Source organism: Microbulbifer sp. ABH2_005 (assembly GCF_056160005.1).
Genome location: NZ_JBSWWI010000001.1, coordinates 3,835,001 through 4,031,761, shown reverse-complemented (window position 1 = coordinate 4,031,761; position 196,761 = coordinate 3,835,001). Strand labels below are relative to the sequence as shown.

The 196,761-nt window shown below is 53.4% G+C and carries 165 protein-coding genes and 2 tRNA genes (1 of these 167 running past the window's edge); 91 read left to right on the top strand and 76 right to left on the bottom strand.

Annotated elements, in window-relative coordinates; translation table 11 throughout:
* A partial coding sequence (locus ACXAFI_RS17505; RefSeq protein ID WP_475109783.1) for a hypothetical protein occupies positions 1 to 2,261 on the top strand: 2,261 nt, incomplete at its 5' end.
* A 155-nt stretch (positions 2,262 to 2,416) separates the two neighbouring features.
* Here the strand turns inward: ACXAFI_RS17505 and ACXAFI_RS17500 are convergent.
* Positions 2,417 to 2,503 (bottom strand) — tRNA-Leu (locus ACXAFI_RS17500).
* A gap of 242 nt (positions 2,504 to 2,745) precedes the next feature.
* On the opposite strand from ACXAFI_RS17500, the gene rnr reads away from it, so the two are divergent.
* The 6 genes from rnr to ACXAFI_RS17470 all read left to right on the top strand — a co-directional run bounded on the left by rnr (position 2,746) and on the right by ACXAFI_RS17470 (position 9,590).
* The gene (gene rnr / locus ACXAFI_RS17495) at positions 2,746 to 5,484 is read left to right on the top strand and encodes a ribonuclease R (protein ID WP_475109782.1); all 2,739 of its coding nucleotides are present in this window, start codon (positions 2,746 to 2,748) and stop codon (positions 5,482 to 5,484) included.
* 12 nt (positions 5,485 to 5,496) lie between these two features.
* Positions 5,497 to 6,252 (top strand): 23S rRNA (guanosine(2251)-2'-O)-methyltransferase RlmB, encoded by a 756-nt coding sequence (gene rlmB / locus ACXAFI_RS17490; RefSeq protein ID WP_475109781.1) that lies wholly within the window; start codon positions 5,497 to 5,499, stop codon positions 6,250 to 6,252.
* A 224-nt stretch (positions 6,253 to 6,476) separates the two neighbouring features.
* A complete protein-coding gene (locus ACXAFI_RS17485) occupies positions 6,477 to 7,031 on the top strand; it encodes an RNA polymerase sigma factor (protein ID WP_475109780.1) in 555 nt (184 codons plus the stop codon).
* 18 nt (positions 7,032 to 7,049) lie between these two features.
* On the top strand, positions 7,050 to 7,622 hold the full coding sequence (locus tag ACXAFI_RS17480; RefSeq protein ID WP_475109779.1) for a hypothetical protein: 573 nt from the start codon (positions 7,050 to 7,052) through the stop codon (positions 7,620 to 7,622).
* A 60-nt stretch (positions 7,623 to 7,682) separates the two neighbouring features.
* A complete protein-coding gene (locus ACXAFI_RS17475; RefSeq protein WP_475109778.1) occupies positions 7,683 to 8,228 on the top strand; it encodes a hypothetical protein in 546 nt (181 codons plus the stop codon).
* 51 nt (positions 8,229 to 8,279) lie between these two features.
* The gene (locus tag ACXAFI_RS17470) at positions 8,280 to 9,590 is read left to right on the top strand and encodes a tetratricopeptide repeat protein (RefSeq protein WP_475109777.1); all 1,311 of its coding nucleotides are present in this window, start codon (positions 8,280 to 8,282) and stop codon (positions 9,588 to 9,590) included.
* Between the two features lie 114 nt (positions 9,591 to 9,704).
* Here ACXAFI_RS17470 and ACXAFI_RS17465 read toward each other — a convergent pair whose 3' ends face one another.
* Together ACXAFI_RS17465 and ACXAFI_RS17460 are read right to left on the bottom strand one after the other, a co-directional pair.
* Positions 9,705 to 10,520 (bottom strand): isocitrate lyase/PEP mutase family protein, encoded by an 816-nt coding sequence (locus ACXAFI_RS17465; RefSeq protein ID WP_475109776.1) that lies wholly within the window; start codon positions 10,518 to 10,520, stop codon positions 9,705 to 9,707.
* Positions 10,521 to 10,762: 242 nt separating this feature from the next.
* A complete protein-coding gene (locus ACXAFI_RS17460) occupies positions 10,763 to 11,593 on the bottom strand; it encodes an alpha/beta fold hydrolase (protein WP_475109775.1) in 831 nt (276 codons plus the stop codon).
* A 338-nt stretch (positions 11,594 to 11,931) separates the two neighbouring features.
* Between ACXAFI_RS17460 and rpsF the strand changes: the two genes are divergently transcribed.
* From rpsF to ACXAFI_RS17430, 6 genes are all read left to right on the top strand, one after another.
* On the top strand, positions 11,932 to 12,375 hold the full coding sequence (rpsF, locus tag ACXAFI_RS17455; protein ID WP_152450803.1) for a 30S ribosomal protein S6: 444 nt from the start codon (positions 11,932 to 11,934) through the stop codon (positions 12,373 to 12,375).
* A 12-nt stretch (positions 12,376 to 12,387) separates the two neighbouring features.
* Positions 12,388 to 12,618 (top strand): 30S ribosomal protein S18, encoded by a 231-nt coding sequence (rpsR, locus tag ACXAFI_RS17450; protein WP_108731487.1) that lies wholly within the window; start codon positions 12,388 to 12,390, stop codon positions 12,616 to 12,618.
* A gap of 43 nt (positions 12,619 to 12,661) precedes the next feature.
* Entirely contained in the window at positions 12,662 to 13,504 is an 843-nt protein-coding gene (locus tag ACXAFI_RS17445) for a YybS family protein (protein WP_475109774.1), read from the top strand.
* A 37-nt stretch (positions 13,505 to 13,541) separates the two neighbouring features.
* Entirely contained in the window at positions 13,542 to 13,988 is a 447-nt protein-coding gene (gene rplI / locus ACXAFI_RS17440) for a 50S ribosomal protein L9 (RefSeq protein ID WP_152450807.1), read from the top strand.
* Between the two features lie 108 nt (positions 13,989 to 14,096).
* Complete coding sequence (dnaB, locus tag ACXAFI_RS17435) at positions 14,097 to 15,539, top strand: replicative DNA helicase (RefSeq protein ID WP_475109773.1); 1,443 nt, start codon at positions 14,097 to 14,099, stop codon at positions 15,537 to 15,539.
* Positions 15,540 to 15,609: 70 nt separating this feature from the next.
* Positions 15,610 to 16,701, top strand: a complete 1,092-nt coding sequence (locus ACXAFI_RS17430) for a winged helix-turn-helix domain-containing protein (RefSeq protein WP_475109772.1) — start codon at positions 15,610 to 15,612, stop codon at positions 16,699 to 16,701.
* On the opposite strand, the gene ACXAFI_RS17425 is transcribed toward ACXAFI_RS17430, so the two are convergent.
* The 6 genes from ACXAFI_RS17425 to ACXAFI_RS17400 form a co-directional block, all read right to left on the bottom strand.
* Complete coding sequence (locus ACXAFI_RS17425) at positions 16,691 to 17,371, bottom strand: DUF6515 family protein (RefSeq protein WP_152450813.1); 681 nt, start codon at positions 17,369 to 17,371, stop codon at positions 16,691 to 16,693. The two genes, ACXAFI_RS17430 and ACXAFI_RS17425, sit on opposite strands and share 11 nt — an antisense overlap.
* A gap of 110 nt (positions 17,372 to 17,481) precedes the next feature.
* The gene (speB, locus tag ACXAFI_RS17420; protein ID WP_152450815.1) at positions 17,482 to 18,354 is read right to left on the bottom strand and encodes an agmatinase; all 873 of its coding nucleotides are present in this window, start codon (positions 18,352 to 18,354) and stop codon (positions 17,482 to 17,484) included.
* Between the two features lie 65 nt (positions 18,355 to 18,419).
* The gene (nspC, locus tag ACXAFI_RS17415) at positions 18,420 to 19,613 is read right to left on the bottom strand and encodes a carboxynorspermidine decarboxylase (RefSeq protein ID WP_475109771.1); all 1,194 of its coding nucleotides are present in this window, start codon (positions 19,611 to 19,613) and stop codon (positions 18,420 to 18,422) included.
* 71 nt (positions 19,614 to 19,684) lie between these two features.
* Positions 19,685 to 20,878, bottom strand: coding sequence for a saccharopine dehydrogenase family protein (locus ACXAFI_RS17410; protein ID WP_475109770.1), 1,194 nt, complete (start codon positions 20,876 to 20,878; stop codon positions 19,685 to 19,687).
* A gap of 71 nt (positions 20,879 to 20,949) precedes the next feature.
* On the bottom strand, positions 20,950 to 22,872 hold the full coding sequence (gene speA, locus ACXAFI_RS17405; RefSeq protein ID WP_475109769.1) for a biosynthetic arginine decarboxylase: 1,923 nt from the start codon (positions 22,870 to 22,872) through the stop codon (positions 20,950 to 20,952).
* Between the two features lie 231 nt (positions 22,873 to 23,103).
* Positions 23,104 to 23,808, bottom strand: coding sequence for a DUF6515 family protein (locus ACXAFI_RS17400; RefSeq protein ID WP_475109768.1), 705 nt, complete (start codon positions 23,806 to 23,808; stop codon positions 23,104 to 23,106).
* 309 nt (positions 23,809 to 24,117) lie between these two features.
* Here ACXAFI_RS17400 and panC point away from each other — a divergent pair, with 309 nt between their 5' ends.
* Together panC and panD are read left to right on the top strand one after the other, a co-directional pair.
* Positions 24,118 to 24,966 (top strand): pantoate--beta-alanine ligase, encoded by an 849-nt coding sequence (panC, locus tag ACXAFI_RS17395; RefSeq protein ID WP_475109841.1) that lies wholly within the window; start codon positions 24,118 to 24,120, stop codon positions 24,964 to 24,966.
* A gap of 13 nt (positions 24,967 to 24,979) precedes the next feature.
* Positions 24,980 to 25,366: an aspartate 1-decarboxylase gene (gene panD, locus ACXAFI_RS17390; protein WP_152450825.1), complete on the top strand. Its 387-nt coding sequence runs from the start codon at positions 24,980 to 24,982 to the stop codon at positions 25,364 to 25,366.
* A 101-nt stretch (positions 25,367 to 25,467) separates the two neighbouring features.
* On the opposite strand, the gene ACXAFI_RS17385 is transcribed toward panD, so the two are convergent.
* The gene (locus tag ACXAFI_RS17385; RefSeq protein WP_475109767.1) at positions 25,468 to 26,385 is read right to left on the bottom strand and encodes a polysaccharide deacetylase family protein; all 918 of its coding nucleotides are present in this window, start codon (positions 26,383 to 26,385) and stop codon (positions 25,468 to 25,470) included.
* A 178-nt stretch (positions 26,386 to 26,563) separates the two neighbouring features.
* Between ACXAFI_RS17385 and ACXAFI_RS17380 the strand changes: the two genes are divergently transcribed.
* From ACXAFI_RS17380 to ACXAFI_RS17330, 11 genes are all read left to right on the top strand, one after another.
* On the top strand, positions 26,564 to 27,058 hold the full coding sequence (locus ACXAFI_RS17380) for a 2-thiouracil desulfurase family protein (protein ID WP_475109766.1): 495 nt from the start codon (positions 26,564 to 26,566) through the stop codon (positions 27,056 to 27,058).
* 47 nt (positions 27,059 to 27,105) lie between these two features.
* Entirely contained in the window at positions 27,106 to 27,471 is a 366-nt protein-coding gene (locus tag ACXAFI_RS17375; protein WP_444920810.1) for a cupin domain-containing protein, read from the top strand.
* A gap of 261 nt (positions 27,472 to 27,732) precedes the next feature.
* Complete coding sequence (acs, locus tag ACXAFI_RS17370) at positions 27,733 to 29,670, top strand: acetate--CoA ligase (RefSeq protein WP_475109765.1); 1,938 nt, start codon at positions 27,733 to 27,735, stop codon at positions 29,668 to 29,670.
* A gap of 144 nt (positions 29,671 to 29,814) precedes the next feature.
* Positions 29,815 to 30,231, top strand: a complete 417-nt coding sequence (locus tag ACXAFI_RS17365; RefSeq protein WP_475109764.1) for a RipA family octameric membrane protein — start codon at positions 29,815 to 29,817, stop codon at positions 30,229 to 30,231.
* 187 nt (positions 30,232 to 30,418) lie between these two features.
* Positions 30,419 to 30,796 (top strand): VOC family protein, encoded by a 378-nt coding sequence (locus ACXAFI_RS17360; protein ID WP_475109763.1) that lies wholly within the window; start codon positions 30,419 to 30,421, stop codon positions 30,794 to 30,796.
* 39 nt (positions 30,797 to 30,835) lie between these two features.
* Positions 30,836 to 31,234: a DUF6632 domain-containing protein gene (locus ACXAFI_RS17355; protein WP_475109762.1), complete on the top strand. Its 399-nt coding sequence runs from the start codon at positions 30,836 to 30,838 to the stop codon at positions 31,232 to 31,234.
* Between the two features lie 150 nt (positions 31,235 to 31,384).
* Complete coding sequence (locus tag ACXAFI_RS17350) at positions 31,385 to 32,884, top strand: catalase (protein WP_475109761.1); 1,500 nt, start codon at positions 31,385 to 31,387, stop codon at positions 32,882 to 32,884.
* A gap of 55 nt (positions 32,885 to 32,939) precedes the next feature.
* Positions 32,940 to 33,422 carry an ankyrin repeat domain-containing protein gene (locus ACXAFI_RS17345; RefSeq protein WP_475109760.1) on the top strand — a complete coding sequence of 161 codons (483 nt, stop codon included), beginning with the start codon at positions 32,940 to 32,942 and terminating at the stop codon, positions 33,420 to 33,422.
* Between the two features lie 160 nt (positions 33,423 to 33,582).
* Positions 33,583 to 34,569, top strand: a complete 987-nt coding sequence (locus tag ACXAFI_RS17340) for a serine/threonine protein kinase (protein WP_475109759.1) — start codon at positions 33,583 to 33,585, stop codon at positions 34,567 to 34,569.
* A 1-nt stretch (position 34,570) separates the two neighbouring features.
* The gene (gene cysE, locus ACXAFI_RS17335) at positions 34,571 to 35,398 is read left to right on the top strand and encodes a serine O-acetyltransferase (RefSeq protein WP_475109758.1); all 828 of its coding nucleotides are present in this window, start codon (positions 34,571 to 34,573) and stop codon (positions 35,396 to 35,398) included.
* A gap of 73 nt (positions 35,399 to 35,471) precedes the next feature.
* The gene (locus ACXAFI_RS17330; protein WP_475109757.1) at positions 35,472 to 36,266 is read left to right on the top strand and encodes a GNAT family N-acetyltransferase; all 795 of its coding nucleotides are present in this window, start codon (positions 35,472 to 35,474) and stop codon (positions 36,264 to 36,266) included.
* 38 nt (positions 36,267 to 36,304) lie between these two features.
* Here ACXAFI_RS17330 and epmA read toward each other — a convergent pair whose 3' ends face one another.
* The 4 genes from epmA to ACXAFI_RS17310 all read right to left on the bottom strand — a co-directional run bounded on the left by epmA (position 36,305) and on the right by ACXAFI_RS17310 (position 39,915).
* The gene (gene epmA / locus ACXAFI_RS17325) at positions 36,305 to 37,258 is read right to left on the bottom strand and encodes an EF-P lysine aminoacylase EpmA (RefSeq protein WP_475109756.1); all 954 of its coding nucleotides are present in this window, start codon (positions 37,256 to 37,258) and stop codon (positions 36,305 to 36,307) included.
* Positions 37,259 to 37,310: 52 nt separating this feature from the next.
* Positions 37,311 to 37,883, bottom strand: a complete 573-nt coding sequence (gene efp, locus ACXAFI_RS17320) for an elongation factor P (protein WP_152450854.1) — start codon at positions 37,881 to 37,883, stop codon at positions 37,311 to 37,313.
* Positions 37,884 to 38,227: 344 nt separating this feature from the next.
* Positions 38,228 to 39,022, bottom strand: a complete 795-nt coding sequence (locus ACXAFI_RS17315) for an aldolase (RefSeq protein ID WP_152450856.1) — start codon at positions 39,020 to 39,022, stop codon at positions 38,228 to 38,230.
* 182 nt (positions 39,023 to 39,204) lie between these two features.
* On the bottom strand, positions 39,205 to 39,915 hold the full coding sequence (locus tag ACXAFI_RS17310; RefSeq protein ID WP_152450858.1) for a TenA family transcriptional regulator: 711 nt from the start codon (positions 39,913 to 39,915) through the stop codon (positions 39,205 to 39,207).
* 696 nt (positions 39,916 to 40,611) lie between these two features.
* Between ACXAFI_RS17310 and epmB the strand changes: the two genes are divergently transcribed.
* A complete protein-coding gene (epmB, locus tag ACXAFI_RS17305; RefSeq protein WP_475109755.1) occupies positions 40,612 to 41,664 on the top strand; it encodes an EF-P beta-lysylation protein EpmB in 1,053 nt (350 codons plus the stop codon).
* A 312-nt stretch (positions 41,665 to 41,976) separates the two neighbouring features.
* The gene (locus ACXAFI_RS17300) at positions 41,977 to 44,064 is read left to right on the top strand and encodes a GGDEF/EAL domain-containing response regulator (protein WP_475109754.1); all 2,088 of its coding nucleotides are present in this window, start codon (positions 41,977 to 41,979) and stop codon (positions 44,062 to 44,064) included.
* Between the two features lie 82 nt (positions 44,065 to 44,146).
* Here ACXAFI_RS17300 and ACXAFI_RS17295 read toward each other — a convergent pair whose 3' ends face one another.
* Positions 44,147 to 45,808, bottom strand: a complete 1,662-nt coding sequence (locus ACXAFI_RS17295) for an alkaline phosphatase D family protein (RefSeq protein WP_475109753.1) — start codon at positions 45,806 to 45,808, stop codon at positions 44,147 to 44,149.
* Positions 45,809 to 46,118: 310 nt separating this feature from the next.
* On the opposite strand from ACXAFI_RS17295, the gene ACXAFI_RS17290 reads away from it, so the two are divergent.
* Positions 46,119 to 48,062: a M1 family metallopeptidase gene (locus ACXAFI_RS17290; RefSeq protein ID WP_475109752.1), complete on the top strand. Its 1,944-nt coding sequence runs from the start codon at positions 46,119 to 46,121 to the stop codon at positions 48,060 to 48,062.
* 502 nt (positions 48,063 to 48,564) lie between these two features.
* On the opposite strand, the gene serB is transcribed toward ACXAFI_RS17290, so the two are convergent.
* Entirely contained in the window at positions 48,565 to 49,689 is a 1,125-nt protein-coding gene (gene serB / locus ACXAFI_RS17285; RefSeq protein ID WP_475109751.1) for a phosphoserine phosphatase SerB, read from the bottom strand.
* A gap of 384 nt (positions 49,690 to 50,073) precedes the next feature.
* Between serB and ACXAFI_RS17280 the strand changes: the two genes are divergently transcribed.
* From ACXAFI_RS17280 to ACXAFI_RS17250, 7 genes are all read left to right on the top strand, one after another.
* Entirely contained in the window at positions 50,074 to 51,132 is a 1,059-nt protein-coding gene (locus ACXAFI_RS17280) for a hypothetical protein (RefSeq protein ID WP_475109750.1), read from the top strand.
* Between the two features lie 129 nt (positions 51,133 to 51,261).
* On the top strand, positions 51,262 to 51,678 hold the full coding sequence (locus ACXAFI_RS17275) for a MerR family transcriptional regulator (protein ID WP_475109749.1): 417 nt from the start codon (positions 51,262 to 51,264) through the stop codon (positions 51,676 to 51,678).
* A 134-nt stretch (positions 51,679 to 51,812) separates the two neighbouring features.
* Positions 51,813 to 52,982: an isovaleryl-CoA dehydrogenase gene (locus tag ACXAFI_RS17270; RefSeq protein WP_444908564.1), complete on the top strand. Its 1,170-nt coding sequence runs from the start codon at positions 51,813 to 51,815 to the stop codon at positions 52,980 to 52,982.
* A 116-nt stretch (positions 52,983 to 53,098) separates the two neighbouring features.
* Entirely contained in the window at positions 53,099 to 54,706 is a 1,608-nt protein-coding gene (locus tag ACXAFI_RS17265; RefSeq protein WP_475109748.1) for a carboxyl transferase domain-containing protein, read from the top strand.
* 72 nt (positions 54,707 to 54,778) lie between these two features.
* Positions 54,779 to 55,576, top strand: coding sequence for an enoyl-CoA hydratase/isomerase family protein (locus tag ACXAFI_RS17260; protein ID WP_475109747.1), 798 nt, complete (start codon positions 54,779 to 54,781; stop codon positions 55,574 to 55,576).
* Positions 55,577 to 55,580: 4 nt separating this feature from the next.
* Positions 55,581 to 57,581 carry an acetyl/propionyl/methylcrotonyl-CoA carboxylase subunit alpha gene (locus tag ACXAFI_RS17255; RefSeq protein ID WP_475109746.1) on the top strand — a complete coding sequence of 667 codons (2,001 nt, stop codon included), beginning with the start codon at positions 55,581 to 55,583 and terminating at the stop codon, positions 57,579 to 57,581.
* A complete protein-coding gene (locus ACXAFI_RS17250; RefSeq protein ID WP_475109745.1) occupies positions 57,581 to 58,480 on the top strand; it encodes a hydroxymethylglutaryl-CoA lyase in 900 nt (299 codons plus the stop codon). The genes ACXAFI_RS17255 and ACXAFI_RS17250 overlap by 1 nt, the downstream gene beginning before the upstream one ends.
* A 60-nt stretch (positions 58,481 to 58,540) precedes the next feature.
* Here ACXAFI_RS17250 and ACXAFI_RS17245 read toward each other — a convergent pair whose 3' ends face one another.
* The 6 genes from ACXAFI_RS17245 to ACXAFI_RS17220 all read right to left on the bottom strand — a co-directional run bounded on the left by ACXAFI_RS17245 (position 58,541) and on the right by ACXAFI_RS17220 (position 63,400).
* Positions 58,541 to 58,909, bottom strand: a complete 369-nt coding sequence (locus tag ACXAFI_RS17245; RefSeq protein ID WP_444920832.1) for a hypothetical protein — start codon at positions 58,907 to 58,909, stop codon at positions 58,541 to 58,543.
* A gap of 405 nt (positions 58,910 to 59,314) precedes the next feature.
* Entirely contained in the window at positions 59,315 to 60,991 is a 1,677-nt protein-coding gene (locus ACXAFI_RS17240; protein ID WP_475109744.1) for a multicopper oxidase family protein, read from the bottom strand.
* Between the two features lie 389 nt (positions 60,992 to 61,380).
* Positions 61,381 to 61,956: a DUF1287 domain-containing protein gene (locus tag ACXAFI_RS17235; RefSeq protein ID WP_475109743.1), complete on the bottom strand. Its 576-nt coding sequence runs from the start codon at positions 61,954 to 61,956 to the stop codon at positions 61,381 to 61,383.
* 94 nt (positions 61,957 to 62,050) lie between these two features.
* Positions 62,051 to 62,293: a hypothetical protein gene (locus ACXAFI_RS17230; protein WP_475109742.1), complete on the bottom strand. Its 243-nt coding sequence runs from the start codon at positions 62,291 to 62,293 to the stop codon at positions 62,051 to 62,053.
* A 63-nt stretch (positions 62,294 to 62,356) separates the two neighbouring features.
* Positions 62,357 to 62,884 (bottom strand): N-acetyltransferase family protein, encoded by a 528-nt coding sequence (locus ACXAFI_RS17225; RefSeq protein WP_475109741.1) that lies wholly within the window; start codon positions 62,882 to 62,884, stop codon positions 62,357 to 62,359.
* Between the two features lie 96 nt (positions 62,885 to 62,980).
* The gene (locus ACXAFI_RS17220; RefSeq protein ID WP_475109740.1) at positions 62,981 to 63,400 is read right to left on the bottom strand and encodes a hypothetical protein; all 420 of its coding nucleotides are present in this window, start codon (positions 63,398 to 63,400) and stop codon (positions 62,981 to 62,983) included.
* A gap of 728 nt (positions 63,401 to 64,128) precedes the next feature.
* Between ACXAFI_RS17220 and ACXAFI_RS17215 the strand changes: the two genes are divergently transcribed.
* A complete protein-coding gene (locus ACXAFI_RS17215) occupies positions 64,129 to 65,376 on the top strand; it encodes a DUF945 family protein (RefSeq protein ID WP_475109739.1) in 1,248 nt (415 codons plus the stop codon).
* Between the two features lie 101 nt (positions 65,377 to 65,477).
* On the opposite strand, the gene ppc is transcribed toward ACXAFI_RS17215, so the two are convergent.
* The 5 genes from ppc to alaE all read right to left on the bottom strand — a co-directional run bounded on the left by ppc (position 65,478) and on the right by alaE (position 72,059).
* Complete coding sequence (gene ppc, locus ACXAFI_RS17210; RefSeq protein WP_475109738.1) at positions 65,478 to 68,141, bottom strand: phosphoenolpyruvate carboxylase; 2,664 nt, start codon at positions 68,139 to 68,141, stop codon at positions 65,478 to 65,480.
* Positions 68,142 to 68,557: 416 nt separating this feature from the next.
* Complete coding sequence (locus ACXAFI_RS17205; RefSeq protein WP_152450902.1) at positions 68,558 to 68,926, bottom strand: DUF4870 family protein; 369 nt, start codon at positions 68,924 to 68,926, stop codon at positions 68,558 to 68,560.
* 128 nt (positions 68,927 to 69,054) lie between these two features.
* A complete protein-coding gene (locus ACXAFI_RS17200) occupies positions 69,055 to 70,428 on the bottom strand; it encodes an ATP-binding response regulator (RefSeq protein WP_475109737.1) in 1,374 nt (457 codons plus the stop codon).
* A gap of 384 nt (positions 70,429 to 70,812) precedes the next feature.
* Complete coding sequence (locus ACXAFI_RS17195; protein WP_475109736.1) at positions 70,813 to 71,508, bottom strand: aspartate/glutamate racemase family protein; 696 nt, start codon at positions 71,506 to 71,508, stop codon at positions 70,813 to 70,815.
* Positions 71,509 to 71,555: 47 nt separating this feature from the next.
* Positions 71,556 to 72,059: an L-alanine exporter AlaE gene (gene alaE, locus ACXAFI_RS17190; RefSeq protein WP_444920841.1), complete on the bottom strand. Its 504-nt coding sequence runs from the start codon at positions 72,057 to 72,059 to the stop codon at positions 71,556 to 71,558.
* Between the two features lie 242 nt (positions 72,060 to 72,301).
* Between alaE and ACXAFI_RS17185 the strand changes: the two genes are divergently transcribed.
* Positions 72,302 to 72,853 carry a PadR family transcriptional regulator gene (locus tag ACXAFI_RS17185; RefSeq protein WP_475109735.1) on the top strand — a complete coding sequence of 184 codons (552 nt, stop codon included), beginning with the start codon at positions 72,302 to 72,304 and terminating at the stop codon, positions 72,851 to 72,853.
* 59 nt (positions 72,854 to 72,912) lie between these two features.
* Here the strand turns inward: ACXAFI_RS17185 and ACXAFI_RS17180 are convergent, their stop codons facing one another.
* Positions 72,913 to 74,058 (bottom strand): beta-ketoacyl-ACP synthase III, encoded by a 1,146-nt coding sequence (locus tag ACXAFI_RS17180; RefSeq protein WP_475109734.1) that lies wholly within the window; start codon positions 74,056 to 74,058, stop codon positions 72,913 to 72,915.
* A gap of 159 nt (positions 74,059 to 74,217) precedes the next feature.
* Entirely contained in the window at positions 74,218 to 74,907 is a 690-nt protein-coding gene (locus tag ACXAFI_RS17175) for a phosphoribosyltransferase family protein (protein WP_475109733.1), read from the bottom strand.
* Between the two features lie 162 nt (positions 74,908 to 75,069).
* On the opposite strand from ACXAFI_RS17175, the gene bioB reads away from it, so the two are divergent.
* From bioB to bioC, 3 genes are read left to right on the top strand one after another with little or no spacing between them, the layout of a single operon-like run.
* Positions 75,070 to 76,119, top strand: coding sequence for a biotin synthase BioB (gene bioB, locus ACXAFI_RS17170; protein ID WP_475109840.1), 1,050 nt, complete (start codon positions 75,070 to 75,072; stop codon positions 76,117 to 76,119).
* Complete coding sequence (bioF, locus tag ACXAFI_RS17165; RefSeq protein ID WP_475109732.1) at positions 76,116 to 77,309, top strand: 8-amino-7-oxononanoate synthase; 1,194 nt, start codon at positions 76,116 to 76,118, stop codon at positions 77,307 to 77,309. The genes bioB and bioF overlap by 4 nt, the downstream gene beginning before the upstream one ends.
* Complete coding sequence (gene bioC / locus ACXAFI_RS17160) at positions 77,306 to 78,871, top strand: malonyl-ACP O-methyltransferase BioC (protein ID WP_475109731.1); 1,566 nt, start codon at positions 77,306 to 77,308, stop codon at positions 78,869 to 78,871. The genes bioF and bioC overlap by 4 nt, the downstream gene beginning before the upstream one ends.
* Here bioC and ACXAFI_RS17155 read toward each other — a convergent pair.
* Positions 78,862 to 79,350, bottom strand: a complete 489-nt coding sequence (locus ACXAFI_RS17155; protein ID WP_152450920.1) for a L,D-transpeptidase family protein — start codon at positions 79,348 to 79,350, stop codon at positions 78,862 to 78,864. The genes bioC and ACXAFI_RS17155 overlap by 10 nt on opposite strands.
* A 228-nt stretch (positions 79,351 to 79,578) precedes the next feature.
* Between ACXAFI_RS17155 and bioD the strand changes: the two genes are divergently transcribed.
* The 7 genes from bioD to creD all read left to right on the top strand — a co-directional run bounded on the left by bioD (position 79,579) and on the right by creD (position 86,836).
* Entirely contained in the window at positions 79,579 to 80,271 is a 693-nt protein-coding gene (gene bioD, locus ACXAFI_RS17150) for a dethiobiotin synthase (protein WP_475109730.1), read from the top strand.
* Between the two features lie 117 nt (positions 80,272 to 80,388).
* Positions 80,389 to 82,170, top strand: coding sequence for an acyl-CoA dehydrogenase C-terminal domain-containing protein (locus ACXAFI_RS17145; protein ID WP_475109729.1), 1,782 nt, complete (start codon positions 80,389 to 80,391; stop codon positions 82,168 to 82,170).
* 126 nt (positions 82,171 to 82,296) lie between these two features.
* Positions 82,297 to 82,488, top strand: coding sequence for a DUF3094 family protein (locus tag ACXAFI_RS17140; protein WP_152450928.1), 192 nt, complete (start codon positions 82,297 to 82,299; stop codon positions 82,486 to 82,488).
* 10 nt (positions 82,489 to 82,498) lie between these two features.
* Positions 82,499 to 83,167 (top strand): nitroreductase family protein, encoded by a 669-nt coding sequence (locus ACXAFI_RS17135; RefSeq protein WP_475109728.1) that lies wholly within the window; start codon positions 82,499 to 82,501, stop codon positions 83,165 to 83,167.
* 59 nt (positions 83,168 to 83,226) lie between these two features.
* The gene (gene creB / locus ACXAFI_RS17130) at positions 83,227 to 83,913 is read left to right on the top strand and encodes a two-component system response regulator CreB (RefSeq protein ID WP_475109727.1); all 687 of its coding nucleotides are present in this window, start codon (positions 83,227 to 83,229) and stop codon (positions 83,911 to 83,913) included.
* Position 83,914: 1 nt separating this feature from the next.
* Complete coding sequence (gene creC / locus ACXAFI_RS17125; protein WP_475109726.1) at positions 83,915 to 85,339, top strand: two-component system sensor histidine kinase CreC; 1,425 nt, start codon at positions 83,915 to 83,917, stop codon at positions 85,337 to 85,339.
* A gap of 123 nt (positions 85,340 to 85,462) precedes the next feature.
* The gene (gene creD, locus ACXAFI_RS17120) at positions 85,463 to 86,836 is read left to right on the top strand and encodes a cell envelope integrity protein CreD (protein WP_475109725.1); all 1,374 of its coding nucleotides are present in this window, start codon (positions 85,463 to 85,465) and stop codon (positions 86,834 to 86,836) included.
* Between the two features lie 60 nt (positions 86,837 to 86,896).
* Here creD and ACXAFI_RS17115 read toward each other — a convergent pair whose 3' ends face one another.
* Positions 86,897 to 87,358 carry an EVE domain-containing protein gene (locus ACXAFI_RS17115; protein ID WP_475109724.1) on the bottom strand — a complete coding sequence of 154 codons (462 nt, stop codon included), beginning with the start codon at positions 87,356 to 87,358 and terminating at the stop codon, positions 86,897 to 86,899.
* Positions 87,359 to 87,478: 120 nt separating this feature from the next.
* Between ACXAFI_RS17115 and ACXAFI_RS17110 the strand changes: the two genes are divergently transcribed.
* The 9 genes from ACXAFI_RS17110 (at position 87,479) to ACXAFI_RS17070 (ending at position 99,588) form a co-directional block, all read left to right on the top strand.
* Positions 87,479 to 88,567: a sensor histidine kinase gene (locus ACXAFI_RS17110; protein ID WP_444920855.1), complete on the top strand. Its 1,089-nt coding sequence runs from the start codon at positions 87,479 to 87,481 to the stop codon at positions 88,565 to 88,567.
* 4 nt (positions 88,568 to 88,571) lie between these two features.
* Positions 88,572 to 89,387 carry a LytR/AlgR family response regulator transcription factor gene (locus tag ACXAFI_RS17105; RefSeq protein WP_152450944.1) on the top strand — a complete coding sequence of 272 codons (816 nt, stop codon included), beginning with the start codon at positions 88,572 to 88,574 and terminating at the stop codon, positions 89,385 to 89,387.
* 376 nt (positions 89,388 to 89,763) lie between these two features.
* Entirely contained in the window at positions 89,764 to 92,859 is a 3,096-nt protein-coding gene (locus ACXAFI_RS17100) for an efflux RND transporter permease subunit (RefSeq protein ID WP_475109723.1), read from the top strand.
* On the top strand, positions 92,856 to 93,980 hold the full coding sequence (locus tag ACXAFI_RS17095; protein WP_475109722.1) for an efflux RND transporter periplasmic adaptor subunit: 1,125 nt from the start codon (positions 92,856 to 92,858) through the stop codon (positions 93,978 to 93,980). Before ACXAFI_RS17100 ends, ACXAFI_RS17095 begins: the two co-directional genes overlap by 4 nt.
* A gap of 96 nt (positions 93,981 to 94,076) precedes the next feature.
* Positions 94,077 to 94,748, top strand: a complete 672-nt coding sequence (locus ACXAFI_RS17090) for a DUF6515 family protein (protein ID WP_475109721.1) — start codon at positions 94,077 to 94,079, stop codon at positions 94,746 to 94,748.
* A 117-nt stretch (positions 94,749 to 94,865) separates the two neighbouring features.
* A complete protein-coding gene (locus tag ACXAFI_RS17085; protein ID WP_475109839.1) occupies positions 94,866 to 97,085 on the top strand; it encodes a mechanosensitive ion channel family protein in 2,220 nt (739 codons plus the stop codon).
* Positions 97,086 to 97,233: 148 nt separating this feature from the next.
* Positions 97,234 to 98,646 carry a rhomboid family intramembrane serine protease gene (locus tag ACXAFI_RS17080; RefSeq protein ID WP_475109720.1) on the top strand — a complete coding sequence of 471 codons (1,413 nt, stop codon included), beginning with the start codon at positions 97,234 to 97,236 and terminating at the stop codon, positions 98,644 to 98,646.
* 86 nt (positions 98,647 to 98,732) lie between these two features.
* Positions 98,733 to 99,200, top strand: coding sequence for a cupin domain-containing protein (locus ACXAFI_RS17075; protein WP_475109719.1), 468 nt, complete (start codon positions 98,733 to 98,735; stop codon positions 99,198 to 99,200).
* A 22-nt stretch (positions 99,201 to 99,222) separates the two neighbouring features.
* Positions 99,223 to 99,588, top strand: coding sequence for a thiol-disulfide oxidoreductase DCC family protein (locus ACXAFI_RS17070; RefSeq protein WP_475109718.1), 366 nt, complete (start codon positions 99,223 to 99,225; stop codon positions 99,586 to 99,588).
* A gap of 110 nt (positions 99,589 to 99,698) precedes the next feature.
* On the opposite strand, the gene ACXAFI_RS17065 is transcribed toward ACXAFI_RS17070, so the two are convergent.
* Positions 99,699 to 101,111 (bottom strand): hypothetical protein, encoded by a 1,413-nt coding sequence (locus ACXAFI_RS17065; RefSeq protein ID WP_475109717.1) that lies wholly within the window; start codon positions 101,109 to 101,111, stop codon positions 99,699 to 99,701.
* A gap of 165 nt (positions 101,112 to 101,276) precedes the next feature.
* Here ACXAFI_RS17065 and pepB point away from each other — a divergent pair, with 165 nt between their 5' ends.
* The gene (pepB, locus tag ACXAFI_RS17060) at positions 101,277 to 102,566 is read left to right on the top strand and encodes an aminopeptidase PepB (protein WP_475109716.1); all 1,290 of its coding nucleotides are present in this window, start codon (positions 101,277 to 101,279) and stop codon (positions 102,564 to 102,566) included.
* 242 nt (positions 102,567 to 102,808) lie between these two features.
* On the top strand, positions 102,809 to 103,963 hold the full coding sequence (locus ACXAFI_RS17055; protein ID WP_475109715.1) for a DUF3667 domain-containing protein: 1,155 nt from the start codon (positions 102,809 to 102,811) through the stop codon (positions 103,961 to 103,963).
* Between the two features lie 343 nt (positions 103,964 to 104,306).
* Here ACXAFI_RS17055 and ACXAFI_RS17050 read toward each other — a convergent pair whose 3' ends face one another.
* Positions 104,307 to 104,582, bottom strand: coding sequence for a hypothetical protein (locus ACXAFI_RS17050; RefSeq protein WP_475109714.1), 276 nt, complete (start codon positions 104,580 to 104,582; stop codon positions 104,307 to 104,309).
* Positions 104,583 to 105,063: 481 nt separating this feature from the next.
* Between ACXAFI_RS17050 and ACXAFI_RS17045 the strand changes: the two genes are divergently transcribed.
* From ACXAFI_RS17045 to tnpA, 3 genes are all read left to right on the top strand, one after another.
* Entirely contained in the window at positions 105,064 to 106,011 is a 948-nt protein-coding gene (locus ACXAFI_RS17045; protein WP_475109713.1) for a GlxA family transcriptional regulator, read from the top strand.
* The gene (locus ACXAFI_RS17040) at positions 106,008 to 107,270 is read left to right on the top strand and encodes a hypothetical protein (protein WP_475109712.1); all 1,263 of its coding nucleotides are present in this window, start codon (positions 106,008 to 106,010) and stop codon (positions 107,268 to 107,270) included. The genes ACXAFI_RS17045 and ACXAFI_RS17040 overlap by 4 nt, the downstream gene beginning before the upstream one ends.
* A gap of 267 nt (positions 107,271 to 107,537) precedes the next feature.
* Positions 107,538 to 107,972 carry an IS200/IS605 family transposase gene (gene tnpA / locus ACXAFI_RS17035; protein WP_475109711.1) on the top strand — a complete coding sequence of 145 codons (435 nt, stop codon included), beginning with the start codon at positions 107,538 to 107,540 and terminating at the stop codon, positions 107,970 to 107,972.
* 54 nt (positions 107,973 to 108,026) lie between these two features.
* Here the strand turns inward: tnpA and ACXAFI_RS17030 are convergent, their stop codons facing one another.
* A complete protein-coding gene (locus ACXAFI_RS17030) occupies positions 108,027 to 109,040 on the bottom strand; it encodes a zinc-dependent alcohol dehydrogenase family protein (protein ID WP_475109710.1) in 1,014 nt (337 codons plus the stop codon).
* 354 nt (positions 109,041 to 109,394) lie between these two features.
* Here ACXAFI_RS17030 and ACXAFI_RS17025 point away from each other — a divergent pair, with 354 nt between their 5' ends.
* The 5 genes from ACXAFI_RS17025 to ACXAFI_RS17005 all read left to right on the top strand — a co-directional run bounded on the left by ACXAFI_RS17025 (position 109,395) and on the right by ACXAFI_RS17005 (position 123,828).
* Positions 109,395 to 109,898: a hypothetical protein gene (locus tag ACXAFI_RS17025; RefSeq protein ID WP_475109709.1), complete on the top strand. Its 504-nt coding sequence runs from the start codon at positions 109,395 to 109,397 to the stop codon at positions 109,896 to 109,898.
* Positions 109,899 to 110,642: 744 nt separating this feature from the next.
* Complete coding sequence (locus ACXAFI_RS17020) at positions 110,643 to 110,735, top strand: hypothetical protein (protein WP_475109838.1); 93 nt, start codon at positions 110,643 to 110,645, stop codon at positions 110,733 to 110,735.
* Between the two features lie 870 nt (positions 110,736 to 111,605).
* Positions 111,606 to 112,826 carry an outer membrane protein assembly factor BamB family protein gene (locus ACXAFI_RS17015; protein ID WP_475109708.1) on the top strand — a complete coding sequence of 407 codons (1,221 nt, stop codon included), beginning with the start codon at positions 111,606 to 111,608 and terminating at the stop codon, positions 112,824 to 112,826.
* A gap of 98 nt (positions 112,827 to 112,924) precedes the next feature.
* Positions 112,925 to 123,145, top strand: coding sequence for an RHS repeat-associated core domain-containing protein (locus ACXAFI_RS17010; RefSeq protein WP_475109707.1), 10,221 nt, complete (start codon positions 112,925 to 112,927; stop codon positions 123,143 to 123,145).
* Positions 123,146 to 123,147: 2 nt separating this feature from the next.
* Positions 123,148 to 123,828 carry a hypothetical protein gene (locus ACXAFI_RS17005; protein ID WP_475109706.1) on the top strand — a complete coding sequence of 227 codons (681 nt, stop codon included), beginning with the start codon at positions 123,148 to 123,150 and terminating at the stop codon, positions 123,826 to 123,828.
* Between the two features lie 569 nt (positions 123,829 to 124,397).
* Here the strand turns inward: ACXAFI_RS17005 and ACXAFI_RS17000 are convergent.
* The 6 genes from ACXAFI_RS17000 to rpsU form a co-directional block, all read right to left on the bottom strand.
* Positions 124,398 to 124,474, bottom strand: a tRNA-Ile gene (locus tag ACXAFI_RS17000).
* Between the two features lie 307 nt (positions 124,475 to 124,781).
* Positions 124,782 to 125,201 (bottom strand): diacylglycerol kinase, encoded by a 420-nt coding sequence (locus ACXAFI_RS16995; RefSeq protein ID WP_475109705.1) that lies wholly within the window; start codon positions 125,199 to 125,201, stop codon positions 124,782 to 124,784.
* A gap of 90 nt (positions 125,202 to 125,291) precedes the next feature.
* Positions 125,292 to 127,175: an RNA polymerase sigma factor RpoD gene (gene rpoD, locus ACXAFI_RS16990; RefSeq protein WP_475109704.1), complete on the bottom strand. Its 1,884-nt coding sequence runs from the start codon at positions 127,173 to 127,175 to the stop codon at positions 125,292 to 125,294.
* Positions 127,176 to 127,370: 195 nt separating this feature from the next.
* Complete coding sequence (dnaG, locus tag ACXAFI_RS16985; RefSeq protein ID WP_475109703.1) at positions 127,371 to 129,344, bottom strand: DNA primase; 1,974 nt, start codon at positions 129,342 to 129,344, stop codon at positions 127,371 to 127,373.
* A gap of 24 nt (positions 129,345 to 129,368) precedes the next feature.
* Positions 129,369 to 129,815, bottom strand: a complete 447-nt coding sequence (locus tag ACXAFI_RS16980) for a GatB/YqeY domain-containing protein (protein ID WP_444920886.1) — start codon at positions 129,813 to 129,815, stop codon at positions 129,369 to 129,371.
* Between the two features lie 200 nt (positions 129,816 to 130,015).
* Complete coding sequence (gene rpsU, locus ACXAFI_RS16975; RefSeq protein WP_020411530.1) at positions 130,016 to 130,231, bottom strand: 30S ribosomal protein S21; 216 nt, start codon at positions 130,229 to 130,231, stop codon at positions 130,016 to 130,018.
* A gap of 173 nt (positions 130,232 to 130,404) precedes the next feature.
* Between rpsU and tsaD the strand changes: the two genes are divergently transcribed.
* The 3 genes from tsaD to folK are packed head-to-tail and all read left to right on the top strand — an operon-like array spanning position 130,405 to position 132,366.
* Entirely contained in the window at positions 130,405 to 131,439 is a 1,035-nt protein-coding gene (tsaD, locus tag ACXAFI_RS16970; protein ID WP_475109702.1) for a tRNA (adenosine(37)-N6)-threonylcarbamoyltransferase complex transferase subunit TsaD, read from the top strand.
* Positions 131,440 to 131,482: 43 nt separating this feature from the next.
* Entirely contained in the window at positions 131,483 to 131,872 is a 390-nt protein-coding gene (gene folB, locus ACXAFI_RS16965) for a dihydroneopterin aldolase (protein WP_152450989.1), read from the top strand.
* Positions 131,873 to 131,874: 2 nt separating this feature from the next.
* Positions 131,875 to 132,366, top strand: coding sequence for a 2-amino-4-hydroxy-6-hydroxymethyldihydropteridine diphosphokinase (folK, locus tag ACXAFI_RS16960; RefSeq protein WP_475109701.1), 492 nt, complete (start codon positions 131,875 to 131,877; stop codon positions 132,364 to 132,366).
* Between the two features lie 70 nt (positions 132,367 to 132,436).
* On the opposite strand, the gene ACXAFI_RS16955 is transcribed toward folK, so the two are convergent.
* On the bottom strand, positions 132,437 to 133,549 hold the full coding sequence (locus ACXAFI_RS16955) for an NADH:flavin oxidoreductase (protein ID WP_475109700.1): 1,113 nt from the start codon (positions 133,547 to 133,549) through the stop codon (positions 132,437 to 132,439).
* A 416-nt stretch (positions 133,550 to 133,965) separates the two neighbouring features.
* Here ACXAFI_RS16955 and ACXAFI_RS16950 point away from each other — a divergent pair, with 416 nt between their 5' ends.
* Positions 133,966 to 134,427: a winged helix-turn-helix transcriptional regulator gene (locus ACXAFI_RS16950; protein WP_108731589.1), complete on the top strand. Its 462-nt coding sequence runs from the start codon at positions 133,966 to 133,968 to the stop codon at positions 134,425 to 134,427.
* A gap of 20 nt (positions 134,428 to 134,447) precedes the next feature.
* Here ACXAFI_RS16950 and ACXAFI_RS16945 read toward each other — a convergent pair whose 3' ends face one another.
* From ACXAFI_RS16945 to ACXAFI_RS16925, 5 genes are all read right to left on the bottom strand, one after another.
* Entirely contained in the window at positions 134,448 to 135,506 is a 1,059-nt protein-coding gene (locus ACXAFI_RS16945; RefSeq protein ID WP_475109699.1) for a type 1 glutamine amidotransferase domain-containing protein, read from the bottom strand.
* 202 nt (positions 135,507 to 135,708) lie between these two features.
* Positions 135,709 to 136,956 carry a sensor histidine kinase gene (locus ACXAFI_RS16940; RefSeq protein WP_475109698.1) on the bottom strand — a complete coding sequence of 416 codons (1,248 nt, stop codon included), beginning with the start codon at positions 136,954 to 136,956 and terminating at the stop codon, positions 135,709 to 135,711.
* Complete coding sequence (locus ACXAFI_RS16935) at positions 136,940 to 137,635, bottom strand: response regulator transcription factor (protein WP_475109697.1); 696 nt, start codon at positions 137,633 to 137,635, stop codon at positions 136,940 to 136,942. The genes ACXAFI_RS16940 and ACXAFI_RS16935 overlap by 17 nt, the downstream gene beginning before the upstream one ends.
* Before the next feature lie 87 nt (positions 137,636 to 137,722).
* Entirely contained in the window at positions 137,723 to 138,460 is a 738-nt protein-coding gene (locus tag ACXAFI_RS16930; protein ID WP_475109696.1) for a pteridine reductase, read from the bottom strand.
* Complete coding sequence (locus ACXAFI_RS16925; RefSeq protein WP_475109695.1) at positions 138,444 to 139,664, bottom strand: multifunctional CCA addition/repair protein; 1,221 nt, start codon at positions 139,662 to 139,664, stop codon at positions 138,444 to 138,446. The genes ACXAFI_RS16930 and ACXAFI_RS16925 overlap by 17 nt, the downstream gene beginning before the upstream one ends.
* Positions 139,665 to 140,195: 531 nt before the next feature.
* On the opposite strand from ACXAFI_RS16925, the gene ACXAFI_RS16920 reads away from it, so the two are divergent.
* Positions 140,196 to 140,768, top strand: coding sequence for a helix-turn-helix domain-containing protein (locus tag ACXAFI_RS16920; RefSeq protein ID WP_152451005.1), 573 nt, complete (start codon positions 140,196 to 140,198; stop codon positions 140,766 to 140,768).
* Positions 140,769 to 140,849: 81 nt separating this feature from the next.
* Here the strand turns inward: ACXAFI_RS16920 and ACXAFI_RS16915 are convergent, their stop codons facing one another.
* From ACXAFI_RS16915 to ACXAFI_RS16905, 3 genes are all read right to left on the bottom strand, one after another.
* Positions 140,850 to 142,439, bottom strand: coding sequence for a SpoVR family protein (locus tag ACXAFI_RS16915; protein WP_475109694.1), 1,590 nt, complete (start codon positions 142,437 to 142,439; stop codon positions 140,850 to 140,852).
* A complete protein-coding gene (locus ACXAFI_RS16910; protein ID WP_444920898.1) occupies positions 142,433 to 143,716 on the bottom strand; it encodes a YeaH/YhbH family protein in 1,284 nt (427 codons plus the stop codon). Before ACXAFI_RS16910 ends, ACXAFI_RS16915 begins: the two co-directional genes overlap by 7 nt.
* Before the next feature lie 188 nt (positions 143,717 to 143,904).
* Complete coding sequence (locus ACXAFI_RS16905; protein ID WP_475109693.1) at positions 143,905 to 145,827, bottom strand: PrkA family serine protein kinase; 1,923 nt, start codon at positions 145,825 to 145,827, stop codon at positions 143,905 to 143,907.
* A 354-nt stretch (positions 145,828 to 146,181) separates the two neighbouring features.
* Between ACXAFI_RS16905 and galE the strand changes: the two genes are divergently transcribed.
* Positions 146,182 to 147,210: a UDP-glucose 4-epimerase GalE gene (gene galE, locus ACXAFI_RS16900; protein ID WP_475109692.1), complete on the top strand. Its 1,029-nt coding sequence runs from the start codon at positions 146,182 to 146,184 to the stop codon at positions 147,208 to 147,210.
* 437 nt (positions 147,211 to 147,647) lie between these two features.
* Here galE and ACXAFI_RS16895 read toward each other — a convergent pair whose 3' ends face one another.
* The 5 genes from ACXAFI_RS16895 to ACXAFI_RS16875 form a co-directional block, all read right to left on the bottom strand.
* Positions 147,648 to 148,460 (bottom strand): symmetrical bis(5'-nucleosyl)-tetraphosphatase, encoded by an 813-nt coding sequence (locus ACXAFI_RS16895; protein WP_475109691.1) that lies wholly within the window; start codon positions 148,458 to 148,460, stop codon positions 147,648 to 147,650.
* A gap of 27 nt (positions 148,461 to 148,487) precedes the next feature.
* Positions 148,488 to 149,288: a 16S rRNA (adenine(1518)-N(6)/adenine(1519)-N(6))-dimethyltransferase RsmA gene (gene rsmA, locus ACXAFI_RS16890; protein ID WP_475109690.1), complete on the bottom strand. Its 801-nt coding sequence runs from the start codon at positions 149,286 to 149,288 to the stop codon at positions 148,488 to 148,490.
* A gap of 53 nt (positions 149,289 to 149,341) precedes the next feature.
* The gene (gene pdxA / locus ACXAFI_RS16885) at positions 149,342 to 150,328 is read right to left on the bottom strand and encodes a 4-hydroxythreonine-4-phosphate dehydrogenase PdxA (RefSeq protein WP_475109689.1); all 987 of its coding nucleotides are present in this window, start codon (positions 150,326 to 150,328) and stop codon (positions 149,342 to 149,344) included.
* 72 nt (positions 150,329 to 150,400) lie between these two features.
* Entirely contained in the window at positions 150,401 to 151,723 is a 1,323-nt protein-coding gene (locus ACXAFI_RS16880; protein ID WP_475109688.1) for a peptidylprolyl isomerase, read from the bottom strand.
* A gap of 20 nt (positions 151,724 to 151,743) precedes the next feature.
* Positions 151,744 to 154,344: an LPS-assembly protein LptD gene (locus ACXAFI_RS16875; RefSeq protein ID WP_475109687.1), complete on the bottom strand. Its 2,601-nt coding sequence runs from the start codon at positions 154,342 to 154,344 to the stop codon at positions 151,744 to 151,746.
* Positions 154,345 to 154,605: 261 nt separating this feature from the next.
* Here ACXAFI_RS16875 and ACXAFI_RS16870 point away from each other — a divergent pair, with 261 nt between their 5' ends.
* From ACXAFI_RS16870 to trpC, 8 genes are all read left to right on the top strand, one after another.
* The gene (locus ACXAFI_RS16870; RefSeq protein WP_475109686.1) at positions 154,606 to 155,646 is read left to right on the top strand and encodes an aminoglycoside phosphotransferase family protein; all 1,041 of its coding nucleotides are present in this window, start codon (positions 154,606 to 154,608) and stop codon (positions 155,644 to 155,646) included.
* A 28-nt stretch (positions 155,647 to 155,674) separates the two neighbouring features.
* Positions 155,675 to 156,382 (top strand): nucleotidyltransferase family protein, encoded by a 708-nt coding sequence (locus ACXAFI_RS16865; protein ID WP_475109685.1) that lies wholly within the window; start codon positions 155,675 to 155,677, stop codon positions 156,380 to 156,382.
* Positions 156,383 to 156,401: 19 nt separating this feature from the next.
* Positions 156,402 to 157,064 (top strand): ribulose-phosphate 3-epimerase, encoded by a 663-nt coding sequence (gene rpe, locus ACXAFI_RS16860; RefSeq protein ID WP_475109684.1) that lies wholly within the window; start codon positions 156,402 to 156,404, stop codon positions 157,062 to 157,064.
* A 230-nt stretch (positions 157,065 to 157,294) separates the two neighbouring features.
* Positions 157,295 to 158,806, top strand: coding sequence for an anthranilate synthase component I (gene trpE, locus ACXAFI_RS16855; protein ID WP_475109683.1), 1,512 nt, complete (start codon positions 157,295 to 157,297; stop codon positions 158,804 to 158,806).
* Entirely contained in the window at positions 158,793 to 159,656 is an 864-nt protein-coding gene (locus tag ACXAFI_RS16850; protein WP_475109682.1) for an ion transporter, read from the top strand. Before trpE ends, ACXAFI_RS16850 begins: the two co-directional genes overlap by 14 nt.
* Positions 159,653 to 160,231: an anthranilate synthase component II gene (locus ACXAFI_RS16845; RefSeq protein ID WP_444920912.1), complete on the top strand. Its 579-nt coding sequence runs from the start codon at positions 159,653 to 159,655 to the stop codon at positions 160,229 to 160,231. The genes ACXAFI_RS16850 and ACXAFI_RS16845 overlap by 4 nt, the downstream gene beginning before the upstream one ends.
* A gap of 73 nt (positions 160,232 to 160,304) precedes the next feature.
* On the top strand, positions 160,305 to 161,354 hold the full coding sequence (gene trpD, locus ACXAFI_RS16840) for an anthranilate phosphoribosyltransferase (protein ID WP_444920913.1): 1,050 nt from the start codon (positions 160,305 to 160,307) through the stop codon (positions 161,352 to 161,354).
* Positions 161,348 to 162,145: an indole-3-glycerol phosphate synthase TrpC gene (gene trpC, locus ACXAFI_RS16835; RefSeq protein ID WP_475109837.1), complete on the top strand. Its 798-nt coding sequence runs from the start codon at positions 161,348 to 161,350 to the stop codon at positions 162,143 to 162,145. The genes trpD and trpC overlap by 7 nt, the downstream gene beginning before the upstream one ends.
* Positions 162,146 to 162,217: 72 nt before the next feature.
* Here the strand turns inward: trpC and crp are convergent, their stop codons facing one another.
* Complete coding sequence (gene crp, locus ACXAFI_RS16830; RefSeq protein WP_051089460.1) at positions 162,218 to 162,868, bottom strand: cAMP-activated global transcriptional regulator CRP; 651 nt, start codon at positions 162,866 to 162,868, stop codon at positions 162,218 to 162,220.
* A gap of 299 nt (positions 162,869 to 163,167) precedes the next feature.
* On the opposite strand from crp, the gene ACXAFI_RS16825 reads away from it, so the two are divergent.
* Positions 163,168 to 163,575 carry an OsmC family protein gene (locus ACXAFI_RS16825; protein ID WP_152451038.1) on the top strand — a complete coding sequence of 136 codons (408 nt, stop codon included), beginning with the start codon at positions 163,168 to 163,170 and terminating at the stop codon, positions 163,573 to 163,575.
* Between the two features lie 98 nt (positions 163,576 to 163,673).
* Here the strand turns inward: ACXAFI_RS16825 and coq7 are convergent, their stop codons facing one another.
* From coq7 to ACXAFI_RS16770, 11 genes are all read right to left on the bottom strand, one after another.
* Positions 163,674 to 164,318 carry a 2-polyprenyl-3-methyl-6-methoxy-1,4-benzoquinone monooxygenase gene (coq7, locus tag ACXAFI_RS16820; RefSeq protein WP_152451040.1) on the bottom strand — a complete coding sequence of 215 codons (645 nt, stop codon included), beginning with the start codon at positions 164,316 to 164,318 and terminating at the stop codon, positions 163,674 to 163,676.
* A gap of 57 nt (positions 164,319 to 164,375) precedes the next feature.
* Positions 164,376 to 165,674, bottom strand: coding sequence for a phosphoribosylamine--glycine ligase (gene purD, locus ACXAFI_RS16815; RefSeq protein ID WP_475109681.1), 1,299 nt, complete (start codon positions 165,672 to 165,674; stop codon positions 164,376 to 164,378).
* Between the two features lie 215 nt (positions 165,675 to 165,889).
* Complete coding sequence (gene purH / locus ACXAFI_RS16810; RefSeq protein ID WP_475109680.1) at positions 165,890 to 167,461, bottom strand: bifunctional phosphoribosylaminoimidazolecarboxamide formyltransferase/IMP cyclohydrolase; 1,572 nt, start codon at positions 167,459 to 167,461, stop codon at positions 165,890 to 165,892.
* A gap of 144 nt (positions 167,462 to 167,605) precedes the next feature.
* Positions 167,606 to 167,914: a DNA-binding transcriptional regulator Fis gene (fis, locus tag ACXAFI_RS16805; protein ID WP_152451046.1), complete on the bottom strand. Its 309-nt coding sequence runs from the start codon at positions 167,912 to 167,914 to the stop codon at positions 167,606 to 167,608.
* Positions 167,911 to 168,903 carry a tRNA dihydrouridine synthase DusB gene (gene dusB / locus ACXAFI_RS16800; RefSeq protein WP_152451048.1) on the bottom strand — a complete coding sequence of 331 codons (993 nt, stop codon included), beginning with the start codon at positions 168,901 to 168,903 and terminating at the stop codon, positions 167,911 to 167,913. Before dusB ends, fis begins: the two co-directional genes overlap by 4 nt.
* 194 nt (positions 168,904 to 169,097) lie before the next feature.
* Positions 169,098 to 170,381 carry a DUF3426 domain-containing protein gene (locus tag ACXAFI_RS16795; protein ID WP_475109679.1) on the bottom strand — a complete coding sequence of 428 codons (1,284 nt, stop codon included), beginning with the start codon at positions 170,379 to 170,381 and terminating at the stop codon, positions 169,098 to 169,100.
* Positions 170,382 to 170,456: 75 nt separating this feature from the next.
* Complete coding sequence (gene prmA / locus ACXAFI_RS16790; protein ID WP_444920918.1) at positions 170,457 to 171,338, bottom strand: 50S ribosomal protein L11 methyltransferase; 882 nt, start codon at positions 171,336 to 171,338, stop codon at positions 170,457 to 170,459.
* 136 nt (positions 171,339 to 171,474) lie between these two features.
* Complete coding sequence (gene accC / locus ACXAFI_RS16785) at positions 171,475 to 172,815, bottom strand: acetyl-CoA carboxylase biotin carboxylase subunit (protein WP_475109678.1); 1,341 nt, start codon at positions 172,813 to 172,815, stop codon at positions 171,475 to 171,477.
* Between the two features lie 15 nt (positions 172,816 to 172,830).
* Complete coding sequence (gene accB / locus ACXAFI_RS16780) at positions 172,831 to 173,316, bottom strand: acetyl-CoA carboxylase biotin carboxyl carrier protein (RefSeq protein ID WP_152451056.1); 486 nt, start codon at positions 173,314 to 173,316, stop codon at positions 172,831 to 172,833.
* Positions 173,317 to 173,340: 24 nt separating this feature from the next.
* Positions 173,341 to 173,796: a type II 3-dehydroquinate dehydratase gene (aroQ, locus tag ACXAFI_RS16775; protein WP_475109677.1), complete on the bottom strand. Its 456-nt coding sequence runs from the start codon at positions 173,794 to 173,796 to the stop codon at positions 173,341 to 173,343.
* Positions 173,797 to 174,065: 269 nt separating this feature from the next.
* The gene (locus tag ACXAFI_RS16770) at positions 174,066 to 175,877 is read right to left on the bottom strand and encodes a protein-disulfide reductase DsbD family protein (RefSeq protein ID WP_475109676.1); all 1,812 of its coding nucleotides are present in this window, start codon (positions 175,875 to 175,877) and stop codon (positions 174,066 to 174,068) included.
* Between the two features lie 120 nt (positions 175,878 to 175,997).
* Between ACXAFI_RS16770 and ACXAFI_RS16765 the strand changes: the two genes are divergently transcribed.
* From ACXAFI_RS16765 to ACXAFI_RS16750, 4 genes are all read left to right on the top strand, one after another.
* Entirely contained in the window at positions 175,998 to 176,723 is a 726-nt protein-coding gene (locus tag ACXAFI_RS16765; RefSeq protein ID WP_475109675.1) for an N-acetylglucosaminyltransferase, read from the top strand.
* Positions 176,720 to 177,202, top strand: a complete 483-nt coding sequence (locus tag ACXAFI_RS16760; protein WP_475109674.1) for a copper chaperone PCu(A)C — start codon at positions 176,720 to 176,722, stop codon at positions 177,200 to 177,202. The genes ACXAFI_RS16765 and ACXAFI_RS16760 overlap by 4 nt, the downstream gene beginning before the upstream one ends.
* A gap of 30 nt (positions 177,203 to 177,232) precedes the next feature.
* On the top strand, positions 177,233 to 177,802 hold the full coding sequence (locus tag ACXAFI_RS16755) for a YajG family lipoprotein (protein ID WP_152451066.1): 570 nt from the start codon (positions 177,233 to 177,235) through the stop codon (positions 177,800 to 177,802).
* A 179-nt stretch (positions 177,803 to 177,981) separates the two neighbouring features.
* Positions 177,982 to 179,745 (top strand): EAL domain-containing protein, encoded by a 1,764-nt coding sequence (locus ACXAFI_RS16750; RefSeq protein WP_475109673.1) that lies wholly within the window; start codon positions 177,982 to 177,984, stop codon positions 179,743 to 179,745.
* 45 nt (positions 179,746 to 179,790) lie between these two features.
* Here the strand turns inward: ACXAFI_RS16750 and ACXAFI_RS16745 are convergent, their stop codons facing one another.
* Positions 179,791 to 180,789, bottom strand: a complete 999-nt coding sequence (locus ACXAFI_RS16745) for an adenosine kinase (protein WP_444920925.1) — start codon at positions 180,787 to 180,789, stop codon at positions 179,791 to 179,793.
* Positions 180,790 to 181,163: 374 nt separating this feature from the next.
* On the opposite strand from ACXAFI_RS16745, the gene mrcB reads away from it, so the two are divergent.
* The gene (gene mrcB / locus ACXAFI_RS16740) at positions 181,164 to 183,728 is read left to right on the top strand and encodes a penicillin-binding protein 1B (RefSeq protein WP_475109672.1); all 2,565 of its coding nucleotides are present in this window, start codon (positions 181,164 to 181,166) and stop codon (positions 183,726 to 183,728) included.
* 40 nt (positions 183,729 to 183,768) lie between these two features.
* On the opposite strand, the gene hemB is transcribed toward mrcB, so the two are convergent.
* The 7 genes from hemB to ACXAFI_RS16705 all read right to left on the bottom strand — a co-directional run bounded on the left by hemB (position 183,769) and on the right by ACXAFI_RS16705 (position 191,452).
* Positions 183,769 to 184,779 (bottom strand): porphobilinogen synthase, encoded by a 1,011-nt coding sequence (gene hemB / locus ACXAFI_RS16735; RefSeq protein ID WP_475109671.1) that lies wholly within the window; start codon positions 184,777 to 184,779, stop codon positions 183,769 to 183,771.
* A gap of 102 nt (positions 184,780 to 184,881) precedes the next feature.
* Positions 184,882 to 185,514, bottom strand: a complete 633-nt coding sequence (locus ACXAFI_RS16730) for a GntR family transcriptional regulator (protein WP_475109670.1) — start codon at positions 185,512 to 185,514, stop codon at positions 184,882 to 184,884.
* A gap of 7 nt (positions 185,515 to 185,521) precedes the next feature.
* Complete coding sequence (locus ACXAFI_RS16725) at positions 185,522 to 186,694, bottom strand: benzoate/H(+) symporter BenE family transporter (RefSeq protein ID WP_475109669.1); 1,173 nt, start codon at positions 186,692 to 186,694, stop codon at positions 185,522 to 185,524.
* Between the two features lie 155 nt (positions 186,695 to 186,849).
* On the bottom strand, positions 186,850 to 188,133 hold the full coding sequence (hemL, locus tag ACXAFI_RS16720; RefSeq protein ID WP_475109668.1) for a glutamate-1-semialdehyde 2,1-aminomutase: 1,284 nt from the start codon (positions 188,131 to 188,133) through the stop codon (positions 186,850 to 186,852).
* Between the two features lie 172 nt (positions 188,134 to 188,305).
* Complete coding sequence (gene thiD, locus ACXAFI_RS16715) at positions 188,306 to 189,091, bottom strand: bifunctional hydroxymethylpyrimidine kinase/phosphomethylpyrimidine kinase (protein WP_152451082.1); 786 nt, start codon at positions 189,089 to 189,091, stop codon at positions 188,306 to 188,308.
* A gap of 82 nt (positions 189,092 to 189,173) precedes the next feature.
* Positions 189,174 to 189,596 carry a protoporphyrinogen oxidase HemJ gene (gene hemJ, locus ACXAFI_RS16710; RefSeq protein ID WP_475109667.1) on the bottom strand — a complete coding sequence of 141 codons (423 nt, stop codon included), beginning with the start codon at positions 189,594 to 189,596 and terminating at the stop codon, positions 189,174 to 189,176.
* 35 nt (positions 189,597 to 189,631) lie between these two features.
* On the bottom strand, positions 189,632 to 191,452 hold the full coding sequence (locus tag ACXAFI_RS16705; protein WP_475109666.1) for a chloride channel protein: 1,821 nt from the start codon (positions 191,450 to 191,452) through the stop codon (positions 189,632 to 189,634).
* 96 nt (positions 191,453 to 191,548) lie between these two features.
* On the opposite strand from ACXAFI_RS16705, the gene argC reads away from it, so the two are divergent.
* From argC to erpA, 4 genes are all read left to right on the top strand, one after another.
* On the top strand, positions 191,549 to 192,601 hold the full coding sequence (gene argC, locus ACXAFI_RS16700) for an N-acetyl-gamma-glutamyl-phosphate reductase (RefSeq protein WP_172975299.1): 1,053 nt from the start codon (positions 191,549 to 191,551) through the stop codon (positions 192,599 to 192,601).
* A 63-nt stretch (positions 192,602 to 192,664) separates the two neighbouring features.
* Positions 192,665 to 193,396, top strand: a complete 732-nt coding sequence (locus ACXAFI_RS16695; protein ID WP_475109665.1) for a DUF6776 family protein — start codon at positions 192,665 to 192,667, stop codon at positions 193,394 to 193,396.
* A gap of 33 nt (positions 193,397 to 193,429) precedes the next feature.
* Positions 193,430 to 193,873 carry a bactofilin family protein gene (locus tag ACXAFI_RS16690; protein WP_475109664.1) on the top strand — a complete coding sequence of 148 codons (444 nt, stop codon included), beginning with the start codon at positions 193,430 to 193,432 and terminating at the stop codon, positions 193,871 to 193,873.
* 160 nt (positions 193,874 to 194,033) lie between these two features.
* On the top strand, positions 194,034 to 194,387 hold the full coding sequence (erpA, locus tag ACXAFI_RS16685; RefSeq protein ID WP_152451090.1) for an iron-sulfur cluster insertion protein ErpA: 354 nt from the start codon (positions 194,034 to 194,036) through the stop codon (positions 194,385 to 194,387).
* A gap of 21 nt (positions 194,388 to 194,408) precedes the next feature.
* Here the strand turns inward: erpA and ACXAFI_RS16680 are convergent, their stop codons facing one another.
* Positions 194,409 to 195,518 (bottom strand): anhydro-N-acetylmuramic acid kinase, encoded by a 1,110-nt coding sequence (locus ACXAFI_RS16680; RefSeq protein WP_475109663.1) that lies wholly within the window; start codon positions 195,516 to 195,518, stop codon positions 194,409 to 194,411.
* A 15-nt stretch (positions 195,519 to 195,533) separates the two neighbouring features.
* Positions 195,534 to 196,761, bottom strand: partial view of a peptidoglycan DD-metalloendopeptidase family protein gene (locus ACXAFI_RS16675; RefSeq protein ID WP_475109662.1) — the 3' portion only. Its footprint extends 158 nt past the window's final position; only the last 1,228 of its 1,386 coding nucleotides appear in the window; the start codon falls outside the window, past its right edge; it ends in the stop codon at positions 195,534 to 195,536.

Sequence of the window (196,761 nt, the reverse complement as noted above, 5' to 3'; positions counted from 1 at the left end):
GGCTGACAGGTGGAGAATTTACGGACACTTTCACCTTAAGTAAGTCCGGAGCGGATGCCATAGTGCAAGTCGACAACATGACATTTATGGAACTTGATTCTGTGGACGCAGGCGACGGCTCAGACACTATTGTGGCTACAAGTGATATAGCTGGAGAAACCTGGGTATTGGGATTAGGCAGCGGTGCTCTTGCTGTTGCTGGTGTGAGCTTTGAGGGCGTTGAGCAGGTTGATGCAGATAATGTGACACTGGACGCATCAACAAATAATCAGGCAGACACTTTCGAGCTGGCCAAAACTGGGAAGTCGCTCAAAGCGCGGGGCATTGAGTTCTCGTCTGTTGCCAGCGTTTCTGCGGGAAGTGGTAACGATGATAGCGATACGATTCAGAGCGATGCGGGAAGTTGGCAGTTAGCTGGTACTGGGAATGCCCTTGAGGTGAATGGTGTTCAATTTAGCGGTATTGATAGCGTAGCGACTAATAATGCTCAGTTATACGGTACTGATGGGGATGATGCCATAGCGCTAACTGAGTCTGGAATAGCCACTGCGGGAATAGCATTTACAGGCATCACTAAAGTCAGCAGTGCGGGAGGGACTGATCACTTAGTAGGTACCTCTGCCAAGGATACATTTGTTCTGGCTTCCAATGGTGATATTACCGCTGCGGGTATTCTCTTTAGCGGGCTTGAAAGCGTGGATACTGGTGAGGGTGAGGACACAGTTAATGCAGCCGGTAGTGGCGCTAGCTGGACATCTTCCAGTAGTGGCAGCTCCCTAGAAAACGGGGGAGCCCAGGCCAGGGTAAATGGCCTTACAGTTCTGTTTGATAACCTTGAGATGGTCCAGGGTGTAGGTACATATATTGGCCAGGACATCGGCAGTAACTATGTCTTCGATAGCCTCAACAGCATGACAGTTGCCGGAGTCACTTTTGCGGATCTGGAGAGCCTGAGTGCGGGTAGTGGAAACGATACTATCCAGGGGGCCAGTATCGATGCGGTTTGGGATATCAACGATGTACAGAGTACCGTAAGCGGTGATAACAAAAAGCTTCTGTTTAGCGGTATTGAAGCGATAAATGCGGGTAGTGGCCAGGATACTTTTAATTTAAATGGCGGTGAGCTTGCTTCAATAGATACCGGTGCTGGTAATGACACGGTCATACTCTCTGCAACCACCATCGATAGTATTTCCTTGGGCGAGGGGGATGACTACGTGGAAGTGAATGAGAATAGCTCTGACACAGTAGCACTCTCTGGTGGCAGCGGAAGTGATTCCTTCCAGTACAACCTTGCTGGTGATACCTGGCAGGTGAAATCCTCTGGTAACAAAGTAGGCAACTTTAGCTTCTCTGACTTTGAGTTCCTTGATAACACTTCCAGTAATCTCACTTTGGAAACAGACTTTGCTTTTGATTTTGAAAATGGCGGTGTTAATTCCGGCAGCTTCAACAAAAGCGGCGTAGGTTTGCGATTTGCGGGCAGTGGCATGCGTCTCGGTTACGATGGCAACGGCGATATTAACGTGCTCAGCAGTGCTACAGGTACTATTGGCGGTAGCCTCAAGGCCAAGCGTGCAGATTTGGTGGTTAGCGGTGATGTGAATATCGAATCTGATGTCGATGTCATTGCTATCTCCACTTCAGGGCCGGATGTAGATATTACCGTTCTAGCTAAGGATGACTTGCTGATTGATGAAATTAATGCAGGTCGCGGTAATGTCCAGCTGGCCAGCGCGGGCTTTGGCACTCTCACCGCAGAGACCTACGGTGATACTCATATCACAGCGAACAATATCACTCTGGGTACCGATACTGAGCTTTGGACTATTATCGGTAGCGAGCTGGTACCGCTGCGTATGGATGCGCTTACCAATGTGGAAATCGTATCTGTCTCTTACTACGAGCCGGAATTTATTGGACAGGTGCCCAACTTCACCAGTAAAGGTGATGAGCTGCAGTCCATTGCAGGTGCCCAGGCTTCTCAGGGGCTGCGCTCTGCGATCCAAAATGGGGTCGAGGATTTCACCCAGGTTGACCCGGCTATTTTCAGCGCCGTGAAGCCCTACAGCAGTGGGGTGGATGCATTGAACTCCCCGGAAATGCGCCTCAGGTCTGGTGAATTACAGCCCGCGGCAGCTCTTTCCGGAACTGATGAGGAGGAAGATCCGGAATTCGATGCGAGGCTAGAGGAAAGTCAGGATGTTACTGCCGACTTTCGTGAGCAGGAGACCTTGGCTTCCAATAACGCAGGAGGCTGATAACCTCAAAATGATCCAAACTGCTGAACCGGCCCACCTGGGCCGGTTTTTTATAGATGTTTGCGTCGGAAAAATCGTGAGGAATTTTTTGTGTGGGATTTTTGTAGAGCCACAACGAAAAAAGGCCGACTCTTTCGAGTCAGCCTTTTTGGAATTGGTGCCCAGGAGAGGACTTGAACCTCCACGACCGTTAGGTCACTAGCACCTGAAGCTAGCGCGTCTACCAATTCCGCCACCTGGGCAAATCAACGTGTGCTCCGTTGAGGACGCGAACTATAGAGATCTGCACGGGGGGTGTCAACGGTTTCTTTGCGTTTTTTTCAACATTCTCGCCGGAGGTCTGGAAATGTGTTGAAATCGCTTATAATGCGTTCAACAGCGGCGAAACATTGAACAAAAACTCTCTACCCCCGCCGCCAGTCTATGACCGGATAACCTCCGGAAGCCGCCTCAATAGGCGGTTATCTCAACAACGGATGCTGTTTTGACACACAAAAATACTTCAGAGCCCCTCAACGCTGATCCCCATGCCCAGCGCGAGGCGGAAAAATATGAAAAACCTATTCCCAGCCGAGAATACCTGCTGCAACTGCTGGAACAGCAGGCGGAGCCTGTGCCCTGGGAGTTTGTCGCCGACCTGCTGGAACTAGAAGATGAGGATCGGCGTGAAGGGGTGCGCCGGCGCCTTATCGCCATGTCCCGCGATGGCCAGATCGCCAGTAATCGCGCTGGTGATTTTGGCGTGCTGGATAAGATGAGCCTGGTTCGCGGTCGAGTGATTGGTCACCGCGACGGTTTTGGTTTCGTTGTACCTACGGATGGCGGCAGTGATCTGTTTTTATCCCATCGACAAATGCGCAAGGTATTTGATGGTGATGAGGTGCTGGTACGAGAGACCCCCGGAGGCTTTCGCGGCAAGCGCGAAGGTGCTGTGGTACGGGTAATTAAGCACAATACCGAGCAGTTGGCTGGGCGCTTGTACAGAGAAAATGGCATCTGTTTTGTACGGCCAGATAACCCCCGTGTGAATCTCGATGTGATGGTAGCGGCGGAAGATGCCGCCGGTGCCGAACACGGCCAATATGTGGTGGTAAAAATTGTTACCCAGCCGGGGCGTGACCGTGTACCCCAGGGGGAGGTCCTGGAGGTGCTCGGCGACCACCTGGCACCGGGTATGGAAATCGATGTCGCGATTCGCAATTACGATATCCCTCATGCTTGGCCTTCAGCCTTACAGGCGGAGGTGGATGCCATTGCCGATGAAGTACTGGAAGAGGATAAAAAAGCGCGGGTAGATTTACGCCAGCTTCCCCTGGTCACCATCGATGGTGAGGATGCCCGCGACTTTGATGATGCGGTCTATTGTGAGCTGCTGCCCAACAATAGCTGGAAGCTGTTGGTGGCTATTGCCGATGTGTCCCACTATGTGCGCCCCGGTTCGGTTCTCGATGAGGAGGCCCACAGTCGCGGCAACTCGGTTTACTTTCCCGATTTTGTCGTGCCCATGCTGCCGGAAAAACTGTCCAATGGGCTCTGTTCATTAAATCCAGAAGTGGACCGGCTGTGTATGGTGTGCGAGATGCACATCGATCGTCGCGGTGAAATTGCCGATTACCGTTTCTTTGAAGGTTTGATGCGCAGTCATGCACGTCTGACTTATACCCAGGTGGGGCAGGTTTTAGAGGAGCGCGACAATCGCGACAGCGGCCTGCGCAAGCAGTACGCGGCTCTGGTTCCACACTTGGATAATCTGCACGACCTGTATTTGGCGCTACGCAGTGCCCGCGATCGGCGCGGGGCGATCGATTTCGAAACGACAGAAACCCGCATTCTATTTGACAGCGATCGCAAGATTGAACGCATCGTGCCGGTCACCCGCAACGATGCGCACAAGCTGATTGAAGAGTGCATGCTGGCGGCCAATGTCTGCGCGGCCAGCCTGATGGAGCTGTCGGAGTTGCCGGCACTCTACCGCGTGCACGATGCGCCCAAAGAGGAAAAACTCAGCAACCTGCGCGAGTATCTTGGTGAATTGGGGTTGCGCCTGCCCGGTGGCTCGGAGCCGCAGCCAGCGGATTTCCAGGCGTTATTGGAGCAGGTAGAAGGGCGTGCCGATGCCCATATCATTCAGGTGATGTTGCTGCGCTCCATGAATCAGGCGGTATATCAGCCGGAAAATCGCGGCCATTTTGGCTTGGATTATCGCGCCTATGCGCATTTCACCTCACCGATTCGCCGCTATCCCGACTTGTTATTGCACCGCGCCTTGCGCTGGTTGATTCGCAATGGCAGTGCCAATGAGCCTGCAGTGGCGCAGAAGATTTATACCGTGCCTGGCGCCAGGCCCATCGAACGCGAGCAGATACTGCCCTACGATATGCCGGCGATGTTGCAGCTCGGCGAGCAGTGTTCCATGACTGAGCGCCGTGCCGACGATGCCACCCGCGACGTTGTCAGCTGGCTCAAGTGTGAATACCTGCAGGACCATGTGGGTGAGGTTTACTCCGGCGTGATCAGTGCGGTGACAGGGTTCGGTCTATTTGTTGAACTCAACGACCTCTTCGTTGAGGGGTTGATTCATGTGACTGCGTTACCTAAAGACTACTACCGCTTTGAGCAGGCGCATCAGCGTTTGATCGGCGAACGCAGCGGCAAGCGTTACCACCTCGGTGACTCGGTTACCGTTCAGGTGGCGCGGGTGGACCTTGAAGAACGCAAAGTCGATTTTATTCTTGAGGAATTAGTACCGCGTCAGAAAGCTCCCCGTGCTAAGAAAGAGACGACCAAGGTCAGTGCTCGTGCCATGGAAATGGCGGTGGAGCATCAATTGGAGCGGGAGCGACTGGGTAAAGAGAAAAAAGAGAAAAAGGAAAGTAGCCGAAAGTCGACTGTCAGCCCATGGGGAAAGCGTGCAGAAACGGCAGCGGAGGTAGCACCAATCCGCAAACGCAAGGTCGGCTCCAAAGAGGCAGTACCTGTAGAGGAATCTGCAGAGGATAAATCCCGAACTGCCGAGAAAAGATCGAGCGGGGAAGCCGACAAACAAAAAAGCGATGAGCCAAAAAAGCGCCGTGGTAGCAAGCGCACCCCACCGCGTAAAGGCGGTAAACGCCCTGCGGTAGCTGCGCGCAAGGCCGCGCAGAAAGCGGAAAAGACCAAAACACGCAGTGGCAAAATTAAAAAGAAGAAGAAAGTTTCTTCTACCAGTAAAAAGAAAAAGTGATCGAGGCATAAGTTGAGCCAAGAATTGGTATACGGCCTGCACGCGGTGCAGGCGCTATTAAAGGGTTCCCCACAAAATGTGCAGGAATTACTGTTATTGCGTGGGCGCAAAGACCAGCGCTTGCAAAAAATTATTCAGCAGGCGGAAAAAAATGCTATTGCCCTGCGTTTTGTCGACCGCCGAACCTTGGATGACAAGGTGGAAGAGGGAGCCAACCATCAGGGTGTCATCGCATTTTGTGCAGAGAAAACCAAGGTCCTGGACGAGAAATTCCTGTTGGGGATGCTTGAGCAACTCGATCAAAAAGGTGAGGCGCCTTTTTTGTTGGTGCTGGATGGCGTGACGGACCCGCACAATCTGGGGGCTTGTTTGCGCTCAGCAGAAGCAGCCGGTGTGCACGGGGTAATTGCGCCAAAGGATAAGTCTGCGGGCCTGACCCCCACTGCCCGCAAGGTGGCCTGTGGTGCGGCCGAAGTCTTACCCTTCATTACTGTAACCAATCTCGCGCGAACCCTGCAGCAGTTGCAGCAGGCCGGCGTATGGATATTCGGCGCGGCGGGGGAGGCTACCCAAGATGTCTATCAATCTCAATTGACAGGCCCCTTAGCGCTGGTCATGGGGGCCGAGGGCAGTGGCCTACGTCGATTAACCCGGGAGCATTGCGATCATTTAATTAAAATTCCCATGGCCGGTGAAGTCAGCAGCCTGAATGTCTCTGTTGCCACCGGCGTCTGTCTGTTTGAAGCGGTGCGTCAGCGCAGCGCCTGATTGTTTTATTTTCTCACTGCCTATCCCGACGCTATTTAAATAGTGGGGTAGGCAGTGTTTCGGCGTAGCGCTTCACACGCAAGTCCCTTTCTTCTCTCTCTTTCCGCTAATCACTGCTAGATTTTTTCAACTATCACACTGTGATTTCAGTGTGCAGTTTTCCTTTTCACACCGCGGGTAACAAGCTTGCGGAGGATTTTCCTTAAATATCCGGGAGTAGCGGTTTGTACGCCTGGCCAAAAAACTTATTGCGACGGCGATCGGGCAGTGCGCATTTCGCAGAGTTAGTTCACCCTCATATTCGTCAACTTTACCGCATGGCTTTTCGCTGGACAGGGAGCCGTGAGGAGGCCGAGGACCTGGTGCAGGATGTATTGGCCAGTCTGCTGGCGCGTTCTGTGGCGCTGGAAAACATTCAGCGCTTGGGTCCCTGGTTAATCAAGGTGCTTTATCACCGCTATGTAGATCTCTATCGCAGGCGCCGGAGTTCCCCAGTCGATGAAGATGTCGATTGGGAGACGGTAATTTGCAGCACCTCTGAAGAGGGAATCAGTTCCCAGGTGGGAATGCAGCGCGCCTTATTGCAGGCTCTGTCGAAACTCGATGCCGGTTGGCGCGATACGGTATTACTCCACGATGTCGAGGGCTATTCCCTACTGGAGGTGGCGGATATTTTGGACATCAGTGTGGGCACAGTGAAATCGCGCCTACACCGCGCACATAAAAAATTAAAAAAAATGCTCAGTGAGGGAACCTATCGCGAGAGCCATCCGTGTTAATAATCAGAGGAGAAGGCAATGCTGAAATATGACTCTGAAGAATTTTCCAGTGATGAAAAGCTGCGCAGTCAGCTCCGATCCCTGCCGATTGAGGAACCTGGCGAGGATTTAGAAGAGCGCATATTGAAGTCTGTAGTCGCCGAGCAGGGAATCAGTAATTCCTACTCACCGCTGAAATTGTTCGTCAATGAATACCAGCGGGTCGGGCAGCTGGCAGTGGCCGCAGGCTTCTTAGTCGTCGTGACGCTGGTGTTGATACTAGCTACCTCAAAAGATACGTCGCTGGAAACTTCGCCGGTTTACGCGGAATTAGAGGTTGGGCCAGTTGTTAGCCGGCCAGTACATCTTGTATTGCACAGTAATCGCCAGATGCCGGGCGCACTAATCAGAGTCACTCTACCGGAAAATATGCGAATGGATGGTTATGCGAGCAGTCAGGTATTGCAGTGGCAAGCGGATATTGCCGCAGGGAGTAACCGCTTATCGCTGCCGGTAAAAATTCTCGGCAAAAAAAGCGCCGGGGAGATATTGATTGAGGTGGAGTATGGCGGGGTGAGCAAGCGTTTGCGGCAGCGCTTAACGCACTTGTAAATCCAGCTGCTCAATGGAATTCGATAGCTTCTTTTGTCACAACCTAGAGGTAACCAAGCGATGTGGAAGAAAGGATTAATAGCCGCAGGTGTCGCTGCAGCCGTCATGTATACAGGCCCCTTAATGGCGCAGGAGGCAGCGGAAGATCTGGATGTCACTCTCACCGTGGTTGAGGAGGGGCAGGATGCGCAAGATGTGGTGAACAACATAGAGTTGCCGCCGGATCTGCAGGAGGTTGCCGAGGAGACCATCGCTGCGGTGATGGAAGCCGTGGCGGCTTCTGGGCAAGGTGCCGAGCACAGTGAGGAAATTGAGGCGAGAATGCGGGAGGCCATCGCGCGCCAGCATGAAGTTATTACCAGTGCGCGACTCTCAGCGGAAGCTGCCAGGGAGGAGGCTCTGCGCACAGCCGAGGCGGCCAGGGAAAATATTGAAGAGGCCGTAAAAAGCGCAATGAATGGTGCAGACATTCAAGGGGTGATTGAGCAAGTGATGCAGGACATCCTCAGTAGTTTGCCCGAAGACATTCGCGAGCAGATCACTACGGATCTCGATGGACTATTCGAACAGGTACAGGATGATCTACCCGATGGGCCGGATGCCTGATTAACGGTTGTAGTGAAACTTTTGACAGGGAACGTTTAGAGGTAATTCACAGTGCAAAATGGGCGGGTCGGAATCGTGCTATTCACGCTACTGACATTGGTATCTTCGTTATCAGTGGCTGCAGGGTCCTTCAGTGAAGCTACGGAGGCTTTCAAGCAGGGAAAATACCGTAAGGCCCTTAAGTACTTTGAAATTGAGCGTGAGTCTGGCAACAACTCCGCGAAGCTCAGGTACAACATTGGTGTTACCTTGATGAAGCTTGAGCGTTATTCGGAGGCTACGATTTATTTTCACGGTCTCTTGAATGACGCTCGCTGGCGGGATCTCGCTCGCTATAACTTAGCTGTTGCGGCGGAGCGGACCAATCGCGAATTGGTTGCGATCAAACACTACCGTATTGTGCGGGAGGGGGCGACCACGGAAAAATTGCGAGAGATGGCCGCCCGCCGCCTGCGTTTACTTGCAGAAGATCATCGCGGTGAGCGTGAGAGACCCTGGTTGGCCACTGCCAGCTTAACGGTTGGTAATGATGACAACGCTTATGCGCTACAGAATGAATTATTGGAAGAGGCTTCGATCGGGGCAGACAATTTTGCTGAGCTGTTTGCCTGGGGGCAATACCGCCTAAGAGGCACTCCGGAAAACGGATGGCGGGTGCACGGTTATGGATTTGGTCGTAAATATAAAGACTATGAGAATCTCGATCTGGCCAGCGCCCGGGCTGCTTTTTCCCGTGATCGCCGTTGGTTTGGCTGGTCCACGGAGTTGGGGCTTGCTGTCGAGACGGTGACACTGGGAGGTGAGCCGGTTACGCAGCAAGCACGGCTTCTGGGTAGAATTTCAGGAAACTGGGGGCGTTCTATAATCGCTTTTTCCTATAGCCCCGGTTACTACTTCGGCGGTGATGAATATGCTTATCTGGATGGCTGGCGCCAGTTCTTTGACTTGAGTTGGCAGCGCTCACTTTTTTCAACCGAGGCGAAATTATTTTATCGTTTCGATTACAACGATCGGGAAGGCCAGGTGAAGGCTGAAGGAGATTACTACAGCTATTCCCCTGCCCGTCACACCCTGGGGGGAACCCTGGTCTGGATACCTTCTCCGCGATGGAATTTATCCACGGGGGTGGAGTATCGCAGCAGTCTCTATAACGAAAACAACCGTATTACCGATAGTGAAGGCAACGTGGATTCCTACTATAGGGAGTCTGATCGGCTGAGATCCTGGTTGGGAGCGAAGTTTCGCGTTACTCCCAATTTCCACATTAATGGGAAATATCAGCTTATTGATAATGAGGAAAACCGGGATATCTACACTTACGACAAAAGTGAATACAGTTTAGGTATTGGTTATAGCTTCTGAGCCTTTCTTGTAATTGCTGGGGGGAGCCAAAACTGGCCCCCCCAGTGCTGCCTATTATTTTGCAGTGAATATTGTGTTTATACTCATTTCTGCAGTGGCCAGTCCTTATTGTTTTTATTCAAGATTGATGGCTAGGTTATTTAGATAATGATAAGTTAGCTCGTGATCAAAAATGTCTTTCGGGTTTTGGTCTGACAAGAGATTGGTTACCCTGTTGCCAAAAAGCGCATAACTCGATTGAAATAAAGCCGGTCCCCAGCTGAGTCTGCGAATGCCTGCCTTCCAGAGTTGTGCAGGCTTTTCCATGCCGGGTAAGAGCATTAAATTAAGTGGCATACTGATTTCTTTTGTTAGTTGCCGGGCATCCATTGGGGATGTTAAACCCGGTATAAATCCTCCGCTGGCACCGGCATTCTGGTAACGCGCTAGTCTTTGTATAACTTCCTTCAGAGCTTCTTTGCTATTCTCCGCGCCGTTTAGGTAAACGTCGGTTCTCGCATTGATAAACAATGGCCGCGTCTTTCTCGCCGTTAAAGTGGAGCGGATAGCCAGAATTTTTTCCTCCAATAATTGTGGGCTTTCGCTGCCATCCTCGATATTGATACCGACTACACCTAAATCACACAAAGTCTCAACTAATTCGGCCACTCGCGCAGGGTCTGTGCTGTAGCCATCTTCGATATCGATAGAAACCGGTACATGGGAAACACGCAAAATACGCTCAACGGCTCTTAGGTGCTCCAATATTGGCAAGTTACCGCCATCGGCATAGCCCAATGACCAGGCTATAGCGGCGCTACTTGTGGCAATTGCGGGGGCGCCGGCCGCTTGAGCGAGTTGGGCACTGGCCGCATCCCAGATATTGGGAAGAATTAAGGGTCGATCACCCTGATGTAAAGCGTTGAATTGTTCGAAGTGGGTAACAGCCATCGAATTTCCCCTAGTGATGATTTATTGGTGGATCCAGTGGAATGGAAATCACTTCGAATTTTTTATTGGTTTTCGGCTTGGTTCTGGCCAGATCCGGAAGTAAACAAAGGGAACAGCGGCAGGGAAGGGGAGTGCTGAAAGAGCAAAGAGTGAAATATTAATAAAAAGAGCGGGTGTTGGGTGTTTGGGAATAGTTGATAGCTTGGCGCCAGTGCTCAACCAGCGCCAAGGGGTGCATTTCCTTAGTGGGAGCCCGTCGGCTGCTGGGTCAGCCAACTGTCCACCTCGGCGATAATTGGACGTGGATTTTTGATCCAGCTCAGGTGGGGGTTGCCTTTCGGATAGGTGGCGGCCATCTCGCGGGTTTCGCCATCCACAATAGCTGCCAGCTTGCGTGCAGCCTTTACTGGTGCAAAGGGGTCTCCGGTCAGGGCGATATGCAGGGTGGGTTGGCCGCTGGGCTTGTGTTCCCCGAAGCGTTTTTCTGGGGCAAAGCGGCCGCTGAAAATAGAGCGGGCCCAGTCTTTCATTAACTTGCGCGCTTCGCGCCAACCAAAGCCCATTTTCGCGCCGGGAAAGTAGCCGAGCAGGCTCGAGGTGACACTCACAATTGAGGCAAAAAGCAAAATGGCGTACCGGTGTAGCCCGCTCCAGCTGCGGTGGTCTACATGCCCGGAGGCGATGGTGACAACCCTGGCGTTGCCGGTCAGACCGGCGCGTGCTGCCAGGGTGCTGGTTTGTCCGCCGATACTGTGGCCGAGGATCAGGGCCGGCCCACCGGGGAAGGATTCTTCCAGCAGTGCCAACAGTTGCGGGATAAAGGCAAATACCAGGTCGTCATAGCCGTAGTCGGCACCGCGGTTGGGCCTCGGCAGGCTATCGCCAGTGCCCGGTAGTTCGGTGATGGCGGTGCTGTAACCGAGCCGCTGCAGCTCCTGCAACAAGAGCTGATAGCGATTGGCGGGAACGCCCATGGCGGGAATCACCAGGGCAAGGGGGCCTTCGCCGTTGCGAACGGTGTTGACGGGCACCTGGAAGGCGCCAAAAGTAAGGTTGTGGGTTTCTTGGGGCATGGTACTTCTCCCTACAGAGGGAGGCACTATATGCCAGCTCGCCGCCACAAACCCATGACCAGAACGCGCAGTTCAGTGGCTGAATCTACACAAAGATAGGGTTTCGCTGGGCTGAGGCCCAGTGTGGCAAGGGTGGTCTCTGAGGAGGCGGTTGGGTTAATTGCTCAACTTGCTCCCGAGTTGGAGAAGATACTGCCCTAGAGAAATTGGTTAACTTGCAACCAATCCCGCAACTGCCTAGAATACGCCGCCCGCAATGGGCTCGGTTTATCCGCACCCGTTGTACTCCTTGCCTTACCGGACTGTCCGGAAGGCTGATTAACCCGTAAGGAGCTAAAATGCGTCATTACGAAATTGTATTCCTGGTTCACCCGGACCAGAGCGAGCAGGTACCTGGCATGGTGGAGCGTTACACCGCTGCCATCAAGGACACTGGCGGTGAAGTACACCGTCTGGAAGACTGGGGCCGTCGCCGTCTGGCTTACCCGATCAACAAGATCCACAAAGCCCACTACATTCTGATGAATGTTGAGTGCACCGAAGAAGCTCTGGAAGAGCTGACCACCAACTTCCGTTACAACGATGCGGTTATCCGTAATCTGGTAATCCGTGAAGACGAGGCGATCACCGACGAGAGCCCGATCATGAAAGCGGAAAAAGAGAGCCGTGAGCGCAAGGCTGCCCGTGCAGAGCGCACCGAGCGTCGCGAGCGCGCTGAAGAAGAGCAATCTTCTTCTGACGACGCGGAAGTATCTTCCGATAACGCTGAAAGCGAAGAGTAAGGGGATTATCAGATGGCACGTTTTTTCCGTCGTCGCAAGTTCTGCCGTTTCACCGCTGAAGGTGTTAAGCGTATCGACTACAAAGATCTCGATACCCTGAAAGCCTACATCTCTGAGACTGGCAAGATTGTTCCAAGCCGTATCACCGGTACCAAAGCCAAGTATCAGCGTCAGCTGGCCTCCGCGGTCAAGCGCGCGCGCTACCTGGCCCTGCTGCCGTACACGGACAGCCACGAAGCCTAAGCCGCAGTTTGCTTAGACTCATTAATAGAGAAGCTATCTAACTATGCGCGCCGTAGCTGAGTTTATTATGCGCGGGCGCGTGCGGGCGGTGATCCTCACCATGGTGGGGATACCGCTGATAAGCCCGGCAATCCTCGCTCTAGTGAGTTTGCGCCGCGGCAGCAGTGAAGGCCTGATGGTTTTGGCCTGGGCACTGTTGCCGATCGTTGTTATGGGCATGAGCGGCAATGTGCCACCACTAGTGACTGGCATTTCCGCCGGCCACTTCGCCGCAGTATTCTGCGGCGCTATGGCACTGCGCAGTAGCCGCTCATGGGTTGCTGCACTGTTCACAGTAACGGCGGCCTCGGCGGTGGGCATATTGCTCACTTCCGTCTTCGGCGGTGGTTTGTTGCAGGGCTTTATGCAGGCGCTCGAAAGAGCGGCGGAGCAGCCCAATACGGTTCCGATGGAAGAGCTGAAGCAGGTGTTCTCAGGCGAATTGCAGATCACTGGATATCTGAGCCTGATATCGGCAATGAGTGCCACACTGGCTTTGGTTCTGGGGCGCTACTGGCAGGCGCTGCTGTATAACCCCGGCGGTTTCCGCCAGGAGTTTCACCAGTTGCGTATGCCGGTATGGCTGGCGGCACTGAGTATGCTGCTGTGGGTGGTGAGCCTGGTGACACCGGGTTACGCCTTTTGGGGCGCGGTGATCGCCTTCCCCATGGTGGTTGCAGGCATCGCCCTGATTCACTGGCTGGTCGCCAGTCGCGGTTGGGGGATTGGTCCCCTGGTGGCGATGTACGTGATGCTGGTGATTGGTGGCCTACCCCTGGCTGGATTCCTGTGTGGTTTGGCTCTGGTAGATAGCTGGATAGATATTCGCGGGCGCTCCGCAAAGTAGGCGCGCTTCGCACAATACAGAAATTGAGGAAACCGAGATGGAAGTTATTCTGCTCGATAAAGTAGGCAAACTGGGCAACGTGGGTGATCGCGTTGAAGTTAAAGCCGGTTTCGGCCGCAACTTCCTGTTGCCGACTGGTAAGGCAATTCCGGCTACCGCAGCCAACGTTGCTGAGTTTGAAGCCAAGCGCGCTGAACTGGAAGCCGCAGCAGCTGCCAAAATGGCAGAAGCTGAGAGCCGCGCTACCAAGCTGGCCGACCTGGTTGTAACCATCGCTGCCAACGCTGGTGATGAAGGCAAACTGTTCGGTTCTATCGGTACTCGCGATATCGCCGACGCAATCACTGCTGGCGGTGTTGAAGTTGCCAAGGCTGAAGTGAAGCTGCCGGAAGGCGCTCTGCGCGAAGTGGGCGAGTACGAAGTAGATGTACAGCTGCACTCCGACGTGACTGCTGTAGTTAAAGTCGTTATCGAAGCCGAGTAAGGTTTTGCCGACAAGCAGTTGGTGCCACAGGCGCCAGCCGCGCTACAATCGGGCGCTGCACCCTACCGGGTCAGCGCCTGTTTTGTTTCTGGTATCCAGTAAAGCCCCATGATCGACGAATACGCTACCCCCGAAGAAGATATCCACAGTGAGGAGAGCTCACCGCTGCCGCATTCGGTAGAGGCGGAGCAGTCTGTGCTGGGGGGCCTGATGCTGGACCCGGGCCGCATCGATGCGGTCGCCGAACAGCTGAGTGAAGAAGACTTCTTTACCGCCAGCCACCGCAAGATCTTTGCGGTCATGCGCGAGCTGAGTGATGGCGAACAGCCGCTGGATATCGTTACCCTCGCCGAAGGCCTCGCCAGTCGCGACCTCCTCGGTGAGGTTGGCGGCCCCGCCTATCTGGCAGAGCTGGCTGAGAATACCCCCTCCGCAGCGAATATCGTCGCCTACGCCAAGATTGTGCGCGAGCGCTCTATGCTGCGTCAGCTGATCGCCGCCGCCGGCGAGATCAGCCGCACCAGTTTTAATCCCGGTGGCCTGGCCTCTGCAGATCTGTTGCAAATGGCCGAGCGCCGTGTGGCAGAGATTGCCGAGGGGCGCGCCAAAGAGGGCGGTTTCGTTGGCGTGGATACCCTGCTGAAGAAAACCGTCGAGCGCATCGATGAGCTGTTCAAAACCGAAGGCGATATCACCGGTATCAGTACCGGCCTCACCGAACTGGACCAGCGCACCTCCGGCTGGCAACCGGGCGAGCTGGTAATCCTCGCCGCGCGTCCTTCCATGGGCAAAACCGCGCTGGCACTGAATTTTATTGAGAGCGCCATGCTCAGCCAGGAGCGCCCGACCCTGGTCTTCAGTATGGAGATGCCTTCCGACAGTCTGGTAATGCGGATGCTGTCTTCTATCGGCCGCATCGACCAGGGCCGTATTCGCAATGGCAAACTGCAGGAAGAGGACTGGCCCAAGCTCTCCAGCGCCGTGCAGAAAATGAAGGGCAAAGCCCTGTATATCGATGACACCCCGGCGCTGAGCCCCAGTGAAGTGCGCGCGCGTACCAAGCGCACGGTGCGCGATCACATCAACAAGCTGATGCGGGAGAATCCTCGTTTGAGTCGCGAGGATGCCGAGGCCAAGAGCCTGCCGGCGATGATTATGGTGGACTACCTGCAGCTGATGCAGGTGAAGGGCTCTACCGAGGGCCGCACCCAGGAAATCTCCGAGATTTCGCGCTCTCTCAAAGCACTGGCGAAAGAGTACGACTGCCCGGTAATCGCCCTGTCGCAGCTTAACCGCGGTGTGGAGCAGCGCCCCAACAAGCGGCCGATGAACTCGGATCTGCGGGAATCCGGGGCGATTGAGCAGGATGCGGATGTGATTCTGTTTATCTACCGCGATGAATACTACAACGAGGACAGCCCGGATAAGGGCTTGGCCGAGTTGATTATCGGCAAGCAGCGTAATGGTGAGATTGGTACTTGCCGCGCGGCATTTATCGGTAAATATACGCGCTTCGATAACCTGGCACCGGAATACTATCAGGGCGAGTAGGTCGCCCCTTCTATGCAACTAAAGCCTGTGCCGGCAAGCGCGTTTCGCCGAACCCAAGGAGAGTTATACCTTGCTGTCAGAGCAACAGATCCGCGCACTGGTGCTGGAGCGCCAGTTTATCCACAGTCCCTGGAATGAGGGGCTCCCCGCCCTCATAGCGCATCTCGGCGCTCTGCAACTGGATGCCATCCAGCGCATTACCCGCGCGCACCACCATCAGCTGTACAACCGCTTGCCCCGCTACCGCGAGTCACACCTGGCAGAAGCGGAACAGCGCCGCGAAATTTTCGAATACTGGTCCCACGCCGCCGCTTACCTGTCGATGGAGCACTATCCCTATGCTCGGGTGCGTATGGATCGTATCCGCGCCGGGCAGCGCCATTGGTTTGAGAAGAATGCCAAGTTGTGCCGCTATGTATTGGACCGGGTACGCGCCGAGGGGCCCTTGAAAGCCAGTGACTTTGTGCGCACCAAAAGCGGCTGGTGGGAGTGGTCTGAGGAAAAGAAAGCGCTGGAGCAGTTATTTCACGAGGGTGAGCTGATGGTCAGCCACCGCGAGGGTTTTCAAAAAGTCTTCGATCTCCCGGAGCGGGTATTGCCGGCAAATACCTCGTCCAGCGCCGCTACTGAAATGGCGTATGGCCGACACCTGGTGCGCACTTTTCTCGGTTGCCAGGGCATTGGCCGCGCTGAGGAAATCGCCTATCTGCGCCGAGAAGACAAGCCCCTGATTCAACGGGCCATCGAAAATATGCTCACCACTGGTGAGCTGACTTCTCATGGCAAAGAGTTGATGCTCACAGAGCAGCCGGAGCAGAGTCCGGCGCGACCAGGACGCAAGGTGCGGCTGTTATCGCCTTTCGATCCGCTCATATTGCAGCGCAAGCGTCTGCGCCGCCTGTTTGGGTTCGATTACCAGCTGGAATGCTATGTCCCTGCAGCCAAGCGTCGCTATGGCTACTTCTGTCTGCCGATTTTATACAGTGATCGTTTTGCGGGGCAGGTGGACCTGAAGGCGGATCGGGAATCGGGAGTTCTGCGAATCGAGGCCCTGCATTGGCAGGAAAAGCCCGGTGCCTCGCTGGAGGCGAGCTTTCACCGGGCCTTGGGTCAGTTCGCCCGCTTTCACGGGCTGGCAAGCGCGGCGGCGCTTACAGTTTGACCACCACATAGACTTCCTGGCCATCGCGCTGGGTCGGCATAAAGTAGTTGCCGCCATAGCGGTAGTATTGAATGCCATTGATCACTTCAGCCGCGTAGCCTTTGGGCAGAGTCTCCACCACCTGACCGGGCTGGAAACCTTCTGGGCCTGGGTCGGGTGTCGCGGGGACCGTCGCCGGCGCAGGAGTTGCAGCGACAGGTGCTGGAACTGTAACCACTGGTGCCGGGGCTGGGACGACCGCCACCGGTGCGGGAGGTGCGACTACCACATAAGTACGGGTAGCTGGCACCCACTGGTAATAGGCATCGGCGTACTGGTAGTAGGTCACGCCACCCACTTGTACCGGCACGGCTCTGCTTGGCAGTGTTACCACTGAAGCGCCCAGTGGCGCACTAACCACTACATAACCCCGTGGACCATGACGGTAGAAGTGTCCGCCGTGGTAGTAATAGGGACGCCCACCGACGGCAACCCGCACATGATTGGTGGGTAGTACCGGGGCGACAAAGCCAATGGATATGCGGGTGCCGCCATGGTAGTGACCGTGGCGATGATGATGGCGGTGCTCCCCCCAGCGATCGTAGCCACGGGCGTCCGCAGATGGACTAAAGGCAAAAGCCGCCAGTGCAATAAAGGCACTGGCGCCAAGAACTAGATTCAGCTTATTCACGGTCTCTCCAGCGAAGTGATTACTCACATCGACATACTAACCCTTAATCTGACAGCAATGACAGGTTAATTGGTTAAGAATTGTCAAAGTGCTGAAGAGTGAAATCTCACTCAGCGGTTGCGCTGGATAATGCCCATCAGTTTGTACATCAGCTGGGCCGCGGCGAAATCATAGGCGTGGAAGCCTTCAATCGGCGCGAATTCCAACACGTCGAAGCCGATAATTTGGCGTTGGCGCGCCACGGATTCAAACAGGTTGAGAGTTTGGTACCAGCCCAGACCGCCGGGTACCGGAGTACCGGTAGAGGGGAACACCGAGGGGTCCATGCCATCCACATCCAGGGTGAAGAAGACCTTCTTGGGGAAGTTTTCCGGCAGCTGGAATTCCTGCACGTTGTTGGGCACCAGCTGGTGGGCGTCCAGGTAACCAACGTTGTAATCCTTGCGCGCCTGCATCTCTTCCTCACAGTAAGCGCGAATACCCAGCTGGAACAGGGGCACGCCGGCCTCTACTACCAGGCGCATCACGCTGGCGTGGCTGTGCTTGTGACCTTCATAGCGATCACGCAGGTCCGCATGGGCGTCGATCTGCACCACACCGAAGTCGGTTTCACCGGCATCCAGCAGGCCTTTGATAATGCCCCAAGTTACCGAGTGCTCGCCGCCGATGCCCACGGGCATCTTACCCAGTGCCAGCACCTCTTTGGTGGCTGCGGCGATATTGTCCATGACCTGTTCCGCGGCTCCACCCATTTCAACCGGCGGGCGGGTGTAGATACCCAGCTCGCAGGGCGAGGAGAAGTTGTCGAACGTCTCTAGCTGCCAGGAGGCCTCTAAAATGGAGGCCGGGCCCTTGCCGGTGCCACCGCCGTAGGAGACGGTCTCCTCGTAGGGAATGGGGATAATGTGGAAAAAGGCATTCTCGGGCTTGGGTTGCTCGATTTCCGAGCCCAGGAAGATGGGGTAGTCGTTTTCTGGCTGCATCTGCATATCCTCTGATGGCAGGCTTTGGTACTGCCTGCCGATCATTATCTTGATTGGGGGTGCGCTCAGGAGAGGCGTCCCTTGAAGTCCTCGTAACCGAAGCTTTTGATCATCTTCAGGTCGTCGGTCTCCGAATTCCACAGGGCGATGGATGGCAGGGGAATACCGTTGAAGGTATTGGTTTTCACCATGGTGTAGTAGGCCATCTCCTCGAACACCAGGCGTTCTCCCACCCTGAGAGGGTTGTGGAAGCTGTACTCGCCGATGCTGTCGCCGGCCAGGCAGCTCTGCCCGCCCAGGCGGTAGGTGTGGGACAGCTCTCCGGGGCGCGCGGCGCCGGTGATTTCCGGACGGTAGGGCATCTCCAGAACATCCGGCATATGGCAGGTGGCGGAGGCGTCGAGAATGGCCTGGTTTTGGCCGTTCCAGGCGGTATCCACCACTTCTGTCACCAGGATGCCGGCGAACAGGGAAATAGCCTCACCGGGTTCCAGGTAGACCTGCACATCGTATTTTTCGGAGAAGTTGCGCACAGCGGCAATCAGCTCATCCACCTGGTAATCGCGCCGGGTAATGTGGTGGCCGCCGCCGAAATTGATCCACTCCATTTGTGGGATCAGGTCGCCAAACTTCTCCTCAACGGCGGTGATGGTGCGCTCCAGAGGTTTGAAGTCCTGTTCACACAGGGTGTGAAAGTGCAGACCGCTAATGCCCTCCAGAGACTCGTTCTCAAATAGTGAACGCACTATGCCCAGGCGCGAGCAGGGTGCGCAGGGATCGTAGAGATCGGTATGGCCTTCGGAATGCTCTGGGTTAATACGCAGGCCAAAGCGCAGTTCGGGGCGCTGCTTCTGCATATCCAGGCACAGTTCCCGGTAGCGCTTCCATTGGGAAAAGGAGTTGAAGATCACGTGGTGAGCGAACTGGAGTATTTCGCGCAGCTCTTCATCTTTATAGCCAGCGCTGAATACGTGTACTTCCTTGCCCTGATCGCGGCCGCCGTATTCCTCAAAACCGAGCTTGGCCTCAAACAGGCCGCTGGCACAGGTACCGGATAGGTACTCAGCGACGATAGGCCCGGTGCTGAACATGGAAAAGGCTTTAAGTGCCGCCAATACTTTGGCGCCACTGCGCTTCTGTACGTCGGCGAGGAGTGCCAGGTTGTCGCGCAAGGCGATTTCATCGACCACGAAACAGGGAGAGGGTACGCGGTAGGGGTCAAAGTGTCCGAAGTAGTCTACGCGGGGAGTGAGATCCATGGGGAGCTTATTATCCTGCTGCGCGGGATGGGCGCCGGGGCCCATCCCGAGGGGTGTGGAAAAGTACGGAATTACCGGAAGGGTTTATCCAGCCAGGTTTCCTGCCAAGGCAGGCCGTACTTGTTCAGATCGTCCATAAAGGGATCCGGGTCCATCTGTTCCATGTTCCATACGCCGGGCTTCATCCACTTGCCTTCGAGCATCATTTTGGCGCCGATCATCGCCGGTACACCGGTGGTGTAGGAGATGGCCTGGGACTGCACCTCTTGGTAGCAATCCTGGTGATCACAGGTGTTGTAGACGTAGTAGATTTTCTCTTCGCCGTCTTTGGTGCCGCGGATAATGTTGCCGATACAGGTCTTGCCTTTGGTCAGCGGGCCCAGGCTGGCGGGGTCCGGCAGCAGCTCTTTAAGGAACTGGATGGGCACAATTTCCTGGCCCTGGAACTGCACCGGCTCAATGCTGGTCATACCGACGTTTTGCAGGACTTCCAGGTGCTTCAGGTAGCTCTCGCCAAAGGTCATCCAGAAGCGCGCGCGCTCAATTTCCGGGAAGTGCTTGGACAGGGACTCCAGCTCTTCGTGGTACAGCAGGTAGATGTCTTTATCGCCAATGCCTTCGGGGAAGTTGAATACGCGCTTCTCTTCCATCGGCTTGGTGGTTACCCACTGGCCATTTTCCCAGTAGCGACCGTTGGCGGTGATCTCGCGGATATTGATTTCCGGGTTGAAGTTGGTGGCAAACGGCAGGCCGTGGTCACCGGCATTACAGTCGAGGATATCCAGGGTGTGGATACGATCGAAGTGGTGCTTCTTGGCGTAGGCAGTAAATACGCTGGTCACGCCGGGATCGAAACCGCTGCCCAGCAGTGCCATCAGACCCGCTTTCTCGAATTTTTCCTGATAGGCCCATTGCCACTTGTACTCGAACTTGGCCTCTTCCGGCGGCTCGTAGTTGGCGGTGTCCAGGTAATGTACGCCGGTCTCCAGGCAGGCATCCATGATGTGCAGGTCCTGGTAAGGCAGGGCCACATTGATGACCATGTCCGGCTTCACTTTTTCGATCAGCTTGACCAGCTCGGGAACATTGTCCGCATCGACTTCGGCGGTATCGATTTTGCGCGGCAACATGTCCGCAATCTTGTCGCACTTGCTCTTGGTACGGCTGGCGAGGGTGATGTTTTCAAACACTTCCTCTACTTGGGCGCACTTGTGTGCGACCACTTGGCCGACGCCGCCGGCGCCGATGATCAGTACGTTGGCCATAAAGATCTCCTTAGTCTGCGGCATTGGCCGCCGCTATCTTCTCAAAGGCGCTGGCGCCTTATTTTTTAAACTTACTTTTCGAAGTAGGTGTAGCCGCTCATGCTGGCGGTGTAGGTGTGCAGTATCTGCTTGCGCTGAGCGGCGGTGATTAACCCCTGTTTTACCGCGCGCTCAGCCAGGCGGCGGAAACGCTCGAACAGCGCTTTGGGTTGATATTCTACGTAACTCAGCACGTCGGAAATACTGTCGCCGTGAATTTCGCGGCTGAAGTCGATACTGCCGTCTTCCTGGATGCGTACGCTCACTACGTTGGTGTCGCCGAACAGGTTGTGCAAGTCGCCCAGAGTTTCCTGGTAGGCGCCCACCAGGAAGGTGCCGAGAATATAGTCCTCGCCGTCTTTCAGCTCGTGCAGGGGCAGGGTTTTCTGCTCCTTCTCGCGGCCTATAAAGCGGTCGATCTTGCCGTCGCAGTCGCAGGTGATGTCGGCGATGATGGCCGAGCGGGTCGGTGCCTCATCCAGGCGATGGATCGGTAGCAGCGGGAATACCTGGTCGATGGCCCACATATCGGGGATCGACTGGAATACGCTGACATTGGCGTAGTAGATGTCCGACAGCACTTCCGGCAGGGCCTCAAGGTCTGCCGGTATTTCCTCCGCCTCATCCAGAAGCGCGCGAATTTCCTGGGCGCCCTGCAGGAACAGATTCTCCGCATTGGCGCGCTCGCGCAGGCTCACCTGGCCGTGCAGATAGAGGGAGCGCACTTCGTCGCGATAGTAGAGGGCATCGTTGTAGCTCTCCTGCAGGTTTTTGGGGGTGATATTGCGCACCGCGTCCTGCAGATTGAGCAGCATCTGGTGGTCACCTTCGCTGATCTTGGTGTGCTCCAGCTCCACCGGTTCAAAGCGGGTGGTGTCGAGTACATCGAACAGCAGCACCGAGGAATAAGCCACGGTGGCACGGCCGGATTCGGTGATGATGACCGGGTGCGCCACGTCCTCGCTGTCGAGGGTGCCCATAATGGCTTCCACCACATCCACGCAGTACTCGTCCAGGGAGTAGTTCTTGGAGTGGGTGTAGTTGCTCTTGGTGCCGTCGTAGTCCACTGCCAGGCCGCCGCCCAGGTCCAGATAGCCCATGGGTGCGCCTTCTTCCACCAGGTCGGCGTAGTAGCGGCAGGCTTCCAGCACACCAGTGCGGATATCGCGAATATTCGGCACCTGTGAGCCCAGGTGGTAGTGCAGCAGCTTGAGGCAGTCGAGCATATCGTGGCTGCGCAGCTGGTCGACCATGGCGATCAGGTCGTTACTGCCCAGACCAAAAATACTGCGGTCGCCACTGGTAGCATTCCAGTAGCCGCCCACTTTAGAGGCGAGTTTTACCCGCGCGCCGATATTGGGGCGCACCTGTTCGCGCTCTGCGCAGCGGATAATGGTCTCCACTTCCGACGGGGTTTCCACCACGAAGAAAATCTGTACTCCCAGGCGCTGTGCCTGCAGGCCGAGGTTGATAAATTCCTCGTCCTTGTAGCCATTGCACACAATCAGGGATTCGGTGTTATCCAGAATGGACAACGCAGCGATCAACTCGGCTTTACTACCGGCTTCCAGGCCGTGGTTAAAACGGCGGCCGGCACTGGCGATCTCTTCGATCACCTGGCACTGCTGGTTGACCTTGATGGGGAAAACACCGCGGAATACGTTGCCGTAACCACAGCCTTCGATGGCGCGGGCAAAGGATTCATTAATACGGGCGATCTGGGCATCGAGCAGATTTTCGATGCGCAGCAATAGCGGCATACCGAGACCGCGCTCGGTGGCACCGCGGGCGATTTCCATCAAAGAGACACTGTGGGATTCGCCGTTGGGGCCCTCTGTGAGGACAGAGACTTCACCGTTTTCATTTAAGTCGAAATAGCCGGCGCCCCAGTTGCGGATGCCGTAGAGCTCGGCCGAATCTTCGCAGGTCCAGTTTTTTACTTGTTGCTGTTTCATGGCGCCTTTCCGTTGATCTGTGGCGGGCGCGAATCTTGGGCCCAGCAGTGCTGGAAAGCAATAACTATAGATAAAAAAACGCTATTTTTTCCCAGCTAAAAACTAAATATTTATTCGGTTTTCGCAGATTTTAGCGCTGTTTGCAATGAAGATTTTCAGTGCCGATTTAGGGGCGAATTAAAAAAGCGGTCCTGAGACCGCTAAAGCTAGGGGGGATGGAAGAGGGTTGGGTTAAAACAATCCGGGGTTGGGCACGACACGGTAGCCGCGTCGCAGATCATCCCATTGGTAGTAGGTGTCGTAAGCTACGTAGTAGTTGTAGCCACCGAGAACCACCGTGAGTGCCGAGGCCGGCAAACTGTGTACTATGGCACCGTGGGGCGGACGAGTTACCACATAGCCGTGGGAAGCCGGGCGGTAAAAAATCCCATCGCTATAGTAGAAGCCGGCGGCGCCTATGCTGACACTGACAAAATTATGGGGCAGGTGGCGCCAGCGATAGCCGTATCCATAGTGCGCTGGACGCCAGTGCGGGCGGTGCCCACGATGGCCGCGGCGATAGTGAGGCCTGTGTGTCGCACGGTGCTCGTGCCGGTGGCCAGTGCGGTGGCCGCGGCTGTAGCCATCGGAATAGCCGTCTTTATAGGCGTGGCGAACTTCGCGGCGATGTCTGCGTTCTTCTCTGCGCTGTTTACGTGCTTCCCTGCGCTGTTTGCGCTCTTCTCGACGGTGTTCTCTCTCGTGCTTGCGACTGTGATGCTTATCGTGATGTCTGTCGTGGCCGCGTTCCATGTGACGTTGTTCGCGATGGGCTCTACCCTGTCCGTGGTGATCCTGGTCCATAGCCCGCTGATGTTCCCGGTGCACTTCAGATAAGGCCGGGGTTGCTAACAGCAGCAGGCCCGCGGTGGCGATGGCAGTAGTGAGGTGTCTCATGGCAGCGCTCCCGAGCACGGATGGCTCTTTCGATGTCGTTAAAGTCTTTTGTGAATCTTGGCGGGCAGTTTGCCCTGGCGGGTATGAACACTTCCTGAACTCTGCGCGACAGTTTGAGTCGGGATAAAAGGGGGCTGTAATGAGGTGTTGGAGCTGACTGGCAATCCGGCTTGTGAGACTTGAATAGGGGGTTACAGCCTGCCGGAGTTGCCGAAGGAAAAACCTGAAGATAGCGGCACTTTCACTATGTTGAGACGCCCCGTCTCAGCGAGTATGATGCCGCGCTGATTCATAGTGAGCCGTATAGAGATGCAAGTCTTTCACCACGTAGCCAGCCTGCGCGAGGCATTGGCCAAAGCCCGTGCAGACGGCAAGACCGTGGGCTTCGTGCCCACCATGGGCAATCTGCACGATGCCCATATCGAACTGGTCAAGTTGGCCCAGCAGCACTGTGACCTGGTAGTGGTGTCAATCTTCGTCAACCGTCTTCAGTTCGGTTTGAATGAAGACTGGGACAAGTACCCGCGCACTATGGAGCGGGATATGGCCAGGCTGCGTGAGGCCGAGTGCGATTTTCTATTCCACCCGGATGAGAACGAAATTTACCCTAACGGTATGGATCAGCAGACCCGTGTGGTTTGCCCGGCCATGACCGATGTGCTCTGTGGCGCTAGCCGCCCCGGTCACTTCGAAGGAGTTACAACGGTGGTTTCCAAGCTGTTCAATATTGTGCAGCCTGACAAAGCCATTTTCGGAATCAAGGATTTCCAGCAGTTGGCAGTTATCCGCCGTATGGTGGAGGACTTGTGTATGCCGGTGGAGATCGTCGCCGCGCCGGTTCATCGCGAGAGCGATGGCCTGGCGATGAGTTCGCGCAACGGTTATATCACTGCCGACGAGCGCCCCAAGGTGGCGGTGCTCAACCAGTCACTGAATTGGGTTAAAGATGAAATCGTGGCTGGGCGCCGGGATTTTGCCGAGCTGGAAAAAGAGGCAAGTCAGCGCATCGAAGAGACTGGTTTTCGCGTTGACTACTTCTCCATCTGCTACAGCAAGGATCTACAGCCTGCGGCCGATGACGATAAACAAATTACGATTCTGGGCGCGATGTACACCAGCGCGGCGCGCCTGATCGATAACGTATCCCTGGAACTCTGAGGGGCATCCAACCATGCAAATTGAAATGTTGAAGTGCAAACTGCATATGGCCGCGGTGACCCAGGCCGAACTCTGGTATGACGGCTCCTGCGCGATTGACCAAGACCTGGTGGAGCTGGCCGGTCTGCGCGAATTTGAAAAAATTGATATTTACAATGTGAGCAATGGCGAGCGTTTTCACACCTATGTGATCCTGGCCGAGCGCGGCTCCGGTATTATCTCCATGAACGGTGCCGCTGCCCGCCGTGTACAGGTCGGTGACCGTATTATTATCGCCTCCTATGCACAGATGACTGAGGCCGAGGCTGATAATCACAAGCCCAAGCTGGTCTACCTGGATGAAAATAATAAGGTGGAACGCAGCACCAATACTATTCCTGTGCAGCTCGCTGAAGCTTAATTCTCCGGCTACAGGGCTTATAGCCCTGTAGTATTCTGCCCACCTAATGAATTTTCATGCCTCTGCGTTTTCACTCTAATGCTAGAAAAGCTTTCAATAGATTATTGATCCGAGAGTAATAACACTTCCTGCTGGAATCTTTTTTCCAGGTACGATTCATCCAGCGTGTAGTGCCATAAGCCCTGCTTTTGCCCATTATTCAATGCGATTTCTCCGACTCTGCCCGGGTTGTATTTGAGCGGTTGGGGGAGCTGGTATTGGGCGATGGGATCCTGATAGGCTTCTTCTGGAGAGATTATCTCCCAGCCTTCCTGCCTTAAGCGCTGCACTAAATTCCCGATAAAAAGCGCGGAAATATCCATCTCGTGCAAGAGCAATATATGTTTGGGCGAGCGATCAAGATATTTGATTGCCAGCTGGTCATAATAATTGATGCTCTGCACCAATACATCCACATACATTTCAGCAAGCTTTTGTAGGTTAACGGGTTTATCTTCTTTTAAAGCCTTCTGGAATAGTTCTTCGATATACCAGTCGTAATTATTCAGTGTTATATAGGCATTTTGGTACTTATTTTCTTTTAGCAGATTTCTCATACCATCCCGTTTTTCGACAGTTTCCCCCTCACGCAGGTAAGGAAAGCGAAAGTAGGGCTTAAAATTGTCAAATTGCTGAAGTAATTGGTGTGCCTGTAAAAACTCCTTCTGGTAAGTGGATAGCTCTGTTTCAAGGAAGTTTGGATGGCTGTGGGTGTGGTTTCCAATAATATGCCCGGCTTCATCGTAGAGGCGCATCCTTTCCAGTCCTTCCTGATCCAGAAATTGTGTGGTCGAAAAGAAAGCTACCTGGCCAATCTGATATTTTTCCAGGTTCTCAGTGAGTGTTTTGGCTCGGGTTGGCCCATCAAAATAACCAGCAGCTTCACGGGGAGCATCATCAAAAGTAATGGCCAGTTGTTTGGCATTAAGCACGGGGCTGATTATCAGGCAGATGATCAAAAGCAATATTGAAAGTCGCATTGTTTCTGTCACGAATAGGTTTATTTATGGATTTCTCGGTATGCCTGGGGGATCTGTCCTGTGATCCCGACTTTCTGACTTAATTCGTTTTTTATGCAAACCGAAAAACTGTGTATTGTGAATTTCAATGATCCATGAACTTGTTATCCTATTTTGTCGATTTTGGGCGAAGGTGTATATGGCAAAAATATTAGTAAGCTCTTGCCTTCTGGGATGTGCGGTGCGCTATAACGGTAGCGATGTTGAGGTTGATAGCAAAGATTTTAATTGGCTTGTGGATACCCAGGAGGTTGTTCCCCTCTGTCCAGAGGTGTCGGCAGGTTTACCTATCCCCAGGGCGCCGGCAGAGATTTGCGGCGGTAGCGGAACTGAGGTTTTAGCGGGCACGGCCAGAGTTATAGGAAGCGACAGGGAGGATCTGACGGATCAATTTATATTGGGAGCGGATTTAGCCCTGCGCCTGTGTCGTGATCAGGATATCAAGTTCGCGGTACTTACAGAATATAGCCCATCCTGTGGCTCGAATTTTATTTACGATGGCAGTTTTTCTGGAGTGAAGAAAAAAGGGATTGGAATAGTGGCTGCCTGTTTACGAGAGTCGGGAGTGTTGGTTTTTAGCCAGCATAGGGTTGGAAGGCTCAGAGACTTAGTTGAGATTTCACGCTCGATATAGTTTTTAAGTTGTAAGTGCTTTTTTGCTTGGGAGAAAAGGATTAGGTAATGAGTTATAAAGTTATTAATTTCAGAGAAAAGCTAGCAAAGTTCCCGGATCATTGGTCTCCTAAGGTCATCGCGGAGATGAATGATTACCAATTCAAGCTGGTCAAGATACAAGGAGAGTTTACCTGGCATGATCATCCCGATACGGATGAGGTTTTTATCGTCATCTCAGGACAAATGGAAATTGAATTTCGGGATAATACGATCTGTTTAGGCCCTGGGGAGATGACTGTGGTGCCCAAAGGCGTGGAGCACAAGCCAAGGGCTGAGCAGGAGTGCGAGATTTTACTGGTCGAGCCCAGAGGTGTTGTAAATACTGGTGATGCCGGGGGTGAACTGACCGCGGATAATAATATCTGGATTTAATACCCGGTAAATTGCCCAGCGCTTATTCGATAATTTTTGTTGTTAATTAACCCTCTGGCCTTTTGTTGTTTCAGCCGTCTCCAGTGGATAAGGGATAGGCGAATATTCTTGTACTGCTGTGAACTTTTCCTAGTTTTCAGCTCTGCCAGAGGTGGGGGGATTGTTTCACCCTGGCAATACTATAAAGTGAGCCGAATAAAGCCCTAATAAACTCAGATTTCTCTAGGCCACCATGCCACGCTAATAATAAAGGAGAAGAAGATGTCAGAAGTGCATACCCGTCCCATACCTGCTGAGTTTGCCGCCAATGCCCTGATTGGCGCAGAGGATTACGAGAGAATGTATCATCAGTCGGTGCAAAACCCGGAGGCCTTCTGGGCGCAACAGGCAAAGGATTTCCTGCAGTGGGAAAAACCCTTTACCCAGGTGCTGGAAGAGGATATGCACCGAGGGCATACAGCCTGGTTTGCCGATGGTCAGCTCAATGTCACGGTGAATTGTATCGATCGACACCTGGCTAGCCGCAGTGATCAAACGGCCATTTTATGGGAGGGGGACGACCCGGCGGATAGCGTGGCAATCACCTACCGCACCCTGTATGACAATGTATGTCGCCTGGGAAACCTGCTGAAATCCCGCGGGGTTAAAAAAGGGGATCGGGTTTGTATTTATATGCCTATGATTCCCGAGGCGGCTTACGCCATGCTGGCCTGTGCTCGTATTGGCGCGGTGCACTCGGTGGTGTTTGGCGGCTTCTCGCCGAGCTCACTGAAGGATCGCATACTCGATTCCGATTGCCGCCTGGTGATCACTGCCGATGAGGCAATTCGCGGTGGCAAGCATATCCCTCTCAAAGCCAATGTGGACAAGGCCCTGTCCGTGTGTCCCAACGTACACACGGCCATTGTGGTGAAACATATCGGTGCCCCGGTGGACTGGGATAGTAAGCGCGATATCTGGTATGCGGACTCCATTGCGGAAATGGATGGCGAATGTGAACCGGAAATCGTCAACGCCGAGGACCCACTATTTATCCTCTACACCTCCGGTTCCACCGGCAAGCCCAAGGGTGTACTGCATACCACAGCAGGCTACCTGCTGATGGCCACCATGACCTTCAAGTATGTGTTTGATTACCGCGAGGGCGAGGTTTTCTGGTGTACCGCCGATGTCGGTTGGGTTACCGGCCACAGTTATATCGTCTACGGTCCCCTGGCCGCAGGGGCCACCACGCTGATGTTTGAAGGTGTGCCAACTTATCCCGATGCCTCACGTTTCTGGCAAGTTGTGGATAAACACCAAGTCAACAGCTTCTACACCGCACCCACGGCAATCCGCGCGTTAATGGGAGCCGGAGATGAGTTTGTCACAAGTACTGAGCGCAGCTCCCTGCGACTGTTGGGAACAGTGGGTGAGCCGATTAACCCGGAAGCCTGGGAGTGGTATTACAAGGTGGTTGGCGATGAGCGCTGCCCGATTGTGGATACCTGGTGGCAGACAGAAACCGGCGCCCACATGATTACCCCGTTGCCCGGCGCAATGGCACTTAAACCGGGTTCTGCAACAAAACCCTTCTTTGGCGTGCAGCCGGTATTACTGGATGGTGATGGCAAAGAAATTGAGGGGCCAGGAGAGGGCTCGCTTGCGATTAAGCGGAGCTGGCCGTCGATGATTCGCGGGGTTTACGGCGATCAGCAGCGCATGATCGATACCTATTTCTCCACCTATCCCGGCTATTACTTTACTGGCGATGGTGCGCGTAGGGATGCTGATGGTTATTACTGGATTACCGGACGTATCGACGATGTACTGAATGTTTCCGGCCACCGTCTCGGTACCGCGGAGATTGAAAGCGCCCTGGTGTCGCACCCGGACACCGCGGAAGCCGCTGTGGTGGGTTATCCCCACGATATTAAGGGGCAGGGCATCTATGCGTTTGTCACTCTCAAAACAGGGTGCGAGCCCAGTGACACATTGCGGCAGGAGTTGATTGGACTCTGCGCCAAGGAGATAGGACCCATTGCCAAACCCGATGTGCTTCAGTGGGCGCCGGGCCTGCCTAAAACCCGCTCCGGAAAAATCATGCGGCGTATCCTGCGCAAGATAGCTTGTAACGATCTGGACAATCTGGGGGATACTTCCACTTTGGCGGACCCTGCGGTGGTTGACGACCTGCTGGCACATCGCGAAAATCGCTGACCTGAATTTAGCACAGTAACTTTTTCCTCGATCGTGTGATTATCGAGGCCATAGAGAAGCCGGGCATTGCCCGGCTTTTTTTACTGCTATTTGAATCTCAGCGCTGATATTTCAGGTAAATAAACTGACTCAAGGAGAATGAGTTTGGAGCAGGTAAAGTATCTTTGTGAGCACTATCGCTTCGCCGCTGACCAGCGTCTCAAAGTGTTTAATTTCTTTGTGATTCTGACCATGTTTGTGGAGGGGGGGATTTTTACCGCGGTGGAGAAAAATTTTCACCCGCTGATACTGGCTTTGCTCGGCGGTTTTGTGATGATTCTGGTAACCGTTTTTTGGCTGATGGATATACGTAGCCGGGAACTGCTCAGATTGGCGGTGCCGGCCTTGCAAAACCTGGAGCAGGAGTTTCCCGAAGAGGCCCGCATTTTTTCCAACGATGCTATCCGCCGTGGAGAAATTGCACGTTACACTTTTGCCTACCGTGTACTGTTGATCGGCCAGCTAACCTTTGGTTTTGGTGTGGCGACTTATGGATTGTATCACTGGTATATAGGCCCCTAACCGCGTAGCTTCTCGAACGGCAGCCCGGCAACAGGCTTTGCAGGGCTGCCATTCCCTCTAACTTTCTTTGTGACTCCTCGCGCAGTAAATCCCGTCACGATTCTTCCTCTACCAAGGCCAAACGCTCTCCCCTGAGCTATCTTGCAAGTTGGCGGTGAAGCCACCAAGAGAGAGGAAAGACTTGCCCATGTTGGATCACATCAGAATACCGGTAGGGGATTTTGCCCGCTCCCGCGAATTTTATCGCCAAGCCATGGCGTGTCTCGGTTATGAACTGGTGATGGAGTTTGATCATTCGGCAGGATTTGGCTGGGCGGACAAGCCGGAGTTCTGGATTAGCGATGACGGTCCAAGCAATGCCCAGCTGCATATCGCCTTTCGTGCGGAAGAGCGTGAGGTGGTGAGAGATTTCTATCGAGCCGCACTGGCGGCGGGCGGTACCGATAATGGCGTACCGGATATTTATGAAGAGTATCACCCAGATTACTACGCCGCCTATGTACTGGACCCCGATGGCAATAATCTAGAAGTGGTCTGTCACTTACCAGGTGATTTACAAGAATAATTCAATCCGCCGGCCCGCAGATAAATGTGAGAGAACACCATGGATGATATTGCCCGCGCTAAGTACCTACCTATTGCTCTGGTTGCTGTCGGCTTGATATTTATTTTTGCGATCTACCCGATGATGATGTGGGTGTGGCCTTCAGGTTGGGGCTGGTCACCACGTCAGCCTGAATATGAACAAATGATTATGGGGATCTACGCCACTTTGGGAGTCTTCCTGATTCGTGCGGCAAAAAATCCCGCGGCCAATGCCAGCTTAATTTGGTTTACCGTTTGGTCCAGCCTGGTGCATGCCACCATTATGCTGTTACAGGCACTTTATGATCACACCGAAAGAGCCAATTTGATGGGGGACATTCCAGCTCTATTTTTGGTGGCACTTGTGCTTTGGTATCTGATGCCAAAACATCAATCCAAAAAAAATGATAAAGCCTGAATATGAATTTCACTACCGTTGAAACGCATTAATCCCAACTATCATTAATCCCGACTATAAGAGCGATAATAAGGTCTAATTTCCCGCTGATTACACACGTCTATAAGCTCTGCCCCTGTAATAGAAACAGTTGTAGGGGCGAACTTGCCGATGAAATATCTTCCTTTATTTGCATTAACTATTGGCCTGATAGGCGGCGCCAATGCCGAGACGTTGACTCGCGATAATGGTGCACCGGTGGGCGATAATCAAAACGCGCAAACTGCGGGGGAAAGTGGTGGGAATCTTCTGCAGGATGTGCATTTGATTCAGAAATTGCAGCGCTTCGCCCGTGAACGTATTCCCGAGCGGGTAGTACATGCACGCGGCACCGGTGTTCACGGCGAATTTATAGCCACTAAAGATATCAGTGATCTGACCCGTGCGGCGGTATTTGAGCCCGGTAGCAAGACACCAGTCTTCGTGCGCTTCTCAACCGTAATTCATTCCAAAGGCTCGCCGGAAACTCTGCGTGATCCCCGTGGCTTCGCCACCAAGTTTTATACCGGTGAGGGCAACTGGGATCTCGTAGGCAATAATCTGCCGGTTTTTTTTATTCGCGATGCGATTAAATTTCCGGATATGGTGCATTCCCTGAAACCCTCTCCGGTAACTAATCAGCAGGATCCAAATCGCTTTTTCGATTTCTTTAGCCATGTACCAGAAGCCACCCATATGCTCAGCTGGGTTTATTCTGACTACGGCACCCCGGCAAACTTGCGTCAAATGGATGGTTGGGGTGTGCACGCCTATAAACTTATCAATGATAAGGGCGAAGTACATTATGTGAAATTCCACTGGAAAACCCGCCAGGGTATTAAAAACCTAAGTGCGGAGGAAGCGGCGGAAATCCAGTCGAAAGATTTCAGTCATGCGACGCGAGATATGTACGCGGCCATTGAGAAAGGAGACTACCCCCAGTGGGATTTGTATATCAAGGTACTGAAACCTTCTCAGCTTGATGGCTTTAATTACAACCCACTCGACGCGACTAAAATGTGGCTGGATGTGGAGGAAACCAAAGTCGGCACCATGACGCTCAACCGTGTGCCCACTAATTTTTTCCAGGAAACTGAGCAAGCCGCATTTGCGCCAGCCAATATTGTGCCCGGCATTGAACCGTCTGAAGACCGTCTGCTGCAGGGCCGTGTTTTCTCCTACTCCGATACTCAAATGTATCGCTTGGGAGCGAATCATCAGCAGCTGCCGATCAATCGTCCCCGCGCAGTAGTGAATAACTGGAACCAAGATGGAGCCGCAAATTACGGGCAGCAGACTTCCGATGTGAACTATCAGCCGAGCCGTATTGATGCCCGCAGCGAAGATCCCAAAGGCCTGTACAGCAATAAGCTGCTCACTGGCAGTACCCAGCAAAAGGCGATTGAGAAGAAACTGCCATTTGCCCAGGCCGGTGTTTTCTATCGCAGCTTGAGTTTGAAAGAGCGTCAGAACCTGATCGAAAACCTAGCTGGTGATCTGAGTAAGGTGCGCGATGACAACACCAAACACATTATGCTGAGCTATTTCTACCACGCCGATAAAGACTATGGCCAGCGCCTGACCAAAGCGGTTGGTGGCAACCTGAGCCGAGTGAAAGAACTGGCCCAGTAATATTGACCCATTGGTGGGCGGCAGTTGCCGCCCACTAAAATGTTTAGGTGAACTCATGAGATCAATTCTGTTTGCAATCGTCTTTCTCGCTCAGGGGCTAACTCTAATGGCTCAGGCAGTGGAGCCGGAAAAAAATGACTCTGACTTTACCGAACTCTCCCAGTATTTTTTTGCCGCGGCCAGGGTGGGAGATACTGAAGTATTACGGGAATTTTCTCAGGCGGGTTTTCCCTTGGATATCCGCAACCCAAAAGGTTATACGGCGCTGATGATTGCCACTTATCACGGCAATACGGAGGCGGTGAATTACCTGTTGCATAAGGGGGCCAATGCCTGCGCCCAGGATCGCCGTGGCAACACCGCGCTGATGGCAGCTATTTTCCGCGGTGAATTCGCTCTGGCAAGGACCCTGTTAAAATCGGATTGTGACACGCAACAGGTCAATAAAGCCGGCCACACGGCGGAGGATTTCGCCAGGGTATTTGGTCGCGACCAAGTGGTTCAGCTCTTGCGGCAACAGCGCTCAAGTGGCGGCTAATCCTTTCGACAGAGTAGTTGGCTCTGGTTAGAGCCAACTACTCTCCTTTTCTCTCCTGCTATTTTTGCCATCGCCGCTGCACCCGTAGTCTTATTCTGTGTTTGTCCCGGCCCCTGCGAGCGCGTTAGCATAGCCAACAGATATTCAGTTGGTACCCGCTATGACCCAGAACCATCATCCCTATGAAGCCCTCACGCCGGACGTGGTGATTGACTGTGTCGAGAGCAACGGGCTTATTTCTGATGCGCGCATTTTCCCTTTAAACAGCTATGAAAACCGGGTCTACCAGGTGGGTATCGAGGGCGCCGAGCCGCTGATCGCCAAGTTTTACCGACCCGGTCGCTGGACTGATGAACAAATTCTGGAGGAGCATCGCTTCACCCTGGAACTGGCCGAGGCGGAGATTCCAGTGGTGGCACCGCTGGTGTTCGATGGACGTACCTTAATGGAATCAGCGGGCTTTCGCTTTGCCCTGTTTCCCCGCCGCGGTGGTCGCCAGTTGGAGCTGGATAATTTTGAGCACCTGGAACAGGTGGGCACTATGCTCGGGCGCATCCACGCTGTAGGTGGTGCCAAGCCCTTTCTCCATCGCCCGACCCTGACGCTGCAGCACTTCGCGATCGACAGTCGCGAATTTATTCTCGACGGTGATTTTTTACCGAGGGAAAACCGCGAGGCCTACGCCTCGGTCACCGGGCATATCATTGAGCAGATTGCGCCGCTGTTTGAGCGGGATTGGGAGCTGCTGCGCCTGCACGGTGACTGTCACAGTGGCAACTTCCTGTGGCGTGATGAGACGCCCTGGTTTGTGGATCTGGACGACTGCCTGATGGGGCCGGCCATCCAGGATATCTGGATGCTGATCTCCGGTAATCGCGCCGAGCAAACCGCCTACCTGGATGCGGTGATCGAAGGCTACGAAACCTTCTATAGTTTTGATCCCCAGCAGCTGCAGCTGGTGGAGCCACTGCGCTGTTTACGCCAGATGCATCACGCCGCCTGGCTGGCGCGCCGCTGGCAGGACCCGGCTTTTCCCCAGGCATTCCCCTGGTTTAGTACCCCCCGCTATTGGGCGGAACATATACTAGCATTGCGCGAGCAGCAATCGGCACTATTGGAGCCACCTCTGACACTGGGAGCGGTTTGAAATGGAAAAATCCATCCTGAATGCCTCAAGCACCGAGGCAAATTCGGATTTATTGTGGGAGAGAATCCGCATCGAAGTGGCGCAGCAGGTCGAGCGCGAGCCGATTCTGGCCAGCTTCCTGCACGCCACTATTCTCAACCACAGTTCGCTGGAGGCGGCGCTCAGTTTTCATCTGGCCAATAAGCTGGACAACGCGGTGGCACCTGCGCTGCTCATTCGCGAGGTAATCGATGAAGCATTGGCGGCGGACCCCGGCATCGGCCACGCTGCGCGCGCGGATTTGAATGCCACTTACCTGCGCGATTCCGCCTGCAACTCCATGCACGAGCCCTTCCTGTATTTCAAAGGGTTTCACGCCCTGCAGGTGCACCGGGTGGCGCATTGGTTATGGCAGCAACAGCGCCGCTCACTGGCCATGTTTTTACAGCATCGGGTCTCGGTAGTCTTCAGTGTGGATATTCACCCCGCGGCAAAAGTGGGGGAGGGCATTTTGCTGGATCACGCCACCGGTATCGTGATTGGTGAGACCGCGGTGGTGGAGGACAATGTTTCCATTATGCAGTCGGTAACCCTGGGGGGAACCGGTAAGGAGAGTGGCGACCGCCATCCCAAGATTCGCTGTGGGGTTTTGATCGGTGCCGGCAGCAAGGTATTGGGTAATATCGAAGTGGGCGAGTGTGCTCAAGTGGCCTCCGGCAGTGTGGTGTTAAAACCGGTGCCGGCAAAAACCCTGGTGGCCGGTGTACCGGCCAAAGTGGTGGGGCCGGCGACCTGCGCCCAGCCGGCCATGTCTATGGATCAATGCGCGCTTTCGCAAGTGGAAAAGTAGTGACCGCGACCCCGCCTTGGGCGGGGTTTTTCGTTCTTTAGGGAGTTGGATAAACGGAACTATCCTTGTACCCATGAAATACAGTCTCAGCGCCAAAAACCTTGTCTGTCGCAATCTAGAGGCTCACGCCAGTTATTGCGCGGGCCTGCTCAATCCCAATCACACCAAAGAGATCACCGGCATTGTACGCAGTGATACCGGTCTTTTGTCGGGCCGCCTCAACCAGGCGGTTTCCAATACGGTGATGCCGCCGCGCATACTGCAGCGCTTCGCGCTGGATTATTTCGCCGAGCGCCACAGCCCCTTTACTCTGTGGCACAGTGCCTCCAAGCCCCTCGATGACGAGGCACTGGCGCAGCTGGGCTTGCAGCGTAAGCAATCGCAGGTGGCGATGGCCGCAGAGATTGAACGCCTGGCAGTGCAGGGGGCCGCACAGAAAGTGGATGGGTTGGTATTGTCCCCGGTAAAAAAAGAGGCTCTGCCCGAATATGCAGAAGTACAGGCGGCGGAGTGCGGCAGTGCCCTGGAAGCCGCGGAGCTAAAAAAATTTTACACGGCACTGGCGGAGATTCCCGAACAGCGCCGAGCGCGGCTCAGGTTCTTTTTGGCACGGTTGCAGGGTACTCCGGTGGCGGCGGGGTGCCTGTTTGCCTCCGCCGATGCCCTGGGCCTCTACGATCTGGTGACTCTGCAGGAGTACCGGGGGCGTGGGATTGGCCGGGCACTATTTCACCACCTGCTGGAACAGGCCCAGGCCAGCCATCACCGCAGCCTGGTCTCACTGGTGCCGGCGGAGCGCCAGCAGTTGCCACTGGATTGTGGCTTCTTTGCGGTGGGTGAGGTGGCGCGCTATGTCTACACGCCTTGAGCGGGGCTGACTTACAAATTGTCCCAACGATTCAAGAATCAAGCGCGCTCAATAGGAAAGGCGATCACCTCTTCAATCGTTTTATAGCCTCCGGCCAACATCAATAAACGATCTATTCCCAGTGCCACACCGGCGCACTCCGGCATACCCATCCGAAGTGCCTCCACCAATCGCTCCTCATAGGGATAGAGGTTCAGGCCGTGTTTTTGGCGGTAGGTGTGATCTGCCTGGAAGCGGCGCAGCTGCTCCGCGCTATCGGTCAGCTCCCAATAACCGTTGGCCAGCTCCAGTCCGCCAACATAGGCTTCGAAGCGTCGTGCCACCGGAGTACCGCTGTTATCTGGAATTATCTTGGCGAGCGCCGCCTGGTCGGCGGGAAAATCGTACAGGAGCGTAATCCCCTCACCCATGGTGGGTTCCAGGCGGTGGCTCATCAATAAGTCTAAACACTCGCTGCGATCAGCGGGGCTAAAAGCCAGGTCCATCTCTTTTTCGACACAACGAAGTAAGTCACTGTCGCTGGCGCTGTGAGGGTCGAGCTGTAATTCGCGCTGGAACAATTCCCTATAGCTGAGTGACTGCACCTGTTGGATCTTCAGTATTCCAGTGAGTAGGTCAGCCACTTCTTTCATCAGGCGACGATCATCCCAGCCGCAGCGGTACCACTCCAGCATGGTGAATTCCGGGTTGTGGCGGCTACCCGCTTCGCCCTGGCGGAATGCCTTACCCAGGTAGTAGCAGTCACCGAGCCCCGCGGCTAACAGGCGCTTGAGACCAAACTCCGGGCTGGTGGCCAGGTAGGCGTTGTCGCTGCCGCACTGTACGGGGATAGATTCGATATGCGGGTCGCTAGTGGCGCGGCGGGAGAGCACCGGAACTTCGGTTTCCAGCACCTGGTGCTGGGTAAAGAACTGGCGGATTTCAGCCAGTAAAGCGGCGCGATGGCGCAGGGCTTCAATGGTGGCGCTAGGGCGCCAGAGATCAGTGGTCATGGGATGGGCTCAGGCTGTGGGCAGCCGGCGGCCGCCCACTTGAGGAGGGAAATCAGTCTTCTTTGGCGCGGCCCAGGTATTCACCGGTGCGGGTGTCGACCTTGATGGTCTCGCCGATTTCCAGGAACAGGGGCACTTTTACTACGGCGCCGGTCACCAGGGTGGCGGGCTTGGTGCCGCCCTGAGCGGTGTCGCCACGCAGGCCCGGGTCTGTGTCAGTGATTTCCAGGATCACATGGTTGGGCGGGGTAACTGCCAGAGGAGAACCGTTATACAGAGTTACGGTGCACAGGTCTTGTTCTTTCAGCCATTTGGCGGCATCGCCGACCGCATCGGTACTGGCCTGGTGCTGCTCGAAAGTTTCAGGCTCCATAAAGTGGAAGAACTCACCGTCGTTGTAGAGGTATTCCATCTCGCGGTCCATCACGTCCGCGCCTTCCAGGCTTTCGCCGGAGCGGAAGGTACGCTCCCATACTCGGCCGGTTTTCAGGTTTCGCAGTTTGACCCGGTTGAACGCCTGGCCCTTGCCAGGTTTGACGAACTCGTTTTCCACGATAGAGCAGGGATCGCCGTCGAGCATTACCTTGAGGCCGCCCTTGAATTCGTTGGTAGAGTAATTAGCCATAGCAATTAGAGCCCTTATAAGTCATGTATCTCTATGATATTTAACGAGTTTTTCCCGCGCATACAACCGGCCTTGGCCCGGCTCAACCCAGGGAATCCCGTGCGCTTCCGCTAAAACTGGTAGCTGCAAACGACTCGTTCGGCCGCGGCGCAGAGACTTTACCGGCGACCCTGAAATGTTGGGGCGGGATTATACAGGAGGGCGGCGCCCTGAACGACTCCGCGCAGTTTTTTGTAGCGTTGTAACGATCGGTTGCGAAGGGCCTGGCTGGGACCGGGTGCGGTAATGCAACAGTTCGCGGGCATCGGGCCCGCGGACTGGTAAAAAGTGGCGGTGACTGTGTCTCAGCCCAGGGGGTTATCGATGGTGTTATCGATATCCCGCAGCAGACGCCTGGCGTAGTAGGCAAAGGTGGCCTGGCTGCGCTTTTCCTGCAAGATCCAGTCGTGGGCCTCGCGGCCGAGTTCCGGTTTGATGTCCTGAATGGTGCCGGAGGATTCCGCCAGCATTTGCAAATGCGCGGCGCGCTCGCATTGCAGGGCCATGGAGCAGGCCTCTTCTACGGAACGGCAGGCGATGATCAGGCCGTGATGGGCGAGCAGAATCGCGCGCTTGTCACCGATCGCCTCGGCAATGAGTTCGCCCTCATTGTTGCCTACTGGTACACCGGGCCATTCCTTGAGGAAGGCGATATCGTCGTACAACATGCAGGCGTCCATATGGGAGATCTTCAGCGGGCGCTCAAGCATGGACAGGGCGGAAATATGAATTGGGTGAGAATGCACGATGCATTTTACATCCGGGCGTGCGCGGTAAATCCAGGTGTGAAAGCGGTTGGCCGGGTTGGCCATACCCTCTCCGGATATGACTTCCAGATCTTCGTTAACTTCCAGCAGGTTGGACGCGGTAATTTCATCAAACCCCAGCCCCAGGCGTTGGGTGTAATAATTTCCGGGTGTTTCCGCGCGGGCGGTAATTTGCCCGGCTAGTCCGGAGTCGTGTCCGTGGGCAAAGAGAATGCGGCAGGTCAGTGCGAGTTTTTCCCGTAGAGACCAGTCGGGTACACCCAGGTGCTCTTTCATGGATTCGCTGGCGCGCTCAATCAGCTCGCCTTTGTTCATTGATAGTGTTTCAGCCATATTTGACTCCATGACTTACGAAAGGAAGTTTCAGCAGTTGACGCCGATAGGCAGAACTCCCGCATGAAATTCCCATTCCATTGTTTTAATTATTCGCGGTAACAAACGCAGCTACTTCAGTGTTGCGCTCACGTCCCTGTGTTGTGCCCAGCCACAATAATAAATGACTGGGCACACACGGCTTAGGCGGAAACCGCTTGGGGCTGGCTCTGGCTCGAGGTGCGGTAGGCAGTTTCGATGGAGTCGAAGAACTGTTGGCGGGCTTGCACCAGACGGCGCCCCGCGTCGAGCATTACGTCGAGTTGGGAAGCATCTTTGCTGCCGATCTCGACCATAATATCGCGGATGGTTTCCGCGTGGCCGTCATCGCATTCGATGTGCAGCAGGAAGAAAGTTAATTGCTCGTCGGCCACACCGCAGGCGCGGAAGCCGGCTACGATATCGCTGTAGAGGTCCGGCACCAATGCTTCTGCGCCCAGGCAGAGTGCGCCCAGGCCAGAGCTGGCACGCAGGTCGCGGCAGTGCTGGAACATGGTGTCGATCAGGTGCTGGGTGCCGGGCAGAATTTCTGCATTTTCCAGGCTCAGACCAAAATGCTCGAGAGTCTCGCGGTAAATCTCGGCGTGGGGTTTGGGGCTGTCGGGCTCCAGGCCCAGTTCTTCCATCAGGTTTTCAGCCAACTCATGCACTTCTTTATTGCTGGGGAGGTTGGCCATCATCGCACAGAGGTAACGCACGAAGTAGCTGCTGTAGATTCCCTGTTGAACCAGGAAAATTTTCAGCTCTTCCATTGTTATGGAGCCATCGCGGCAGCGCTTGAGGAACGGATGAGCACGGGTCTGCTCAATCAATAAATCTTTATTGGCCTCAAGTAATTCGAGCTGCATTTCCATCGAATTTTTCCTTTTTTGTAATTCCATTTTTATTGGACGGGGGAGATGCCCGGACTTATTTTTTATTGAAATTCGAGTGCACTGATTTCAAGAAGACAAGGTTGTTATCGCTTTGTCTTTGGCTAAATTAACACCCTATTAACCCTGTTGTGAATGGGGGAATTGTGAAGATTTTCCTAAGGAAATTTGTACGGCCAGTAATATTTTTACATTGACGGTTAAATTTTTATTATTGTTGTTTTTAAAATTTTGGAGTGAGCTTTTACTTATGTATATGATGGAGTTACCACTTCGCTTTAAAGTCAAGCGGTGCGCCTTTTCTGATAAGTAAAGAATTATTTTTATTGATTTTTGGGTTATTGGATATTCACTTAGTCATCGATTTTTTTTCATTTTTTATGTGACAAAGTTGAATAATTGCCGAGTAGAAAATACCTGACTTAAGTCCCCTTTTACACACCCAGACATTGCAAGGGTGACCTGGGGCCCGGCTGGAACCGATATTAATTGGCTTATAAACCACTCTGGCGGTGTGGTTTTATTAGTTCTAGCCCGGGATCCGTGTTCCGTGGTTTTCTTCTTTCAGGAGGCTGCTATCAGCCCGGGTGGACCGATTACCCGGAGTGTCTGTGCCTGGGCGAGCTTCTGGTACAATTGCTACTTCTCTAGTGTTGCTCCCCCTTTGTGCGAATTTCTATGGCGAAATCCCCAGCCGTCGACAGCGAATTGATCGACATCCACGAAGCCCGCCGATGGCAGGATGAACTTTCTGACCTGGTCACAGCCCCTGAAGAGTTGATCGAATTACTGCAGCTCGATCCTGAGCAATTGCCCTGGGCGCAACAGGCCAGCGACAAGTTCGCCCTGCGGGTACCGCGTCCGTTTATCCGCCGCATGCGTCTAGCCGATCCGAATGATCCACTCCTGTTGCAGGTATTGCCCGGAGCTGCAGAGCTGGAAGTGGTTGCGGGCTTTAGTGCCGATCCATTGCAGGAAGCTGAGGCGAATCCGTTGCCTGGAGTGGTGCATAAATACCACGGTCGCCTGCTGTTTATCACGGCGGGGCAGTGCGCGGTAAATTGTCGCTACTGTTTCCGCCGGGAATTTCCCTACGGTGATAATCACCTGAATCGCAAACAGTGGTCTGCAGCACTGGAATATGTGCGCGCGCGCAGCGAGTTGCGCGAGGTGATACTGAGCGGTGGCGACCCACTGGTGTTGAACGACCGCCAACTTGGCTGGCTTGCCGGAGAGTTGGCGCAGATCTCACACCTAAACAAATTACGCATCCACAGTCGTGTGCCCATAGTGGCGCCGAGCCGGATTACCGATGAGATGCTGTCCTGGTTCGCTCGATCGCGCCTGAAACCGGTACTGGTTTTGCACTGCAACCATGCCAATGAAATTGATGCTGAGGTGCGCGTGGGTCTGGCTAGGCTACGCAATGCGGGGGTGACTCTGCTAAATCAAGCGGTACTGCTGCGCGGCGTTAACGATAAGTGCGAAACTCTGGAAGCATTGAGTGAAACGCTGTTCGATGCAGGGGTGTTGCCCTATTACCTGCACCAGCTGGATAGGGTCAACGGCGCTGCCCACTTTGAAGTCAGCGATAGCGCGGCAGTGGAAATCATTGAGCAAATGCGCAGGCGCCTGCCGGGTTATTTGGTACCGAAGCTGGTGCGCGAGATACCGGGTGTTGCTTCAAAGTCCCCAATAGAAACTAGCAGCAAGATACCCCAAACCAATTAATAAAAATTCTGGGCGGCAGTGGGTGGGAAAATGGCGCCCAATTGATCTAGGCTAAATATCTATTAGGGCCTATCTATATAGTGGCTGCCGCATTAGTTGTGCCGTACAGGCCCTAGATAAAAAACAGTTGCCGACCCGCTGAGTGATTACTTATTCGCAAATTCATACTTTTGAGTGCGTTTTTTTACAGGGGGAATTGTGTGACTTTGGTCACGCGTACCATCCTGTAGTGCTCTTGTATGCCACCACAGGGGCCCCCTAAACTTACCGCATGGGGTTGCGGTGCGCTGCCCTGAAAAAATAGAGCAAATAATGAATAGCAACGACACTATCCGACTCCTTCTGATTCACGATATGCCCTCAGAGGCACAGCGCCTGGTGAGCATGTTGCACAATGCCGGCAGACCCAACCGCGCCCAGCATGTCGCCAACGAAGCGGTTTTTACCCGCCTGCTGCAAGACAAAACCTGGGACCTGGTAATCGCCTCAGAAAGTAGCACCCAGATTCCACCGGCGGTGGCCCTGCGCACAATCAGTAAACTGCAAAAAGATATCCCGGTGATCCTGCTGAGTGAGCGCACTGGCTCCCAGCCTGTGGTGGAGGGGCTGAAGCTTGGCGCACGGGACGTGGTAACAGTGGATGAGGACCAGCATCTATTGCTGGTGATCCAGCGCGAGATGAGTGCTCTCGCAAACCGCCGCCAGGCACGGATACATGACCGCCGCTATCACGCCACGCTCAAGCGCGCCAAAGAATTGCTCGACAGCTCCAAGGACGCTATCGCTTATGTCTCCGATGGTCTTTTGGTATACGCCAACGATTCATTTGCCGAACGCTTCGGCTATGAAAGTGGTGAGGAGGTCGAATACCAGCCGCTGATCGATATGCTGTCGGAAAGTGAGCAGGAAGGGGCGCGAGAATTTCTTAAGCGCTGCGCCATCGACAACAATGAGGTCGAGGCCAAAGAGTGGCGGTTTACCGCCAGAACAGTGAATGGCGATCCCCTGCCCACCCGTGCCGAGGTGCTCAGCACCACCTATGAGGAAGAGCGCTGCTTACAAGTGCGTATTGCCAGCCGTCGCGGTGATACCGAACAACTGGAAGCCCAGCTCAGCGATATCAAAAACCGCGACCCGCTCACCGGTCTGTTCAATCGCCAGCACTTCTTGCAGCTATTGGACTCCACTATCAAGGCCTCCGCGGATTCGCGCCGCACCGGTGGCTTGATGTTTATTCAGGTGGATCGCTTTGCTGAAGAGGTGCAAAAAGTCGTGGGTGTGGCCGGTGCCGATGCGCTGCAGAAGGCCATGGCCGAACTGTTACAGGGCTGTCAGCGCAGCGGCGATACCCTGGCGCGTTACAGCGACGAGAGTTTCTGCCTGCTGAGCCCCGATACCACGCCGGACAGTATCGAACTGCGCGCCAAAGATATACTCAAGCGGATTGCCGACACTATCTTTGATGCCGCCGGCAAGACCCAGCAGGTGACCGCCTCTATTGGGATTTCGCTGCTGAGCGAGGCTTCCAGTGGCTCCCAGCAGGTGCTGGAACAGGCGCAGACGGCGCATAAGCTGGCCCTCGGTGAAGACGGGCAGGGCGGTGCCTTTGCCCTATATGAGCCGGATACCGAAAATAGTGCCGATGCCGGCACCTACCACCGCGCCCGTGTGGTACAGGCGCTGGAAGCGGGCAGTCTCAAGCTGCTGTACCAGCCGATCCTGAGTCTACAGGGCACCGGCGAGCAGATGTATGAAGTATTGGTGCGCATGCTTGATGAAAAGGAAGAGCTGGCACCGTTGGCTTTTCTGCAGGAGCTGGGCGATGCGGGCCTTTCGGCAAAAATGGATCGCTGGGTGATTCTCACTGCGATCAAGGCCGCGTCCGCCGCCAGGGCCGAGGGCAAAGAAGTGTCGCTGTTGCTGCACCTCACCACCGCCTCGCTACTCGACAACAGCCTGCCGGCCTGGCTGGGGGTGGCTTTCAAAGCTGCCAAACTGGTACCAAGTTCGGTCGTCTTCCAGTTGCGCCAGGAAGATATCACCAGCAATTTACACGCCGCTCGGGATTTCACCACCCAGGTCCAGCAGCTCGGCTGCCGCGTATCTGTTTGCCACTTTGGCACCGGTCTGAATCCATTTAAGGCTTTGGAGCACGTGAAGGTAGATATCGCCAAGATAGATCCGTCATTTGTGCGTGAAGTGCAGGATGAGGGTGAGAGTAGCGATACCCTTGCGGGTTTGGTACAGCGCTTGGGCGAAGCGAACACCAAGGTGATCGTGCCCCATATCGAGCAGGCCAGCATGCTGCCCACTCTGTGGCAAACCGGCACTGATTATATCCAGGGCTATTATGTACAAGCTCCGGCGGAGGAGATGAACTTCGATTTCAGCCTGGATTAAACAGGCTTATTGAAGGGTGGAGAATAACCGCACAGCCCTATGGGCTGTGCGGTTTTTTTATACCTCTTAAACCTTGCAGTGGCTAAACCTTGTAGCGGCTGCGTAGGGCGGCGATGGTATTGCGCGCCAATGTGGCGTAGCCAGGGGCTGGGGCGGGTACATTCTCTGGACCGCTGCTCTCGTTCCAGGCTCGCTGGACATGGTTGGCACCGGCCTTTTGCTTATAGATTCGCGCCAGGCTGGCGTTGTAACTCTTACTGGTGACGGTATCCACGTGATACCAGTGGGCTTTGGTACGGGAGTGGGATACATCCATCAGCAGGTAGCCACGCTGGGTCACATTGACCCATTTCAGATGTGGAATCAAACCGTCCATGGCGATGGCGGCTACATCGGTCAGGTGGGACTTATCCAGGAAGCTGGAGGTTACGCCTGGGGTAACAAACTCACCGCCCAGGGCGCCGCGGCCAGTGAGGCGACCGTATTCGAGGATATTGAAGGGGTTACTGGCCAGGTCCCAGGCCCAGGAGCTGTGGATATCTCCGGTGAGCACCACAAAGTTGTCGATATTGTGATTGCTGATATGGTTGAACAAGCGTTCGCGGGAAGCGGTGTAGCCATCCCATTGGTCCATATTGATCGATAGATCTTTGGCCAGGGTCAGTTGCGCCATCATCACCTGCTGGCCCAGTACCCGCCAGCGCACCCCGTCTGCCTGGGATTGAGTCAGTCCATTGTGCAGCCACTGTTCCTGTTGCGCACCGAGGATACTGCGATCGGGATCATCGGCGGTCTTTTGGTCGAACCAATTGGCCTGCTCATCACGGGCGGCAATCCGCGTATCCAGCATCATCAAATCCATCAGATTGCCGAAGCGGAAACTGCGGTAGATGGCTTTGTCACCAAACAGGTCGAGGAGGCCGTTGTCGCGGATTGGCATCCACTCGAAGTAGACCTGATTTGCCACGGTGCGGCGCACTGCCCAGTCCCCCTCGCCGTCTTGTGGATCGTGGTTTTCCGCACCGCCGGCCCAGGCATTGTTGGTGGTTTCGTGATCGTCCCACACACAGATAAAAGGATGTTGACGGTGCACTTCCTGTAGATCGGGGTCTGAGCGGTATTGGGCGTAACGTTGGCGATAGTCCTGGATATCCACCATTTCCTTGGCTGGAATCGGTTCACGCCCTAGGCCTGTGCCGGTGCCGAAGCCGCCTGGGCCGTATTCATAGATGTAGTCGCCCAAATGCAGCACTACATCCAGATCGGCGCGCAGGGCGATCTCGCGGTAAACATTGAAATAACCCATGGGATAGTTGGAGCAGCTGGTCACAGCGAAGCGCAGGCGCTCAACATGGCCGGTGGGCAGGGTGCGGGTGCGGCCTATGGGTGAATCAATACCGTTGGAGTAGAAGCGGTAATAGTAACTAGTCCCCGCTTGCAGGCCGGAGGCGTCCACTTTGATGGTGTAGTCCACCTCTGGGCCGGTCAGGCCACTGCCACTGTTGACCACCATGGCCATTTCCGGGTCCAGGGCGATCTGCCAGGTGTAGGGCACCATGGACTGGAAGGCGGGGTCATCGGAGGGGGTGATCCGAGTCCAGAGAATAACGCGATCCGCCAGGGGGTCGCCGCTGGCCACGCCGTGCTGGAAGGGTTGCAGTCCGGCACCATAGGCTTTCAACAGTGGCAGGGATGCCAGGCCGGCGCCGGAAAATTGTAGGAACCGCCTCCGGGACAATGACATGGGACTCTCCTTTATGTGCTTGTTTTAGAGGACCCGCAGTCTGAATTCGGAAAGTGAAGGCTTTGTTAATTACTGGGGAGATTTTTTCGATCTCAGCGGGGATTAGTCAGCAAATTCGTCCGCCAGCGCAGAAGTTGAGACATACGTCTATTTTTATCGCCGCGGCGAGTATGATCTTCGGTGGTGGGCTTCGCTCGATGCTGCCCGGGGCCTTCACCCAGCGGGGATCTGCCTTCCTGTCGTTCCGCAAGCGCGCACTCTCGGGTATCCTGTGGCGCAAATTGAAAAGTTGAACCCAGGGAGTAGACCCATGTTGCCCCGTTTACTGTGCACCAGCCTGATCGTCGGCGGCCTCGCCGTAGCCTCAGGTTGTTCCAAGAATGAACCGACCAAGGTCGAAGCCGATAGCGCCAGCGCGCCGGTAAAATCGGCCGCGGTAATTGAGAAGAAAAGCGTTGCAGACAAGGCGCCGCAGTCCGGTGTGGATTATCACTCCTTCGCCAATAGCAATGACTATCAGGTGCAGCACCTGGATCTGGACCTGACTGTCGACTTCTCCCGCAAGGTACTCGAGGGCGAAGCCAAGCTGGACTTCAAGCGCCTCAATGACAAGAACCTGCCAATGGTGCTGGATACCCGCGAGCTGGAAGTGGTTTCCGTTTCTGCCAATGGCGCGCCGGTGAAGTTCTCCATGGGTGAGAAAGACAGCCACCTGGGTACTCCGCTGAATATTGAGCTGCCGAAAGATGCCAACAGCATCACCATACGCTACCGCACAGCACCGGGCGCCTCTGGCGTACAGTGGTTGGAGCCCCAGCAGACCGCTGGCAAGAAGCATCCGTTCCTGTTTACCCAGGCTCAGGCAATTCACGCGCGCAGCTTTATCCCGCTGCAGGATTCCCCGAAAGTTCGTATCACCTACAACGCTACCGTTCGCACCCCGGAAGAACTGCGCGCTGTCATGAGTGCCAACAACGATCCGAAGGCGGCCAAAGATGGCGTCTACGAGTTTGAAATGCCCCAGCGCATTCCCTCCTACCTGATTGCCCTGGCGGTTGGCGATCTGCAGTTCAAGCCCATGGGCGAGCGCACCGGTGTCTACGCCGAGCCCTCTATGCTGGAATCTGCGGCAGCGGAGTTTGCCGACACCGAATCCATGCTGGAAGTGACCGAGAAGGCCTATGGTCCCTACCACTGGGATCGTTACGACCTGCTGATCCTGCCGCCTAGCTTCCCCTTCGGCGGTATGGAAAACCCGCGCCTGAGTTTTATCACCCCGACGGTAATTGCCGGCGACAAGAGCCTGGTGGCCCTGATCGCCCACGAACTGGCGCACTCCTGGTCCGGCAACCTGGTGACCAACGCCAGCTGGCGCGACCTGTGGCTGAACGAAGGCTTCACCACCTACCTGACCAACCGCATTATGCAATTTGTCTACGGCGACGAGCGCTACCAGATGGAAATGGCCCTGGGCTATGATGATCTGCAAGCGGACCTGGCCGACAAAGAGCCCCGCGATGAGATTATGGCGATCGACCTGCGCGGCCGCGATCCCGATGAAGTCTTCTCCAACATCCCCTACGAGAAAGGCTCCCTGTTCCTGTACGAGCTGGAGCAGAAAGTGGGCCGTGAAGCGTTCGACCGCTTCCTGATGGAGTACTTTAACCACTTCTCCTTCCAGAGCATCACCACCGAGGACTTCGTAAAGTACCTCGACAAGACCTTGCTGGTTGAGCATGCTGACAAGCTGGACCGCGAGCGCATTCACCAGTGGATCTTCGAGCCGGGGATCCCCGAAGGTGCGCCACATCCGCAGTCCGATGCCTTCAGCAAGTTAGACCCGGTGCGCCAGCAGTGGTTGGACGGCAAACTGGCGGCGAAGGATATCGACACCAAGGGCTGGACCTTCCACCAGTGGAAGTACTTCCTCGACGGTATGCCGGAAAAGCTGACGGAAACGCAGTTGAAGGAACTGGACAGCGCCTTTGGCTTGACTCAATCCCGCAATAATGAAGTGGCCTTCAGCTGGCTGATGATTGCCGTGCGCAATGATTACGAGCCGGCCTTCGATCGCCTGGAAAACTTCCTCACCAGTATTGGCCGTAACAAATTCCTGCGCCCGCTGTATCGCAATATGGTGGAGACCGGAAAACAGGATGTGGCCGCGCGTATTTTTGAGCGCGCCAAGTCGGGTTACCACCCGTTAACAGTAAAAGTGAACAGCTTGGTAATTTACGGTAAGAAAGAAGGCTAAAACCTCTGCTCAACTCCGGTGCCCTGTGCCGGAGTTCTAGCATTCTGTGGGGAGCAATCGAGCCGATGCAAGGTCGGCTGTTTTAGGCGTAACTCCCCATTCTCACCTCAGCGTTTTCTGCAAATTTTGTGCGGTTAAATTCTGCCTGAAATGTGAGCTGTCACCGTGCTTTTGGGCGGAGTCCGAGCCGGAAAAGAGCCGATGTAATCCCCTGTGTAGCAAACTTCATCCATCTGGTACGAATTAATAATTTTTGCGCCAATTTTCTGGCATAAAAATCATTAAATTGCTGTTCAAATCGGGACCCTTTGCGTAATCTGCTGCTCGAATAAAATTCCAATTAGGCAAAGGGAGGTACCTATGTACAAGCGGATTTTATGGTTGGTTATTCTCGGCCTTTTTATCGTAGGTTGTGAATATGAGCCCGGTGCCTGTTCAGATAACAACAAGCCGCGTTCTTTTCCCTTCCCTCATGCGATGATATGACCTGTTTGGGGCGCCTCTAAGGCTGCCCCAATTCGGCTATTTGTCGGTCGTTGAGACCAAATAGGTACAGCGCTGCATCGAGCCCGAATAGGGTGATGGCCTGTGGTGCCTCTCTGCGGACTTTGGGTTTTGGATGGATGGCAATACCCAGGGCGCCCAGGTTCAACATGGGGATATCATTGGCGCCGTCCCCTACGGCAACCACTTGCTCCAGCGACAGCCCCATATCCTTTGCAGTTTCCTCCAGCAATAACCGCTTGCGCATGCCGTCCACGATGGGTTCTATTACTTCACCGGTGAGTACGCCCTCGGTGAATTCCAGTTCATTGGCGTGTATCAGGTCAACGGCAAGGCGTTCTTTCTGTAGGAAGTTGGCGAAGTAGGTGAATCCGCCGGATAAAATGACCGTCTTGCAGCCGAGTTTGCGCAGGCAGTGCAACAGGTTTTGTGCCCCTTCTTTTAGCGGCAGTTGCCTGGCGATTTCTGCTAGGCCCTGCTCGGAAAACCCCTTGAGTAATGCCATGCGTTTTTTGAAGCTGTCGCGGAAATCCAGCTCACCGCGCATGGCGGCCGCGGTGATGGCCGCCACCTGGTCGCCGACTCCGGTAATCTTGGCCAGCTCGTCGATGACCTCGGCATCGATCAGGGTGGAATCCATATCGAAGCCAGCCAGCGCCGGTACTCTCTGACTGCTGCCTTCCTGCAAAACCAGATCGGCTCCGACTTCCTCGGCCAGTTGCAGGCAGGCAAATCGCGCAGGGGAGAACTCCAGTTCAGCGCTGAACTGGAAGCGGATTACCGTGCACTCGTGCCGGTGGGCTAGAGTGTCGATGGCATCAATGTGCCATTGTTGCTCGGCACAAAAATCCAGCAGGCGCTGTAGTTGTGACAGGGTGGCTGCTGGGCTGAGGAAGGTCAGGCACCAGGGAGATTGCACAGCCGATGGTGCGGCACTGGGTAAGCTCAATTCGCAACTGGCGGTGCCCGAAAAAGGTACTGCTTCGTCGTATTCCAACCCCAGCTGGGCGTGCTTGCCGCTCTTGCCGCTATAGGTGAGGTAACGGACAGAGCAGTCCAGGGGTGACTGGGTAATTTGTGCCAGGGGCAGATGAAATTCTTGTGCTCTAGTTTCGACGCCCATGGCGAAGCTCCCCAATTTATTCAATAAGTGACGCATTATAGCTCTAGCCGGAATCTTCGCTAAAATCTGCACGCAGGATCTGCCTCGCTTATTTGTGACAAATAAAAAACTCCCTGTGGAACTATTTTGTTGCCGGATCGACCAACGGCACAGGAAATTACACTGCGCACTATTGGCTCTTTGTGAGGATAAAATCGCGCCAGGGCCCTTGGCCGCGGAGAGTTCCAAAGACGCCAGCAGGTCCACGCATCTGCGCCAGTGTTTGTTGACGACGTCTTTATCCGTCAGGATGACGGATAAAGACGCATGGATAAGAAGCTCAAGATAAAAAGAAACAAGGCGAGGTATTAAGGCCGCGTGATGTCTGTATCGATGATTTCCTTTTTGCGCAGACTGCCAGAGCAGTTTGCACATTTATCCAAGCGCGTCCGCCAGCGCCTGTTGGCGGCGGCAATCTGGTTGATCCTAGCTCTGTTTTGCAGCGTGGCTCTCGGTCACTACTATGGGCAGCGCCATGCCGATGCCGTGGAGAAAGACCGCGCTTCGGCGCAGGCGGCAGCGAGTTTTCTTGCCGGGCAAAGCCTGGAGCGTATCGTCGCCGACGATCGTATCAGTATGCAACTGCTGGCCCGGCAGCTGTTGGAGTTGCCTGCCATCAGTGGTGTTGCCGTTGAGGATGTGGAATCGAACAGTTTGGCGGAAGTCGGCGATCTAGAGAATGGCGAGACCATTAGCGTGCCGGTAGTGCTGCACGACAGTATCGCCGGCAATGTAACCGTTGCCCTGGTCCCCGGCGAGGATGTCACTTTCCCCTGGGCCAGCCTGCTGCTGACACTGGTTTTTGCATTGCCGTTTAGTGCAGTGGCGGCATTGATGGTGGGGGGCTTTTCCGCACCGCGCAGTTTGCCAGCTGAAGAACCTCTTTCATCTGCCGATCTTTCCGAACAAAAACAGGACGCCATTGGTTTGTACCTGCGTCCATTGAACTGGGCCCAGTTGACCAACCAACTGAGCCGCAGCGCGCTCGAAGGAATCCAGCGGGAGTTGGATGGGCGTATGCAGTTACTGCGCCGGATCTATGGCGCCCATCCACTGAGTTGCGCCGGGCCGCAGATTGGCTTGGGATTTTCCGGCGCCGATGCGGCATTTCGCGCGGTCTGCTGTGGTTTGTTACTGCGGGAGATGCAGAGCGTCAGCCGGGCCACCGGCCTGAAGCTGGCCCTGGCGGTGGCCCCCTGTGAGCCCAACACGCCGGACTTTTCTGCCGAGCAATTACTCAATCAATCGCGCGGTTTGTTCCTGCATCCGGAGCTGCTGGAAGATACCTCTTTGGCCGGGCGCATTGAGCATCACGGCGCCGGCTGGTCCCTGGAAATTACGGGTCTGACACCCTCCTACCAAAAGTTGCTCGACAACCAGCTGCAGCAGCTACTGGGCGCCTGATCCCTCACTTCCGATGACTGCGACGGGTTAATGACTGAATAGCCCCTCGCAGTTATTTTTTGGCGTTTGCTTTACGTTTACGTCAACGTAAACTCTTGATAGGCTCTGTTGCGTCTCGAGGAAGTACTTATGAAAGCCAAAGCCAGCATCGTAGAGTCCCAGAGTTACAGTATTTCGGAGCTGGCGCGGGAGTTTGAGATAACTACCCGCGCCATCCGTTTCTATGAGGACAAGGGCCTGCTCAAACCGGAGCGGCATGGTCAGACCCGTGTCTACAGCCCCGAGGAACGGGTGCGCTTAAAGCTGATTTTACGCGGCAAGCGTCTGGGTTTTTCCCTCGATGAGAGCCGCGAGATTATCGATATGTACGATCCTGCTCACGGCAACGTGGAGCAGTTGCAGCGCCTGTTGGAGCGTATAGCGCAGAAGCGGGCACAGTTGCAGCAGCAGCTGCGGGATATTGAGAGCCTGATGGGGGAACTCGGTGAAGCCGAGGCCCGTGCGCAAGCGGCTTTGATAAAGAGCCGCAACGAGGAAAGCCCCTAGTTCACCGGTTAAAAATTTCAACAGGCGCTTGCGAAAGCCTGTGACCCGCAGAGGTTTAGCGTGTCACCTGATGTATCGAGTGGTTGCAGGTGCCGCCAGTTTAAAAGACTTTTCTAATAATTATTGGAGCCATTATGAATACCTCCTATCCAACCCTGAATTTCGGCCTCGGTGAAGACATCGATATGCTCCGCGACATGGTCTACAAGTTCTGCCAGGCGGAGCTGGCCCCGCGCGCGGCGCAGATCGATGAAGACAACCTGTTCCCCGCCGATATGTGGAAAAAATTCGGTGAGCTGGGCCTTCTGGGTATGACCGTGGAAGAGGAGTTCGGCGGTTCCAATATGGGTTACCTGGCGCACGCTGTGGCGATGGAAGAAATCTCCCGCGCCTCCGCTTCTGTGGGCTTGTCCTACGGTGCCCACTCCAACCTGTGTGTAAACCAAATTCGCAAAAATGGTACTCGCGAGCAAAAGCTCAAGTACCTGCCCAAGCTGTGCTCCGGTGAACATGTAGGCGCCTTGGCTATGAGTGAACCGAATTCCGGTTCCGACGTAGTGAGCCTGCAACTGCGCGCGGAAAAGCGCGGCGATCGCTTTGTTTTGAACGGCAATAAAATGTGGATCACCAACGGCCCCGATGCCGACACCTATGTGATTTACGCGCGCACCGAGCCGGGTATCAGCTCCGGCGGTATTACCGCATTTATCGTTGAGCGCGGTTTTGCCGGCTTCTCCCAGGCGCAGAAACTCGACAAGCTGGGCATGCGCGGTTCCAACACCTGTGAGCTGGTGTTCGAAGACTGTGAAGTGCCGGAAGAAAATATTCTCGGTGAATTGAACGGCGGCGTACGTGTTTTGATGAGCGGTCTCGACTATGAGCGCACCATTCTCTCCGGTGGCCCTGTCGGTATTATGCAGGCCTGCCTGGATGTGGTGGTTCCCTATATTCACGAGCGCAAGCAGTTCGGCAAGGCCATCGGCGAATTCCAGCTGATGCAGGGCAAGATCGCCGATATGTATGCCGACCTGAATGCCAGCCGCGCTTACCTCTACGCCGTGGCGCGTGCCTGTGATCGCGGTGAGGACTCGCGCAAGGACGCCGCCGCAGTAATCCTGTTTACTGCCGAGCGCGCAACCCAGATGGCCCTGCAGGCTATCCAGACTCTGGGCGGCAATGGCTACATCAACGAGTACGCCACCGGCCGCCTGCTGCGCGATGCCAAGCTCTACGAAATCGGCGCGGGCACTTCTGAGGTGCGCCGTATGTTGATTGGTCGTGAGCTGTTTAACGAGACCCGCTAAGGCTGGGCATTTCTTCTCGCTGCCGACGCCTGTCGGCGGCAGCTGTCTCCACGGATATTGCGGCGATACGCCACGCTCCGTGGAGGTCTTTTCTCCGGGAAAGTGAATCAGACTTTATGAATCAGTTGCAGAGCAAAATAAATACGCGCGATGCTGCCTTTGGCGAAAACCGCGAGCAGATGCAGGCGCTGGTGGCAGACCTGCGCGAAAAAGTGGAAGCCATCGCCCAGGGCGGCGGCGAGCGCGCACGGGAAAAACACCTGGCGCGAGGAAAATTATTGCCACGGGACCGCATCGATGCGCTGCTCGATCCGGGTAGCCCTTTTATGGAATTTTCCCAGCTGGCCGCTCACGAGGTTTACGGTGAGGATGTTCCGGCCGCGGGCATTATTACTGGCATCGGCACCGTTTCCGGTCAGCCCTGTGTGATAGTGGCCAACGATGCCACGGTAAAAGGTGGAACCTATTATCCCCTCACAGTAAAAAAACACCTGCGCGCGCAGACCATTGCCGAGCAGAACAATCTGCCGTGCATTTACCTGGTGGATTCCGGTGGTGCCAATCTGCCGCGCCAGGACGACGTTTTCCCAGACCGTGAGCACTTCGGTCGCATCTTCTTTAACCAAGCCAATCTCTCTGCACAGAATATTCCGCAGATCGCGGTGGTGATGGGTAGCTGCACCGCCGGTGGAGCCTATGTGCCGGCTATGGCAGACGAATCCATTATGGTGAAAGAGCAGGCCACCATCTTCCTGGCGGGCCCGCCCCTAGTGAAAGCGGCCACCGGTGAAGAAGTTTCCGCCGAGGAACTTGGCGGTGCCGAGGTGCACTGTCGCACTTCCGGGGTTTCCGATCACTACGCCAATAACGACGTACATGCGTTGCAGTTGGCGCGCCGCTCTGTAGCGCGCCTGAACCGTATCAAAAATCCCGGCCTGGATATTCAAAAGCCAGTGGAGCCGATTTATCCACCGGAAGACATTTACGGCGTGGTGCCTAAAGATTCGCGCCAGCCGTTTGATGTGCGCGAGATTATCGCGCGGGTTGTGGACGGCTCCGAGTTCGATGAATTTAAAGCGTTGTACGGCACGACCCTCGTCACCGGTTTTGCTCGTATCCAGGGCTACCCGGTGGGAATTGTTGCCAACAACGGCATTCTGTTTGCGGAGAGTGCACAGAAGGGCGCGCACTTTATTGAGCTGTGTGCGCAGCGCAAGATTCCATTGGTTTTCCTGCAAAATATCACTGGTTTCATGGTGGGCAAACAGTACGAGGCGGGCGGCATCGCCAAACACGGCGCCAAGATGGTGACCGCTGTCGCTACCGCCAAGGTGCCCAAAATTACCATCCTTATCGGCGGCTCTTTCGGCGCCGGTAACTATGGGATGTGTGGCCGCGCCTACGATCCCAACTTCCTGTTTATGTGGCCCAATGCGCGCATCTCGGTTATGGGGGGTGAACAAGCCGCTGGCGTATTGGCCCAGGTGAAGCGCGATCAGATGGCCGCCCGGGGTGAATCCTGGAGCGAAGAGGAAGAGCAGCAGTTTAAGCAGCCGATTGTGGATAACTACGAACACCAGGGGCACCCCTACTACGCCTCCGCGCGCCTGTGGGATGACGGCGTTATCGATCCGGCGGATACCCGCCGCGTGCTCGGTCTGTGCCTGGCGGCGGCGAGCCACAAGGAGCCGGAAGAGACCAGGTTCGGCGTGTTCCGTATGTAAGGAACCATGGTTGCGGCGCCAATGAAATGTTCCGGTGCCGCTTTTGAGAGACGCCCCAATCGAGGAATAACAATGAGCGATAAATTGCTGTGCGAAGTGGATAGCGAGGGCGTGGCCACGGTCACCCTGAACCGGCCGGAAATCCACAACGCTTTTGATGATGAACTGATCCACGAGCTGGCCACCACCTTTGACACCCTGGCGCAAAACCCCGCTGTACGTGTGTTGGTACTGGCTTCCAATGGCAAGAGCTTTTCTGCCGGAGCCGACCTCAACTGGATGAAGCGCATGGCGACTTATTCAGAAGAGGAAAACCGCCGAGACGCCGCTGCGCTTGCCGCCATGCTGTACAAGCTTGATACCTTCCCTGCGCCTACTATCGCGCGGGTACAGGGCGCTGCATTTGGCGGTGCTGTGGGCCTGGTGAGCTGCTGCGATATGGCCGTGGCCTCTGAGCGCGCCAGCTTCTGTTTGTCTGAAGTCAAAATCGGGCTGCTGCCCGCCACCATCAGCCCCTATGTCATCAATGCGATCGGCACCCGCCGCGCGCGCCGTTACTTTGTCACTGCGGAGCGCTTCTCCGCCCAGCGCGCGGAACAGATGGGCTTGGTATCCGAAGTCTGCGCCGAGGGCGATCTGGACCTGCATGTGCAGAAATTAGTGAATGCCATTGCCGATAATGGCCCCAAAGCGGTCGCAATGGCCAAGCAACTGGCCATGTCCATGTCCAATCGGGTTATCAACGATGAATTGCAAGGCCAGACCAGCGCGCTGATCGCTGCCGTGCGTGTATCGCCGGAAGGGCAGGAAGGGTTGAGTGCGTTTTTGGAAAAGCGCGCACCCAGTTGGATGAATGGTGGCGAAGGATAATTTTATGATTCGCAAACTGTTAATAGCTAATCGCGGCGAAATCGCCTGCCGCATTATCAAGACCGCCCGCCGCCTGGGGGTGGCCACCGTTGCTGTCTATTCCGATGCGGATGCCGACGCCCTGCATGTGCAGATGGCGGACGAAGCGGTAAACCTGGGCCCGGCCCCGGCCAGGGATTCCTACCTGGATATCGACAAGGTATTGGGTGCTGCTAAGCAGACTGGTGCCGATGCCATCCATCCGGGTTACGGCTTCCTGTCGGAAAATGCGGTGTTTTGCCGCGCCTGCGATAGCGCCGGCATTATTTTTGTTGGCCCGCCCACCGGCGCGATTGAGGCGATGGGCTCCAAGTCCGCCGCCAAACGTATTATGGAAGAGGCCAATGTGCCCCTGGTGCCTGGTTACCACGGTACCAACCAAAATGAAGAGCTGCTGGAAGGTCACGCCAATCGCATCGGTTACCCGGTATTGCTGAAAGCTGCTGCCGGCGGTGGTGGTAAGGGCATGCGCCGTGTCGACAGTGCCGATGAATTCCACGAAGCTCTGGCCGCTGCCAAGCGTGAGGCCATGAATGCCTTTGGCGACGACATTATGTTGCTAGAGCGCTATGTGGTGAGTCCCCGCCATGTGGAAATCCAGGTGTTCTGTGATCAGCAGGGCAATGGCGTCTACCTGTTTGAACGGGATTGCTCGGTGCAGCGCCGCCATCAAAAAGTAGTGGAAGAGGCCCCCGCACCGGGCATGACTCCGGAGCTGCGCGCCCGCATGGGTGAAGCGGCCCTGCGCGCGGCCCACGCGATTGGTTACGTGGGCGCCGGCACGGTGGAATTCCTGCTGGATGCCAGCGGTGCTTTCTACTTTATGGAAATGAACACCCGCCTGCAGGTGGAGCACCCGGTAACGGAAATGATCACCGGACAAGATTTGGTGGCTTGGCAGCTGGCAGTCGCTGCCGGTGACCCCCTGCCCATGAGCCAGGATGCGCTGCAGATCAACGGCCACGCCATGGAAGTGCGCATCTACGCCGAGGACCCGGACAATGATTTCCTGCCGGCAACCGGCATATTGGTACGTCACCAGCCCCCGGCGGAAGGCGAGGGTGTGCGGGTGGATACCGGTGTGCAGACCGGCGATGAAATCCGCGTGCATTACGACCCGATGATTGCCAAATTGATCTGCCACGGCCGCACCCGCAAAGAAGCCTTGGCCAAATTGGATCGCGCACTGCGTGAATATCAGATTGCCGGTGTGCGCCACAATATCGAATTCCTGCGCCGAGTGATCAATCACCAGGCATTTGCCAGTGGCAGTATCTCCACTCACTTTATTGAGGACTATGAAGCGGAAGTACTGAAACAGGAGCAAGCGCTGACTCCGTTGAAGTGCGCCGCTATTGCCGGATATCTGCAGCAGCGCGAAGAGCGCGACTTGCGCAACAGCGCTCCGCAGCGGGACCCTTTCTCCCCTTGGCACAACGCTGATAACTGGCGCAATGCTCTGGCTGGCAGTCGCACCCAGACGGTGGACTACCGCGGCCAGCATGCTCAAATTCGCTTTGTTGCGGAGGGCGATAGCCTGAGCTGGACTTGCGATGCCTTGCCTGAGGAACAAAACAGCGGTGAGATTCGCCTTCTTCCAGGGCGCGATTTGATGTTGGTGGATGGCCGTCGCATGAGTTTCTCCGCCGTGGATACCCGCGATGGTGGTGCTGTATTTATCGATGGTACCCAGGTGGAATTTAAGTTGCTGCCCCCGGATATCGGTGAGAGCAATGACCAGGCCCACGGCCTCGATGCCCCCATGAACGGCACCATTATTTCCCTACTGGTACAGCCCGGCTCCACGGTGGAAAAAGACCAGCCGCTACTGGTAATGGAAGCCATGAAAATGGAACACACCCTGCGGGCTCCAGCATCCGGCACCGTGCAGCAGTTCTTCTGCGCCGAAGGTGAGCTGGTGGATGGCGGCAGCCTGCTGGTGGATTTCGCTGGGGAGGAGCAATAATGCCTTTGCCCAAGCAAGTCAAAATCGTCGAAGTGGGCCCCCGCGATGGGCTGCAAAATGAAAAGCAGCCTATCTCTGTGGAGACCCGTATCGCTTTGGTAGACAAACTCAGTGCTAGCGGGCTGTCGGTTATTGAAGCCGGCAGCTTTGTCAGCCCCAAGTGGGTGCCGCAAATGGACGCCAGCGAGGAAGTGCTGGCGGGCATTCAGCGCAAAGACGGTGTTATCTACAGTGCGCTCACGCCAAACTTAAAAGGCTATGAGCGTGCAGTGGAAGCCAAAGCGGATGAGGTCGCCGTATTTGGCGCGGCCTCAGAAGCCTTCACCCAGAAAAATATCAATTGCAGCATCGCTGAGAGCCTGGAGCGCTTCCGCCCACTGGTGGAAAAAGCCAAGCAAGACGGCATACCCGTGCGCGGATACGTATCCTGTGTACTCGGCTGCCCCTATGAAGGTGATATTGATCCGGCCAAAGTGGCAGAAGTCAGTGCCGCTCTATTGGAAATGGGTTGCTATGAAATTTCCCTCGGCGACACCATCGGTGTCGGCACCCCGGAAGCCGCCAAGCGTATGCTGGAGCAGGTGATGGCCCGAGTACCTGTGGAAAAACTTGCGGTACATTTTCACGATACCTACGGCCAGGCGTTGGTCAATATCTACGCGGCCTTACAAATGGGTGTCGCAGTAGTAGATTCCGCCGTAGCCGGCCTGGGCGGCTGTCCCTATGCCCGCGGCGCTTCCGGTAATGTTGCCAGTGAGGATGTGCTCTATATGCTCAACGGCATGGGTGTTGAAACTGGCGTGGATTTAAAGTTGCTGGCAGAGGCTGGGAACTTTATTTCTGAGCAGCTGGGGCGGGAGTCTAACTCTCGTGTAGCTAAGGCATTGGTGCCTTTCTGAGAAATTTCTAGGGCGGTTAAAACGCCGCCCTGATACTATAGGCTCAACTATTAGCGAGAATCAGATATCTACCCGATAAATTAGTGGGTAGTTATTTCCGTTACCTGCCCTGCAATCCTTTACTCCAAAACCTACAGTATTAGATTTTGCAAAATATGCAGACAAAAGTGATGAGAATTGCTCTTTTGTGTCATGATTATCTGTTCCATCATTGTGGTCGAATTCTATGACTACATGGTTACTGGAACCTGACGAACACCCTTCCCCCAATTCGTCGCCACTGGCATCTGGTGAGAACCTAATAACTGCATAATATTTATAGGTGGTAATGCCTTCAATAGTCTTGTTAGGCTCAACTGTGCTTGATGCAAAGCTGGTGCTGGATAGTAGAGGTATAAGTAGTCCGGAAAGTAAATTTTTCATTTTCATAATGAAATTAATAGTTCTTAACTTTTTAAGGTGTGATGAAATCATCTGTCAATTTTTGGCCTGGCTATTTTATGTTTAATTAAGATATATTGAAATAGATTTATTATTTTCTCGTTTAATTGAAATTAACTACTTTTTTTCAGGTGGTAGTAATCACTAAACGCTCCCATGCTGAAATAAATAACAAAACACAGGTGTAAATAAGAATTATTTTCTTATTTTTATGGTTTTCTATGTGTTATCGGCTGCTGAATGAGTATTTGACGGTAATTTGTTTCTTATTTGGTGGGTTCTTTGTTGGTTGTTTTGAGCTTATAGCTAGAAATTGCTGTATCTGCTTCTTATTGTCTTTTGAATATTTGTATCAAACTAATACTCCGGTCCGGAAATAAGATTAAAAACTAGCTATTTAGTGATTTTTTCCCGTTTTGGCGCCAACACCCTAAATGGCCTCATCATATCGTAATCCTCATGGGAGAGCAGATGGCAGTGCCATACATAGAGCCCCTCGCGGTCGAAGCGGGCTATTACCCGGGTTACTTGGCCGGGAAGAGCGATCACAGTATCTTTTGGGCCACTTTCTTCTGGCTGTGGTGGAAGGGGTTTTCCCTGTAGGGATTCTATTTCCAGCCGTGCCCCCTGAAATATCTTATCCGTATGCATAAATTTCTGGGGCTTGGCAATAAGTTTTCCTTTAAAAGGCTGGCGATCCAGTACCTGGAATTCCACCAGATGAATATGGATTGGATGAGCCGATACTGTAGGGTTGTATATTTCCCAGATCTCAACGGCGTTGTGTTGGATTATTTCTGTAGTAGGGTCTTCAAAAAATAGGGAACCTTCTTTTACTGGACCTAACATGAGCAGATTGCGGCCGTAGGGATCATCTAACCGGTAGGTGGCAAGTTGTCGTGTACGACTGGCTTGGTTAAGCCTATTAAGTGGGGTGCGCAAGGGAGTATTTAGGGTGAGTTTTAAATCTCCAATGGTACTTTTGATCTTTGATTTCTGCTTATTAGAAGTGGCGTCTGTAGATTTCGGAGCAATATGGAATTGTAGGATCTGGCCTGTAGTATTTGGATCGGTAGCTGGTGTGATGCCACCGCGCCCATCGCTTAATATGCGTTTACCATCCGGGTTGTAGACAAGTGGAACTGAACTCTTTGGATCACTGGCCTCTACAAAGCCTTTAAAAGGGACATCCGGTCCAAAGTTTCGCAGTGTCAGCTTACGCCCTGCATAACCACTGAAATCTACTAGAACATCTGCTCGCTCTGCGGGTGCCAATGTCAGCTCATCCAATTTTACAGGATGATCGAGAAACCCGCCGTCACCGCCGACTTGTACAAAGGGGATATTTTTGTCGATCCTGAGTATCAGTGTGCGGGTATCGGATGCGTTGAGTAACCGCAATCGATAGACGTGTGGAGTGACACTGACTTTGGGCCAGGTCATGCCGTTTACCAGAATAAAATTGCCAAAAAATTCGTCGAGATGGGATGGGTTGGGCCAATTATTCTTAACTACCTCATGGGAAACTGGTGATGGAGGCTGGTCCCTCCAGCCAGGAAAATACAGTTGCCCATCGGAGCTAAAGAAGCTATCTGTAATTGCGGCTACAAAAGTGCGCTCTTGTGCGGGGAGCAGCTTCTCCTGTATCAGACGGTCTTCATTGTCATCGCCAACCAGGTAAAAACCGAATAGACCTGCGTAAACATTAAGGCGCGTCATGCCCAGGGTGTGATCGTGATACCAGATAGTGGCGGCATCCTGGGAGTTGTCGTATTCGTAAATCCTTTTCTCAAATACTGGTCCCGTCTCACGATAATTGCGGGTGTACCAAGCGAGGGGATTGCCGTCACTTTTCCACTCTGTATGCCCGCCGTGAAGGTGGATAACCATAGGTACAGCTTTGGGATCTTTTACATCGGCGAGGTGAATGGATCGATCCACAGGAAAGAGATGTGGGCCGGGAAGTTCATTGGCCCATTGTACAAATACCGGTTGGCCTTCTCGGGCGCGAATAGTAGGGCCGGGAGAGTGGATACGACCTGCATATTCAAAACCCCAGGCTTTAGTCATTATGCGTTTGCCCTCCTTATCTCGTAGGCCCATCCAAACCTGGGTGGGTCGTGCTGGTAGTTTGATAGGAGTTGAGCCCTGATGACGGATTTCTAGCGGGACAGGTAGTTCGTTCTCAAACTTAACCACTGTGTCAGGGTCGAGCAAGGTTATTGGGCTTGCTGGGCTGGTGCTAGCTTTCTCATGGGCAGCAGTTTGAAAACAAAGCAGTGATAGTAATAGGCATAAGTGGGTCAGCCTTAACATGATTAGTTCTCGATGGTTGAGCCAAATAGCATGTTAATGGGGTAAAATTTCTCTGCAGACGTAACTAACCTCTTGGCGTAAATAAATTCTTATTTCTAAGCACGCTGAGTATAGTTGGATCTTCCCGGTATATAGTAAATCTTTTATTCAAGGTTTAATCGATAGTGTCCAGTTATTGTATAAGAGAACAGTATGTCTTCCAGCACTGGGCCTGCGCCAATATTATGAGCAATCAAAAAACGATCTGTATTTTTAGATGGCTTTGGTGAGACGATTCCGATATGAGGGAGATTCCCTGGAAGCATCCAGGTAATAATATCTCCGGGTAGATAGTTACTCGACTTATCAGTAATGGGGATTGACATACCTTTGCGATGAAAGAAGGTCTGAAGGTTTGGTACCCGTCGGTGGTCAATATTCTTATCTGGTCTTAAAAGTCCCCAGATACGCTTTGAAGGGTAGGCTTGAAAATTGCTTGAGATATCTTCATGCACCTCTTTCTGTAGATCAATGCCCAGCTTTCGAAAGGAGCGAATGACCACATCTGTACAGACACCAGTATCGGCTGGCACATCACCATTTGGATAGGGAATAGAGACATAAGATGGGTCGTAGCGTACTGTGTGGTAAGTGCGCTCCAAGGCTGCTTCGGCTAGGGGAATATTTTGTGCATAGCAATTGGATGAAATAATTCCGACAAAGAGAATTAATCTTCTCACTTTAAGTTTCCTTTTTTATTTCAAGTAGGTGGAATTATTTTTCCAAATATGGTGCCAGCCTTAACCCCGGTTGGTCGTGTCAAATCGAACTTTTTTATGAAATAGCGCTGTCTGCAAAGTTCGAGTAAACGACATAACTGAATAGGCCGACAACAAGCCAAAAGAAGATGCTGGAGAAAAATATCTGTCCAAAGCTTGGTTCCTCTTTTTTAAGGGGGAGGAGCTTGCTGATGTGGTATCCGGAAAAGTAGAAAAAAATCTCGAAAATTAATCGGGCTACCACATCAAATAAAAAATGAAAGACAAATCTAATTATGCCTCCAACAACTTCTTCCATATTGCCTGCTAATTATTGGTGAGAGAATATAAGCTTATTGATCTATAGACTTTTTTAGATCTATTAATCGATCTCGATCAATTTGTTTAGGTGATCCCAGACATACCAGTAGGTTGGCACATTACTTCCATCGGGTGCATGCCAATTACTTTCTTGCACCTGTCTCCCGCCCAGCTTCTGGTAGAAGGATTGAGCTTTAAAATTATCCTGATTGACTAAAAGGCACATACCTCTATCAGGAGCCTGCCCATAAGCCCAGCGAGCGCCTTCAACAAAGAGTGTTTTTCCAATTCCCATGGAATGGTAGCCTTTACGCACATGCAAATTGTCCAGGTGCGTCCCCCAATCAGGATGATTGTCTGCGTAGAGGCAGACAAAACCGGCGATATTGCCCTCAATCTCTGCTAACAGTACCTGCTGATTCGGTTTTGGCTGCTCAAAACGATCCTCCCAAAGTCGCATCCTTTCCATTGGAGCCTTATTCTCAAGGTAGTGCCTGGAAAGTACTTTATGGTAATTCTCTTGCCAGCTGGCACTATGTATGCTTGCGATGGTGGGTGCATCCTGCCTAGTCGCTATACGTATTTTCATGGTGTTACCTGATTCCTTGATAAGTAAAAACCGTAAAGGCGATTATTTGATGATATGTTTTAATTGCTCATCTCTGATGATTCTCCTACAGGGGTTTTAAGTGATGATTTCCACATTTGAGGGGAATTCTTGCTTTAGATATTCACGAAAAGAGGTGACTTTGTTGGAGGGGAAGACAAACTCAGGAATCTTCCCTGGAGATAGTTGGTTGTAAGGGAGGGAGAAGTAGCCACGATCTTTGACAGAGTCAATAGCAATTTTTCTTATCGCAGATTTTTTGATGGAGAGATCACCGATAATCATAAACTCTCCATCAAATTTTACATGAGAAATTGGATCATCTATTATTGGTCTCTGAAATTTATCCCGATTAGTGCAAAAGTAGAGCAAAGCGGTGGAAATAAGTAGTAATTTCCAGGCAAATTCTGTTACAGGAAAATTTAAAGTGATTATGTAGGTTGAAAACAAGATGCTCCAGAAAAGTAACCCCTTTAAATAGATATGTTTATTGCTCATTCCTGGTGCTCTGTAATTTATTTTCTGGTGTCTTCCAGACTATTCTGCCAAAATAATTTATCTCAAATTAACACTGTACTTATCCCAGTACCACTTAAAGAACGGAAGTTCAATCAGCAGGAAGCTGATTAGAGAAAAGCCAAACCAATTGGCGGTAAAAAGCAGCATATTAAATTTGAGTCCGGCATCCCCAAAAAGAATACCGGCTATTAATAGTGCAATACTTGTTGCAAAGAGATCATTGATTATCACCTTGTTAAGGTTGGCCCCTGCGTGCCTTGGGTAAATATAGAGATAGGCCGTGCAGATGATAATGGTATTAACGATTAAAAGAATTACCTCGGGCTTCAAAATGAAATCTCTCTGGTTGGTACAACTTTAGGCGTCATTATACGGTAGGGTCACGGCAAAGTACCCTACAGAATAGGAGTATAAGTGGTTAGCCTTAATTTTTATGGTTATAAATTTCTGAAAGAACCGAGAATATTTTTTTGCTTTTTCTTATGTGGAACTTGCGTGCCGCATCTCTTATCACTCGCAGCCCTATCGGATAGAGGCCCTCCTAAGATAGTGGGGCAATGCCTGGTTGTTTATTCTGGTGCTGTTGAAGGAAATAGCACATAGGATCTATCGAACTCATCGAGACTTCGGTCCTTGGTACCATTGTCGCACCAATAACTTCATAATCTGCTAACATCGGCGCAAATCCTGCTGTTAGACCGATTCTTATGAAACTCTTGCGTTGGCTCCTGTTAATTCTTCTGGTTTTATTGGTGATTTCCGCCTTAGCGGCACCGGGCTTTATTGGTCCCAAGGTGGAAGAGATCTGGAAGCAACAACTGAGTAGGTTACAGGGGGGTAATTCCACCAGCTACCAGCGCGGTTGGTTTGGGGCTGAAACCAATACCGAGGTGGCGTTACAGAATGGCACCACTGAATTGCGCACCGAGATTCATCATGGTCCATTGCTGTTGACCTCCAGTGGACCACGCCTGGGGGTTATCTATAGTGAGACCCGTCTCGATCTTGAGCAACTAAATCCAGAGCTCCGAGCACAGCTCGAGGGTGTCTATGGCCGTTTACAGAGCAGCCCACTGGTTTTGGAAACCCTGGTTTTGGCGGATAACCGGGTGCTCAATACCCTGCGCCTGGAACCCTTTAAGAAATCTGATGGTACTGCACAGTGGGAATTTGAAGGGGGAGAGATCGCGGTTTCGACGGACTACAGCGGCGCGGTGTTGGATGGGGTAATCGATCTGGGTAGCCTGACCCAGCTGCGCGACGGGGTAGAGGTATTATTTACTGAACCACTCAAGGGAGAGTTTCAGTTAGAGCCCCGCCGTGGCGGCAAGGCGCAGCTTTATTTGTCACTGTTGCGTGCAGAATCAGACTCAGGCCCGGTGGAGCTGCGAGATATTATTCTGGAACTGGATGTAGAAATGCTCGCGGCGCAGACTCTTAAAGTGGTGAGCGATCTGCAGCTGCCCAGTGTCCAATCTGCCACACCCATCACCTCCGCGCGCCAACAGATGACCTTACCGAAGATTTCTGCCGCTGACCTAGGGCATTACCTGCGCGTGCTGCTGCCGGTGGCGGAGCGCAATTGGGCCAGTGATATGCGTCCACCGCTGCGCCTGCAGCAACAGCTGGCGGTGGAGTCCCGCAATGGCCCGGTTCTGGTCGATGCAGATATTCATTGGCAGGGGATGAAACGCCCACCGCGTCATCGCAACGGCAGTGCCTTAAACCAGTGGTTGAAGCCCCTGGTGGGCACCATGACCCTGAGTGCGGCGGAATCGGCTCTGCTGCAGTCGCCGCTGGTGGGCCAGGCGATGATGTTGCGGGAATACGGTTTGTTGATTGAGCATAATGATGAGCTGCAGATGCACCTGGAGGTCAATCGTGGACGCTTGGAAGTGAATGGCCAGCAGTTGCCACCGGACCTGTTCCTGATGGCACTGACCGGGCAATTTTAATCAGTGGGTTTTGGGGAGAAGTTCTAACTTCTCCCTTTTGTTGTCCCATTTTTTTCAAGACTGTAACTCACCCATCAATAGCAGCGTTAGCCGGAGCAGCATTAGCCGGTATTGCGCATTCCTGCAGCGATGCCGGCAATCGTCACCATCAGGGCACTTTCCAACACCGCGTCGCTCTCCCGCTCGCGCAGGCGCGCCATCAGCTCGGCTTGTAGCAGGTGCAGTGGATCTGTGTAGGGGTCGCGTACGCGAATGGACCAGCGCATCACCGGGTTGTTGTCCAGTAGGCTTTCGCGGCCGGTGAGCTGTTGCAGGGCACTTACTGTGTGGGCCAGGCGCTCACGCAGGCTTTCCCCGAGCTCGATCAGTTCCTCGCTGTCGGTGAGGCGCTCCTCATACCAGGAGGCGACGCGAGTGTCAGATTTGGCCAGGACCATTTCCAACATATCCACAACGCCCTGGAAGAAGGGCCACTCAGCACTCATCTGTCGCAATGTGTCGGCTTCGTCAGCCTGTTTCAGGGCGTGTTCCAGGGCCGTGCCCGTGCCGAGCCAGGCGGGTAGCATCAGGCGCATCTGGGTCCAGGCGAAAACCCAGGGAATAGCGCGCAGGGTTTCGACACCGCCGCCGGGTTTGCGCTTTGCGGGGCGGCTGCCCAGGGCCAGGCGGCGTAGTTCAGTCTCCGGGGTGACGGTACGCAAATAGGCGACCAAGGCCGGATCGTCCCGCACCACCTCGCGGTAGCTCTGTACCGAGACTTCGGTGAGGCGTTCCATCTGGTGGCGCCATTCGGGGCGCGGCTGTGCCGGTGGCATCAGGGTGGCCTCCAGGGTGGCGGCCACATACTGCTCCAGGTTGTAGGCGGCCACTGACGGACGGCCGTACTTGAAGCGGATCATCTCCCCTTGCTCGGTCACGCGGATGCGCCCGGCCACCGAACCCGGTGGTTGCGATAACAGCGCCATTCGCGTGGGGGACCCGCCGCGGGAAATGGAACCGCCGCGGCCGTGGAACAGCGTCAGGGGTATACCGTGGTTGCGGAAAATCTTGGTGAGTGCTTCCTGTGTACTGAATTGCGCCCAGGCCGCACCGAGGAAACCGGCGTCCTTGGCGGAGTCCGAGTAGCCGATCATCACCTCCTGCCCCTCCAGCACGCGCTGCTTATATTGGGGAATATTGAGCAGGGTGCTCATGGTTTCGGCGGCATTGTTGAGATCGTCGAGAGTTTCAAATAACGGCACCACTCGCATGGGTTGGTGCACACCGGCGATTTTCTGCAGCAGCATGACCGCCAGCACGTCGGAGGGCTTTTTCGCCATGGAAATCACATAGGCACCGAACCCCTCGGGGCCCTGCTCGGCGACCACCTTGCAGGTCTCTAAAACCTCGCGCACATCCCTATCGCAAAAATCCGTATGGTAGAAATCCTCATCGACCAACGGGCGGCGGTTATCCAGTTCGGCCAGTAGGAAATCCAGCTTGCTCTGTTCGTCCCAGCTGGCGTAGTTGCCCAGCCCCAGGTAGCGGGTAATGGCATCGAGGGCATCTGCATGGCGGGTAGATTCCTGGCGGATATCCAGGCGCAGCAGGGTGATACCGAAGCAGTTGAGCCGGCGCAGGGTATCTTTGAGCTGGCCATCAGCGATGGCGGAGAGACCCACGGTGCGCAGGGAACGGTCGATTAGGCTGAGGGGCTCGAACAGCTGTTGAGTAGTGTTAAATACTTTACTGGTGGTGATCTCACCGCCGTTGATACGCGCCTCCATCTGCGCAAGGGTATTGCGTAGGCGCTGGCGCACGCGACGCAGTATCAGCCGGTAGGGCTCATGGCTTGGGCCGGTTTGCTCCAGTAACTCCTCACTGGCTTTGTGCATGGATAGGTCGGCCAGCAGGTTATCCACATCGCGCAAAAAAAGGTCGGCAGCCATCCAGCGGGCCAGCAGTAATACTTTGCGGGTTACCCCTGCGGTGACATTGGGGTTGCCGTCGCGGTCGCCGCCCATCCAGGAGGCAAAGCGTATCGGCACCCAGTCGTCGGGCATGGGGGGAAGTTCCGCCAGGGCCAGCTCCGCCTCAATAGCGCGCATACTCTGGGGCACCGCCTGCCACAGAGACTGCTCGATGGTGGCGAAGCCCCACTTGGCCTCATCCACCGGCGTGGGTCTTTCGCGGCGGATCTCATCGGTACTCCAGGCGGAGAGTATTTGCTCGTGCAGGTGACGGCGCAGCTCGCGACCTTCCTCCTGGGTGAGGTCGGGTCTGTCCAGGGCGGAGAGGAGGTCGGCGATATGGTCGTATTTGCGGATCAGGGTGCGGCGGGTAACTTCGGTGGGGTGGGCGGTGAGGACTAGCTCTACCGAGAGCTCTCGGAGTGTTGTATGAATGTCGGCGGGGGATCGTTTGGCGCTCTTCAATTCCGCTAAAACCTGACGCAAGCCGCGGTCTGTATCGGGATCACCGGAGAAGCGCTGGTGTTGGCGGTGTAGGCGCTCCCGGTGGCGTTGTTCGGCAATATTGGCCAGATTGAGAAATTGGCTGAAGGCGCGGGCCACTTCCAGCAATGTGTCATCGTCGAGGGGGTCCAGCAACTGGTGCAGGCGGTCCACCTGCATCTCTCCCGTACTGCGGCTCTCCACCGCGACCTGGCGAATGGTTTCGACGGTATTGAACAGCGTGTCACCGGCCTGCTCACGCAGCACCGAACCGAGCTCCTCGCCGAGTAGGCGGACATCCTCCCGTAGCGGGGTGTTTTGATCCTGACTCACAAGCCTTTTTCTCCCTAGCAATATCCGGTGAAAATACTGGCTTATCTTCGCATAATTTGGCGGAGGCTGTACTGCCATTCAGAAAGAGTGGGAAGAATGAGTCTCTTTAAATCTCCTTTAAATACGGAAAATAAAGAGCTTGGCCGGCGTAATAAGTGGAATTCAAGTGAGTCTGTAGTTACAAAAATATAATTCGGAAAATTCTATCTGCTATCTAATTTCCTTCTCCGCTCAATATTGTTGGGGATATATATTTTAGGTTTCGCTCAAGGGTAAATTAACGCTGAGAAACCTATAAATATACTGTTAAAAAGTGAGTGAAATTTATAAGAGAGAGCTGGGGAATCGCGGATATGCGAGGGATGAAAATACCCGCGTGCAATTTTGCGCGCGGGACACTTTTTAAAAATGTATTTTTAATAGTGCATAGGGTCATAGGCGGGGCGGCGATCAGCCAACCTCAACCAGCCGCGGATGACTCGGTAAATGACCCAAATCCAGTTAACGGCGAGAATCACGTAACCGAGCCCAAAAATCCAAAAAGTCAGGGAGCCGACCACAGTCCACAGCAACCAGAACCAGAAGGTGCGAATCTGCCAGCGGAAGTGGGATTCCGCCAAGGTGCCGCGCACATCGCTGCGTTTGAAGTAGTTAATCAGTACGCCGACAAAAAAAGGAACCGCGGTAAACAGACTGATGGCCTGGATCAAATAGACCATGATGGCCAGGTCGCGGCCACTCTGTTCGCGGGCCTCTTGGGAGCGCGTGGGGTACTGCTCAGACATAACCTTATTCTCTTGTGGACTCTGCAAAATAATGTGTGGCCTCTAGTGCGCAATTCAACTTGGCTGCGCTGGAATGGTGTTTTTATGCGACAGTCGGTGAATAGCCCAATATGTCGCCACACCCCATATTATTTTAGCGCCCACTCGGTGTGTACATTGCGCTCGCGCCAGGCCTTCAGCTGGCGCACCGATTCACGCATTAATTGCAGTAACTCGGTGCGCTGTTGACGGCAGTGTTCCCGTTCGCTATCGATAGAAAGATTCGCTGCGAGACTGCGCAGACGAGTGGCCACGCTGTCGAGCCCTACTTCCGCCGCGGCACGGGCGACCTCCTGTGCCTGTTTCTCAGCATCTAACCAGTGGCGGCCGGTGAGGGCACTGGTGAGTGCGGTGATACGTTTGGGTAGGGTGGCGCTGCGGTCACTGAGCAGCTCGGCGAAGGATAGGTGGTCCAGGGTGTCCCGCTGGCGTAAAAGGGTGTTGGTATTGAGCAGCTGCGCTGGGCGCGTTTTTTGTTGTGGTGAAGTTCCCTGGATACGTCGAGCGGCCCATTGCATCAGTTGCATCAGCTGGCGATCGGCAATCGGGTGGGTCAGCACGCCGGTAAAACCCCGGGCCTGATAGCGCTCCTTGTCTCCGGTCTTGGCTGATTGCAGCAGGGCGAAAATGGGTAAATCATTGCCCCGTTCGCGGCGAATTTCCCGCACTGCTTCCACGCCGTCCATTAGCGGCAGATGGGTGTCGGTTAGGATCAAGTCAAAGTTTTTCTGCAGGGCGGCGCTGCTGCCGTCGATACCATTGCACTCCCTTTGTACATGGTGGCCCATGGCTTCCAGTGGTGCCTGCAGGGATTCGTGCTTGTTATTTTCCACCAATAGAACGGCGAGACCACTGCCGGTGTTGCCAAGCATTTCTTTGGGAAGCTTCAGCTCGACGGTTTCCACTTTGCCGAATTGGCGCAGGTCGTCCAAGGATTTGAGCGCGGCGTTTAACTGGCGCTTACCGATTTCCACCAGGGCTTTAATATTGTTGTCCTCACTGCGCGCAATCAGATTGAGGGTACCCATCAGCGTATCTAGGGGGTGATGCAATTGGTGGCGGACTATGGTGAGCAGATCGGATTTTTCCTGTCGCAATAATTCGAGGCTTTCTCGGGTTTCATCCAATTGTTTTTCCAGTGCGAGGAATTCACTATTACGACTATGCACCTGCTGAAACAAATTACTATTTTCCGCACTGATATTATCGACGCGCTCTGCACTTTCTCGACGCAGTTTGCTTAGTCTCAACTGTCTATTGAGTGTAAAAGCACAAACTATGAATAATACCGCCAGCGCTGCGGCGAGCCAGTAAATCGGAATTTGTTGTTGCAGGGCATTTAATTCAAAAGCTTGCGCAGTAGTGGAGATAAATACTGAGCCGCATAGTAGTGCCCGGGCTGGTAGAGCGTGAAAAAAAACACGACGAGAGGGCAATCCCCCAGAAGAAATGGCTTTTATCATCCTTATAACCACTTGTGTTAGGGCGGACTAAATCCTGCAGTCCGCAGTGTGATTTTCGCGGTAGGTTTTGATCGATACTCCCGAAAAGATCAGAGCGTTTGATACTGCAATATGGCACGGTGTACAAGAGATATTTTTTTAGTGTCGGCGGGATTGTCGGTGGAGAATCCAGTCATAGGTATGACTGTTATCGCTAATAGCCAAGCAATATTGCGCCAATAAATCGTAGTGGATTATTTTGAATGAGCTTCGCAATGAAGAATTGCACGCTATTACATCGGCGTATTTTGCGGGAAATTATTGTGGTGCAGGCGTATTTTACCGAGGTAGGCAGCAGGTGCCCTTCGAGAAAATACGCGACAAATTAATAATGTTGGAATCGAATTAGGCGGCTTGGGGGAGGCGTTCCTGTAATAGCTGTAGCATACGCTCCGAAGGCAGGAAAAGGCGGATACCGTCACAGTGAGCGAGCAGCTCCCGATAAAAATAATCAAAATGAGTGCAGCCCAGAATCAGGATCTGCACGCCGCTTTTCACCAGTGCCGCTACCAGGTCATCCAGGGCGTGTTGTCGCACGATCATTTCGGCGGCGAGGCCGTCCTCGATATCTTCGACAATCTGAAGGTTGCCGATGCCGATCACCTTGGCGGTTGTGTTGCGCTCGAGGATTTCCCGCTCGATATTGGCACAGCTCTGACAGTTGGCGGCGAGCAGGCCAAAGTTGCGGTAGCGCTGAGTGAGTTCGGCGTAAACCTCCAGAGGGGAAACCACCTCAATGGGAGAGGTGGCTTTGACCGCTTCCATATCTACTGCACCGGATAGGGAGTTACAGTAAATCATGGCGGCTTCGGCACCAGCCTGGTGCAGCTGCTCTATGGCGCCGATCAGCTGCTGGGTGAGGGCGCCGCGCTCCAGTGCCTGTAGCTGCGTCTGTGCTTGGGGAGAGGCAGACAGGGACAGGCCGATGCCGCGCAGCTGGCGCGCGGCGAGGAAATCCAGGCCAAAGCGGGTGTCTGTGGGGGTGCCGGCGACCACGCCAATGGTCATGGAACTCTTTTCAATGGCGTTCTGCGTCAACACGGCGATTTTCCTCTCTCGTAATGCTCAGTCGAGTGTCAGCGTCCTCTTTAAGAGGCTCTCTTGCCCAGTAGGGGGCTGACGTTATTAATCCACACTCGGCGCAGCCAGTCGAGATAAATTCCATAAGGGCCGCCGAGGGCACCGGCGATCAACATGAACGTGATACTGGCGGTGGCAATCTCGTCCCAGCTGGCGCCGCCCAGATGCATATTGCCCATGTACAGGGGGAACTGGAAGCTCACGAATACAAAGGTGTCCACCAGATAGGCATTGATTGGGCCGCCGCCGCCAAAGCGGTTCACAACCCAGTTACGGTAGACACTGAAGGGGCGGGCGATCAGGGTGTTGAACACCAGCGCCATCAGACGCACTTTCAGGTGTTCACTCCAGCTCATACCGGCCAGCACCAGTTCGATGGGAATCGCCACAGCCCAGGAAAAACTGTTCATGGCGAAGATATCCAGCAGGAAATCCCAGCGGCGATTGTTCGGCGTATTGGGTTCGGTTTCGGGGCCGGATGGTGAAGATGGTGTTAATGCAGGCGCGGACATGGAGAAGACAACCTCTTGAACCTCAAATCGCTATCTCACGACGGCGGCAGGCCGGCGATTATATCTCCAAATCACGTAAAAGCTAGCCTTGCATCTCGACTGGTGAGGTCTGTCGAGATAAACGTCCTACTATTTATTAGAAAATTAATCTAATTATCTTATTGGCTTAACATGTCGCCTGGCCAGGATGGCGCCCCAGAGGTTAATATGCAACTCTTTGCATAACCCCAACCGGAGCCACCATGTCCCTGCGCTACGCCGTACTCACCCTGCTGGATATAGAGCCCGGCAGCGGTTACGACCTCAAGCGCCGTTTCGAGCGCAGTGTTTCCCATTTCTGGAGCGCCAGCCACCAACAGATGTATCGGGAACTGCACAAGCTACATGATGAGGGGCTTCTGGATTGCGAGGAGCAGCCTCAAGAGGGCAAGCCGGACAAGAAGGTCTACAGCCTCACTGACAAGGGCCGCGCGGAGCTGCGCGACTGGGTAATTCAGCCAGCGGCGCCGCAAAAGATTCGCGAGCCCTTCTTAGTGCGTATGTTTGCCGGCCACCACTTGAGCCAAGAGGAACTGCGCTCGGCTCTCAATGATCAGTTGCACAGACATCGGGGGCTGCTGGAAAACTACCGGGAACAAAATGAGCGGGTGTTGAAAAGTGATCCAGCCCTGCAGGAGCGCTATTGGTTGGCCCACCAGACTCTGTTGCTGGGTATAGAGGCGGAGAAGACCTGGATCAGTTGGGCGGAAAACATGCTGCATCAACTGGAGCAGAAATGTGTTGAGGACAGTTAAAAAAACCGGGCGATGCCCGGTTTTTTGTGTCTGGAGCGAATTAATTCTTGCTCAATGGCTTAGATAGCGACCTTCTCCACCACCAGGCTGCCGATAGAGTAGCCGGCGCCAAAGGAGCAGATGATTCCGCGCTCGCCCACTTGAAGGTCGTCGCTGTGTAGGTTGAAGGCAATGACCGAGCCGGCACTGGCGGTATTGGCATAGCGATCCAACACTACCGGGGCGCGCTCTTCGCTGGCCTCATCCCCCATCAGTTTCTTGGCGATCAGGTTATTCATGTTGATGTTGGCCTGGTGCAGCCAGTAACGGCTCACCTCGCGGGGATCGGTACCACTCTCGCGCAGGTGCTCCTCAATATGAGCGGCAGCCATGGGGCAGACTTCCTTGAACACCTTGCGGCCGTTCTGGCGGAACAGCTTGCCGGGGCCGAAGGGGTCCACATCGGCGGCGCGCGCGGCATAGCCGAAGTTAGAGCGGATATTGTTGGAGTAGACAGTCTTGGCCTTGGTGCCGAGGATCTCCCAGGCGCTGTCTACGTTGCAGGTCTCGCGGCGCTCGATCACGCTGGCCACGGCCACATCCCCGAAGATGAAATGGCTGTCGCGATCGGTGAAGTCCACCTGTGGTGAGGCCAGTTCAGAGTTGATTACCAGCACGGTACGCGCGGCGCCGGAGCAGATGGCATCCACGGCGCGCTGCAGGGAGAAGGTTGCCGAGGAGCAGGCCACTTCCATATCGAAAGCGAAGCCGTCGATGCCGAGGGCACCCTGAATCTCGATGGCGATTGCCGGATAGGCGCGCTGCATGTAGGAGGCGCCGACAATCACCAGGTCCACATCGGAGGCCTGCTTGTTGGCTTTTTCCAGCGCCAGCTTGGCGGCTTTCAGACCCATTTCCGCCTGTACACACAGGTCGTCGTCGTTGCGCTCAGGGATATAGGGGCGCATGCGCGCGGGATCGAGAATCCCTTCACGGGTTACCACATAGCGGCTCTTGATGCCGGAGGCTTTCTCGATAAATTCCGCTGAGGATTGCGGCTTGGGCTGCAGCTCGCCGGACTCTATCGCCTGGGCGTGCTCCAGGTTGTACTGGGTGGCGTAGGTATTGTAGGCGTCTACCAGCTCTTCGTTGCTGATCGCTTCTGGAGGGGTCCACAGGCCAGTGCCGCTGATGACAATGCCCCGTGGCAACTTGTATTCACTCATCGCTGAATCCCTGGCTCGCAGCAAAACACCTGCGAGCAATTAGTCACTAAATAAAACCTTAGCAGTGCCGGCTTGTATGGGATTTTGGTGCCAGAACGGCAAGGCAAGGTATTGTGACGCTTCTGTGACTGTCGGTCTATCTGCGGTCGCGCCGAAGAGTCATGGCGTTCTGGCCAAAACAAAGGCGCTGACCTTGCGCGCGCCGGCTTCCTTGAGTCTCTGTGCCGCCGCCTCCAGGGTGGCGCCGGTGGTCAATACATCGTCCACCAGCCCGATATGCATTCCCTCAACAGATTCGCGCAGGGCGAAACTCTGCAGCAGGTTGCGCAGACGCTGCTGGCGGCGCAATTGGGACTGGGTGCGAGTGGCGCCGGTTTTACGTAACAGGCGCGGTCGCACCGGCAGTTGCCATTGCCGGCCCAGTTCGGCCGCTATCAATTGTGCCTGGTTATAACCACGCTGCCAGTAACGGCGCCAGTGCAGGGGAATGGGGACGAGCAGATTGGGGGGATCACTACAGGGAGTAATCACGGTGGCGGCTAGTTGCGCCAGGCTATGACCGGCAGCCAGATCGCGCTGGTACTTGAAACGCTGAATCAGCTGGTTTACCGGATAGGCATATTGCCAGGCAGCCTGCACCCGCTGGCAGTGCGGCGGCTGGCGCAAACAACTGGGGCAAAGACGTGCGCTGGAGGCCAGTGGCAATGCGCAGCTTTCACAAGCCTGGCCCAGGTAGGGCAGCTCCCGGGTGCAGCTGGTGCAGATACCAAATTCACCGGCTCTATCGCCGCATAAAAGGCACCGTGCCAGGTGGCGGGTGAGTAGGGATGGCATCAGGCTGTAAACCATAAAATGGTATCTGAGTTGACAGCGAATAGTGCCTGGCTAAACTGGCCAGTCTGTTTGGTCGAGTTTGCCACTGCTGCCCATTGCAGTCACCCCCGCCCAAATACACAACAGCACAATAACTCCAGCAACAGAGAGAGTAAGCCTGTGACCGCCGCCCAGACCATGCCCGCCGCCGATATCCGCCACGACTGGACTCGCCAGCAGGTTCTGGATCTCTTCGCCATGCCGTTTAGCGATCTGATGTTTACCGCGCAGCAGGTTCACCGGACACACTTCGATCCCAATCGGGTTCAAGTCAGCACCCTCTGTTCCATCAAGACCGGCGCCTGCCCGGAAGACTGTGCCTACTGTCCGCAGAGCGCCCGTTACGATACCGGGCTGGAGAGGGAAAAGTTGATGAGGGTGGAGAAGGTGCTGGAAGAAGCCCGCGCGGCCAAGGCCGGTGGTGCCACCCGTTTCTGTATGGGCGCTGCCTGGCGCTCGCCCAAGAAAAAAGATATGCCCTACGTCACCCAGATGGTGCGTGAAGTGAAGGCGTTGGGGATGGAAACCTGTATGACTCTGGGCATGCTGAATGATGACCAGGCGCAGGAATTAGCTGATGCCGGGCTCGACTACTACAACCACAATTTGGATACCTCGCCGGAGTACTACGGTGAGATTATTACCACCCGCACCTACCAGGATCGACTGCAGACCTTAGGGCGCGTGCGTGCTGCCGGTATGAAAGTCTGCGCCGGCGGTATCGTCGGTATGGGCGAGGGCGACAAGGACCGCGCCGGCCTGCTAATGCAGCTGGCCAACCTGCCCGAGCACCCGGAGTCGGTGCCTATCAATATGTTGGTGAAAGTGGCTGGCACACCGCTGGAGCAGGAAAAGGACTTAGATCCCTTCGAATTTATTCGCTGCATCGCCGTAGCGCGCATTATGATGCCCAAGTCCCATGTGCGCCTGTCCGCCGGGCGCGAACAGATGAGCGATGAAATGCAGTCCATGGCTTTCCTCGCCGGCGCCAACTCCATCTTCTACGGCGAGAAGCTGCTGACTACCGCCAACCCCGAGGCCAACAAGGATATGCAGCTGTTCTCCCGCCTGGGTATCCAGCCGGAGGAGTATCAGCAGTACGCTGATGAGAGCGCAGTGGAAGCGGAGCTGAACGCACAGATTACCGAGCAGCAAAACGACGCTTTCTTTTACGATGCGGCCAAATGACCCTGGATAAAACCCTGCGTCAGCGTCTCGATGAGCGGCACCGGGACAACCTCTTTCGCCAGATCAAAATACTGGAAACGGCCCCGAACCCCCTTGCTGTAGTTGATGGGCGAGAGTTGCTGACGTTCAGCAGCAATGATTATTTGGGGTTGGCAAGCCACTCAGAAGTTATTCGTGCCCAGCAGGCCGGTGCCGAGTTGGGTGCCGGTGCCACCGCCTCCCACCTGGTCAACGGTCATCTCCAGGTCCACCAACAGTTGCAGCAGAGCCTTGCCGAAGCCACCGGACGCGAGGCCGCACTGGTTTTTTCCAGCGGCTATATGGCCAATGTGGGCACGCTCTGTGCGCTGCTGGGACGCGCTGACAATGTTATTTCCGACAAGCTCAACCACGCTTCCCTCATTGACGGTGCACGCTTGTGTGGCGCCAACAGCTTGCGCTTCGCCCACAGCGATCTGGGAGCCCTGCGCCGTCAGCTACAGCGGGCCGCCGACAGAGGCGGCAATATCCTTGTGGCGGTAGATGGCGTTTACAGTATGGACGGCGATCTGGCCCCACTGGCGGACATAGCCGCCCTGTGCCGGGAATTCAGCGCCTGGTTGATGGTGGATGAAGCCCACGGCTTTGGAGTGATGGGAAGTGAACAGCTGCCCCTCGCCGGCAGTGGCGCAGCCGCTGGACTCGGCCAGGATGCGCTGCCGGTGCTGATGGGCACCCTGGGCAAAGCCGCCGGCAATGCGGGTGCCTTTGTGGCCGGCTCGCAAGCGCTGATCGATTATTTGGTGCAGTTTGCACGGCCCTATATCTATACCACCGGTATGCCACCAGCGGTGGCGTCAGGCTGTAATGCTGCGATTAAACTGATGCGCAGTAAGCCCGAATTGAATCGGCGTCTGCAGGCGAATATCACTTATTTCCGCCGGTGTGCAGCGCAAGCGAATTTACCTTTGACGGATTCATCCAGTGCGATTCAGCCAATTGTGCTCGGCTGTGAAGAAACTGTGATGACTGTGTCCGCACAGTTGGAGCAGCGTGGCTTTCTGGTGGGCGCTATTCGCCCACCCACCGTGCCTGCAGGTACCGCCCGCCTCAGAATCACCCTGAGTGCTTCCCATAGTTACAGCCAGATTGATGCCTTAATAGACGCATTGTTGGCGGTGCTTCAGGAAAAAATGGCGGTGCCTTCGTGACTGAGGTAGAGAGCCAAATCCAAATAGAGAACCTGGTGTTTCTGCATGGCTGGGGCGGAGATAACGGGCCCTGGCAGCCGCTACTTGAAGCTGTACATGAACAGCTGGCACAGCCCCTGACTTGTATCGAGTTACCGGGGTGTGGGGAGCGCAGCAACGAGCCCTGGCCACAACTAGAGACACTTTTACAGCAGCTGTATAAAGAGCTACCCAACAACTGTGTTCTGATTGGGCACTCCCTCGGCGGCATGTTGGCCCTGCAGTTGGCGGCCAGGCAGGGACAAAAAAAAATCCTCGGTGTTGTCACTATCTCCGCCAATGCCTGTTTTGTGGAGCGGGACAACTGGCCGGGTATGCAGCGGCGTGTTTTTGAGAGATTTCGCAAAGCCTTTGTGCAGGATCCCTACGCAATCTGGGAGCGCTTTTGTGCCCTGCAGTCCCATGGTGATATAGCCATGCGCGACCTGCTCAAGCAGCTAAAAGAGCGCAAGCCCAATATCAATGTCGAAGCCTGGACGCGGGCCCTGGACTGCCTGGCAGACCTGGATAATCGTCAACTACTGCAGACACTCGAAGTCCCCACACTGCATCTATTTGGTAAGCAGGATGCCCTGGTGCCCCAAACTGCCGTAGAGGAAATTCAGGGCTGTGGTGCATCGGTAGAAGTGTTTGACGGCTGTGGCCATAAACCGCATTTATCCCAGCCGCGCCAAGTGGCGGAGCGTTTGCGGCATTTTGTCGAGAACTTGTCCCCACCTGATAGCGGTACTTCCGAACCTTTCGATAAATCTGCGGTGGCGCGCTCTTTTGGCCGCGCCGCCACCAGCTATGACGACTGCGCGCATATACAGAGAGCGGTGTGTCGGCAGCTGATGAAAATGGCGGATCGCCACTGGGCGCCGCGCACTATTGTCGATCTGGGCAGCGGCACCGGTTTCGGCAGTGAGTTACTGCGCCAGCATTTTCCCGAGGCGCGGATTATCGCCCTGGATCTGGCGGAAGATATGTTGCGTTACGCCCGCACAGAGCGCCCCGAGGCAGATGATTATATTGCCGCAGATGCGGAACAGCTGCCCCTGGCAGAGGGCACTGTGGATCTGGTTTTCTCCAGCATGGCGCTGCAGTGGTGCTATCGCTTACCGCAGCTGTTTGCCGAGTTGCGCCGGGTACTTTCCCCGGAGGGGCACTGCCTGGTGGCGACGCTGGGGCCGGGTACCCTGGCAGAGCTGCGCAGCAGCTGGGCCCAGTTGGATGGCGATGTGCACGTCAATCGCTTCCTACCGCGGGCCAAGTGGCGAGAGGCGGCGGCGCAATCACAGTTAAATGGTGATGTGCTCGACGAGCGGCGTCTGTTCTATTTCGATAGTCTGCGCCAGCTGATGAAGGAATTAAAAGGCGTGGGGGCACACAATATTAATCGCGCCGCCAAGCGGGGGATGACCGGGCGTGCCAGGTTACAGCAATTGGCAGAAGCCTATGAAAACCTCAGACAGCCCGAAGGGCTGCCTGTGAGTTATGAAGTCATCTATATGAAGCTGGCCTGTGCACCCGATCAGGGGTAGATATCGATAGGGATTGGGGTTTTCACCAGCGCCCAGATCTCGTCCATCTCCCGGTTGGAGGCCACCGCGATACAGCCATCGGTCCAGTTGTTGCGGCGCAGGTGCCTCTCCATATAGGACCACTCGGGTTTGATGCCGTGGATCATGATATCGCCGCCGGGGCTGACCCCCATTTTGGCTGCCCGCGCACGGTCCTGTTTATTTGGATAGGACACATGAATAGAGCGGTAGAAACGGCTGTTGGGGTTTTTCCAGTCGAGGGTGTAGCGCCCTTCGGGGGTGCGTTCATCCCCTTCGCGGACCTTGTGTCCTCTGGGGTTGTCGCCGAAGGAGACGGTGTAGCTTTTCACCACCCGGCCGTCGCGAATCAGCTGCATCAGCTTCTTCGACTTGTACACAACAACATGATCGACAGGAGTTACTTTTGCTGAGGCGAACAGAGGCATCGCCAGCAATAGGGCAAGAGTCAGGTATCGCATGGTCTCTAAGCTGCTTGAATGTTTTCAGTTATTTCGAGATTTCCCGCGTCCCTGCAGAGCAGTTTCCCCTTTTGAGGGAATTATTTTGTGAGCGCGGCCCCGTGCCTTTGTTATCAGTGCTTGGCTTGATTTGTTCAAAATCTGCGCTACACGGCTAAATTATCATCAAGTGACTGGCGTGAAAAGTCACCACAAGAAAAAATTTGAACTTTTTGAATAGGGGAGGCCTTGGCCTTGGGCAGAAGTTATTTTGTAACCGGTACCGATACCGAAGTGGGCAAGACCTTTGTCAGCGCTGCCCTACTCACAGCGGCCGCGAACGTGGGAGTGCAAACCGCAGCGGTAAAACCGGTGGCCTCCGGTTGTGAGCAAACTGAACACGGACTGCGCAATGAGGATGCCCTGCTATTACAGGAGGCGATGACCTTGCAGCTGCCTTACCAGCAGGTGAACCCTTTTGCATTGGAGCCGGCAATTGCCCCCCATATCGCCGCCATAGAGGCGGGCAAGCAGCTCAATGTATCGCGCATGGCAGGAGTCTGCCGCGGTGTGATGTGTGCCGGTGCCGACCTGGTGTTGATTGAGGGCGCCGGCGGCTGGCGCACACCGCTGGGTCCGAGGGCCTTTTTGTCGCAACTGCCGCGGGAGTTGAACACCCCGGTGATTCTGGTGGTGCGCATGCAGCTGGGTTGTATCAACCACGCATTACTGACCGCCGAGGCCATCCGCCACGATGGTCTGCCTCTGGCGGGTTGGGTGGCCAACTTCGTCCGTCCGGGCATGGCGCGGGCCGAGGAAAACCTGGCCACCCTCGAGGCCCTGCTGCCGGCGCCACTGCTCGGTGTGGTGCCCCACAGCGAGTCGCGGGATTACCGCGAAGCGGCACAACACCTGGATATCCGCCCGCTGCTGCCCGCTTAAAGCACCCGCATAAGCCTTTGCAACCGGGCCCTGTGAGGGCCCAAACCAGTTGACTTTGTACGCCTTCGGCCCTAGATTCAAACAAGCGTTTGAAACATCTGAATGAGGACCGGGAGCATGGCCGACTACAAGGCGCCACTGCGGGAGATGAACTTCCTGCTGCACGAAGTATTTGCTGCGGAAAAACTCTGGGCGGAACTGCCCGGATTGGCCGGAGCTGTGGATCGCGAAACCGCAGATGCGATTCTCGAAGAGATGGCCAAGTTGGCTTCCAACACCCTGGACCCGATCAACCGCAGCGGTGACGAAGAGGGTTGCCATTGGAACGAAGGCGTTGTGACCACCCCCGCGGGCTTCAAAGAAGCCTACGCCACTTTCTGTGAGGGCGGCTGGGGCGCGCTGTTGGGCAACCCGGAGTACGGCGGCATGGGTATGCCGAAGATGCTGGGTGCCCAGGTTGAGGAAATGATCAATGCCTCCAATATCTCCTTCGCGCTCTACCCGGTACTGACCAACGGTGCCTGTCTGGCAATCGATGCCCATGCCAGTGAAGAACTGAAACAGAAATTCCTGCCCAAAATGTACGAGGGCACCTGGGCCGGTGCTATGGACCTGACCGAGCCTCACGCCGGCACCGATCTGGGCATTATCCGCACCAAGGCCGAGCCCCGCGAAGACGGCAGCTACAGCATTAGCGGCAGCAAGATCTTTATCACCGGCGGCGACCAGGACTTGTCCGAAAATATTATTCACCTGGTACTGGCCAAGCTGCCGGACGCACCCAAGGGCCCTAAAGGCATCTCCCTGTTCCTGGTGCCGAAGTACAAGGTGAACGAAGACGGCAGCGTCGGTGAGAGCAATAACGTTAATTGCGGTTCCATCGAGCACAAGATGGGCATTAAAGCCTCCGCTACTTGTGCGATGAATTTCGACGGTGCCCAGGGGTGGCTGGTGGGTGAGGAGAACAAGGGCCTCGCCGCTATGTTTACCATGATGAACTACGAGCGCCTGGGTGTGGGTATCCAGGGCCTCGGCGCCTCTGATCGCTCCTACCAGAACGCCCTGGAATACGCCCGTGATCGTATCCAGAGCCGTTCCCCTGCCGGTGCCCAGCAGCCCGAAAAAGCGGCCGACCCGATTATCGTGCACCCCGATGTGCGCCGTATGCTGCTCACCCAGAAAGCGCTGGTCGGCGGCGGTCGCGCCCTATCCACCTACGTGGCACAGTGGCTGGATATCTCCAAGTTCGGCGAAGGTGAAGAGAAGAAAAACGCCGAGGCTATGGTGGCGTTGCTGACTCCCGTGGCCAAAGCCTTCACCACCGATATGGGCCTCGACTGCACCGTAATCGGCCAGCAGGTCTTCGGCGGCCACGGCTATATCCGCGAGTGGGGCCAGGAGCAGCTGGTGCGCGATGTGCGTATCACTCAGATCTACGAAGGCACCAATGGTATTCAGGCACTGGACCTGGTGGGCCGCAAGACCGTCGCCAGCGGTGGCGCTCTGTTCGAGCTGTTTGCCGCGGACGTACAGAAGTTTATCGAAAGCCAGGTTGATCGCGAGGCGATGGCGGAGTTTGTACAGCCGCTGGCAGTCGAGTTGCAGCGCCTGCGCGAGGCCACCGAGAAGATGATCGCAGCCACCAAGGAAGACCCCCACGCGCCGGGTGCAGCTTCGGTGGAATACCTGCACCTGTTTGGCTATGTGGCCTACGCCTTTATGTGGGCCAAGGTGGTTGCAGTAGCGCTGGACAAGCAGGAGGCGGACAGCTTCTACAAGGGCCAGGTGAAAACTGCACGCTTCTACTTTGCGCGCTTACTGCCGCGCACCCAGGCACTGGCCGGCAGTGTAAACGCCGGCAGCGCCACGCTGATGGATCTGGAGGAGGAGCTGTTCTAACAGCCCTTTCACCGGACTTTAAAAAAGCCCCGCAAAGCGGGGCTTTTTTTATGGAGTCGTTTTTCGCTTTCTCCTACACTCGGGTCATAAACATTCAGGGAATAACAATAAAGAGCGAAACAGCCAATGACCGATATCTCTCAAAAGAAACTCTCCGAGGAAGACCAGGCCCGGGTCGATCAGTATCTGCAGAGCGGTGTGAATCAGGTGGAGCGCAAACCCTTCCGCCCCTGGTTGCTGTTTGTCATGTTACTGGTGGTGCTAACCCTGTTGTCATTAATTAGCGTATTGGTCGCACAGACCAAAGGCGTGGTTTAAAGGGCTTACTATGGTGCCCGATAAAACTTTCCAGCCCCTGAACTTTACCTACCTTGGCGAGGATGAGATGCGCCGTCGCGCAGGGGAGTTTTTCCGTTTGATGCGCCGGCGCCGCTCGGTAAGGGATTTTTCGGACAAACCGGTGCCCCGTGAGGTTATCGAAGACGCCGTGCGTGCAGCCGGTAGTGCTCCCAGCGGGGCCAATAGGCAGCCGTGGCATTTTGTCGTTGTTGGAAATGCTGAGATTAAACGCCGTATTCGCCTGGCGGCGGAAGAAGAGGAGCGTGAGTTTTACCAGCGTCGCGCCTCGGAGGAGTGGCTCAACGCACTGGAACCCCTGGGCACCGATGCGCACAAGCCCTTCCTGGAAACCGCCCCTTACCTGATCGCAATTTTTCTGAAGAAGTTTTCCAATGCGGAAAATGGTGAACGATTAAAAAACTATTACACCGCGGAATCGGTGGGTATCGCCACGGGCATGTTGATTGCCGCCCTGCACAATGCTGGTGTGGCGACCCTGACTCACACCCCCAGCCCAATGAAATTTCTCAATGAAATTCTCGGCCGCCCCGTACAGGAAAAGCCCTATATGATTCTGGTGGCTGGGCTGCCCGCCGAGGGTGCTCAGGTGCCGGCTATCGCCAGAAAACCCTTGGATGAAATTGCTGATTTTATTTGAGTGAGCACTTTCCGAGCGGTAAAAATAGATACACTGGTGGAATTTGAGCTTAGGGTTCCATGCCAAGAATATTGATCGTCGAGGACGAAGGCGCAATAGCCGATACCCTGATTTACGCGCTGCAAGCCGAGGGCTTTACCACCCATTGGGTTACGCTTTCCGGCGAGGCGTTGGCACTACTCGAAAGTGAGCCTTTCGACTTGGTGATTCTGGATGTGGGGCTGCCGGATATCAGTGGCTTCGAAGCCTGTAAGCAGCTGCGTCGCTTCTCCGAGGTGCCGGTGATTTTTCTCACCGCGCGCAACGGGGAAATAGACCGAGTCGTGGGGCTCGAAATTGGCGCCGACGATTATGTGGTGAAACCTTTCAGCCCGCGGGAAGTGGCGGCGCGGGTAAAAGCGATCCTCAAACGGATGGCGCCACGCACTGAAAGAGCTGAGCTGCCGGAGCCCAAAGGCCCATTCCGTATCGATCCAGCGAGTTACCAAATTCATTTCCATGAACAGTTATTGCCCCTGACTCACCACGAATATTGCCTTTTGGAAACTTTACTGGCCCAGCCCGGACGGGTGTTTTCCCGCGCACAATTGCTCGATGCTTTGGGGGTGGCTTTGGAAGTGGGGTATGAACGGAATATCGACAGCCATATCAAAGGGCTGCGGGCAAAAATACGCGAGATAGCGCCGGACTCCAAACCAATCCAGACCCACCGCGGCTTGGGATACAGCTGCTGCCCGGAGCAATAATATGCCACTCGGGGTGCGCATTTTTGCCGTCTATTTCCTGTTTGTCGGGCTGGCCGGTTGGTTTGTGTTGAGCACGGTGATGGATGAGATCCGCCCCGGTGTGCGTCAGTCCACCGAGGAGACCCTGGTGGATACCGCCAACCTGCTGGCGGAAATTCTGCGTGACCCAGTCATCGCCGGTAACCTGGCCCAGAGCCACTTACCCGAAGTGCTCGAAGCCTACGGTCGCCGCCGGCCCGAGGCGAGTATCTGGGGGCATACCAAGAGCCAGGTCAATCACCGCATCTATGTCACCGATGCCAGCGGCACAGTACTGCTCGACTCCAGTGGCCTCGCGGTGGGGCGGGATTACTCCCGTTGGAACGATGTTTATCTGACACTGCGCGGCGATTACGGTGCCCGATCCACCCGCGAAGACCCCAATAATCCTGATTCTTCTGTCATGTATGTGGCGGCACCAATCCGTGACGGCGAGCGGATTATCGGCGTGGTTTCGGTGGCCAAGCCCAATCAAACCCTGCAGCCCTATATCGAGCGCTCGCAGCGGCGCTTGATTTGGTTGGGATCTGGGCTGGTTGTACTCGGTTTACTGGTGGGCGCATTGCTGTCTTGGTGGCTCAGCCGCTCCCTGGGGAAACTGACCGATTATGCTCAAGCCGCCAGTGCGGGCCAGAGGGTAAAACCGCCGCGGTTGCCCAGTGGCGAATTGGGGCAGTTAGCCGTGGCGGTGGAGCAGATGCGCAGCGAACTTGAGGGTAGGGACTATGTGGAGCGCTATGTGCACACCCTGACCCATGAATTAAAGAGCCCCTTGGCGGCTATTCGCGGCGCCGCCGAATTGCTCGATAGCGATATGCCTGCCGAACAGTACCAACGCTTTGTGGGCAATATCCAGCGGGAGGCCGCGCGTCTGCAACAGTTGAGCGAGCGGCTGCTGCATCTGGCCCAGGTGGAGCAGCGTCAGGGGCTGGAAGAGCGGGTGGCGATCCCACTGGCACCGCTCGTGGAGGAGCTGATCGAGGCTCAGCGAGCGCGAATCGACGCCGCTCAGCTGTGTGTGGAGCAAGAGCTGGCACCGGCACTGCAGCTGTACGGTGAGCGCTTTCTGCTGCGGCAGGCTTTGGCCAACCTACTGGACAACGCGCTGGATTTTACCCCGGATGGTGGCCTGATTCGCATCAAAGCCGAGCGCTGTGGTGAACGGATCACTGTGCGCCTGTTCAATCAGGGCGAGGCGATCCCGGAGTATGCTTTAACGCGCCTTACCGAACGTTTTTATTCGCTGCCACGTCCTGGTGGCGGGCGTAAGAGTACTGGACTGGGGCTCAATTTTGTTGAGGAGGTGGCGGAGTTACACGGCGGTACTCTGTCGATCCGCAATGTGCCGGGTGGCGTTGAGGTCAGTCTGAATTTGCCCGCTGCCTGATGGGTAAGGTTCCTTTCCTCTGGCCCCACACAATCTCCCCAGACTTTCCATATTGCCTCCATCGGCAATCCATATTCGCAGCTCAGACTGAGGTTATCGAAATTGGATACCGAGGTCTGAACCATGAACCGAGCCCTGGCTTTTAAATTGGGCGCTATTGCCATCTTGATTCTGCTGCTATTGATTCCATTGACCATGATCGATGGCCTGATTAATGAGAGAAAACGTTATCAGGATGGGGTGATAAACGATATTGCCCGCAGCTCCAGCTTTAACCAGCAAATTACCGGGCCCATTTTGGTGGTGCCCTATGTGAAGAAATACTGGAAGTGGATGACCAATAAAAAAACTGGTGAGAGGCACAAGGAGCAGCGGGAAGAGCGCGGCCATTTGTATTTCCTTCCCGAGCGCTTCGTCTTCAACTCCGACCTGACCACCGAGCGGCGAGCGCGGGGTATCTACGAGGCGCTCCTTTACCACAGTGACAGCAAGGTGAGTGGCCTATTCAGAGTGCCGGACAAAATGGGGCTGGGGGCCAATCTTGACCAGTACCGTTTCAGCACACCTTATTTATCGGTAGGTATCAACGATATTCGCGGTATCCGCAATGACCTGAAACTGCGCCTGAACAACCAAACATTGGAGTTTGCCCCGGGCAGTCGCGCACCGATTCTTGGTGATGGTGTACATGCAATGCTGCCAATGTTGGACTCAGAGGGTGGCCAAACCCTGGAGTTTGCCTTCGATCTCAAACTGCAAGGCACCGAGCGCTTCAGCCTGGTGCCGGTGGGCCGTGACAGCCGCGTAGTGATGAGGGCCGATTGGCCACATCCGAGCTTTTTTGGCAACTTCCTGCCCAGTAGTAGAGATTTAAACGATCAAGGATTTACTGCGGAATGGCAGACCAGCTTTTTCGCCACCAACTTGGAGGAGATACTGCGGCGCTGTCATGGGGAAGATCACTGTAACAACCTGACTAATCGCCGCTTTGGTGTGAGCTTCCTCGATCCGGTTGATCAGTACCTGAAAACTGATCGCGCGATTAAATACGCATTGCTGTTTATCACCCTGACCTTCGCCACCTTCTTTCTGTTTGAAATACTCAAGCGCCTGGCGGTGCACCCGGTACAGTATGCCCTGGTAGGTTTGGCGTTAGCGTTGTTCTACCTGCTGCTGTTATCACTGTCAGAGCATATCGCCTTCGTCAAAGCCTATGTGATTTCCGCCGCGGCTTGCGTGGGGTTGATCGGTTTTTATACCAGTGCGGTGTTGCGCAGCTGGCAGCGGGGGCTGGGATTCGCCGGGCTGTTAGCTGCTTTATATGCACTTTTGTATGGTCTGCTGAGCGCTGAGGACTACGCCCTGTTAATGGGCTCACTGTTAGTGTTCGGAGTGCTTGGTTGCACCATGGTGCTGACCCGCAAACTGGACTGGTACAATGTGGGGCGCAGCCCTACCCAGCGGGGCGGCGAGCCCGGTGGGGACGCACAACCGTAAGCAGGATAAATCACTTCGGGGCGGCGTCTTGTCGCCCCGTTCTAGTCTTACCCGCCGATTTTATGGCCCGCCCAATTCCACGATGTAATTCCACTCCTCCTGGCGCACCGGCTGTATCGACAAGCGCCCCTGTTTGACCAGCACCATCTCTGCCAGCTGTGGATCTTGCTTGATTTTTGCCAGGGGCACTGGGCGCCCGAATTCGCTGCGCCAGGCCAGGTCCACACAGAACCAGCGTGGATTATCGGGGCTGGCCTTGGGGTCGAAGTATTTGTTCTCGGGGTCGAATTGCGCCGGGTCCGCATAGGCGGCGCGCACTACTTCGGCGGTACCCACCACCGCAGGCACCTTGCAGGCGCTGTGATAGAACAGCACCCCATCGCCCACGGCGACCTGATCGCGCAGAAAGTTGCGCGCCTGGTAGTTTCGAATACCATCCCAGCGGCCGCTGCCACTGGTTTCGGCGGCGAGGTCTTGCAGGCTGTATTCATCGGGTTCGGATTTGAATAACCAGTGTGTCATGCGGCAGTTTGTCCCTGTGCTGCGCCGGTTGGTGTTTCGCCGGCGATCGGTGCCATTTAGTATGAAGCCATACAAAAGTGTCAAATCGGCGTTATTTTTTCGCGCCTCTAGCGGGAGATTATGGGAAACAAAGCATTTCAGTGGCTCTCACAACACCTGTCGAGTCACAGGTCCCAATACTGGGCCCTGCAACTCAGCGGTTGGGCCGGCTACACCTTGCTGACTTTTGTCGGCAGCTTTTTCTGGGTGAAGGACCACTGGATCCACTCGGGTTATATTGCTGTGGCCACCGTCGCCGGGATATTCCTCAGTGAAGTGATGCGCTTCGGCTTCCAGCGTCTATGGAACAAGCCACCGGCGACTCGATTCTTTGGTTCACTGCTGCTGGTGATTGGGGCAGCCGCTGTGTGGGCGGCAATCAAGTTTGGTGGTTCCCTGTGGCTCTATGGTAAGGAGAGCGATGAGCACCCGGCGGTGCTGGCCATGTATTGGTTTTCCTATTCCTTCCTGATTCTCACCACCTGGGCGGCGCTCTATTACGGTATCAAGTACTACCAGTCTTCGCAGACCCAGCGGGCCAAGGCCCTTCGTGCAGAGTCCATGGCACACCAGGCCCAGCTGAAGATGCTGCGCTACCAGTTGAATCCCCACTTCCTCTTCAATACGTTAAATGCCATCTCCACGCTGATTCTGGATAACGACGGGCGCACCGCCAACAATATGGTCACGCGCCTGTCTCAGTTCCTGCGTCACTCCCTCGATAACGACCCTATGCAGAAGGTCACGCTGGCCAAAGAGGTGGAGGCGCTGATGCTGTACCTGGATATCGAGAAAGTGCGCTTTGCCGATCGCCTCGGCGTGCGCCTGGATTTGCAGGGAGAGTCGCCCCAGGCTCTGGTGCCCAGTTTGCTCCTGCAACCCCTGGTGGAAAATGCGATTAAATACGGCATCTCCCAATTGGAAAGCGGTGGAGAGATCAATATCAAGGCGCGGGTGTTCGCGGGGGAGCTATTGCTCGAAGTGAACGACAATGGTCCGGGGATGCCGGAGGAGGAGCTGCGTCTGGTAGGCAAGGGTTACGGTGTTGGTATTCGCAATACCTGTGAGCGCCTGCGCGCTCTGTATGGCGATGATCAGAGAGTGCGTTTCCGCAACCGCCCTGAGGGCGGGTTATCGGTGAATGTTCGCATTCCCTATGAACAGGAATAACGAGATGAGTGCAGTTGAGAACCTGACCGCGGTAATTGTCGATGACGAACCCCTGGCGCGCCGCGGCCTGCGCCTGCGGCTGGAGCAAATGCCCGGTGTCGATGTGGTCGCCGAGTGCGGTAACGGCCGCGAGGCCCTGGAAATTATCCTGCGGCTAAACCCGGATGTAGCGTTTGTGGATATCCAGATGCCGGGGGTTAACGGCCTGCAATTAGTGCAGCAGATCCCCCTGGAAAAACTGCCTCAGGTGGTGTTCGTGACGGCTTATGACCAGTACGCGGTGGAGGCCTTTGAAGTCAACGCGGTGGATTACGTTTTGAAGCCCATCGAAGAGGAGCGACTGCAATTGGCTCTGACTCGTGCGCGGGAAAAAATGGCCACTGCGGATATCGCCATGCAGCGCGAGCAACTGCTGGAGGCGGTGGCGGATCTGACGAAAGAATCCCCGGAGGCGCTGGAGCAGAAACTGGTCAGTGGCCAGTTTGCCGGCAGCGCCTACCCGGACAAAATTGCGGTGAAGGATTCGGGAAAAATCACCCTGGTGCCGGCACGGGAAATCGATTGGATCGACGCCGCCGGGGACTACATGTGTGTGCACGCTCAGGGGGAAACCCATGTGATGCGCATTACCATGAAGGAACTGGAGCAGCAGCTGGACCCTAAATTATTCCAGCGTATTCACCGTTCCACCATTGTGAATTTAAGCCGTGTGCGGGAAATTCGCGCGCATATTAATGGCGAGTATCACTTGGTGTTGGATAGTGGCGAGTGCCTGAAAATGAGTCGTAGCTATAAGAGTAAAGTGCAGCATTTTCTCTGAGACATTTTCGGCTCCTGCGGGGGTAAAAATTCCCTTCATGGCCTGATCGAAAATTCCCGACACTTTGTCGCAACGCCCTTGTTTGCGATTCCTATTGTATTAGCCTTCCTACCATCGCCCGTGGTTCTACACCCGCGGGTATATCGCGCGGCACAGGAGAGTGCGGCTGTTGGCTCAGGGCTTGATGACAGAAAATACGCAGTTTTTTCACAAAAATATTGCGCTTTTCAGTGAGAATAAAGCTGGGCACGGGTCGGCGGAGTAGCAGCAGATTTATGACTCTGCGCCAGTATTTTCCCGGAGACAGTGAAATAGATAAGGACTCGTCTATGTCATTGCCTGCTTAATCGTAAAAAACAAAATAAGGGCCTATGGAATGGCGCTGACAAAAGCCGCTATTAAAAATCCTGCCGCCGCTGGTGTGGCAGTGGTATTCGCCGTTTTATTGGGAACATTTCTCGCCAGTCGCCTACCGGTACAGCTTTTCCCCGATATTGAAAACCCGCGTATTGCTATCCAGGCCGGCTGGCGTGCCGCTGCGCCAAAAGAGGTGGAAGCGGAAATTGTCGAGCCGATTGAATCGGTGCTCCAGGGCCTCACTGGCCTGGAAACCATGGAGGTCAATGCCGGCAGGGGAGGCGCCTGGGTGAATCTCGAATTCACCATGGGCACCGATATGAACAAGGTGCTAATTGATGTAATCAGCCGCATGAGTAGTCTGCCGCCTCTGCCCCGGGATGCGGAGCCGCCGCGGGTGATGCTTGGCGGTTGGGGCGGTGATGCCACAGCACTCACCTATTTCTTTTTGCAGAAACTACCTGGCAATTCCAGCCACCTAGATGATTACGCAGGCCTGATCGAGGATGTGTTGCGGCCTGAACTGGAGTCCGTACCCGGTGTTTCCAGTGTGGAGGCCCAGTCTGGTCGTGCTGCGCAAGAAGAATTACAGGTTATTTTTGATCCTTGGAAGGCGGCCGACCTGGGCATTCAGTTACCGGCGATCAGTCGCCAGCTGGCCTCGGCAAGGGATGTTTCCGGTGGTTTTACCGATGTAGGACGCCGTAGATACACATTGCGTTTTGTCGGTGAATACAAACCGGCGGATCTGTCTGAGCTGGTTTTGGAGTGGCGCGATGGCCAGCCGGTACGACTCGGCGATATTGCCGAGGTGCGTGTGGGGCCATCTGATTCCCGTGGGGTAACCACGCAGAACGGTAATCCTGCGGTATCCATGCGCATTAACCGCACCAACGATGCCAATATGCTCGCCACTCTGGAGTTGGTAAAGCAGAAGGTTGCGGAGCTGAATGAGACAAAACTGAAAAACGAACAGTTGGTGTTGGTACAGTCTTTCGATGCTTCGGTATTTGTTTACCGCGCTCTAAATCTTTTAGGCGGCAACCTGATATTGGGCATACTGCTGGCGGTTGGGGTGCTCTGGTGGTTTATGCGGCGTATGCGTGCGACATTAATTGTTGCTGCAGCTATTCCCATCTCCCTGCTTTCCACTTTCGTCGTGTTATCCGCAGCAGGGCGCAGTGTCAATGTGATTTCCCTCGCGGGGCTGGCTTTTGCCACTGGAATGGTGCTCGATGCGGCGATTGTGGTGCTGGAAAATATTGTGCGCTTGCGGGAAAAAGGTCTCGCTCCCGAGGAAGCCTCGGAGCAGGGCGCTGGGCAGGTTTGGGGCGCATTGCTGGCGAGTACCGCCACCACCGTGGCGATCTTCCTGCCGGTTTTTTTTCTGAACAGTGTGGAGGGGCAAGTTTTTGGTGATTTGGCCCTGACAATCGCAGTGGCGGTGGTGTTTTCCCTGCTAGCCGCCATTGCCATAGTGCCGCTGGCGGCAAAACTATGGCTGCCGCCAATTTCCAGTGAGGACCGACTGGCTCATATGTGGGAAAAAATAACCACACGGGTTATGGCACTGACTAGCACCCGTGCACGCCGTTGGCAGGTGATTGGTGGTTTTCTGCTGGTGCCCATCGCCGCGACTTATTTCCTATTACCCAATCTCGATTATTTACCGCCGGTAAAACGCGATGCGGTGGATGTGTGGATGAATTTCCCCTCGTCTACTAATACCAGAACCATTGAAAAGGATATCGTCAACGAGCTGGACCGGCGTATGGCACCCTATATGAGTGGTGAGCGCGATCCGGCCCTGAAGAACTACTACATCATTACCTGGCCCCACGGCGGCACTATGGGCGTGCGTGTTAAGGACATGGATCAAGCCAAGGAGATGGAAAGGTTGTTGCGAGAGGAAATCTTGGTGGATATTCCAGATTTTCAGGGTTTCGCCGCGCGTGGAAATTTATTTGGCCAATTCGGTGGTGATCGCCGCATCGCCCTGCACCTGCAGTCCCGCGACGCCGATGGTCTGATGCGCGCTGCCGCCCGCGGTGTGGAAGTAATGGAGGAGGTGATGCCGGGTACGCCGGTACAGACCAATCCGGGCCTGTCACTTTCGGAACCCGAGCTGACGGTGCGACCCAACGACCGCGCCATGCTGGAGCAGGGTTGGAATCGTCAGGATATGGGCGGCCTGATTCGTACCCTCGGCAACGGTCTCTACGTGGGGGAATACTTCGATGGGGAAAAACGCCTGGATGTAATTTTCAAGGCTCAGCCCTGGAGCACACCGGAGCAGTTGCAGAATACGCCGTTGGTCACCCCGCGCGGTGAGGTGGTGCCGTTGAGCCAGTTGGCGAGTGTGGAGCGTACCGTGGGCCCTGGCAATCTGCGCCGGGTGGATGGTCGCCGCACCATCACCCTAAATATTGTGCCGCCGGACGATATCTCTCTAGAGGAAGTGCGTGCCCAGCTAGAGGAGGATGTGTTGCCAAAGATCCGTGAGGCTCTGCCCGATGATGGCAGTATCCTGGTGGGGGGGAACGCCAGCGATTTGGATAAGGCCCTGATTTCTCTATCGCAAAACTTCCTGTTGGCGTTGTTGATCTTGTTCCTGCTGATGAGCGCCCTGTTCCGCTCACTGCGCGATGCCGGCTTGGTACTGTTAACGGTGCCGCTGGCTACCGTCGGTGGGGTCTTGGCACTGCAGCTGCTGAACTTGATCAGCTTCCAGCCCCTCGACCTGCTTACCATGATCGGCTTCGTTATCCTGCTGGGGCTGGTAGTGAATAACGCCATTCTGCTGGTGCATCAGACCCGCGCAGCGGAAGGCGCTGGTGCCAGCCGGGTAGAAGCGGTGGAGCAGGCACTTCGACTGCGTTTAAGACCGATCTTTATGAGTACCTTGACCAGCGTATTCGGCATGTTGCCCCTGCTAGTAGCACCGGGGGAAGGCAGTGTGATTTACCGCGGTCTGGCCGCCGTAATCGTCGGTGGTATGGCGGTTAGTACCCTGTTTACTTTGATTTTGTTGCCGGCGCTGTTACAGACCGGTCATCTGCCCCTGCCGCAATTTAGCCGGCTGCGCCATAAACTGGCCCTGAGGAGTTCCCAATGAAGAAGTTACTAGCCGGTGTTGCCCTGTCCATCGCCTTTGTGGGGCCGGCGCTGGCCCAGAATGGCACGGTAGCGGTCACTGTAGATCGGGCTGGGACCCGCCAGATGGCGCCGAGCCAGTGGTCCGCCGGGCGGGTGGTGAGCCGCCGCGATATTCGCATTTCCTCGGAGCTGGATGGCGCGCTGGAGTTTGTCGCCGAGCCCGGCAGTCTGGTAAAGAAAGGGGAACGCCTGGCACAGCTGGATGGGACCCACTGGCGCCTACAGTTGCGCAACAGCGAGAGCCGCATTGCCCAGTTGCAAGCGCGTCTCACCTATCTGGATGCGCAGCTGCAGCGTTTGAGCAAGCTGGCGGAAAGCAATAGCACTTCGCGCGCGGCGCTGGAGGAGCAGCAAGCCGAACGCGAGGCTATGGCACAGGATCTCTTGGCTGCACAAATTGAGCGGGACAGACGAGCCTACGAGCTTGGTAAAACCACCATCGATGCTCCCTTTGACACCCTGGTGGTGAGCCGCGAATTACAGGCGGGGGAGTATGTACGCACTGGCTCCGAGTTGCTGCGTGCCTTGGATATGTCTCAACTGGAAGTGGAAGCGGATATCCCTCTGGCCGCATTGCCCTTGATTGGCACCGGAGACAGCATTGCAGTGCGCAGTGACGCGGTATCCCTATCCGAGGGCGAGCGCGTCAGTGCTCGGATCATCAACGGTCAGGTGCGCCAGTTTGTCCCCGTAGCCAGTGACAATTCGCGCAGGGTTAAGCTGATGGTGCAACTGCCCCGTAACAGCACGCATCAGTGGGACTGGGTCGTGGGGATGCCAGTACAAGTGGCTGTGCCTCTCTCTGAAGTTCGCGCCACCATGGCGGTACCGCGGGATGCCTTGGTGCTGCGCAATGGTGAAACCTTCGTTTACCGTGTAGATAAAGAAGATAAAGCTGAGCGATTAACCGTTCGTGTTGGCAGCGGCGATGGAGAATGGATTGCTGTTTACGGCGACCTCGATAGTGGTGACCGGGTTGTTGTGCGTGGCGCCGAGCGTCTGCAGCCGGGGCAGGACGTGAAGATACTCTCGGAAGTGGTGCGCGATGAGGATGGCACCAATATTGTGAGCGGAACCTGACCGACCTATCGGTTGCAGTCCCCAAAAATTAAATTGGGGAACAAAGTTCCATGACAATAAACTTCTGCGACATTTACTTGCTCGCCGAGGTGTCTTATGCGTTTCCTGTTCGCGCTGCTGTTACTGACAATAACCTCAGCACCTCTAGCGGAGACGCAGATGGTGCGCCTTCCAGACGGGGCGCGCCTTATCGAAGCCAATAATGAGATCTATTTCTACGTAGACGGAAACTTCTACCGGCAGGGGCCAGATGGTTATACCCGCGTGGAGCCGCCACTGGGAGCCAAAGTACCGGAAGTTCCTATGGGGTCTTCATTCTACCTCGATGGCAAGGACTATCGACGGGCTGGCAATGGCACCTTCTTCGAATTTGACCCAAAGGACAATCAATTCGTGGTGGTGACACCGCCGGCTAACTGGCGCAGTTACAGCCGCAACCCCTTAGAGTCCGGGGAGAGAATTTACTCGCGGGCCTATCCTTCACAGCGTACCTATCCGTCAGAACGCACTTACCCACCTCAATACGAGACTTCCCGAGCTTACCCACCTAAGTATGAATCCTCCCGCAACATCAGCCAACTGCGGCATTCACGCGATGTACGTCGCACTGGCCGCAATCTCGGCCGTCGGGAAGTCTTTTGTCAAACCAGGGCTGCCAATTTGGTGAGAAGTACGCACCAACTCGGCAGGGCGTCGGTGACCAGTACGCGGGCCTACCGCAGGCAGTACCTCAATTGTATGCGCGGCTATGGGCGCAGGCGTTATTGAGTTTTCTTTGATCTCTTGGGTCGGGAGCCCGGCGGCTCTCGGCTACACTCAAGGAATATGCCCTTCGGGGCAGGCTTTCCCCTCGCAGATACTGCTTCACGGACAGATGTGTACTCTATGCTGGGCGCTGGTGGTTACTCCTATTATTTTGAAAAGCATAAGACTCGCTTTGAGCACCGATTACCCCACTTTTTTTCACTCGCCCTCTGCCTGATTTTTCTCGCCCTGTTTTCCCTGGCGGCTAGCGCCCAGCTGCCGGGTTCCAAACCCAAGGAATTCAAACCGGTAGTCCCCGAGTTCGCAGACCCCTCTGCAGACTGGTGGACCGGTTGGACCAGCGCATCGCCGGAACAGCGGCGGGAATGGCTGCAGGCCTTAAAGAAAGGCTGGGAGGAGTGGCAGCAGGAAGTGCCGAAAGATGACGAAGCACTGCAAAAAGGTGCCAAGAAAATCACCCAGAGCCTGGAGGGGGTGGAGGTCACCTGGAATAAGCGCCAGGAGTACTTAAAAGTTGAGCTGATGCCGGATGTGAAGTTTCCGGAAAAGCCTACCGTACTCGACTGGGCCCGTGCCGATGCGGCGATTAGCCGAGGTCAGCGCCGTTTAAGTGGAGTGCAGTTGGAGGCGCGCCAGCTACGGGAAAGTCGCGCACAATCCCTGGCGCAGCTGCGCAAGCAGGTCATTGTGCTGCGCGATGCCAAAGGGGATGAAGAGGACGAGGCGGCGCAAGCGCTGTTGCTGGCGCAGATTAATCACCTGAATATTATTGAGCAGCTGGAAACGGTGAATGAGTTCCTCGGCACCTGGCAGGAGAAAATTGATCTGGCGGAAACCAAGTTGCGGGGCATGCTCGAAGACCTGCATTTCAGTGAAAAAGACGCCGAGAAACTGAAAAAATCTATCACCGATAGCGAGAAAAAAATCGAGCGCATTGCCACTACCCGCACCAGTATTCAGAGCTCCACCGAGCCCTCCACCGATCCCGACGTTAATATGAAAAAGGATCTCACCCTGATGCAGCTGGAGGTGGATCTGCTGGAGGAGCATCTGGGCAAGCGCAAGAGTGAGCTGCTGCAGTCCATCAACCGCGTATTGAATCCCAAGAATGAGGAGGAGACGCTGGTTGTCAGCCGTGAGCTGCTGGAGAACGCCAATGCTGTGATTGAGAGTACTTCGCGGGAACTGGCCATTCGACAGCGGCAGGTAGTGGCTTGGCGCGATGAGGAGGAAAATGCCGACCTGAGCCGTTGGTGGGCTTACTTTGAGCGGATTGGCAGCGGTTTGGCCCGGGCCAACGACCTGGAGCAGGATATCCAGCGCTACGAAAAAGCCCAGCTGGAAGTCTACCGCGAACGCCAGGGCTGGTGGGCCACGGTGCGCGAGCGCCTGGCTCTGACAGGCCGCCAGGTATACAAACGCTGGCGTACTTTGGCGGACTACCAACTGTTTACCATCGCGCAAAATCCGATCACGCTACGCCTGATTGCCAAGATGGTGTTTGTGCTGGTCTGTGCATGGTTGCTATCGATGCTGACTCGCGCCTTCCTGCATCGACTCGTGCGCAGGGAGCACGCCAGCGAATCCTCCATGTACAACCTGAGCCGGGTACTGCATTACACCTATATCGGTGTCGCCCTGATCATAGTATTGAGCATGCTCGGCCTGGACACCTCCAAGCTGGCACTGGTGGCCGGTGCTTTATCAGTGGGGCTTGGTTTTGGTTTGCAGGCGATCTTCTCCAATTTTATCTCGGGGGTGATCTTGCTGTTTGAGCGGCCGCTCAAGGTGGGCGACCTGGTGGAGTTGGAGTCCGGTGTCTTTGGCCGTATCCGCGATATCAATGTGCGCTCCACACGCATCACCACCCGCGACAATGTGGATATCCTGGTACCGAATACGGAGTTTGTGGCGGGGCGGGTGATTAACCACACCCTGGATGACCCGGTGCGCCGTATCCATGTGTCCTTTGGGGTTTCCTATTCCTCCGATCCAGATTTGGTGCGCGAGGCTGCACTGGAAGCCGCCTCGCGGGTCAATATCACCCATACCGACTGGAAGCGTAAAACTGAGGTGTGGCTGATGGGGTTTGGCGACAGCGCCTTGAACTTCAAGCTGGTGGTATGGGTGAACAGCAATATGGTCACCTCCCTGGGGGATTCCTACGCACTCTACAATCTGGAGTTGTTGCGGGAGTTCCGTGAAAAGGGTATCGAGGTGCCTTTCCCGCAACGAGACCTGCACCTGCGCAGTTGGGATGCGCCGGTGCTGATCGCCCGCGCCGAGAGAAGTGAGAAAAACGAGATAAGCGAGATAAACGAGAAAAGCGAGAAGAAGTAGTGCCTCTCGGGCTGCACTGGACTTGAGTTGCCGCAAACAGGCGTAGTATTTTCCAAATAGCCGACGAGAATGTTGGCTCCATCCCTGTCATTTTTTATTGCTGCGTTTTGCTATCGGGCGCTCGTGCAATATCTATAAGGAAACGCCGGTGCTGATAATTCCGATCCAAAATAAGCCAGACTGGCGCCGCCCTCCATTGATGTGCTTCGCGCTAATCCTCGCTAACCTGTTGACATTTGTATTTTACCAGGGGGGGGATGAGGCCCGCTGGCAACAGGCGGAAGAGTATTACTTTGGCAGTGACCTGCCAGACCTGGAAGAGCAGCGCTTCCTGGTTTACGTCAACGAGGAGCACCCGGAGTGGCGCCTGCAGATGGATGTGGAGGGGGAGGAGTTTGTCTACCGGGAACTGCTGTGGAATATGGAGTTTCACCAGTGGTTACTACCCAAGCTGAAACAGGAAGGGCAGAGCCAGTGGCTGCAACAGCGCCTGCATTTTGCTGAGCTGCGCAACCAAGTCAGCAGCATGGCCTTGGGCCTGATCCCGGCGGAGCCCGGCATGGCCGGCATGCTCGGCCATATGTTCCTACATGGCAGCTGGGATCATTTGATCGGCAATATGGTGTTTTTGTTGTTGTTTGGCTTGTCGGTGGAGTTGGCTCTGGGCGGGCTCTGGTTTATCGCCCTCTATTTACTCGGTGGCCTGGCCGCGGCTGGTTTGCATATGCTGGTGGAGTCCGGCAGTAATGTACCCATGGTCGGTGCTTCCGGTGCCGTGTCAGCGATAATGGGTATGTTCGTTGCTATCTACGGCGTGCGGCGGTTGCGATTCTTCTACACCGTTGGATTTATGTTTGGCGAGTTCAGCGCACCAGCTTTAATGGTACTGCCTCTGTGGCTGGGCAAGGAAATCTTCGGTTACTTTTACGGGGATGCGGGTATTGCCTATTGGGCCCACACCGGCGGTTTGTTGGCCGGATTTGTCCTGGCCTTGATGCTGATTTACTGGCGCCCACCGTTAAAGGAGATGCCGGTGGAGGAAGAGGAATTACCCTCGCCACAACAGAGCGCACTGACGCGTATCGACCGATTCCAGGAAGAGGGCAAGTTGATTGAGGCCGCTGAAGCTGCGGCCGCGGCAGTGCGTCAGTATCCCGATCATCTGGCTCTGATTCAGCGCTATATCGAATTGACCGCGATTAATCCCGATAGTGAGGCGTATCACCGCGCCAATCTGGCGCTCTTCGCCCAGGCTGCCAGCCCGACCATCGATGCCCGTATTCTTGAGGCCGGTTATCGAAACTATCGACAAGCTACGCAGACACCTCGCGCCCTCACCGCCAAAGCCTGCCTGCTTATGGCGCGCCGTGCCGCCGAAGCGAAAAACTGGCCCTGGCTGGAAGAGCTTTTAAACAGGCTAATTGCGCAACGGGTGCAGCATCCACTGATACCCAAATTGGGCATGGCCCTGGTGAATTATTACCGACGCCTGGGTGAGGAAGGGCGTGCGCGGGAGATGAAAGCGCTAACCCAGAGGATGGAAATATCTGGTCAGCCCTAGAAGGCAGCGGTCTATTTGTTGGGATACGTTGGCAACTGGACAATCGTCAGTGAGTATCAATAAGATCAAATTGGCAGGGGAGCCAAATGAATAAATCTATTATTAAAAACAAAGAGATCCTGGAAATGGAAGGGGAGCACAAGGTGCACTTCCTAAACCCGAATGCTGTGCGTCGTAATAAATCCCTAGGGGATATTACCGGGATAAGCGGTTTTGGTTTTCATATCATTGAAATAGAGCCTGGGTATGAATCCACTGAATATCACTGCCATAAATTCGAAGATGAGTGTGTCTATATCCTGCAAGGACAGGCGTCAGTGCAAATTGGTGAAGATACCCATACGGTGAGTGAAGGGGACTTTATTGGTTACCCGGCCAATGGTCTCCCCCATGCGATGAAAAATACTGGCGAGGATACTCTACGCTGTATCGTGGTAGGCCAACGCCTGGATCACGATGTGGCCGATTACCCGAATAAAAGTAAGAGGATTTACCGCAACAAAGGCTTGCCCTGGGAGCTGGTGGATCACGCAGATATTGAGTATCCCCGCTAATTGCAAACGCTGAGCTTCCTTTATGTCCGCGAAAATTCGTGTTTTCTACAATTCTGCCTGTCCGGTATGCGATGCGGGAATTCGTGCACAGAAGAAAAAAAACACCACATGTGGTGTGGACTGGGAAGATGTTCACCTTGATAACGCCAAAGCACAACAGCTCAATGTCGACCTGGAGTCTGTGCGGGAACGCCTGCATGTGATTGATACACAGGGGCATCTGCGGGTGGGCTATGAAGCATTTATAGCCATCTGGGAGAATTCTCCCAGTGAGCAGTGGAAGGCAAGACTGTCAAAAATACCGGGTCTTCGTTGGTGCCTTAACAAAATCTACAATGGCTTTGCCCGCTGCCTGTATGTATGGAACAGGGCTTTGAAGCACTGGTGAGAGTGGTTCTGATATTTTACGAGGTGAAAACTGATCACCGAAGCGCGCTACTTTTTACTCGAAACGCGCTGTTGGCCCATACTTCCTGTTTGCGGACTCTTGTGAATAAATCAGTGTGTACTTTCTGAACTGTTTAATACTTTCCACAAAGCGTCTATCTGATTGGCCAGAGGAGTGTTCGGGAATTTCTTCCTGATAAACTGTAGCAATTTCCTGGCGAGATCTTCCCGGCTCAATCCGTCCATATACACCTGCGCGAGCAGCAAGTAGGCGGCATCCAATTGTGGATAATTTTCCTTGTGCAGATTGTTCAGCAATTGCGCGGCTTGCTGATATTTATGCTGTTGATAGAGCACTTTGGCCAGGGCGTGGCAAAGTTCGGGTTTAGTGATTGGCGGCGCGGGCTTAGTAGCCAGGTAGAGTTCTGCAGCTTTGTGTGGCCGGTTGATTTGTACAAACTTATCCAGCAGGTGCGGACCCAGTTCCCGTAGGGCTTTTTGGTCCTGGGTTGCTAGAAGTAAGCGGTAGTAGCGCTCGTTGAGTGCTTCGTCATTGGGATGGCGTCGAAGTCCATCTACCAGGGCCTGGCGTGCGGCTGGCAGATTCGACTCGCGCATTAATATTTGTGCATCCGCCAGGGCACGTGCGCGGTTAAATTCCTCCTCGTCCATATAAGTGCTTTCATCATCCAACTCGGCCTGGATGCCCAGTTTCTGTTGCCGTGACAGGCAGATATAACCCATCATGGCGCTGGTTACGATATAGAAGTAAGTGGTAGTGGCCGCGATCACCGGAGCCACGGACCAGGGTGGTAACTTCTCGATGGCAATGGCCATCAGTAAATTGGGCGCGGCGGAAACGGCAGTGGTAGTAATCCACAGCAGCCAGTAGGGCCAACCGATAATCAAAGTAAATTGTAGTAACTTGAGAGGATTGATTGCCGCACGCAGGCTGTGCTTAAGGGCCAGTACAATCATCGCTGCTGGCGCAAACAGGAAGAGGGCGAAAGCATAAATCTGCACGGCACCCATGCCCAAGGCTAATAGCTTGTAGCCGACAAAACCGGCAATCAGGGTCATCGCGATGACTTTTAGAAACAACGGCGCGCTATTGCCGTCCAGGGCATCACCAATTCCCGGAGCTTCCAGCTGCCCACTGGCGAGCCGCTCGATAACCAGTAGGTTGTAGCGACTCACCAGGGCAACGATTCCCACCATGACTACCATGGCTAAAAGTCCCAGGCTCGAGATTAATAAACTGGCCGCAGCCGCCAGAGCCACAATCGCCAGGGGCCCGGGTTTCAAGGCATAGAGAAAGTAAAAAATGCCCATCTGCCAAAAAGGCTTGGCGCTGTTACTGGCGCCGATATACTCCACTTGGTCGCGGCATAGTGGGCACTCAGGACCGAGGCCCTGATAGTTGGCGCTGGAGCCCGGAATGCATTCGCTACAGTATTTGCGCTGACAGGGTTGGCACTGCCAGGATGCATCGACACTGGAATGGTAGTGGCAGGATTCAGCCATGTATTTTCCCTAAGATCTTTTCTTCCTGAAGGTTTATTGTGTTTCTGCTGACAGTTTATCCGTCGTGATCGTGGCGGCGCAATCGTCGAGTATTTTTGATGTACTGTTAGAATGCAGCGTGAATCCCAATAAAATTGGCACACAAGTTTCAAAAAAAGGTGTTGTATGGCAAAGGTTATGCGCGTTCATTTGATTGAAGGCACTGCAGAGGAACCCTGGGGTGAGGCGGCGCTGCTCAGTTTTAATGGCGGTGAAGCCCATATCCATATCGGTGCAGCGAAAGGCGATGCACTGGTAGCGGCCCAACGCGCGGCGCGACGCCTCGATGGTATGGGGATAACTGAAGTTGCGCTTAGTGGTGAGGGCTGGGATATCGAAAGCCGCTGGGCTTTCTGGGCTGGTTATTTTAATCCGCGCGTCAGCAATAAAATTGACTGGGCTACAGAGGATGCGGGGGAGCTACAAGAGCTGGCCGCACGTGAGAATGCCGCGCGCTGGGTTCGCGAGATTACCAATGGCACGCCGGATGATGTCTCGCCTAGAGTGTTGGCGGAGAGTGCTGCGGAAATGTTGCAAGCGCTTGCCCCAGAAGCGGTTAGCCATCGCATAGTAGCGGGGGATGACCTGCTGCGCGATGGCTTTGTCGGTATCCACAATGTGGGCCGCGGCAGTGTACGCGAGCCGGTCATGCTACAGCTCGACTACAATCCCACGGACGATGCGGATGCGGCAGTAGATATCTGCCTGGTGGGCAAGGGCATTACCTTCGATTCTGGTGGTTACAGCATCAAACCCTCCAATAACATGGCCACCATGAAATCCGATATGGGCGGCGCCGCTATGGTAACTGGAGGTCTTGCCCTGGCAATTGCTCGCGGCCTGGAAAAAAGGGTGAAACTTTACCTCTGCTGCGCGGAAAACCTGGTTTCTGGCCATGCCTTTAAACTGGGCGACATTATTGAGTACAAGAATGGTGTTACCGTCGAAGTATTGAATACTGATGCGGAAGGACGCCTGGTATTGGCAGACGGCCTACTCGCCGCAGGGGAAGATGAGCCGCGCTGTCTTTTGGATGCCGCGACTCTTACGGGGGCCGCCAAAATGGCTGTGGGACGTGACTTTAATTCTGTCTTCAGTTTCGAAGATAAAATGGCTCAAAAAGTGCTGAATGCCGCTGCACAGGAAAGTGAGAGGGCCTGGCGCTTGCCGTTGGAGCCTTTCCACCTGGAGCAAATACCCTCGAACTTTGCCGATATCTCTAATATTGGCCTGGAAGGCACACCCGGTGCTTCAACTGCGGCTGCATTCCTTGCCCGGTTTGTACCGGAAGATGGGAGAAACTGGGTACATATGGATCTCTCCGGCTCTTACCAGCCTAGCGGCAATGACCTTTGGGCCGCTGGTGCCAAGGGGCATGGTCTGCGAACTATCGCTCGCTTCCTGCTGGATAACTGATACCCAGCAATTACTGCCAAAAATCTTGCAAAACGCGCCTTAAGATAGGCGCGTTTCTTTTTTCTCCTTTCTAGATCCTGTAAATCAATAAATAAATTCTTATTCGAATTGAAAATCGGGATTATTAGCAGGCTTCTACTAACTGAGGAGTATTTATTTTGGCTCGTTAATTGATACTTGGGCGCGAGGGTATGTTCTGAATCAATCAGATAAAAATTTTTTATGTCGAGGGGTAATAGGTAATGAATAGTACGGCATCTGCAAATCATACAGCTCAAAAGTCAAATCATTGTGCCAACTGTGAAACTGAGCTTTTAGGACCTCACTGTTATGCATGTGGCCAGCCGGTCAAAGGCATGGTGCGTCATTTCTCTTCCATTATTGGAGACTTTTTTGACACTCTGCTGGCATTTGATTCACGCACATGGAAAACAGTACCCTCTCTGTTCTTTCGACCAGGCTTCTTAACTGCCGAATATTTCTCTGGTCGCAGGGTACGCTATGTAAGCCCCGTGCGTTTGTTTATATTCCTTTGTGTTACCAGTTTTTTTGTTATTCAAATTAATAGTGATTGGGCTATTAATTTTAGCAACACGGAAGTTGTAGCCGTGGATGTTGAGTCTGCTGGAAAGGGTTATGATGATGCCGTAGATAATATTCGGAAACTTAAGCAAGAGCATGCAAATGACAACATCTTAGTTGTCAATCTGGAAGAACTCGAATCTGAGCTTGTCAAAGAACAGGTTGAACTTAAAACGGACCTCAATCAGCTTAATAATAACCTGAGCGGTAGCAAAGGGGATTCAGTTGATTCCGAGAACTTTACAAAAGATAAAATTGCCTCGGGGCTAAATGAAACCATTACAGAACTAGATAGAGAATTTTTACAAGTTAAATGGCTTCCTGACTCTGTGGAAGAGTGGATTAACAAGAAGGTTGATAGCGCCCATAAAAATGTAGAGAGGGTGACAGAAGATCCGAATCGATTTAAGAAAGCATTTCTGGGAGCACTGCCTTCCACATTAATCATCATGCTACCATTTTTTGCCATGATGCTGTGGATGCTCTATGTCTTTAAACGCAGGCTTTACATGGAGCACTTGATTGTAGCGCTGCACAGTCATGCTTTTATTTGCTTAAGTATATTGATTGCCAATCTATTTTACGGTGTGGGTGAACAATTAGCTGGATATAGCGCGATTACTTCATTTGTTGATGGTCTTTTGATAATTCTAATTATTTGGGTACCTATTTACCTGTTTTTTATGCAAAAGCGTGTCTATCGACAGGGCTGGCTGATAACCCTATGTAAATATTCTTTTTTGGGGTTAGCCTATTTGAGCTTGCTATCTGTGGGAGCCGTTTTGACGGTCCTCTGGAGTTTAGCGGAACTTTAGCGATGATGGATAACAGTTCACGGAATACATTAAATCATACAAAAATAAATTTTAGGAAAGTGATATGTTTCGGCAGGCACGCATTTTGTTAGTCGGGATACTGACTTGATTCTTGGCAATAACAATTTATGCAGATCCGACCCAGGTTTAAAGTATGTAGGACTATTAGGCTGGCTGATAAGGGTTTCCATGGGATTCCTAGCTTGTTTGAGTTACAGCCAGCTGACTCCCTTTGCTATTGCCATGTGTAACGATTGTTATGGAAATCTAAGTAGTATCGTGGTGTATAGCAAGTAGGGTTAGATTTCCATTTTATTAATGGCAGGCAACTAGATGTATTGAGCTAGCGAGCCAGATGAACATTAATTACCTCACAGTTCTCTTTGTTTACTGTGGCCGTTGGTATACCACCGTTGTTAGGGGTGGTGTCGGGATTCTTGGGCACAATGATGTACATACGATGGTAGTTCCGCAGTAAATAGTCTTTCTTATCTATGCTTAACCAAGGGTATTCCCTCGCAATAGCGGCTACACCTCTTGCCAGAGCAATGCCATCAGTACAGTTGTTTGGTGTGGTGGTGGCCATAACTATGGCGAGCAGTGCAGATGAGAAGATCATAAATCCTGTTCTTTGGCCGTAGTAAGAACTGATCGGCGGTACTAAGTTGTTATAGGAGGAGTATAACTAACTCAGAGCCTTAGCTGTAGCGGTCCTAACCAGCATTATCTATGCCCCACTCTCCCTTGTAGAGTGATCTTCTCAGTTCAGTCACTCTACTAAAGTGATGCCTTTCTTGTATACAGCTCATCAAGTAAGACCCTTTATTGTATTTTTGGGCGCTATCTCTATTTGAATATCTACTTTAATAGTCCCAACTGAAACCACAAAAATAAGATTTATCCAGGAGAATGAACTGCCAATGCTTCACTACTGAGCGTAATCCCTTTAATCACAGAAAAGGGGATAGGGCGGTTTGCAACTGTTAGCGGTTGATAACAATAGACCCGCTCATATTGGTAGTCTATATGTCTGTATTTGTCGTAATTGTGTCTCATAAGACACCTCCTAGGCTGTAAAATGGACTTATGGAGGAGACACTATGAGTAGGAAGATTGGTTTTTTTATTGCTGATGGATTTCAGGCCCTAGATCTTTTCGGTCCTCTGGATGCCTTTATGGAAGCCAACAGTTTTGTCAGTGAGGCTTATTCTTGCTGCTTGCTCGGTCTTTCTACTGAGACAGTTAATACAGTTTATGGTCAGTCACTCTCGGTAGACTGCGATATTTTTGAGGCTCCCATAGTCGATTACCTGGTAATTTGTGGTGGTACTGGGATGCGGCAGCTGGAGTTGAATTCAAAGCAGCTTAACGCCCTGAGGTTGATCGCAGAAAATGCCACAAGAGTGGTGAGTATTTGTACCGGTGCTTTTGTATTAGCAAAAGTTTTTCCAGAGCAAAGTCATAGAGTAACTACACATTGGCGACATTGCCGGCAATTGGCACAGCAGGCCGCCAATTATCAAGTGGAAGAAGATCCCCTGTTTATTGAAAGTGAGGGAATCTGGTCTTCTGCCGGTGTTTTATCCGGTGTAGACCTAGCTTTAGAGATTATTCGCAGGGATCACGGCAATACTATTGCTGCCAGTGTTGCCAAGGAGCTGGTGGTCTATTTACAGCGTCGTGGTGGACAGGCGCAGTACTCAGATCTATTACAAGTGCAGTCTGGCGATAGTATGCGTCTCAGCCCACTGCTGGAGTGGTTGGCTGAAGACTACCAAAAATCTATTAGTGTCTCCGATATGGCAGAGAGAATAGCTATTAGTGAACGCCAGTTGACTCGCTTATTCAAGCGCCATTTACATAACACGCCCAGCCAGTATTTAAATCAAATTCGTCTCAACCGGGCGCGAGACTTGATTACCTGTGAGTCCCTGAGTTTGGAGCAAGTGGCTCTACGGGTGGGGTTTTCCAGTTACGATAGTTTTCGTCGGGCATTTTATCTTCAGTTTGGAATATCTCCCTCTTATTTCAGCCGGAATCCAGCATGAAACAAAAATTATTTTTGATTACCTATTTATTATTTTTCTCATGTCAAGCTTACACGCTTGAAGCGGAAGAGGTGGACCTATGGAAGGAAGATATACAGCAATTACACAGCTTAATTGAGGCGCGTCACATTGATCCGTTTGTTAATATTGAGAAATATGAATTCGATAAGCAAATTGATAAGCTGCTTGAACGTTTGCCCAATATGAATGAAGCGGAAGTAGAAGTGGGAGTAATGCGCATAATGCGTAGTATAGGAGATGCTCACACCTCCTATAATATAATGTCTGGTCCTCATAAGCATTACCCATTTCGATTTAAATACTTCGGCGATAAGCTTAAAGTGGTAGATTCTGTAGAGAAATACAGTTCTTTGCGGGGGGCTGATCTAACTGCGATCAATGGTTATATCATACCTAAATTAGAGCAGTACCTGGCACCTTTTGTAAATTATGTTGAGAACCCATATAGTTTTAAGTTTTCCTTAAGCTTCCATATCACTTTAGCTAAGTTTCTCTATGGCGTTGGCATTACTGATGGGCAAGGTGAGGTAACTTATCAGTTTTCAAAAGATGGTAAACCTATCTCTATAAAAGTGAATTCTGTTTCTATGGGTGAATTCGGTAGATTGAGTACACAGTATCCAGTTTTGGTGCCTGATATTAACTACTATAATATTGATTTGCCTGGTATCCGTCTGGCCTTCCTGAGTAAGTACGATACAATTTACTTGAATTTTGATAATTATCCGGAGTTGATTGAGGTTCAAAAGCAGTGTGAAAATATTATCGATGTCATGCGTGCTAGCAGAGCACGTAATCTTGTTATCGATTTTCGAGATAATCATGGTGGAAATTTTTACATAGGTTTAGCTCTCTCCTCATGTATTCAAAGACTGGATCAGTTCGACTGGCGCAACGGCATATTTGTAATGATTGATGAAGGTACTCAATCAGCAGCGATGAGTAATGCCGCCCAGTATCAGCAAATTCTTAATGCCACCTTGGTGGGGACTCCGACAGGTGCTGATCCAAATATAGCTGCTGAGACTAACCGTTTCAGGCTTAAAAATTCGAATAGAGAAGTAAGTATTTCTAAGCGTTATTATCGTTTTATTCAATCACCTGCTGATGCGCTTTATCCAGATTTTCCGGCGATGACTAGCTGGCGTGACTATAAGCAGGGTAGGGACGGAGCACTATTGCAGTTACTTAACCATATTCAAGATAAAAATCATGAAAGGCAGATAAAGTCATCGTAAATATCATCTTTCGCCTTGGAATTAAAACACTGCTCTCGGAGTTCTATAAAGTAAATATACCGATAGCGAGCTCCGATAGCTTATCTACAGGTAACGCCGAAAGCAGTGTATTATTTTTTTCTTATGCAGTAGAGCTTAAAAACAAATAATTAATACATAGGTAAACCACCGCCTCTGGCGGTGAGACTTGACAGGGCTCTGCCGTTCCGGCGTGCAGAATGAAAAATATGGCATCCATGAACCGGCAAGTTCTATAAAGGAGGCCATATGCGAGATTGGCAGTGCCAAGCTCACGTGAAGCATTATTGCAGGTACCACGTGGTATTTGTGCCTAAGTATCGAAAGAAAGCATTATTTGGAACATTGAGACGGGAGATCGGAGCGATATTTCGAGACCTATGCCGTCAAAAGGGTATTGAGTTGATTGAAGGGTACGCAATGAGGGATCACATTCATATGTTATTAATGATTCCTCCGAAGTTCAGTGTTTCCAATACGGTTGGGTTTTTGAAAGGGAAATCTGCGATCCAGATATTTCGAAAGTACAAACATGTACAGAGAAATTTTTCAGGAAGACACTTTTGGGCCAGGGGATACTGCGTTAGTACAGTTGGGCTCGATGAGCAGATGATTCAAGAGTACATCAAGAATCAAGAGATTGAAGAGCGCCGTCAAGAGCAGATGCACCTGGCGAGGTTGTAGCTAGCCCCCTTTGGGGGCTTTCACCATACCACCCGCTATGCGGGTGGTTGCTGATTACCACTCCACACAAATCTTACCAAAATGTGATCCGCTGGTTTGGTATTCAAAAGCTTTCTCTAGTTCAGAAAATGGGAATGTCTTGTCGATAACCGGATGTACTGCATTACTTTCCAGTGCTGCAACATAATCCTGCTGTTCACAGCGATTTCCCACAACCAGTCCCTGTAGACGAGCCTGTTTTCCCATCAATAGAGCTGTTGGAACTTCTCCCTCTCTGCCGGTTAACACCCCAATCAGAGATATATGGCCCCCGACCCTAACTGACTGAATGGATTGCTCCAAAGTGGCGGGACCACCCAGCTCGATAATGTGATCGACCCCTTTGCCATGGGTTAACTCCAACACTTTTTCTGACCACTGTGTATGAGTCTTATAGTTAATACCATGTGTTGCCCCCAATTTCATGGCTCGTTCCAGTTTCTCATCGGAGGATGAGGTCACAATCACTCGGGCACCCAACATATTAGCAATTTGAATTACGGCAATGGATACGCCACCAGTGCCCAGAGTTAATATGGTATCTCCAGGTTTTACTTTGCCATCGCTCACCAGGGCCCTCCAGGCCGTGAGACCTGCTGTGGTAATGGTGGCGGATTCAGTGTGGCTCCAGCCCTTTGGCGCGAGGGTAAATGCAGTGGCATCACGCACTACATGCTGGGCAGCCATTCCATCAATGCCATCTCCTGGCGTATTGGCAAAGCCCCAGACATTGTGACACGCTGGCCCGGCTTGCCATTGTGGGAAAAAGCAGGAAACTACGGAATCGCCTACCTTAAATTCAGTGATACCCTCGCCAACGGCCTCTACGGTGCCTGCGCCATCTGACATCAATATACGACCATCCTCTGTGGATATACTGCCGTCGGCGACCAGTAAATCATGGAAGTTGAGTGAGGATGCGCCAATAGCAACCCGAATCTGCCCCGGGCCCGGTTTGCCGGGGTCATCAATTTCACTCAGAGAGATGTTCTCCAAGCCTCCAGGCGCTTTAAGCGTCAATGCTTTCATAATACTCACCTTTTTGTTGAATAACGCGGTCACATGCTTGATTAACTCAACCGACGATGGTTTGTGATCATGGGGTTAAAACTGGCAGTTCTCAAGTAGTATGAGTCGAGACTTCGGAAGCCTAGATCGAGTCCAGATACTACAAAGGAGTGCCTGAGAAATATTCCGCTGCTGACGACCCCATTGTATTTTTATGAAAATGGTTTAAATAAGTGGAACATTAAGCTCGTTAGGATAGTTTTGATTAAGCGAAGCGATCTTTGAAAACACTATATTTCATAAGCATATAAAATTTGCTTGCTTACATATCTAACTTAATTTTATGTTCCCATGCAGAATATGGAGTTAATCGAAATGGATAGAGTTATGAGGAAGTATATAAGGCTTTATATTTGGATTTTAGTCTTTTTGTCTGTGGTTACACTCGTAGCTTCTAAAGCGTTGGCGGAAGAGTGGTCCTATAAGGATGATAGATCTTCCCCTGAAGCACTGATAGAAAGCTACTACTATGCAATTAATCACCGTTATTATGCTCAAGCCTACAGCTACTTAATTAATCCTCCGGCAGATTTTAACCAATGGAAAGAAGGCTACGGCGATACTAAATCTGTAAAAGTAAAATTTGGAGCGACGAGTACAGATCCTGGGGCAGGACAAATTTATTGGGCCTTGCCAGTGGCATTGTTAGCTAAGAAAACGGATGGAAAAACGGTAGTGTATTCTGGATGCTATATCATTCATATGATAAACCCTGGGATGCAGGGCGACCCTCCTTATAAGCATATGGGGATTTCCAGAGCCTCTTTAAAGGAAACGAATCTGCCCTTTGAGAAAGCTGTTCCGAAATTATGCAAATAGTATTCTCCTGTCAACTATCAGGTAATGATTTTGTTTTCATGTGTCATTTATTTCAGGGAGTAAGCTCGAATGTAATGTTGAAAATCGATAGCGAGATTCTTAATTTTATCAACTGAGAGAAATTTATATAAGCTGGCACTATACGAATGAAATAGAATGGTTCTAGATTATGGGTCATAAATAAATAATTAATAGCTTGTAATGATGGATTTCCTGAAGGTGTATTTTCGCTTTCCGGCAGAAAGCTATGCTCAATTCTAGATTGATAAAAAATCACCCATCTAATTGTAAATGCATATAAAACCTAAATTCTGCTATTACAATAAGTACAGTAGATACTTGGTATGTTGTGGGAGTTAGCTTGCCCTTTGAGTTATAAGCGTTAACTCTTTGGTAGATAATAATTTTTGAATGAATTACGCGAGCGTAATTTTAACGGGCTGGCCATTATAGATGATGATATTGTATTGCAATGTGTAAGATAAGTAAGTTTGAGATAAATTTTTGTGAAATTAAAATTTTTTAAATTTTATTTCCCAAAGGTTATTTATTTGCTAGAGGATTTTTCCTAACTTGAGATAAGCTATTCTCATGCTGTTACATAGAAAAAATTCAAGCTTTAGTGAGCTTATTCAAGTCAGAGTTCATTGATGATCAATGGAAGTTGATTGAACCTTGTCTTTCTGAGTTGAAACGAAGAAAGGGAGGATAAAATCTATTGATTATTGATCCAGTTTTGAAGGTATTCAATGGGTTTTTCGTTCTGGAACGCAATGGAAAGATCTCCCTAAACACTATCCATCACCGAGTACATACTGGAGAAGTCTACAATTTTAGAAAGAGCAAGGAGCTTGGTTGCAGACATGGAGAAGATCCCTGGAATCTGTTGGATAAATAGCCTTTGCTTAACTGGGAGGAGGTCTTTTCTGATGGCAGCTTTGCATCAGCAAATTGATTAGGTTAAAGAAGTTATGGAATAGCTTCTGAATATTTTCTCTCTTTATTGTTGGGTCGGTGCTCAGTTCCTCTGGGAGTGCAATGTACATTATTTGTGTAAGTATTTCCTCCTGCGGTAGCTATCCATGCAATGGAACAAGATATCTAGTATATGGAGTTTTTAATTAATACCTGAGTGCAGAGTTGTGATATCTGTACCAAATAATGATCAGTAATTATTCGGTCTTCCTTGCTTAGAATTGGTGTAAATATTTTAATTGGTATAGTTTAATTGATTGTAGGTCCTTAGTATTAGATGCACGTTTGAAAATTATATCTTTGTGCTAAGTGAGGGTATACCAGTACCGTTTGACACTTTAGGCAGTAATATTTTTTTCTATTTTCTGGATGGTTTCGATTAAAGAGGTTGTGTGGGCTTTAAATTGCATTTGTTTTATTTTAATCTTGCTGGAATCTGCTTCCTTTAATTCTAGAGTGCTCTCTTTGAAGCTATTTCCTGTTGAAAGGTTATTTGAATGGTTTTCAGAGCGAAGGGGGGGGAGGGATAAAGAAAGCTATTGGAATATAAATCATCTTAACGGAGATGAATTTGTTGATTTTTAAAATTGGTGTTCATAGTTTTATGTGGATGCTGTAGCTCCCTTTTAGTTCTTTTGGTTAGGGATTGATAATTAGTGGCGTCATTGAGTTTAAGTCGTAGTGCATAGCTCTGCTTCCTTTAAATTCTGCGTTTCACTCATGGGTATTAATATGAAGAATAAGATGGGTTTGACGTGGACGAGAAATAAACTCTGGATTTGGCCATTAAGGTTCTCTTCGATATTTTTCTATTTTGGTCTTGTCGTATTTAGCAATAAAAGCATAGCCGATATGGAGTTAATTTTTACTTCACCTGCTATGTCTACATCTCAGGGAGTAACAAGTGCTCACTTGAAAGCTAATGAGGTCGTTTCTGGAAAAATGACACCCTTAGCTGCTGCGGCCACTAGTGGCAGTCAAAATCTTTTACCACAATCAATTAAGTCGTTTACAGCTCTTCCTAACAAAATTTCACAAAAGGGAGATGCAGTGATGCTAAGTTGGTCGGTAGAAGGTGCATCATCTATAACACTCACTAATACTAGCGGTGATGACCGACTTGACTCACTGCTTGCTCAGGGACTTGCTAAGGTAACTCCGGATAAGACAACCAGCTATATCCTATCAATACAGGGGCCTGAAGGAACTAAGACTGCTGAAGTACAAGTTGATGTAGAAACAGGTCGTGTAAATTTGGCTGGTTTATGGTCCGTGTCGAAAAATCAGGTACAGAATGATTCTCTAAATGAAGGTAATGATGTTATAGGGGCATCGCTAACAACTTTAAAAGATGAATCCATGTATCTAGGTAGTTTTGACAATAATTATTATCATTTATCTTCTACTGGATCATTGCTGTGGGTCATGGAGGATTTCGGTGTGGTAATGAATCCTGCTGCAGTCTCAGGAAACTTGGCTTTTGTTGGGGTAAACAATCGAGAGGGTGGGCGTATCGCGGCATTGAAGACTGATAAGTCTGTAATTTGGGAGGTTAATACCCCAACGGCTGTGATTGCTAGTCCGGTATTGAGTGCTGATAGAAGCAGAGTTTATGTGGCGAGTTACGGCGGTTTAATTCTGTGTTTAGATGCATCGGATGGGGCTGAACAGTGGCGTTATCAATTGCCGCCAGGAGAAACGGTAAGTGCGACGCCAGCTTTAAGTACTAATGGGGCAGCTATCTATGTTCATAGCACAGATCATCAAATGTTTGCTATTGATACTGGATTACCTGAACCTCCACCTCCTCCATTTAAAATCATTGTCCTACCTCTCGACTCCATGGTTGTTCTCCCGATTCCCAATGAGATTGAGCCGGTAGAAGAGCCCTCTGTGGTGGATGGCCCGATACTCGCTAAATTGCTCTGGCGACGTGATCTAAAACCAGATTAATTATCTTTTTTAATAACTTTAAGTCCCCTATCCTTTAGCTCACGGTGGCAACTAAAGCTGTATTATTCGAGTGGCGCCATTAATTAAGAAAAATGACCATGAAAAGTTTAATAAAATATCTTTGTAGAAACATGAGGCCCATTGGTATATGTGCTCTGCTCATTATCATAAACTTTACGGTCGTTGCATTTGCGGTAGAACCAGATGCTAGAACATACTTTACTAGCTATCCTAAGAGCAATGTTGTTGATGGCTCTGTTTCCCTACGTTGGTTAAACAATGGAAGTTTATCCCTTTGGTACCAGTCAGGAAGTAAATTAAGAATTAAGGAGTTTAAGGATGGTGTTTATCAAGGGTACGTGTTAGATGTAGCAACTCCGACTGACTTAGACTCAATAACACTTAACGACCGGAAGGACGGTGTATATCATTATGAACTTTGGTTTAAGCTTAGGTTTAGACTAACGGGAAGTTGGGAGTGGGGCCCGGACCAATTACAGGATAAGATTTCGGTAGTTGTAAACAATACCCCTGTAGCTAAACCTACCTTTCGTGCCGCCCCAAGTGAGAATGATGCAGCCGATGGGAACTACACTATAGGCTGGAGTAGTCCAAGTAACGCGACTAAGGTATATCTACATGAGTCAGGTAGTGACGGTATAAATAAAACCCATCAATTTAATTCATCGATCAAGTCCTATACACCGAGTAAGAAAACGGAAAATAATAATTACAAGTATAAAATATGGGCATGTAACAATCTAAAGTGCAGTCCGTCTCCTCATCCGGAATTAAATGTCAAAGTTCGTGCTAATGCTAAACCATCTGTTAGATGGCTTCGCGATCCTATAGGCACAGTAGTACAATCTAATATTAAAACTACTTTGTATGTCGGGGCTAGCGATATAGATGGTATTTCGGAAGTAAAGCTTTTTAGTTATGCAAAGGATCGAAAGGTGCAAAGTTCACTTGGTTTGGCAACCAGGGGAGCAGACGAATGCAAAACAACCTATAAGTCGCAAAGTGATTGTTACCGATTAAACTGGACCCCTCCCACGTTGGGAGATGGAGTATCAAGAGAGGAATTCGAAGTTTGGGCTGTGGCAACAGACCTGCTGGGTAAATCTGCAACTTTGGCCCGCAGCTCTTTATGGGTGTCACAAAATCAACCCCCAGTGGGATGGTTGATAAACCCTCCAAGCACTATAACCCAATTCGATACTGTCTTATTACAGGCAAGTGCCTCCGATCCGGATGATGCCAATGGTGAAGTAGCGGCGGTGAGCTTTTTACTGAATGGTGCAGAGCTTGAGACCGATCAAAGTGCACCGTATGAGTACTCATGGACGCCACAGACGGCAGGACTTGGGCTTGACCTTCAGGTTAAAGTTACCGATAAACTAGGCCTTACGCATACTTCAAATCCACATAAAGTAGATGTATTGGCTTTTGTACCACCTACAGCGCCAAATGCCCTAACAATTGATGATGAATTTGCACCGGTTCCCAATAATGATTCTGGTGCTTATACAGTTGGTTGGGATAAAGTCTCTAGCGCCTCCTATTATGAGTTAGAACAAAAGAAGGTCGGAATTGACGGTAACTACAAACAAGTTCCTCTTGCTGATAATACTGTCAATGGTCAGTGGTTTCCTAATCAAGGGAAGGGACAATATCTATACCGAGTCAGAGCTTGCAACCCGGCTGGTTGTAGTGCTCCAAGTGATGAAATTTCGGTAATAGTTGATATCAATACCCCTCAGGCACCGAAAGAATTGGTTGCCACACCTGAGCCCAATATAAATATATCAGAACCCCTAATATTTACGGGTAGCTATATTCTTCGCTGGAAGCAAGCTGACGGGGAGTCGTTACGGGTTGACTACCGTTTGCAGGAGAAAGTTGGAGGGCCTGAAGTTCTCAGCCCTTGGATTACTAGATATGAGAGTGAACCGGTTAATCCGGGCGATGTCGTTGATGTATCCAAGTTTCTGGTTAATCAACAGACACCTGGTACTTACACCTATCGTGTATTGGCTTGCCATGCCGGAGAATGTAGTTCAACTGATAATGCAGAACTATTGACGATTGATGTCTTGCCGCCACGGATGGTCTCTGCTGGGCGAGATAACAACAAGTTACAGTTAAGGGGCCTTGGGCTGGACCCAAACCTAAGCTTGAGCTTATCTGCGGTACATGATCAGAGAATCAGTATAGATTTTACATCTGATGAGTTACTGGCTCTCTCTGCTACAGAAATTATTATAGAGCTTCAGTCTAGTAATGCGGAGCATCAGAAATTAGAAGAAGCTTTAGCTAGGTTAGGTGTGCGTGCAACGGTTACAAACCCTAATGGTGCCCGTGGAGGTATTACTGTATATGCCGATGCGGCTACTGAAATTATTGGTGAAACAGAATCTTCACCCGCTGTTGGAGCTGATGGAACTATTTATGTTGGGGTCGGGAATGCTTTACATGCTTTAGTATCTAGCAATGGAGATGATGTTTCGAGTGGAGATACTGCTGAGCAGGCGTATTGGCCCTTCATAACCGATGGCCTGATCAAGGCCACTCCCAGAGTTGATGGGGTAGACGGTACAATTTATGTTGGGTCACTTGATCATAGCTTTTATGCCATTCACCCAGATAGCAGGCTGAAATGGCGTCTGGAAACTCAGGGTGAAATTCTATCCTCTGCAGTTCTGGATGAAGAACGAATACTCTATTTTGGCTCAATGGATGGAATGCTCTACGCGCTTGATGCCGCAGGAGATAATTCGGTGGAGGGCCTAGATAGAGTAAAATGGACCTTCCCTGCCAATGCGGGTATTGCTAAAACTCCGGTATTGGGTGGAACAAACTCTCTCTATTTTACTACGGTAAAAGACGATCAGATTTATGTTATCTCCCGTGAGTCTAAGGATCCGGGCAAGCTGGTTTGGGAGAGTGTTGATGATTCAATCTATACAGAAGAGATTGGTGTATGGCAGCCTAGCCCGGATATGCGTCCTAGCTTTTTCACGGTGGCGCGTCTTTACCAAGGCCTTTTACAGCCTCCCTTGGGATTTAGCCGAAAAGTTGTAACTTTTTGGACTTATAGATTTGAAGGCAGACTGGAGAATGAGGTCGAGATTGCTGAAATATTTTTAGAATCGGACACCGGCAGGTCCAATTTCCCAACCTCGCTAAGTGATAGCGCCTTTTTAGATACCTTATACGCCCGAATTTTCCCGGGGCAAGATCCTCAGCAATATGTTTTCACTTCACATGGGCTAAATTTCTCACGCGATAATTTGTTGGTGATGCTATCCAAGGGAGTTTCTCGTGCCCAGATGGCAACACTCTTTACACAATCGGATGAATATAACTCCGCCACTGGTGTACTGCTCAATCGAGCTTTCCAATATTTATATGATCAGGATTATAGCTGGGCGGTTACTGAGTGTAATGAAGGAGATGAATACACCAGGGACTGTGATGGTGATGGGTTGCCAGACTGGTGGGAACTTTTGTTCTTTGGCACTACCGATTTGGATGGCGATGATAATCCTGATAATGACGAATATACCAATGCAGAAGCCTTTGCTGCGGGAATTAGCCCCTGTGCAGCTCTATGTTACAACGGAGTAAGGGAGCAGCCCCCAGTTCCAGCAGGTATCCCAACCCTGGATACTAATGAGATATTCGCTTCTGAAAGTGTTGGTACTGTACCCGGAGAGTTTCGGGTAGATGAATCTGGAGCTGCAACATACTCTATTCCTTTGAGTCTACCTGCTGGGACAGCAGGGGTCTCACCTCAACTTTCCCTTAGTTATTCCAGTGCTCGGGGCAATGGGTTACTTGGTCAGGGTTGGCAGTTGAGTGGACTTTCTAGTATTGCCCGTTGTCGTAAAACCTTAGGGCAGGATGGAAAGAGTTCTCCTATAACCTGGGGATCGGAAGATCGCTTTTGCCTCGATGGACAGCGTTTATTATTGGTCAATGGTGGAAGCTATGGTGCGCCCGGCAGCCAGTATCGAACAGAAATCGATAGTTTTGCTCTGATCACTGCTCAAGGTGGCAGTATTGGACAACCTGCATATTTTACCGTTGAGCATAAAGATGGCTCCATTAGTTATTACGGGCAAGATCAACAGGGCAATCAGTCAGAACAGGCAATTTCTGGATTTGGTACTCTTAACTGGGGGATCAACCGCTATGAAGATAGTGTTGGCAATCCCATCGAGTTTTTCTATGAGCAGGATGGAGGCTATCGAATCCGGGAGATTCGCTACGCTTACGCCGGTAACAGTACTCCTGGAGCGTCTGTAACTTTTGAATACGATGATCGAGAAGATATTCTCAGTGGCTTTATTGCTGGTGCAAAAATCACTACTCGCAAGCGTATGACCGCGATAAGCACGCATGGAGCAGATGGTGCTGTTTTGCAACGTACCGAACTTGATTATTTGCCCGCATCGCATGATCTGGATTCATTAAGCCGCATAGAACGCGTCCGTGCCTGTGCAGGAGATACCTGTCTAGCGAATACTCAGTTTGATTGGCGATTACCCGCCAATTTCTTCAGTACCGACCATTCGTTCTCGTTAAGGTTGAGTGATCAAAGAGATCGTCAAGCGATTTCTCCGCGACCAGCTGATATTAATGGCGATGGTCGTATGGATATTGTCTGGCTAGAAGCGGATTATGATGAGGACAAAATAGATTATCAGATACTTTGGTATGCTCTAGCTCAAGAAGGTGGGTATTTCAGTTCTGCGCAAAAATTGTATCAATATCATGGCAGTTCTCGAAGTCCATACCGTTGGGAATTGTTGGACTACAATGCGGATGGCCGCACAGACGTTGCTCTATATCATCGTGTAGGTAAGCACGGGGGCAATTGGATGCTGCACCAGTCAGTTAATGTAAATGGGGAGTGGAAGCTGTCAGAGAATCCTAAGTCGATTCTCACGGAGAAAGATGCCCGTTTTATTGACATTAATAGTGACGGGCTAGCAGATATGGTTTCTAGTTCAGGTTATCGCCTACTGGAACCTCGGCCAGGAGCACCTACAAGTTCATCTAATTTCTATCATTTTGGTGTTATGCAGCCCTGGCAGATAATTGGATTACCTGACTGGGAAGAAACTGCGGCGCAATCAGATGAAGAGATCGGGCGTGAGACATTTACTAACTACCTCAACCCAGATATAGCGGGAGATTTGGATGGTGATGGCCGAGTAGACTTGATCCTGATGCATACCAAGCAGGGATGGTCGAAAGACACTGGCTTGCTAGTTTCACAACACTCGCGTGCCTACGTTGCGAATGTGCGTGGTAACCAGTTGATTCTGGGACAAAGAGTGATGGATTACGATCAGAAAAGCGACTTTAAAAGAGGAAGTCGTAGTTCTGATGCAACTTCATTAGAGCGACACCCTTATATCCATCACAAATTACAGGCTGTGGATGTCAACAGTGATGGTTTGGTGGATCTGGTACGTCAGGATTCGAGAACCGATGGTATTGGCAAATATTGGCTAAATAATGGTATGGCTCTAGAGGGAGCTGTGGAGCTAGGTACCTTCCCAAAAAACTCCCAGATAAGTTGGCTGGATTATGAAGGAGATGGTGATACAGATCTTGTCTGGCGAGCCCCGGCAAGTAATGGTGGTGAGAGCCTCTGGGTACGTCGCTGGGTAAATGATCAGCAAACTTTCGCTCCCAAAGAGCTCTTCCGTCATGTTAAAAAGGATGGGCAAGACATATTCCTGGATATGGATGGCGATGGCTCTACGGATTGGCTGGAGTTTGCCGGAGGTACACTTTATATCTATCACTCTCCTGAGGCTAAGGTAGCTCCCAATTTAATTGAAAATATAACCAATGGATTTGGTGCGCAAACACATATTTCTTATGGCTCGAGTATCATTTCTGGGCACTATGCACGTCTGGATATGAATGAATCCCTTAGCGAATATTGCTCTTTGGATAATGGCCCAACGATAGTTATCTCCTGGTGCCATCGTTATGGCCAGGACAGCGTAAGCGATTTTTACCAGGCTCTGAACGGAAATTGGAGCGAACATCACAGTCTTGGCAAGAATACGCCGATTATGGAGATGCTTGGGCGCCAGTTTTTGGTAACTCGTGTCGAGAGTAGTGCCCCCGCTGCCAATGATGTTCCGGGAGGTGTAGATAATACAGCCACTAGCGCTGTTCGTTATTTTTACGGTCGTGCACGATTACAAGCTGGTGGACGTGGATTACTTGGGTTTGAGAATGTACTTACAGTTGATGAACAGGCAGGAGTCGCTACGGAGACGCGTTATCGTCAAGATTTTCCGTTTATCGGTCAGCCTCTTGAAACCATATCTTATACGCCTCAAGGGGTGATACTCAGTAAAGCTAGGAATACTTTGGCCCTAAATGATTGGCAGTCAGATTTTCCGACCATTGCACGTGCAGGCACCGCCGCTTTAGGGCCTTTGAAACCCTATATTGCTTCCAGTGTAGAGCAATTTTATGACCTTGCTGATAATGGTCAAACCCAGGGAGTTTTGCTCAAAACGGTAATTACCACCAGTGATCAAGATGATCACGGTAATGTGACACGCCTCACTGTGGAGACCAGTAACGGGGGGGAAACCTTTACCACAGAAACACTGAACACGTATGGAGATGGGGCTGCAGTTACCTTCCAGAATCCTGATCATAATTTCAGTGGCCAAGCGGAGTTGGGGCGTCTATCAAAAACGGTAGTCACACATAGTCGCAGCAATGTCGAGTCAGAGTCTCGTACAAGTATCTTTTCTTACTATGACAATGGGCATAAAGCCGGTTTGCTAAAAACGGAAATCATAGAGCCCGAAGATGCGACATTGAAACTCGTTACTCACTATGATTATGACCTCTTTGGCAATAGAGCCTTTGTCAAGCAGACTACGACAGGAGAACAGCCGCGTATCCAGCATTTTTATTATGATGCAGATGGACGTTTCGTCGATCGTGAGGAAAATAGCTATGGGCAAATACTTAGCCGAGTGCAGGCGCGTAATGTTTATGGGTTGCCAACTCTCCTCGAAGAATCGAGTGGTATTAAAGTTCAACTCCGCTACGATGCCTTTGGACGCCAGCTGTTAAGCTACAGTAATACCGGAGCGTATAAGGTTAGTTTGAGAGCTGCGGCCGGTGCGAATTGTCCAGCTGGTAGTGTATTTCAACAAGAGGAGCGTAGTGCTGGAGGTGGCAGGGCTATTAGCTGCTTCGATGTGCTCTCTCGAAAAATACGCCAAGCTACCCTTGCCTTTGATGGTGGCTGGAATTATGTCGATATCGAGTACGATGAATTTGGGCGGGTCAAACATCAGTCAGTACCTTATAAGCACGGAGATATTGCTTATTGGACCACTCATAGTTACGACTTGATCGGGCGTAATATTGGTTCTGATTTGCCGGGTGTTCATGGTGTTAACGGCACTGGGTTTGATTTAAAACGAATATATGACGGATTCACAACTACTATTCTTAACCCTAAAGGTCAGAGTCAGGTCGAAACCCTAAATGCATTGGGGGAAAAGGTTAAAGCCCAGGATAATTTAGGTAATATTCTGCGGTTTAAGTACGGAGCTCAGGGACAGTTGCTCGAAGTCATTAATCAAGGTAATGGTAGTCGTAATTTAATGACCGTTATGACTTACGATCTGCTGGGACGTAAGAAATCCATGTTCGACCCAGATAAAGGTAACTGGCTTTATGAGTACAACGGTTATGGTGAGTTAATACATCAAACTGATGCCAAGGGACAGGTAGTCGAAAATGATTACGATCAATTGGGACGCCTAATTGAGCGGCGCGATTTCGATGTATCGGGTGATATTGTTAAAACCACTCAGTGGACTTATAACAACCAAGTTGATAAAGATCCTTTAGCAACTCCGCCTGCGGCTCTGCGTGAAGTTATTGAGTATTTGTCTGGTTCTAATAATCCAGGTTTCATTCGGTATCATAGTTATGACGTTTTCGGTCGGCCCAGTGAGCTAGCTACCAGCTTTGCTGATGGCGATAGTCATTATGAAAAAACCACTTATGACGAATACTCGAGGCCCTTCCAGATCTTCGATGCCGGTGGAGATGGCAGTTGGAACAATAGCGCTGTTCGCAACCACTACAACGTTAATGGCTATCTTGAGCAGGTTGTCGATGCCGAATTAATTAACCTGGCCACGGCCGAACAATTTTACACCGTCGAAGCTATGGATGCTCGAGGTAATGTAACCCGCTATCGACAAGGAAACGGGGTTACTACTGAGAAAACCTATGACCCTGCAACCGGCCATTTATTAGGGCAGCTTGCAACAATCCTCGGTATAGGGGATATACAAGATCTCAGTTATATATGGGATGACTTAGGTAACCTTACAAACCGATTTGATAATAGCGGGGCTAAGAATCTACAAGAAATATTCACCTATGATGGACTGAATCGTCTTGTGACTTCTCAAGTAGCAGGACGTTCTGCGCAAACGGTTCGTTACGATGATCTTGGCAATATCACCTATAAATCGGATGTAGGAGATTATTTTTATGGTGATGAATGTGCTAAAGGTTATGGCCCCCATGCAGTTTGTGAAACCTCCGATGGTATCAGTTATCAGTACGATGCTAATGGCAATATGCTTGGTGACTCTAATGGTAGGATTTTGGAGTACACTACATTTGATAAACCCTCAGTGATAATTAAGGGTGGTCATAAAACTGAATTTCAGTATGGCCCAGATCGTAAACGCTACCTTAGGGTTGATACTGATAAAAACGGCAAAGTCACTGAAACCCGCACTATCGGTAATGTGGAAAAAATAACTAAAGATGGGGTTGTAGAAGTCAAACGCTATCTCCCTGGTGGTACTTTGATCACCCTTAGTCAAGGCGGTGGTAGGGAAAGCCGCTATTTACATAAAGACCATTTGGGCTCCCTTGATGTAATAACAGATGATACAGGAGTGGTGGTTGATCATTTCAGTTTCGATGCCTGGGGGCAGCGCCGAAATGCTTTGGACTGGAGTGAATTACTGGGTGACGCCTTGACAGGCTTTACCAGCAGTTTTACCACGCGGGGCTACACGGGGCATGAGATGCTGGACCAAGTAGGCCTTATTCATATGAATGGGCGTATCTACGATCCACGGATAGCCCGATTCTTACAGGCAGATCCTTTCGTACAGGCTCCGAGCTTTAGCCAATCTCATAATCGCTATGCCTATGTGTGGAACAATCCACTAAATTCAACCGACCCAAGTGGGTACTTCAAACTAAGGCAGTTTGTAGGTGCGATAGTTGCAATTGTCGGTGCTTATGTTTGCGGAGAACCCTGTAGGCAAATTGGTTGGCAGATGATGGCACTTGGTGCTGCATCAGGCGCTGCTGGTGCTGCAGCCAATGGTGGCAATATTTTACAGGGGGCTGTTATAGGCGCAATAAGTGCAGCCGCTTTTGCAGGCGTTGGTGAAGTATTTGCCGGTGCACCAACCGGTAATTTTTTAGGGTCTGGACTTACTCCCGGCTGGTTTGCCGGTAAAGTTCTTGCACATGGCTTTGTTGGTGGGATGATGTCGGCTGTACAAGGTGGAAAATTTGGTCACGGATTTGCCAGTGCGGGGGTAACACAAGCCTTCTCTGGAGCTATTGATCAAATCGGGAAAGGTTCTGAAAATTATTTTAGTGCTGGCAATCGTACTGCTCGAATTGCGGCTGCTGCGGTAGTTGGCGGCACAGCCTCTAAATTATCCGGAGGTAAGTTTGCAAATGGGGCTATTACAGGTGCATTTTCTCGGGCATTTAATGATGAGGCTGCTCACTCAAGGTCAAAAAGGCCATATTCAGAGGACTTTTGGGAGAAATATCTAAATTATTCTGACTATGATACAGCTATGGTATGGGATACTGTAGGTGGGACTTTGGGTGAAGAGTATGCTGGTGAGAATTCATGTGCGACCAGGGTCAGTCATGGTATTAACCATAGTGGAATGTCGATTCCTCGTGGTGCTCCTGGAGCAAATTTGAATTATGGCGGGGAGAATGATGGCCTACGCTACATAATATCTGCTCGGCAATTAAAGATATATTTATCTACCGCTTGGGGAGCAGCGGACTATACGGATATTACTTATGATCAGTTTGATAGTTTAAGTGAGTCGTTAACTGCTAATCAGGTTGCTGTCGTTGTATCTAAAAGCCATGCTACCGTGATCACCCCGGGTTATACTGGAGATAGATATTCTATTTTGGGCGTGGGAGGGTCGGCTTGGATTTTACCTATAAAAGCAGCTGAAAATTAATATTGAAAAAAGTTAACATGATGATTATCTCTCGAAATGAAATATTCTTGATGGGGTTTATTTGCTTGGCTTTTCTATTTGGGAGCAGTGTTTTTGCTGAACCACGAGTGCATATGGAAAGTGATGGGGGCTCTGTTTATATATTTGATGTAGATCTTGACAGTGGAATTTCTGTAAACAATATTTTTTTTAAGCGTGAGCCTATAAACGGCCTTTGGTTGCTGCAAATTCGGAGTGATTATAAGCTGGATATTGAAGGGAGGGGGTATCTTTATTCTTCAGAGTATGAGGAACTACTTAATCTCTTGTTTGCTTTTATCCAGAATCAGCATCTAAGTAATTCAGTTGATCATATCCAGTTGGATCTACGTCTGGTAAAGGAAACTCGTATAAGGGTTAATAATTCTTTGATGTCTTTAATTAGTACAAAAGAGGGGGTAGTTACTCATAAAGACAAACAGGTCTTTGATACTATTTTAAATGGCCTTGTAAGTTCTAAGCAGGTCGTAAATACATGTAAGATGGCTCGTGAATATGATTTGGAATGTGACGAATCGGTAGTTGTAGGCATGAATCCGATTGCATTTAGAGCGGAATTTTTGGGGCAGCGTTGGAATGTACTTATGGGGCAGAAAGACCTTGGGCTTGTGGATGGATTATGGTTTTCCATTCGACTGAAATAAACTTTCAAATAAATTTTTACTACCTAAAATTTAAATTAGTCGGGATGTCCGTTGATGTTGATAAAATTTGGTTTGTGCTGATTTTAGTTCGACAGGGTCTTATGAGTCGGTAGATCAAGAGGCTTTAATGATTTTCGTGTGCAGCCAAATGAATAATTGGGGTCAGAGTAAAATATTGACGCGCAAATAAATAATTGGGGTTAGTGTAGAATGACATTTACTTAAGTTATTGAAGGTGACCACTCTTCCTTATTTTTTGTTTGTGCTTCATGCCACGGTATCTTCTCTAGGGAGTGTTTATGGGCCTCCTTGTAATGCCCCGGATTCCACTCTTACTGGCCTAGCCTTACTCTTTCTTCCGCAATGCCGGGTCAACTCATTTTAGTCATTAAAGTGACCACTTATGAGGGGGCAGCGAACGATGAACTTAAATCTAGGGGGGATAAGTTGCCATGCCAAGGAAATTGTCAGATTTAGAGTGAGATGTTGCTGGCCATGAACACATGAAGTTGGATTGTGACAACTTATCGTTACATTCCCACTTTTTGAGATTGGGGGAGATTTAAAGGTGGTGGGCCCTCCGGGACTTGAACCCAGGACCTGCCGATTATGAGTCGGATGCTCTAACCAACTGAGCTAAGGGCCCACACTTTGCTTGCGGGTATCGTTGCAAGCGGTTGGGCAAAGTACAAGATTTTTCCTTTTAAATCAATGCCTTTATGGCAGAGATTTCTTCCCATCGAGTTTTCGAAACAACGCCAATCCCAGTGACTATTATTTGATCGAATCTTTCTGTTGAGTTTGCTGACCTAGATAACAAGGGTTGAGCGCCACTATTTTAATTGTTGGTACGTTTGTTTGGTTTGTTAGCGCCAGTTGGTACTGTTGTTCAAATATTAAAAAGGGAGGCTTAGCCTCCCTTTTTAATATTTAATACTTTTTAATTAGCACGGCTAAATCGGTAGCTTGGGGATCACGATACAACCCCAGACGATAAACCACATTAACAGGGCCACCGCTACTGCGGCAGAGCCGGTGTCTTTGGCGATCTTGGCCAGTGGGTGCTTCTCGGCTCCTATGCGGTCCACAGTGGCCTCAATAGCGCTGTTGATCAGCTCCAAAGGCAATACCACCAGGCTAACAGCTATCAATACGGCGCGTTCAGCGGGGGTGTCTCCAACCCAGAGGGCAAAAGGGACAAAGAAGATAGCGAGGATCACTTCAATGCGAAAAGCTTCCTCATTTCGCCAGGCAGCGGTGAGACCTTCACTTGAATATTTGGCGGCGGCAAGTAGGCGGGCAATGCCTTTTTTGCCTGGCTTGTTGGCGACTTTTTCAGACTCTTCCGGTTTGTTGGCGACTTCTTTTTGCATGCTGCTCTCCTGCCATCCGTAGGCCCTTGCGGGCGGTCATGATTGTGTCACATAAAAAAGCCCGGTCGAGCCGGGCTTTTTCGTGGGGGCTTACTCGTCGAGGAAGCTCCGCAGGTGCTCCGATCGGGATGGGTGCCTCAGCTTGCGCAGGGCCTTGGCCTCGATCTGGCGGATACGTTCACGGGTTACATCGAACTGTTTACCCACCTCTTCCAGAGTGTGGTCAGTGTTCATGTCGATACCGAAGCGCATACGCAGTACCTTGGCCTCACGCGCGGTCAGGCCTGACAGCACGGAGCGGGTGGCGTCGTGCAGGCCGGTCTGGGTGGCGGTGTCCACCGGGGAGGACTGGTTCTGGTCTTCGATAAAGTCACCCAGGTGCGAGTCTTCATCGTCACCGATCGGAGTCTCCATAGAAATGGGCTCCTTGGCGATCTTGAGGACTTTGCGCACCTTGTCTTCCGGCATGTCCATGCGCTCGCCCAGCTCCTCTGGCGTGGGTTCGCGACCCATTTCCTGCAGCATTTGGCGGCTGATACGGTTGAGCTTGTTGATAGTCTCAATCATATGCACCGGGATACGGATGGTGCGCGCTTGGTCTGCGATGGAGCGGGTGATGGCCTGGCGAATCCACCAGGTGGCGTAGGTGGAGAACTTGTAGCCGCGACGGTATTCGAATTTGTCTACCGCCTTCATCAAGCCGATATTGCCCTCCTGGATCAGGTCCAGGAACTGCAGTCCGCGGTTGGTGTACTTCTTGGCAATAGAGATCACCAGGCGGAGGTTGGCTTCCACCATTTCTTTTTTGGCGCGGCGAGAGCGGGCCTCGCCGATGGACATACGGCGGTTGATCTCTTTGATCTGTGCGATATCCAGGTTGGCGCGCTCTTGGCACTGGGCCAGTTTGCGCTGCGCGCGGACGATGTCGTCCACTACATGACGCAGTGCGTCAGAGTAGTCGCGCTTTTTCTTGATGATCGCGGGGATCCAATCTTCGTTGGTCTCGTTGCCGGGGAATTCCTTGATAAAGGTCTTGCGCGGCATGCGAGCACGTTTGATACATAGGCTCATAGTGACGCGTTCTTGCTCGCGTACACTATCGAGGATATCGCGTACTTCACCGTAGAGTGGATCGAACTGACGCGGAGCCAGTTTAAAGTAGCGGAATACTTCGGCGACAGCTTCTAGAGCGGTACCGGCTTCCTTGGAGTCGCGACCGTGAGTGGCGATGGCTTCATCGGCGGCTTTCTGCGCGGCGATCAGCGCATTCATGCGCTCAGCCAGTTCCTCAGGGTCTAGGCCGCCAGCGTTCTCTTCCTCTTCCTCGTCGGAATTGTCGTCGGCGTCGTCGTCGGAGTCATCGCCATCTTCGCTGTCGTTGTCGGAGGAATCGCTGCTGCTCTCGCTTGCTTCTGCTGCTTGGCCGGCTTGGGCTCCAGGTGGTACGTCTTCGGCGGGGTCGAGCCAGCCGGAAATTACGTCTGGGATACGGCGCTCTTCCTTCTCGATCAGTGCGTACTCATCGATGATTTGCTGTACTGCGCCAGGCCAGTAGGCGAGGGCGGCCATTAGCTCGCGTAGGCCCTCTTCGATACGCTTGGCAATGGCGATTTCGCCTTCGCGCGTGAGCAGCTCTACGGTGCCCATTTCGCGCATATACATACGTACCGGATCGGTGGTGCGGCCTACATCGGACTCAACTGCGGCCAGTGCGGCAGCGGCTTCGGCAGCGGCGATTTCGTCGGCGGAACTGTCGCCCTCGGCCATCAACAACTCTTCGGCATCCGGTGCGCTTTCGAACACCTTGATACCCATGTCGTTGATCATGCCAATAATGTCTTCCACCTGATCTGGATCGGAAATATCTTCCGGGAGGTGGTCATTTACCTCGGCATAGGTGAGATAGCCCTGCTCTTTACCGCGGGCGATCAACTCCTTAATGCGGGAGGTTTGTTGCTGGGTTTTGTCGGTCATGCACAACCCTGAATTCTGGGGATGAAAATACGGGACAAAGACGCGGGATTATAGCGTATTTGCACTAGCAATAACCACTCTAGCTGTCAAGTAACGGCTCTGGTGCGAAGTTTAGGGTGCTGGGGTTCCCGATCCCGCCCGGCGGGGTGAGTGAATATAGTGCTGAGACCGCAGTTTTCAAGGGGTTATTGCAGATTAATTGTCTTTTTTGCGCCAATTGGCCAATAAAGCCAGTTGTTCTTCCTGGCTGAGCTGGGCACCGGCTTTTAACTGAGCTAAAAGGTTGCGATTGCGCTGTTTGGCATCGGACTTTTCCAGGTGGCGCAGACAGTCGCTGAACTCAGCAAGGGGGTCGTATTCCAGGTTGCTGTCTCCCTGGGCCAGGTGGCGAACCCCGGATACCAGAGGGGATATGGCCAGCTTTGCCAGTATATCGCTGGATTCAGCTCCGTGATGGGCGCGCCAGTGGCCGATCAATTGGCGGAAGTTAAGCTGTGGACGACTTTTGAAAAGCTCTACCAGTTGTGCAAATAGCACCAGGTCTGGGTTGCCGGTGCTGTGGAACTGTTGCAAGTCCTCAATCTCTGCGGCCAGCTCCGGGTGGTGCAGTATCAACGCCACCAGCATACGCTCGGGGGGCAGGCGGTACTGACCTGTGCGGCGCGGGCTGTCCACGAGAGTGGGGGAGTGTTCTGGATGAGCCTCCCCTTCGCGGGGCCAGGGTTCTGGTGGGGTGCGGTGCTGGAGCTCCTCGCTCAGGTCGGCAGTGGGGTTTGGGGTAGGGCTGGCGGTTGTGGGCTGTGCTTGTGCCCGCTGTATCTGGGCGTTACGGCTTTTCTCCGCGCGAATCACCTCCTGTAGGGTCTCCTTGTCGAGACCGGTACGTGAGGCGAGCTGCTGGAACATCAGTTGGCGGTAAACGCCTTCTGGCAGCAAATCCAGCAAGGGAGCAGAAAGCTTGGACAGGCGTGCGCGGCCGTCCATGGTCTGCAAGTTGATATCTTCGCTGAGCAGATCGAAGAGGAAGTCCTCAAGGGGGCGTGCCTGCTCTTCTATCAGCTGTTGGAAGCGTTCGCCGCCCAATTGGCGAACCAGAGTGTCTGGGTCTTCTCCTTCCGGTAGCAACAAAAAGCGCAGGCTGCGGCCGTCCTGCATATGGGGCAGGGCAGACTCCAGTGCCCGGCGCGCTGCTGCGCGGCCGGCGCGGTCACCATCAAAGCAAAAAAGCAACTCACTGGTGTGGCGGAAAGCCAGCTGGATATGCTCCTCGCCGCAGGCGGTGCCGAGGGTGGCGACGGCGCAGCGAATACCGAACTGAGCCAGGGCTACCACATCCATGTAGCCCTCTACCACGATCAGGCGTTCCAGATTGCGATTGGCCTGGCGCGACTCCCACAAGCCGTAGAGTTCGCGGCTCTTATGGAAGATCGGGGTTTCCGGGGAATTGAGGTACTTGGGCTTTTCGTCCCCCAGCACCCGTCCACCGAAGGCAATAGTGCGGCCGCGCTGGTCGCGGATGGGGAAGATAATGCGGTTGCGGAAGCGGTCGTAATGGTGGCGTCCGCCGGGCTTGCTGTTGCCATCGCTGTCCTGGCGGCGGATAACGAGCCCGGCCAGCTCCAGCTGGTCGGCTTTCTCTGCGTTGTCTGCTAGGGCATTGAGCAAATTATCCCAGCCGGGAGGGGCCAGGCCGATATCAAAATCTCGTGCGATTTCCCCGGATAGGCCGCGATTGCGCAGATAGGCTACAGCGTTGCCGGCAACGGGGTGGCCACGCAGCTGTTCCCGGTAGAACTCGGCCGCTTTTTCCGCCAGCTGGTAGAGGCTCTGGCTTTCCCGTTGGCGTTTCTCCTGCCCCGGAGCGAGTTGTTCTCGAGGAACTTCCAGGCCACGGGTGGCCGCCAGTTTCTCTACGGCTTCGGGAAATGGCAGGCGATCGTACTCCATCAGGAAGCCGATCGCGTTGCCGTTGGCGCCGCAGCCGAAGCAGTAGTAGAACTGCTTGTCCGGGCTCACGGTAAAAGAGGGGGTCTTTTCGTCGTGGAAGGGGCAGCAGGCGGAGTAGTTTTTTCCGGTCTTGCGCAGTTTTACCCGGCTGTCCACCAGCTCGACGATATCTGCGCGGGCGAGCAGATCGTCGATAAAGTGCTGGGGGATCTTGCTGGGCATAGTGTTCCGTAATCGGGTTGGAGGTTAGGCGAGCTGAGCCTTAACCAGTTTGCTCACCGCACCCATATCGGCACGGCCCTGCACCTGTGGCTTCACCTGGGCAATCACTTTACCCATATCCGCCATGCCGCTGGCTCCGGTACTCTGCACTGCAGAGGTGACGATCTCGCTGATTTCTTCTTCGGTCAACTGCTTGGGCAGGAACTCCTGGATAACCTCGATCTCGGCTTGTTCCACCGCTGCTAGCTCGGCGCGGCCGGCCTTTTCGTACTGGGTGATGGAATCGCGGCGCTGCTTGGTCATCTTGTCCAGCAGGGCGAGGATGCGTGCGTCATCCAGATCGATGCGCTCATCCACTTCAACCCGCTTGATCTCAGCATTGATCAGACGCAGGGTGGCCAGGCGCTCTTTGTCGCGCGCTTTCATTGCGTCTTTAGTGGCTTGAGTCAGGGTGTCCTTGAGAGTGCTCATAGTGAGTGTTCCGGGATTGGCATTGATTGTGGTTTAGGGAGTTGAGCGCTAAGGATAGCGCGTCTGCCGTGCTTGGAGAATGCGGTTGGCAGAACGAAAAACGGCGCGCGAGTAGGGCTCGCACGCCGTTTTGAATACCGCTACGGGGCTGAGCCCGTCTGGCTGCCTCGCTGCGACAGGCTTAATGCTGCCTGCGGCTCTTAGTAGAGGCGCTGGAACTTGCGGTTTTCGCGCTGCAGCTTCTTGGCGTGACGCTTAACTGCGGCAGCAGCTTTGCGCTTGCGTACTGCGGTCGGCTTCTCGTAGAACTCGCGACGACGTACTTCAGACAGTACGCCTGCTTTTTCACAGGAGCGCTTAAAACGGCGCAGAGCGATATCGAAAGGTTCGTTGTCTTTGATTCGTACAGAGGGCATTAGGATACCTGTTAAAATTCGTTTCTCTCGGCCATTCCGGCAATGCTCTCGCAGTTGCATCCGGTGGCCGGTTCACAGCGAGGGCGCAAATTCTAAACACTCCCATACGGGATCGCAACCCTATTTTCCAGTATGATAAGCACCCCTCGAAGTAGTCACGAGAATGAAATCAAGTGCGCGTCCTCGGTATAGAAACCTCCTGCGACGAAACTGGCGTTGCAATCTATGATTCGGAGTCTGGTCTGCTCGGCCACGCTCTGTTTAGTCAAGTTGATTTGCACGCCGATTACGGTGGTGTAGTGCCTGAGCTGGCGAGCCGCGACCATGTGCGCAAACTCTTGCCGCTGGTGTGCCAGTTAATGGCTAAAACCAATACCCGGCCCTCCGACCTGGATGGCGTAGCTTATACTGCCGGCCCAGGCCTGGTAGGCGCTTTGATGGTGGGCGCCTGTGCCGGCCGTGCCCTGGCCTATGGCTGGGATGTGCCCGCCGTGGCGGTGCACCATATGGAGGGGCATTTATTAGCTCCGATGCTGGAGGATAATCCACCGGCCTTTCCTTTTGTGGCCTTGCTGGTCTCTGGTGGCCATACCCAATTAGTCGAAGTGCGCGGCCTTGGCGACTATGAGTTGATGGGGGAGTCCCTGGACGACGCCGCCGGTGAAGCCTTCGACAAGGCCGCCAAGATGCTCGATCTGGATTATCCAGGTGGTCCGCGCCTGGCAGCCCTGGCTGAGAAAGGCGATCCCAAGCGCTTTACCTTCCCGCGTCCTATGACTGATCGACCGGGGCTGGATTTCAGCTTTTCGGGATTAAAAACCTTTACCCTGACCACTGTGCGTCAGCACGCCCTCGAAGATGGCCTGCCGGATGAACAGACCTGTGCGGATATTGCGGCAGCTTTCCAGGAGGCGGTCGTGGATACTTTAGTGATCAAATGTCGCCGTGCAATTAAAGCCTCCGGTTATAAAACTCTGGTCATTGCCGGTGGGGTTTCCGCTAATAAATTGTTGCGTGAACGTTTGGAAACGAGCCTGCGCAAGGACGGTGCCAATGTCTACTATCCCCGCCATGAGTTTTGCACCGATAACGGCGCTATGATCGCCTATGCCGGTAGTTTGCGATTGAAAGCTGGGGAACAGACGAGCCTTGCAGTAGATGTACGCCCGCGTTGGCCTATGACTGAGCTGCCCAAAACTGAGCTTTAAAAACTTCAGGGATAGCCTGGTAGTAAAAAGAAAAGAGCGATCAATGGATATTGTTTATATACGGGATTTAAAGGTGGATACCATTATTGGTATCTACGATTGGGAGCGGGAAGTACGCCAGACTGTTAGCCTTGATCTGGAGATGGCTTTCGATATCAGTGAAGCGGCACGCACAGACAATATTGAGTACACACTGAACTATAAAGCGGTGGCCAAGCGCCTGATCGCTTTTATTGAGAGCAGCGAATTCCTGTTGGTGGAAACCATGGCGGAACAGGCTGCGGCAATTGTCAGGGAAGAGTTTTCTGTGAGCTGGCTGCGACTGCGTTTGTCCAAGCCGGGCGCGGTCAGAGGGTCCAGGGATGTGGGTGTCATTATCGAGCGCGGCGAGAGGCCGGCAATAGGTGCAGCAGCGATGTCTGCGGGAGTGTAAACGTGGCTCAGGTGTATCTCAGCCTCGGCAGTAATATCAATCGTGCGCAATATATCCGCGCAGCGCTGGATGCCCTTGCAGGACAGTTTGGCGACTTGGAGGTGTCTCAGGTTTTCGAGAGCGAAGCGGTAGGATTCCCTGGGGATAATTTTTACAACCTGGTGGTGGGACTACAAACTGACCTGCCGGTAGGACAGCTAGCCCTGTGTCTGCGTGGTATCGAAGATGCCAACGGCCGCCTGCGCTCTGGACCTAAATTCAGTGCGCGCACCCTGGATATTGATATTCTTACCTATGATCAACTTACAGGGACTATCGACGGGGTAAAATTGCCTCGAGGTGAGATTGTAAAAAATGCCTTTGTTTTACAGCCTCTGGCAGAGATTGCTCCGGAAGTATTGCATCCGGTCGAATTGAAAACTTACCGTCAGCTGTGGAATGAGTACGACCAGGCTTCACAAAAATTGTGGCCTGTAGAATTTATTTGGCCGTGATTCCAATAATTTTTTAAAAAATGTAGATAAAAAAGCAGCCTTTACAGGCTGCTTTTTTTGTCAGTAAAAATTAACTCAGGCTCATTAGCGCCTCTTTGGTGAACTGATTGATTTCCTCCGCGCGATCTTCACGCACCTTGGCGAACCAGTGTGGGTCTTGTAATAGCGCGCGGCCAACGGCAATCAGGTCGAACTCCTGGTTGTCCATACGGCGGGTCAGTTCGCCTAGATCGGTAGGATTGGCAGTACCGCCCATGCCCTGGTTATTGCCGCCGATAAAATCATCGTCAAGGCCAACACTGCCGACAGAAATTACCGGTTTTCCAGTCAGCTCCTTGGTCCAGCCTGCCAGGTTGAGATCAGAGCCCTCAAACTCTGGCACCCAGAAGCGTCTTGTAGAGGCGTGGAAAATATCAACGCCGGCTTCAACCAGTGGTGTCAGGAAGCGTTTCAGTTCTTCCGGGTTTTGCGCCAACTTGGCTTCGTAATCCTGCTGCTTCCACTGGGAGTAGCGCAGCACTATGGCGAAATCTTCGCCTACGGCTTCACGTACCGCTTTGATAATTTCCACTGCAAAGCGGGTGCGATTTTCGATGGAGCCACCGTACTCATCATCGCGTTGGTTGGTGCCTTCCCAGAAAAACTGGTCGATCAGATAGCCGTGGGCGCCGTGAATTTCTACGCCGTCAAATCCAATTTCTTTGGCTCTTTTCGCCGCGTCCGCAAAAGCTTCTACAACTTCCTGGATGTCCTCTTTGCTCATCGCCTGGCCATTGGGCTTGCCGGGTTTAAACAGGCCTGAGGGGGAGTAGCCGGGCACTGATTTATCCGGGCCTATGCCCTCTTTGCGCACGGAGCCTACGTGCCATAACTGCGGAATAATCTGGCCACCGGCAGCGTGTACTTCGTCTACCACTTTTTTCCAGCCGGCGAGAGCGGCCTCACCGTAGATTGCCGGAACATTCTCGTAGCCGTTGGCGGCTTTATGATCAACGAAAGTGCCCTCGGTAATAATCAGCCCTACTTCACCCTCGGCGCGGCGGCGGTAGTAGCCGGCCACTTGGTCATTGGGGGCATAGCCCGGTGACATAGTGCGGGTCATGGGGGCCATTGCGACCCGGTTGCGCAGCTTTAGGGATTTATGCTCGAAAGGACGCAGTAGGTTGTCCAGGGAACCACTCATATTTCTCTCCTGAATGTCTCGATTCAACACTGGGACTCACTGGTCCCACTAGGTCACAATTAAAACGGTTGCGTTATAAAACCTTATTTTGAGGCTGAGTTCAATATCTGGTTTCGTATTGCAACTCTTTTGCCGGTATACTGGTCTAGGGAGCCTCTGAATAACTCCGTAATGCCTCTGCGGGTCTTGAAGGCTGCAGGTGTTAGGCGCAGCTCGCCGCGAATGGCCGTAGTCCTTTGCAAGAGCTGCAACGCAGCAGCTGTGGCCTTCAAGGCCCGCCCTTCGGGGCTTGCAGAGCGATTCACACTCCGCGTTGCGACTTCTTGAAAGGTCTAGACATTCCTGCGAAGCCGCGCCTTGATTGTGAACCGCTCTGCATGCCAGAGGTATCATGGAGTTATTCAGAGGCTCCCTATATGTCACGTAAACGCTTTGATGATCTCGATTGTTCCCTGGCCTGTGCCCTGAATGAAGTGGGGGACTGGTGGTCCCTGCTGATAATTAAGCAGGCGATGCTGGGTACCCGCCGTTTTGTGGATTTCCAAAGAAACCTGGGAATCGCCAAAAATATCCTTGTGGATCGGTTATCCCGTCTGGTGGAAAACGAGGTGTTGGTGCGCTTTGATGCGGGTGAACACGGCACTCGCTACGAGTATCGCTTAACGGAAAAAGGCCGGGACCTGTTTACGGTGGTAATCGCCCTGCGCCAATGGAATCTGCGCTGGAACGGCAATAAAGATGGGATGCATCTGGTCGATAAAAATAGTGGTGAACCTATCTCCGAAGTGGCTGTGCAGAATGCCCAAGGGCAAAAACTCAGTATCCGCGATGTATTATTTGTGGATGAAAATGGCCAGCCGCTAGAGCAGGCTGGCTAGGAAGTTTTTCAGCGGTTTTGTTAGTCCTGACTCCTGGATAGCAGCCTGATAATATCCAGGGTTTTGCTTGGCTCCCAACGCATAACAGAGACAACGCCGTGCATGGCCAATAGGCGCTGGTCTATTTCCCCTTCCCCTTGAAGCTTTTGTAATTTCTCTGCGGCCTCGGTAAAGCCGTGCTGCTCATAAGTGAGTAGTAATTTGACGGTTTTCTCCGCCGGAGTGACTTGACGTGGAACAGGGGTATACCCCATCGCGCTTACCATACTCTCAGCCGCCAGCCAGGTGGACCAGGGGTTTTGCCCGGTAATAAGCTGGCCATCCACACTGACTTGTTCCAGGTAAGTGGGCCCAGCCTGAAAAAACGCGCCTTGCTCACGTAAGCGATCCTCAAGCAGGAATGGAAATCGTTGCTCGGCGTCAGGGATAAGAAATAGCTCCTCTTCATTAGTAAAAGCACTGATCTGCCGATCGGCGATTAAGGGCTTGCCATTATCCAAAGTGACATTGGCAAGGGCTGCTGGCCCGTGGCATACCGCTCCGATAATTTTGCCGCTGCTATAGAGGTCCCGTACCAGGGACTGGATATGGGGATTGTCGGGGAAATCGAACATGGTGCCTTTACCGCCGACAAAAAATACGGCCTGATAATCCTCTGCTGATACCTGATCGATAGGAATACTGTTGTTGACCTTTTGTTGTGCCTCTTGGTCATTGAGAAAGGCATAGTCGAAAGGCCCCAGATCATCTTTATCGATCACCGCAGGCGGTTTGCCGCCTTTGGGACTGGCAACATCGACAATAAATCCGTTGGCCGAAAAGATGTAATAGGGGCGTGCCAATTCCGTTAATTCATAACCAGTGGCCTTGCCACTATCTCCCATGGCTTCAGTACTGGTGACAACAGCTAAGATTTTTCCTCGGCTTTCCCTGGGTAATTGTTGTAAATACGGCAGGTCACTGACTGTCGTAGTGGAAAAGTCCTGCTCTTGGGGTGGAATTAGGCCCTTAATCCAAATAAAAAAACCAAAAAAGACGGACAAAGTCAGTGCCAGGGAAATAACAATTTTCTTCAACATATTAATCTCCAAAATTGCAGTAGCAGACGGAAAATCTTCTAGTGAGTTCGTAGGAGAATAAGGGGTGGAAGGTGAAATTCAGGTGAGATTGTAATTGCTATTTAGGAAGAAAGAATAAATTGCGCTCGAGATCGTATAAAGTATGGATGCCGGTTCACTATGCATCTCGAGCGCATACGGTAAAAATTTGAATCTTAGAACGCTACTGTGTAAACGACAGAGCGCACTGATAAATATTTTTTCGACTCTGGATAGAGATGGTCCAATTTAAGGCTTCACAGATTCTCTTGGCCAGGAAAAGGCCTTGACCAATACCGTCACTGCCTTCCCTTTTTTGGCCGGGTAAGAGAGAGGTTTCTAGATCTAATTGGTTGTCTGTGGCGTTCTCAAAAAAGAGGGTGTCCCTCTTATAGTTAATAACCAACTCAGGGTTGGTAGCGTGCTGTAATGCATTGCTGATTAAGTTGTCGAATAGCAGACTTACCAGGTGTCGATTGGCCAGGACTCTGACTTTGTGCCCTAACTTTAAATCAACATTAAAATGCTTTTGTACAATTAACTGGTGTTGAGCTAAAAGACGCTCCTCTAGTAAAGCGCGCAATGGGATATCTTCCGACTGTAGAGACTCAGAGCGGGCGAGGGCTAATAGTGTTGTAACGGTTTTTTCCATACCGGTAACAGTTTCTAATAGCTCATTTTTCTCAGCTAAAGTCATTTCCCGATTTTGACTGAGAGCCAGTGTGCTTTTCAGAATGGTTAGCCCGGTGCGCAACTCATGGCTTGTATCCCGGGTAAACTCGGTTTCCCTTAGCAATGTTAGCTTGAGCTGGTTAAGTGTATCTTGCAACGTACTTGCGAGATAACCGATTTCATCTTGTTCATTGTTATAAGGCAGGGAAATTTGAGAATCGCAGCTTCTCTGCTGCTTAACCGCTTTAGCCAGGGTTACTACAGGCGCGATGGTTTTACGGGAAATACGATAAGCACAATAGAGGGCTAAGAGTAGGGTCAAGATACAGGCGCCGGCAAAGAGCCAGAGAAGTTGTGAGGATTGCCGCGTAACAGTGAGCAATTCACTAACTTCAGCTACGAGAACGGCGGATTTAGTGTCTGGAAAATGTACTCTGCGTAAATGGAAGTGATGTTCCGTATCACCAAACCATTCAGCCTTCTCAGCGTGGCTTGGGAGGGCAGTGCGTAATTCGACCGGAATAACTTTACTTTCAGTGTATAGTGTTAAATACGGTAGGCGTGGCTCTGGGGTCGCATTAGTCAGTCTTGCCTGCTGTTCGAGGTAGCGGACTTCTCCGGCCAATAAGTTATCGAGTAAATGGTCTTCAACTACATAGGCCACCATCATACAGATGGCAAAAAACACCAAGCATAGCAGCAGGGTAAAACTGCCAAAAATAGCGAAGACCTTCCTCTGTAAATTACTGGTTTCGCGCATTGGGTACTTCCAACTGATAACCGAGATTGGTGATGGTTTTCAACATATGAACCTGGAAAGGCTTATCCAATGTTTGGCGAAGACTATAAATGTGGGATTTTAAGGCATCTGTTTCTGGGGGGGCGTCACCCCAAATATGGTGGATGATTGCCGAGCGGCTTACTGGTGCTGGCGACGCCTGGGCGAGCATAGTGAGAATGCGAAAACCGATAGTTGTCAGGGGCAGAGGTTGTTTGTCCCGGTAGGCAGTTTGCTGGCGCTGGTTAATCTGTAAATCACCGACCTTAATTTCTTCACTGGTATGCAGCTGGTGTCTGCGGGCCAGGGCGCGGCATCTCAGTATCAGTTCCCTGGGTTCGAAGGGCTTACATAAGTAGTCATCGGCACCGATACCAAATCCACGTTCTTTATCTGCGAGAGCATCGCGGGCCGTTAACATCAGAATGGGCATGTTAACTGGCGCTTGTGCCTTGATCTTTTCGCAGACCTCCAGGCCATCCATATCCGGCAGGCCCAGGTCGAGAATGATCAGGTCGAAGATTTGTTCCAGGGCCAGCTGTAAGCCCTGGCGACCCCGGTGGGCATAATCTATCTGCCAGCCCTCAGTATGAAGGAATTCGGCAAGCTGGCGGGCGATAGTGGGGTTATCTTCAATCAACAATATCTTTAGCGAGGGCACCGGCAAACCTCTTGTGGCAGAGAAAGTTGCCAAACATTCTGACAGAGTGCCGGTGAAATTGAAGTGAAGCCCCGTTGTTGGACTGTTTTAGATATTGAGGTTGCGGCCGCCGTCAACGGCAATAACCTGACCGTTGATATAGGGGGCGTCACAGGCCAGGAAGCGCACGGTCTTGGCGATATCACTGGGGTCACCGGTTCGGGCCAAAGGAATGCGCTGGGTGATCTGTGCTTTCTTGGCTTCGTTAGTTGCCTCTTGCTCTGGCCAAAGAATGGCACCGGGGGCGACTGCATTGACCCGGACCTGGGGCGCTAACTCCAGCGCGAGGCTTTTTGTCAGCATTACCAATCCAGCCTTGGCGGCGCAGTAGATAGTGTGCTCGGGCATCGGGCGCTCGGCGTGGATATCTGCCATATTAACAACGCAGCCCTGTTGTTGGCTGAGTGTTTCTTTCAGGGCCTGAGTGAGAAAGAAGGGGACTTTGAGGTTGCTGCCTACCAGACGATCCCAATCCTCCTCGGTCGCCTTTTCCACAGGTGTGGGGTGAAATGCTGAGGCATTGTTGACCAGAACATCAATACGGCCCCAGGCCTCTTGCGCGCGCCGGGCCAGATTGGAACAGGCTTCGGCGCTATTCAATTCACTGTGCAACGCTATGGCAGAGTTGGGGCGACGTTGGTTCAGCTCGTTTGCCAGGGCCTTGGCAGTATCAGCCGAGTTGCGATAGTGAATAACAACTCTGTGATCTCTATGTAGCTCCTCAGCAATAGCACGACCCAGGCGTGCGGCGGCACCGGTAATCAACACATTACGCAATGTAGTCATCCTTTACTTTGGCGATTGCCTTGATGCGTTCCCGGTCCAGTGCCTGCCCCAGCTTCGCACCCTGGTAGCCCTGTTTAATCAACTCTTCGGCAGTTACCGTCGATGCTGCTTCGCGGGCTGCACGTAAAAAGTCCACCTGTGGATAATCTCGATTCTCCAGCCCCTCACGACCCCGGGCATCAGCCTCACAGGCGCGTAGAAAGATTTCAAATCGCTCGGGACGTCGCAAGGCATCCAGGCTGCGGATCATTTTCATAATGGTCTGTGGGCGCAATTCGAAGGCCCTGTGGCAATGCAGGTGGTATTGGCAGACACCGATGGCCAGAGCAGTCAGTTCCTTTGGGGTGCGCCAGCGCTCACAGACAGCCTGCACCAGGGGAACTCCGGCGGACTCGTGACCGGTATGACTGGGGAGGATTTCATCGGGAGTGAGGCCTTTACCTAAGTCATGTAGCAAGACGGCGAAGCGCACTGGCAGCTCGGCGGGGGCAGTGTGGAGAGCCAATAAAACATGCTCGCCAGTATCTACCTCGGGGTGGTGTCTGGGAGGTTGGGGGACGCCGAATAGGTTTTCCAACTCAGGAAGCAGGATGGATAGAGCTCCGCACTCCCGTAGTACACGGATAAAAATATCGGGGTCTGGTTCAGTTAAAGCACGGCTGACCTCTTTCCATACGCGCTCGGCCACCAAATATTCAACCTCGCCGGCCTCTACCATCTGCCGCATTAGGGCCATGGTTTCGTCGGCGACAGTAAACCCGAGGTGATGATAACGCGCCGCAAACCGGGCTACTCTCAATACACGCAAGGGGTCCTCGGCGAAGGCCGGGGATACGTGGCGTAACAGGCGGGCCTGCAGGTCTTCCTGACCTTTGTAGGGGTCGATTAGCTCCCCGTCTTCTGTCTCGGCCATGGCGTTGATGGTGAGGTCACGGCGCAACAGGTCCTCTTCCAGAGTGATATCCGCTGTGGCATTGACCGTGAAACCGCCGTAGCCGTGCCCGCTTTTGCGTTCTGTACGGGCAAGGGCGTACTCCTCCCCGGTTTGTGGATGTAGAAAAACCGGGAAATCTTTCCCCACTGGGCTGTAGCCAAGGCTACGCATATGCTCAACATCGGTGCCCACCACTACCCAGTCGCGTTCTGTTACTGGACGGTTGAGCAGTTTGTCACGAACCGCGCCGCCAACAAGGTAAATCTTCAAGTGAAACTCTCCACTACTGGAGAAAGTGATTCTTTGAAAAGGGGTTGCACTGCCATAAATCCATTGGTTCCGGCACAGTCCACCAACTACTTGGGGACAATATTAGGTGGGAAGTAAAGACTGGGATTTGGGCAAGATAAAAAAAAGGCCCCGAAAAAACAAGGGGGCCCAGGGTCTTAGGGTATTCGCTTAGCAAACATCTAATTGCCAATAGCGGGATAACTGACTTGCCGGCCATGCCCGCTGGAGAGGATCTGGCGACACAGATGTACCGCTAAATCTGGGGTCATTCTATGAGACCTGTCATACCTGTCAACTATATCTTTTAGTATTTTTTGAGGGGGTTGTTTCGCTGTTCGTTAACTAGATACATGGACCGAATTTCGGGCTGGTTTTGCAGCATTGAACAGCATAATTTATAGGGGCGATCCTGTTGGGCAGGATAATTTCGCGCCTGGCTTCGGGGGATGGAGTCGGGGCTCGTGAGGTTGACCTGGCCGTCAAGGACTGCAGTTGTTGGGGAGAATAAATATGAGCGAACTACATGTGCTAACCACCGGGGAAGCGGCTCGGTATTGTGGGGTCAATTTCCGAACGGTGATTCGCTGGATTGAGCGGGGGCAGCTCAAGGCATACAAACTTCCGGGGCGGGGCGACCATCGTATTTGTGTAGAGGACTTCGTGGGCTTCCTACGGGATAACTCTATGCCAGTACCAAATGACCTAGCGGTACCCAGTCGCAAAGTACTGTTGCTGACAACAGATCCAGAGCTGACTTCTTCAGGCTTGCAGGCGCTGAAAAATATTGGCTGTGAAATTGAGGTGGCTGGTGACAGCTTTTCCGCAGGCATTTTAATGGCTAATGCCAAGCCGGCGCTGTTGGTGGTTGATGCCGCCCTGGTTGGCGATGGCGGGTTCCAGGTACTGGACTACCTGAGATCGCGCAGTGAGTACAGCAACTTGCGTATCCTCGTTGTAGCCGCCGAAGAAGATCTGGATAAAGCGCGCTGGCTGGATGCGGGAGCGGATGCCCTTCTGGCGCATCGTGAGGAGCGCGGTGAATTGGCTGCTAAAGCCAGACTGTTATTAGAGGCCGATCACTAAGCCAAGCTTTTCTGCTTAGATTTATTCCTGGTCATCTGCCCCATTGCACGGGAGCTCTTTCAAAAGCTCCCCTGTAAAAGTTCAGATGGGTTTTGGAATAAGCATTGACTCCTCTTCTCCCTCCTGCCTGTCGCGGCCCTGTTCAGGGCAGTGGTAGCTCGCCGTAATCTCATGCCCGTTGAGACTGTTTAGGTGAATATCAAAACCCCAAAGCCTGTGCAGGTGCCGTAAAACTTCTGGTGTTTCTTTGCCCAGTGGACGGCGGCGATGTTGGGTATGGTTTAGGGTGAGTGAGCGGTCTCCCCGGGTATCTACAGAGTAAACCTGGATATTAGGCTCTCGGTTACCTAAGTTATATTGGCCAGCAAGGTTTTCCCGCAACTGTCGGTAGCCGCTGTCGTCATGGATTGCGCTGACAACAATTTCATTTTCCTGGTCGTTGTCGCTGATACAAAAGAGTTTCATATCGCGCATTACTTTTGGGGAGAGAAACTGCAGAATAAAGCTCTCGTCCTTGAAATCGCGCATGGCAAACTGCAGTGTTTCTCGCCAATTACTCCCAGCGATATCTGGAAACCAGCGATGGTCTTCATCGGTAGGGTCTTCACAGATACGCCTGAGATCACTGAATATACTGAAACCCAGAGTGTATGGGTTGATACCGTTGTAATAAGGGCTGTCAAAACTGGGTTGATAAATCACATTCGTATGGCTTTGTAAAAATTCCATCATAAAGCCTTCCGTGACACGACCACGCCGGTAGAGCTCTGTCAGTAGTGTGTAGTGCCAGAAAGTGGCCCAGCCTTCGTTCATTACCTGAGTCTGACGCTGTGGGTAAAAATACTGTGCGAGCTTGCGTACGATACGTACCAATTCCCTTTGCCAGCCCTCGAGTAGGGGAGCATTTTTCTCAATAAAGTAGAGGATGTTTTCCTGGGGCTCTTCCGGAAAACGTTTTTCATTGGATTCTTCAGCGCCGTCCCCTAGTTTTGGGATCGTTCGCCAGAGATCGTTTAGTTGCCGTTGTCGATACTCCTCACGCTCCTGTTGCTGGCGCTCTTCTTCGATAGCAGAGATGGGGTACGGTCGTTTATAGCGGTCAACGCCGTAATTCATCAAAGCGTGACAGGAATCCAGTACGGCCTCGACCTCATCAAGACCATGGCGCTCTTCGCAGCGGGAAATGTAATTTTTAGCGAAAATCAAGTAATCGATAATACTACTGGCATCGGTCCAGGAGCGAAAAAGGTAATTTCCCTTGAAGAAAGAATTATGCCCGTAGGAGGCGTGAGCAATGACCAGGGCCTGCATCGTCATAGTGTTTTCTTCCATGAGATAAGCGATACAGGGGTTAGAATTGATAACAATTTCGTAAGCGAGCCCCATTAGCCCACGCTGATAATTATTTTCAACGCTGATAAATTGCTTGCCGAATGACCAGTGGTTGTATCCCACTGGCATACCTACCGATGAGTAGGCATCCATCATTTGCTCAGAGCTAATTACCTCAATTTGATTGGGATAAGTATCCAGGCCGAATTCGTCAGCTAGTTCGCCGATGGCGCGGTCATATTCCTGGATTAACTCAAAAGTCCACTCTGAAGTGGTAGAGATAGGGTTTACAGACTCTGGTTTTTGCGAGTCGTTGCCGCTGGCAAATGTGTCTAGCATCGAGCGGTCACCTTCTGGCTGAACAGTTGGCGGAATACAGGGTAGATATCCTGCACATCCACAATTTGCTCCATGGCGAAGTGATTGGGGAACAGTGCACGGACACTTTCATACTCTTCCCATAAGGCCTGGTGGTCTCTAGGGGTGATCTCCACATAGGAGTAGTACTGTACATGGGGCATGATGTCATCGATAAGGATGCGATGGCAGGTGCTGGAGTCATCATTCCAATTATCGCCATCGGAAGCTTGGGCGCCGTAGATATTCCATTCACTGTCCGGGTAGCGCTCCCGCATAATTCGTCTCATTAGCTTTAAAGCGCTGGAAACAATGGTTCCTCCGGTCTCGCGGGAGTAGAAAAATTCCTCTTCATCCACTTCCTTTGCGCTGGTATGGTGACGGATAAATACGACTTCTGTGTATTCATAACTGCGTTGCAAGAAAAGGTAGAGCAAAAGGAAAAAGCGTTTAGCCATATCCTTGGTGGCCTGATTCATGGAGCCAGATACGTCCATAAGGCAGAACATCACCGCACGTGAGCGTGGTTTAGGCTGCCGGATTAGCAAGTTATATTTCAGGTCAAAATCATCGAGGAATGGCACCCGACCAACTCGCCTCCGCAACTCGTTAATTTCACTTTTTAGAGCTTCTATCTTGCGTTGATCACGTAGAGCGGACTCTTTTTGCTCTTCGAGCTCCAGAGATTCTTCTAGATTGCGGATATGTCTTCTTTTACTGCTGGTTAAGGCGATACGGCGTGCATGGGCGGCTCTAAGGGAGCGAATAACATTAAGGCGACCAGGAGTGCCTTCGTTACTGATTCCTGCCCGAACCACTTGAAAGGACTCATTGCCGGCGAGTCGCCGTTTGATCATATTGGGCAGCTGTAATCCTTCGAACATAAAGTCCAGGAACTCTTCCTGGGAAATCTGGAAGACAAAGTCATCGACACCCTCGCCGCTATCACTGGCACCGCCACCATTACCATCGCCACCTTTAGGGGGCTGACGAGGTATACGATCTCCTGCGGTAAATTCTTTATTGCCGGGAAGGACCCGTTCAGTATGTCCACCATTACCATGGGAAAATAGTGGTTCGCTGATATCTCGGGTGGGAATACTGATACGCTCGCCCTTATCCATATCCATTATGGAGCGGCTGTTCATAGCGTCGCCAACAGCTTTTTTAATATGGGCTTTATAACGCCTTAAAAAGCGCTGGCGATTAACAGTACTTTTCTTTTTCCCATTTAGGCGGCGGTCGATGATGTAGCTCATATTTCTGCCTTTAGTCTGAATAAAACCATCTGGCAAAGGCCACCAAGCAATCTATTCAGAAATACTCGTTCTGGCTATTAGGGCTCCGATAGGAGCCCTAAGTGGTTGAATTTTGTCGGCTCTACAGGGAGAGAAATAATCTCGCTTGTGTATTTGAAAGTCGCAGACAGTAAATTTAATAAACCCAGTTACTGTGATTTGCGCACTCGCAGATACCACTCTGATAACAGTCGAACCTGTTTCTCTGTATAGCCACGTTCCACCATACGGGCAACAAAATCCGCATGCTTACGTTTGTCATCTGCCGAGGCCTTGGTGTTAAAGGAAATTACTGGTAGGAGGTCCTCTGTGTTGGAGAACATCTTTTTCTCAATAACGGCGCGCAGTTTTTCATAGGATCGCCAATCTGGATTTTTGCCTTGATTGTTGGCGCGAGCACGTAAAACGAAATTGACAATTTCATTGCGGAAGTCTTTTGGATTGGATATGCCGGCAGGTTTTTCTGTTTTCTCCAGCTCCTCATTCAGTGCGCCTCTGTCGAGAATTTCTCCAGTCTCAGGGTCCCTGTATTCCTGGTCTTGAATCCAGAAATCGGCATAGGTGACGTACCGATCAAATAAGTTTTGCCCATATTCGGCGTAGGATTCAAGATAAGCCGTCTGGATTTCCTTGCCGATAAATTCTACATATCTAGGCGCTAGGTATTCCTTAATAAAACCGAGATAATTTTCCTGGGTTTCTGGAGGAAACTGCTCCTGTTCAATTTGTTGTTCAAGCACATAGAGTAAATGCACAGGATTGGCTGCCACTTCTGTGGCATCAAAATTGAAAACTTTAGAAAGTATTTTAAAGGCAAAACGGGTAGATAACCCATTCATGCCTTCATCGACACCGGCATTATCTCGGTATTCTTGGATGGTTTTTGCTTTTGGATCGGTATCTTTGAGATTTTCTCCGTCATAGATGCGCATTTTTGAGTAGAGACTGGAGTTCTCTGGATTTTTAACACGTGAGAGTACGGAAAACTGAGCCAGCATGCGTAGGGTATCCGGCGCGCAAGGGGCTTTTGATAGGGAGCTGTTTTCCAAAAGCTTTTGATAAATCCTGATCTCTTCATGAACCCGTACACAATAGGGTACTTTTACGATATAAATTCGATCAAGAAATGCCTCATTATTCCGGTTGTTACGGAAGGACTGCCACTCAGACTCATTGGAGTGCGCGAGAATAGTTCCATTAAATGGTATAGATCCGAGCCCTTCGGTGCTGTTGTAGTTACCCTCCTGGGTTGCGGTAAGCAGTGGATGGAGAACCTTAATTGGAGCCTTAAACATCTCCACAAACTCCATCAGTCCTTGGTTTGCACGGCAAAGGCTGCCAGAGAAACTGTAGGCATCTGGATCATTTTGAGGGTAATCCTCAAGCTTTCGAATATCAATTTTGCCAACTAGTGAGGAAATGTCCTGGTTGTTTTCATCACCGGGCTCAGTTTTAGAAATAGCAACTTGATCGAGGATCGACGGACGGATTTTCACTACTCTGAATTTACTGATGTCACCTTTGAATTCATGTAGGCGCTTAACCGCCCATGGAGACATGATGGTATTTACATAGCGTCTTGCAATTCCGTAGTCCTCCTCAAGGATGCGACCATCTTCATTCGGAGAGAATAAGCTAAGTGGCGACTCAAAAACCGGGGAGTCCTTGATCGCATATATGGGGACCTGCTCCATAAGCGCTTTAAGGCGCTCTGCCAGGGAGGACTTTCCGCCACCAACAGGCCCCAGTAAATAGAGAATTTGCTTTTTCTCCTCTAAACCCTGAGCTGCATGGCGGAAGAACGAGACGATCTGCTCTATGGCCTCTTCCATGCCATAGAACTCGCTGAAGGCTTTGTAACGCTTAATAACTTTGTTACAGAAAATACGTGATAGACGGGGATCGCGGGAGGTGTCAATCAGTTCTGCTTCTCCAATGGCCATCAACATCCTCTCAGCGGGAGAGGCGTAGGCGCTGCGGTCCGTCTTACAGAGTTCCAGGTATTCTTGGATACTGAGCTCTTCATCCTGGATTGACTCGTATCTTTCCAGGTAGTGGTTAAAAATTGTCATAATATTTACCTCCCTGTAGCCTGGTGGGCAGAGTCCAGCGTCCTGCTTATCATTTGGAATCAGAGCACTGACTAGTTGTTTTGAAGACTGTATGTGCTGCTCGTTCCACAAAGTGGATGGTTGGCGGTTATCCAGTCATTCCTTGCTAGAGAGTTGCCCGGCATAAAGCACTATTCATTATCGCCGTTGCTAACTTTGTTCTTCCCCGAGCCCGATGAAACAGTCCCGGCTTCTCCAGCATAGCTTTCTGGTTCAGTACGGCACTGGATTAGTGTCCGGAAAGGTTGAATTTAATGGCAGTTTTAGTTTTTACTTACGGCCAACGGGAAGTGTACAGATTTGAGAGGAGTTGAAATGGCGATTTTAGTGACTGGTGGTGCTGGTTATATTGGTAGTCATACCTGCGTGGAGTTAATGTCAGTAGGTTTGCAGCCAGTTGTCGTGGATAATCTGTCCAATAGCAACCGTGAGGCTTTGCAACGAGTAGAGTTGATCACCGATAAAGAGTTACCTTTCTTCGATCTGGATATTGCTGATAAACATGGGCTTCGCCAAGTATTTTCAGATTTCAACATAGAGGCAGTAATTCATTTTGCTGGGCTTAAAGCAGTAGGAGAATCTGTAAGCCAACCTCTGCGTTATTACCAAAATAATGTTGCTGGTACCCTGGCTCTAATGGAGGTGATGGAGGAGTTTGATGTTAAAAAAATCATTTTCAGTTCATCAGCCACGGTTTATGGTGACCCGGAAACGGTACCAATTCTTGAGGGGTTTCCTACTGGCGCCACAAACCCTTATGGCTCAAGTAAGCTGATGGTTGAGAATATAATGAAGGATATATGCGCTGCGCCAGCTAGTCAGTGGAAAATTAGCCTTCTACGCTACTTTAATCCAATCGGTGCTCATGAGAGTGGTCGAATTGGTGAGGATCCTAGTGGAATACCTAATAACTTGCTGCCCTATGTTTCTCAGGTTGCTGTGGGGCGTCGGCCATTCCTACAGGTCTTCGGAGATGACTATCCTACGGTAGATGGTACAGGTGTTAGAGATTATATTCATGTGGTAGATCTCGCTCGAGGCCACTTGGCTGCATTGAGCATGCTGAGTAAACCCTCAACTCAAGTGGGGTGCTATACCTACAACCTTGGTACGGGTAAAGGAAGTTCTGTATTGGAAGTAGTCCGGGCATTTGAGGCTGCTAGTAGCAAACCTATACCCTATAAAATTGCACCACGTCGTCCAGGAGATGTTGCTGAATGTTATGCAGATTCTGCGTTGGCGGAGAGTGAACTTGGCTGGAAGGCTGAGTATAGCCTAGAGCGAATGGTTGAAGATACCTGGCGTTGGCAGTCCCAAAACCCAAATGGTTACGAGACTAAGTGACACTCTTCTCTGAGTGAAAGCTGAGTGGAGGGAGGGGGGCCACTGCTTTTAATCTTCCCAATTTTTGCGAAACTATTAATCTTTCAATAAGTATCAACCTCTTGATGTTGAGGTTGATTTCTTCTTTAGGGAGTGAAGACACATTGAAACGATTGTTGTTTGATAACTTAAGTGTTCATAGGGGAGCATAAAGGGCCAATAGCTTTTACTATGTCTTCCATGGACAGGTACTGCGTTAATTAGATCTGAAAACCTTATTTTCTCAGTACCTGTCCATGGTTCCTACCCATTTCACCTCTTAAAACTATCCGAAGTGTTGATAATCTAAAATGTAGGGGAAAGTCGGCCATTTCAGAGTTATTTAACCTGCTGCTGAGGTAACTCCCCGGAATCTATAAAGAGCCTTTTAAAATTCACAAGGCAAACTTTGTGAAAGCTTAAATGCTACAGTCGGTACAAAAGAACTCTTCATCACCCAGGCGCATGGCTGTTAGATATCCTCCCCAAACACAGCCTGTATCCAAAGCGTAAATATTTTCGGTATCAGCTCTGCCTTCAAGGGCAGCCCAGTGACCAAAAATTATTTTGTCATTTTTGGTTTTTCTATTAGGGAAACTAAACCAAGGCTTGTAATCTCCATGAGATGCTTGTGGTCCGCGCTTGGTAACAAGGTCGAGGGTGCCATCCTCTTTGCAAAAGCGCATTCGCGTGAAGTAATTAGTAATAGAGCGGAGCCGCTCAATGCCGATTAGATGATCACTCCAGCAGTGGGGCTCGTTACCGTACATGCCATAAAAAAAAGCTTTTGCCATTGCTTTGTCTGAGAGAGCAAGTTCGACTTCGCGTGATAGTTTCTGGGCTTTGGTGATACTCCAGATGGGGGGGATGCCGGCGTGGACCATAGTATACCCCTTTTTATGCACCAGTAAGGGGAGAGTCTGTAGCCAGCTTAATAGACGGTCTGAATCCTTTGCCCTAAGAATTTTTGCGAGGTCTTGCTCTTTGTCTGCCAGATGCTTGGCGCCATGCGCCAGTGCCAATAGATGCAGATCGTGATTACCGAGAACTGCAGTGACTTGCTGACGATGCTCATAGAGAAATCGCAAGGTGCCCAAGCTGTCTTCGCCACGGTGAACCAAATCTCCGGCAATCCATAACTTGTCACGGTCAAAGCGAAAATGGATTTTTTTCAGTAGGCGTTTTAAAGATTCGAAACAGCCCTGAATATCGCCAATAGCATAAGTGGCCAAACTCTTATCCCCCGAGGTCTAGCTTGCTTATTGTTGCCCAAGCTTTGCGCAGTAATTCGACAATTGTACAAATTCTTGCACACTTAATGTTTCTGGACGGCGGCTCGCGTCTACTGGCAGTTGCTCATGGTCAAGTGCAGGGAACAGGGGTTTTAGTGCGTTGCGCAGAGTTTTCCGGCGTTGTTGAAAAGCGATATTGACGATTCGTTCCAGTAGCTTTTCATCTTCCGCTATATAGGGGATTTCACTATGGGGGATCAGGCGGACAATAGCCGATTCAACTTTAGGGGCTGGTCTGAAGGATTGCGGGGGGACTGGGAATAGCCCTTGTACACGGCAGTAATACTGAACCATGACGGTGAGGCGTCCATAGGATTTTGTTCCGGGACTGGCTCCAAGGCGATCGACGACTTCCTTTTGCAGCATAAAGTGCATGTCCTGCACTTTGCCTTTGAAGCTGAGCAGATGAAATAAAAGAGGTGTCGAAATATTGTAGGGTAGATTACCAACGATACGCAGAGGGCGCTCCGCGGCAAACTCGCCAAAATCAAATTTCAATGCGTCCCGCTCAATAATCATGAAGTTGGGATAATCCCTGAACTTAAATTCCAACAGGGGAATTAGATCCCTATCCAGTTCCACGGCAGTGAGTGAGGGGCAGCGTTGTAGGAGTAGCTCGGTAATAGCACCTTGGCCTGGACCAATCTCAACTAATTTATCGGTTTCTTTAGGAGCTATAGAGCGAACAATACGCTCGATAATATTCCCATCGACCAAAAAATTCTGGCCGAAACGCTTGCGTGCCTTGTGTTGGAAAAAATTGTCCATTAATTAATCTGCAATTCTAAAAGTGGTATGAGGCATATATAGGCTATTATCGCCTAGCGGGACTGTAGTTGCGCCAGTTCAATTGCCTGGGACAGGGCAGCTTCAAGGCTTCCGCAACTGGCTTTGCCGCTACCAGCCAGATCCAGAGCTGTGCCGTGATCGACCGAGGTGCGAATAAAAGGCAAGCCCAGCGTAATATTTACGGCTTCGCCGAAGCCGTGAAATTTTAACACTGGCAGCCCCTGATCGTGGTACATAGCAAGTACCGCATCGAAATTTTCTAACTGAGGAGGGGTAAACAGTGTGTCCGCCGGCAGTGGGCCGGTCAGATGGAGCCCTCGACCGCGCAGCTTTTCAAGTGCAGGTTCAATCACTTCAATCTCTTCCCTGCCCAAGTGGCCTCCCTCTCCGGCGTGGGGGTTTAGGCCACAAACCCCGATGTGGGGTGAATCGATGCGGAATTGGTCGCGAAGACCGCGATGTAAGATCTCCGTAATGAGCTCCAGACGATCACCGGTTATTGCCGCGCTGACATCTTTAAGTGGCAGATGTGTAGTGACAAGTGCCACCCGCAGCTTCTGAGCGACCAGCATCATAACAACCTGCGCTACGCCCGCTCGTTCAGCAAAAAACTCGGTATGGCCACTAAATGTAAACCCCGCCTCATTAATTACTCCCTTGTGCACAGGGCCTGTCACCAGAGCATCAAACCGGCCGTTTAGACACCCATCTGCGGCTATCTCTAATGTCTTTAATACATAGGCGGCATTGGTAATGTCCAGCTTTCCTGGCCGGGAAGCCTGTTTCAAGGGGCTTTCTAAAATATAGAGACTGCCAGGGGCCGTTTCTGATAGTAGGGTATCTTCAGAGAAAGTTAGAAGCTGCAGGGGAAGCTCTAGTCTGCGGGCAGCTTGTTCCAGAAGGCTGGGATCTGCAATGGCAATCAACTGGGCAGGGCTGCCTTGCTGGGCGACTTTGACACATATCTCCGGGCCAATACCTGCAGGTTCTCCGGGAGTCAATGCGATTCTGGGTATCATAGAGAGGCCACACCTTATACGAATAAAAAACCGGGCGCTTTGGCCCGGTCTCAGAGATCTCAGAAAGCGCTCTTATTGCGCTTCTTCTTCGGAGTCCTCTTCCTTCTCATCTGTCAATTTGATCTCTACATAAGCCTGGTCTCGAATTTCCCGGCGCCAATTTTGCAGCTCTTCTTCATAGCGGCGGTTTCGCAGGAGGTTCGCGGCCTGGTTGCGGATGTACTGATCGGTCATGTCCTGTTTACGTCGACCCTCCACCTTTAGGATATGCCAGCCGAACTGGCTGCGAAATGGCAGACTGATTTCGCCGATGCCGGTGGTCTTCATGGCCTGGGTAAACTCCGGCACAAACTGTCCAGGCATAGACCAGCCGAGATCGCCGCCGGATAGCATAGAGCCAATATCTTCTGAATTCTCGCGGGCGAGTTCAGAAAAATTATCGCTGGTCATCGCCTCTTCGCGCATGGCCACAAGCTTGTTATAGGCCTCATCATCGGTAAGGATGGCGGAAGGCTTCAATAGGATATGGCGAACCTTAGTTTGCTCCACCAGCTGCTCACTGGCGCCTTTTTGCGCATGTATCTTGAGTAAGTGGAAGCCGGCATCACTGCGGAAGGGTTCGGTTATATCGCCGACTTTGAGGCCGTTGAGCGCATCGGCAAAGAGGGTAGGGAGCTCCACGGTCTTGCGCCAGCCCAGGTCGCCACCGGCAAGGGCATTTTGCCCGGCAGAGTTGGCGATTGCCAGGCGACGAAAATCGGTACCGTCGCGGACCTGTTTAACTAGCTCTTCGGCTTTCTCACGCGCCTGGGTAACTTCGCTGGCGGGGGCGCTGGAGCTGATCGGGATCAGTATGTGCCCCAGCTCATATTGAGGGGACTTCCAGAACTCTCCCTCTTTGGAGCGCAGGAAATTGTCGATGTCCTGGTCACTGATCTGGATTCGGCGGTTGACGCTACCCTGTTCCACCCGGCGGATCATCAGCTCCTGGCGGATCTGCTGGCGAAAGCTCTTCATGGTCATGCCATCAGCGCGCAGGCGTTGACGGAACTCTTCTGGGCTGACACTAGCGTTTTGTTGAACTCGGGCGATTGCCTGGTCTAGCTCGGATTCAGAGATGGTAACGCCCGCACGGGAAGCCATCTGTAGCTGTAACCGCTCAATGATCAGTTGTTCGAGTACCTGGCGGCGTAGAACATCGACGGGCGGCGCCTGGACCTGTTGGGCTTGAATCTGGCTGGCGATAGTGTTCATGCGCTGGGCTAGCTCACTGGCCATAACCACATCTTCATCGACAACAGCAACTACCCGGTCCAGTGTTTGTACTTGAGCTGTGACCGTGCCGGCGATCAGGGCGCAGGCAGCCAGAACGGATGACAGGCCTAGTTTAGGCATAAATTTCTGTATTATTTCCATCACGGTTTTAGCTTTTCTCTCTGATCAAAATTGGCAATTCCTTGGGTCAACATCTGGGTGACTGTTGCTCCAAACCCTGCTAACCCCTTCAATTGTACTTCGAGGTAGATACCCTCATCGTATTGGAGGTCTTCCGCTGCCACGACTCCGGCCAGATCATTGTCCAGGGTACGACGCCATAAAAGGCGCGCACGATAGCAGCAATCGTCATATTCGATACCGGCAAGGTATTCCAGTTCCCGATTCAATGTCAGGTCATAGGCCGCGCCAGCCATTATAGAGGTATGGAGATTGATGGGCAGTACGGCTGAGCTGTTGAGCTGCCGTACCGAGGAGTCATCATCGTTGTCTATCTCATCGGGGAAAAGCGGGTTGTCATTTCGCTCATAGTAATAGCTAAGATTAAAGATACGGGCATCGTTATCAAAGTAGCGCAGGCTGAAGTTGCCCCGATTAATATTGTGTTCCGAATCATCGTAGATTAGTTCGCTGCCTATACGAAGGGACTGAATAGGGCGACTCTCCAATCTTGCTGCAAGTTCTGAACGTGGGGTTTCTTCAATTAGCTCCTCCAGGCCGATTTGGGTGTCACTGGAGTAGAAGACCTGGCCGATACTGGCAGATAGCAAATCTCGACCGCTGATAGGTTCAATAAAGCGGGTGGTCAGTCCCAAGGCGATTCTGCTTGCATCATCAATACGGTCAGGACCAGTAAATCGAGTGTGACGGAACAGCTGATCGTAGCTAAATGTAAATAGCCTAGTGTCATAGAGTAGATTATTACTACCGGGATCGATTGGGCCAACGTCGTTGATATCTTCCCTAGTTATATCGAAGAAATCTTCTTGGTTAGCGTTACTACTGAGTAGTCCGTATATGCGGGGCTCCAGGGTTTGGATGTAATCGCGGTTAAAGGCGAAGCCATCTCGTTCGAAGTATAGGCCGGTGTCCAGGGTGATTTGGGCGGCGGAGGCACTAGGAGTGTCGTTTGCGTTTTCTGGCAGGAAGGTATCACTTACCTGATAGCCCAGATAGCGGCCTGCCAATCCAGGTTTAAAGTAGCCCCACATCCACTCTTTATCCCAAAAAAGCTCATAGTCCAAGCGTAGGCGGTCTGCAGTTACAAAGTTTTTTGTTTCTGTGATGACACTGTCGGGGTCGTCGGTATCCCTGATGTATCTAATCGTCTGTGTGTCCTGATGTCTCCACACAGTAGCTTCATTCTGAAGCGCCAGTTGCCAGTCGCCCCAGCGGTAATTGCCGTCCACATCCAGCCTGGGTAGTTGGGCAAAAGTGTCGAAGCGATCATTTTCCAATACCTGGTAATCCTGGGCGCGAAGGGTGATTGCCCAGTTTTCAAAGGTCAGTCGGCCCTGAGCTTTTTGGCTTACCTGAGTTTCCGCGTTGATATCAAGGTTGGCGGTACTTAAATCCCGGAAATAGTCGGGATCACTCACCTTGGTATAGTCGATATCTGTACGCCAGATACTACCGCTATAACCGCCCTGCTGTTCGAGGTTTACCAACCATCGATCTTCACCTTTGTAGGGCAGGACCAGGTCCTGTGGGAAGCCTCGGTCGATCAACTCTTGCGCGAGGTCACTGTTGCCGCCTTTGTCGTCAGGGAGATCCGCGACACGGATTTCCGTGTTGAACATGGGGCTCAGGTGACGAAATTCCACCTCCAGGCCAGTGCCTCGGTACTGGATATAGCGCGGTGTGATGGTCGCATCCATCTGTGGGGCAATGTTCCAATAATAAGGAACAGATAAATCCCAGCCATTTTTTTCGCTGTTGCTCAGGGAGGGGAACAGGAAGCCCGACATGCGCGCATCGCCCACCGGGAAGCGAAAATAAGGGAAGTAGAGCACGGGGACATCAAGTATCTCCAGGCGTACATCCCGCGCTGTCCCCTGGCTTTCCACTTGATCGATATTGATTTCACCGCCACTCAGGCGCCAGAAGGCCCGACCTGGCTCACAGCGGGTATAGGTGCCATCGGTAAGGGTCAATTCACCACTGGTTTGGCGAGCAACTTGAGCCGCATCGCCATGAATAAACTCGTTGTGCACCACATAAGTCGCGTCCTCAATGGAGGCGGCCTCGGTGTCGGTGTGCACCTCGGCGGTGGCGCCTCGAACAAGCAAATTGGGTTCACGCAGTTCGATAGCACCGCTCAGATAAGCGGTGTTGTTCTGGCGATTGAGTTCCACCTGATCGGCAAATAATTGGCGATAGCCCTGGGTGATATGGACATTGCCACTCAGTTCAGCAGACCCATCGTCTGACAAGTGGGACTGTTCAGCCGTAGCACGCAGTGGCGCGTCTTCCGGGGGTAGATTCGCATCCGGATAATCTCTGGGCGGCTCAATAAAAGCGCCGGTACAAATTGCCGGTATCCTGGCTCTTTCCTCAGGGGTCAACTCTGAGCGGGGTAACCAATCCAGGTAGAGGTAAGGATTATATTCGGGATCTAGGGCGGTCTGCTCCGCCTGGGCCCACAGGGGGGCTGCGGCCATCAAGCCGAGTGCAACAGTGTGGACTCGTGAATTCTTAGCGATCGCCAGCGCGAGGCGACGCCACCGGGAGACTTCAAGCATCAATCGATAGGTTCCGGCTATTCTTTGGTGTTTCTTTTATCGGCAGATGCGTGCACAGCTATCTAGCCGGGGCGCGCAAAAAATTATCGCCCGATTCTACTTGAATGTAGGAGTGGTTAATAGCCGCACAGATGGTACGCGGGTAGCAAGGGGATAGTTGCTGCGTCTTATCGGGCAGGGTTTCAATGTGGGCCGCTTAGTGGGAAACTGCCGCGATAGAAAGAATTAGCTATAGGCCAAAGAGCAAATGAAGGATGTATTGTGAGTGATGACCTGCGACGAGAGACTCTGACTCGTTGGGTGGGGAGGGCTTTGGATACTGAGTCACCAATAGAGTTGGCCAAGCTTACCGGGGATGCAGGTTTTCGGCGCTATTTCCGTACTTCTACCGAGCCCAGATTAATTGCTGTTGACTCCCCTCCTGAGCGTACCAATCCAGCTCGCTTTATAGCACTTGCCGATTATCTGCGGCGCAATGGCGTGCACACACCCATGGTGATGGCCGCCGATACGACTAATGGTTATCTGCTATTGGAAGACCTGGGCGATACCCAGTTATTCAATGTGTTGAGTGATGACAGTGTTGAGGGGCTCTATGCGGAGGTAATGAGCGAATTGCTAAGCCTCCAGCAGATACCTCGGGAGGAGGGGTTACTTCCGGACTATAGCCGGGAATTGTTGCTGACAGAGATGCGTATTATGCCCGAGTGGCTGGTAGGCAAATTACTTGGCTACTCCCTAAATGAAGCGGAAAACTGCCTGTTGCAAGATACCTTTCAACAGTTACTGGAAAGTGCCGCGAGCCAGCCGCAAACCCTGGTGCATAGGGACTACCACAGCCGCAACTTAATGGTCCGTGGTGGTGAGCGTCCCGGAATCGTGGATTTTCAGGATGCAGTGTGGGGACCGATCACCTACGATTTGGTCTCTCTGTTACGGGACTGCTATATCCGCTGGCCACGCCAACGGGTCGAGCGCTGGGCTTTGGCCTATGCCGCTACCGCAGAAGCTGCTGGGGTGCTGGAACCTGTAGACCCGAAAGAGTTCATAAAGTGGTTCGACTGGATGGGCCTCCAGCGTCACATTAAAGTGCTGGGCTTGTTTCCACGCCTTTCGCTGCGCGATGGCAAGCAGAATTACCTGGGAGATCTGCCCCTGGTGATACGCTATGTGCTGGAGGTTGCTGATCGCTATGAGGAACTCAAGCCATTTGCGCAGTGGTTTGAACAGCAGCTGCTCCCGCTGATCGAGCAGCAGCCCTGGTACAACGATTATCGCTGTGCCGGAGAGAAGCTTAGATAAGCCGAATAAAAACTGATAGATGAATTGAATGACTCAGCTCACCGAAAAAGCCCCCACAACCGCTATGGTCTTGGCGGCAGGTTTTGGGCGTAGAATGCGCCCTCTTACTGACCAAACCCCCAAGCCTCTGCTGTCTGTGGCAGGCAAACCTCTGATTGAGCATGTGTTGGAGCGACTACAGGGCGTAGGAATTCAACGAGTAGTGATCAACCTGGGCCATTTGGGCCATATGATTCGTGACTATCTGGGGAATGGCGATCGTTGGGGCCTGGATATCCAGTATTCTGTGGAGCAGGAAGACCGGCCCTTTGAGACTGCAGGGGGAATTCTCAACGCGATGCCGCTGCTGGGAGAGGGGCCATTCTTTGTGGTTAATGGGGATGTCTGGTGTGACTTCGACCTTTCCCAGTGGGTGGCCCGCCCGCTGCCCAAAGAATGCCCCGGTCGCCTGCTTATGGTGCCCAACCCCCCGCATAACCCGGAGGGGGACTTTGGAATTGAGAATGGCCTGTTATCGGGAACAGCTAAGCCCTGCTATACCTTTGCCGGCATCAGCTTGCTACGCCCCGAAGTGTTGACCCGCTACCCCAAAATGCGCGAATGCTTCGGCCTTGGTGAGGTGTTCACCTTCAATGAGGATAAGTTACAGGCGGATTTATACACCGGGGACTGGTGTGATGTGGGCACCCCCGAGCGCCTGGAAAACCTGCATTACCGCCTGAGTGCGGAAAATTGAGTTACTGAAGGAAAAAAAGATGTCAGATTACAAGATTGCCCCCTCGATTCTTTCCGCCGATTTTGCCCGCCTCGGTGAAGAAGTGGACAACGTGTTAGCGGCTGGTGCCGATTGGGTGCACTTCGATGTGATGGACAACCACTATGTGCCCAACCTCACCATCGGCCCAATGGTGTGCGAGGCGCTGCGTAAGCATGGTGTCGGGGCGCCAATTGATGTGCACCTGATGGTGGAGCCGGTGGACGATATGATTCGCATGTTTGCCGATGCGGGTGCAAGCTATATTACCTTTCACCCGGAGGCTTCACGTCACCCTGATCGCTCCCTGCAGTTGATTCGCAGCCTCGGTTGCAAGGCCGGTCTGGTGTTTAACCCGGCCACTGGGCTGGATGCGGCCAAATATGTGATGGACAAGCTGGATATGATTTTGCTGATGTCGGTCAATCCAGGCTTTGGCGGCCAGAAATTTATTCCGGGCACCCTGGATAAATTGCGTGAGGCGCGTCAGCTGATTGATGCTTCCGGTTACGATATTCGCCTGGAGATCGATGGCGGGGTCAACCGCGACAATATTGCGGAGATTGCTGCCGCCGGCGCGGATACTTTTGTTGCGGGTTCTGCGATTTTCAATGCCCCCGACTACGCTGAAGTGATTGCTGCAATGCGCGATAGCTTGTCCTGAGAAAAACCTGGCGGGTAACCTCTTGCCCGCCGTATACGGGATTTGTAAACTTGTGCGCCTGCACAGAGGGAATTTCCGTGAACCACACTATCCCCACATCCAGCAGCTGGCGATGGCGCCGCTGATCCGCTGAGGCCAATGGGTCAACGATACCATTCGGCCACCTCTCCCGTGGGCGCTGCCTATACTTTGGCGCCAACTAGAAAAATACCTAATAGATCGGAGTCTCTATGACCCCTAGTGAATACGCCCAGCTTGTGTCTGCGGGCTATAACCGTATCCCGCTGGTACGCCGAGTACTGGCGGATATTGAAACCCCCCTGTCCACTTATATGAAGCTTGCCAAAGGGCGTTATAGCTACCTGCTGGAGTCTGTACAGGGCGGGGAGAAATGGGGGCGTTACTCCATTATTGGTCTGCCGGCAAGAACTCTGCTGCGGGTACGTGGCAGCGAGGTTACTGTGGAGCGCGATGGGGCGGTGATTGAAAGCCACACGGAGCGGGACCCGCTGGCATTTGTGGAACAGTTTCAGCAGCGCTATCGGGTGCCGGAACTTACCGATTTGCCACGCTTTAACGGCGGCCTGGTCGGGTATTTTGGCTATGACTGTGTGCGCTATATTGAGCCGCGTCTGGCCCACAGTGTGCCGCAGGATAGCCTGGGTAATCCGGATATCCTATTGATGGTCAGTGATGAGCTGGTGGTGTTCGACAATCTCGCCGGTGCGGTTATTTTTATTGTGCACGCGGACCCCGCTCAGGCCGATGCCTATGAGCGAGCCCAGCAGCGCCTGGATCAACTGGTCGAACGGTTGGCCCAGCCGTTACCGAATACTGTGCCCCTGGACCTGAATGGCAAGGGAATTGAGGAGAGTGCTTTTCACTCTCACTTTGGTGAGGAAAACTTCAAGAAAGCCGTGGACCGGGTGAAGGAATATGTTCTCGCCGGTGATGTGATGCAGGTGGTGCCCTCCCAGCGCCTGTCGGCTCCCTTCGACGCGCCCCCTCTGAATTTCTATCGCGCCCTGCGCAGCCTGAACCCCTCACCTTATATGTATTTCCTCGACCTCGGCGATCACCAGGTTGTGGGTTCTAGCCCGGAGATTCTGGTGCGTCTGGAAGAAGGCGAGATGACTGTGCGCCCGCTGGCTGGCACTCGCCGTCGCGGTGCCACGGAAGAGGAGGATAAAGCCCTGGAGCAGGAACTCTTGGCCGATCCCAAAGAGTGTGCCGAGCACCTGATGTTGATCGACCTGGGGCGCAATGATGTGGGCCGCGTAGCGGCGACAGGCAGCGTGCGGGTCACCGAGCAGATGGTGGTGGAACGCTATTCCCATGTGATGCATATCACCTCCAATGTCACCGGCCAATTGCGGGAAGGACTCACCGGTATGGACGCCCTGCGCGCGGCACTGCCGGCTGGCACATTATCCGGGGCGCCAAAGATCCGCGCTATGGAAATTATCGATGAACTGGAACCGGAGAAGCGCGGTATCTATGGTGGTGCAGTGGGTTACTTGGCCTGGAATGGCAATATGGACACGGCCATCGCAATTCGCACCGCAGTGATCAAGGATGGGCAGTTATTTATCCAGGCCGGTGCCGGCCTGGTAGCCGATTCTGACCCTCAATCCGAGTGGGATGAAACCATGAACAAGGCCAGGGCACTGTTTCGCGCAGCGGGCATGGCTCTGGCCAGTAGTTGTAAAGAAGTAAAGATCGAACAAGATGAGCGAAGCTAGTATTCCCCAAAAAATATCTCTTGCCACCCGTTGCCAGCAGATAGTCGAAGCCCCGCTATTTAATCAGGTGATCATTGGGATAATCCTTCTCAATGCGCTGGCGGTGGGACTGGAGACCTCCAGCTGGGTGATGGAGCATTTCGGTACCACGCTGGACGTCGTTAACCAGCTGGTACTGACCGCTTTTATTGTAGAAGCGGGAATAAAAATAGTTTCGCAGGGATCGCGCCCCTGGCGTTATTTCGCCAGCGGTTGGAACTGCTTTGATTTTACCATCATTGCCCTCAGCCTGATTCCCGCTACAGGGCCACTGGCAACACTCGCGCGCTTGGTAAGGGTACTACGGGTACTGCGTCTAGTTTCCGCTTTCCCGGAATTACGGACTCTGGTGGATACACTGTTGCGCAGCTTGCCGAGCATGATGCACATCGCAATTTTGATGGGGATTATTTTTTATATCTATGGCGTGGCGGGCTATTTCCTCTTTCACGAGGTGGACCCGACCCACTGGCGCAGCTTGCCGATCGCTCTGTTAAGTCTGTTCCGCATTGTGACCTTTGAGGATTGGACCGACATTATGTACACCGCAATGGATTCAATGCCCTGGGCCTGGCTCTACTTTGTCAGTTTTGTGGTCATGGGCGCTTTTGTCATGATCAACCTGTTTATCGGTGTGGTAATCAATAACCTGGAGGAGGCCAAGCTGCGTCGTATGGATGAGATGTGCCTGCCACCCAGTCAAACCGAAATCCTACGCGAATTGCGCTCAACCCAGGCGGCGCTGGCGCGTTTGCAAAAACGCATGGAAGCATCTTCCGACACTGCACAGGCAATGGGAGCCAAGCAATGATTTTAATGATCGATAACTACGACTCCTTTACCTGGAATGTGGTGCAGTACCTTGAGGAGCTGGGTGCGGAGGTTGTGGTCAAGCGCAATGACGAGATCACCCTTGAGGACATTGAGCAGATGGCCCCAGCGAAAATTGTGATTTCACCGGGTCCCTGTACACCCAATGAGGCCGGGATTTCCCTGGAGGCAATTCGCCACTTTGCCGGACGTATCCCCATTTTGGGCATTTGCCTCGGGCACCAGAGTATCGGCCAGGTGTTCGGCGGTCGCGTTGTGCGTGCCGGCCAGGTTATGCACGGCAAAACATCGCCTATAGTGCACAACAACCTGGGGGTGTTTCACGGCCTGTCCAATCCTTTCGAGGCCACCCGTTATCACTCCCTGGTGGTGGAAAAGGGCAGCTTGCCTGAATGCCTGGAAATTACCGCCTGGACGGAGACGCCAGACGGCGAGATCGATGAAATTATGGGGGTGCGCCACCGGGAATTGCCAATCGAGGGGGTGCAGTTTCACCCCGAATCCATTCTCACGATGCATGGCCACGATATGTTGAGGAATTTTCTCGAGTCCTGATGCTAAGGGCAAAACGCGGAGCGGTGATTTGCGCTCTGCACCAATCAACACTGAGCGGGACAAGGGGGACACAATGAATATACAAAAAGCCATCGCCAAGCTGGTGGATGGAGAGCACCTGACTCGTGAGGAGATGCGCGAGACTGTCGGCCAGATTATGCGTGGCGAAGCCCTGGAAGCACAGATAGGAGCCTTGCTGATTGCGTTGCGTATTCGCGGTGAAACCGTCGATGAGATCGTCGGAGCAGTGGAAACCATGCGCGCACTGGCCACCAAGGTGGAACTCGACTTGGACAACACTGTGGATATTGTCGGCACCGGCGGCGATGGCGCGAACCTGTTTAATGTGTCCAGTGCCAGTGGCTTTGTTGCAGCTGCCGCCGGGGCCAGGGTGGCCAAACATGGCAACCGTTCGGTGTCTTCTAGTAGTGGCTCCGCCGATTTGCTCGAGCGCGCAGGGGTTTATCTGGATTTAAGCGCGGAACAAATGGCCCGCTGTGTGGAAACCCTCGGTATCGGCTTTATGTTCGCGCCCAGTTTCCACAGCGCCGTTCGCCATGTGGGCCCCGCGCGCAAAGCACTGGGGTTACGCACTATTTTTAATTTGCTAGGCCCCATGACCAACCCCGCCGGAGTTAAGCGCAAGGTTATCGGAGTTTACGAGAAGCATTATTGCCGCCTGTTGGCCGAGGTTCTGCAGCGTCTCGGTTCCGAGCACGTATTGGTCCTGCACAGCGATGACGGTCTCGACGAGGCCAGTATCGCCGCGGATACTTTTGCGGTGGAATTAAAGGATGGTGTTATCAGTGAGTTTACACTCCGCCCCGAAGACTTTGGATTGCCCCGCCAGAGCCTGGACGGATTGATCGTTTCTGGTGCCGAAGAGTCTCTGTCCCTGATCCGCGACGCACTGGGCAAACGCGAAACCGAGGCGGGGCAAAAAGCTGCGGATATTATTGCCTTGAATGCAGGCCTGGCCATTTATGTCAGCGGCACCGCAAACACGGCAGAGCAGGGCGTTGCCATGGCGCAGGATGCCATCGATAGTGGTTTGGCCGCAGAAAAAATTAATGACCTGGCTGCCTTTACCAGCGCCTTTCGCCCCGAGGAAGTGAAATCGTGAGCACACCGACCATTTTAAAAACTATTATCGAGCGCAAGTGGCAGGAAGTGGCGGAGCGTAAATCCCTATGCAGCCTGGAAGAAATGCGTCTAAACGCACAGGACCAACCGCCGGCAAGGGGGTTTGTCGCGGCACTGGAACACAAAATCGCCGAGGGGGAGGCCGCGGTGATTGCGGAAATCAAGAAGGCCTCCCCCAGCAAGGGAGTGATTCGCGAGGATTTTCTTCCCGCAGAAATTGCGACCAGTTATGAGAGAGGTGGCGCGGCCTGCCTATCGGTGCTTACCGATAGGGATTTTTTCCAGGGAGATGATAGTTATTTACAGCAGGCACGCAACGCGGTGCGCCTGCCGGTGTTGCGCAAGGATTTTACTGTGGACCCCTACCAGGTGTTTGAGGCGCGTGCCATCGGGGCCGACTGTATCCTGCTCATTGCCGCCTGCCTGGAAGACCAGCAAATGCAGGAACTCAATGGTCTGGCTTTGGAGCTGGGATTGGATGTGTTGGTGGAAGTACACAATCGCGCGGAGTTGGAGCGTGCACTGGTTCTGCCCAACCGTTTAATCGGGATTAATAATCGCAACCTGCACACCTTTGAGGTGCAGTTGGAAAATACTTTCAAGCTGCTCGATTTGATCCCCAAGGATCGCATTGTTGTTACTGAAAGCGGCATCCACACCACGGATGATGTCGCGGCCATGCGTGGGCACAGCGTCGATGCATTTTTGGTTGGTGAGGCCTTTATGCGTGAAGAGGAGCCGGGGCGTAAACTGATGGAGATGTTTAACTGACTGCAGGTGAGAAAATAAAAAAAGGGCGATATTAAAATCGCCCTTTTTTATGCTGTGAAGTAACTCGCCTTATTAGCGGGTACCGTACACCACCATGGTTTTACCCTTGACCGATACCAGCCCCTGTTCTTCCAGGGTTTTCAACACGCGTCCGACCATCTCGCGGGAGCAGCCGACGATTCGGCCAATTTCCTGGCGAGTGATCTTAATTTGCATGCCCTCTGGGTGGGTCATCGCATCGGGTTCGTTGCACAAGTCTAAAAGGGTGCGCGCCACACGACCGGTAACATCCAGGAAGGCCAGGTCGCCGACCTTACGGGTGGTATTGCGCAGGCGTCCGGCCATTTGCGTAGCCAGGGCGAACAGGAATTCTGGGTGCTGACGAGTCAGTTCCTGGAATTTGGTATAGGAAATTTCCGCAACTTCACACTCAGTTTTGGTGCGTACCCAGGCACTGCGGGTGTCCTGATCAAACAGGCCCATTTCCCCAAAAAAGTCCCCGTCGTTCAGGTAGGCCACGATCATTTCGCGGCCTTCATCATCCTCAATCAGGACAGTCACTGAACCGCGCATAATGAAATAGAGAGACTCACAGCGGTCGCCGGCATAGATAATCGTGCTCTTGGCCGGATAGCGGCGCCGGTGGCAGTGGGCCAGAAAGTCTTCAATATTGCCGATAGTCATGGGGTCTTCGATAGCAACCGTCACGGATTTATTCCTCATTTTTAGTCTCGTGCTCTATCCCGGCTTTAGCAGCTGAGCACTATTGAATTATCGCGCGAAAAAACAGTCCCCAACAGAGGTTGGGCGCGGCAAAGTTCCGCAGTGTGACCTGTGACACCCTGGCGCCGGTGCGATTGGACTGCAAGCGGGCTGCTGCGTTCACTGACGAAAGGTATCACTTCGGAAGTCAACATTCCGCGCGGAGGTGTTGTGGACACTATACCGGAAATACTCTGTTTGTCGGCATAATCTTGTACTGTGCTAAGCTTCGCGACTTGAATTTCAGTGGGAGCATGGCAATGCAGGGCAAGGTAACCTGGGTTAATGATTTGACCTTCGTCGGCGAAGCCGGCAGCGGTAATTCTGTAGTGATGGAAGGGGGCCGCACCAATAATGGCGTACGTCCGATGGAGATGATTCTCCTCGGTGTTGGCGGTTGTGCAGCTTACGATGTGATTTCCATTTTACAAAAGGCGCGCCAGGATATTATTTCCTGTCACTGTGAATTGAATGGTATTCGCCCGGATACTACCCCTTCACCTTTTGAGCGAATTGAAATGGAGTTTGTTGTGCGAGGTCGTGGATTAAAAGAATCCCATGTCGCTCGTGCGGTGGAATTATCTGCAGAGAAGTATTGTTCCGCTTCAATTATGTTACGCAATGCGGGAGTGGAGATTGTACACCGCTATCGAGTGGAAGAAGCCTGAATTAAATATTGCAGGAAAAAGAAGAAAAAAGAAAAGGCCCGCTAAAAGGCTGTTACTTTTAGCGGGCCAGTCCATTTTGTGAATCGGCACTTAAAACCTTAAATTTTGTAACTGGCTGAGGTCATCACCTTGGATACCAGTGACATAGCGCCTTTCACCGGTGCGGGGAAGCGTTTACCCCCGGCGGCCAGCGCCGCGTGAGCGTGTTCGCTCTCATCGACCAGCATCTGCTCCACCACGGCGCGACTGCGTTTGTCCTGGGCCGGTAGTTTTTGCAAGTGACTCTCCAAGTGCTCACAGACCCTTTCTTCTGTCGCGGCGACAAAACCCAGGCTGATGCGATCGCTGATTTTGCCGGCGGCGGCGCCCAGTCCAAATGACAAGCCATACCAGAGCGGATTGAGCAGGCTCGGGCGGCTGTCCAGCTCTTTGAGACGTTGCTCACACCAAGCGAGGTGGTCGATCTCCTCGTCCGCGGCACGCTCCATTTCTCCGCGAACTTCCGGCAGTTTTGCGGTGAGTGCCTGGCCTTGGTAGAGAGCCTGAGCGCACACTTCGCCACTGTGGTTAACCCGCATCAGGCCGGCGGCGTGCTTGCGCTCGGCATCGCTGAGCTCGGCTTCTGCTTCGCCTTTGGCCGGAGATGCGCGACCGTGGCAGGGCTCGCCCGGACTCAGGGTGCGCAGGGCACGATCAGCCTGAATCAGCAGGCGATCGAGTCCACTCAGATTGCGTTCGCTCATGTGTGTTGCTCCCTCTGTATGGCGGTAGCTTCTAGCTGCCGCCACGACTGGCTAAAACTACTTATCGCTACCGGCCTGTTCTCTTTCGATTGCGCGATAACCGATATCTTTCCGGTAAAAGACACCTTCCCAGTAGATGGTGCGGGCAGCCTCATAGGCATTGGCCTGGGCTTCGGCGACAGTGTTCCCCAGTGCGGTGGCACAGAGTACTCGGCCGCCATTGGTGACCACCCGCTCGCCGTCTAGGGCGGTACCGGCGTGGAAGACCTTGGCGTTATCACTATCGGCTTTTTCAAGTCCACTAATAGCATCGCCCTTGCGGTAACTACCGGGGTAGCCGTGTGCGGCCAGTACCACCCCAAGTGATGGGCGCGGGTCCCACTCTGCCGTTACGCTGTCGAGCTTTTTGTCGAGCGCAGCCAGGCACAGGTCCACCAGATCGGATTTCAAGCGCATCATAATGGGCTGGGTTTCGGGGTCGCCAAAGCGACAGTTGTATTCGATCACTCTGGGAGCGCCCTGGGGATCGATCATCAGGCCGGCGTAGAGAAAGCCAGTATAAGGTGTGCCCTCTGCGGCGAGGCCTTTTACGGTGGGCTCGATCACTTTCTGCATAATGCGCTGGTAGACGCTGTCGGTCACTACCGGAGCGGGAGAGTAGGCACCCATGCCGCCGGTATTGGGGCCGGTGTCGCCGTCACCGACGCGCTTGTGATCCTGACTGGTGGCCATGGGCAGGATATTCTCCCCATCCACCATAACGATAAAGCTCGCCTCTTCACCCTGCAGAAATTCCTCAATCACTACACGGCAGCCTGCGTCGCCAAAGGCGTTGCCGGAGAGCATATCGCGCACTGCCAGCTCGGCCTGCTGCTCGGTCTCGGCGACGATGACGCCCTTGCCGGCGGCGAGGCCATCGGCTTTGACTACGATGGGCGCTCCGCGCTCGCGGATGTATTCGACGGCCGGCTCAATTTCGGTGAAATTGCGATAGGCAGCGGTGGGGATCTCGTGGCGTTCGAGAAAATCCTTGGTGAAAGCCTTGGAGCCCTCCAGTTGGGCAGCGCCCTTGCTGGGGCCAAAGATGGCGAGACCACGTCCGTTAAAGAAATCCACGATGCCGTCAACCAATGGCGCTTCGGGGCCGACGATAGTGAGTTCCACGCCGTTTTCCTCGGCGAAGTCCGCCAGTGCGGGGAAATTATCGACGCCGATAGCCACATTCTGCACTTTGCCTTCACGGGCGGTGCCGGCGTTGCCCGGGGCTACGAACACGGTGCCCACTTTTGGGTTTTGTGCGGCTTTCCACGCCAGGGCGTGCTCGCGGCCACCTGAGCCGATGATCAATACATTCATTCTTAAATCCCCCTAAGTCGACCACTTGGGTCCATTGGACAGGTATCAGGTGCGCTAGTTTAGCGCGGAATCATTGCAGGTGGTGTTGTCCGCCTGTAATGGGCGCCTCTTTCTGGTGGGCGCTAGAAACTACTGGTGACAATGGCGCAGTGGATACTTCATTGTCACCAGCCTCCGCGGAGCAGGATAGGTGCTCCGCGGAGTTTGCCGATGATTTAGTGGCGGAAATGGCGCATGCCGGTAAAGACCATGGCCATGTTGTGCTCGTCCGCTGCGGCGATTACTTCTTCATCGCGCATGGAGCCACCCGGCTGGATGACCGCCTGGATACCGACAGCGGCGGCGTTATCGATACCGTCGCGGAAGGGGAAGAAGGCGTCGGAGGCCATCACGGATCCCTCAACGGCGAGGCCGGCGTGCTCAGCCTTGATCGCGGCGATACGCGCGGAGTTAACGCGGCTCATCTGGCCTGCGCCAACGCCGACAGTGCGGCCATCTTTTCCGTATACGATGGCGTTGGATTTCACAAACTTGGCCACTTTCCAAGTGAACAGCAGATCGCGGATCTCCTCTTCAGTGGGCTGACGCTTGGAGACCACTTTCAAGTCGGCGGCGGTGACAATACCGTCATCACGATCCTGAACCAGCAGACCGCCATTAACGCGCTTGTAATCCAGTGCTGGGGTGCGTTCCGCACTCCATTGGCCGCAAACCAGCAAACGCACATTTTTCTTTTCGGCCACTGCCTGCTTGGCTTCTTCGGAGACAGACGGGGCGATGATCACTTCAACGAACTGGCGTTCGACGATAGCGCGGGCAGTGGCGCCATCCAGTTCGCGGTTGAAGGCGATGATGCCGCCAAAGGCGGACTCGCTGTCGGTGGCGAAGGCCAGGTCATAGGCCTTGCCGATGCTCTCACCAATTGCCACGCCACAGGGGTTGGCGTGCTTAACGATCACACAGGCGGGCTCGTCAAAAGCTTTCACACATTCCAGTGCCGCGTCAGTATCGGCAATATTGTTGTAGGACAGCTCTTTGCCTTGCAGCTGAGTGGCAGTGGAGATACTGGCCTCGGCCGGGTTGGCCTCGGTGTAGAAAGCGGATTTTTGGTGCGGATTCTCGCCGTAGCGCAGATCCAGCTTCTTGATAAATTGGCTGTTGTAGGTGCACGGGAACAGCTGCTTTTCTTCGCCCTTAATGGCGCCCAGGTAGTTGGCGATAGCGCCGTCATAGCCCGCTGTGTGTTCGAAGGCTTTTACTGCCAGGTCAAAGCGGCTGGCATGGCTCAGGGCGCCGTCGCTGGCTTTCATCTCTTCGATAATGCTGTCGTAATCGCTGGCATTGACCACGATGGTGACATCTTTGTGGTTCTTGGCCGCGGCGCGAACCATGGTGGGGCCGCCGATATCGATATTCTCGATGGCGTCCTCGAGAGAGCAGTCAGGCTTGGCAACAGTTTGTGCGAAGGGGTAGAGGTTGACCACAACCATATCGATCGGAGTGATACCGTGCTCACCCATAATGGCGTCATCGGTGCCACGGCGTCCCAGAATACCGCCGTGCACTTTCGGGTGCAGCGTCTTAACGCGGCCATCCATCATCTCGGGGAAGCCGGTGTAGTCGGAGACCTCTACGACGGGGATTCCTGCTTCTTTGAGTTGGCGGTGGGTGCCGCCGGTGGAGAGGATTTCTACGCCCATTGCGGAGAGCTGTTGGGCGAACTCTACGATGCCACTCTTGTCAGAGACACTAATCAGAGCGCGGCGGATTGCAACCTGGTCTGTCATTGCACTTGGTCCAACTGGTTTTGGGATAGGGTTGTCAGTGGTTGTAGCGGAGTTTGCGCTGCTGTGGCGAAAACTGCCGCCGGGAAAATAGCGAAGGGGGATGAGTAACCTCATCCCCCTTCAAAAATTCGCATGGTGGGAAGCTTACAGCAGGCCGTAGCGCTTCAGCTTCTTGCGCAGGGTGCCGCGGTTGAGCCCCAGCAGTTGCGCGGCGCGTGTCTGGTTGTGGCGGGTGTATTTCATCACCACTTCGAGCATGGGCGCTTCGATCTCTGACAGCACCATGTCGTAGACATCGGTAACCATCTGGCCATCCAGGTGGCGGAAATAGTTCTCCATTGCGTGCTCGACCGCATCGCGCAGGGACTGCTGCTGCGGCTGAGCCAGCTGCGTTTGCCCCCTGGAGGATACTTCTTCGCTGCCAGTATCCGGAATCAATACTTCGTTATTCATGCCGCTTGTGCCCCTCTCGTTATTCGGCGTTCAAACCACGCGTGAACGCTGGCATGTTGTACTTCTGCGCTCTCTATCTGGAAAAAGGTCTTGCGGAAGGACTCGCTGTCCGCGAGTGTCTTCAAGTACCAACCCACATGCTTGCGGGCGATACGGACCCCCATCACCTCACCGTAGAATCGGTGCAGTTCACCCAAGTGGGTGAGCAGTATTTTTCTTACTTCGTCCAATGTTGGTTCGGGCAGCCGCTCGCCAGTGGCGAGGTAGTGGGCTATCTCCCGAAAAATCCAAGGTCGTCCCTGTGCGGCGCGGCCGATCATGACCGCCGCCGCGCCAGTGTAATCGAGCACCTCGCGGGCTCTCTCGGCACTGGTGATGTCGCCGTTGGCAAAAACCGGGATTCCTACCCTGGATACAATTTCGGCAATGGTATCGAATTCAGCCTGTCCGTGGTAGCCGCAGGCGCGAGTACGACCGTGAACCGCCAGAGCGGCGATGCCGGCATCCTCAGCCATTTGGGCTACGGTGACACCATTGCGGGAATCCGTACACCAGCCGGTGCGGATCTTGAGCGTCACCGGGACAGAGACAGACTGGACCACGGCCTGCAATATATCCGCAACCAGTTTTTCATCCCGCAGCAGGGCGGAGCCCGCCGCTTTTTTACACACTTTTTTTGCCGGGCAGCCCATATTGATATCGATGATTTGCGCGCCGCGACGCACATTTTCCCGAGCGGCCTGGGCCATCATCTCGGGATCACCACCAGCGATTTGCACCGATATGGGAGCTGCTTCACCACCGTGGTCCAGGCGCAAGCGCGACTTGCGGCTATTCCACAGACGCGTGTCAGAGGTCACCATTTCCGATACCACCAGGCCGGCGCCGAGTTGGCGACACAATTGGCGGAAGGGGCGATCAGTAACTCCGGCCATAGGCGCCAAGATTACCGGGTTGTCGATAATGTAGGGGCCTATAGCAATAGACACGGTAACTCCGTTTGGGCTTTGGAAGGGCGATCTGTGCCCTGGCAAAAAGGCCGCCTATGATAACGACTGGCCCGGAGATGGCAAAGCGAAAAAGCGGGCAAATTGATCGATCCCTGTGCGTTTAGCTCGCTGAGTGGTCAATTTTGGTGGCTTTGTCCGCCAAGGCGCCGGCTATCATGGCGCCAATCATTTTCCTATGGGGCGATTTTCATCTCGTAGTTCACCGCCTCGGCCCCTGGGTCAACCACCTCAATGGCGATGTGAATGGGGCTGCCCTGGGGCATCTGCTTGCGCCCAGCCAGCTCACCCTGCAAATACTCTTCGGGAGTAAAGCGGCGACTCGCCACCGCCTTGTTTTTCAAGTCGCTGAAATTTAGCAGCAGGTTGGGGAAAGGTTGGGGGTAGGGAGCTGAGTTCAGTAACACGGCGTCCACTACCAGTGCGCCTTCCAATTGTGGATGGCTGCGCACCATCAGGTTGGAGGCCTGGATTGCATTGGGATCCCGCAGTGGGGGCAGGGCACAGCCGAGCAGCGGACAGACAGAAGCGTAGATATCGCGCCAGGGCTGCTGCTTGCTAAGCCGGTCAAACTGAAAGTAAGCCAACTGGAATAACAGCAAGAGCGTTAAAAAGGGAAGGAGTAGCCGCCACAGCCAGGGATTCACCGCTCTCTTCGATGATGCCGCACCCCAAGTCATTTCCACCGGGGCAGGCTGAATAGCGGAGATTAGCTGTTCGCGAACGGGCTCCGCCTGCGGTTCTGGGGCGCTGTCGGCTCCGGTGGCAAAGTAGGGCTCTTTGCGTCCATTGCCGGCTTCCGTCAATGGTGCAGAGAGTATTTCTTCAGAGGCAGAGGGCGTCTTGAGTGCGGGTTCAGGCTCGTAGGACTCTGTTGTGGGAGCCTGCGACTCTAAGGGGCGCTCCCAGGGCTCAAGGTCGCCGAAGTTATCGCTCTCAGCAGTGGGGCTGAGGGATTTCTCATCGGCGCTTGTAGCACTGCACTCGAAATCAGGAGTATCGTCCCAGTCTGGTTTTAGTACCGATTCCAGTTCTTCCTCGGGATCGTCCTCGAGCTGCTCTTCCTGCAGTTCCTGCCACTCATTATCGCCAAATGCATCACCAATAAGGTTCTCTGAATTGGCTGCTGGAGTTTCGTGGGAGATGTCCTCCTCGGATTCTCGGTCCGCAGTGTTACTGGGAGAGTGCTTTTCGGTGGGATTGGTGGCAGCCGCCTCCTCTGCCGGATCATCATCTTCCAGTTCGATATCATCGTGAATCAGGAAGTCATCGTCTTCCAGTAGCGTTTCCAGATCACTGCGTGTGTCGGGGCCATTGTCGTTGAAGACGATGTTCTCATCCGCGCGGAAAACCTGCAGGCAGGAGCCGCAGCGCACCGCACCGCGGGCGGCGCGAAGCTGCTGGTCGTTGATATGGAATGAGGTGCTGCAGTGGGGGCAGCGGGTTACCAGTTGAGACATTCGACTATGGCGCAGTTTATTTTGCGCTCAAGTTTATCAGTCTGTCCGGTCCCCGCGTAGTACTGGCTGGCGTATTTAGCGAATCCGAGTGCCGCTCAAGCGTACCCAGCCCTCGTGCTCGGCATCCTCATCGAAGTCGATACTCTCTGCGTAGGCGCTTTTTACCTGTTCTGCCTGGGAGGCGAGGATGCCCGACAGGCAGATGCGGCCGCCGATCTTGGTCAGAGCGATCAACTGCGTGGAGAGCTCTACCAGTGGGCCGGCAAGAATGTTGGCAAGCATGATATCGGCACTTTCCTGCGGCATCTGTTCCGGTAAATAAACCGGGAAGCGCTGTGGATCTATGCCGTTGCGCACGGCGTTGTCACGACTGGCGATCAGAGCTTGAGGATCGATATCGGTACCCATGGCGCGTTCGGCGCCGAGCAATAAAGCACCGATACCGAGGATACCGGAGCCACAGCCGAAGTCGATGGCGCTCTTGCCCTGCAAGGGTTCTTGCGCCAACCAGCGCAGGCACAGGAAGGTTGTAGGGTGAGTGCCTGTGCCGAAAGCGAGTCCGGGGTCCAGCAGCAGGTTGACTGCTTGCGGCTGGGGCGGTTCGCACCAGCTTGGGCAGATCCACAAGTTGTCGCCACATTGAATGGGCTTATAGTGCGACATCCACTCGCGCTCCCAGTCTTTATCTTCGAGCTGGTCCCAGCGGGCATTGGGAAGGAGTTCGCATAAGAAAGAGGCGGCTTTGGCCTCGGTGACGCCTGTATCGATTTCGGCATCGAACAAGCCGGTCACCCGCGTTTGATCCCACAGGGGGACTTCGCCGAGTCCGGGTTCGAGAATGGGTTGGTCTGCGTTGTCCTGCAGGGTTACGGATACGGCGCCGGCAAAAAGCAGGGCGTTTTCGATTTTTTCCGCATGGGCACGATCGGTGTCGACGCGGAGTTGTAGCCAGGGCATAGGAATTCCGTGGTGAGTAACTGCTATTCAGGTGGTAGGGCCACCCTGTTGATGCGATGTCCGCCGCCATCCCTGGCGCCCGGTGTCATCGTATTGTGAACGCAATTCTCTCCAACTTTGCCCTGGCTTGCGAGGACTAGAGCCCCAGCTTCTTCTCCAGATAGTGAATATTGACCCCACCTTTGGCGAAGGCTTCATCGCGGACCAGTTCTTCCTGAAGGGGAATATTGGTCTTGATACCATCTACAACCAGCTCGGACAGGGCCACGCGCATACGCGCCAGGGCGGTCTCGCGGTCTTCGGCGTGGGTGATCAGCTTGGCGATCATTGAGTCGTAGTTGGGGGGAACCGTATAGCCGGAGTAGAGGTGCGAATCCACGCGCACACCCAGGCCGCCGGGCATATGGAAATTGTTAACCTTGCCGGGGCTGGGGAAGAAAGTCTGAGGATCTTCCGCGTTGATACGGCACTCGAAGGCGTGCCCGCGAATAACAATGTCTTCCTGCTTGAGGGAGAGCTTCTCGCCGGCACAGACGCGAATCTGCTCCTTGATCAGATCTACGCCTGTCACCATTTCGGTTACAGGATGCTCCACCTGAATACGGGTGTTCATCTCGATGAAGTAGAAGCGCTCATCCTCATAGAGAAATTCAAAAGTGCCGGCGCCGCGGTAGCCGATATCAATACAAGCTTGTACGCAGGAGTCGTGCACTTGACGGCGCACCTCGTCGGGGATGCCGGGAGCGGGCGCTTCCTCAAGTACCTTCTGGTGGCGGCGCTGCAGGGAGCAGTCGCGATCTCCAAGATGGATAGCATTCCCTTGTCCGTCGGACATTACCTGGATTTCAACGTGGCGCGGGTTCTGGAGAAACTTCTCCAGGTACACGGTGCCGTCACCGAAGGCGGCCTGGGCCTCGGATTTGGTCACGGAGATCGCGTTGATCAGGTCTTCGGCGCGCTCCACCACGCGCATACCGCGGCCACCACCGCCGGCGGCGGCCTTGATAATCACCGGGTAGCCGACTTTCTCACCGATCTCCAGGCAGCGCTCGCTGTTGTCGGGCAGGGGACCATCGGAACCCGGCACAGTGGGGACTCCGGCCTTTTTCATTGCTGCAATGGCGGATACTTTGTCACCCATCAGGCGGATTACATCCGGGTCCGGGCCGATAAAGGTAAAGCCGCTCTTTTGTACCTGTTCGGCGAAGTCGGCGTTTTCTGCGAGGAAACCGTAGCCGGGGTGTACGGCCACCGCGTCGGTGATTTCCATGGCAGAAATCAGGGCCGGAATATTCAGGTAGCTCTGCGAAGAGGGGTTGGGGCCAATACAGACAGACTCATCGGCCAGGCGTACATGCTTCAGGTTGCGATCCACTAAAGAGTGCACCGCAACTGTGGCGATACCCATCTCTTTGCAGGCGCGCAAGATCCGCAGGGCGATTTCGCCGCGGTTGGCGATCAGGATTTTGTCGAACATAGTGACTTACCCCGCTCAGACAATGGTCACGAGCGGTTGATCGAACTCTACCGGCTGGCCGTCTTCGAGCAGGATGGACTCGACAGTGCCGGCCTTGTCGGCCTCAATCTGGTTCATCATTTTCATCGCCTCAACGATGCACACGACATCGCCGACCTTAACCTGCTGGCCCACTTTGACGAAGGGCTCGGCACCGGGGCTGGGCGCCGCATAGAAAGTACCCACCATTGGCGACTTCACCGCGTGGCCGCTGATCGTCGGTTTGGTTTCTTTTTCCTCTACCGCCGGGGCCGCACTTTGGGCTGGCGCTGGCGCTATTGGAGCCGGCGCCGGCGCCATTGGGGCGCCGTAAGGGGCGCCATAAACCGGAGCGACTGGCTGCGCTGCGCCGCTGACGCCGCGGCTGATGCGTACAGACTCTTCACCCTCTTTAATTTCCAGCTCGCCGATATCCGATTCTTCGAGCAGCTCAATCAGTTTTTTAATTTTGCGGATATCCATAGTTCTTTCACTCGCAGGTTTGATTCATTGATTTTGAGGCGCCATAGCCAGTTGGTGTATGGCCGCCTGAAGTGCCAGGGTGTAGCTGTGTGGGCCGAAGCCACCCACCACACCGCGGGCCAAGTCGGATAGATAGGAATGGTGCCTAAATGCCTCTCGGGCATGGGGGTTGGAAAGGTGCAGCTCGATAAACGGTATTGCGACACCCGCCAAGGCATCCCGCAGCGCCACGCTGGTATGGGTATAGGCAGCGGGATTGATCACGATAAAGTCCACGCCGGTATTGGCGGCCAAATGGATGCGCTCCACCAGGGCGGATTCGCTGTTGCTCTGCAGGGTTTCCAATTGGTGTCCGGCGTCCTCACACTGGCGCTCGGCGGCCAGATTAATTTCCGCGAGCGTGGTGGCACCGTAGATATGTGGCTCACGGCTGCCGAGCAAATTGAGATTGGGGCCGTGCAGGAGAAGAATTTTAGCCATAGTGCGCCCTAGGGAAAGTTGCCGAAAAACCCAAAAAATTGGTCTAAAGTTGGCTATCTTGCGGGCAAACTCGAATTTTTGGCGTATTTGGCGTATTTGCCCGAGTGCTTTAGGCGAGTGTGCCGCAAAAGTGACTCCCTGTCCATGCCTGTTGGGCAGTTTATCGAAGTTAGCGGCAGTTCGGCGATATTTGGCCAAAAATTAGCGCAAAATATCCGTGCTGTGGCTTTTTTACCCCTGCAATTGGCTACAAAGGCGGAAGTTTCTTTTTACGGAATAGAGGTTGTGCGGAGCCGGCTGCCGGCGGCGGCCTCAAGCTCCATCAAAAGCTCCTCGCGGGAGAGGATTTGCGGCAGAATTTTGGCCTCGCCGCCATTGGCGGGATAGAGCAGGTAGAGCGGTACACTGGTGCGACCGTACTTCGCCAGGAGTTCGCTGATATGTGGGTCCTGGTTCGTCCAGTCTCCTTTCAGGGCCACTACACCCAGTTTCTCGATAGCCTGGCTCACCGCATCGCTCGACAGCACCACCTTTTCATTAGCCAGACAGGTAATACACCAGGCGGCTGTCATATTTGTCAGTATCGGACGCCCTTCCCTACGCGCCGCCTCCAAGCGTTCGGCTGAGTAGGGTTGCCAGTAGTCGCTGGTCTGCTGTTGTGCCTGGGGGGCGGTACTGAGGCGCGGCAGCAACATCAGCGCAAAACTCAGGGCGACAACCGCCAACGAGCCCCGCAGCCAGTGCCACTGGGGGCTCGGCCAGAGCCACAGGGCAAAGGCGATAGCGACAGCGCCGCTGAGCACTAGGGTGACACCGTCGCCCCCTGTCTGGCGCCCCAATACCCAAAGCAGCCAGACTGCGGTCAGGTACATGGGGAAGGCCAGCAGTTGTTTCAGCCGGTCCATCCAGGGGCCTGGGCGTGGCAGTTTGTCCGCCAGCGCGGGGATATAGGTGAGAAGTAGAAAGGGCGCGGCCATGCCGGCACCAAGAGCGGCGAATACGCTGAGTGCTACGGCAGCGGATTGTGTTACTGCAAAACCCAGTGCCGAGCCCATCAAGGGGGCGGTACAGGGGCTGGCTACCAGAGTGGCCAGGGCACCGGAGGTGAAGGAGCCACGCAGTCCTTGGCTGTTGCTCAAGTTACTGCCAATGCCCATCAGGCTGCTGCCAATCTCTGTGACACCGGACAGGCTGAGCCCCATGATAAAGAACAGGTAGGCTAAAGCTGCCACCAGCCAGGGGGACTGTAGCTGGAATCCCCAGCCAATCGCTTCGCCCCCGGCCCGCAGGGCCAGCATGGTTGCGGCAATGGCGACAAAGCTCAGTACCACGCCGGCGGCGTAGGCCCAGCCGTGGTGATGGCGCTGGCTGGCGTTTTGCGCCGCCTGGCTCACCGCCAGTAACTTAATTGAGAGTACCGGGAAGACACAGGGCATCAGGTTGAGCAGTAGGCCACCGGCAAAGGCAAAGAGCAGGGCCAAAGGTAATGTAATAGCGCTGCCAGACTCGCCCATCGAGGCATTCGATGAGGTGCCGCCTGACCCCAAGGCTGTGTTCTGGAAGCCCCCGTCAACAGGTTGGATGCTGCCTGAGGCGATATCTATACGGTAGTGACGAACCTGTGGCGGATAGCAGAGCCCCGCGTCGGCACAGCCCTGGTAGTGCAACTCCAGTTGCAGGTTTTGGGGGCTGCCCGTGACGACAATGGGGAATTCCAGCTGGCCGCGATAGACCTCGGTCTCCTTTTCGAAGTAGTCATCCCAGATAACTTTACCGCTGGGTAGATCTAGGGGGATCGCGGTTTTTTGTCCGTTTTCGATACGATACAGGGCAAGTTTGTCGCGGTAGAGATAGTACTCTGGGGCGATTTCAAACAGAGCGCTGAGCTGTTCGCCGCTCAGTAGCAGGTCCTGCCGGTAGGCCTCGTCGACAGGCAGAAAGGTGTTCTCCTGCTGGCCGATGGAAGAGGAAGCAAAAGGGTTACTCCCGGCCTGAGCAGATGCATTGATCGCAGGCAGGCATAACAAGATTGCCAGCAGAGCGAGGAAATTATTTCTGAAACTTCTGGTCATCACAGCCATAGATGAAAAAATTCATTATAGTCGGGCGCATGGTTCTGACTGCAGCGCCGGACGGGGGTTCAGTCGCGTCAGCAGTATAGCGACGCCAGTGGTACAAAAAAACAACAACGGGGGATTGCTTTGCCGTCATTAGAACGCCTTCACAGCTTTGCTATCTATCTATTGATGGCTGTGTTACTCGGTGCCTGTGCTTCAAACAAGCCGCTTCCCCCTCCGCCCAGTCCACCGCCACAAAAGGCCAAGCCTTCGACCGAGGAGGTGCGCCGCAACAATGTGGCGTATTTCTTAAAGCGCGCCGAACAGGCCTTGCGCAAGGGCCATCTGACCCAACCCGCCGGTGCCAGCGCTTATGACTATTACCTGAATGTGCAACAGTTGGACCCCGGCAACCGCCGCGCCCAGACCGGAATCCAGACGATTGTGGTCACCTATGTGGAGCAGGCGCGGGAGGCGCTGCGCAGACGGGCTTTTGCGGAAGTGGCGAGCTTGTTGCGGCGCGCAGAGATGCTGGCTCCGGGTAACCCCTTGGTCGCCGAGGTGCGCAGTCAACTGGCCCGAGAGCGCGGTCGCGCAAAACTGGATTTGCCCCAAGGGGAGGCTATCGGCCTGCCACAAGCGGAGCTTAGAGCCAGGTCCGAAAAACTCATTGCACAGCTGCGCCAAGTGGCCCAACGCATCCGCAGTGAGCAGCTGCGTGTCATTATCGTCGCCGGGGATGATGCCGAGGGCCGCTGGGTTTACCAACAGCTGCGCGAGGCGGTGCCCGGCTATCGGGTGCGGGGAGATATTAAGATCGGCAGTCCCGCGCGTTTACTTCTTATTCAGCCCAGTGGAGGGGATCAGTGAGAAAGACGGTTTTTTTTGCATGGGGACTGCTAATAAGCAGCCTTTTTTACACGGTGGGGGTTTCCGCCCTCACTAACCCCCTTCTGGTTGAGGGCTATGCCCGCGAGACGCCGCCGGGGGCGCCGATGAGCGCGGCCTATCTGTCCCTCCACAATACCGGAGAGTACTTGCTGCATTTGACTGCCATAGAGCTGTCTGGAGATGCAAAGGGCTCTGCGAATTTACATACCACTGAACGAAAGCAGGGTGTCAGCCGTATGCGCCCTCTGGAGAAACTGGCGATCGCTGCTGGCGAGAAATTACAGATGGTACCAGGAGGCGTACACCTGATGATTCATGGTGTACGACTCAGGGCGGGAGAATCACTGCCGCTGCGCCTGCTCTTTGCCGACGGAAGCAGTTTAGAGGTCCTAGTGCCCATTATGGGGCAGAAGACGCTTGAAAAAGATCACCACCGCCATCATGGCAGTGCAGGGTAACTAGTTTTTGTTGAAGTAAAGGAAAGAAAAATGAAGAAATTGTTGTTATTGGTGGGGGCCCTGGTCTTGGCTGGATGTGCTCACAGTCCACTACAAATTCGTCTGCACCCTCAGGTTCAGGTAGCTCCCGAATCGATTGGTGCGGGGCACAGTCTCAATGTTCGCGGGATCAATGAACTGCCCGGTGGCGGTCTGGGCTCCCTCGGCGGTGTCTATGCGGATACCTCTCAGGTAAGTATCGCCAACGATGCGGGCAGAGCCATTGCCGCCGGCTTGAGTGAGGGCTTCGCCAACTGGTCTTTCCGTATCACTGACTCTGCTCCTGAGGTGCAGGTGACGGCAAAATTAGTGAAGCTGACTTACAACAGCCCTAACACCGTCTATACCACCCAGATTGATACTTCTGCCGAAATTCACCTGGAGGTTAAGGCAGGCCATGCTACCTATTTCGGGACTTATAGCACCTCGGGTAAAGACCGCAACCTGATCAAACCCAGCCGAGAAGAGGTGGAAAGCCGGGTAAATGGTCTGCTGAGCGCGACCATGCAACGAGTGTTTGAAGATGAAAAGCTGAAAAAATTCTTGCGCGCAAATCTCTGAGTGTGCAATTTAAAGGCCTGCAAGACAGAGGTCGGCTGGGGATTGGATAATTGAATAAAATCGGCGATTTTGGGCGATGTTAGCGTTACGTTTGCCCACATTTTGCAACCACGCTCCATTACCGGCTGTATTTGCGATCTTTTCTATGGTGCGTTTCGGTTCCCGCAAGGAGTGCGGCTGTGTCCTTGTTTGACCCTCAATCTGCGCAATACCTCGGCCAGCTAGGGGAGCTGGAGGCTCAACTCAAACCCTGTGAGCAGATTAGCCTGCAGGCTGCGGAGGCGGCACTGGGGGAAATTGCTGACGGAGTGATTGTCACCGATCCCCGCGGTATTGTTCAGTATGCCAACCCGCTGGTGAGTGAAATGAGCGGGGACCTGGTTGGGCTCTTGCCCGGCCAGCCGGTTAACGAGGGCCTGCGGCTCTGCGACAGTCACGGGGAGCCGTTAAGCGCACTGATACCCGATACCCCCTATCACGAAGTGCCCAGCGTACGAGAGATCCGTGCCTATATCTGGCGATCTGGCGATAACCGCCCACCGCTTGAGGTCTCTGTACAGGTGATGGCTCTGTGGGATGCGGGCACACTGAAAAACTATGTGTTGGTTTTGAGGGATACGTCCGCTGCCCGACGGGTGTCTACCCGCCTTAGCTGGCAGACCAGCCACGACGCGCTAACCCGTCTGCCCAATCGACAGTATTTCGAGAGTGAGCTACAAAAGCTTCTCTCTCAATGCGTCGATAAACGCCAACACCATGTGCTCCTTTATTTGGATGTCTACCAATTCAAAGTGATCAACGACACCTTGGGATTTGTCGCCGGTGACCAGTTGCTGGTGCAGTTGGTATCCCTGCTGCAACGGGGGTTGTCGAAGGCCGATTTGTTTGCGCGAGTGGGCAGCGATGAATTCGCCATCCTGTTGCGGGACTGCACTCTGGAAGAGGGTGGGCGCGTGGTGGCGCGCCTGCGTGAATCTGTACAGGATTTCAGCTTCCATTGGCAGGGAAGTGACAGCCGTGTGGCGGTCTCGATCGGAGTAGTGGGCGTAGACCGCTTCACCCCCAGTGCCAGCCAATTGTTGGCGACCGCCAATGATGCCTGCTGTTCCGCCAGGGATCAGGGGCGCAACCGGGTCAAGCTGTTTGGGGATTCGCGCAAGGTGCTGGAAAAGCGCCGTGAGTCTACTTGGGTTGCGGAAATTCACGCGGCCTTGCGGGAGGATCGCCTGATGCTCTATCGGCAGCCGGTGGTTTCCTTGAAAGGTGAGCGTGAGCTTCACCATTATGAAATTTTGGTGCGTATGCGCGGGCGCGATGGCGGTGTGATTTCCCCGGGGCTTTTCCTGCCGGCGGCGGAGCGCTACGGCCTGATTGAGGAGGTGGACCGCTGGGTTATTCGCCGCGTGTTCCACTACATGGCCCAGGAGCAATTGATTGGCATCGATACGGCAAGCTATGCCATTAATATTTCTGGCATCAGCCTCGGCGATGACACCTTTGCAGACTTTGTGCTGGAAGCGATGAGCGAGGAGGGGGTGACTCCCTCAAGGGTGCAGTTTGAGATCACCGAGACCAGTGCTATCAACAATCTGGAGAGGGCACTGATTTTTATCCACAAGCTGCGTGCCGCTGGCTGCAGTTTTGCCCTGGACGACTTCGGCCGCGGGGTATCTTCCCTGGCCTATCTGCGCCAGCTGCCGGTGGACTTCCTCAAGATCGATGGGAGTTTTGTGCGCAACATGCTCGAAGATGAGATCGACAGCGCGATGGTCAGTACCATTGACCACTTGGCCAAGCGCATGGGTATCAGCACTATCGCAGAGTATGTCGAGAGCCCTGAATTAATGGATAAACTCTGCCGAATGGGGGTGGATTACGCTCAGGGTTTTGGTATTGCCGCCGCCTCGGGATTGCCCGATATCGGCGAGCCCCAGGGGTTTTGAGGTTGAGCGGCCAGTAAAGGCCGCTCTTTGTTTCTGTTGGTGGCTTTAGATAACCGCCGCCAACAACTCTGAGTGTTGCTCCGCCTGCAGACGTGGGCCGTATTGGCTGACGACTTGAGCTGCAGCACGGCAAGCCAGTTCACCGGCTTCAACAAAGCCCATTTCCCGGTTGATCGCATACAAAAACGCGCCCGCAAACATATCACCGGCACCGTTGGTGTCTATTGCGCGTACCTCTGGACTGGCTACTTTGTATTGCTTGGCGCCATCCCACAGCAGCGCGCCATCGGCGCCCAGAGTAATGGCAAAACTGCGGCAGTAATCGCTCAGAGCTTCCGCCGCGGCATCCAGTGAGTCGGTGCCGGTAAAGCCCAGGGCCTCGTCGCGGTTACAGAACAGCATATCCACGCCGCCGCCAATCATTTCCCGCAGGCCTTCGCCAAAGAATTGCACCATGGCCGGGTCGGACAGGCTCAAGGCAGTTTTCACACCGGCTTGCTGTGCCTGTTCACGCAGGGCGATTGCGGCTCGACGCCCAGTCTCGGAAGAAACTAGGTAACCCTCGATATAGGCCCACTGGGAGGACTTTAGTGCTTCGTCGTCCAGCTCGGCTACCGAGAGCTGCTCACTGATCCCCAGGTAGGTATTCATGCTGCGCTCGGCATCAGGGGTAATCAGTACTAGGCACTTTCCAGTAGTGCCGCCATCTGCCTGCTGCAGAGTGGTTGGGTAGTCGACACCAGCGGCGCTGAGGTTATTGCGGTAAAAATCCCCGTTATCGTCGGCGGCAACCTTGCAGGAATAGAAAGTGCGCAGGCCAAAATAGCTGGCGGCGATCACAGTATTGGCTCCGGAGCCGCCGCAGGCGCGCTTGGCGGTAACCATATGGTCCCGAAGGTCGTCTACCAGCTGTTTCTGCCGGGCATCGTCCACCAGGGTCATAATGCCCTTTTCAACACCGAGAGCTTTGAGATCCTTGTCGGATACCTCGATTTCCGTGTCCAACAGGGCGGCGCCGATGCCGTAGAGATCATATTGCTGCATGTCCATCCTTTTCGGGCGATTTGTATAGATTTCCGCCGCATTATGGCCGTGATTGCAGCAAGTGCAAGGTGGTGGGTTTGACTTAAAGCGGCCAGCGTTTATAAAGGCGTCATATGCCTCAATATGAACTTATGGGAGGCAACTGCGGTCAATCCACGAACAGGTGTTTAATGTGCCTGTAAGATGACCTCCGGGACGCACAGCCCGGGATTTTGGCGGTTCACGGATGTTCCCCCATGGCGCCAGTTCAGGTGCCTGCGGCAAGATACCAGCGGAGCTGCCACCTGCTGGTGTCCTGCCTGAGATAGCGGCGAGGCTCAGGGCACTCTCTGCTATCGAAAGATGTACCGAGATGGCAGCTGGATAACTCTTATATGGCATCGACGAAACGCCGGCGCAGTAAAGCGTCAAAACCGAAAAGACGCTACCGCTGGCTCAAATTCCTGTTTTTGCTGGCCCTGGTGGGCGCGCTCGCCCTGGCCGGGTATATGGCTTACCTCGACGTACAGCTGCGCCAGCGTCTCGACAGCCGCCAGTACCAGCTGCCGGCACGGGTTTTTGCGCGCCCCCTGGTATTGCGCGAAGGCATGGCGATGCACCCGGATGAGCTGGAGAGTGAGTTTGCCGCCCTCAATTACCGCAAGCAAAAGACGCTGACCGAGCCCGGTTCCTGGACACAGGAGGGTATGAGCTATCGGGTCTGGCGCAGGGACTTTATCCACGCCGATGGCCGTGAGCCGGCGGCTATGGCGACCTTCCGCTTGCGCAACGATGAAATTGATAACCTGCGCGATGAAGATGGACAGCGCATCTCCGAGTTTCGCTTGGACGCCGCCAATATCGGCTCACTGCTGGGCGGCGGAGACGATCGCAACCCGGTTCGCTTTACGGATATCCCACCACTGGTAGCAAACACCCTGATCGCGGTGGAAGACCAGGACTTTCTCAATCACTTCGGAATCTCCCCGCGGGGTATCGCCCGGGCGATGGTGGCCAATATCAAGGCAGGGCGCCTGGTGCAGGGGGGATCAACCATCACCCAGCAGCTGGTTAAGAACATCTTTTTCGACCACAAACCAAGCCTGCAGCGCAAAATCAATGAGGCCTTGATGGCCGTTTTGATGGAGATTCACTACGACAAGGCCTACATCCTGCAGGAGTACATCAACGAGGTGTGGCTGGGTCAACAGGGCGCCCGGGGTATCTATGGCTTTGGCCTGGCGTCGGAATTCTATTTCCAGCAGCCGCTGGATACGCTGGAGCCTCACCAGGTCGCCCTGCTAGTGGGACTGGCGAAGGGTGCCTCCTACTACAACCCCTGGCGCCACCCACAGCGTGCACTGAAGCGTCGCAACACGGTGCTGGATTTGATGCGTGAGCAGGGCCTGATTACCCAGGCTGAATTCGAACACTACTCCGCCAAACCACTGGGTGTAGTGAAAGGTGGTGTGACCGCTCAGAATCCCTATCCGGCCTTCACCGAGCGGTTGCTCTCCGAATTGCGGCCCTATTATTCCTACGAGGAGCTTCGCACAACCGGGTTGCGGGTCTATACAACCCTGGCGCCCTCGGTGCAGAAACTCGCGGAAGAGTCCGTGAGTGGAGGCGTGCAGAAGCTGGAGAAAGACCGCAAGATTAAGGCGAATACTCTGCAGGCTGCCACGGTGCTATTGGATAACCGCACGGGCAATGTACTCGCAATGGTGGGAGATCGCGACCCGGATTATCCCGGATTCAATCGGGCTCTGGAGGCACGCCGCCAGGTGGGTTCTCTGATCAAGCCGGCGGTCTTCCTAACCGCTCTGGAGCGTCCCGAAGAATACAACTTGGCCACCCTAATCGACGATGCACCGGTGCGTATCGAGGAGGCCGATGGCGATGTATGGATGCCGCAAAACTTCGATAAGCTCGCCCACGGTCAAGTGCCTCTCTATGTAGCGCTGGCCAAGTCTTATAACCTGGCTACCGCTCACCTGGGTCTCGATTTGGGACTGCAGAATGTACGCCAGACTATCCGGCGCCTGGGTGTGGATACCAGCCTGCCTCATGTACCGGCAATGTTGCTGGGCGCGGTGGAAATGACACCATTAGAGGTGGCGGGTATGTACCAGACCATCGCCAATAATGGCGAGACGGTGCAACCCCGCACCCTGCTAGCGGTATCCGATGCTCAGGGTGGTCGGGTTCAGCATTTCCGCCCGCGCACGAATCGCGGCGTCGACCCAGTGCCTGCTTACCTGTTGCGTTGGGGCCTCGAGCAGGCTATGCGCGAGGGTACCGGACGCAGGTCTGCCAAGCGATTGCCCAGCAGCGTGCCCTTTGCCGGTAAGACCGGTACCACCAACAATAACCGCGACAGCTGGTTTGCCGGATTTTCCCCAGAGGTTACCGCGGTGGTATGGCTCGGACGCGATGATAACGAGCGTACCCGTTTGACCGGTTCCACCGGAGCCCTGCCGATCTGGACCGAAATCATGCGCAAGCTGCCCCATCAGCACGGTCCTGTGGAGGCACCACGGGGGATCGAGTTCAAAGAGGTGAATGCTCGCGGACAGTTTATGGACCCGGATTATTGCCGAGGTGGCTACGAGATACCTTTCTCCTATGAAACCCACTTGCAACCGGCACCAGAGTGTCGGGGGCAGGACCGCTGGCGTTGGTTCCGCAATCTGTTTGGCAATGAGCGTTCAGAGGCGGCACCGCGGGAGCAGATGACCCCTGGCTGGGGCAATGACATAGAGCGGCAACAACATGAGAGTGAGCGCCGTAATCAACTGCGGGAACAGTTGCGCGGTGATGATGCGGAGGAATTTGGCGAGGACTCCTCTTTAGAGCCCCTCGAATTGCCCCGCAGCCAGTCTGCTGAGGTGGAATATCGAGGTGTTCCTGTTGAAGAGGCCCAGCCGGTGGGACCGGCGCTGGAAGACCAGTGGCCCTGAATAAGTAGCGCGGCGTAAGCCGCGCAATAATTACAAGGACTTAGCCCTGCAGCAGCTGCGCGGCTTCCTCGGCAAAATAGGTGAGGATTCCATCGGCGCCGGCGCGCTTGAACGCCAACAGGGATTCCAGAATCACCGCCTCGCGCTGTAGCCAGCCGTTTTCGAACGCGGCGCAGTGCATGGCGTATTCACCGCTCACCTGGTAGGCAAAAGTGGGTACCCTCAGCTCCTCTTTCACCCGACGCACGATATCCAAATAGGGCATACCGGGCTTCACCATCACCATATCGGCCCCTTCTTGAAGATCCAGAGCACACTCGTGTAGGGCTTCATCGGAGTTGGCGGGGTCCATCTGATAGCTGGCCTTATTGCCACCCTTGAGGTTACCCGCGGAGCCCACGGCATCGCGGAAAGGACCGTAGTAGGCGGAGGCGTACTTGGCCGCATAGGACATGATCAGGGTATTGCTGTGCCCGGCGCCCTCAAGTGCCGCGCGAATAGCGCCGATACGGCCGTCCATCATGTCGGAAGGCGCCACCATATCGGCACCCGCAGCGGCGTGGGAAAGGGCCTGCTGTACCAGTACTTCCACAGTCTCATCGTTGACGATATAGCCGCTGTGATCCATCAAACCATCCTGGCCGTGGCTGGTGAACGGGTCCAGGGCCACATCGGTAATCACCCCTAATTCCGGCACCGCATTCTTCAATTCCCGCACGGCGCGCTGGGCCAGGCCATTGGCGTCGTGGGCAGCGCTGGCGCAGTCGGATTTCGCCGAGGGATCCACCACGGGGAACAGCGCAACAGCGGGAATACCCAGCTGTTGCAGGGACTTCGCTTTTTTGGCTAGCAAGTCCACGCTGAGACGCTCAACACCGGGCATAGAGGCCACTTTCTGGGTTTCGCTACGGCCCTCAATGACAAACAGTGGCAGTATCAGGTCGTCGCAGCTAAGCTGGTTTTCCCTCACCAATCGGCGGGAAAAATCCTGTGCGCGCAGGCGACGCAAGCGTGTGTTGGGGTAGGCTCCGCGGCCGAGATTTTGACTCATGGGGAATTACTCCGGCTATCGATAGGGTCGCAGCAACCCCGCGACCGCAATTGGCGGCCATCATATCAAATTGCCGCCGCCGGTGATTTCCCTCAACTCGCTTTAGGAGCTGTTTTGAGCGGAGTGAAAAAAGGCCACCAGTTTCTTGCCGGCGGTCTCGATATGTGCGGCTAGCAGGGTTGCCGCTTCTTCTTCTCGCTTGTGTTGTAGCGCCTCAAGAATCGCATAATGCTCTTTCTGGCTGGTGCTCTGGTAGTGCAGGCTGCGGGATTGGTAACCGATATAGCGCTCACACTGCCTGTGCAGCTGCTCCACGGTGGCGAAAAGGGTGGGACGCTTTGCGGCGAGGTAGATACAGGCGTGAAACTGCCAGTTAAGACCGCCGATCTGCTCGGCTGAGAGGCTGGGGTTCCCCTCCATGGTGTCGAGAATATCCCGTGCCCGGCCGAGTGTTTCACTGGTGAGGTTTTTTTGCGCGAGGGTTTGTAACAGAGGTTCCAGGCGCATACGCATCAGGTAAAGGTCCTCCACCTCCAACGGATCGAACTGGGGTACGGCGACACCACGTTTGCCGTGGGGCTCCAGCCAACCTTCATTTTTGAGGCGCTGCAAGGCGTCTCTCACGGGGATACGGCTGACTTCATAGAGTTCGGCCACTTCCGCCTGCTTCAGTGCTTGACCGGCGGGGAAACGCCCACGCTGCAAATCCGCTTTGATTTTTTCGTAAAGGTTCATTGGGCCCTTATTTATTATTCCGCCTGAAAAACCAATAACAGCCCAGCCCGCCGACCAGCCCCCAGAAAGCGGCACCTATCCCCAAATAACTGATGCCTGAAGCGCTGATAAGAAAGGTGATCACCGCCGCTTCCCGGCTTTCTGTATCTGCGGTGGCACCCGCCAGGCAGTTACCGAGTGTCCCGAGTAAAGCCAGGCCAGCCAGTGCTGCGATCAGCGCCTTGGGGAAATTACTGAATAATGCTACTACCGTGGCGCCAGACAAGCCTACCAGTAGATAGAAAAAACCTGCGGCAATCCCGGCCGTGTAGCGCTTGTCCGGGTTGGGGTGCGCTTCGGGCCCGCTACATATTGCGCCGGTAATCGACGCCAGGGTTAGAGTAAAGCCGCCGAAGGGGGTGAGCAGCAGGTTGGTTAATCCGGTGCCGCTGATAAGAGGAGAAACTGGCACCCGCTGATAGCCACTGGCGGCGAGGGTTGTCGCCCCAGGGAGATATTGAGAGGTCATAGTGACGATAAATAACGGGATGCCGACACTAATGAGGGTTGAGAGTCTGAATTCCGGTGTAACCCAAATGGGTTTTGGCGCTTGCCAGTGAATCTGGTCAGGTGCGAAAAGTTGCAGCTTCCAGCAGACCGCCAGCCCACAGACGAGCACCAGGATAATGGCGTAGCGGGGTATCCAGCGCCGCCCCACAAGGTAGGCTATTACCATAGCGCCCACCAAAACGGGTTGGGATTGCAGCGAGGTGAAGGTACCTAGACCGAACTGCAGCAGTATGCCCGCCAGCATGGCGCCGGCAATCGGGCCGGGTACCAGTCTGGCCACCCGTTCGAAGGCTCCGGAAACCCCCACTATAAGGGTCAGCAGAGCGCTGAAAAAAAATGCGCCGATGGCCTCGGCAATTGGAATACCGCTGAGGCTGGTCGCCAGTAATGCGGCGCCGGGAGTCGACCATGCCGTAATAATCGGTGCCCGGTAATACCAGGAGAAGACGATACAGGAGAGCCCCATCCCCAGGCCCAAGGCACCGATCCAGGAGGCAATCATCGCCTCATCGGCGCCGGCTGCACGGGCTGCTTCAAACACAATAGCCGCGGAGCTGGCCACGGCGACCAGCACGGCGATGAAACCGGCGCTGATCGTGGATAGGCTGGTATCGGATAATAGGCTTCTCAAAATGTATACCTTTTAATTTATGTATACATTTTTACCCTGCCATATAAAAAGAACAAGGCTTCTGCGGCAAAGCGTTAACTCAAGTGATGGGTGAACGATTTTGATGCAGGGGGAGAGTAGGTACCCACCTTGTAGTGGGTACCAGGGAGAGGAAATCAGTCGAGTCGGGCGAAAACGCGTTCTGCGGCAGAAATAGTCTCTTCGATATCCTCGTCACTATGGGCGGCGGACATGAACCCGGCTTCGTAGGAGGCGGGTGCCAGATAAATACCTTCTTCAAGCATGCCGTGGAAGAATCGATTAAAGCGCTCGTTATTGCAGGCCATTACCTGTTGGTAGTTGGTGACATGAGTTTCCTCGGTAAAGAAGAAACCAAACATGCTGCCAGCCTTGTTGGCGGTGATGGGAATTCCCGCTTTCTTGCCTGCGGCGAGGATGCCTTCCACCAGGCGGTCTGTTCTGGCCACTAGAGGCTCGTAGAAACCGGCTTCTTCCACCAAGCGCAGGGTTTCCAGACCCGCAACCATGGCCACCGGGTTGCCGGATAAAGTACCCGCCTGATAAACGGGCCCCAGAGGAGCGATCTGCTCCATAATTTCGCGCTTGCCACCGAAGGCACCCACTGGCATCCCGCCGCCAATCACCTTGCCGAGAGTGGTCAGATCCGCTTCGATGCCATAGTTTCCCTGGGCGCCAGTGAGGCTGACGCGGAAGCCTGTCATGACTTCGTCGAGAATTAGTAAGGCGCCGTGTTGGTCGCAGACTTCGCGCAGTGTTTCCAGGAAGCCGGGCACTGGCGGGATACAGTTCATATTGCCGGCGACGGGCTCCACGATGATACAGGCGATCTGGTCGCCAATCTCATTGAAGCAGGCACGCACGCCTTCAGCATCGTTGTAGTTCAGGGTGATGGTGTAGTCCGCCAGGGCTGCGGGCACGCCGGGAGAGGAGGGGACCCCCATGGTCAGGGCGCCGGAGCCGGCTTTGACCAGCAGTGAGTCCGAATGACCGTGGTAGCAGCCTTCAAACTTCACAATCTTATCGCGTCCGGTAAAGCCGCGAGCCAGTCGGATGGCGCTCATGGTCGCTTCGGTGCCGGAGTTGACGAAGCGCACCAGATCCATGTTGGGCCACAGGCGGCAGAGTTCCTCGGCCAGCTCGGTTTCCAGCTCAGTGGGGGCGCCGAAACTCAGGCCTGATTGGGCCTGTTCCACGACCGCTTCAATCACTTCTGGGTGTGCGTGACCGAGTACCATCGGGCCCCAGGATTGCACATAGTCGATATAACGTTTCTCGTCCGCATCGAAGAGATAAGCGCCTTCGGCACGGCGGATAAACAGGGGCGTGCCGCCAACGGCACGGAAAGCGCGAACCGGGGAGTTAACGCCGCCGGGGATAAATTGCTGGGCTTCAGCAAAGAGCTGCTCGGATTTACTCATAGAATTCATTCAGAAATTGCGAAAAAGGCCAAGAGTCAGCGGCCATTATCAGGGTGTGGGGCCTTGAGGACAATGCGGGGCGAGTCAGGGCGCAGCAGGGAGGGTTGGCTGGTAAGTCGCACCGACGTTGCTGTCGGTGCGGATCGCGAATTGCAGTGAGACAGCGAGTACCCTAGCGCTCACACCAGAACAAGCGGTTGGGAATCGGCCGCCCCATCCCCAGCCGGCGACTATCGCGGATAGCGCTCCAGGCGTATTGCTGACTGCGGCTTACCGTCTCGGTGATGGTCAGGCCGTGGGCGATATGACAGGCGATGGCTGTGGCGAGTGTGCCGCAAACCCCATAGGCTGCGGGCGGCAACCGCTCCCAGTGGAATTCACGGATCAAACCGCGCTCATCGTAGAGGCGGTTTTGCAGCTGTTGCTCATGCGGCACCCCGGTGAGTAGCAGGTAGCGGCAACCGCTTTCCAGCAATTCCTGGGCCATGGCGTCATGGGTATCGGCCTCCACCGCCATTGCACGCGCCTCGCGCCGGTTGGGGCATACCATGGTGGCGTAGGGCAGTAACAGGGAACTCATGGCCTCCCAAAGGGGGGGAGCCAGTACACTCTCTTTATCGGCCAGGGTGGCGTCCGGGTCGATTATGACTGGAATGTCGGGGTAATCGCGCAGCACACTGTGCAGTGCTCGCACATTTTCCACCGAGCCGAGATAGCCAACCTTGATAGCCGCTATAGGCATATCCTCCAGGACTGTTCGGGCCTGCTCAATCAAAAGGCTGTCATCCACTGGCGCTACCCCGATCAGTTCGCCGGTGTTACAGACGCTGATAGCGGAAACGACGGAGGCTGCGTGGCAGCCCAAACTGACGGCCGTTTCCGTATCTGCGCCTATGCCGGCGCTGCCACTGGGGTCGTGGTGGGTGACGGTCAAAATAATGGGCTGCGGTGTATCCATAGAAGATCTACATGACTGCCAATTGTTGTGCGCCTAATTTTAGTTCCTATATGACCCACACAAAGAATGATTTCGCGCCAAATTAAGAGGGCTTCACCACGACCAGAATGACGATGGCGAACAGGGCCACGGTCGGAGCCTCATTAAAAATACGGAAATAACGTCCGCTGCGGGTATTGGTGCCCTGGGCAAACTTACGAACGTAGGCGCCACACATATGATGATAGGCCAGCAGGAGCACAACAAAAGTGAGTTTCGCATGCATCCAGCCGGCCGAGGTGTAGTAGCTGGGATTCAAACTGTACAGCCAGATACCCAGGCCAATAGTGGCAAGCATGGCTGGGATGGCTATCCCCCTGTAAAGGCGTCGTTCCATGATGCAGAAGCGGTCGCGGCTGAGGGCGTCGGTGGCATCCACGTGGTAAACGAAAAGACGCGGTAAATAAAAGAGCGCGGCAAACCAACACACCATGGCAATAATATGAAAAGCCTTGATCCACAACATGGAAAATCCCCTCAAAAAATAAAAACGAAAACTGATTATTTCCGGTAAAAATTATCGATCTGTAGCGGCAGAATAATGCCCGCAATACGATTGTCCAGGGAGCCGCTCTGGTGGCGACTAATATACAAGGCGTCGGCCCCGGTATTTTTAAGTTCTTGCTGAGCTTCCAGCATGGTGGCACGCCAATTTAATTCCGCCATCTGTTTACGCTCACCGGGGATTTTTAGCAAATCAATCTTCGCCGTTGTGCCCTCGTCTTTTTGTTCCTGCTCCACAAGAGGTTCTTCACCCTCCCCCTCTTTGCTGCCCTGTAGAAACGTGGCCAGATCGGCAGCACGCAGGAGTTCAGGCGGTTTTACACTGGACAGGTCGATCAGTATCCACTGGGGGTGTTGTGAAATATAGCCCTGTGCCTGCTCCAGAGTGATTTCCTGCTGAGCGACAATAAAACTTCGGTCCATTTGGCTGGCCACACCTACACCGCTGAGCATTTGCTGGCGCCAAGTTGGGGTGCCAGCTTTATTCAGCGCGCGCAGTGTTTCGAGGTAAATTCCCTGGGTGGAAAAAAGTTGTCGGCTGATCAAGGTGGCCACCACGATCATCATCATTCCGGGAAAAAGCACATTGGGGTTGTAGGTCAATTCGAGAATGGCGAGCAAGGCGGCAAGGGGAGCGTTGAGCATGGCCGCCATCATTGCAGCCATACCCACCATGGCGTAAAAGCCTGGACTCGCCGTATGTTCTCCCAACCACATATTAGCGAGGCCACCGGCAATACCGCCGATGCAGGCACCGAGGATAAGGCTGGGGCCAATGACCCCCCCAGGGATGCCCAGGCCAGACCCCAGAGCGGTAGCAACCAACTTGGCTGCAACAATCACTATTAGAGTGTTTATGCCCAGTTCTCCCAGCATCGCCATTTGCAATGTGTCGTAGCCCCCACCGAGAATTTCCGGTACCCAGATTCCGATAGTGCCGGTTACCAGCCCCACTATCAGAAAGCGCAACAGCGGTGAGCGATGGGTTTGCTTGGTGAGTTTGCGGTGGGCCAGAATGAAAAGTGCTGCCAGAACGCCGATAACCAGCGCACATAAAAATAAAATAGGCAGTTCCGCCAGAGAGTTGAGATGGATTGCCGGTACATTAAAGTCTGGTTCACGGCCAAAAGTCAGCTGGGTAATCGCACTACCGGTTACCGCCGCCAGAATGACTGGTAAAAAGCCAGCCACGGAATACTCCAGCATCACCACTTCCATAGCGAATATCACTCCAGCTAACGGAGTGTTGAATGAGGCTGCAATTGCGGCGGCCACGCCACAACCGAGCAGGCTGCGCGCTGAGTTATTGGGCAGCCGCAGTGCGCGCGCCAGCCAGCTGCCGCTGGCTGCGCCAAGATGTACCGCCGGCCCCTCACGACCCACCGAATGGCCACTAATCAGGGCGATGGACCCGGCGAAAAACTGCAGCAGTGCATTTTGTACCGGCATATAGCCCTGGTGGTTGTAGAGGCGGTCGAGTACATGAACCACACCAACGTCGTAGCGCTTGGGGCTGAGTACCAGGTAGATAATGCCAATTAACAGGGATCCGATTACCGGTAGGGCAAACCGCCAGAGTGGCGGTAGGGACTCGTAATTTTGGGGTACGGACAGAAAAAAGGTGGTTGGCCACTCCATGGCAAAACGAAAAAGCACGGTGACACCACCGGCGAGTACTCCGGTAATCAAAGCCATGCCAACCAGTGGCGCCAGGGCTTCCCGGGCCGAAAGTTGCAGGCGAATTTGCTCCAGAGCGTTTGTCTTGGGTAAGTAACGGCTCAGGGTGCTTTTCAGTGAAATCCTGGGGCGCTGTGACACCGCACATCCTTCAAGGTCTGGGGCTTGTGGTAGAGTGCTTGGCTGATTTTATGATTATCGTCTCAATTGGCGGATTTATCGGGAGAGTCTAGCAAGGTGATTAAGGTAGCAATTGTCGGAGCCACCGGCTACACGGGAGTGGAGCTGCTGCGAATTTTGGCGACACATCCACAAGTAAAAGTGGTCGCAATCACCTCGCGCTCCCTGAAGGGCACACCTGTAGCGGAGTTATTTCCCAGTCTGCGTGGACACTACGACCTGGCTTTTTGTGAGCCGGAAATCGAGCAGTTAGCCAGCTGTGATCTTGTCTTCTTTGCTACGCCCCACGGAGTTGCTCAAGCCCAAGTGCCGGCACTTATTGAGCGCGGTGTGCGGGTAGTTGATCTTTCCGCTGATTTTCGTCTCAAGGATATCCCCACCTGGGAGACTTGGTATGGCCAGGAGCACGCAGCTCCAGCATTGGCCCAAGCGGCGGTTTACGGTTTGCCTGAAGTCAACCGCGCCGATATCGCAGGTGCGCAGCTGGTGGCCTGCCCCGGGTGTTACCCCACTGCAATCCAGTTGGGCTGGATTCCTCTACTGGAGGCGGGTGTGGTAGAGCCGTCAGAACTTATTGCCAGTGCGGCCAGCGGTGCCAGTGGTGCCGGGCGCCAGGCCAAGACAGACCTGATCCTGGCGGAAAACAGTGATAACTTCCGCGCCTATTCTGCTGCCGGTCACCGCCATTTACCGGAGATTGAGCAGGGCTTGCGCAAGGTACAGCCGCTCGATGCCAGCCCGGCGCAGGTAACATTTGTGCCGCACCTATTGCCAATGATTAGGGGCATCCACGCCACTTTGTTTGCCAAGACTCTCTCCAAAGTGAGTCTTTCAGCCAGTGAATTACAGGGGTTGTTTGAGCAGCGCTACAAAGATGAGCCCTTCGTCGATGTACTTCCGCCCGGAAGCCACCCGCAAACCCGCAGCGTGCGCGGCACAAATATGTGCAGGGTGTCCGTGATGCAACCCCAGGATCGGGATACCCTGGTAGTCATGTCGGTGATCGACAACCTGGCCAAGGGTGCCTCGGCCCAGGCGGTCCAGAATATGAACATTATGTTTGGCCTAACTGAGACGTTGGGCTTGGAGAGCCCCGCGCTGCTGCCTTAAAATCAAATAATTACGATAACCGGTAATCCCGGTTCAGCCCCAGCGAATTATATGGAGCTCAAAGTGAAAGGCAGTAAGCAGTACCGTATGAAAGTGGTGCCCCACCGCCCCTTCTCCGGCGTGATTGCCGCGGGTGGCGTCGCCCTGTTGGTATTGGTCACCTCTGCCGGTTCCTATTTCGCCGGCCAGTATCACCTGCGTAAAAACCTCGATGAGAAGACCCTGGAATATACCCGGGTGCTGGAGCAACTCGAGGCACTTAATAGTGAAAATGAAGCCCTGCGCATGCGTGCTGCTACCGCCGAGCAGTCCCTGGTAATCGGTGAACAGGCCAGCGAGGCCGTGCGCACTGAGCTGGTTCAAAAAGAAAGCCAGATTGCCGAGTTGAAACAGGAAATTTCCTTCTATCGAGGAGTTATGGCGCCGGCAGAAGGCGGGGAGGGGGTCTCGATCGGTCGCTTTATTCTCTCCCAGACAGCTGATGCACGCAGTTACCAGTACAAGCTACAGGTTCAACAGTCGGCGGCGCGCCGAAATGTCATTAAGGGGACGGCCACCTTTACCGTTGTGGGCCGCCAGGACGGCGAGCCAAAGCGCTACGCCTTAATGGATTTATCGGAGCAGGTGGATAAAGAGTCTATTCCACTGCGTTTTAAATATTTTCAGAACATAGAGGGGGAGCTGCGCCTGCCGGAAGGGTTTATACCCGAAGGCGTGGAGCTCTCGCTCAAATCCAGTGGGCGCAGCGGGTTCAATATTGAGCAGCGTTACGGCTGGTTGGTACAGAAAAGCTAGCATTGATGCCAGAGGCATGAGGTTTTAGGGATTATGTTAAGAAAAAAAGAGAAAAACGTAACTATGGCCAGTACCGGTAGTAATCATACGACTCTGATCGCGCGCCAGACGGAAGTCACCGGCGATATACACTTTCGTGGAAACCTGGTCATTGAAGGCAAGGTTAAGGGCAATGTCTCGGCTCACAGTGACAGCGATGCACGTTTGCAGATTGTTGACGGTGGCGTGATCGAAGGTGAAATCCGTGTGCCCCAGGTGGTCATCAACGGCAATGTGAGTGGGGATGTATTTGCAGCCCGCCATCTGGAGCTGGCCTCTAAGGCTATGGTAGAGGGTAATGTGCACTATAAGCTGATTGAGATGATGAAGGGTGCCCAGGTCAATGGCGCACTGGTTTCCAATGCGGACCTCAGCTCCGCCGGTGAGACCCCGATGATCGGCTACTCCGAAGACGAAACAGTGATTGAAGCCTCTTAAGTTGACCTCCCACAACAGCCCCGGCTCCCTTCAATACCGGGGCCTGTTGCGCCAAATACTTGACTGATTTGCTGGGTTTAAGCAAGATGACGCCCCCGAGGCTGCGCTCTGTATAGCTTTTATACGAGTTGCGAACGTCCCGATGAGTTGAGAGAGACTTATGTCAGAAGCTGTATCCTTTTCTCCTGCACCACTGGTGGTTACCGATAAAGCGGTAGCTAAGGTCAAGAGCCTGTTGGAAGAGGAGGGCAATCCGGATTTAAAGCTTAGGGTCTTTGTTACCGGTGGCGGCTGTTCTGGATTCCAGTACGGGTTTACCTTCGATGAGCTGGTTGCCGAGGACGATGCCATTATCGAGAAAGACGGCATTCAGGTACTGGTCGATGCCATGAGCTACCCCTATTTGGTGGGTGCCAATGTGGACTATGAGGAGGGGCTGGCCGGTTCTCGTTTTGTGGTGCAAAACCCCAACGCTTCCTCTACCTGTGGCTGCGGCTCTTCTTTTTCGATCTGAACCGCCCACTGGCTAGCCGCTTTATGGGGGGTAGATAGCCCCGAGAACGGCTTCTTTTTTTGCCCCGGTTACCCCGGGGCAATTTCCGGGCAGGCCAAGCAGTGTCTGCCGAGCCAGCCAGGCAAATCCCACTGCTTCAAGCCAGTCGGCATCAATGCCATAAGTTCCCGTATCGGCAATTGACCAAGTAGGCAACCGCCTCTGTAGCCTGGATAGTAAATCCTTATTCTTTGCGCCCCCACCGCATACCAGTAACTCCCCACCATCCGCGAAGGAATGCACGGCTTCGGCAACACTCGCCGCAGTGACTTCTGACAGGGTTGCCTGCACATCTGCAGGGGCTAGTTCCAATCCAGCCAGGGCTTGTTCCAGCCAGTTGGCGTTAAAGGTTTCGCGGCCAGTGCTTTTCGGCGGTTCGGCGGTAAAGTAGGGATCTGACATCAAGCGATTCAACAGCTCGGGGTTAGCCCGGCCGCTGGCTGCCCAGCTACCTTCTCGGTCGAAAGGTTGCTTTTTATGAAGGCTTACCCAGTAATCCATCAGAGCATTGCCGGGGCCAGTGTCGTAACCGCAAATGCTGCTATCGGCTTTCAGCTCAGTAATATTGGCCATGCCACCAATATTGACAACGGCACGATTGCCCTCGGTTTTGAAGGCGGCGCGGTGGAATGCGGGCATTAGCGGCGCCCCCTGTCCGCCCAATGCCATATCGCGTCGACGAAAATCGGCGACCGTGCTAATGCCGGTCATTGCGGCAATCGTATTGGGGTCGCCAAGCTGTAGGGTGAAAGGGGAGCTTACAGTGCCAGGCGGTCGGTGCCTGACAGTTTGCCCGTGGCTGCCAACTGCAGTGACATCATGCGGCTCTACACCCGCACGCGCCAACAAGGTATTCGTTGCCTCGGCAAATGCCTGGCCAAGCTGTCGATCCAGCTGTCCGGCGCGATCCAATTCCGATGGGCCGGGAGAGCATAGAGCGAGAATTGCGCTGCGCAGTGATGGGTGGATGGGGTGGCTGAGAGCTGCCAGGATACGCGGCTTGATTTTATCTTCACCGCCAAAGTCGACCAGTACCGCGTCGATGGCATCGACGCTGGTACCGGACATCAGACCGATAAAAAGATCGGGCATAAAATAAAGTGCTTATTAATTGTCGTCGTCGAGTTTTGCCAGAGCCGGGCCCTGGTAATTTTCCAGCTTGGCCAGCAGAGGCTGCGTTTGATTCTTAAAGCGCGTCATTTCGGCTGAGGGCACAGACTTGGCTTTGGGCAGTTTGCGCACGATCGTGGCCGGATTGCGATGCCTGCCATCCACCAGGAATTCATAGTGCAAGTGAGGGCCAGTGGCATAGCCAGTGGAGCCGACAGTGCCGATAACTTGGCGCTGCTTTACTCGCTGGCCTCTCTTCACTTTGCGCTTGGTTAAATGTAGGTAGCGGGTAACGTAACGTTCACCGTGCTGAATAAACACATAGTTGCCGTTAGGTTTGCTGTAACCAGAGGCAATCACCCGGCCGTCGCCGGTGGAGTAAACCGGGGTACCACGAGGGGCCGCATAATCGGTGCCGTTGTGCGGGCGACGCGATTTGAAAACCGGATGTAAACGGCGTGGATTGAAGTGGGAGCTGATGCGCACTATATCCAGAGGCGTACGAATAAACGCCTTACGCATGCTCTTGCCTTCAGGGGTGAAGTAATTGGCATCGCCGCTGCTGTCGACGTAGCGAACTGCACTGTAAGTCTGGCCCTGGTTGGTAAAACTGACCGCGAGAATAGGACCGTTACCAATCTTTTCCCCGTCGAGGAATTTTTCCTCGAACATCACGCTAAAACTATCGCCCTTGCGGATATCCAGGGCAAAGTCGATATCGGAGCTAAAGACATCAGCCATTTCCATAATTAGGCTATCGCTCAGTCCGGCATCGCTGCCTGCAACAAACAGGGAGCTATCAATTTGTCCCTGGCGATAGGCGGGGTGGCTGTCGGGTTCTCTTTGAACCAGATCGTGCTGAAATTTACTCTCAGTATCACGAGTAAATCTGACTTGGCTGAGTCTGTCCTTTTGCAGCGCTAAACTCTGCAGCTTGCCATCGGCATTGACCGTAAACGTCAGCTCTTCACCGGGATTAAGTCTCGCCAGTTTTTTTGCTTCCTTGCCACTGCCAAGCAACTGGTACATTTCACCTGCGCTGACTTTGGCGCGCTTAAACAGGTCAGACAGGGTATCGCCATTACGCACGGTCAGGCTAAGTGACTTTAATGCCTCTGTAGCCGCTGAAGCTAATGCAATTCCCTGGTTGGGAGCGACTTCCTCGACCTGCTTTTGTTCAGCAGCAGTTTCTGTCTTCTCAGTAGTTGGAGACAGATTGACGGGA

Bases quoted from the DNA above. Each gene is read 5' to 3' on its own strand.
- ACXAFI_RS17480 (WP_475109779.1), top strand. From the start codon at position 7,050: ATGCTGAAATATGACTCTGAAGAATTTTCCAGTGATGAAAAGCTGCGC.
- ACXAFI_RS17475 (WP_475109778.1), top strand. From the start codon at position 7,683: ATGTGGAAGAAAGGATTAATAGCCGCAGGTGTCGCTGCAGCCGTCATG.
- ACXAFI_RS17465 (WP_475109776.1), bottom strand. From the start codon at position 10,520: ATGGCTGTTACCCACTTCGAACAATTCAACGCTTTACATCAGGGTGAT.
- ACXAFI_RS17460 (WP_475109775.1), bottom strand. From the start codon at position 11,593: ATGCCCCAAGAAACCCACAACCTTACTTTTGGCGCCTTCCAGGTGCCC.
- rpsF (WP_152450803.1), top strand. From the start codon at position 11,932: ATGCGTCATTACGAAATTGTATTCCTGGTTCACCCGGACCAGAGCGAG.
- rpsR (WP_108731487.1), top strand. From the start codon at position 12,388: ATGGCACGTTTTTTCCGTCGTCGCAAGTTCTGCCGTTTCACCGCTGAA.
- ACXAFI_RS17445 (WP_475109774.1), top strand. From the start codon at position 12,662: ATGCGCGCCGTAGCTGAGTTTATTATGCGCGGGCGCGTGCGGGCGGTG.
- rplI (WP_152450807.1), top strand. From the start codon at position 13,542: ATGGAAGTTATTCTGCTCGATAAAGTAGGCAAACTGGGCAACGTGGGT.
- dnaB (WP_475109773.1), top strand. From the start codon at position 14,097: ATGATCGACGAATACGCTACCCCCGAAGAAGATATCCACAGTGAGGAG.
- speB (WP_152450815.1), bottom strand. From the start codon at position 18,354: ATGCAGCCAGAAAACGACTACCCCATCTTCCTGGGCTCGGAAATCGAG.
- nspC (WP_475109771.1), bottom strand. From the start codon at position 19,613: ATGGATCTCACTCCCCGCGTAGACTACTTCGGACACTTTGACCCCTAC.
- ACXAFI_RS17410 (WP_475109770.1), bottom strand. From the start codon at position 20,878: ATGGCCAACGTACTGATCATCGGCGCCGGCGGCGTCGGCCAAGTGGTC.
- speA (WP_475109769.1), bottom strand. From the start codon at position 22,872: ATGAAACAGCAACAAGTAAAAAACTGGACCTGCGAAGATTCGGCCGAG.
- ACXAFI_RS17400 (WP_475109768.1), bottom strand. From the start codon at position 23,808: ATGAGACACCTCACTACTGCCATCGCCACCGCGGGCCTGCTGCTGTTA.
- panC (WP_475109841.1), top strand. From the start codon at position 24,118: ATGCAAGTCTTTCACCACGTAGCCAGCCTGCGCGAGGCATTGGCCAAA.
- panD (WP_152450825.1), top strand. From the start codon at position 24,980: ATGCAAATTGAAATGTTGAAGTGCAAACTGCATATGGCCGCGGTGACC.
- ACXAFI_RS17385 (WP_475109767.1), bottom strand. From the start codon at position 26,385: ATGCGACTTTCAATATTGCTTTTGATCATCTGCCTGATAATCAGCCCC.
- ACXAFI_RS17380 (WP_475109766.1), top strand. From the start codon at position 26,564: ATGGCAAAAATATTAGTAAGCTCTTGCCTTCTGGGATGTGCGGTGCGC.
- ACXAFI_RS17375 (WP_444920810.1), top strand. From the start codon at position 27,106: ATGAGTTATAAAGTTATTAATTTCAGAGAAAAGCTAGCAAAGTTCCCG.
- acs (WP_475109765.1), top strand. From the start codon at position 27,733: ATGTCAGAAGTGCATACCCGTCCCATACCTGCTGAGTTTGCCGCCAAT.
- ACXAFI_RS17360 (WP_475109763.1), top strand. From the start codon at position 30,419: ATGTTGGATCACATCAGAATACCGGTAGGGGATTTTGCCCGCTCCCGC.
- ACXAFI_RS17355 (WP_475109762.1), top strand. From the start codon at position 30,836: ATGGATGATATTGCCCGCGCTAAGTACCTACCTATTGCTCTGGTTGCT.
- ACXAFI_RS17350 (WP_475109761.1), top strand. From the start codon at position 31,385: ATGAAATATCTTCCTTTATTTGCATTAACTATTGGCCTGATAGGCGGC.
- ACXAFI_RS17345 (WP_475109760.1), top strand. From the start codon at position 32,940: ATGAGATCAATTCTGTTTGCAATCGTCTTTCTCGCTCAGGGGCTAACT.
- ACXAFI_RS17340 (WP_475109759.1), top strand. From the start codon at position 33,583: ATGACCCAGAACCATCATCCCTATGAAGCCCTCACGCCGGACGTGGTG.
- cysE (WP_475109758.1), top strand. From the start codon at position 34,571: ATGGAAAAATCCATCCTGAATGCCTCAAGCACCGAGGCAAATTCGGAT.
- ACXAFI_RS17330 (WP_475109757.1), top strand. From the start codon at position 35,472: ATGAAATACAGTCTCAGCGCCAAAAACCTTGTCTGTCGCAATCTAGAG.
- epmA (WP_475109756.1), bottom strand. From the start codon at position 37,258: ATGACCACTGATCTCTGGCGCCCTAGCGCCACCATTGAAGCCCTGCGC.
- efp (WP_152450854.1), bottom strand. From the start codon at position 37,883: ATGGCTAATTACTCTACCAACGAATTCAAGGGCGGCCTCAAGGTAATG.
- ACXAFI_RS17315 (WP_152450856.1), bottom strand. From the start codon at position 39,022: ATGGCTGAAACACTATCAATGAACAAAGGCGAGCTGATTGAGCGCGCC.
- ACXAFI_RS17310 (WP_152450858.1), bottom strand. From the start codon at position 39,915: ATGGAAATGCAGCTCGAATTACTTGAGGCCAATAAAGATTTATTGATT.
- epmB (WP_475109755.1), top strand. From the start codon at position 40,612: ATGGCGAAATCCCCAGCCGTCGACAGCGAATTGATCGACATCCACGAA.
- ACXAFI_RS17300 (WP_475109754.1), top strand. From the start codon at position 41,977: ATGAATAGCAACGACACTATCCGACTCCTTCTGATTCACGATATGCCC.
- ACXAFI_RS17295 (WP_475109753.1), bottom strand. From the start codon at position 45,808: ATGTCATTGTCCCGGAGGCGGTTCCTACAATTTTCCGGCGCCGGCCTG.
- ACXAFI_RS17290 (WP_475109752.1), top strand. From the start codon at position 46,119: ATGTTGCCCCGTTTACTGTGCACCAGCCTGATCGTCGGCGGCCTCGCC.
- serB (WP_475109751.1), bottom strand. From the start codon at position 49,689: ATGGGCGTCGAAACTAGAGCACAAGAATTTCATCTGCCCCTGGCACAA.
- ACXAFI_RS17275 (WP_475109749.1), top strand. From the start codon at position 51,262: ATGAAAGCCAAAGCCAGCATCGTAGAGTCCCAGAGTTACAGTATTTCG.
- ACXAFI_RS17270 (WP_444908564.1), top strand. From the start codon at position 51,813: ATGAATACCTCCTATCCAACCCTGAATTTCGGCCTCGGTGAAGACATC.
- ACXAFI_RS17265 (WP_475109748.1), top strand. From the start codon at position 53,099: ATGAATCAGTTGCAGAGCAAAATAAATACGCGCGATGCTGCCTTTGGC.
- ACXAFI_RS17260 (WP_475109747.1), top strand. From the start codon at position 54,779: ATGAGCGATAAATTGCTGTGCGAAGTGGATAGCGAGGGCGTGGCCACG.
- ACXAFI_RS17255 (WP_475109746.1), top strand. From the start codon at position 55,581: ATGATTCGCAAACTGTTAATAGCTAATCGCGGCGAAATCGCCTGCCGC.
- ACXAFI_RS17250 (WP_475109745.1), top strand. From the start codon at position 57,581: ATGCCTTTGCCCAAGCAAGTCAAAATCGTCGAAGTGGGCCCCCGCGAT.
- ACXAFI_RS17245 (WP_444920832.1), bottom strand. From the start codon at position 58,909: ATGAAAATGAAAAATTTACTTTCCGGACTACTTATACCTCTACTATCC.
- ACXAFI_RS17240 (WP_475109744.1), bottom strand. From the start codon at position 60,991: ATGACTAAAGCCTGGGGTTTTGAATATGCAGGTCGTATCCACTCTCCC.
- ACXAFI_RS17230 (WP_475109742.1), bottom strand. From the start codon at position 62,293: ATGGAAGAAGTTGTTGGAGGCATAATTAGATTTGTCTTTCATTTTTTA.
- ACXAFI_RS17225 (WP_475109741.1), bottom strand. From the start codon at position 62,884: ATGAAAATACGTATAGCGACTAGGCAGGATGCACCCACCATCGCAAGC.
- ACXAFI_RS17220 (WP_475109740.1), bottom strand. From the start codon at position 63,400: ATGAGCAATAAACATATCTATTTAAAGGGGTTACTTTTCTGGAGCATC.
- ACXAFI_RS17215 (WP_475109739.1), top strand. From the start codon at position 64,129: ATGAAACTCTTGCGTTGGCTCCTGTTAATTCTTCTGGTTTTATTGGTG.
- ACXAFI_RS17205 (WP_152450902.1), bottom strand. From the start codon at position 68,926: ATGTCTGAGCAGTACCCCACGCGCTCCCAAGAGGCCCGCGAACAGAGT.
- ACXAFI_RS17200 (WP_475109737.1), bottom strand. From the start codon at position 70,428: ATGATAAAAGCCATTTCTTCTGGGGGATTGCCCTCTCGTCGTGTTTTT.
- alaE (WP_444920841.1), bottom strand. From the start codon at position 72,059: ATGTCCGCGCCTGCATTAACACCATCTTCACCATCCGGCCCCGAAACC.
- ACXAFI_RS17185 (WP_475109735.1), top strand. From the start codon at position 72,302: ATGTCCCTGCGCTACGCCGTACTCACCCTGCTGGATATAGAGCCCGGC.
- ACXAFI_RS17180 (WP_475109734.1), bottom strand. From the start codon at position 74,058: ATGAGTGAATACAAGTTGCCACGGGGCATTGTCATCAGCGGCACTGGC.
- ACXAFI_RS17175 (WP_475109733.1), bottom strand. From the start codon at position 74,907: ATGGTTTACAGCCTGATGCCATCCCTACTCACCCGCCACCTGGCACGG.
- bioB (WP_475109840.1), top strand. From the start codon at position 75,070: ATGCCCGCCGCCGATATCCGCCACGACTGGACTCGCCAGCAGGTTCTG.
- bioF (WP_475109732.1), top strand. From the start codon at position 76,116: ATGACCCTGGATAAAACCCTGCGTCAGCGTCTCGATGAGCGGCACCGG.
- ACXAFI_RS17155 (WP_152450920.1), bottom strand. From the start codon at position 79,350: ATGCGATACCTGACTCTTGCCCTATTGCTGGCGATGCCTCTGTTCGCC.
- ACXAFI_RS17145 (WP_475109729.1), top strand. From the start codon at position 80,389: ATGGCCGACTACAAGGCGCCACTGCGGGAGATGAACTTCCTGCTGCAC.
- ACXAFI_RS17140 (WP_152450928.1), top strand. From the start codon at position 82,297: ATGACCGATATCTCTCAAAAGAAACTCTCCGAGGAAGACCAGGCCCGG.
- ACXAFI_RS17135 (WP_475109728.1), top strand. From the start codon at position 82,499: ATGGTGCCCGATAAAACTTTCCAGCCCCTGAACTTTACCTACCTTGGC.
- creB (WP_475109727.1), top strand. From the start codon at position 83,227: ATGCCAAGAATATTGATCGTCGAGGACGAAGGCGCAATAGCCGATACC.
- creC (WP_475109726.1), top strand. From the start codon at position 83,915: ATGCCACTCGGGGTGCGCATTTTTGCCGTCTATTTCCTGTTTGTCGGG.
- creD (WP_475109725.1), top strand. From the start codon at position 85,463: ATGAACCGAGCCCTGGCTTTTAAATTGGGCGCTATTGCCATCTTGATT.
- ACXAFI_RS17115 (WP_475109724.1), bottom strand. From the start codon at position 87,358: ATGACACACTGGTTATTCAAATCCGAACCCGATGAATACAGCCTGCAA.
- ACXAFI_RS17110 (WP_444920855.1), top strand. From the start codon at position 87,479: ATGGGAAACAAAGCATTTCAGTGGCTCTCACAACACCTGTCGAGTCAC.
- ACXAFI_RS17105 (WP_152450944.1), top strand. From the start codon at position 88,572: ATGAGTGCAGTTGAGAACCTGACCGCGGTAATTGTCGATGACGAACCC.
- ACXAFI_RS17100 (WP_475109723.1), top strand. From the start codon at position 89,764: ATGGCGCTGACAAAAGCCGCTATTAAAAATCCTGCCGCCGCTGGTGTG.
- ACXAFI_RS17095 (WP_475109722.1), top strand. From the start codon at position 92,856: ATGAAGAAGTTACTAGCCGGTGTTGCCCTGTCCATCGCCTTTGTGGGG.
- ACXAFI_RS17090 (WP_475109721.1), top strand. From the start codon at position 94,077: ATGCGTTTCCTGTTCGCGCTGCTGTTACTGACAATAACCTCAGCACCT.
- ACXAFI_RS17085 (WP_475109839.1), top strand. From the start codon at position 94,866: ATGCTGGGCGCTGGTGGTTACTCCTATTATTTTGAAAAGCATAAGACT.
- ACXAFI_RS17075 (WP_475109719.1), top strand. From the start codon at position 98,733: ATGAATAAATCTATTATTAAAAACAAAGAGATCCTGGAAATGGAAGGG.
- ACXAFI_RS17070 (WP_475109718.1), top strand. From the start codon at position 99,223: ATGTCCGCGAAAATTCGTGTTTTCTACAATTCTGCCTGTCCGGTATGC.
- ACXAFI_RS17065 (WP_475109717.1), bottom strand. From the start codon at position 101,111: ATGGCTGAATCCTGCCACTACCATTCCAGTGTCGATGCATCCTGGCAG.
- pepB (WP_475109716.1), top strand. From the start codon at position 101,277: ATGGCAAAGGTTATGCGCGTTCATTTGATTGAAGGCACTGCAGAGGAA.
- ACXAFI_RS17055 (WP_475109715.1), top strand. From the start codon at position 102,809: ATGAATAGTACGGCATCTGCAAATCATACAGCTCAAAAGTCAAATCAT.
- ACXAFI_RS17050 (WP_475109714.1), bottom strand. From the start codon at position 104,582: ATGATCTTCTCATCTGCACTGCTCGCCATAGTTATGGCCACCACCACA.
- ACXAFI_RS17045 (WP_475109713.1), top strand. From the start codon at position 105,064: ATGAGTAGGAAGATTGGTTTTTTTATTGCTGATGGATTTCAGGCCCTA.
- ACXAFI_RS17040 (WP_475109712.1), top strand. From the start codon at position 106,008: ATGAAACAAAAATTATTTTTGATTACCTATTTATTATTTTTCTCATGT.
- tnpA (WP_475109711.1), top strand. From the start codon at position 107,538: ATGCGAGATTGGCAGTGCCAAGCTCACGTGAAGCATTATTGCAGGTAC.
- ACXAFI_RS17030 (WP_475109710.1), bottom strand. From the start codon at position 109,040: ATGAAAGCATTGACGCTTAAAGCGCCTGGAGGCTTGGAGAACATCTCT.
- ACXAFI_RS17025 (WP_475109709.1), top strand. From the start codon at position 109,395: ATGGATAGAGTTATGAGGAAGTATATAAGGCTTTATATTTGGATTTTA.
- ACXAFI_RS17015 (WP_475109708.1), top strand. From the start codon at position 111,606: ATGAAGAATAAGATGGGTTTGACGTGGACGAGAAATAAACTCTGGATT.
- ACXAFI_RS17010 (WP_475109707.1), top strand. From the start codon at position 112,925: ATGAAAAGTTTAATAAAATATCTTTGTAGAAACATGAGGCCCATTGGT.
- ACXAFI_RS16995 (WP_475109705.1), bottom strand. From the start codon at position 125,201: ATGCAAAAAGAAGTCGCCAACAAACCGGAAGAGTCTGAAAAAGTCGCC.
- rpoD (WP_475109704.1), bottom strand. From the start codon at position 127,175: ATGACCGACAAAACCCAGCAACAAACCTCCCGCATTAAGGAGTTGATC.
- dnaG (WP_475109703.1), bottom strand. From the start codon at position 129,344: ATGCCCAGCAAGATCCCCCAGCACTTTATCGACGATCTGCTCGCCCGC.
- ACXAFI_RS16980 (WP_444920886.1), bottom strand. From the start codon at position 129,815: ATGAGCACTCTCAAGGACACCCTGACTCAAGCCACTAAAGACGCAATG.
- rpsU (WP_020411530.1), bottom strand. From the start codon at position 130,231: ATGCCCTCTGTACGAATCAAAGACAACGAACCTTTCGATATCGCTCTG.
- folB (WP_152450989.1), top strand. From the start codon at position 131,483: ATGGATATTGTTTATATACGGGATTTAAAGGTGGATACCATTATTGGT.
- ACXAFI_RS16955 (WP_475109700.1), bottom strand. From the start codon at position 133,549: ATGAGTGGTTCCCTGGACAACCTACTGCGTCCTTTCGAGCATAAATCC.
- ACXAFI_RS16950 (WP_108731589.1), top strand. From the start codon at position 133,966: ATGTCACGTAAACGCTTTGATGATCTCGATTGTTCCCTGGCCTGTGCC.
- ACXAFI_RS16945 (WP_475109699.1), bottom strand. From the start codon at position 135,506: ATGTTGAAGAAAATTGTTATTTCCCTGGCACTGACTTTGTCCGTCTTT.
- ACXAFI_RS16940 (WP_475109698.1), bottom strand. From the start codon at position 136,956: ATGCGCGAAACCAGTAATTTACAGAGGAAGGTCTTCGCTATTTTTGGC.
- ACXAFI_RS16930 (WP_475109696.1), bottom strand. From the start codon at position 138,460: ATGACTACATTGCGTAATGTGTTGATTACCGGTGCCGCCGCACGCCTG.
- ACXAFI_RS16920 (WP_152451005.1), top strand. From the start codon at position 140,196: ATGAGCGAACTACATGTGCTAACCACCGGGGAAGCGGCTCGGTATTGT.
- ACXAFI_RS16915 (WP_475109694.1), bottom strand. From the start codon at position 142,439: ATGCTAGACACATTTGCCAGCGGCAACGACTCGCAAAAACCAGAGTCT.
- ACXAFI_RS16910 (WP_444920898.1), bottom strand. From the start codon at position 143,716: ATGAGCTACATCATCGACCGCCGCCTAAATGGGAAAAAGAAAAGTACT.
- ACXAFI_RS16905 (WP_475109693.1), bottom strand. From the start codon at position 145,827: ATGACAATTTTTAACCACTACCTGGAAAGATACGAGTCAATCCAGGAT.
- galE (WP_475109692.1), top strand. From the start codon at position 146,182: ATGGCGATTTTAGTGACTGGTGGTGCTGGTTATATTGGTAGTCATACC.
- rsmA (WP_475109690.1), bottom strand. From the start codon at position 149,288: ATGGACAATTTTTTCCAACACAAGGCACGCAAGCGTTTCGGCCAGAAT.
- pdxA (WP_475109689.1), bottom strand. From the start codon at position 150,328: ATGATACCCAGAATCGCATTGACTCCCGGAGAACCTGCAGGTATTGGC.
- ACXAFI_RS16880 (WP_475109688.1), bottom strand. From the start codon at position 151,723: ATGCCTAAACTAGGCCTGTCATCCGTTCTGGCTGCCTGCGCCCTGATC.
- ACXAFI_RS16875 (WP_475109687.1), bottom strand. From the start codon at position 154,344: ATGCTTGAAGTCTCCCGGTGGCGTCGCCTCGCGCTGGCGATCGCTAAG.
- ACXAFI_RS16865 (WP_475109685.1), top strand. From the start codon at position 155,675: ATGACTCAGCTCACCGAAAAAGCCCCCACAACCGCTATGGTCTTGGCG.
- rpe (WP_475109684.1), top strand. From the start codon at position 156,402: ATGTCAGATTACAAGATTGCCCCCTCGATTCTTTCCGCCGATTTTGCC.
- trpE (WP_475109683.1), top strand. From the start codon at position 157,295: ATGACCCCTAGTGAATACGCCCAGCTTGTGTCTGCGGGCTATAACCGT.
- ACXAFI_RS16850 (WP_475109682.1), top strand. From the start codon at position 158,793: ATGAGCGAAGCTAGTATTCCCCAAAAAATATCTCTTGCCACCCGTTGC.
- ACXAFI_RS16845 (WP_444920912.1), top strand. From the start codon at position 159,653: ATGATTTTAATGATCGATAACTACGACTCCTTTACCTGGAATGTGGTG.
- trpD (WP_444920913.1), top strand. From the start codon at position 160,305: ATGAATATACAAAAAGCCATCGCCAAGCTGGTGGATGGAGAGCACCTG.
- crp (WP_051089460.1), bottom strand. From the start codon at position 162,868: ATGAGGAATAAATCCGTGACGGTTGCTATCGAAGACCCCATGACTATC.
- ACXAFI_RS16825 (WP_152451038.1), top strand. From the start codon at position 163,168: ATGCAGGGCAAGGTAACCTGGGTTAATGATTTGACCTTCGTCGGCGAA.
- coq7 (WP_152451040.1), bottom strand. From the start codon at position 164,318: ATGAGCGAACGCAATCTGAGTGGACTCGATCGCCTGCTGATTCAGGCT.
- purD (WP_475109681.1), bottom strand. From the start codon at position 165,674: ATGAATGTATTGATCATCGGCTCAGGTGGCCGCGAGCACGCCCTGGCG.
- purH (WP_475109680.1), bottom strand. From the start codon at position 167,461: ATGACAGACCAGGTTGCAATCCGCCGCGCTCTGATTAGTGTCTCTGAC.
- fis (WP_152451046.1), bottom strand. From the start codon at position 167,914: ATGAATAACGAAGTATTGATTCCGGATACTGGCAGCGAAGAAGTATCC.
- ACXAFI_RS16795 (WP_475109679.1), bottom strand. From the start codon at position 170,381: ATGTCTCAACTGGTAACCCGCTGCCCCCACTGCAGCACCTCATTCCAT.
- prmA (WP_444920918.1), bottom strand. From the start codon at position 171,338: ATGCCCTGGCTACAACTCCGCGTCGACACCGATCGTGCCCATGCGGAA.
- accC (WP_475109678.1), bottom strand. From the start codon at position 172,815: ATGTTCGACAAAATCCTGATCGCCAACCGCGGCGAAATCGCCCTGCGG.
- accB (WP_152451056.1), bottom strand. From the start codon at position 173,316: ATGGATATCCGCAAAATTAAAAAACTGATTGAGCTGCTCGAAGAATCG.
- aroQ (WP_475109677.1), bottom strand. From the start codon at position 173,796: ATGGCTAAAATTCTTCTCCTGCACGGCCCCAATCTCAATTTGCTCGGC.
- ACXAFI_RS16770 (WP_475109676.1), bottom strand. From the start codon at position 175,877: ATGGCTGTGATGACCAGAAGTTTCAGAAATAATTTCCTCGCTCTGCTG.
- ACXAFI_RS16755 (WP_152451066.1), top strand. From the start codon at position 177,233: ATGAAGAAATTGTTGTTATTGGTGGGGGCCCTGGTCTTGGCTGGATGT.
- ACXAFI_RS16745 (WP_444920925.1), bottom strand. From the start codon at position 180,789: ATGCAGCAATATGATCTCTACGGCATCGGCGCCGCCCTGTTGGACACG.
- mrcB (WP_475109672.1), top strand. From the start codon at position 181,164: ATGGCATCGACGAAACGCCGGCGCAGTAAAGCGTCAAAACCGAAAAGA.
- hemB (WP_475109671.1), bottom strand. From the start codon at position 184,779: ATGAGTCAAAATCTCGGCCGCGGAGCCTACCCCAACACACGCTTGCGT.
- ACXAFI_RS16730 (WP_475109670.1), bottom strand. From the start codon at position 185,514: ATGAACCTTTACGAAAAAATCAAAGCGGATTTGCAGCGTGGGCGTTTC.
- hemL (WP_475109668.1), bottom strand. From the start codon at position 188,133: ATGAGTAAATCCGAGCAGCTCTTTGCTGAAGCCCAGCAATTTATCCCC.
- thiD (WP_152451082.1), bottom strand. From the start codon at position 189,091: ATGGATACACCGCAGCCCATTATTTTGACCGTCACCCACCACGACCCC.
- hemJ (WP_475109667.1), bottom strand. From the start codon at position 189,596: ATGTTGTGGATCAAGGCTTTTCATATTATTGCCATGGTGTGTTGGTTT.
- ACXAFI_RS16690 (WP_475109664.1), top strand. From the start codon at position 193,430: ATGTTAAGAAAAAAAGAGAAAAACGTAACTATGGCCAGTACCGGTAGT.
- erpA (WP_152451090.1), top strand. From the start codon at position 194,034: ATGTCAGAAGCTGTATCCTTTTCTCCTGCACCACTGGTGGTTACCGAT.
- ACXAFI_RS16680 (WP_475109663.1), bottom strand. From the start codon at position 195,518: ATGCCCGATCTTTTTATCGGTCTGATGTCCGGTACCAGCGTCGATGCC.